This window comes from Brevundimonas sp. FV2ps16 (assembly GCF_058681075.1).
Genome location: NZ_CM178728.1, coordinates 2466904 through 2693770 on the forward strand (window position 1 = coordinate 2466904; position 226867 = coordinate 2693770).

A 226867-nucleotide genomic window follows, 5' to 3' on the forward strand; every position below is an offset into this window, starting at 1 on the left:
GACGACCTTCAATGGTGGGCGTGACTGGATCGGCGCCATCGGCGACGCCAAGGCCGACGCCTATCTGTTCCGGGTCGTGCTCCCCAACTACGCCGGGCCGTTCGCACGCGCGGGCGCGGTCAGTGCGCCGCTCTATCGGCAGGCCAGCCTCTATACGCGCCTGACCCTGCGTGATGACGCGCGGGAGGCGCGGGCCTTCGCCTATGGCGACGTGGTTGCGGCCTTTGACGCCTGGCTGGCGCGCCACCCCTCCGGCCCTATCGTCCTGGCGGGAGTGGAACAGGGCGCCGATCTGCTGGACCGGCTGATCCGCGCGCGGATCGCGCCGGATGCGGCGGTTCGGGATCGCCTGGTGGCGGCCTATCTGATGGATACGATCATCGCCGTCGAGAACCTGCCGGCCTCGATTCCACCGTGCGCCGACCGAAGCCAGATCCATTGTGTCGTCGCCTGGTCTCAGGTCGGGGACAGGGACGAGGGCGCGGCGCGGCGCCGGCTGCGCCGGGCGACGGTCTGGGATGAGCGCGGGCATCTGGTCAATCTGGCGGACAGGGCCGCAGTCTGTGTCAATCCCGTCACCGGCGGCGTTGGTGAGGAGAAGGTTCTGGCCCGGCTGCACCGGGGTGCAACCAACGCCACCGGGCTGGAATGGGGCGCCCGGCCGGCCTTGATGGCGCGCGAAGTCGAGACACAGTGCCGCGACGGCCTGTTGCGCCACACCTGGCCAGATTTGGAATCCTTCCGCGAGACGGGCAATTGGGCGGATAGACGAAAGGCCAGGCCTTACAACCTGTTCTACGGTGATCTGGAAGCCGATGTTGCGGAGCGCCTGGCGATCTACGCCAAGGTGGCCGGCTGAAATCGGACGAACGCCGTCCGGTTTCGGTGGCGCGGCTCGCGCCCCGCGCGTAATCTCCTCGCATACGGAGGATACGAATGGACGTTCTGACCATCTTCGCCGGCGTGCTGCTGTTCCTGGCGATTGCGCTCTTGTTCAGCGTGATCAAGATCGTGCCGCAAGGCCGTGAATTCACAGTCGAACGCTTCGGCAAATATACCAAGACCCTGAGCCCCGGCATCGGCTTCCTGACCCCGTTCGTGGAACGGGTCGGCAAGCGGATGAACATGATGGAGCAGGTTCTTGATGTGCCGACCCAGGAAGTGATCACCAAGGACAACGCCATGGTCCGGGTGGACGGGATCGTCTTCATCCAGGTGATGGACGCCGCCCGCGCCGCCTATCGCGTCGACGATCTCCCCTACGCCATTTCCCAACTGTGCATGACCAATCTGCGCACCGTGGTCGGGTCGATGGAGCTGGACGAGGTGCTGAGCCAGCGCGACAGCATCAACACCCGGTTGCTGCACGTCATCGACGCGGCGACCGAGCCGTGGGGCGTCAAGGTCAACCGGATCGAGATCAAGGATCTGACGCCGCCGACGGACGTGACCAACGCCATGGCCCGTCAGATGAAGGCGGAGCGCGAACGCCGGGCCGTGGTCACCGAGGCGGACGGCGAGAAACAGGCCGCCATCACCCGGGCCGAGGGCGCCAAACAGGCGGCCATTCTGGAGTCCGAAGGCCGCAAGGAGGCCGCCTTCCGCGACGCCGAGGCGCGCGAGCGGGAAGCCGAGGCCGAGGCCCGCGCCACCGCAATGGTGTCGGAAGCCATCGCGCGGGGCGACGTCAACGCCATCAACTATTTCGTGGCGCAGAAATACGTCGAGGCCTTCGCCGAACTGGCCCGCAGCCCGCAGCAGCGGACCGTCATCGTGCCCGCCGAAATGGGCGCCCTGGTCGGCACCATCGCCGGCATCGGCGAGATGGTGAACCTGGCCAAGGGGCAGCAGCAGGACCCGACGCCGGCCAAGCCTGCGGCCGCGCCGCGCCGCCCGTCCGTTCCGCCGACCGCCTGATCTGGAGCGCAAATCATGAGCCTCGTCGCCGATCTGTACGCCGCCCAGCCGTTCTGGATCTGGCTGGCTGTCGGGGTCTTGCTGCTGGCCGTGGAGGCCATGTTCTCGACCGAATGGCTGTTATGGCCGGCGGTCGCGGCCGGTCTGGTGGCCGTGATGACGGCGGTCGGGGTGCGGCTCGGCCTGCCGGGCGAGGTGGCGGTCTTCGCCGTCCTGACGGTCATCGCCACCCTCTTGTCGCGACGCCTGATCCAGAAGGCCAATCCGGATGGCGTAGACATCAACGACCGTGACAGTCGACTGATCGACCAACGCGCCCGCGTGGTCGAGGCCTTTGTCGGCGGACGAGGCCGGGTCTTCATCTCCGGCGCCGAATGGCCCGCCGTGATCGAGGGCGAGGCGCCGGACGTGGGCCAGGATGTGGTGGTGCGCGGGATCAGCGGCTCGCTGTTGACGGTCAGTTCAAACTAGCCGCGCCTCAGATCCGCGACGCCGCGATTCGCCAGCTGGTCGGCGCGCTCGTTCAATTCATGGCCGGCGTGACCCTTGACCCAGCGCCATTTGACGTCGTGCTTCAGCCGGGCGGCGTCCAGGCGCTGCCACAGGTCGGCGTTCTTGACCGGCTTCTTGTCGGCGGTCAGCCATCCGCGGGCCTTCCAGCCGCGCATCCATTCGGTGATGCCCTGCATGACGTATTTGCTGTCGGTATGAAGCTCGACCTTGCACGGGCGTTTCAGGGCCTCCAGCGCCATAATGGCGGCCATCAGCTCCATGCGGTTGTTGGTCGTATTGGCCTCGCCGCCCCACAATTCCTTTTCGTGGCCGCCGCCGGCCTGGAGCAGGGCGCCCCAGCCGCCGGGGCCGGGATTGCCCTTGCAGGCGCCGTCGGTGTGGATGATGACGTGATCGGAGAGACTCATGGTCGCGCAGACCTACAGCCTCCCTTGGCGCGGGGCCATCACTGCGCCTATATGCGGGTCGAAGAATAGTGGATGGGATCGATCATCGGTCCCTTCGAGGAGATTATCCAATGGGCGCCATGAGCATCTGGCATTGGGCCATCGTCATCGTCGTGATCGCCCTGCTGTTCGGCGGTCGCGGCAAGCTGTCCGGCATCATGGGCGACGCCGCCAAGGGCATCCGCGCCTTCAAGGACGGCCTGAAGGACGACGACAAGAAGGACGGCCCGCACGACGGCGTCAGCTCGCTGCCGCGCACCGATGCGGAAAAGGAAGAGCTGAAGCGCTAGTCGTCGTCTGTAAGGGCTGACGCATGGGCGGGCTCGGCCCCGGTATCGGGGGTTTCGAATTAGTGGTGATCGGCCTGGTGGCCCTGCTTGTGGTGGGGCCAAAGGACCTGCCTATGCTGATGCGTCGCGTGGGTCAGATGGTCGCCAAGGCGCGGGCCATGGCCAACGAGTTCCGCTCGAGCTTCGACGAGATGGCGCGTCAGTCCGAGCTGGACGACCTGCGCAAGGAGGTCGAGGCGCTGCGGACCGGGCAGGGGGCCATGTATCCCCTGGGCGCCGAGGCGGACGCCGCCTTCAAGGAAATCAATGCGGGCCTGGCCGCGCCGGCGACGTCGGCGGCCTTGCCGGCGCCTGAGGAGCCGGTTGTGACGCCGGCGGCCGATGAATGGCCGGACACGCCGCCCATGGTCGAGCCGCAGGCGGCGGCCGAACCCAAACCGAAGCGCGCCGCGACCAAGACGGCTGGCAAATCTGCTGGCAAGACTGGAGCGAAGACACGCGTACCGGCCAAGGCCAAGCCTGCGGCCGCTTCGGCGTCCGCTGAGGCCAAGACCCCCGCCAAGCCCCGGACCCCGCGCAAGAAGGCCGCCGAGCTTTGACTTTCTCCGATCGTGACGAGGCCGAGATCGAGGCGTCGCGTGCGCCCTTGATGGACCACCTGATCGAGCTGCGCGGACGGTTGCTGGTCTGCGTGATCGCCTTCGCCCTGGGCTTCATCCTGTGCTTCGCCTTCGCCAACCAGATCCAGATCGCCCTGATCAAACCCTATCAGGCGGCGGCGGCCATCCACGCGGCGGCCCTGGCCTCGGGCGGACACGCCAATCCGCTGGAGCTGATCGCGACCATGATGGGGCTGAAACCCTATCCGCCCGGTTCGGCGGCCGTGGTCCAGTTGATCGCCACTGCGCCGCTGGAACAGCTGTTCACCAAGATGAAGATCGCGGCCTTCGGCGCGGCGGTCCTGACCTTCCCGGTCATCGCCTGGCAGCTCTACCGGTTTGTCGCCCCCGGTCTGTACCGGAACGAGCGCGGGGCCTTCCTGCCCTTCCTGATCGCGGCGCCGGTCATGTTCTGCCTGGGCGGGGCGCTGGTCTATTATGTCATGTTGCCCTTCGTCATGCTGTTCTCGCTGGGACAGCAGGTCGTCAGCGACGGGATTTCCGTGGCCCAGACGACGAAGATTTCGGACTATCTGACCCTGGTGACGTCGCTTCTGCTGGCCTTTGGCCTGTGTTTCCAGCTGCCGGTCGTGACGACCCTGCTGGGGCTGGCCGGGTTGATCAATTCCAAGATGATGGCCTCGGGGCGTCGCTACGCCATCGTCGCCGTGGTGGTGGTCGCCGCTGTGGTCACGCCGCCCGATCCGATCAGCCAGCTGATGCTCGCCGTGCCCCTGGTCATCCTCTACGAGGTCTCGATCTGGTGCGTGCGGCTGATCGAACTGCGCCGCAAGAAGACGGACGAGGCGGAGGGCCTGGCCTCGTCCTGAGTTCAGCCGCGCTTCTTGTCCGTGTGATCCACCGGGCAGACGCGCCGCGACCCGGTCTGGCGGAAGGGCGACAATCTGAGCTTGGACTGATGGTCGTCGGGGCCGGCATGGCCCTCGGGGTGCAGGCCGCGATAATAGAGCTTCTGCCACTGATCGGCCGGCGCCGTGGGCTTGGTCCGTTTGACCCAGTCCTGGAAGGCCAGCCGTGACGCCCGCCAGGCGTCGAAGGTCTGCAACATCTCGGGCTGGTCCTCCATCGGCCGCAGCTCGGGCTTCAGCCGGTCCAGCACCCCGCGCGGGGTGGGGAAGAAGAAGCAGAAGGGCTCGTTTTCCTCGAACCGGATCCAGACGTCGGGGCGGGTGAAACGCCAGTTCATGGTGAAGGTATAGGGCGACCAGTCCGTTTCGATCACGCCGCCCATAGGGGCGATCCCGTCCTTCATGGCGTTAGGCGGGCCGCCGACCCACAGGTTCCAGCCTTCCGAAGTGCGCATGATGCCGTCGACGTGGAAGGTCAGGGTTCCGCTGCCGAACAGGGAGACCGGACCCCGCTTGGGGTCCGAGCCGGGGTCCAGCACGATCTCGACCGAACTGGCGTCGACGCCGCCGTGCCAGCGGGCCTTGAAGCCGCAGGGGCTGAGCATCTCCCAGCCATGGGCGTTGGCGATGGCGAGGGGCAGGCAGCGATAGGCGAAACTGTCGGGGGTGTCTGTCATCCAGTCGCGCTTGGGCGAGGCGGGTGCGACGCGTGGGGCCCAGCCCTCGCGCACATAGCAGACCAGTTCGGTTTCAGCCGCGCGAACCGGGGCGCCCTTGGGACGCGCTGGAACAGACCCCTTCAAACGCTTGGTCATTTCTAGTCTCGTATGCCGCCAACCTGGCCCTGTGGAGCGGGCGCTTTGGCTTTAGGACAGCCGCATGTCCAACCCGTGACGGTTACGCGGGGAAAAGAAAAACCCCGGATGACAGACCATCCGGGGCTCTCCTGAAGTCAGACTGCCGGGTCGATCAGCAGCTGTAGTACATGTCGAATTCGACCGGATGCGGGTGCAGTTGCAGGCGCATCACCTCTTCCATCTTCAGCTCGATGTAGCTGTCGATGAAGTCGTCATCCATGACGCCGCCCTTCTTGAGGAAGGCGCGGTCCTTGTCGAGGTTCTCGAGGGCTTCGCGCAGCGAGCCGCAGACCTCGGGGATCGAGCCGCGCTCTTCCGGCGGCAGATCGTACAGGTTCTTGTCGGCGGGCGCGCCCGGATCGATCCGGTTCTCGATCCCGTCCAGGCCGGCCATCAGCAGGGCGACGAAGGTCAGATAGGGGTTGCCCATCGGGTCGGGGAAGCGGGCTTCCAGACGCTTGGCCTTCGGCGACGAGACGTGCGGGATGCGGATCGAGGCCGAACGGTTGCGGGCCGAATAGGCCAGTTTCACCGGGGCTTCATAGCCGGGGACCAGACGCTTGTAGCTGTTGGTGGTCGAGTTGGCGAAGGCGTTGATGGCCTTGGCGTGTTTGATGATGCCGCCGATGTACCACAGGCATTCCTGCGACAGGCCGGCGTATTTGTCGCCGGCGAACTGGGGCTTGCCGTCCTTCCAGATCGACATGTGGACGTGCATGCCCGAGCCGTTGTCCGCGAACATCGGCTTGGCCATGAAGGTCGCCGACTTGCCATAGGCGGCGGCGACGTTGTGGATCACGTACTTATAGAGCTGCAGCCGGTCGGCCATGGTCAGCAGGTCCGAGAACTTCAGACCCAGTTCGTGCTGGGCCGGGGCCACCTCGTGGTGGTGCTTCTCGGGCTGGAGGCCCAGGTCGCGCATGACGCCCAGCATTTCGCCGCGCAGATCCTGGCCGGAATCGACCGGGTTGACCGGGAAATAGCCGCCCTTGGGCCCAGGGCGGTGGCCCATATTGCCTTCGGTGTATTCGGCGCCGGTGTTGGCCGGCAGCTCGGTCGAATCATACGAGTAGGAGGTGTTGTGCGGCTGGGTCGACCAGCGCACGTCGTCGAAGATGAAGAACTCGGCTTCCGGGCCGAAATAGACGATGTCGCCGATGCCCGAGGACTGGACATAGGACAGGGCCTTTTTGGCCATCGAGCGGCTGTCGCGGTTGTAGGGTTCGCCGGTGTCCGGGTTCAGCACGTCGCAGAACAGGAACATGGTCGTCTGCTGATAGAACGGGTCGATGTAGGCCGTGGTCAGGTCCGGCTTCAGCAGCATGTCGGACTCGTTGATGGCCTTCCAGCCGGCGATCGACGAACCGTCGAACATCGTGCCTTCGTTCAGGAAATCCTCATCGACCAGGTCGATGTCGAAGGTGACGTGCTGCAGCTTGCCGCGAGTGTCGGTAAAGCGAACGTCGACGTATTTGACGTCCTTCTCCTTGATCTCCTTGAGGATCTTGCTGGCGCTCATTCTCGGAAGTCCTATTTTTTTGGTCGTTGGGGAGGAACCGAACACGCGACCCATAGGAGCCGAGCGCCGGAGGAGGGTACGCGAACTCAGACGGCCTGGGCTCCGGTCTCGCCGGTGCGAATACGGATCACTTCGGCGACGTCGGACACGAAAATCTTGCCGTCGCCGATCTTGCCGGTGCGGGCCGAGGTCTGAATGGCCTCGACCACGGCGGGCGCGAGATCATCGGCGACGACGACCTCGATCTTGATCTTGGGCAGGAAGTCGATGACGTATTCCGCGCCGCGATACAGTTCGGAATGGCCCTTCTGGCGGCCATATCCCTTGGCCTCCAGCACGGTCATGCCTTGCACGCCGACGTCCTGGAGCGCCTCTTTGACGTCATCCAGCTTGAAAGGCTTGATGATGGCTTCAATCTTCTTCATGGCGACCCCTGAGCGGCGGGCGGAATGCCACGGCGCTCGGGCGGGAATGGGACACATCAAGGCCGTTCAAAGCAAGCGGTTTTCGCAGAAAAGTCACGGATATTCGGAGCCCTGATGATAGAAACCAACGACCCCGCCTTATGGCGCAATTTTCTTCCGTGGCCGGGCGCGGAAACGCACAAGCATGCGCGGGGCCGTCTTGGCGTGGTCTCCGGGCGAACACATCAGACCGGGGCGGCGCGGCTGGCGGCGCGGGCGGGATTGCGGATCGGGGCAGGGGTGGTGCGGATTTTCTGCCCGCCGGATGCGGTCGCCGTGATCGCTCCAGCCATTGAAGCCATCATGCTGACGCCCTTCGCCACTGCAGACGGCCTGGCCCGCGAGGTCGAGGAGATGGACGCCGTCGTGGTGGGACCGGCCGCCGGTCTGGACGAGACGACCGTCAACAATGTCCAGGCCCTGGCCCTGAGCGGCGCAGCCCTGGTGATCGACGCCGACGGGCTGTCGGTGTTCAAGGGGCGGAGCGCCGAACTGTTCGCCGTCCTGGACCGGGACGACGTGCTGACGCCGCACGAGGGGGAGTTCGACCGTCTGTTTCCCGGTCTTCTCCGCAAAGGCCGAACGAGCGCGGCCGTGGAGGCGGCCCGGCGCGCCCAGGCCATCGTCGTGCTGAAAGGCGCGGAAACTGTCATCGCGGCGCCTGACGGCCGCCTGCGCATCAATCGGAACGGCTCGCCTTGGCTGGCGACGGCGGGAACCGGCGATGTCCTGTCCGGCATGATCGGCGGACTGATCGCCCAGAGGATGGACAGTTTCGACGCCGCCTGCGCCGCTGTCTGGATTCACGCCGATGCGGCGGACCGATTTGGGCCGGGCTTGATTGCGGAAGACCTGAGCGAAATCATGCCGCAGTCGCTGAAGGGCCTGCGGTCGGATGGCGAGGGCGCCCTTCGAGATTGATCGCCTTGTCCACGACTTCGTCCGTACGAAAACACTCCTAGGGGTGAACTCTTTCCGAACTTGGCCGTTTCAACACGCTGCTTCCACAATTCACGGAGGGCCCATGTGCGGCCTCAGCGGCGAGATCAATTTCGACGGACGACCAGCCGACGCCGGCGCGGTCCAACGCATGACGGATGCGCTCTCGCCTCGGGGACCGGACGGGTCCGGCATTGTGATGCGCGGCCCGGTGGGGCTGGGGCACCGACGGCTGAAGATCATCGACCTGTCCGAGGCGGCGCAGCAGCCGATGGTGGACGCCGACCTGGGCGTGACTCTGGCCTTCAATGGTTGCATCTACAACTATCCTGAACTCCGCGAAGAGCTGCAGGGACTGGGCTTCCGCTTCTTCTCGCACGGCGACACCGAGGTCATCATCAAGGCCTGGAAGGCCTGGGGCGAGGCCTGCGTCGAGCGGTTCAAGGGCATGTTCGCCTTCGTCCTGCACGAACGCGACACCGGCCGCACCGTGATCGCTCGCGACCGGTTCGGCATCAAGCCGCTGTATCTGGCCGAAAGCGGCAAGCGGCTGAGGTTCGCTTCGACCCTGCCGGCCCTGCTGGCGGCGGGCGACGTGGACAAGACCATCGATCCGGTCGGCCTGCACCACTATATGACGTTCCACGCCGTGGTGCCGCCGCCGCACACCATCCTGAAGGGCGCGAAGAAGTTTCCGCCGGCGACCATCCGGGTAATCGAGGCGGACGGCACGGCCAAGGACCGGCTGTACTGGCAGCCGGACATGACCCGCCATGCCGAGGACGCGGCCCTGACCGCCGAGGACTGGCGCGACCGGGTGCTGGACAGTCTGCGCGAGGCGGTGAAGCGCCGCATGGTCGCCGATGTGCCGGTGGGGGTCCTGCTGTCGGGCGGGGTCGATTCCAGCCTGATCGTCGGCCTGCTGGCCGAGCTGGGCCAGAAGGATCTGATGACCTTCTCGGTCGGCTTCGAAGAGGCCAATGGCGAGAAGGGCGACGAGTTCGTCTATTCCGACCTGATCGCCAAACACTATGGGACCAAACACCACCAGATCTTCGTGCCGCATCAGCGGCTGATGGAGGCCCTGCCGGGAACCATCGGCGCCATGTCGGAGCCGATGGTCAGCTACGACAATGTCGGCTTCTATCTGTTGAGCCAGGAAGTCTCGAAACATATCAAGGTGGTGCAGTCGGGCCAGGGGGCGGACGAGGTCTTCGCCGGCTATCACTGGTACCCGCCGATGCTGCAGACGACCGACCCGGTCGAGACCTACGCCAAGGCCTTCTTCGACCGCAGCCATGCGACGCTGAAGACCCAGCTGAACGGCGCCTATATGGCCGACACCGACGTCAGCCGCGCCCTGGTCGAGGCCCATTTCGCGCAAGGCCGGGCGGCCACGCCGGTCGATCAGGCCCTGCGCCTGGATAGCCAGGTGATGCTGGTCGATGATCCGGTGAAGCGGGTCGATAATATGACGATGGCCTGGGGGCTGGAGGCGCGCGTGCCCTTCCTCGACCACGAACTGGTCGAGCTGGCCGGCCGAATTCCGTCCGAGCACAAGCTGGCCCAGGGCGGCAAGGGGGTGCTGAAGGAGGCGGCGCGTCTGGTGATCCCGTCCGAGGTGATAGACCGCAAGAAGGGCTATTTCCCCGTCCCCGCGCTGAAATACATCCAGGGCCCCTATCTGGAGATGGTGCGCGAGGCCCTGACCAATTCGGCCGCCCGCGACCGGGGCCTGTTCGACAGGGCCTATCTGGACACACTGTTCGCCAATCCGACCGAACATATCACGCCGCTGCGCGGGTCGGAGCTGTGGCAGGTCGCCGTGCTCGAGATGTGGATGCAACAGCATGGCGTCTGACGTTCGACCCGAACGGTCCAAGGCGCACCGGCTGAAGCGGCTGCGGCACGAAGGCCTCAAGCCGCCGGTGCGGACGGGAGAGGGGCCCAGCCCCAACGCCGTGCTGGACTGCGGCTGGGGGCGGCTGCTGTTCGCCCAGACCTTCGAGACGGCCGAGCCCCTGGTGGACGCCCTGCGCGCCGAGGGGCCGGATCGTCGCGACATCGCCTTCTATGTCCGCAATCCGCACGTGCTGCTGGCCTCGGCGCCGCAGGAGCTGTTCCTGGATCCGTCGCATACCTATCGGCTGGAACTGGCCACCTATCGCGCCGGGCGTCGCCAGCCGAGGGGCTTCACCGTCCGCCGCATGACGTCCGAGATGGACGCCCAGACGGTCAACGACATCTACGCCAAGCGCAAGATGGTGCCGGTCCCGCCGGACTTCTTCTGGTCGCACCGCGACGACCGGACCCTGACCTATTTCGTCGCCGAGGATACGACGACCGGGGCGGTGATCGGCACGGTGACCGGGGTCAATCACGCGCGCGCCTTCGACGATCCCGAATGCGGTTCGTCGCTGTGGTGTCTGGCGGTCGATCCCCAGGCGACCCAGCCGGGCGTCGGCGAGGCCCTGGTCCGGCGCCTGGCCGAGCATTTCAAGACGCAAGGCCTGGCCCACATGGACCTGTCGGTCATGCACGACAACGACCAGGCCATCGCCCTGTACGAGAAGCTGGGGTTTCGCCGCGTGTCCTTCTTCGGGGTCAAGCGCAAGAACCCGATCAACGAGGCCCTGTTCGTCGGTCCGACCGACGACCACGACCTGAACCCCTATGCCCGGATCATCGTCAACGAGGCGCGGCGGCGCGGCATCCATACCGAGATCATCGACGCCGAGGGCGGGCTGTTTCGCCTCAACTGGGGCGGCCGGTCGGTGCGGTGCCGCGAGAGCCTGTCGGAACTGACCTCGGCCGTGGCGCTCAGCATCTGCGACGACAAGCGGATGACGCGGCGCATCGTCGAGGGCGCCGGGGTCCGCGTGCCCGAGCGGATCGACCCGGACGACCTGTCCGCCATCGACGCGGCGCTGGAGACCTATGGCGCCCTGGTGGTGAAGCCGGCGCGGGGCGAGCAAGGCCAGGGGGTCGCGGTCGGCCTGAAGACCATGAGGGAAGTGCAGACGGCCCTGACTCGCGCGCGCCGCATCTGTTCCGAGGTGCTGATCGAGGAACAGGTCCAGGGCGAGGATCTGCGTCTGGTGGTGATCGACTACAAGGTCGTGGCCTGCGCCCTGCGTCGGCCGCCCCGCGTCGTCGGCGACGGTCGCTCGACCCTGCGCGCCCTGATCGAGCATCAGAGCCGCCGTCGCGCCGCCGCCACCGGCGGGGAATCGACCATTCCCGTGGACGAAGAGACCGAGCGAACCCTGGCCGAGGCCGGCTATCGGCTGGACGATGTGGCCCCGGACGGCGCCGAGGTGCTGGTGCGCAAGGCGGCCAATCTGCACCTGGGCGGCACCATCCATGATGTGACGGAGGAGGTGCATCCGACCCTGATCCGCGCCGCCGTCGCCGCCGCCCGCGCCATCGACATCCCCGTCACCGGCATCGACCTGATGGTGAAGTCGCCGCGCGAGCCCGACTACGCCTTCATCGAGGCCAACGAACGCCCCGGCCTGGCCAATCACGAACCACAGCCGACGGCCGAGCGTTTCGTCGACCTGCTGTTTCCCCTGTCCGCCCCGACCTCGGCGCGCGCCGTGGTCCGGGCCGACGTCTGAAGGAGGCCCCTTGGCCCGTCCTGCGATAGACCTAGACTACCTCAAGGCCCGTCTCGCCGACCTGCTGAACACGCCCAGCCCCACCGGCTATACCGACGAGGCGGTCTGGCTCCTGTGCCGGGAGTTGGGGCGTCTGGGCCTGGAGTATGAGCTGACCCGGCGCGGCGCCATTCGCGCCCGCCTGCCCGGCCGCACGCCCAAGCCCGCCCGCGCCGTCGTCGCCCACGTCGACACCCTGGGCGCCCAGGTCAAACAGGTGAAGGACAACGGCCGGCTGGAGCTGGTGGCCATCGGTCACTGGTCGTCGCGCTTCGCCGAGGGTGCGCGGGCCACGATCTTTTCCGAGGGCGGCGCCTGGCGCGGGACCATCCTGCCGCTGAAGGCCTCGGGCCACACCTTCAACGAGGAGGTGGACACCCAGCCGGTCAGCTGGCGCCAGATCGAGCTGCGCATCGACGCCGTGACCCACGGGCGCGACGACACCCTGGCCCTGGGCGTCGACGTCGGCGACATCGTCGCCATCGACCCCCAACCGGAGTTCATGGACACCGGCTTCATCGTCTCGCGCCATCTGGACGACAAGGCGGGCGTCGCCACCCTGCTGGCCGCCCTGGAATGCATGATCCGGGAGGAGCGCACCCCGACGGTCGATACCTGGTGGCTGTTCACCATCGCCGAAGAGGTCGGCCTGGGCGCCTCGTCCGTGCTGATCCCCGACGTGGCGGCCATGGTCACGGTCGACAACGGCACGACCGCGCCGGGCCAGAACTCGTCCGAGTTCGGCGTCACCATCGCCATGGCCGACCAGACCGGCCCGTTCGACTGGCACCTGACGCGCAAACTGGTCCAGCTGGCCCGCGACCACGAGATTCCGCACCAGAAGGACGTCTTCCGCTACTACCGCTCGGACTCGGCCTCGGCCCTGGAATCGGGCGCCGACATCCGGACGGCCCTGGTCACCTTCGGCGTCGACGCCAGCCACGGCTATGAACGGATCCACGAAAGCGCGCTGGCGGATCTGACGCGCCTGCTGATCGCCTATGCCGAAAGCGAGGTCGAGATCGGCCGCGACGCCAAGCCGCTGAGCGACGTCAAGGGCTTCACCCACCAACCGCTCGATGAGGACCACGATTGATCGCTCGCACGTAGACCAAAGCGATCACTCCGAAGGGGCTTCCAGTTGCCTGGCGCTGCGACGAACCAGACCGCCGATTGTCGCGCCCTGAGCGAGGACGGAGAAGAGGACGACCATATAGGTCGCGGCCAGGATGACGTCCTTCATCGGCCCGGCCGGCAAGGAGAGGGCCAACGCAATGGAGATGCCGCCGCGTAGGCCGCCCCAGGTCATGACCGGAAAAGCCAGCCGTATCGGGAGAAGGCGTCGCCAGAAGAGCAAGGGAGCGCCCACGGACACGGCGCGCGCGATCAGCACCAGGGGAATGGTCAGCAGACCCAGGCCGAGCAAGCCGATACGGTCCGCCAGGACGACGGCTTCCAGTCCGATCAGAAGGAACAGAACGGCGTTGAGGATTTCGTCGATCAAGGCCCAGAACTTCAGCACATAGTCCTTGGTGGTGTCGCTCATGGCGTAGCTGACGCCTTGATTGCCGACGATCAGGCCGGCCACGGCCATGGCCACAGGCCCGCTGACGTGAAGCGCCAGGGCGACGGCGTAGCCGCCCATGACGGTCGCCAGGGTGATCATGACCTCCACCGAATAGTCGTCGATCATCTTCATGGATCGGTAGGCCACCCAACCGACGACGGCGCCGAGCACCGCCCCGCCCAGGGCTTCCACCAGGAACAGCTCGCCCGCATGCGGAATTGAAAAGGCCTCGCCGCCGACCGCGCTCGCCAGAAGGATCGAGAAGACCACGACGCCGACGCCGTCGTTGAACAGGCTCTCGCCCGCGATCGTGGCCTGAAGGGTCGGAGGGATCTTCGCGGTCTTCAACACGCCCATGACGGCGACCGGGTCCGTCGGGCTGATCAGGGCGCCGAACACGAAACACCAGATCAGCGGCGCATCAATGCCCACAAGGCTGGTGAGCGCCTTCAGGCCGAAACCGACGATCAGGGTCGAGGCCGCTACGCCGATGGTGCTCAGAATGGCGATCTGCCATCGCCCGCGCCGAAGGTGCTCGATGTCGACATGGAGGGCGCCGGCGAACAGCAGGAAGGACAGCATGCCGTTCATCAGGGTGTCGTGGAAATTGATGTCCTCGAGAAACCGGCTCACCTCCGCCGAGACGTTGCTGTCCTGGAAGAGGGCGTCGACGCCGATGACGGCGAGCGAGGCCACCGCCCCCATCAGCGTCATCGCGACCGTGCCGGGAAGCCGGAAATAGCGGTGATTGATCCAGCCCAGAACGGCGCTGAGCACGATCAGGATCGCGGCTGCGTCAAAAGGAGAGAGGTGGATGGGCGTCATGGCGTCCGCGTGATGTGAATTTAGGCCGGCCTTAGCGCGACAGATGACCTTTGGACGCAACTCCCGTCCACCGTGGTGGTTTGTCTGCCATGTCCTCTAATTCACTTCCAGAAGCTCTGTTCGACGGCTGGTTCGGCATAGTGAGGATATTGATCATCGCGCCGGCCGCCTATGCCGCACTGGTGCTGGTTCTGCGGGTGTCGGGCAAACGAACGCTATCGAAGTTGAACGCGTTCGACCTGGTTGTCACGGTCGCCATCGGCTCCACCCTCGCGTCGATCATCACGAACAGGTCGCTCGCGCTGGTCGAAGGCCTGATCGCGCTCTTGGCGCTGGTGGTCATGCAATTGGTCGTCACCGCCGCCTCCGTCCGGTTCAAGCGGATCGACCGACTGGTCAAGGCCGAGCCGACGCTTCTTTTGCGAGACGGGGAGTTGTTGCGGGGGGCGATGAGACGACAGCGTGTCACCGAGGGGGAGATCCTGGCTGCGGCGCGATCGGCCGGGGTTTTGCGTCTTGACCAGCTGCAGGCCGTATTCCTGGAAACCGACGGGTCTCTGACGGCCTTGCCGCAGTCAGGCTGACATCATCGCTGATCCGTCTTGCGGGTGTCCAGCAGCTCGGCCCTGCGCCAGGGCCAGCAGCCTTCGATTTCGGTCTCCAGGGCAAAGCTCAGGAACGTCCGGATCAGGATCACCAGGCCGAGCATGCCGACGGTCTCCAGGGTCAGCGGCGCCGTAATCGTGCTGATGATGTCGGCGCCGACGAGAAACTCCAGTCCGAGAAGAATGCCGCGCCCGAGGTTGGCGCGGTAGTTGGTGTAGGCGTCGCGCCAGCTGCGATCCCGCGCGCCTTTCAGGCAGAAAAGGATGGTCGCCAGCCCCACGCCGCCGACGATGATGCCGGCGCCGACCAGCTCCAGCAGGATGGCAAAGGGCTGGATGAAGGCGTGGACGTCGCTCAGCATATTCAGCCTGTCCGCCAGAGGTGCAGGTGATCAAGCACATCCGCGACGATCTGCTCACGGGTGAAGCCGGTCAGGTCGCGGGGCCGCCCGGCGCCGTCGGAGCGGGCGGACAATCGCCATTCCATCGCGCGGCGTCGTTCCGGGGCGTCCAGCGCCGTCATGGCGGGGCGCGGGCGCTCGCGTGCTACGAGCCTGTAGTGGAAGGCGGGACCTGCGCCGGTTGAGGTGGTCAGGGACAGGCCGCTTTCGTCGCGCGTGACCTCCGCCTCCAGCCCTTCGGACAGCAGGCCCGCCCTGACGGTTTCGAGCGCGGGCGCGCCGACCTGTTCGATCTGACGTTCGATATCGCGTCGGTTGGCCGGCGACAGGATCCGCTTGAGCTGTTCAGCCAGGGGCGGACCTTCCGTTTCGACGGCTCGGCCGGCGAGGTCGGCGTTCATCTGTCGGACCAGGCCGGCGGCCAGTAGGATCATGATGACCGCAAAGGGCAGGGCCGCAACCAGGGTCGCCGCCTGCAGGGCCCCGAGCCCGCCGGCGAGCAGCAGCAAGGCCGCGGCCAGCCCCTCGAGCGAACACCAGTAGACCCGCTGCCAGCGCGGGGTGTCGTCCGCTCCGCCTGAGGCGATGGTGTCGATCACCAGAGACCCCGAATCCGCCGAGGTGACGAAGAAGACCGCCACGAGCAGGACGGCGAGGGTCGAGGTGACGGCTGCGCCCGGAAGCTCCTCGAAGAAGCGGAAGAGGGCGGTCGACAGGTCCGCCGTCACCGCCTCCGAAATCGCGCCCGCCGCCACGCCCATGTCCAGATTGATCGCGGTATTCCCGAAAACCGTCATCCACAGGAAGGTGAAGCCGGTGGGGACCAGCAGCACGCCGATGACGAATTCGCGCACGGTCCGCCCGCGTGAAATCCGGGCGATGAACATGCCCACGAACGGCGACCAGGCGATCCACCACGCCCAGTAGAACAGCGTCCAGTTCGCCATCCAGCCGCGTGGCTCGTAGGCGTAGAGATTGAAGGTCCGGACGAAGAAATGGTCCATATACAGGCCGAAATTCTGCACCAGCGCCTTCAGCAGGAAACCGGTCGGCCCGACCGCCAGGACGAACAGCATGAGGAGCACGGCCAGAACCAGGTTCAGCTCCGACAACCGCCGAACCCCCTTGTCCAGCCCGGTCAGGACCGACGCGGTCGCCCCGGCCATCACCAGCGCGATCAGTCCGACCTGCATCCAGGGCGTATTGGGCAGGCCGGTCAGATAGTTCAGCCCGCTGTTGATCTGCGAGACGCCCAGGCCCAGCGAGGTGGCGATCCCGAACAGGGTGCCGCAGATGGCGAAGATGTCCACCGCATCGCCGATCGGCCCATTGATCCGCTTGCCCAGAAGCGGCGCCAGACCGGACCGCAGGGTCAGGGGCAGGCCTTTGCGGTGCGCGAAATAGGCCAGGCTCAAGCCCACCAGCGCATAGATGGCCCAGGCGTGAACCCCCCAGTGGGTGAAGGTGATGACCATCGCCTCGCGCGCCGCGCCGAAGGTCTGAGGCTGAGCCTCGGGCGGGCTGGCGTAATGCTGGATCGGTTCGGCCACCGCGAAATACATCAGGCCGATGCCCATGCCAGCCGCGAACAGCATCGCCAGCCAAGAAAGGTAGGGGAAGTCGGGCTCGGAATCGTCCGGCCCCAGCTTCAAAGCCCCGGTCGGGCCGAGGGCCAGAAACAGCACCAGCGCCAGAAATCCGGCCACCGAGGCGATATAGAACCACCCGAAAGTATCGATCACCCAGGCTTGTGCGGCCTGGAACATCCGGTCGGATTCGCCGGGCGCGGCAACAGCGGCGGCCAGCAGGATCGTCACGATCAGACTGGCGCCCCAGAAGACTCGTGGGTTCATCTTGGATCTGAGCATGGACCTATAGCGTGACAGTTGGCGCAAGGTTGCGACCGCCTTGGCCCGGCGGTGACGGCGCTCGCGGTCCTGGGCGTTCGGACCACAGCTATATTCCCAGCTGCCCGAAAAAGCGGCGTGGTGCCTTCCCCAACGATTGCCCGGCTTTCGGCGGCGCTCAACGCGCTATCGCTTGCCTCCGCCGTCAAGCCAGCTCCATAAACGCTAAGGGGGCTTCATGTTCAATCGCCGACAAATTCTCTCCGCGTCCGCAGCGGCGGTTGCGCTTCCTGGCGCCGCAGCCTGCGCCACAATGCCCGCAGTGGCCTCACCCGCAGGATTCGTGCGGCGCGAAGGCGCGTCCTTCACAGTGAACGGCAAGCCCTATCGCTACGCGGGCGCCAACGCCTGGTACCTGCCTTGGCTGGGCGCTGCGGCCGACTACGGCGACAACGCTCGGCTGGGACGCGAGCTTGATCGTTTGAAGGCGGACGGGGTGACGAACATCCGGGTCTCCGCCTCAGCCGAACTGTCCCCGCTGAGAAATTCGGTGCGTCCGGCCTTCCGCGATCGGGGAACGGATTACAACGAGACGCTGTTGGCGGGCCTGGACCGGACCCTGGCCGAGATGGCCAGGCGCGACATGAAGGCGGTTCTATATCTGACCAACTTCTGGGAGTGGTCAGGCGGGATGATGACCTACCTGCACTGGGTCAACGGCGGTGGCTATATCAATATGAACGATCCGGCCCATCCCTGGCCGGCATTCGCCGACATGAACGCCGACTTCTATCGCAGCCCAGAAGCGGTGGCCCTCTATCATCATTATATCCGCGCCGTCGTCGGTCGCACCAATACGGTGACGGGCCGCGCCTATCGCGACGATCCGACGATCATGAGCTGGCAGCTGGCGAACGAGCCCCGCGCAGCAGGCGATGCGGAAAAAGTGCGCCAGAACCAGCCGGCCTTCCTGACCTGGGTCAACAGCACTGCGAGCCTGATCAAGTCCGTCGCCCCCAACCAGTTGGTTTCGACCGGTAGCGAGGGGCTGAAGGGTTCGGGAGAGCAAGCCGACATCGTCGTCGACACCCACCTTTCGGCTGATATTGACTATGTGACGGCTCATATCTGGCCCGGCAACTGGGGCTGGCTGGATCGGCAAAACATGGCCGGGACCCACGCCAACGCCAAGGCGCAGACGGCCGACTACATCGCCCAGCATGTCGACATCGCGCGCGGCCTGAACAAGCCGCTGGTGATCGAAGAGTTTGGATATCCCCGCGACGGCGACCTGTATGATCCATCCGTTCCTACGACCATGCGGGACGACTTCTACGAGACGATCTACCAGGCGGCGCTGAACGATGCGCGCGCCGGCGGGCCGATCGCGGGCACCAACTTCTGGGCCTGGAACGGCGAGGGCCGCGCGGCTCACCGCGACCATCGTTTCAAGGCCGGCGACACGGCCTGGCTGGGGGATCCGCCGCATGAGCCGCAGGGTTGGTATGGCGTGTTCGACACCGACGCCTCCACCCGTGCGCGTATTCGGATGCACGCCTCCGCCATGCGCGCATTCACCGTCTGATGATCACCTCCTCGGACAGATGGTCGATGGCGCAAACGGCAGGGGGGACGAGTAAGTCATATGCCCCTGCCTTGGGTGGACGCCGGTCAAGCTTGGACGTATGGCGCGCAGATGCTGGCGAGGGAGTGGCGAATGGACAGGGTGAAAAATCTTTGGTGCGCAGTCTTGCTGTCTGTCGCCATGAGCGCGCCCTATGCAGCCAGCGCCCAGACGCTGCAGGTCTCCCCGGCGACTGAGGTTCAGGCGGGTAGTCGATCCCTTCCTCTGCATGTCGGCGGCAGGGTGCAGCAGCGAGGCGGAGCCTACTTCAGCCAATGGCCCGGCGCCTATTTCGAAGCCGCCTTCAGCGGCCGAGAGGTGTTTTTCCGCACGGGAGAAGGCGATGCTCATCTACGCGTGACGGTGGATGGCCAGGCGGTGTCCGTCCTGAGGCCGGTCCTGGGCCTGCATCGAATCGACGGCTTGGCTGACGGCGACCACCGTCTGCGCATCGAAATCGTCAGCGAGAACCAGGCGGCGCCGGTCCATTTCGAAGGCGTCTTCGGCGTGCCGGCCCGCGCCATGGTCGTCGGCCCCCGTGCTCGACAGATCGAATTCATCGGCGACTCCCACACCGTGGGTTACGCCAACACCACATCGGTGCGCGACTGCTCTGCCGAGACCGTGTGGGAGACCACGGACACCGGCGCCGGGATCGCCGGCTTACTAGCCAGGCGATATGACGCCGACTACCAGGTGAACGCTATTTCGGGACGAGGCGTGGTGCGCAACTATGGCGGCATGGCGCGGGACACCTTGCCGCAAGCCTACCCCTTCTCCCTGTTCGACAAGCAGGTCTGGTACGCCGACGCGACGTGGCGGCCGCAGGTTATCGTCGTGGCCCTGGGCACCAACGACTTCTCGACCGAATTGACGTCTGACGAGCGGTGGAAGAGCCGTGAGGTCCTGACGGAAGACTATGAGATCGCCTACGCCGCCTTCCTGCGTGGGCTCAGGCTGAGATCGCCCGGCGCGCGCATTGTGGCGTGGGGCGGGGAGGGCAGCGAAATGGCGGCGGCGTCCCAGCGAGTGGTGGCGCGTCTAAGGGCAGAGGGGGATGCACGCATCGCCTTTGCACCTGTTGCGGGAATGGGGCTGAACGCCTGTCACTGGCATCCTGACCTGGCCGACGATCGGGCCGTCGCAGCCGCTTTAGCCGCCATGCTGGACGTCGACGCCGACATATGGACCGATCGATGAGGCCGACGTACGCCTGCGAAGGCTGAGTGGTTCAAGACTGGTCAAATGCGGCGTAGCGCGCATGGAGGAACGGGTATGGGTTTCAAGGCGATAACAGTGGCCTGTGCAGCCTTGCTGGTCCTGGGCGCGACAGCGGCCTCGGCGCAGACGACGGGGCGACTGCAACTGGATAAGTCCGGCCCAGTCATTGCGCCGGAGGTCTACGGCCAGTTCATGGAACAGCTGGGGACCGGCATCGACGAAGGCGTATGGGTAGGGCCGGATTCCGCCATCCCCAATACGCACGGCTTCAGGAACGACGTGATCGCCGCGCTGAAGGCGCTGGATGTGCCGGTCGTTCGCTGGCCGGGCGGTTGCTACGCGGACATCTATCACTGGCGCAACGGCGTCGGCCCGCGGGCGCAGCGCCCCGTCACGCTGAACCGCTGGTGGGGCAACAAGGAAGAGAACAACGCCTTCGGCACGCATGAATTCTTCGAGTTCGCCGAGCTGATCGGGGCCAAGACCTATCTCAGCATCAATCTGGGCACGGGCACGCCGGGCGAAGCAGCCGACTGGATTGAATATATCACCTCGCCCAGCGGCTCTCGCCTGGCTCAGGAGCGGCGCGCCAACGGGCGGGAACAACCGTGGAAGATCGACTACTTGGGCGTCGGAAACGAGCCCTGGGGATGCGGCGGGCGGATGCGTCCTGCCTATTACGCCGACCTGTTCCGGCACTATGTCGGCTTCGTCAAACCCAATGACGCGATCGTGGTCGCCGCCGGACCGGATGCGACCAACTACGACTGGACGCGCACCCTGATGACGGTTGCGGGCAAGGACTTCGACGCCCTGTCCCTGCATTATTACACCCTGCCGACGGGGGACTGGACGACGAAGGGGCCGGCGCTGGGCTTTGACGAGGGGCAATGGCGCGCCACCTTCGAACAGACCTATCGCATGGCCGAGATGCTGCGCGAGCACGACGCCATCATGGACGAGACGGATCCAGCAGGCGCCAAGATCCTGGCCGTCGACGAATGGGGCGCCTGGTATGATCCCACGCCGGGATCGCCGGGCGGTTGGCTGCAACAGCAGAACAGTCTGCGGGACGCCCTGCTGGCGGCGGTCAACTTCAACATGTTCCATCGCCACGCCGACCGGGTGCGGCTGGCCAATGTGGCCCAGATGGTCAATGTGCTTCAGGCCATGATCCTGACGGACGGCGAGAAGATGGTGCTGACCCCCACCTATTACGCCTTCCAGATGTATCGCCCGTTCCAGGGCGCGACGGTGCTGCCGCTCAGCCTCGAGGCGCCGGCCTATGGGACGGTGAAGGTGGTGGACGGGACGGCGGCGCGGGGAACGGACGGCAAGGTTCACCTCGCTCTGGTCAACCTCGATCCTCGCAACGCCCAAGCGGTGTCGTTCGATCTGGAGGGCGCACAGCTGCGCGCGGTCACGGGCCAGGTCCTGACGGCGGGCCAGATGGATGCTCACAACGGATTTGATACGCCCCCGGTCGTCCAACCGGCGCCTTTCGGCAATGCGCGCCTGTCCGACCGTCGCCTGACGACCACGCTGCCGCCTAAGTCGCTGGTCGTACTGACGCTGGAATAGGCCCGGAATAGTCCCTTGCTGTGCTCGGTTCGTCACCAGAACCTGATCGGCTAACGATCAGGGTCTAAGTCGAAGTCGGTGCGATCAGGGTTAGCGCAAGCAGTTTGATCGCACCAGCGGCACCTAACGCTCAGATGTCCTGTACTTCGCGCCCAGGCGGCACGTTGACGCCCATCGATTTCAGATAGGCGCGGATATTGCGTGCGGCCTGACGAATACGCTGCTCGTTTTCGACCAGGGCGATGCGGACGAAACCCTCGCCGTTTTCGCCGTAACCGACCCCCGCAGCGACCGCGACCTTGGCGTGGGTCAATAGTTGTTTGGAGAACTCAAGACTGCCCAGATGGGCCAGGGCCGGGGGCAGGGGCGCCCAGGCGAACATCGAGGCGGCGGGCTTGGGGATGTCCCAGCCGGCGCGGGCGAAACTGTCCACCAGAACATCGCGGCGACGGTGATACAGGGCGCGGTTCTGGTCGACGATGTCCTGCGGCCCGTTCAGCGCTGCAACGGCGGCCGCCTGGATCGGCGTATAGGCGCCATAGTCGAGGTAGGATTTCACCCGCGCCATGGCGGCGATCAGTTTGGGATTGCCCACCGCAAAGCCGATCCGCCAGCCGGCCATGCTGTAGGTCTTGCTCAGCGAGGTGAATTCGATCGCCACGTCCTTGGCGCCCGGCACCTGAAGGATGGAGACGGTCGGCTTGCCGTCGTAATACAGTTCCGAATAGGCTAGGTCGCTGATGATCCACAGATCATTGGCCTTGGCGAAGGCGACGACCCGCTCATAGAAGGCCAGATCGACCGTCTCAGCCGTCGGATTGGACGGGTAGTTCATCACCAGGATCTTGGGACGCGGCACCGTATAGGCCATGGCCCGTTCGAGGCTTTCGAAATAGCGCTCGTCCGGGGTCGTTGGCACGCTGCGGATCGCGGCGCCGGCGATGATGAAGCCGAAGGTGTGGATCGGATAGGACGGATTGGGCGCTAGGACCACGTCGCCGGGCTCGGTGATGGCGGTCGCAAGGCTGGCCAGACCTTCCTTGGAGCCCATGGTGACGATCACCTCGGTCTCGGGATCCAGTTCGACGCCGAAGCGACGGCCGTAATAGTTGGCCTGGGCGCGGCGCAGGCCGGGGATACCCTTGGAGGCTGAATAGCCGTGGGCGTCGGGCTTGCGCGCCACCTCGCACAGCTTGTCGATCACGTGCGGCGGCGGCGGCAGGTCGGGGTTGCCCATGCCGAGATCAATGACGTCCTCGCCGGCCTGACGGGCGGCGGCTCGCATGGCGTTGGTCTCCGCGATGACATACGGAGGCAGGCGCTTCATGCGATAGAATTCTTCGGACATCTCGATTTTCGTCGGTTGAGGATTGCGGGGCGCCAGCGATGCCACCGATGTAGGCTCCGCGAAACAGAAAGATGAGGGCTGACGCCGATAAATGGCGAAAACTTGTGGCGCGTCCCCGGTCCAGCCCTTTCAAAGCAAGAAGCTTGCGAGCGGCGACACGCTCACCGCATGAAACTATGCGGCTCCTCGCCAAGCCGGTCGCGATCGCGAGGGCTGATCTGTGGCCCCCGCCGTCGCCGCACATAGTCGGACAGACCGCGCACCTCGGCCTCATCGACCCCGTCGCGCTCCATCAGACGACGCACGATGGGGTCGGCCAGCATCTCGTCCAGGGTCAGGTCGCAAGGCGCCATAATACAGCTCCAGCTCTTGGTTTCGGCCCCCGACCGAGGAGATGGTGAGGGGCGCCTGAGGCGCCAGTCTTGCGAGCGGATGTCGTAGAAATTTCACGGCGCATGCGCCCTTGCGGAAGGGCGTAATCCGCAGGCTGAGCGAATTGCCGATTGCGTCATGCGCGGCGGAGCGCCACCTTCGCCGCCAAGACAGATCAGACGAGGACGCCGATGGCCCGCAAACCCAACTATAGTTTCGAACGTCAGGAACGAGACCGTGCGGCCGCAGCCAAGGCGGCGGAAAAGGCGGCCGCCAAGGCCGAGCGCAAGGCGGCCGAGGCGACCGAAAAGGCGCCGTCCGACGAGGACTGAGGCTGAACGGCAAAATCTATTCGTGTTTTCGTTGTTTGAGCGGCTGCAAAGTCCTATTCTTGCACAATGACACGCTGGACCCCCGAAAGCTGGAGAACCAAGACCGCCCTGCACATGCCGGCGGACTATCCGGATCCCAACGCCCTCGCACTGGTCGAGGACGAGCTGCGCGCTCTGCCGCCGCTCGTCTTCGCCGGCGAGGCGCGTCGCCTGACGTCGAAACTGGCTCAGGTCGAACGCGGCGAGGCCTTCCTGCTCCAGGGCGGGGACTGCGCCGAGAGCTTCAAGGAGTTCTCGACCGACAATATCCGCGACACCTTCCGCCTGATCCTGCAGATGGCGGTCGTCCTGACTTTCGCCGGACGCAAGCCGGTCGTAAAGGTGGGGCGGATCGCCGGCCAGTTCGCCAAGCCGCGCTCGTCGCCGCTGGAGGAGATCGACGGCGTCGAACTGCCCAGCTATCGCGGCGACATCATCAACGGCATGGGGTTCACGCCGGAAGAGCGCGCGCCCGATCCTCAGCGTCTGATCCGCGCCTATAACCAGTCGGCCTCGACCCTGAACCTGCTGCGGGCCTTCGCCGGCGGCGGCTATGCCGACCTGTACAACATCCACCGCTGGACCCTGGGCTTTGCGGGCGACAACGCCGCCGGCGCCCAGTACCGCGAACTGGCCGACAAGATCACCGAGGCCCTGGCCTTCATGGAGGCCGTCGGCGTCACGCCCGAGACCCATCCGGACCTGAGCCGGGTCGAGGTCTTCACCAGCCACGAGGCCCTGCTGCTGAACGTCGAGAGCGCCTTGACGCGCCTGGACGGCGGTTCGGGCGAATGGTTCGACACCTCGGCCCATATGCTGTGGATCGGCGAACGCACGCGCCAGCTGGACGGCGCCCACGTCGAGTTCATGAAGGGGATCAAGAACCCCATCGGCGTGAAATGCGGACCGACGATGACGGCCGACGACCTTCTGCCGCTGATCGACGCCCTGAACCCGGACAATGTCTCGGGCCGCCTGACCCTGATCGGCCGCTTCGGGCACGACAAGGTCGGCGAGCGCCTGCCCAAGCTGATGCGTGAAGTGAAGGCCTCGGGCCGCAAGGTGATCTGGTCGATCGACCCGATGCACGGCAATACGCTGAAGGCCGGCAACGGCTACAAGACCCGGCCGTTCGACCGGATCCTGGGCGAGGTGCGGACCTTCATCGACGTGGCCGAATCCGAGGGCGTCCACCCCGGCGGCGTTCACCTGGAGATGACCGGCCAGAACGTCACCGAGTGCATCGGAGGGGCCCAGGCCGTGACCGAGGACGACCTGTCCAACCGCTATCACACCCACTGCGACCCACGCTTGAACGCCGACCAGGCGCTGGAACTGGCCTTCCTGGTGGCGGAACGGTTGAAGTCGGGCCGGATCAGCCGGTCGGAAGCCGCCTGATCGACGGGAACAACGGGGCGACGAGGCCGATGGTCGCGTTCGCCTCGGCCCGGTCCGGCGTCTCGTCGTCGATGCCGACGCCGTTCATGTCGTTGCGCGTGGCCTGAACCACGATACCGTCCGGTCGCGAAAGCACGGTCACGCCCCGGAAATGCAGACCGTAGTTCGCCTCGGCCTGGGGCGCGAGCCAGGCGATCTGACCGCGCACCGGGATCAGGTCCTTGTCTTCGAACAAGGCCTTTGCGCCATAGCCGGTGCAGTTGACGACGATCTTTTCGGACAAGGTCGTCAGATCCGCCGGCGTGTTGAAGGTGCGGGTCTCGATCCGCCCGCCCTGGCTCAGAAACTCGGTCTCCAACCTGTGCGCCAGTTCGGCGACGTTGAACTGCATGGCGCTGACCATTCGGGTCTCCCCGACCGGGAACGGCGAGGCCGAGGCGGGGAGGGGGATGGATCGCGGCGCCAGCCCATCCAGCCTGTATTCGGCGAATCGGATCGGCTTTATGCCCGGCGCGGTGCGGATCGGCGGCGGTTCGGCCGTACGGGGCATGGCCGCGCCGCCGGACAGCATGTAGCGGTCGCTGAAGACGACCGGGTCGCCCTCTGTTCCCAGATAGGTCTGGTGGGTCGCGTAGGTCTCTCGCGCCATCTGCTCCCACAGCGCCGGGAATTCGGTCGAGACGCGGTCGGCGTCGGCGATGCGGCTGTACGGCGTCCAACTGCCCGTGGCGCGCATCGACCGGGTGAAGGCGGCGCGTTCACGGGCATAGATGGTCACCCGCGCGCCCATCCGCTGAAGCTGGAGCGCCGAGGTCAGACCCAGGGCGCCGCTGCCGATCACGGCGATGGCAGGCTGACCGCCAGCCGGATCGGCCGCCAAACCGGCCAGGGCCATGGCCTTGCGCGCCGCGATAGCGCTGGAGCCCCAGGACAGCGACCAGCCGCTGCCGCCGTGACCATAGTTGTGCACCACCTTGGTCTCGCCGACCGACTCCACGTCCAGGCGGGGGCCGGTGGGGCGGAAGGGTCGGGTGCAGACGGTGATGCGGATGATCCGCTCGGGCGCCATCAGGATCGGCGCGATCCGCCGTGGTGCGAATCCTGTCGCGGGCAAGACGGCCGGTGTCGAGGCGCAGCCTGCGATGGTTCCCGCCAGACCCGTCAACACGGCGCGACGGCTGGAGCGAGAGACGACGGACATGAGCGGCTCCGGGAGATACGAACTGCGACGCTAGCCGGACCTCGCGCCGCCCGAAAGCGCTTCCCGATCACATTCGACTTGTGGCTATGAAAGCGGCGCCGCAGATACGGCCCGAAACGGTCACGGCTCGGACAAGTATGCTCCGTCTGATCCGCGACCAACTAAAGGAAAGGCTTTCGGGCGAGAACCCGGAAGTGACGAACATGGACAAGCCTGCGCACCAAGACGACAAGCCCGGCCGGGTCGCCTATCAGGGCGCGCCGGGCGCCTTCAGCCACGAGGCCTGCGCGGTTCTGCGGCCCTGGGACACCGCCGTGCCGTTCGAGACCTTTGCGGCGGCGCTTGACGCCCTGAAGACCGGCGATTGCGACTGCGCCCTGATCCCGGTCGAAAACTCCTCCATCGGGGTGGTGGAACCGGCGGCGACCCTGGTGCGCGAGTCCGGGCTGACTGTCGTCGCCGAGGCCTGGCGGCCGATCCGTCACGCCCTGATGGGGCTGGACGGGGCGCGGATCGCCGATCTGAAACGGGTTCTCAGCCACCCCATCGCCCTGGCCCAGTGCGAGCAGACGCTGAAGGGCCTGAGGCTGAACGTGGTCGAGCATTTCGACACCGCCGGCGCCGCCCGCGACGTCGCTGAGGCGGGTGATCCGACCCAGGCCGCCATAGCGCCGATGGGGGCTGCGGAAGTCTACGGCCTGTCGATCCTGCGCAACGATCTTCAGGATTCCAGCTACAACCGGACGCGTTTCGTCCTGTTGTCGGCCTGAGGGGGCTTGACGACGCACGGTCTTTGCGTGCTTTAAGGCCCCACGGATCGCAATCGATCCGCATAACCGGACCCGGACCCATGTCCCGCCAGCGCGTTCTTTCTGTTTCCTTCGACCGTTCGCGCACGGTTTCCGGCCTCTATTTCGGCTACGGCTTTTACGGCTTTCGATACGCCGGCTGAGGCGTCGGGCGCTCTTCGTCCCTGACTGTCTCGCCGGCGACCGCTCTGGACCAGAGCGGCTGTCCGCCCCTGCACATCTAAATCCCCCCTTTGCCGAAAGCCTAATCCCATGCCCAATTCCAACGTCCAGAAAGTGTGGCCTGACGTGGTCGAACTGACCCCCGAACAACAGGCCCTGGCCGCTCTGCGCGCCGAGATCGACGCCATCGACGATCAGATCCTGGCCCTGTTCGAACAGCGCCTCGCCGTCGCCGCCACTGTCGGCCGCGCCAAGGACGCTCCCACCGGCCCCCACACCAAGCTGCGCCCCGACCGCGAACAGACGGTCCTGTCGCGGATGCTGTCCAAGGCCCAGCACGAGAACGCCGAAGCCGTCGAGCACCTCTGGCGCGAGATCGTCGGCTGGGGTCTGGCGCGCCAGGGCCGGCTGCAGGTCCAGGTCTGGGCGCCGATCGAGCCGACCCGCGCCTATGACGGCGCCCGGCTGCGCTTCGGCGCCGCCGCCGATATCAAGATGGTGCGCGACCCGCAAAAGGCCCTGGCCTTCGCCGCCGAGGGGCACGGGGTCGCCGTCCTGGCCATCAACACCGAGGACGCCTGGTGGATGGGCCTGCGTCGCGAATGGTCGATGCTGAGCGTATTCGACGGTTACGGCGGCGAGACGCCGACGTCCCTGGCCGTGGGCAAGATCGATCCGCCGGCCCTGCCGAAGGGCCGACGCGTGGTCGTCACCGCCGGCGGCGACGCGGGCGACGGCGGCGGGGCGCGGCGCTGGGGTCTGAACACCCACCACGGCTGGACCATCGCCCTGACCGAGGCGGAACTGACCCCCGGCGAGGCGGAAGGCTGCGTCGGCGCGATCGGCTGACCGCGCCGACTAGAGCGCTCAGGAGGCGTGCGCCTTCTGGGCCTTGGTCAGCTCGATCATTCCCTGGGCGGCGCCCATCTCCGGCACAATCTCTTTCGAACGGTCGGAGATGGCGTCGAATTGGGCCGCCACCTGTTCCGGCGCATCCTCTCCCATGATGTGGACGCCCTCGGTCAGGGTCACATAGGCGCGTTCAAACCCGCCGGCGCCGGCCGCCAGAATACAGCGGCTGGGCGCGTCCCGGCTGAGCAGATACAGCAGGCCCGGCGTCACCAGTTCCGGCGCCAGAGCCTCCAGCGGCAAGGCGGCGCCCAGGTCTTCCGTCATGCGGGTGTGGGCGGTCGGGGCCAGGCAGTTGACGCGGATGTCGTTCTTGCCCCCCTCGATCGCCAAGGTCTGCATCAGACCGACCAACGCCATCTTGGCCGCGCCATAGTTCGACTGGCCGAAGTTGCCGTACAGGCCCGAGGACGAGGTGGTCATGACGATCCGGCCGTAGTTCTGGCCGCGCATGATCTCCCACACCGCCTTGGTGCAGTTGACCGCGCCCATCAGGTGGACATCGACGACGAAGCGGAAATCCTCCAGCTCCATCTTCGCGAAACTCTTGTCCCGCAGCACCCCGGCGTTGTTCACCAGCAGGTCGACCCGGCCCCATCTGGCCATGGCCGCCTCGACCATGGCCTGAACGGCGGCGAAGTCGGTCACCGAGGCCGCATTGGCCATGGCCTCGCCGCCCGCCGCCTCGATCTCGGCCACGACGGCCTCGGCGGCAGTGGCGGAGCCGCCCGAGCCGTCGCGGGCGCCGCCCAGGTCATTGACCACCACCTTGGCCCCGCGCGCCGCCAGGGCTAGGGCGTGTTCCCGCCCCAGACCGCCGCCGGCGCCCGTTACAATGGCCACCAGACCGTCAAACCGGATCGTCATCTCGTCGTCTCCACCCTAGGACTGAGGCGTTCGACTCCAGAGCCGGCCCCTTTGATCCGGTTTTGACGACGCCGGGCGCGGCGCACAAGTCCAGCCTGATCAGCCTGCGCGGTTCTTCACCAGATCCTCGACCACGGACGGATCGGCCAGGGTCGAGGTGTCGCCGAGGGCCCCGATCTCGTTCTCGGCGATCTTGCGCAGGATGCGCCGCATGATCTTGCCCGACCGCGTCTTGGGCAGGCCGGGGGCCCACTGGATGACGTCGGGCGCGGCGATGGGACCGATCTCACGACGGACATGGGCGCCCAGGGCCTTGCGCAGGTCCTCGGTCGCCTCGACCCCCTTGTTCAGGGTGACATAGGCGTAGATGCCTTGGCCCTTGATGTCGTGGGGATAGCCGACCACGGCCGCCTCGGCGACGTCGTCGTGCAGCACCAGGGCGCTCTCGATCTCGGCCGTGCCCATCCGATGCCCCGAGACATTGATCACGTCGTCAACCCGGCCGGTGATCCAGTAATAGCCGTCCGCGTCCCGGCGGCATCCGTCGCCGGTGAAATAGCGGCCCGGATAGGTCGAGAAATAGGTCTCGAAGAACCGCTGATCGTCGCCATAGACGGTGCGCATCTGGCCCGGCCAGCTGTCGGTGATGCACAGATTGCCGGATACGGCGCCGGTCAGCTCCTGGCCCTCCGCATCGACGATCTGCAACTCCACGCCGGGCAGGGGCAGGGTGGCCGAGCCGGGCTTCAGGTCGGTGGCGCCGGGCAGGGGGGTGATCAGATGTCCACCCGTCTCGGTCTGCCACCAGGTGTCCACGATGGGGCAGCGGCTGTCGCCCACTACCTCGTGGTACCAGCGCCAGGCCTCCGGATTGATCGGTTCGCCGACCGTGCCGAGAACCCGCAGGGACTTGCGCGACGTGGCCTTCACCGGCGCGTCGCCTTCGCGCATCAGGGCGCGCAGGGCCGTGGGGGCGGTGTAGAAGACCTCGACCTTGTGCTTGTCCACCACCTGCCAGAACCGGCTGGCGTCGGGATAGTTGGGCACGCCTTCGAACATCAGGGTGGTCGCCGCATTGGCAAGCGGCCCATAGACCAGATACGAATGGCCCGTGACCCAGCCCACGTCGGCCGTGCACCAGAAGACCTCGCCGGGGCGATAGTCGAACGTCAGTTCATGCGTCCAGGCGGCCCAGAACAGATAGCCGCCGGTCGTGTGAAGAACGCCTTTCGGCTTTCCTGTGGAACCTGAGGTATAGAGGATAAACAACGGATCTTCCGCGTTCATCGGCTCGGGCGGACAGTCGGTGGAGGCCTTGGCCGCCTCGGTCGCGTAGTCCACGTCCCGGCCTTCGACCATCGGCACGTCGGCCCCGGTGCGGCGGATCATCAGAACGGTGTCGACCTTCACCTTTTCCAGAGCCGCGTCGACATTGGCCTTCAACGGCACGACCTTGCCGCCGCGTACGCCCTCGTCGGCGGTGATGACCAGGGTCGAGCCACAGTCCTCGATCCGGCCGCACAGACTGTCGGGCGAGAAGCCGCCAAAGACGACGGAATGGACCGCCCCGATGCGCGCGCAGGCCAGCATGGCGTAGGCCGCCTCGGGGATCATCGGCATATAGATGGTGATCCGGTCGCCCTTCTTGGCGCCGTGGGATTTCAGCACATTGGCCATGCGACAGACTTCGTCGTGCAGACGGCCATAGGTGATGTGCTGGCTGTCGGCCGGGTCGTCGCCTTCCCAGATGATGGCCGTCTCATCCTGGCGATGGGGCAGGTGCCGGTCAATACAGTTGGCGGCGACGTTCAGGACGCCGTCCTCGAACCAGCGGATGCGGAAATCTTCCTTCCTGAAGGAGACGTCCTTGACCTTGGTCGGGGCCTTGATCCAGTCGAGGCGCTTGGCCTGTTCGGACCAGAAGGCTTCGGGCGTCTCGCGCGCCGCGATCCGGGCCGTCTCATAGGCTTGCCGGTCCATATGGGCCTGGGCGGCGAAGTCTGCGGGAACGGGATACAGGTCGGAATCGGGCACGCGAGACGTCTCCAGCATTGTTTAGAAACCGTATTTGGCGAACAGGATCAATCGGGTCATGTCCCCGTTCGCGCCGGACTCGATCTCCCGGTCGGCGAACATCAACTCGGCGCCAACATCAAACGCCTTGACCGGCGACCAGATCAGATTTGCATGGATGCTCTGGGCCGAACGGTTGACTGCGAGGCCGGTAATGGAGGTGTCATTATCGACATTCTGAGCCGACCAGACCAGGTTGGACCGCCAACCGGGGGCCCAGACGTGACGATAGGCGGCGAAACCGGCTAGAACGCCGATCGCCTCCAGATCTCCCGAGGAGTCGAGCACGGCGTCGTTCGAGAAATTCAACCCCACATACCGACCGATGCCTTCGCCACCCGTCACCATCAGGCGGATGTCGTCGTTCGCTCCTATCTTGATCTTAGTCGAGGCGGACAGGCCCCAGCCGGTGGCGGTGGAGTCGATGTCCGCCGCAGGGTTCTGGTACTTCAACTGGCGCAGCAGGCCCGCGAACTGAACATCACCCCACGGACGCGCGATGGCGTAGCGCGCGGTGAAGTCCGGCAGGCTGTTGTCGTCAGCGATGACGCGTGCGCCGCCGTTGAAGGGCGTGACCGTCGTCTCGGGGTTCTCAACCGAGATGGAGAGCGGGCCGCGCGTGTATCGAACCTGAACCTGACGCGCGAAGACCGTGCCCTCGGCCGCGCCGATGAAGTCGGCGGATTCGGGCAGGACGGCGGTGTTCTGGAAGTTGGTCCACTCCTGGCCGATCAGCCAGTTGTCGATGGTGACGAAGGCGCGACGCAGGGCCGGATTCGCTGGGCTGGTGGTGCGCTGGTCCGCCGTGCCGGGCAGGGTCTGGAAGTCCATCTCCAGCCGGGTGGCGACCTTGTGGCCGCCGATCAATCCGTCGGTCGTCAGCCAGAACCGGGTCTGGCGGGCATTGAAGTCAGTCGCCGTGTCCTCATCGGCGCCGCCAATGGGGATGGAGCCGGGGATGTGGAATTCGCGCAGGGCGTCGCCGTTGACCGGATCGCCCCCGGAATAGTTCGAGGCCGAGGCGTCGACCTTGATGAAACCGCCGAACTTGACCGTGTGGTCGCCGATGCGGAAACCGTCGCTGGGCGCGGCGGCCTGCTGAACCGGCGCCGGCGGGGCAGGGCGGGTCTCCAGCCGGATGATGTCCTGCTGCTGCGCCGCCTGCTGGGTGCGGGCGGCGACGACTTCGGACTTGAGGGCGTTCAACTCGGCTTCGAGTTGGGCGATCCGGGCTTCGAGCGCAGCCTGGGCGTCCTGAGCGAAGGCGGCGCCGGGCGCGAGAAGCATGGCTGCGGCCACACATCCCCCCAGCAGACTGGACTTGATCATGATGGTTCCTCCCGCGCCCGTCTGATGCGAGCGTCCTAGCGAACCTTTTCCTTTAGGGGCGTAGGCGGCCATTAGCCATTGGTCTAGTTTCGACGAAAGTCGAACCGCGCCATGCTGCCGCCGACGTGGCCGCAAAGCATGCTGCGTAAGGGAAGGACGCCTTATGGACCGTATCGTCGTCGCCGACGATCACCCGCTGTTTCGCGCCGCTCTGCGGTCTGCGGTAGACAAGGCAGCCCCCGGCGCCGCGATCGACGAATGCGCCAGCCTGGCCGAGGCCCGCCGGGCCTTGGCGGCGGGGGCTGTCGATCTGCTGCTGCTGGACCTGAAACTGTCGGACAGCGAAGGGATGGCCGGCCTCGCCGCCATCCGGGCCGAACATCCCGCCGTGCCGGTCGCCGTGGTTTCGGCCAGCGAGGACGCGTCGGTCGTTCGCCATGCGCTGGGTCTGGGCGCGGCGGGCTTCATCCCCAAGTCGGCCAGCCTGCCCCAGATGGTCGAGGCCATCACCGCCATTCTCGCCGGGGACGGCTGGGCCCCGGAGACGCCGGAGGGCGACACCGACGACGATCTGCCCGCCCGGGTCGCCAGTCTGACGCCGTCGCAACTGCGGATTCTGGAAGGCCTGAAGGCCGGGCGGCTGAACAAGCAGATCGCCTTCGACCTCGGCGTATCCGAGGCCACGATCAAGGCCCACCTGACCAGCGTCTTCCGCAAACTGGGCGTCCACAACCGCACCCAGGCGGTGATTCTGGCCAAACAGCTCGATCCGGCTTAGCTCGACAGGAAGGCCTTCAGCGCCGCCGGCTTGATCGGCTTGGGCAGCAGGACCGCCCCTGCCGCATTGGCCTTTTCGTTCAGACCATCGCGGGTGTCGGCGGTTACCAGCGCGATCCGGCGCACGCCGCGCGGCCTCAAGCCGTCGATGACCGCAAATCCGTCCGCCCCGTCGCCCAGGTGCAGGTCCACGACGGCGGCGTCGAACGGTCCCGCCGCCTCCAGGGCCGCCTCCACCCCGGACGCCAGCGTCGGCCGGGCGCCCCATCGCGTCAGCAGGGCGTCGAGGGCTTCCAGGATCACCGGTTCATTATCCACGCACAGCACCCGCAAACCCGCCAGGGGCAGTCGCACCTCATGGGTCGGGGGCGCCTCGACAACCGCATCCGCGACGCCGCGCGGCACGGTGATGCGGAAGATGGAGCCGCGTCCGACACGCGAGTTCAGCTCAAGCGGGTGATCCAGCAGGCTGGACAGACGCCGCACAATGGCCAGCCCAAGACCGGCGCCGGGTTCATCGACCGGTGCGCCAGGCAACCGTACGAACTCGCCGAAGACCGTCTCCTGGTCCGCGTCGGGAATGCCGCGCCCGGAGTCGCAAACCAGCAGCCGCACCGTCTCGCCCTGCCGACGCGCGCCCACCAGCACCCGGCCCGCATCCGTGTATCGGATGGCGTTGGCGATCAGGTTCTGCAGCATGGACCGCAGCAGGTCTCGGTCGGACCTGACCCACAGGCCGCTGGGTACGAGGGTCAGGTCCAGACCCTTGGCCTCGGCTACCGGGGCGTATTCGCGCCTCAACTCGTCGAATAGACCGTCCAGCGACAGACGCGTGACCGCCGCCTTGACCCCGCCGGCCTCCAGTTTCGACAGGTTCAGCAGGGCGGTCAGCAGGCGGTGCGCGCTGTCGATGGCGCGATCGGCGTTGACGGCCAGGGTGCGGCTGGCCGGCCCGGCGTCCGGACCGGACACCGCCGGTTCCTCCTTCAGAGCCGCGATGAACAGGCGGGCGGCGTGCAGCGGTTGCAGCAGATCGTGGCTCGCGGCCGCCAGGAAACGGGTTTTCGACGCCGTCGCATCCTCGGCCACGCGCCGAGCCTCCTCCAGCCGGGCGGTGCGATCGGCGACCCGCGCTTCCAGCCTCTCGTTGGCCTCTTCCAACTGGCTGGCCGCCCGTCGCAGGGCGGTGATGTCCGTATAGCTGGTGACATAGCCGCCGCCGGGAATAGGGGCGCCGGAAGACCGCAGCACCCGCCCGTCAGGCTGAAGCCGCTCATGATCATGCGGAATCCGTCGGCTGAGCGCCTCAAGCCGTCGTTCGACCCAGGCTTCGATATCGTCAGGACTTTCGCCGCGTTCGGCGTTCAGTCGATAGATGCTGGCGATGGGCAGACCGACGTGGACGAAGCCGACAGGCAGATCGAACATAGAGACATATCGGCGATTCCAAGCAGTTACTCGCAAATCCTCATCGACCACAATCACGCCCTGATCAATATTGTCGAGGGTCGTCTGCAGCAGGTCGCGGCTGAACTGGACCGCCTGGGACGCCTCGTCCAGCATCCGCACCACATCCTCGGGCGCGCGGCCGCCGCCCGCCAGGGCCGCCGCGATGACCCGCCGCGCCGAAGCCGCCCCGATGGCGCCGGCGAGCATCCGTTCCGCCGCCCGCGCCAGCCCGGCGTCGGCCGGATCGGCGTCACGCAGTCGAATATCGGTTTCTGCGCTCCAGGCGGCGAAGGCCCGCTCGGCCCGCTCGTCGCCGATGAACCGGGCGACGAGCGCGCGCAGATCGCCGACCGAGGCGCCGGACGGCGACGGCTTGGCGTCCAGCCAGTCCGGACCCAGCCGATCGACAAAGGCCCGCGCCTGCACCCGGTCGATCAGCCTGGGCTGAGCGAAACGCGACACCCCGACATAGGCCGCCAGATTCAGCCCCAGGCTGACGAATACGCCCAGAGCCAGCGGATCCTTGACCCCCAACATCACATGCGGATGCCAGGGCGCGCCGGGCGCCAGCTGGGGCAGGGCCAGCATGACGATCCAGACCGCGATCCCGACCATCATTCCCGCCAGGGCTCCGTGGGCATGGCCGCCGCGCCACAGCACCGCCCCGAACAGGGCCGGCGCCAGTTGCGCCATGGCCGCAAACGACACCAGGCCCATGGCCGCCAGCCCGCGCGACTGATCGGTCGCCTGGTAATAGAGCCAGGCCAGCAGCAGCACGGCGACGATGGCCCCGCGCCGCACCTGCAGGATCACGCCGGACATGTCCGAGGCGTCGCCGCGCAGCCGCCAGCGGTCCCGCGCCAGGAAGGGCAGGATCAGACTGTTGGACACCATGGCCGACAGGGCCACGGCCTCGACGATGACCATGGCCGTCGCGGCGGAAAATCCGCCGACGAAGACGACGGCGGTTAGCAGGGCTTCGCCCCGCCCGAACGGCAGGGCCAGGACCAACAGATCGGGATTGGTCGACGGCGCGAACAGGGCGCCCGCCGCCACCAGCGGCAGGACCGCCAGACTGGTCAGCACCAGATAAGCCGGGAAGATCCAGCGCGCGCGCCGCACATGGCCGGGATCCGCGCCCTCGACGAAGGCGACATGGAACTGACGCGGCAGGCAGAAGATGGCCAGGGTCGCGATCAGGGCGATGGCCAGGAACCTGGGCGTCAGCTCAGGCGGGGCGGCGAGAGCGCCCAGGCCTTCCAGACTCCGCTCCGGAGATCCGTCCTGAGCCAGAAGAACAAGCGCAAAGACCGCCACCAGCAGCAGGGCGCCCAGCTTGACCAGGGATTCCAGGCCGATCGCCTGGATGAGACCCCGGTTGTGCTCGGTCAGGTCGGGCCGTCGCGCCCCGAACAGGATGGCGAAACCCGCCAGCACCCCGGCCAGAACCAGGACGGTCAAGCTCTCCGACCCCGCCACCGGGGTCCCCGCCGTTAGCAAAGCCCCGGCCATCGACAGGGATTTCAGTTGAAGCGCGATATAGGGAAGGGACCCTAGGATGGCGACCAGGGTGACGGCGGCGCCGAGCGTCTGGCTCTTGCCGTAGCGCGAGGCGACGAAATCCGCCATGGAGCCGACGTTCTCGCGCCGTGCGGCGGCGGCGATCCGACGCCACAGGGGAAACAGGACCGTCAGCCCCAACACAGGGCCGATATAGATGGGCAGATACTCCCACCCGTCCCGCGCCGCCGTGCCGACCGCGCCATAATAGGTCCAGGAGGTGCAATAGATGGCCAGTGACAGGGCATAGACCGACGGCCCCAGCCCGCGCCCGCGCGCCCGCGCCGCCGGCCGTTCCTGATGCCAGGCCACGGCGAACAGGACCGCCATATAGGCGACCACCAGGCCGAGGATCATCAGGCTGAACATGGCGACATCTGAACCGGGGAGGGGGGCTTTAACAAGCGAAAGGCGGGCCGTCTCGCGACGACCCGCCCCTCATTCGCGCCCGAAAGCAGGATCAGGCGTTCAGATCGACATCCTTGCCTTCCTTGACCAGCAGGAAGCCCAGCACGACCGTCGCGAGCGCTACGATGATCGGATACCAGAGGCCGGAGTAGATATTCCCCGTCGCCGCCACGATGGCGAAGGCCGTGGTCGGCAGGAAGCCGCCGAACCAGCCGTTGCCGATATGATAGGGCAGGGACATGGAGGTGTAGCGGATATTGGTCGGGAACATCTCGACCAGGGCCGCCGCGATCGGTCCGTAGACCATGGTCACATAGAAGCCGAGGATGAACAGGATCAGCACCACCATCGGCTTGTTGACCAGATCGCTGTCCGCCTTGGCCGGATAGCCGGCGGCGGTCAGGGCGGCGCTCATATCCTTGTCCCAGGTCTTCTTCTGGGCCGCGAAGTCCGCCGGGGTCATGGCGTCGCCGCGGAAGCTCTGGACGACCGCCTGATCACCGATCCGCACCTCGGCCACCGTGCCTGCGGGCGCCTCGATATTGGTATAGGTGACGCCGGCCTTGGCCAGGTGAGACTTGGCCACGTCGCAGGACTGGTTGAACACGGTCTTGCCGATGGGGTCGAACTGGACGTTGCAGTCCGCCGGATCGGCGTACACCACGACCGGCGCCGAGGCGGCGGCGGCCGCCAGGCGGGGATTGGCGGCCTGGGTCAGGGCGTTGAACAGCGGGAAATAGGTGAGGGCGGCGATCAGGCACCCGGCCAGGATGACCGGCTTGCGTCCCACCTTGTCCGACAGCCAGCCCCAGAAGATGAAGAAGGGCGAGGCCGCGACCAGGGCGATGGTCAGCATCACATAGACCAGGGTCGCATCCACCTTCATCACCCGTTCCAGGAAGAACAGGGCGTAGAACTGACCCGTGTACCAAATCACGGCCTGGCCGGCGGTCAGGCCGAGCAGGGCGATCAGCACCAGCTTCAGATTGGGCCATTTGCCGAAGGAATCCTTCAGCGGGGTCTTGGAGCCCTTGCCCTCGGCCTTCATCCGCTTGAACGACGGGCTCTCGGACAGTTTCAGACGGATCCACAGCGACACCGCCAGCAGCAGGATCGAGACCAGGAACGGAATCCGCCAGCCCCATTCCGCAAAGGCTTCTTCACCCACAGCGACGCGAACGCCCAGGATGACCACCAGGCTGAGCACCAGGCCGGCGGTCGCCGTGATCTGGATGAAGGAGGTGTAGAAGCCGCGTTTGCCGTGCGGCGCATGCTCGGCGACATAGGTGGCGGCGCCGCCGTATTCGCCGCCCAGGGCCAGGCCCTGGATCAGGCGCATCAGCACCAGAATGATCGGCGCTGCGATGCCGATGGCCGCATAGGGGGGCAACAGACCGACCACGAAGGTCGAAAGCCCCATCAGCAGCATGGTCACCAGGAAGGTGTTCTTGCGACCCCAAAGATCGCCCAGCCGCCCGAAAACGATGGCCCCGAACGGCCGAACGGCAAACCCGGCGGCGAAGGCCATAAGGGCGAAGATGTAGCCGGTCGTCTCGTTGACGCCCGAGAAGAACTGAACCGTGATGATCGCGGCTAGCGACCCGTATAGATAGAAATCATACCACTCGATAACGGTGCCGACCGACGACGCCAGGATCACCAGCTTGTCGTTCTTACCCACCACATACTCATCGACCGGCGCACCCGTGGCGCTGTCCGTCATTGCGTAGCCTCCCAGCTATCAGGTCTTTTCGACCGCTTTCACACCGCAGAATGGCGCTTGTTGACGGGAGACAGTGGCGCAGCGGGCGAACAAGCGTCAGGGCGACTTTGGTCGAAGACGCTGACTCGCCTAATATATATTATGCGAAGGAGACACATGTTCCAGGCGGATAATGTTGTCGGCGTTCCAAGTTCCTGAGACTCTGGGCCTGAGCGGCAGTTTGGTTCCGGGTTCGTTGGACTTAGGCGCTAGGTGGATGCGCCATTTGCGAGCCTCAGTTGCCGTCCTGAAAGCCGACATTTGATCGCATTGCGCAATCATTGCATTCACGCCCTCGACAGCTTGTCCCTTGGATTGCATTGAGGCGCATGCCTGAAGTCCAAGCGACGAGCCGCACCGCCGACGCCCAGCAGATCATCAACGCGGCGATTACCCATGCTGCCTCGAACGGGCTTCATAGTCTGACGATGCGCGACCTGGCTCAGGCGGTCGGCAAGAGCACGACGGTCATCGTCAATCTTTTCGGGGCGAAGTCGGGCCTTATGCAGGCGGTCGCGGAAGAGGCGATGCGCAGAGACGGCGCCTTTCATGCTGAGTTCTTCGCAGCCGTTCGCGGCCTGCCCCTGGACCGGGACACCCTCCTGCCCCTCGCCCAGCATTATCTGCGCCTACGCGCTGGTGAAGCGGCCGGGTTTGCGCGCATTTGGGAGGCCCTGGTTCTGGACGCGGATCCCGCTCCGGCTAGACGCGCCCTGATGATCCGGTGGGAGGCGCTGCGGCGAGACGCATGGCTGACTCATCTCGCCCAAGCCCCCCGGGTCGCCGAATTCGCTCCGGCCCTGATCTCCTGGCTGACGGTGGAACAGTTCTATGCCGGCGCGCTGATGGGGCGCGCCGACTACGAGGTCATCGCGGCCGAAGGGTTGTCCAGCCTTCTGGATCACGCCTTTGGTCATCCCGACCGTCCCGCAACGGCGACCTTCTGGTACCGTGAAAAACTGGTCCTGCCCCAGGCGCCGGCCGACGGCCTGGAGCCCGGATCCATGCGCCACAAGCTTCTGGACATCGCCGCTGATCAAATAATGACGAAGGGTCTGACAGCCGTCACCAACCGCTCGGTCAGCGTCGTGGCGGGAACATCGACCTCCACCATCGCCTACCACTGGCCGGACATGCGACGGTTCGTGCTGGACGCGGTCTGGCACAGCGTGTTCCGCGACATGCCCCGTTACCTGGCCGGTCGTAGGCCCGAGGGCGATCCCGCCGCAGCCGATCTGGACAGTTGGGGTCGGATCATGGCGCCGACCGTCTCCATCGAACCGGACGCCGAGGGCTTCTACGTGCGGTATGTTCGACTGATCGCCAGCGTTTGCATGGAGGCGCGGCGCGACCCGTCGCTCCAGGATCTGGCCATGCTGCTGCGCGGCCCCGAGGGTGGCGGTACATTTTACAACAGCGCGGGCGTCTGGCCCGCCGATTTCGATCTGAACCGGTTGGCGGCGACGCGGTTCGCCCTCTGGATCAAGGGCGCCGCGCTGATGGCGTGCGCGACCGGCGTACCGCTGACCACAACCGACCTTGAGGCGGCTGCGCTCCAACTGGTTGCGCGTCGCACCTGATAGAACGTGCGTTATCCGCGCTGAGACACCAGCGTTCTTGGCACTGACAGAAACACTTCAGGCAAGCTTCACAAAAGCATCGTACGGCCGGACTATTGCCGAACCGTTGTCGAACAGTTGTTTTTCCGGCGCACCGAAGGCGGCCTCGCCCTTCCTCCCCGCTGCGTGAGACGCCTCGACCAACGGCCGGACAAGCGGCTGTTCGACGACATCCCGCAACGCATCGACACGCGAGGGAGGGGGTGTCCCCGCGCGTCGCCCGATGGATGGTCAAAATGCAACGTCTTCTTCTCGGCGCCTCGAGCGTCGTCCTCGCCCTGGCGGCCCTGCCCGCTTCAGCCCAAACCCATACCGAAAGCCATGCGGCGACGGTTCAGGACATCGTCGTCACCGCTCAGCGCCGCGAACAGTCCAGCCAGGACGTCGGCGTCGCCCTGTCCGTGATCGGCGGCCAGGATCTGGACGAGAAGGGCGTCAACGTCATCAACGACATCGAGAACGTCGTGCCCAATCTGGAGGTCGACAGCCAGTTCGGCAGCGGCCAGCCCGCCTTCCGCATCCGCGGGATCGGCACGCGCGAATACTCCAGCAACAACGCCTCCACCGTCGGCGTCTATGTCGATGAGGTCGCGCACCCCTACACAGTCACGACCCAGGGCGCGATGTTCGACATCGCCCGGCTTGAAGTGCTGCGCGGGCCCCAGGGCACCCTGTACGGCCGCAACACCACCGGCGGCGCAGTGAACATCATCACCAACGCCCCGACCATGGACCAGCGCGCCGGCTTCACGGCCGAATACGGCTCCTACGACCGCTACAAGGTCGAGGGCTATGTCTCCGGTCAGATCGCTGCCGGCCTGTTGGGCCGCCTCGCCGCCGTGACCGAACAGGGCGGCGCCTGGCAGTACCACCGTACGACCGGCGAGAAGCTGGGCGATCGCGACAAGACCGCGGTGCGCGGCCGCCTGACCTGGGACGCGACGCAAGACGTCACGGTCGATCTGGCCGCCACCTACGCCGTCGACAAGTCGGACGGCCTGGGCTTCCGCCTGCGCGCCCCCTACCCCGTCTTCGACGGCAGCGTGACCTATCCGGCGGACACCGCCCGCCGCATCACCGGCTGGCAGATTTCCGAGGCCCTAGCCGGCGTGTCCGGTCGCAGCCTGGACGCAAAGCCTGGCCGCGACAACGACGGCCTGGATCTGAGCGCCCGCGTCCGCGCAGACCTGGGCTGGGCCACGCTGAACACGATCACCGCCTACCAGACCTTCAGCCGTTCGGAATACAACGACTGGGACGGCACGCCGGCGGCGGAATCGGACGTCTATTTCTACAATGATCTGACGGCCTTCTCGCAGGAGGCGCGTCTGTCCAATGAGGCCGGCCGTCTGAACTGGATGGTCGGGGCCCACTATGCCGACGAGAGCATAGACGGCGGCTTTTACACCGAGTTCCGCGGCGCCAACCGCAACCTGATCAACACCCCCTACGACCAGTCGGTCGAGGCCATCGGCGTCTTCACCCACAACAGCTTCGCCCTGACCGATCGCCTGAGCCTGATCGCGGGCCTGCGTTACGAGAACGAAGACCGCAGCCTGACCACGACCGGCACGCGCCGCCTGAACGTCGCGGTAGGACCGGAAAAGTCCTATGAGACCTCGCTGTCGGAATGGACCGGACGTTTCGGCCTGGAATACGACCTCGCCGAAAACGCCCTGCTCTACGCCAGCGTGGCGCGCGGCGTGAAATCGGGCGGCTTCACCACCTACAACGGCCAGTCTCAGACCCCGTTCAAGCCGGAAGTCGTCATCGCCTATGAGACCGGGATCAAGTCGGATCTGTTCGAAAATACCTTGCGCGTCAACGGCGCGGTCTTCTTCTACGACTACGAAAACCAGCAGATCCAGGGCACCGAATACAGCCGCGAAACCGGCCAGCTGGGCAAGATCACCAATGTGCCCAAGTCCGAAATCTACGGCGGCGAGATCGAACTGACCTGGACCCCGTTCGCCGGCCTGACGATCAGCCAGAACTACGGCTACAAGGAAGGCGAATACAGCGAGTATTTCGCCATCGACGCCGCAGCGACCAACGCCGCCAACCCGGTCGACGGTCCCTGGGACATCATCATCTCGAACGACCGCTCGGGCGAGCCGCTGCAGTTCCCGAAGTTCAACTACGGCGGCTCCATCGCCTATGACTGGTCGATGGCCGGTTTCGCCCTAAGGGCCGAGACCAACTACAACCAGCGTGACGGCATCTATAACGCCTCTTCGGCCTCGGTCCTGCCGGGCTACTGGCTGTGGAACGCCAATCTGAGCGCGGGTCCGGAGAACGCCAACTGGCGTGTGGGCCTTTGGGCGCGCAATCTCTTCAACACCGAATACGAAGAGACCCGCAACAACTTCAACGGCGGCGCCCGCCCCACCAGTTCGCCGAACGAAGGCCGCACGGTCGGCGCGCGCCTGACGATGGACTTCTAAGCGGCGTCGCCTACAGGCGGGCCGGCTCGTCCGGCCCGCCGATCTCTTCCGCTGTTGTTTCGCCTGCCAGGACGTCGCCGATGATACTGCTCAAGCCCTCCTTGCCGATGAGCCGGCGCGCCCTGATCGGCGGCCTGGTCGCCGCACCGGCGGTCCTGCGCTTCGGCCAAGCGCACGCCGGCGGCGCCTATCTGTTTCCTCTGGGCGTCGCCAGCGGCGACCCCTGGCCCGACGGCTTCGTCCTGTGGACCCGCCTCGCCGCCGATCCAATCGCGCCCGACGGCCTGGGCGGTCTCTCGGGACCGATGGACGTCCTGTGGGAGGTTTCGGCCGACGAGCGTTTCACCCGTATCGCTGCGGCGGGTCGCGTCACAGCCGAGGGTTCCACCGCCCACGCCGTCCATGTGGAGGTTCAGGGTCTGACGCCCGGCCGTCCCTACTGGTACCGCTTCTCCGCCGCCGGTCAGCAGAGCCCGGTGGGTCTGGCGCGCACCGCCCCGGCCGCCAACGCCGACGTTGATCGCCTCAAGCTGGCCGTGGCTTCCTGTTCGAACTGGGAGGTCGGCTATTTCAGCGCCTATGGCCACATGGCCGACGAGGCGCCGGACCTGACCCTGTTCCTCGGCGACTATATCTACGAGTACAGCCGCACCGGCGAACGGGCGGCGGGCAATGTGCGGAACTATGGGTTCGAGGAGGCCACGACGCTGGCCGGCTATCGCAACCGCTACGCCCTTCACCGCACCGACGCGGATCTTCAGCGCCTGCACGCCGCTGCGCCCTGTCTGGTCACCTGGGACGACCACGAGGTGCTGAACAACTATTCCGGCGTCTGGCCCGACAGGGGCGGCAAGCCCGGAGACTTCCTGAGGCGCCGCGCCGCCGGCTATCAGGCCTTTTACGAAGCCATGCCGATCCGCCGCACCCGTGTGGACGCCCGGCTGCAGATGCCGATCCACAAACGTGTCCGCTATGGCAATCTGGCCGAGTTCTTCATGCTGGACGGGCGCCAGTACCGGTCCCGCGGCGCCTGTATCGACGAAGGCGGCGCCAAGGGCCAGATTGTCGCCGACAGCCAGTGCTCCGACCGTCTGGACCCGTCGCGCACCTTCCTGGGCTTTGAACAGGAGCGCTGGCTCTATGACGGTCTGGCGGAGTCCGACGCCCGGTGGAACATCCTGGGCCAGGATCTGGTCATGGCCGGTCTGAGGTTCGAGAACCGAGGCGACGAAGTCCGCTACTGGACCGACACCTGGGACGGTTTCCCCGCCGCGCGCGACCGGATGACCCAGGCGCTGCACAGCCTGAAGCCGCGCAATCCCGTGGTGCTGGCCGGGGACTATCATTCGTTCTGGACCAATGACGTCTTGCTGGACAGCAGGGACGAGTCATCCCCCGTGGTGGCCACGGAGTTCGTGGGCACCTCGATCACCTCGGGCGGCCCGCCCTATGAGGGGCTGATGTCAGCCATGCCGGCCAACCCGCACATCAAATTCTTCGACAGTCGCGTGCGCGGCTATATCTCAATGGACGTCACCCCCGGCCTGATGACCACCCGCTACCAGGCCATCAGCGACGTGCGCGATCCCAAGGCCGCCCTGTCCACCCTGAACACCTGGGTCGTCGAAGACGGCCGCCCCGGCGCTCAGCGCGCCTGATTTCCAAAGAGTTCTAGAGTTCCTCCATGAGCATCCTGCCCTTCGGTCGCCGCCTGGCGGCGACCGCCCTCGCGTTCGCCCTGTTCGGCTGTGCGTCCGCCCCCGCCGCCCCCTCGAGCTTCTGGACCGGTTTTCGCGACCATCCGCACGGCTATCTGGACACGGCGACAGCGCCCAACGCCGCCGCCTTCCTGCCGCCGCCGCCCGAGGCTGGATCCCTGCGTGACCAGGACGATATCGCGACCTATCGCGCCACCCGCGCCCTGAAGGACACCCCCCGCTGGGCTCAGGCCCGCGCCGACAACGAGATCGAGACTCCCGGCGCTCCGCGCGTCTTCGACGACGCCCTGGGCATCGAATTCGTCCCGGAGCGGATGCCGACCCTGACCCGCCTGCTGGGCCGGATGCTGGGCGACCTGGAGACGATCCAGACCCCGGCCAAGCGTGGCTTCACCCGCCCGCGCCCCTTCGTGACGGAACCGGCCGAGACCTGTTTCACGCCGCCGGCCTGGCTGACGGCAAGCGGCTCCTATCCGTCGGGCCATGCGGCCCTGGGCTGGGCCTGGGCCCTGGTGCTGGCCGAGATGGCGCCCGACCGCGCCGACGCCGTCCTGGCGCGCGGCCTGGCCTATGGCGAAAGCCGGATGATCTGCGGCGTCCACTACACCAGCGACGTCGAGGCGGGCCGGATCGTCGGCGCGGCCTTGGTCGCGGCGTTGAAAGCGGACCCAGCCTTCCAGGCCGACTTCGCCGTGGCGGCCCGCGAACTGGCTCAGGCCCGGCGGGCGGGCCAGTAGCCGGCGGCGACCGCCCCGACTGCGCCTTCGCGCGGCCTTATGTTGAAGACCGTGCGGACGGATCCGGACATATCCGCCCCCCGTCGCTCGACGCCCTGGCCCGCGACAAGGCAAGTTGCCCATTGTCGGTCAGGAAGGCTCGGCCTCGGTCGCGCCCTCGCGGAACTCTTCTGCGGACACGAAGGCAGAACCGTCCTCGTCGAGCACCCACACGCCAATCAGCGCGGCGTGATCGGGCGTGATGTCCTCGTCGATCAGATCGCCATCATAGACGCCGACATTGCTGTAGTCGAAATCGAGCAGCAGCTGGTGAGCCATGTCGATCATCTCATCAGCCATCCGACGTGCGTAGCCCAGCGCCTCGCTGTCATTGGCGAAGTCGTCCGTCAGCGTGTTGACCTCGGCGGTGTCGCCGCCCTGGGTCGCACTGGTGGTTACGATTGTGTACGCGGGCATTTTTGAACTCTCTCAGGTTTGAATCTTCCGACTAGCCTGATTGCCTGCGGGAAAGGCGATAATTCGTCCGAACCGCCCTGTCTTAAATGGGACTCGACCAAGGCCCTGTTTGATCAGTCGGCCGAGCCCCGGTCGTTCCTCTTCGTGGCGCGGTACGCCTTCTGGAGGGCGCCGAGCCGGCGGCGCTCGACAGCCTTCGCCGCCCTCTCCTGTTCGTGCTGCGCCGCAACCGCTTCGAGCGTCAATTTCTGGTAGTGCGCCCACCGGGAGGGATCGAGCGCGCCGCTCTGCACGGCGGCTTTTACGGCGCAGCCCGGCTCGTTGGCGTGACTGCAGTTGGTGAACCGACAGCCCTGGACAAGACTTTCGACATCTTCGAATACGGCGCTCACGCCTTCTTCGGCGTCGATCAAACCGACTTCGCGAATGCCTGGAGTGTCCAGGATCAACCGGCCGCCGGGAAGCAGGATGAGTTCGCGGTGGCTGGTGGTGTGCCGCCCCTGATCGTCGGTCTCGCGGATCGCCTGGGTGGCCATCCGGTCTTCGTTCAGGAAGGCGTTGACCAGGGTGGACTTGCCGACGCCGGATGAGCCGATCAGCACGCAGGTCTCTCCCCTCCCCACCTGGGCGAGCAAGGCGTCAAGACCCACGCCTTGGCGGGCCGACACCATCACGACGGGACACCCCGGTTCCGATGCGACGATACTCTCGACCTGGCCTTCCGGATCGTCGCATAGGTCCGATTTCGTCAGCACCAAGACAGGTCGGGCCCCGCTCTCCCAGGCCGCCGCCAGATATCGCTGGATCCGGCGCAGGTTGAGATCACCGTTCAAGGATGTGACGATGAAAGCCACGTCGACATTTGCGGCCAGGATCTGCAGTTTCCGCATGCTGTCCGACGCCCTTCGGACGAACGCGGTGCGGCGCGGCAAGACGGCGTGGATCGTGGCCGTGCGCTCCTGCGCGCTGGGCGAAAAAGCGACCCAGTCCCCGACCGCAGGATGCCCGATTTCCCCCGCCTCATGACGCAGCCGACCCGACAGCTTGGCGCGTATGTCTCCGTCGTCTGTCGCAACGACGTAGCCGTCCCGCTTGTGGAGGATGATGCGTCCCGGCGTGTGGCCCTCATGCTCGTGGGGCTCGAAGGCCTTCGCCAGAGACGCAGACCAACCATAGTGTTCGATCAAATCAAGGGATCCCTGTTGGCTGCGACGACATCGTCCTGCCGTCGCTTTGAAACCCTTTAGCAGGCGTCTCAGAACCCGCGGGCGCCCACACCCTATCACTTCCTCGGCGTAGCCTACGACGTCCGAATTATCTCGCGGAGAGCGTCCTAAATCCGTCCCTGAGGCGCGCCGGAGTGAAACGCGATCGCGCGCTTGATCCGTTCGGATATTCCGAGCGGGTCAAGCCTGTGGTCTTAGAAAAGGAAAGATGGTGGATGCGACAGGGATTGAACCTGTGACCCCCTCGGTGTGAACGAGGTGCTCTCCCGCTGAGCTACGCATCCATGCCTTGCGGAGGCGGCGACATAGCCCGGTCGTTCGCGCCGCGCAAGCGTCCGTTTCAGATTCCGGCGGCTTGTACGGTTTCCGGCGTCTCGGCCTCGGGATCGCCCGGCAACCAGGCGACGTGACCGTTGTAGACGCCTTCGTCCAGAATGCCCTCTTCCTTGGCCACCAGCACAGGCACCAGCATTTGTCCGGTGACGTTTGTCGCCGTCCGCATCATGTCGATGACCCGGTCGATGGCGACGATATAGCCAATGCCTTCCAGCGGCAGGCCGGCAGTGGACAGGGTGAGGGTCAGCATGACGATGGACGTTCCCGGGACGCCGGCGGTGCCCAACGACCCCAGGACCGCTGTCAGGCCGATCAGGATGTACTGGGTCAGGGTCAGGTCGATCTGGAAATACTGGGCGATGAAGATCGCGGCGATTGCCGGATAGATGGCGCCGCAGCCATCCATCTTCACGTTGGCGCCGAGAGGCACGGCGAAGGCGGCGTAGGCCTGGGGCACGCCCAGTCGTTCGACCGTCTGACGCAGAGTGATCGGCAGGGTGCCCAGCGACGAAGAAGTGGCGAAGGCCGTCTGCTGGGCGGCGAAGGCGCCGCGGAAGAAGCTGGTCACCTTCAGGCCGTGGACCTTCAGCAGGCCCGAATAGACGACCAGGATGTGGAACAGGCAGGCGGCGTAGATGGCGCCGATGAACTTTAGCAGGGGCAACAGGGCTTCCCAGCCATAGCCGCCGACGACCGAGCCGATCAGGCCGAACACCCCGAACGGTGTCAGCTGGATCACCCAGCGGGTGATTCGGAAGATGACGGCGGCGCCCTCGTCCACCAGCCGTCGCACGCCCTGCGCCCGGTCGCCCAGCGCTACCAGGGCCATCCCGACCAAGGCCGAGAAGAAAATGATCTGCAAAACCTTGCCCTCGGCCAGGGCGGCGAAGGGATTGGTCGGCACGACCCCGATCAACACCTCCAGCGGGGTCGGAATCACCCGCTCCTTGACTACGCCCAGCGGCAGGTTGGACAGGCCCACGCCCGGATTGATGATGTGGCCGAAGGCGAAACCGACCAGGACGGCCAGCAACGAGGTGATGGCGAACCAGACGAGGGTCCGCACGCCCAGCCGCACAGCCCCGGCGCCCTCCCCCAGCTTGGCGATCGAACTGGCGATGGTGAACAGCACCAGGGGCGCCACGACCATGCGGATCAGGTTCAGATAAACGTCTCCGATCGGCTGCAGCCAAACCTCGGCGCGTTCACGCAGGATCAGACCCGCAATAACGCCCAGGGCCAGGCCGGCGAAGGTGCGTTGCCACAGGGGGATTTTGAAGAAACGAGCGAACATGGACGCGCTTTCGATGGGGTGCGCCAAACTGGCCATCGCGCCCCGCATCCGCAACCGCGCGAGCGCGGGTTCAGACCCCAGATTTACTGTCCGGCGCCCTCAGAATTTCAGCGCTCTCATCACATAGAAGTCGGACAGAACGCCGTCGATCGCCTCCTCGACGTCCTCGAAGGCGTCGATCAGGACGTCGCCGCCCAAGGTTTCGACGGGAACCGGAGTATAGCCGAAGGTGGTCAGAATACAGGGCATGCCTGCGTCCCGCGCCGCCTCGGCGTCCGGCGCTGCGTCTCCGACCATAATGGCCCGCTCTGGGTCGCCGCCGCCCTTGACCACGGCTTCCTTCAGATGGGCGCCCGATGGCTTGCGCGCGCTGACCCGATCCGGCCCGACGATGGCCGCGAAATGCCGGGTCAGGTCCAGCTTCTCGACCAGAAGCTCGGACAGGTCCGACCGCTTGTTGGTCGCCACAACCAGGATGGCCCCGCGTTCCGTCAGGCGTTCAAGGGTTTCGACCACGCCCTCAAACGCTCGGGACCCGTCGGCGATATGGGCGGCGTAGTCGATCAGAAATCGTTCGAACAGCTCGTCCGATTGGGCTCGCTCAACCGAGGCGCCCGCCGCCTCGAACCCGTGGACCAGCAGCGCCCGCGCGCCAGACCCGATCAGGGTCTGGGCCGAACTCATCGGCACGGGCGGCAAGCCTTCCTCGACCAGCAGGCGGTTCAGGGTTCCGACCAGGTCCGGCGCGGAATCGACCAAGGTCCCGTCCAGATCGAAGGCGATGGTCCAGCCTTCAAGGTCGCGATCGGTCATGGTCACTCTCGTTTCGTTTCGTCATAGCGCATCAAGCCTGAGGATGACGGAATGGCGAGCGCGCTGTAGACGGCGAACGACGACTAGACGCCGGAACGATTCATGACCAGCCAGACGAGCCCCCGCGCCGCCATCATTCTCGCCGCCGGCCAGGGCACACGGATGAAGTCGCCCCTGCCCAAGGTGCTGCACCCGGTCGGCGCACGCGCCATGCTGGACCACGCCATCGATGCGGCGGAGGGGCTGGGATGCGAGCGGATCGTCGTGGTGGTCGGAAGCCATTCGCCTGAGGTCCGCGCCCATGTCGTGAAACGTCTCGGCGAGGCCGCCGTCGCGGTGCAGGATCCGCCCCTGGGCACCGGCCACGCCGTCCGCGCCGCCGAACAGGCATTGGCGGGTTTCGACGGCGAGGTGGTGGTCACCTATGGCGATGTGCCCCTGCTGAAGGCCAGCGACATCGAGCCCGTGTTCAACGTGGACGGCGTGACCGTCATCGGCTTCGAAGCCCGCGATCCCGGCGCGTACGGCCGGCTGATCCTGAACGGCGACACCCTGACCGCCATCACCGAGGCCAAGGAGGCCTCGCCCGAGGTTCTGGCCGTCACGGCCTGCAACTCCGGCGTCATGGCCGCCCCGGCCGCCCTGCTCTTCTCGCTGCTGGCCGAGGTCCGCAACGACAACGCCAAGGGCGAATACTACCTGACCGACGTGGTGGAGCTGGCCCGCAAGGCCGGTCATCCGACCCGCGCCGTCTTCGCGGCCGAGGATTCCGTCATGGGCGTCAATTCCCAGGCCGAACTGGCCCAGGCCGAAGCCCTTTTCCAGAGCGTCCAGCGCGAGACCTTCCTGGCGGCGGGCGTGACCATGAGCGCGCCCGACACCGTCCATTTCGCCTGGGACACGCAGGTCGGCGGCGGAACCGTGATCGAACCCTATGTCGTCTTCGGGCCCGGCACGGTGATCGAGAGCGGCGCGCGCATCCGCAGCTTCAGCCATGTGGAGGGCGCGCGCGTCGCCTCCGGCGCCGAGGTCGGCCCCTATGCCCGCCTGCGCCCCGGCGCGGACCTGGCCGAGGGGGTGAAGGTCGGCAATTTCGTCGAGGTGAAGAATGTGAAGATGGCCGCAGGCGCCAAGGCCAATCACCTGGCCTATCTGGGCGACGGATCGGTCGGGGCCGGCGCCAACATCGGGGCCGGGACCATCTTCTGCAACTATGACGGATTCAACAAGGCCCGGACCGAGGTCGGAGCCGGCGCCTTTGTCGGCTCGAACTCCAGCCTGGTCGCGCCGGTCTCTGTCGGCGCCGGGGCTATCGTCGCCTCAGGTTCGGTGATCACGGAGGACGTGCCGGAGAACGCCCTGGCCTTCGGTCGCGCTCGTCAAACCCTCAAGCCGGACGCCGGCGCCGCCTTCCGTGAGAAGGCCAAAGCCAAGAAGGAAGCGGCGAAGGCCGCCAAGCTGAAATGAGCGACATCCAGAAAAAGAACGCCGGCGAGGCCGCTGCCGCCCATGTCGAGGCCGGCATGGTCGTGGGCCTGGGCACCGGCTCGACCGCCGCCTGGTTCGTTAAGGCCCTGGCGGCGCGCGCCCTTTCGGGGCTGCGCTGTGTCCCTACCTCGGAGAAGACCGCCGATCTGGCGCGCGAACTGGGCCTGCCCCTGTCCACGCTGGAGGACACGCCCCGCATCGACCTGACCGTCGACGGCGCCGACGAGGTCGGTCCCGGCCTAGCCCTGATCAAGGGCGGCGGCGCGGCCCTGCTGCGCGAGAAACTGGTCTGGGAGGCGTCGAGCCGCTGTATCGTCATCGCCGACGCCGCCAAGGTGGTGCCGGTGCTGGGAACCTTCCCCCTGCCGATCGAGGTCGTCGCCTTCGGCCACAAGACCACGGCCAACCGCATCGCCGATGTCCTGATCGATCATGACATTAGCCAACCCGCCCGGGTGCGCCAGGCGGATCGCGGCCTGGTCCGTACCGACGGCGGCAATCTGATCTATGACGCCGGGTGCAAGGCCATCCATGATCCGGTGCGCTTGGCCGACGATCTGAAGCTGATCACCGGCGTCGTCGAACATGGCCTGTTCCTCGACCTAGCGGATCTGGCGATCATCGGCACGGACGAAGGCTTCGAAACCATCATACCCGAGTGACCGCCTAGTCGTCGGCGCTTACATCCTGTTGGGCCGTCAGGGCCCGGTGTTCTCTCGCGATTGAGCCCACGATGGCCGACTTCACAGCGCGCATATTGCTGCTAGTGCGATGCGTGGCATAGAGGCCTGCCAGATAGGTCTGGTCCCAGTCGGTCAAGCCGGGCTCCCGCGATTCTGCGCCATTAAACAGGTTCAGGATCGAGGCATATTCGCGCGCGTTCGCCTGGGGTTTGATCTGAGCGAATGTCACCATCGCAATATAGTCGGCGAGTTGCGCGGAATTCACCCCGCTCGACTTGTCGAAATCGATGATCACTATCGTCCGGAAAATATTATCGACGATCTGCGTGGTCAGGCGAGAGGCCGCGAACTGGCTAATGACTGGCGCGTCTTCACCCGGCAGCCGCTGTGCCCGCTCGCCTGTGCTTGAGTCCACCTGCATCGCCTGCTGCCACCAACGGACAGGGGCGCCGGACGTCTGGAAATCCTCCAGCGCCCGTTGGCCTTGATCCATCCCGCTGCCCCCCATCCGGAACGCGCGAGGCTTAGATCTTACCAGTTCCGTCGCCAGGGCGTCCCCGTCCGATGCCGCAATGATCAGTATGTTTGGGCTGCAGCCGGGCTGGCCGATCGTCAATCCGAGATCAGCCCCCACCATCGAAACGCGATCAACGATCGCCCGGGCCAGATCGCCTTGCATATTCGCCGCGCCGACGCAGACTGTATTGTCCCAACGTGCAAGTCCACGTCCGGAATTCGGGGCGGCGACCTCATCGACGAAATCACGGATGACGCGGTCAAGGGGGCGGCCTACGATCTCGACGTCTTCGAGACGGGTTCCTCCATCCTGATCAACCTGAGCTGCCACGTTGCCGGCAGCCTGAGGAGAAGATGCCTGTAGCGCGACCATTGCGGCTAGAGCCAACGCAATCATTTCATCCCCCTAGATGCATCGTTCAAGTTGCGCACGTGCAAGTCCGGCGGTCAAGCCCGGTGTCGTGGTGGCCCCCAGCTTGCCAGATATCTCCTAGGTAAGCAGCAGCGTCCAGCCTTGCCGCCCCTCCGTTCGGCGCCTAAGTGACGCTTCGGTCTGGCATGACGCCAGGCTGGCCCTGAGACAGTCTCCAACTCAGTGGGTATATTACGTCCAGCCAGAGGCCCCGATGCACCAATACGACTACGACCTCTTCGTCATAGGCGCCGGTTCGGGCGGGGTTCGCGCTGCGCGGTTGACCGCACTGGACGGCAAGAAGGTCGCGGTGGCGGAGGAGTATCGCGTCGGCGGCACCTGCGTGATCCGCGGCTGTGTGCCCAAGAAGTTCATGGTCATGGCGTCCGAGGTCAGCCACGCCCTCGAGATCGCGGAGGGTTACGGCTGGTCGTTCGACAACGCCCGGTTCGACTGGCCGACCTTTCTGGAGGCCAAGGACGTCGAGATCGCTCGCCTGTCGGGCATCTACGCCGCCAATCTGGGCAAGGCCGGGGTTGAGCTGGTTCACGGACGCGCCGTGCTGAAGGACGCCCATACGGTCGAGATCATCGGCAAGAACCAGACCTTTACCGCCGAGAAAATCCTGGTCGCCACCGGCGGCCGGCCCTGGAAGCCCGATAGCCTGGACGGCATCGAACACGCGATCACGTCGGAAGAGGCCTTCCACCTGTCGGAACTACCGAAGCGCATACTGATTGCAGGCGGCGGCTATATCGCGGTGGAGTTCGCGGGAATCTTCGCCGGCCTGGGCGTCGAGACGACCCTGATTTACCGGGGCCCCAACATCCTGCGCGGCTTCGACGACGATGTGCGCGCCCATCTGGCCGGCGAGATCGAGAAGCGCGGCGTCAAGGTGATCCTGGGCTGCCAGCATGAGAAGATCGAAAAGACCGCCACCGGCCTGGTCAACCATCTCGAGAACGGGATGAGGCTGGAAACCGACGTGGTCATGTTCGCCACCGGTCGGATTCCTCACGTCAAGGGTCTGGGCCTCGAGGCGGCCGGCGTCGAGTTGAACGACGAAGGCGCGATCAAGGTCGATCCCTATTCCAAGACCACGGCAGACAACATCTGGGCGATCGGGGACGTCACCGACCGGATGAACCTGACCCCCGTCGCCATCCGCGAGGCGGTCGCCTTCCACCAGACCGTCTATCGCGACAATCCGCAGCATTTCGATTACGAGGCCGTCGCCACCGCGGTCTTCAGCCAGCCGCCGGTCGGCGTCGTCGGCCTGTCGGAAGCCGAGGCCCGGCGTTCCTGCTCGGCGGGTGTAGACGTCTACGTGACCCGGTTCCGGCCAATGAAATACGTCTTCACCGGTTCGGAGGAACGGGTGCTGATGAAACTGGTAGTCGACGCCCAGAGCCAGCGCGTCGTCGGCGTCCACATCGTCGGGCCGGACAGCCCGGAGATGATTCAGCTCGCCGCCATCGCCGTGAAGGCCGGGCTGACCAAGGCTCAATGGGACGCGACCTGCGCGGTTCACCCCACCATGGCCGAGGAACTTGTTACGCTGAAGGAGAAGCAGTCGGGGGCGACGTCGGCGGGGTGAGCGCCGGTTTGTCGATCGGATGAGGTCTTTCTCGGAACATCTCGATCAGATCCAGCCGTCCCGCCTCGGGAACCCCAGTCGCGACGGGACCGTCGTTCCGGAACTGTATCAGCTGGGTATCGCCCAGCTCCGCCATGGGCCAGTTCGGCCGCCCTACTCCATTGGGATCGCCTGATCTGGCGAAGGCGGTCCAGTAGCGGGTCATCACCTCAGACGCCGCGCGATCTGCGTCTCGTACGGAATAAGGCAGCAGAGGCAGGGTTCCGAACACATAGGGGCGTTCGATGGCGTGAGTCGCCCCGCCGTGAGGCTCAGGATTGTCCGGCGAGGAAATATCGAACCGGTACAGATAGGCCGGATGTCCCGTCGCCGTGTGCAGCCGCGCCAGCCGTCGCGCGGGCTCGCTGAAAACGGCATCGGTGATGAAGCCCCGGTCGAAGCCCGCCTCTCCGCCATAGGCGGCCGTGATCATGGCCCGCTCCAGCCAGGTCATGTCGTCGTCGATCATGCCGTAGCCGTTGCGATCCGTCGGCTTCATCCACCAGAATTCGGCGCTGTTGGTCCCGATCATCATGGGCACGGGGGCTTGCCGTCCAGCCCGGAAGGCCGCCTCGACGGTCGAGGTCACGATCCGACCGTCGATGAGGCTCAAGTCGCCGTTAGCGAAGACCGGCGCCGGAGTCAGCAACTGCTCCACCGGAGCCGCGCGCAGATCGGCCGCCGTTACAAGATTGTGGCCATCGGCCCAGACCTCGCCCCTCTCGCGCGCCGACGGAAGATCATAGGCGCCGCGCCGATCCAGCGGCGTCTGGAGTTCGCGCCCCAGGCCCGACTGGACAACGGCCCGGTCGAACAGCCCCCGCGCCGGCGGCGAAATCATCATCCGCGTCACGATGGCCCCGCCCGCTGACTCGCCGAAGATCGTCACATTGGCCGGGTCGCCGCCGAAGGCCGCGATATTGCTCCTGACCCACTTTAGCGCGGCGATGACGTCCATCAGCCCGTAATTGCCGGCCGCCTCCTCCACTGGCCGTTCCGCCGCCAAGGCCGGATGGTCGAAGAAGCCCAGACGTCCCAAGCGGTAGTTCAACGTCACCACCACCATGCCCTGCCGCGCCAGGTGCGAACCGTCATAGAGGGCGGCGGTGCCCGATCCATTGACCAGCCCGCCGCCGTGGATCCACACCATGACCGGGGCCAGGTCGGTTACATCCAAGGGACGCCAGACGTTCAAGTTCAGGCAGTCTTCGCTCATCGGCAGTGGACCGACGCCGGGATCGCCTTGCGGAGTCGCCTGGATGCAGATGGCGCCATAGGTCATGGCGTCTCTCCGCCCTTCCCAATGTGGCGCCTCGCCCGGCGGCCGCCAGCGCCGTTCCGCGACCGGTGGGGCGGCATAGGGGATGTTCTTGAACGAGGCGACGGTGTCTTCAGTCCGTCCGGCCAAGGCGCCCTGCGCCAATTGGACAATGGGCTGATCTACCGGCGGCTGGTCTGTCGGTTGAGCCATCATGAGGGAGAGGGTGGCCAAGGCGCCTACGAAAGTCATGCCCAGTCCTTAGCAAATTCTCCCAACAGGCCAATGACGAACGAACGAAGGGGAAAATTCTGTGTTCGGTAGCGAACCCTTTTCGCCCGTCGCGCATTATGCCTTCGCTAAGGTCGGGGCTTCGATTGACTATACAAACATCAACGGGCGCTTCCCTCGCGGAGGTGGCGAGCGCCTTTGAGGCGTCGCCCAATCCCTATCTGCTGCTGACGCCCGACCTGCGCATCGTCGAGATGAACCAAGCCTATATCGACGTGACCGGCGCACGACGCGACGAGATCGTAGGCCATTCCTTGTTCACGGCGTTCGATTCCGGACCCGGCGATGACGCCCCAGACAATGTCAGGCAGGTCAGGGCGTCGCTAGAGAAGGCGCGCGATACACGCCAACGCGACCACCTGGCGGTCGTCCGCTACGCCATGCCTCGCGTCCGCGAAGACGGCCGCGAGGTGTTCGAAGAACGGATCTGGAGCGCGACACATACGCCGTTGATGAATGCAGAGGGCGAGGTCGTCCTTCTTCTTCAACACACGATGGACGTCACAGATCTCTCGCCGGCGATACGAACCGACGAGCCAACGACGGCATTGGACGCCTTGATCGGCGGGTCAGTCCTTCGGCGCGCTCAATCGGTGCAGGAAGACAATCGGCGGCTGGAGACGGAACGCAACCGCCTGGTCGAAATGTTCATGCAAGCGCCGGGATTCGTCGCCATTCTGACCGGACCTGAACACCGCTTCCAGATGCACAATCAGGCTTACGGCCAATTGATCGGGCATCGTGACATCGCCGGAAAGCCGCTCCGCGAGGCCCTGCCGGAACTGGCGGGGCAAGGCTACTATGAGTTCCTGGACGCAGTCTTCGAAACGGGCCAGGCCTACGAAGGTCGAGAGAGCCAAGCGCTGTTGCAGCGTACGCCCGGCGGGCCGCTAGAAACCCTGTATCTCAACTTCATCTACCAGCCGATCCGCGACGAACGGGGCGCCGTCGTCGGCATCTTCGTTCAAGGTCACGACGTCACAGAAAACGTAAAATCGGCAAAACTACAAAAACTTATGATTGATGAGCTGAACCATCGCGTAAAGAATACGCTGGCTACGGTGCAGTCGATCGCCATTCAGACGGCCCGTTCCCACACCGACCCGGCCAGTTTCGCCTCAACCTTTCAATCCCGCATCCTGGCCCTGTCTCACACCCATGATCTCCTGACCCTCAGCCATTGGGAAGGCGCCGATTTGCAGGCCATTTTGGCGCACGAGACAGAGGCGTTCGGCCCGCGTCGCATCACTCTGAACGGTCCCGTCACCGCGCTGACGCCGGCAACAGCCTTGTCCCTTGGCATGATCTTCCACGAACTCGCCACCAACGCCGCGAAATACGGCGCCCTTTCCGGGCCCGACGGCCGCGTCCTGATCGATTGGCGCGTCGCGGAGCAACCCGAACGCATTCTTAAGCTGACTTGGCGTGAAATCGGCGGCCCGAAAGTTACGCTACCGGACAGAAGAGGTTTCGGTAGTCGATTGATTGAACGAAACATTCGCCATGATCTGGCGGGCGAGGTCGATCTGGTCTACGCCAGCGATGGATTGATTGCGGAACTGACGGTTCCACTCGACAGGACGCATGCCCAATGACCCAACCCTTGAACGGCCGACGTGTTTTAGTGGTGGAGGACGAGTCACTCGTCGCCATGCTGCTCGAGACCATCCTGGAGGATATGGAGTGCATCCCCATCGGTCCGGCCTCAAATATCGATGAAGGCGAGGCCATGGCCCGCGACACCGTCGGTCTCGACGCCGCCCTGCTGGACGTCAATGTGGCGGGCCGGCAGGTCTTCCCGGTGGCGGAGGCGTTGAGAGCCCGCGGCGTGCCCTTCGTCTTTTCGACCGGCTATGGCGAAGGCGGCCTGCCCGAGGAATGGCGGGGCTCGGCCACCGTGCAGAAACCTTTCACCGAGGCGGCGATCCGGGACGCCCTGATGAAGGCTATGGGCGTCGGCCAAGCCTAGGCTTGAGGTCTATAAGGATCGCCCGCGCGGCGTTATGACCCGGCGCGCCCGTTACGCCGCCGCCGGGGTGAGCCCCTGATCCGCACAGGTAAAGTCCCGGGACCGGCATTCGGTAGTCGGCATGCCCCAGAGCCGGACGAGCGCTGAACAACTGGTCCAGGCTCAGTCGGCCGTGGAATATGTCGCCGCGGACCAGTCCAAAACGTCGCTCCAGATCCTTTGGGCCCAAGGCGATCCGCCCCAGAACAGAAGCCTTGAAGCCCGGCGCATGGGCGTCGACCGTATCGATCATCAGATCGGCGACCGTGTCGCGATGCGCGTCTTCCAGATCAGGCGAGACATGCTGGCAGAACAGGCTCGCCACATGAGCGCCCGCCGGCGCCAGACTGTCGTCCAGTGTCGAGGGGATCAGCATCTCAACGATCGGCTTCGACGACCAGCCGTTCAGTCGCGCCTCGGCATGGGCGCGGTCCAAATAGGTCAGGCTGGGGGCGATGATGATGCCCGCCGTCAGATGATCGCCGGCTTCAGGCAGGACGGTGAACTTCGGCAGTTCCGATAGCGCGACATTCATTCGGAATGTGCCCGAGCCGGAGGCGTACCGCCCTATCCGCTCCATGAAGTCCGCCGGCGCCGCTCTGGGGTCGACCAGAATCTCAAACAGCAGGCGGGGATGAAGGTTCGACGCCACAGCCCGCGCCCGCACGACGTCGCCGTCCTGGGTGACCGCGCCGATCGCCCGGCCCTTCTCGATCAGGACCTCGCTCACAGCCGTATCCAGCCGCACCTCGACCCCCTGTTCGGCGCAGGCCAGCGCCATGGCCTGGGTGATGGCCCCCATGCCGCCCAGGGCGTGACCCCAGACGCCCCTCTTCCCGTTCAGCTCGCCGAAGACATGGTGCAACAGCACATAGGCGGAACCGGGCGTGTAGGGACTGGCGTAGTTGCCCACCACGCTGTCGAACCCGAACAGGGCCTTGATCGGATCGCTTTCGAACCAGCCGTCCAGCCAGTCGCCCGCAGATTTGGTGAACAGATCCAGCAGGTCGCGGCGCCCCGTCTGATCAAGCCCGGCGATGCGCCGCCCAAGATGGCCCGCCCTTATCATTTCCGGCAGAGCCGCCGACCAGCCGCCCTCGACCATGTTCGGCGGCGACTTCAGCGTCAGATCCCGCAGCAGGGACGCCACCGTCTCCAATCGCGCCTCATAGGCCTCCAGCCGCTCGGCGTCCCGCGTCGAGAATTTCGCGACCTCCGCCCGCGTCCGGCCCGGCCCCGCCGCCAGATAGCGTCCGTCGTCCAACGGCAGGAAGTTCGACATCCGCCGCTCGACCATCCTCAGCCCGTGTCGCGCCAGTTCCATGTCGGCGATGACGGCGGGACTGAGCAGGCTGACGGTGTAGCTGGCGGTCGAGTTGCGAAAGCCAGGGTGGAACGGCTCCGTCACGGCTGCGCCCCCGACGACCGAGCGGCGCTCCAGCACGGTCACTTTCAATCCCCGACGGGCGAGGTAAAAGGCGCAGACCAGTCCATTGTGGCCTGCCCCAAGGATGACGACGTCGGTTTCGGTCTTTGCCATGGTCCCTCTCCGACCAAGCCATAGCACCGTCTGTCGGATCAGCCAGGGCCGCCCCGTCTTGGCGCGAACCATCCGCCTTCCGACCTCTGAACCGCGCCGGAAACCGCCAGGACGGCCAGGGTGTGCTCGATCGTTCGCCGCTTGCGCAGCCCGCCGCCGTCGAACGCCCTCGCCAACTCCTCGGGACGCGTGGGCATGCCGGATCGACGCAGACTGGCCAGAAGGGCGGCCGCCAGTCGACCGGGATCGTCTGGCAGGTGGGGCGCGATCGCTTCGTGAGACAGGATGGCTTCGATCTGAACCGGCGCTGACGGAGTTCTGACCCGCTCCATCTGATAGGCGGGGCGAATGAACCGCACTCGTCCCTGCGCCTCCTCCGCCGCGCGCGTCCGATTGAGTTCCGCCAGTCGGGTCGCCGTCTCGGCGTCGGACAAATTGACGGGCCAGCCATAGGCTTCGGCCGTGACCCGGTCGATCATCCCGTGAAGATGATCCAGGATGCCGATGCGGCCGGCGTCGTGGACCGCGCGCTCCACGGCGTCCATCGCCGTAAGGTCGTCGAGACGCGCCCGCGCGTTGTAAAGGCCGGTCATCGTCAGGCCTGGGTGCTCCGCTAGGACGCCCGCCCGCGTCGCATCTAGTTCTTCGCCCAGGGCCGCCAATTCCGCCGACTGCGCGGACGTCGGCGACGCAAAGGGGAACCGGTCAAAACATGCCCCCTTCACATAGACGGCCTCGCGCCGGTACTCGCCGATCCGGCCGGCATTGGCGGCGAACCAGGCACGATGCTGGCGGGACGAAAGCATGGCCAGGACGGCGGGATCATTGCTGGCGACGACCACCAGCTTGTTGTCAGGCAGGACGGCGGACTCGAGAAAGCGAAACCAGCGGTGTTTGGCCGTCTCGACGGTGACGATATAGCGGTCGAGCCCCTCAAGCGCGGCTCTCAAGTCCCGGCGAGGTTCGCCGAAGATCCACCAGTTGTCCCGGTAAGAAGCGCGGTTGTTGCGGTCCCGCTCAGGCTTCACCGTCTCCAGCAGATGCTGATAGATCAGCGGATGGCGACGCCGCACCTCGACCTCGTCCCAGCCGAACAGATCGATCGCCTGTAAGTCCCGCGCCCGATCCGCAAGATCCCGGCCGTTGCGATAGGTGCGAAGCGGAGACGGGGCGTCGTGTTCCGACCCCGCAAGAAGGTCCTGCCCCTGCGCCGGCTTGACCAGAAAGCCAGCCCCCATCAGCTGAACCCCGCGATAGGTCAGACCCGTATTGGCCTTCAGATCGACCGTGCGACTTAGACCCGACTCGATCATCAGGTCGGCGCCGATGACGCCTTCCCTTTCCCGGAAACTCAGCTTCGGCAGATCGGTATGCAGGTCGTCTTCGCCGATAACCTCCAGCCACCGCCCACGACCGTCCGGCTCGCCCCGTTCGGCGACGGACATGGCGATCCGCACATCGGCGCGCCCGGCGCCCGTCACCCAGGGGTGATCGGGAATAGCGAAGACCAGACGGATCGGCGGTCGGCGGGTCAGATGATGTTCGATCACCCGTCGTGAGAAGGTCTGGGTCACCGAGTTGGTCGTGATGAACCCGAACCGCCGCAGGGTCGATCCCTCACGGGTCAGGATGTCCGCCGCTCGATCCCACCAGGCCGTGACGATGTCGGCCGAGCGGAACCGACCGCCTCTGAGGCTGTCCAGAGCATCGACGTAGCCGTCGCCCAGTTCCGCACGCAGATCCTTGCCGGCGATGAAGGGCGGATTGCCGACGATGAAATGCGCTTCCGGCCATGGTGTGGGATAGGGATCGACATAGTGTTCGACCTCTCGCTCGGCCGCGCCATCCGACAATCGCCCCACGGGCCGGGTGATCACCCGGCCCTCTGCATCGCGCGCCAGATCCAGGCGCGAACAACTGACCAGCGCGTCCGTTCGCACGACACGCTGGAAATCCTTCAGGATCGGTTCGGATGGCTTGGCTTCACCGAACAGATGGAAATGCCATTGCAAGTAGCCGATCCACATCACCATTTCCGCAATCCAGGCGGCGTAGGCGTTCTTTTCCAACCCATAGAATTGTTCCGGGCTGACGACGTGGCCCTCCATGCCCAGTCGCCCCTGGGTCTCGCCCATCTCACTCAGGACGCCCAGAACTTCGCCCTCAAGTTCCTTCATCATCCGCATGGCGACGTAGAGAAAATTGCCTGTGCCGCAGGCCGGGTCCAGCACGCGTACCCGGCAGAGCTGATCATGAAAAGCGCGAACCATCCGCCGCGCGCCCGCAGTCTCCCCCTCCAGATGAAGACCAATGGCCTGGGCCTCTACCGCTTCCCATTCGGCGCGGAGGGGCTCCATGATCGTCGGCTCCAGCAGCCGCTCGACGTAGGCGCGCGGCGTATAATGGGCGCCCAGCTCCGCCCGCTCAGACGGGTCCAGCGCCTGTTCCAGCAGGGCGCCGAAGATGGCCGGCTCCACCAGGCTCCAGTCGCATTTCGAAGCCTCGATCAGGGCCGCCAGCTCCGCCTCGGTGATCGGCATCGGATCGACCACCTTGAACAGGCCTCCGTTGAACTGGCGAATGCGCTGCTGGGTCGCCAGGCAATGGCCGCCCATATCCATGGTGCTGAAAAACACCCGAGCCGCATCATGGAACCGGTCCGCCTTTCCGCGATAGGACTCGAGGAAACGCTGAAAGCCGCGCGCCTCGATCAGCCGGACACTGTCAGCGAACATGGCGAAGATGCACTGCATGACGAACAAGGCGATCCGCCCTGCCCTCGCCGCCCGCGCCGCCTGATCATCGGTCGGCTGCGAGTGCCTTTGACGGATGGATCGGACCAGCAGGGCCAGGCGGGCGGCGATATCCATGGTGACTTCCGCTACGCGGGCGGCGGGGTCCAGCGACATCGGATCGGTCCAGACCCGACGCAGCCGCTCGCGCACCTCCGCCTGACGCAGCTGGTCCAGCTCGATCCGGTAGGTGGCGCGGTCCGGAAACTGGGCATAGGCCTTGCCTTGCCGCGCAAAGTCGGACCACAGCTCGATGGCTCGGCCGACATCGACCACGATCAGAAACGGCGGCCATTCGTCCAGGGCCTTGGCGTAGTTCTCCGCCTGGCGCTTCGCCACCCGCATCACCCGATCCAAAGCTTCCGGTGAAGGAGCGCGGCCTTTGCGCGACGGGTGTACGAACCGGGCCAGCTGCACCGCCGGGTCCAGCGGCCCGCCGTCTCGCCGCTTTCGCGACTGTTTGGCCTCAAGCACGAAACAGCCGCGCTTGGCGCAGTCGATATAGCAGGGATGGCTGACCCCATCCTCGTGAACGAAACGCACCGGCCGTTCGAAACAATAGTCCAGGTCGCCCATCCGCTCATCGTCCGGCGCAGGGACGCCGATGACCCGGCAGAGCTGGATGATGAAGGTCTGGTACTGAGCCCTTTCGCTGATCGGAACATGGGCCCAGTGAGCGATGAAGGCATCAACATCTTTGGATTGCTTTCCGACCATGAAAGCAACCTATGGTTATTTTGTAGATAGATGCAATCTAAGATCGTATTCCGGCGATCCAACGTGCGTGCAGCATCGGCTTGCCGAGCCAGTAGGCCAGCTCGGCGGGCCGCGAGATGTCCCAGGCTGCGAGGTCCGCCGCCTGTCCCGCCTGCAGCACGCCTGCTTGATCCTGCAAGCCGAGCGCCCGCGCCGCCTCGCGCGTCGCCCCGGCCAGAGCCTCCTCCGGCGTCAGGCGAAACTGCACGCAGGCCAGGTTCAGGGCGTCGGTCATGGAGACGACCGGCGAGGTGCCGGGGTTGCAGTCGGTGGCGACGGCCATTCGCACGCCATGTGTCCGCAGCAGGGCTACCGGCGGAGCCTGGGTCTCGCGCAGCATCAGGAAGGCGCCGGGTAGCAGAACGGCGACCACTCCGGCGCTAGCCATCGCCGCGACGCCCGCTTCTGTGGCGTATTCGATGTGGTCGGCCGACAGGGCTCGGTAGCGCGCCGCCAGTTCCGCCCCGCCGCCGTCCGACAACTGGTCGGCGTGCAGTTTGACCGGCAGTCCCAAAGCCTGGGCGCGATCAAACAGGCGCGACACCTCCTCGCGTGAAAAGGCGATGGGCTCGCAATAGGCGTCCACGGCGTCCACCAGGCCTTCGGCGTGGGCGGCCGGCAGAATGTCGTCGATGGCGAGATCGACATAGGCGGCGCGGTCCGTCCGGTATTCCGGCGGCACGGCGTGCAGGCCCAGATAGCTGGTGCGGACGCGGACCCCGCCCTCGCGCCCGATGCGCCGCGCGACGCGCAGCATCTTCAACTCCGACTCCCGGTCCAGACCATAGCCGGACTTGATTTCGACCGTCGTCACCCCGGTCGCCTTCAACCCCTCAAGCCGCGCCATGGCCGAGCGGAACAGGTCATCCTCGGACGCTGCGCGCGTGGCCTGGACCGAGGCGACGATGCCGCCGCCCGCACGCGCGACCTCTTCATAGGTGGCCCCACCCAGCCTCTGCTCGAACTCGCCCGAACGATCTCCGCCGAAAACCAGATGGGTGTGGCAGTCGGTCAGTCCCGGCGTCAGCCAACGGCCGTCGAGCCGCTCGATCGTCTGGGCCTCGACCGACGGGAGGTCCGCCCGCGGGCCGATCCAGGCGATCCGTCCGTCCGCGATCACCACGGCGGCGTCTTCGATCGCGCCGTAAGGCGTTGCGCTATCCGCCATGGTGGCGGCGTGACAGTCGATGAGAAGTCGCTCGGCCTTCATCAAACCTGATCCTTGGCATGAACAGAGGAGAACAGGGCGACGAGATCATAGCGATCGCCCGGGAAGATCTGGCGCACCCGCGTCACCCCCTGCCCGTCCCGCCAGGTTCGTCGTTCGACGCAGAGGCAGGCGGCGCCGGCCCGGATCTGCAACAGCCGGGCGGACGGCGCATCCGCCTCCAGGGCGCCGATCCGGTTTTCGGCCTGAGTCCAGGGCTCGGAGTCCAGAAGCCAGCTCCCCGGCGGAACGGACTGAAAATCCACGCTTTCAGCCTGAGGTGCAGCGGCCAGGGCGATCAAGCGCCGCTCCAGAGCCAGAGGAACCGAGTCTGCGCTGTGCAGGCAAGTCAGCGCAATCAGGCGGCCGCCTGCCGCCAGTTCGGCTTCCTCCGGGTTTTGGGGCGGACGAACCAGGCGTTCCAGAAGTTGATAATCATAGACTTGTCCCCGTTCATTGATCTCAGCTCTGAGGTCGGGAATGGCGAGGAAGGCGGCATGGGCCTTGGGCTGGGCCACAAAGGTGCCCGCTCGCCGCCGACGGACCACCAGACCCCGCCCCGCCAGTTCCGACAGGGCCTTGGACACGGTTGCTCGAGCGCAGTCGTAGCGATCCGTCAGTTCGTGCTCGTAAGGCAGCCGCGCGCCGGGCGACAGGTCTCCCGACAGGATCTGGGCTTCCAGATCGGCGTAGATTCGCCGGTGAAGGGCGTTCACCGTCATGACAGAACCGTCTTCAAGGCTGAGCGGAAACGCGCTTCCAGGGCGTCCCGTGCGACATGGCGCCCGTGGCGCACGACCTCCCGACCGGCCCGCCAGACCGAGGCGATCGATCCCGTCGGGGCGCCGAAGATCCAGCTGTCCAGCACCGCGTCGCCCGAGCGGCCGGCGAAGGCAAGGCGGCGCGTGTCCAGAGAGATGATGTCTGCGGCCTGCCCCATCGCCAGACCGCAAGATGCCCCGCCGGCCTGAGCCCCGCCCGCCAAAACGCGTTCGAACAGGGCCCGTCCCGTCGACCGGGCTGCGTCTGCCGTCAGGGCGCGCCCGCGCAGGCCCAGCCGCTGGCTGTACTCCAGCATCCGAAGCTCCTCGGCCAGGCCGATCTGCACGTTGGAATCCGTCCCCACCCCGAGCCGGCCGCCAGCCTGCAGATAGGCTGTCGCCGGAAAGATCCCGTCGCCCAGATTGGCCTCAGTGATCGGGCACAGGCCGACGACGGCGCCGCGCGCGACGACCTCGCGCCATTCGGCCTCGGTCACATGGGTGGCGTGGATCAGGCACCATTGCTCGTCGACCGGCGCGTGGTTCAGCAGCCACTCCACCGGACGCGCGCCGGACCAGGCGAGACAGTCCTCGACCTCCTTGGTCTGCTCCGCCACGTGAATATGGATCGGTCCCCACTGGGCCAGTCCGGGCAGCACCGCCAGTTCGTCGGCGCTGACGGCGCGCAGGCTGTGCGGGGCCACGCCGACGCGTGCGTCTTCCATGTCCTGCGTCAGACGACGGCAGGCCGCGACCAGGTCGGCGAAGCCGTCCAGATCGGTGATGAACCGCCTCTGGCCCCGGACCGGCGGCAGAGCCCCGAAACCGGAATGGGCGTAGAAGACCGGCAGCAGGGTCAGGGCGATCCCGCTGACCTGAGCGGCCGCCACGATCCGACCGGCGATTTCGCTCCGGTCCGCATAGGCCGCGCCTGCGGGGTCATTATGCAGGTAGTGGAACTCGGTCGCACGGGTGAAGCCGCCTTCCAGCATCTCCGCGAAGGCCAGGGCGGTGATGGCCTCGATCTCGTCCGGGCCGCCCCGGTCGAGGAAGCGGTACATCAGCTCGCGCCAGGTCCAGAAGTCGTCGTCGGAAGGTCCACGCGCCTCGGTCAGGCCGGCCATGGCGCGCTGAAAGGCGTGGCTGTGGACATTGGTCACGCCCGGCAGGCCGACCCCGCCGCCCGCGTCTGTCGGCGCCCGCACAGTCCCTACGTCGATGGAAGCGATCCGGCCCGCTCTGACGCCGATCCGCACGTCCTTGCCCCAGCCGTCGGGCAGGAGAGCGGCTTCGAACCAGAGAGCGAGGTCCACAGGTTCCGGCTCAGGGGTCACTGGACAGGTCCGTCATGTTGCGATCAATATGTCTAGACATAAACCCGGCGGATCGATTTGGCGAGGGAAGCGCGGATGACCGATGACTGGCTGACCGTCGTGGAAGGCTCCGCGCCCCTGGTGATCGGCCTGCCGCACACGGGGACCGATATCCCCGACGCCATACTGGCCCGGATGATCTCGCCCTGGCTGGCGCGCAAGGACGCCGACTGGTGGGTGGATCAGCTCTACGACTTCGCCGTCGATCTGGGCGCGACCCTCGTGCGCACCGCCGTCTCTCGCAGCGTCATCGACGTGAACCGCGATCCGTCGGGCGCCTCCCTCTATCCCGGGATGACCACGACCGGCCTGTGCCCGACCGAGACCTTCGACGGCGAGCCCCTGTACCGCCCCGGCCAAACGCCGGACGAGGCCGAAATCGCCGAGCGGCGTGCGACCTGGTTCGATCCCTATCATGCGGCGCTTCGGGCCCAGATCGACCGTCTGGGCTCCCGGGGGGTGGTCGTCCTCTACGACGCCCATTCGATCCGTTCGGTCGTGCCCCGCTTGTTCGACGGCGAACTGCCGCAGTTCAACATCGGCGACAACGGCGGCGTCACCTGCGCGCCCGAACTGACCCGGGCGGTGGAGGCGGCCTGCGCCGCCAGCGGCGACAGTCTGGTCGTCAACGGACGGTTCAAGGGGGGCTGGACGACGCGCCGCTATGGTCGCCCCGAGACCGGCGTCCATGCCATCCAGATGGAGCTGGCGGACCGGGGATACATGCTCGATCCGACGGGCGCGGTCTCGCCCGACAACTGGCCCAGCCCCTACGATCAGCAACGCGCCGAACCGATGCGCGCCCATCTGCGCCGCGTACTGGCCGCCTGCATAGTCTTCGCCCAATCCAGCCGGTGATCACCCGATGAACACGCCCAACGCCCGGATCGTTCGCAGCCCGCGCGGCCCGGAAAAGACCGCCAAGACCTGGGTCGCCGAGGCGGCCCTGCGGATGCTGATGAACAACCTTGACCCCGAGGTCGCCGAGCGGCCCCAGGACCTCGTCGTCTATGGCGGCATCGGCAAGGCGGCGCGCGATTGGGCCGCCTTCGACCGGATCGTCGAGACCTTGAAGACCCTGGAGGCCGACGAGACCCTGCTGGTCCAGTCCGGCAAGCCGGTCGGCGTCTTCCGCACCCACGCCGACGCGCCCCGCGTCCTGATCGCCAATTCCAATCTGGTGCCGAAGTGGGCGACCTGGGAGCATTTCTCAGAACTCGATCGCAAGGGCTTGATGATGTACGGCCAAATGACGGCCGGCTCCTGGATCTACATCGGCACCCAGGGGATTGTTCAGGGCACCTACGAGACCTTTATGGAGGCGGGTCGCCAGCACCACGGCGGCGACTGGGCCGGCAAATGGATCCTGACCGCCGGTCTGGGCGGCATGGGCGGCGCCCAGACCCTGGCGGCGACCATGGCGGGCGCCTCCTGCTTGGCGGTCGAATGCCAGCGGAGCCGGATCGAGATGAGGCTCAAGACCCGCTACCTCGACGTCATGGCCGAGACGCTCGACGAGGCCCTGGCCCTGATCGAGACGGCCAATCAGACCAGAAAGCCGATATCGGTCGGGCTGTTAGGCAATGCTGCGGACGTGCTGCCTGAGATGGTGCGTCGGGGCGTGCGACCCGATCTGGTCACCGACCAGACCAGCGCCCACGATCTGGTCAACGGCTATCTGCCCTCAGGCTGGACCGTGGCCGAATGGGAGGACCGGCGGGTCAGCGATCCCGCCTCGGTCTCGGCCGCCGCTCGTTCCTCCATCGTCGCCCACGTCCAGGCGATGCTGGATTTCCAGACCGCGGGCGTGCCGGTCGTCGATTACGGCAACAACATCCGTCAGGTGGCCTTCGACGAGGGCGTGGCGAACGCCTTTGACTTCCCCGGTTTCGTGCCCGCCTATATCCGCCCGCTGTTCTGCCGTGGGATCGGCCCCTTCCGTTGGGCGGCCCTGACCGGCGATCCGGACGACATCCGCAAGACCGACGCCGCCATGAAACGGTTGTTCCCGGACAATCCCGGTCTGCACCGCTGGCTCGACATGGCGAGTGAACGTATCGCATTCCAAGGGCTTCCAGCCCGTATCTGCTGGATCGGATTGGGTGATCGACACCGCGCCGGCCTGATGTTCAACGAGATGGTTGCGTCCGGCGAACTGTCCGGCCCCATCGTCATCGGACGTGACCATCTCGATTCCGGCTCGGTCGCCAGTCCGAACCGCGAGACCGAGGCCATGATGGACGGGTCGGACGCCGTCTCCGACTGGCCTCTGTTGAACGCCCTGCTGAACACCGCCTCGGGCGCCAGCTGGGTGTCCCTGCACCACGGCGGCGGGGTCGGCATGGGCTATTCCCAGCATTCCGGCGTGGTCATCGTCGCCGACGGAACGCCCGAGGCCGCGCAACGGCTGGAGCGCGTTCTGTGGAACGACCCCGCCACCGGCGTCATGCGTCACGCCGACGCCGGCTACGACATCGCCTGCGCTGCGGCCCGCGAACATGGCCTGAACCTCCCCAGCCTGAAGGCCTGACACATGACCAGGATCGCCATCGGCCAATCCCCCTTGACCCTCGCCCAGTTGCGCGCCGTGCTGGACGGCCCGGTGACGGTCACGATCTCCGCCGACGCCTGGGCCGACGTCGACAAGGGGGCGGCCACGATCGCCGCGATCGTGGCCGAGGGGCGCACCGTCTATGGGGTCAACACCGGCTTCGGCCTGTTGGCCAACACCTCCATCGCTTCGGAGGATCTGGAGACGCTGCAGCGCAATCTGGTGCTCAGCCACGCCTGCGGGGTCGGCCCCTTGTTGCCGGACGCCGTGACCCGGTTGCTGATGGTCCTGAAGATCGCGAGCCTTTCGCGCGGCGCCTCGGGGATCCGCCGCCAGACGCTGGAAGCACTGGTCGCCCTGGTGAACGGCGACGTCCTGCCCTGCGTCCCGTCCAAGGGTTCGGTCGGCGCCTCGGGCGATCTGGCGCCCCTGGCCCATATGAGCTGCGTCCTGATCGGCGTCGGTCAGGCCCGGCTGAACGGCGAGGTCCTCGACGCCGAGGCGGCCCTGGCGCGGGTCGGGCTGACGCCCCTGACCCTGGGGCCGAAGGAGGGCCTGGCTCTTCTGAACGGCACCCAGTGCTCCACCGCCCTCGCCCTGGCCGGACTGTTCGCGACTGAGGCGGTGTTCGCCGCCGGTCTTGCGGCAGGCGCCCTGTCGGTCGACGCGCTAAAAGGGTCGGATGCGCCGTTCGATCCGCGCATCCACGCCCTGCGCGGCCAGCCCGGCCAGATCGCCGTCGCGGCGCGGCTGCGCCAACTAATGACCGGCTCCGCCATCCGCGACAGTCATCGCGACGACTGCGCCAAGGTGCAGGACCCCTATTCCCTGCGGTGCCAGCCCCAGGTCATGGGGGCCATCCTGGATATCCTGAATGCTTCGGCTGCGACGCTGGAGCGGGAAGCCAACGCCGTCACAGACAATCCCCTGGTCTTCATCGAGGACGGCGACGTCATATCCGGCGGCAACTTCCATGCCGAACCTGTTGCTTTTGCAGCCGATCAGATCGCCATGGCTTTGTGCGAGATCGGAAATATCTCCGAGCGCCGCACCGCCATTCTGGTCGATCCGAAGATGAGCGAACTGCCGGCCTTCCTGGTCAAGGAGAGCGGTCTGAACTCGGGCTTCATGATCGCCCAGGTGACGGCGGCGGCCCTGGTGGCGGAAAACCGCATGGTCGCCCATCCGTGCAGCATCGACACCGTCCCGACCAGCGCCAACCAGGAGGATCACGTCTCCATGGCCACGCATGGGGCGCGGCGCCTGCTGGATATGGCCGAGAACGCGGCGACGGTCGTCGGCATCGAATTGCTGGCGGCCGCTCAGGGGCTGGAGTTCCACCGCCCCTTGACCAGTTCGCCGGCGCTGGAACAGGTCCTGTCCATCGTCCGTGAAGCCGCTGCGCCCTACGCCAGCGACCACTATTTCGCGCCGGACATCGCCCGGGCGACGGACGGCGTGCGGAACGGTCGCTATCGCATCTTCACGCAGAACCTTCTGCCATCGACATAAGCCACTGAACAGTCAGTCAAATGGTTGGAGCAGCGCCCGTCGCAAGGCGGCCAGATTAGCCGAGCCGGTGCAGAAGCAGACCGTCCTCATCTGACGGACGACCCGTTGGAAATGCGCTACGACCGCATCGGTGGATTCGGTCGCCGCCGTCAGCACCCCGGCGGCCTGACCGACGATATCGGCGCCCAGTCGAATAGCGCGGGCCACGTCCACCCCGTCCCGCACTCCGCCCGACCCAATCACCACGGCGTCGGGACAGGCAAGTCGCACATCCACGATGGCCTGGGGCGTGGTTATGCCCCAGTCGGCGAACACGGCGGCGTGGATCCTGTCGTTCGGATCGGTCGCCCGTTCGCCCTCGATCAAGGCCCAGTTGGACCCGCCCGCGCCCGCCACGTCCACGGCGGCGGCGCCCATGTCGATCAGGCGGCGCGCCGTCCGACCGGACAGGCCCGCGCCGGTTTCCTTGACCACGACCGGGACCTCGATCTTGCGGATTAGGGCCTCCAGCGCCGCCCCGACGCCCCACCAGTCGCGGTCCCCCTCGGGCTGGCAGGCTTCCTGAAGCGGGTTCAGATGTACGACCAGGGCGTCGGCGCCGATCATGGCCACCGCACGTCGCGCCTCGTCCGGGCCGAAGCCGCGCGTCAACTGCGCTGCCCCGATATTGGCCAGGATCGGCGTATCTGGCGCGCGGCGCCTTAGTCCAAGGTCCAGTCCGTCGCTGGCGCCGCCCTCGATAGCCGCCCGCTGCGACCCGACCGCCAGGGCGATGCCCATATGTTGGGCCGCCTCCGCCAGACGCGCATTGACGGCTTCGGCCCGCGCCGGACCGCCGGTCATGGCGCTGATCAGCAGGGGCGCCTTCAGCCGCCGCCCCAGAAAATCCGCCCCCAGGTCGATCTTGTCATGATCCAGGTCCGGCAGGGCCTCGTGGACGAAACGGACGGAGTCGAACCCGGCGTCGCGGGCATGGCGGCCCCGACCGGACAGCACGACATCCAGGTGCTGGTCCTTGCGGCTGGGCGAAACAGGGTCGGTCATTCCCCTCGCCTAGGACCGGATCGTGGCCCGGATGGGGCGGTCAGGGCTGGCGTTCGACGGTCAGGGCGTAGGCGCCGGTCTCATTCGGCCCCAGCGACCGGGCCCGAACCACGTACCAGCCGTCTTCCGGCGCCGTCCAATCCAGCTTGGCGTGGGTGTCCGACAGGCTGTCGTCGTCGGAAGCGATGCTGGTGAAGTCCTCACCGTCTTCGCCAAGGTCGATGAAGGCGTCGAAGGCGTTCGAGACCAGGGTGATCCGCAGCTTCTCGTCCTTCTTCGCCTGGAACCGGTAGGCGTCGTAGAAGGCGCCTTCGTCCGTCAGGGCGTCGGCGACGCTCAAGGTCCCGCGCGCGGTGGCGCCGACCAGGACACTGCCCGGCTTTGGCTCGGGACCGCGATCGATCAGCTCAAGCGAATACAGGCCCTTCTCATCGCCGGTCAGGGGCGAGGCGCGAACCACATAGTCGCCCGTCGACGGCAGGGTGAGGTTCAGTCGCGAGTCCGTCCCCTCCCCCAGGCCGTCGTCGTCGGTGGCCAGGGCGGTGAACTCGTCCTCGGCCGATCCGATCGCGAGCACGGCGTCAAAATCGCCAGAGCGCAGGATGGCCTGAACACGCTGACTCTCAGTCCCGCTGAAGACGAAGGCGTCATAGTGTTTGCCGTCATCGTCCTGCGGATCCTCGGGCGTGATTTCGTCCTCGACCGTTTGACCGAAGTCCAAGGCGGTCGGCGCAGGCGGCGGCGCGACCTCTTCCAGGCGCAGCTTGAACCGCCCCTCGCCATCCCCGCTGAAGGCGCGCGCCTCGATCACATAGTCGCCGGCCTCTTCCAGGGTCTGGGCGATCCGGGAATCGGTGCCCGATCCCGCCCCGTCGTCGTCCTCGGCCACAACCGAATTGTCCGACGCCTTGCGCAGCGTCAGATAGGCGTCGAAGTCCTTGGACGACAGTTCGATGGCCACGCGCTGTCCGGCTGCTGCGGTGAACCGATAGAATTCCGTGCGCTGGCCCTCGTCGTTCGCGCCCGTTTCGTCGTCCAGGTTTCCATCTACGCCGTCGCCGATGGCGATGGGTTTGGCGGGCGGCGCGGGCGGCGCCTCGCTGAGCCCGACCGTATAGCGGCCCTCGCCGTCCTCCAGCGCGGTGGCGCGGATCACATAGTCGCCGGCGACCGGGGCGGTGAAGACCAGACGCGAGTTAAGCCCGTCGTCCGGTCCGTCGTCGTTCTGCGCCAGTTCGACGAAGTCGGCGCCGTTCATCCGTCCGACCAGCACCTTCGGATCGAAGGCCTCGGATTCCAGGGTGACGATCACCCGTTGTCCGGCTGCGGCGCGGAAGACGTAGGCGTCATAGCGACCGCCGTCTTCTTGCTCAGGATCCCGCCCGGTCAATTCGCCGGCCTGCTCGGCGCCCACGCGCAAGCTTGACGGGCGGGGCGCTCGCGGCGGGGCCGGACGTTCGCGCAGCGACAGGCTGTAGTCGCCGCCGTCGAGGCCCGACAGGGTGCGGGCGCGCAGGATGTAGGTTCCACCGGTCTCTGGCGTGAAGCGCAGCCGCGCGTGGGTGTCTTCGCCCAAACCGTCATCATCCTCAGCCAAGGGTTCATCGGCCCCTTCGGCGTAGAGCGCCAAATAGGCGTCGAAAACGTCCGACCGCAGAACGGCCTCAAGTCGCTGCCCCGCACGGGCCTCGAACCGGTAGTCGTCATAGCGATAGGCGTTATCGCCGGTCGTCGCCAAATCCGCATCCGTCAGCGCGCCGTTCACCGACGCCCCGAGCCGTAGCGCCTGGACGTCCTGGGCCAGGGCGGGCGAGACGGCCCAGGCCAGGGCGATGGCGCTGACGGCGGCGACGAGGGGCGGACGGTTCATAGAAGACTCCAGAGTTTGAAGCCGATCATAGACGCCGAACCATGACGGCTGTAAATCGCCGCCATTCCCCTTTTGCATTCCCCCAATCCAATCTGTACCGGAGCCCTCATGTCGGCCGAGCCCACACGCGCGACCCTGATCGACGGCAAGGCCTTTTCGATCGACCTGGTGGACCGCGTCGCCGCCGCCGCCGCCCGCCTGGAAGCCAGCCAGGGCGTCAAGCCGGGCCTGGCCGTCGTCATCGTGGGCGAGGACCCCGCCAGCCAGATCTATGTCCGCAACAAGGGCGAAACGACCCTGCGCGCGGGCATGCGGTCCGACACCCACCGCCTCTCCGACACCACGACTCAGGACGAACTTCTGGCCCTGATCGCCTCACTGAACGCCGATGTCGGCATCCACGGCATTCTGGTCCAACTGCCCCTGCCGAAACATATCGATTCATCGGTCGTGCTGGACGCCATCGACCCTGATAAGGATGTGGACGGTTTCCACGTCGTCAACGCTGGGCGCCTTGCGGTCGGCCTTCCGGGCCTGGTGCCCTGCACCCCCCTCGGCAGCGTGATGTTGCTGAAGGACCAGCTGGGCAACCTGACCGGCCTGAACGCCGTCATCGTCGGCCGGTCCAACATCGTCGGCAAGCCGATGGCGCAGCTGCTGCTGGCCGAAAGCTGCACCGTCACCGTCGCCCATTCCAGAACACGCGACCTGCCCGCCCTGTGCCGCACGGCCGACATCCTGGTCGCCGCCGTCGGTCGGCCGGAGATGATCAAGGGCGATTGGATCAAGCCGGGCGCCACCGTCATCGACGTCGGCATCAACCGCGTCCCGTCGGCCGATCCGGTCAAGGCGGCCGAGGGCAAGACCCGCGTCGTCGGCGACGTCGCCTTCAAGGAGGCGGTCGAGGTCGCCGGCCGCATCACACCCGTCCCCGGCGGCGTCGGCCCCATGACCATCGCCTGCCTGCTGGCCAACACCTATTCGGCCGCCTGTCGCTCCATCGGCGTCGAACCGGAGCCATTGGACGCTTGAAGCGTTGCGGTCCTGAGGCGATAGTCGCCGCACCGGCGCAACCGCCGACAGGGGAAAATCCATGGCTCGCTTCAACCCTCGCGCTCTGGCTCTGACCGCCGTTCTCGTCGCGGCGCCCGCCGTCACCGGCTGCGGCTACAACACCATCCCGACCAAGCAGGAACGGGCCGAGGCGGCCTGGGCTGACGTCCAGGCCCAGTACCAGCGTCGCGCCGACCTGGTGCCCAATCTGGTCGCCACCGTCCAGGGCGCGGCGATCCAGGAACGCACCACCCTGACGGACGTGATCAACGCCCGCGCCCGCGCCACCTCGGTCAATGTCTCCGCCGCCGACCTCAGCAATCCGCAGGCCTTCCAGCAGTATCAGCAGGCCCAGGGCCAGCTCTCCGGCGCCCTGTCGCGCCTGCTGGTCTCGGTCGAGGCCTATCCCCAGCTTCAGGCCAATCAGAACTTCCTGACCCTCCAGTCCCAACTGGAAGGCACCGAGAACCGGATCACCATAGCGCGGCGCGACTACAATGAGGCGGTGCGCGACTACAACACCACCCTGCGCACCTTCCCGAACGTGATCTGGGCCAAGACGGCCCACGCGGGCTCCCAGCCGATGCAACTGTTCACCGCCACCGCCGAGGCCCAGTCCGCGCCGCAGGTGAACTTCAATCTCGGCGGGACGCCCGCAGCCGCGCCCGGCGGCGGCGCTGCTCCGGTCGCTCCGGGTTCGCCCCCGCCGGCCCAGTGAGCGCCCTCCCCGTTCGGACACGGCGTCCAGCGGGCGTCGTCGCGGGTCTCTTCGGCCTCATGGCCGTCCTGCTGTTCGCCCTGCCGGCGGCGGCGCAGGCGAAACTGGATTTCCCGCCGCTGACTGGCCGGGTAGTGGATCAGGCGGATCTGCTCGACGCTGCGACCGAACAGGCGCTGACGGACAAGCTTGCTGCGCTCGAAGCCAAATCCAGCGACCAACTGGTCGTGGTCACGGTCCGCAGCCTCCAGGACCAGGAAATCGAGGACTACGGCTACCAGCTGGGTCGCGCCTGGAGCATTGGCCAAAAGGAAGGCGACAACGGCGTCCTGCTGATCGTCGCCCCGACCGAACGCCGGGTTCGGGTCGAGGTCGGCTACGGCCTGGAGCCGATCCTGACCGACGCCTTTTCCTCCATGGTCATCCGCAACGAGATTCTGCCGGCCTTCCGCGACGGTGACTATCAGACGGGCGTCGTCCGAGGTGTGGACGCCCTGATCGGCCAGTTGGAGCTCGATCCTGCGGAGGCTCAGGCACGAGCCGCCGCCGTCCAGGAAGCAGATGAAGCCGGCGCCGCGCCGATCCTGCCTATCGTGATCATTGCGGTGATCTTCAGCCTCTTCCTTATGGTGGCTGTCGGTTCCGCAGGACGCGGGCGTCGCCATCGCGGCGACAGCGTGACGCCGATCCTGCTGTGGGCGGCCTCGGAAGCGCTGAGAAGCGCCGGACGCGGCGGCGGAGGCGGTTTCGACGGCGGCGGAGGTGGATTTGGCGGAGGCGGCGGCGGCTTCGGCGGCGGCGGCGCTTCGGGAGGATGGTGATGCGCTTCACGAACGAAGACCGGACGCGGGTCGCCGCCGCCATCGCCTCGGCCGAGACCGGCACCTCGGGCGAGATCTTCTGCGTCGTCTCGCGCGGCGTATCGTCCTATGTGGACGTCAGCCTGGCCTGGGCGGCGGGCGCGGCCCTGCTGACGCCGACCATCCTGATCCCCTTCGGCTTTGATCTGTCCTGGCCGGTCGGCGACACCTGGGAAGCCGCCCATGCCTCGGCCCAGGCCGCCGGCGTCGGCCAGGCCCTGGCCGCCTACGCCTTGATCCAGGCGGCGATCTTTATCGGCGTCTTCCTGCTCACGCGGCTGCCGCCGATTCTGCGCTGGGTCACGCCGCGCGGTCTGCGTCGGGCCCGAGTGCGTAAGGCGGCGCTACAGCAGTTCCTGGCCCACGGCGTCCACGTCACGCAGGATCGCACCGGGGTTCTGATCTTCGCTGCTCTGAAGGAACACCAGGTCGAGCTGATTGCCGACGAACTGATCCATCAAAAGGTCGATGAAGGCGTCTGGGCCGACACCGTCGCTGTTCTGACCTGCGAGCTCAAGGCGGGCCGCCCCGTCGCCGGCTTCGAAGCGGCGGTCGAACGGTGCGGACAGGTGCTGGCGACTCATTTCCCGCCCCGCGCAAACAACCCCAATGAATTGCCGGACCACCTGATCCTGCTCTGATCGTCGTATCGGGGTCGCAATCCGCGCCCAAAAGGCCTAGCCATCCGCCCAAGTCTCGGCACGTCCTCGGGAAACCATGCCCCGCCTTCTGACCTATAACGTCCATCGCTGCGTCGGCACGGACAAGCGCCTGGATGTCGACCGCATCGTCGCCGTCATCAGCGAGCACGAACCGGACATCGTCTGCCTCCAGGAACTGGATGTCGGCCGCGCCCGCACCGGCAAGGTCGATCAGGCCGAAGCCATCGCCGAAGGCCTGTCCATGACCTCGCGCTTTCACCCGGCGATGCGGGTGGAGACCGAACTCTATGGCGACGCGGTCATGACGCCACATCCCGAGCGTTTGATCCGCGCCGACGCCCTGCCCACTGTTCGCGGCATTCCAGGGCTGGAGCCACGCGGCGCCATCTGGTCCGAGATCGAGATCGACGGTGTCGCGATCAATGTGCTGACAACCCACCTGGGCCTGGTCCCGCGCGAACAGAGGCTTCAGGCGTCGGCCCTGGCCGGAACGGGATGGCTCGGCGGCTGTACCGGGCCGACGCTGTTGGCCGGCGATTTCAACGCCACCTCGATCACCCGCCCCTATCAGACCCTGGTGCGCAAACTGGCGGACTGCCAACGGTTGCTGAACCTCAAGCCGTCCGTGAAGACCTTCCCGTCGGGCTTCCCGGCCATCCGCATCGATCATTGTTTCGTCAGCCCGGAAATCCGCATCACGGGGGTCAAGTCGGACTTCTCGCCCCTGGCCCGCGTGGCCTCGGATCACCTGCCGCTGATCATCGACTTCGAGATCGTTCAGCCCGGCGCCTGACCGCCTTCGGACATCGGTCGGGTGCGTTGCGACCGGTTCAGCCGCTTCCACGGCCGCCAGGCGTCGCTCGAAGAGGTCGGATCGCCCAGCTGCCATTCAGCGAACAGTCTCTGGATCCGCGTCGGCGGCTCCGACCCCAGCGGTTTCAGCCGGTCGCTGGCGAAGCTGCAGATGGCGGCGCCCGTCGATCCCATGACCGCTTCGACCGCCGCGAAATCCTCAGCCGACACGCCGATCCAGTGTCCGATCGTCCGATGACGATGGGCGACGATTACCGCGCGCCCCGCCGCATCGGTCGGCTCGGCGGCGATGTCGCACTCGGTATCCAGCCCCATCGACCGATTGTTCAGATTGGATGACCCGATCCGCAACAGCCGGTCATCGATGATCGACACCTTGGCATGGACGATGATCCGGTCGCCCTCGGCCGTCAGGGGGGCGAAGGCGAAAAAGCGGTTGTACTTGTCCGCCTGTTCCAGTCGGTACAGCACTTCGGCGCGGGCCGTATCCATGGTCATGCTGTCGAACCAGCTCGGGCTCTTGCCGGTCGAGACCACCACCACCTCCGGCCCGTCCACCTCGGCCAGCCGCTCGGCCAAAGCTGCGGCGATCACTGGCGAGGTGAAGTACTGGTTCTCGAAATAGATCAGCTTTTTGGCGCGCCGTATCGACTGCAGGTGCAGGGCCTCGTTCTCGCGCACCTCGTGCCGCCCGCTCCACTTGGGCTCGGTGCGGGCTATGCCGACAGGGACGTTCGTCATCTGCACGGCGACCCCGCCCGGCCAGGGATCGCTCTCGACCTCATCGGGAATCGTGCGCTCCCAGGTCGCCTTGAACCAGCGTTCCCGCGCCAGATCGCCCAGCGCCCGCGCCGCCGGTCCGTCCATCACGCTCATCACCTCGTGGCGGGCCTTGCAAATCAGGCCGTTCGGCAGGGCGCGTCGCGGATCGCCGTCAAAATGATCTTCGGAATCCCAGCGGTCGGTCGAGATGTCGCCGCCGCCGCAGAAGGCCACGCGGTCGTCGATGACGATCACTTTCTGGTGGTGGCAGGCCCCGATCGGCCCGGGCGAATCCATGCGGAACTCGACCATCCGCTTGCGGAACCAGCGCTGCGCCCGGTGCGGATAAAAGCCCTGTGACGCCGCGATCAGCAGTGGCGACTTCCAGATCAGCAGCCGGATATCCAGATCCGGCTTTCGCTTCACAAGCATGCGCAGCTGATGACCGATCTCGAACTGTTTCTCGCTGGGTCGGGTTTCGGGATCCAGATGGGTGCGCGGGTCGAACTGCCAGCCCAGCACCACAATGGATCGCTCGGCCTTGTTGAGCGCCGACGACAGGGCGTCGAAATAGGCCTCGTTCTCCATCAATATGGAAAACCGGTGCGCGACTTCGCTGCGCCAGACGCCCGCTCCCGGGGTCAGCAGACTGCCGTCATAGCTGTCGCTGTCTTCGGTCATTCAGCCTGCCTGCCCGATTCGCGTGACACTGCGATGGGGACGCCCTCGCCTCTTCCGTTTCACGCGCGCTACGCCGGGTCAATCTTTACGCGGCGGGATTGTGGCGTTCGCCAAAAAGGCGCATAAGGCCGTCGGCCATGGGGGCTGTGGGAGACGCCGTCATGCAGGCGCTGGTGGAACTGATCGCGGGCTTCATCGCCTTGCTGGCCGCCGCCGTCCTGTCGCAATTCGGCGTCGACATCCATTCTCCGCAGCCCGCCGATCGGGAAGTTCACCGCGTGGCGGATTGCCCTGCCGAGAAGGCTGCGACCTTCGCTGCCGAGTCCGATCGCGACTGCTGAGAACGAACAGTCCACGGCTCAACGATCTCTACGTCTTGGACCTTTGGTTTCAAGCCGCTAGGGTCGAATCGGCGCGTTTCGCGCGCCGCGCGCATGAATCGAGCTCGACGCCTGATGAAATCCCGTAACCGGCCGCCGCTGAAGCTGACAGACGAAGACGCCGTCGCGCCCGTCGACGGGGCTCACGACGCAGCGGTTGAGGCAGAGGTCGAACAGACGCTGGTTGAGGCGGAAACGCCGTCCGAACCGCCTTTGGAACTGGATCCCCTGCCCGCGCCGCCGCCTGAACGCCCGATCTCGGAACGACGGCGCCGTCGAATGGCCGAAGAGGCGCGTCAGGCCCAGCTGCGCGCCGCCGCCCCGCCGCCGCCGCCGCCCCATCCGGCGCCTGAGGAACCCGTAGCGGAAGCCTCGGAACAACCGCCCGCCGCGCCCGAGGTCGTCGCCGAACCGACGCCGGAATCCACCGCCGCCGTCGAAATGGCGGTGGCAGCCGGCCAGCCTCCCGCGCCCGTCGATATGGGCTGGCCGCCGATGCTGAGGTCCAGCGTGTCCGAGCGGGCCTCTATCGCGACGCGCAGCCAGACCGCCTATCTCATCGCCGCACTGGCCTCGACGCTATGGGTGGGCGGCGTCGCCTCCTGGGCCGCGTTCGAACTGGGATCCAGCGGCGCCGAACTGGATCCGCTCCGGCTGGCCATCTACGGCCTGATCGCCCTGGCGCCCGTCGGCCTTTCCATCATGCTGGCCCATGCCCTGCGGCAGGGCGCCGGATTGGCGGCCGAGACCCGCCGCGCCCGTGACCTGGCCGAGGCCCTGGTCGCCCCCACCGCCCTCGCGGCCCAGCAAACTGGCCAGGTGCTGAGCACCCTGCGTTCCGACATCGACCACGCCGCCCTGGCGGCCGAGCGCGCCCGCAACGACATGGCCCTGCTGCGTCAGGCCCTGATGGAAGAGACCAATCGTCTCAACGAGGCGGCCGAACACGCCGGCCGCACCGCCCGCCGCCTGACCGAAAACCTGGCCCGCGAACGCGACCAGATGCAGACCCTCGGCCTTCATCTCGACAGCCAAGCGACCAGCGTCATCGACGCGGTCGAACGCCAGTCCCGCATGGTGGCCGACGCCTCGGACCTGGCCCAGGCCCAACTGCGCGAGGCCGAAGCCGCCCTGGCCGCCCGCGCCGCCGATCTGGCCGCCGCCGCCGGCGAGGCCCAGGACGCCGCCCGTGTCGCCGCCGACGACTTGGCCCGCCAGACCATCCGGTTGGAGAACGCCGGAACCGGAGTCGCCGAACAGATCCAGTCGGTCGAGGAAGGCCTCAGCCAGCAGCGCGCCGCCCTGGTCACCGCCGCCTACGCCCTGCGGACCGATCAGGAAGACTTCTCTGCCCAGGTCGAGAGCCAGCGCGCCCAGTTTGTCGAAAACCTGTCCGCCACGCGCACTGCGCACGATCAGATGAACAAGACCTCGCAGGTCTCGATCGAAAGCTTGCGCGAAATCCTTGAAGCCGCTGGAGACCAGTTCCGGGCCCTGGTCGACATGTCCCAGCGCGAGGCCGACGGCTTCGACGCCGCCACCAAGGTTTCGCTGGATCGGTTCGAGGCCCTGGCCGCCGACGCCCGCGACACCCTGATGGAGGAAACCCGCCGCGCGCTCGAGCAGATGCGCGCCACAGCCGAGGACTCCCGCGCCGCCGCCGCCGACGCCTCCGAACAGGCCCGTCTCCGCGCCGATCGCCTGGGCGAGGCCCTGTTCGAGGCGGCGCAGAAGGCCGACCAGGCCGCAGACGCACGCATCGAGGACGCTCGCCGCATCGTCGGCGAAACCTCCGGTCTGGTGGACAAGGCCGGCGAGCGGATGGTTCAGCGACTGGAAAGCCTGGTCGACCGCCTGAACTCGGCCCTGTCCGAGATCGACACCGCCGTCGCCGACGTCGATGAACGGGCGGCCCGCTTGCCGGAACAGGCCCGCGCCCGGGTCGAGGCCGTGCGCGCCAGCGTCGAACAAGGCCTGTCCTCGCTCGCCGCCGCCTCGCGCAAGGCAGCCGAGGACACCGAAGCCCTGGACATCGGCTTCCAGGAACGGGTCCGCCGCAACTACGACATGCTGACCGAAGCCGTTCGGCTGATGGGCGTGGTCTCCGGCGACGCGCCCGCAGGCCGTCATCGCGAGCCCCTGGCTGAAACCGAGCGGGCCCGCCCGCCCCGGCCCGCGCCGGAGGATTCGTCGCAGGAGCGGTCCGGCGACCGGAGTTTCGGCCTGCGCAATCGCCTTCGTTTGTCCCCGGCCGAGGCGCCGCGCCCGACGCCCGCCCCCGAAGGCGGTCTGGACTGGAACGATCTCGTCTCAGATGGCAAGGACGAGGCGCCGCTAGAGCTGGAGCGTCCAGCCATAGACGCCGCCGACTCGGTCGCCTTGTCCGATCGCGTCGCCGCCGCGATCCGCCGGATGGGCGTCGATCCCAACGCGCTTCTGCCGCGTTCGCGCGTCGAGGAGGCGGCCCGGCTTCTTGGGGCCGGTGATCCCGACGGCGCCCGTCGCATCGTCCGCCGCGTCGCGCCGGCCGCCGTGCGAAGCGTCTCTCGCCGCGTCCTGAGCGATCCTGAGTTGCGCGCCGATGCGGAACGCTATGTGGTCGTCTTTTCTCAGGACCTCGCCGCCTACGCCCGCAGCGGGGACGCCCAGGCGGTCCAGAACCGCCTCGCCTCCGACAGCGGCCGCGCCTTCATGCTGCTCGACGCGGCCGTGGGCGACCTTGGTTGAGGCTTGACGCCGGGGTGAAGTTCACGCCACCTAGTCCGCGTCACGAAAGCGTCACGCTGGGTGAGAGTAAAGCCTGAATGACAACCGAAATTGAAGGCTCAAGCCGCCCTGACCGACGCCCCGGCATAGCGATCTGCGCCTATGACGCGGATCCCGGCTGGGACATGGTCGAAGATCTATCGGGAGAGGCCTGGAGCCCGCCCTGCGCCCGCACCGTCAGCATCTCCTCTGATGATCCGGCGCGTCTAGCCGCACGATTGGGCGATCATCTGAGAAACGGCGATTGCCGCGCGGTCCTGCTGGTAGGACGAGCCGCCAAGAGCAATGGTTTTCGCATGCAGATGCGGGCAGAGAACCGCGCTCTCGATCATGAGGAACGCCTGTCGCAAACCGGGCCTGGTCTGGCGCGCACGACCGCCCCGGTCGCCGATATTGTCCGCGCCATCAATGCAACAGGCATCCCTGCCGAGGCGACGTCGGAGGCCGAGGCGGATGTCGGCTCCTATCTGCTCTATCGCGTGCTGGTCGAACTGGCTGACGGGCCGCACACGCCCGCCGTCGGTTTGTTGCGCACCCCGGCCACGGCCGACGAGAACACGGTGAAGCGGGCGATCAAGGCTGCGGCCTCCGTCATGGCCGGCCAGATGGCCCTTCTGCCCCGCGCCTAACCCCGCGCGCCGAGCATCGGCTTCAACGCCAATCCCGCGATCAATCCCAGGCCGGCCAGCCCCGCCATCGCCAGGTATCCCCCCGCGCCCCAGGCGTCGTACAGCGGACCGCTCGCCAGGGTCGCGACGCCGATCAACACCCCCGCCGAAAGGGTGGAGTTCAGAGTTTGGGCCGCCGTCTGGCTGTCGTGCGGCGCCAATCGTTCGATAAGCTCGACGCCGGCGAGATAGTTGGCGGCGAAGCTGACGGCGTGCAGGGCCTGTAACGGCCACAACGCCCATAGAGGCGGGGCTGCGGCCATGAACAGCCAACGCACCATCGCCGCCCCCGCCGCGATCATCAAAATGGGCCAGGCCCCAATGCCGCGCCGTCGCCGCCACGGTTCGAACACCCACATCAACGCGATCTCCGCGACGACGGCGAAGGCCCACAAGATCCCGGTCAGATGCGGCTCGATCCCCTGCTCCCGCCACAGGATGGCGGAAAAGCCGTAGTAGAAGGCATGGGCCGCCTGCACGGTCCCGATCGCCGCCAGCGCGATCACCAGCACCGGGTCCTTCAGCAACCGCCCCATGTCGCGAAACCGGTCCCACCCGGCCAGCGGCGGCCCGTCATGGACGGGCTCCTCCGGCAGCACCCGCCAGGCCGTCACGGCAATGCCGACGCAAACCAGGGTCACCCCAACGATGACCGCCTCGCTTCCCGTCGTTCTCAGGATAAATCCCATGGCGATATTGGCCGCGACGAAGGCCGCCGAGCCGAAACCGCGCGGCACAGCAAAGGCGAAGCCTTCCCGCCGTGCCCGCCGCAGCACCAGCACATCGGTCAACGGCAAGATCGCCGCCGCCCCGGTCGCGGCGATGAACCAGCAAACCATCCACGCCAGGAAACCGTCCACCAGGCCGGCCGCGCCGTACCCCACCGCCGCGATGCCCGCCAGCAGGGCGATGGGCGTCCTACGATACTTGAACCCGTCGGCCCAGACGGCGATGGCCGGCCCCATGACCAGACGCCCCAGCATGGGCGCGGCCAGCAGTGTCCCGATCTCCGCCCCGCTGAGCCCTTGCGCCTTCATCCACAGACCGGCGTAGGGCAGGCTGACGCCCAGCCCGCCGTACATCAAGGCGTAGTGCGACGCCGCGCGCCATTTCGAGGCGAATCCCATAGGCGCCGCCATAGCAGAACTTCCGCCCGTATCGACCGGTTTGCTCCACGGTCATCGCAGTCTAGGGTGGGTTTATGACAGCGAGTCGCAACCTGATCATCTTCGCCGCCCTCAACGGGGCCATGGCTATCGGCCTGGGCGCCTTCGCCGCCCACGGGGCCGGGCCGCAGGTCAAGACCCTGCTGTCGACCGGGGCCCATTACCAGCTGGCGCACGCCGTCTTCGCTCTGCCTTGCGCCCTTTGGACATCAGGCGGCGGCTTAGCGCGGCTCGCCGGGTGGCTGGGCGCCGCGGGCGGGCTGGTCTTCTGTGTGGCCCTGGCCCTGGTCGCTCTCCTCGGCCTGTCGGCCATGGGCGCCGTCGCACCGGTCGGCGGCCTGCTGATGATCGCCGGTTGGCTTTGCCTGGCCTTTGCGGCATTCCGTTCGTAACGCTCAGTACGGCCAAGCTTGGGCCGAGTAGAAAGACCGCCACGCATGGCCTTTTCCGCGCCTCTCGAACCTCGCCGGGATCTCTATCCAGAGATCGAACCTTTTGCGTCCGGCTGGATGACGTCTGACGACGTTCACGAAATCTACTACGAGGAGAGCGGCGACCCTCAGGGCCTTCCGGTCGTCGTTCTGCACGGCGGCCCGGGCGGCGCGGTCAATCCGGGCATGCGGCGCTTCTTCGACCCGGCCAAGTACCGGATCATCATGTTCGACCAGCGCGGCTGTGGCCAGTCGCGGCCGAACGCCTCGCTCGAGAACAACACCACCTGGACCCTGATCGAGGATATCGAGCGTCTGCGGGAACGTTGCGGCGTCGACAAATGGGTCGTGTTCGGCGGCTCGTGGGGTTCGACCCTGTCCATGGCCTACGCCGTCACCCACCCGGAACGCGTCCGCGCCTTGGTGCTTCGCGGCATCTTCCTGCTGACCAAGAAGGAATTGCACTGGTTCTATCAGGACGGCGCCTCGATGATCTTCCCCGACGCTTGGGAGCGGTTCATCGCGCCGATTCCGGAAGCCGAGCGCGGCGATCTGATGGGCGCCTATTACAAGCGGCTGATCGGCGACAATGTCGCCGAACGCGAAAGATGCGCCGTGGCCTGGTCCAGCTGGGAAGGCGAAACCGTCAGTGTCGAAGGCCCGAACGCCAAGCCCGATAAATTCTCGGAACCCGAGTTCGCCCTCGCCTTCGCCCGGATCGAGAACTGGTTCTTCACCAACGCAGGCTTCTTCCCCGAAGACGGCTGGCTGCTGAAGAATGTGGACCGGATGCGCCACATTCCGTGCTGGATCGCCCAGGGTCGGTTCGACGTGGTCACGCCCATCGCCAGCGCCTGGTCCCTGCACCGCGCCTGGCCCGAGGCGAAACTGGACATTGTCGGCGACGCCGGCCACGCCTCATCGGAACCCGGCATCGTCGATAGCCTCGTTCGCGCGACGGATTGGGCGCTGGACGTCTAAAGTCTCCTCTCCGCAGAGCGGAGAGGAGACAAGGACTTAGCTCGCTTTACGCAGACGGGCGTCAATGCTCCACGACCCTGCGCCTGCGGCGAGCAGATACAGGAAGATGAAGCAGAACAGGATGGCCGCATCGCCGCCGTTCGCCGCTGGATAGGGGCTGGAGGGGGCGTGGAACATCCAGTAGGCCACCGCCATTTCACCGGCCAGGATGAAGGCGACCGGGCGGGTGAAGGCGCCGAGGACCAGTAGCGAGCCGCCGACCAGCTCCAGGATCGCGCCGATCCCGAACAGCGACAGGATCTCGACCTGGCCCGGCTGGGCGCCTTCAGGGAAGCCGAACAGTTTCACTACGCCATGAGCCAGGAACAGCAGGCCGGCGACGATACGCAGCACCGCGCGAAAATGCGGTGACGAGGCTTCAAGTTGGTTGAACATCTGATGGTTTCCTCCCCGATTGGGGACTGACCCGCATTAGGCGGGCCGTCCGACCGAACCGTGTTCGGCCGGACAGGTTGATCTGAAACTCCGACCCTGTCGATCAGGCGGCGTCCACCAGCACAATCTCGACGTCCGAGATCGCCTTGACCGTCACGACGTCCTCCTTGGCGATGGCCGCGCCGTCGCGAGCGTTCAGACGAACGCCGTTGACCTCGATCTCGCCCTTGGCCGGCACCAGATAGGCCCGCCGGTTCGATCCCAGGGCATAGTCGGCGCTGTCGCCGGCGTTCAGGGTCGCCGCCACGATCCGCGCATCGGTGCGGATCGGCAGGGCATCCGTGTCGCCCTCAAAGCCCGAGGCCAGGACCACGAATTGACCCGAGCGCTCGCCTTTGGGGAAGGGTTTGGAGCCCCAGCTGGGCGCCTCGCCACGCTTGGTCGGCTCGATCCAGATCTGGAAGATCCGGGTCAGCTCCGGCTCAGCATTGTATTCGGCGTGGCGGATGCCGGTGCCCGCGCTCATCACCTGGACGTCGCCGGCCACGGTGCGGCCCTTGTTGCCCAGGCTGTCCTCGTGGGTGATGGCGCCGTCGCGGACATAGGTGATGATCTCCATGTCCGAATGCGGGTGCGGCGGGAAGCCGGTTCCGGCGGCGATCTCGTCGTCGTTCCAGACCCGCAGATTGCCCCAGCTCATCCGCTTGGGATCATAATAGTTGGCGAAGGAGAAGTGGTGCTTGGCGTTCAACCAGCCATGGTTGTCGCCGCCCAGCGATTCAAACGGTCTACGCTCGATCATCGGTCTATCCTCAGGCCGGGCCGTCCCGGCGTCATTGACTTGACGCCAAGATAGAGATCGGCGACCGAACAGAAATAGAAACCCCTGAAACTCATCGTTTCCAACGCAGAGCCCACCATGTCCCGCCTGCCCGACCTCGAGGCCATGGCCATCTTCGCCAAGGTGGCGGAGGCCCAGTCCTTCTCCGGCGCGGCCGACGCCATGGGGCTTTCCAAGGCGACCGTGTCCAAGGCGGTGACGCGGCTGGAACAGCAGTTGAAGACCACCCTGCTCCACCGGACCTCGCGCCGCTTCGCCCTGACTGACGCGGGCCGCACCCTGGCGGCGCGCGCGGGCCTGATGCTGGCCGAGGCCGAGGGCGCGGTGTCGGAGGCCCTGGACATGTCCGTCACCCCTCGCGGACTGGTGCGGCTGGCCGCCCCCATGTCATTCGGCATGGCCTATGTGGCGCCGGCCCTGCCCGAGTTTCTGGCCACCCACCCCGATGTGTCGATCGACCTGCACCTGTCGGACGAGGTCATCGACCTGGTCGGCGGCGGCTTTGACTGCGCCCTGCGCATCGCCGCACTGCCCGACTCGTCCCTGACCGCGCGGCGGTTGCGGCCGGTCGAGCGGTCCCTCGTGGCCTCGCCCGACTATCTGACCCAGCGTGGCCGGCCGACACATCCCGACGATCTGGAGCGGCATTCCTGCCTCAGCTATGCCTATATGCCGACGCCCGACGCCTGGCGGTTCGTCGACGGGGCGGGCGAAGAGGTGGTGGTGCGGCCGCGCGGGCCGCTGCGCGCCAACAACTCCGACGCCCTGATCGCCTCGCTGTGCGCAGGACTCGGCGTCTCCCCCTTGCCGGACTTCATCTACTGGAAGGACGTCGCCAGCGGCCATCTGGAGACGGTGATGACCGACTGGCGCCTCCCGCCCATCGCCCTGCACCTGGTCGCGCCCAGTAGCGGGCCGCGCCCCGCGCGGGTCACGGCCCTTATGGACTATCTGGCCAGAAAGTTCAGCGCGCCCCTGTGGCCTGGCGACACAGCTGGACGCTGACGCCTTAGCCGCACTTGACTTGCTGGATCACGCCGGAGGCCTCGTCATAGACGAAGTTCACGCGGTTCTCGCGATAGTCCATGGTGGCGGCGCAGGTGGTGCACAGGACGCGGAAGGTCTGACCTTCCGGCGCGCTCGGAACGGTCGAGCGGTTGCGGCCGACATAGGCCTGATAGTCCTCGACCTTGCAGGCCTTGAAGCCGGCGGCGTCGCCCGGCGTCCTTATCACCGGTGTTTCCGTGGGCGCACACGCCGACAACGCCAGCCCGGCGGCCATCAGGGAACTCAGGATAAAGCCGGTCTTCATGGTCGTCTCTCCTTGGGTCTCAATCAGCCGCAGCGGACCTGTTCGATCACGCCGGTATCGGCATTGTAGAAGATGTTCAGCCGGTAGGCCGAGAAATCCTCAGTCACTGGGCAGGTCGTGCAGGTCACGCGCCGGTTGACGACGTCCACCGGCACAGGGATCTCGGTCCGTTGTCTGCCGACCAGATATTGCAACTCTCCGGCCTTGCAGACATCGGTCGTCTGGGCGGTCGGCATGCGGCTGCCGACCGGCGGTGTCAGTTGCGCCCGCTCCACGGTCCGGGGCGCCGGCTGCTCAGCGACGGGCGTAGAACACCCCGCCAGCAGCACCAGGGCGATCAGGCCGCCTTTTCCCAGCGTCCCTCGTCCGTCTGGCGCCAATAGGCCAGATTGCCGCCTTCCGCCTTCAGCGCCTTCCAGCGCGCTCTCGCATTCTGAAGCGCCGGCTCGTCGCGCCCGTCGAAAATGATGAAGCATCGTTCGATCCCTTCCGTCACGCCCAGTTCTGCGTCGTCGACGATGAACAGCGCCTGAGCGCCGTTCAGGTTCTCTCCCGATTCGCTCAACAGCACAGGCTGACGATCCGCATGGGGCTGATCCGCCCGGCCATGCGGTAGGAAGCTTTCTTCATGAAAGGTCCACAGACGCTCATCGACATCGTCCAGCCGATGGGCATGGGACGATTTGATCAAGGCCCGCCAGCCCCGCTCGAGCGTTTTCTCGAGCAGGGTCGGCAGCACCTGGTCCAGCGTCGAACGCTCCAGGTGGTAGAACCAGATTTCGGGCTTGCCGCTCATCCGGCCCTACCGTCCGGAACTCAGGCTTCGTAAGCGTCAGCCACCATACGATCCAGCGTGCGCACGGCGAAGCCGACGCCGCCTTCCGGCACGGTGGGGCTGGGGCTCTTGTTGGCCCAGGCGGTCGGGGCGATGTCCAGGTGGGCCCACGGCACGCCGTTGGTGAAGCGCTGAAGGAACAGGGCGGCGGTGATCGACCCGCCCGCGCGACCGTTGCCGGTGTTCTTCACATCGGCGATCTTCGAATCAATGTGCTGCTCGTAGATGGCCGGGATCGGCATGCGCCAGAAATTCTCGCCCACCTTCTTCGACGCGGCCAGGATCGGATCAGCGACCTCGTCCGAGTTCGAGAAGACGCCGGCGTAGTCCAGGCCGAGGGCCACGATCATGGCGCCGGTCAGGGTGGCCAGGTCGATCATGAACTTCGGCTTGAAACGCTCCTGCGTGTACCAAAGGGCGTCAGCCAGCACGAGGCGGCCCTCGGCGTCGGTGTTGATCACCTCGACCGTCTGACCCGACATCGACACGACCACGTCGCCTGGGCGCTGGGCGTTGCCGTCCGGCATGTTCTCGACCAGGCCCAGCACGCCGATGGCGTTGACCTTGGCCTTGCGACCGGCCAGGGCGATCATGGTTCCGGTCACGGCGGCCGCGCCGCCCATGTCCCACTTCATGTCTTCCATGCCGTCGGCCGGCTTGATCGAGATGCCGCCGGTGTCGAAACAGACGCCCTTGCCGACGAAGGCCAGAGGTTGGCCGCCCGCCTCGCCGCCGTTCCACTTCATGATGGCCAGCTGGCTCTCGCGACGGCTGCCCTGGCCGACGCCCAGCAGGGTGCGCATGCCCAGCTTCTCCATCTCGGCCTCGCCGAGGATCTCGACCTCCAGGCCCAGGCTTTCCAGCGCCTTGACCCGCTTGGCGAACTCGGCCGGGTACAGGACGTTGGCGGGCTCGGACACCAGGTCGCGGGCGAAGATCACGCCGTCGGCGACGGCCGACAGCGGCTCTAGCGCAGCCTCGGCGGCGCGAAGATCAGAAGTCACGACCCGGATCGCAGTGATCGACGGGATCTTGTCCGCCTTCTGGGTGGTCCGATACTTGTCGAACCGGTAGGCGGCCAGACGAGCGGCGAAGCCGACGCGAGCGGCCTGTTCCGGCGTCAGGTTCGAGGCGTCGATCGTCAGGACCTCGGCGCCCGACAGTTTCACCGCCGCATAGGCGTTGCCGCCAAAGGCTTCGACCGCCAGGTCGTCGCTCTTGTCAGCCGGCCCAGCGCCGACCAGCAGGATGGTGTCGGCGCTGACGCCTGACGGCGCGGCGACGCTCAGCGTCTGGCCGGACTTGCCGACGAAACGGCCCTTGCTCATCGCCCGGGTCAGGGCGCCGCCGGACTTGGCGTCCAGCTCTGTACCAGAGCCCGCCAGGGTCCGGTCCTCGTGGACCGGCACGGCGAGAATTTCAGCAGCGTCTACGGCAGCGACGAATTCGATCTTCATTCACAAACTCCAGCCAGGCCCCACCCGGCGTCTACAACGGAAGAAAAAGACAAATGGCGCGTCTGCTTGTCGCGGACGCGCCCTCCTGTGCTACTAGATGCGCCTCATTATCGCCGCCTGCAACCGGGCGAAGTCCTTCCGCCCATGACCCTGATTCAAAGATACCTTTTTCGTCAGATTTCGCTGCCCGTGGTCGCGGCCTGCGCCTCGCTGGCGGGGATCGGAATCCTGAGCCAGAGTCTGGACCAACTCGAGGTCATCGTCGAGCGCGGCCAGAGCGTGTGGGTCATGGTCAAACTGACCCTGCTCGCCCTGCCACAGCTGCTGGCGGTCATCCTGCCGATCGGTCTTTTCGTCGGGGTTCTGATCGCCCTGACCCGGATGCAACGCGAGCAGGAATTGACGGCGGCCTTCGCCGGCGGCATGACGCGGTGGCAGGTGATCGCCCCGGCGGCGCGCCTGGCCATGCTGGTGCTGATCCTCAACCTCTTCATGACCCTGTTCGCCCAGCCCTGGGCCCAGCGGGAGGCCCGCAACCAGGCCTTCGCCATCCGCACCGACCTGGCGGCGCTGCTGGTCGAGGAGGGCCAGTTCGTCCAGGGACCGGACGGTCTGACGGTCTATGTCCAGCAGATCGAGCAGAACGGCCTGCTGAAGAACATGTTCGTCTATCTGGACGACGGCAAATCGACCCAGAACTGGAGCGCGGCGGAGGCGCGGTTCGGCCGTGACGCCGCGGACGAGCCGGTCCTGACCATGATCGACGGCTCATGGCAAAAATACTCGTCGCGGGGTGTGCTGGAGACCCTGTCCTTTGACCGCTACGACTTCCCCCTGGGTCAGTTCTCCGCCGTCACCGAGCAGATTCGCTACAAGCCCGCCGACCTCTATCTGCGACAACTGCTGAACCCGACGCCCCGCGTGCTCGAGACCGCTGGCTCACGCGACGAACTGCTGGCCGAGGCGCACGCCCGGATCTCGGCGCCCCTTTACGCCCTTGTCGCCGTCGCCCTGGCCCTTGCCGCCGTCATGGGCGGGTCCTTCAGTCGCACCGGCTATTCGCTCCGCATCGCCAAGGCCGCCGGCGTCTTCCTGCTGGTCCGGGTGATCGGCTATGGCTTGGTCGCGGCCAGCGCCTGGAATCCCTGGATGAACATCCTGCAATATCTGGCGCCCGTGGTCGCCGTCGCCCTGGCGGCCCGTCTGATGTTCCGCGCCCTGAAACCAAGAAGACGCCGCGACCACCTGATCGTCGACCGGATGCGGGCGCAGTTCCGCGCGAGGTTCGCATGACCCTGGCCCTGCCGTCCCTGACCACGCTCAATCCGCCCCGCCTGGGCCGGATCGAGCGCTATGTGCTGGTCCAGCAGCTTCGGTCCCTCGGGGTCGCCCTGGCGGTGATTGGGGCCCTGGTCATGTTGATCGATTTCGTCGAGGTGTCGCGCGGCGTGGGTTCAGATCAGAACCTGTCGGCTCTGCGCATCCTGGGCCTGGTGGCTTTGAAATCGCCGTCAGTCATCGTGCAACTGCTGCCCTTCGTTTTTCTGTTCGGCACCCTGGCCGCCTATATCGGCCTGAACCGCCGCAGCGAGTTGATCGCGATGCGGGCGGCGGGAGTGTCGGCCTGGCGCTTCGTTCTTCCGGCCGCCGGCATGGCCCTGGTGCTGGGCGCCCTCACCGTGACCGTGCTCGGCCCCCTGGCCTCGGCGGGCGACGGTCTGTGGCAGCGGGAGCGGGCGAGGATTTCCGGCGCTGCTCCGGATGCGGGCTCCAACGCCGCCATCTGGCTGCGCGAGGGCGACGACCAGCGCCAGATGATCATCCGCGCCGGACGTCAGGATCGCGCCAACGCCCGCCTGCTGGACGTCACCTTCTTCATCTATACGACGGACGCTTCAGGCAATCGCGACTTCTCGGAGCGGATCGACGCACAGTCCGCCGCCCTCAGCGCGGGCCGCTGGCGGCTGACCAATGCGGTTGGCGCCAGCATCGGCCAGCGCGCCGTGGCCTATTCCAGCCTCGACCTGATCTCCAGCCTGGCCGACGAAGAGGCGTTCGAACGGTTCGCTCGCCCCCAGTCCACGCCCTTCTGGTCGCTGCCAAACCAGATCGAGCGAATCGAGAACGCCGGCTTCGCCTCGACCGCCTACCAACTGCGGTTCCAGCAACTTCTCGCCACGCCCCTGGTCTTTGCCGCCATGTCGATTCTAGCGGCCGCTTTTTCCCTACGCCTGATGCGACTGGGCGACCTCGCCAAGATGAGCGTCGCGGCCGTGGTGCTGGGCTTCGCCTTCTTCTTCCTGAATCAGTTTTCTTCCGCCATGGGTTCGGCCGAGGTGGTTCCGCCGGTCGTGGCGGCCTGGCTGCCGCCCATATTGACGGGCCTCGCCGCCTTCACCTTGCTGTTCTATACCGAAGACGGCTAAGCGAGCGCCTCGCTCAAGACAGACGGATGCTTCATGCAGGGTGATCGCGATCAGCGTTCGAAGGCCTTCCGGGCGCGGCTTCTGGCCGGCGCGGCGCTGTTCATCTGTGTCCCCTCCGGCGCGGCCCTGGCCCAAACGGCTCCCGTCACGGCACAAGACGGGCTGGACAAGGGCGCCGTCTATGTCGACGCCGCCACGGCCGGCCGCGCCGGCGACGTCATCACGGCTCGGAGCGACGGCGGCGACCGCGTCTACTTGCGCACCGAGGGCAATGTCCTGCGCGGTGATGACCTGGCCTACGACCTGTCCAGCGGCGCGGCCTCCATCAGCGGCCGGGTCGAGGCGATTTCCGCCGACGGCACGGTCGTCTACGGCAGTCATCTGGAAACCGACCGCGAACTGAGGGCGGCGGTCGCCGTCGATTTTGCGACGCGGCTGGAGAATGGCTCCAGCCTGATGGCGGCGACGGCGGTCAGGCGCAGCGAGAACGTCAACGAGCTGAACTACGCCATATTCACCCCCTGCCCGATCTGCGACGCCGACGGCCCAAAGACGCCCAGCGTCTCGATCCAGGCTGAAAAAGTGGTTCAGGACGAGGCCCTGCGCGCCGTCATCTATCGCAACGCCATTTTCCGCGTCGGCGGCGTGCCGGTCTTCTACACCCCCTTCTTCGCCCATCCCGACCCGACAGTGGAGCGGGCCTCGGGTCTGCTGGTGCCGATCATCAACTATGACGAGGGTCGTGGCGTCTCGGTCGAACAACCCTATCTGCACGTGGTCTCTCCGTCGGAAGACTGGCTGATCAGCCCCCAGATCAACAGCTCGGTCGCCCCCCTGCTGAACCTGCAATGGCGTCGTCGCTTCGCCAATGGCTCTATCGTCGCGCGCGGCGGCTACACCTACGAACGGAATTTCGGCGACTTCGACCTGGACGGCGACGGCGACTACGAGAGCAATGTCCGTTTCGGCGACGAGGAGCACCGCTCCTATCTGCTGTCCAACGGCGACTTCGATCCCCAGGGCCCGTGGCGGTTCGGCTTCACCGCCGAACGCACCTCGGACAAGACCCTTTTCGACCGCTACGACATTCGCGATCCCTATCAGGACAACGGCCTCTATTACGGCGATCGTCGCCGCCTGATCAGCCAGATCTACGCCGAGCGCCAGACCGACCGCTCCTATGTGTCGGTCGCCGCCTTCTCGATCCAGAGCCTCCGCCTGGACCCCGCCTTCGAGGACAACGACTTCCGCGACCCCGCGGGCTTCAAGGTCTTTGAGAACGACGACACCCTGCCCCTGGTCGCGCCCCTGGTCGACGCGCGCTGGGAACCCGCCGGCCCCGTTTTCGGCGGGCGTCTGCGGATCAAGGGTTCCGCCGTATCCCTGTACCGCGACAGTTTCGTCGGCGCCCCGGTCCTGAATCCCGATATCGTGCCGGCCGACACGACCGGCCTCGCCGGCGTCGACAGCCGCCGCGTGACGGCTCAGGCGGAATGGCGCCGCGTCTTCATCACCTGCCGGGGCCTGCGGATCGAGCCCTTTATCGACACGCGCATCGACCTCTATTCCCAATCCGATCTTCCGCCGATGCTGGGCGTGGAAAGCGACGAGAGCCTCAGCCGGACCCGCGCCAGCGCCGGTGTGGACATCAGCTATCCGCTGATCCGCCGCACCCAGCGCGCGGACATCATCCTGGAGCCGGTCGCCCAGGTGTCGATCTCCAACAAGGCCGACATCGACCCCCGTATTCCCAACGAGGATTCGCAGGTCATCGAGCTCGACGAATCCTCGCTGTTCCGCATGGACCGCTTCTCAGGCTACGACCTAGTCGAAGGGGGCTCGCGGATCACAGCGGGAGGGCGGGCGACGATTCGCTGGTCGGAGGGCCGCAGCGCCAGTCTGTTCGTCGGGCGCAGCTACCGCGCTGACGACGAAGACGCCTTCCGCACCACGATCCCCGACAGCACGACCGGCCGGCTTTACGATCCGACCGGCCTGGCCTCGTCGGCCTCGGATTGGGTCGTTCAGGGCAGTTTCTCGCCGTCTGACCGTATCCGCAGCTGGGCTCACGCCACCATCGACGGCTCAGGCGGAATTCGCCGGGCCGAGGCGGCGCTCGACGGGCGCTGGGGCCGTCGCAACCTGGCGGAGGTCAGCTATATCGTCGACAGCTCCAATCCTTTGTCCGGCGACCTGAATCGAAACTACGAATTCATTCAGCTGGCGGCGCAACAGTTCGTCTATGGCGACTGGGGCATCGCCGTCGCCGGCATCGCCGACCTGGAAACCAATATCATCACGCGCCAGGAAATCGGCCTCCTGTTCGACGACGACTGCTTCCGTGTCGAGTTCGGCTATCGCCGCAACAATACCCGCGTTCGGGCCAGCGGCCCCTCCGACGGGATCTATGTGCGCCTAAACCTCGCCACTTTCGGAGGTTCAGGTTATGGACAGGGCGAGATGCGTTGAGCATGACGCTTTACGGGGCGCGACCGCCTGCCGGCCTGGCAGATGGACCGCTGTGAGGAATCAGGACGACCAATGGGTTTGATGCGTTATTCGACGGGGGCTGCCCTCGCGGCGGTCCTCCTCGCCGGTTCGGCCCAGGGTCAGACGGCGTCCGCTCCGGCCGCTCAGCAGGCGCCTGCCGCTGGGGCGCCCAATCCTGCGGCCGGCGACGGCCCCGCCGCCGCGCGCCCTGCGCCCCAGTTCGAAATGGCCGACGGCATCGTCGCCACGGTGAATGACAAGATCATCACCGGCTTCGACCTGCGCCAGCAGATGCTGATGCTTATCGCCTCGTCCCAGGTCCAGCCGACCGAACAGAACCTGCCCGCGATCCAGCAGGCCGCCTTGAACCGCCTGATCGAACAGCGCCTGAAGGCGCAGGAGATCACCAAGTTCGAGACGCTCAGGATCACCGATCAGGAAGTCGACGAGGAAATCGCCCAGATGGCCCGTCAGGCTGGGGTCGCCCCCGCCGCCTATCTGGAGTTCCTCGAGCAGGGGGGCATCCAGCCCAACGCCTTCCGCGAGAGTCTGCGCACCGAGATCGGCTGGGGTCAGCTGGTGCCGGGTCGCTTCAACAGCCGCGCCCGCCCCAGCACGCTCCAGGTCGATCAGGAGGTCCGTCGCCTTAACGACGCGGCGGCCCAGCCCCAGTATTTGATCGGTGAGATCTACATCGAGGCCTCCCGCGTCGGCGGCCAGGAAGCCGCCATGAACGGCGCCCGCCAACTGGTGCAGCAGATCATCCAGGGCGCGCCCTTCCAGGCCGTGGCCCAGCAATTCTCGGCGGCGCCCTCGGCCTCGGCCCGCGTTCCCGGCGACGCCGGCTGGGTGGTCAAGGGCACGGTCCAGCCGGCGCTCCAGAGCATCTTCGACCAGCTCCAGCCCGGCCAACTGTCCAACCCGGTCCCGGTCGATGGCGGGGTCTACATCATCTATATGCGCGACAAGCGCGACGGCGCCGCGACCAGTCTGGTGTCGCTGAAACAGCTGATGGTCGAACTGCCCGAAGCCGCCTCGGAAGCCGACCTCGCCGCCGCCACTCGAACCCTGGAAGCCATGCGTCAGGGTCTGAACTGCGACAACATCCTGTCCCAGTCGCGCGCGACGGCCGGCGTCATTGGCGCCGACCTCGGCGAATCCGACGTCGCGGATCTGGCCCCCCAGTTCCAGCAGTTCGCTCGCACCGGCGAGATCGGCTCGGTCTCCACGCCGATCCGCACCCCGCTGGGCCTGCACCTGGTCGCCGTTTGCGGCCGTCGCGTCGGCGGCCCCGAGGCCCCGAATCGTCAACAGGTCGAAGGCCGCCTGCGGTCCCAGAACCTGGCCGTGCTCGAGCGCCGCTACCTGCGCGACCTGCGCAACGACGCGCTCATCGAGTTCAAATGATCCGGCCTCTGGTCCTGACGCTGGGCGAACCCGCCGGCGTCGGGCCGGAGATCGTGGCCGCCGCCTGGCGGGCGCTCAACACCGAACCCCTGGCCTTCGCCGTCATCGGCGACGCCGCGCTGCTGCGGGACCAGGGTGTTCCGGTCATCGAGATCAACAGCCCCGCTGACGCCCTTGACCGATTCGCGCGGGCCCTGCCGGTCATCCACCGCCCGCTGCCTGCCCCGGTCGTGGTCGGAACCCCCGACCCCGCCAACGCCTCCGCCGTCGCCGACGGCATCGAGGAGGCGGTCAGCTTCGTCCTGTCCGGCGAGGCGTCCGGCGTCGTCACCGCCCCCATCGCCAAGGCGCCCATGTACGCCTCGGGCTTCCGCTTCCCCGGCCACACCGAATTCATCGCCGAACTGACCGCCGACGCCCCCTACGCCGGCACGCGCGGCCCGGTCATGATGCTGACCGCCCGCGACCTGCGCGCTTGCCTGGTCACCATCCACGTCGCCCTGGACCAGGTGCCGGAACTGGTTACGGCCGAGCGCGTCGCCCGCACCGCCCGCGTCGTCCACGAAAGCCTGAAGCGCGACTTCGCCATTGCCCGCCCGCGCCTGGCCATGGCCGCGCTGAACCCGCACGCGGGCGAAGGCGGCGCCCTGGGACTTCAGGAAATCGATATCCTGATCCCGGTCGCCCGACAGCTGCGCGCCGAGGGGATCGACATCACCGATCCAAAACCCGCCGATACGATGTTCCATGACGACGCCCGCGCGACCTATGACGCGGCGATCTGCATGTACCACGACCAGGCCCTGATCCCGGTCAAGACCCTGGACTTCTGGGGCGGCGTGAACGTGTCCCTGGGCCTGCCCGTCATCCGCACCTCGCCCGACCACGGCACCGGTTTCGACATCGCCGGCAAGGGGATTGCGCGCCCCGACAGCCTGATCGCCGCCGTTCGTCTGGCATCGGAGATGGCGGCGGCCCGCGCCGCGCGCTAACAGGGCGTGTGACCGACCTTCCCTCCCTCCGCGAAACCCTCGACGCCCACGGCCTGTCGGCGAAAAAGAGCTTCGGCCAGCATTTCCTGCTGGACCTCAATGTGACGCGCAAGATCGTCCGCCTGGCCGGCCCATTCGAGGGCCGCGCCGTGATCGAGGTCGGCCCCGGCCCCGGCGGCCTGACCCGCGCCCTGCTGGAATCCGACGCCGGCCCCGTGGTCCTGGTCGAAAAGGACCCGCGCTTCATCCCCCTGCTGTCGGAGCTGGACGACGGCTCCGGCCGCCTGACCATCGTCGAGGCCGACGCCCTGAAGGTGAAGGAGGCCGATCTGGTCTCCGGCTCGACCCATCTGGTCTCCAACCTGCCCTACAACGTCGGCACGCCCCTGCTGATCAAATGGCTGACCGGCCCTTGGCTGCCCCACAGCCTGACCCTGATGTTCCAGAAGGAAGTCGCCGAGCGCGTCGCCGCCGGGCCAGGCGAGGACGCCTATGGCCGTCTGGCGGTCATTTCCCAGGCCGTCTGCACCGCCCGCATCGTCATGCACCTGCCCGCCGCCGCCTTCACCCCGCCGCCCAAGGTGGCCTCGGCCGTGGTCCATCTGGTCCCGCTGGACGAGCGCCCGTCGCCCGAACGCCTGAAGAAGCTGGAACGCGTCACCGCCGCCGCCTTCGGCCAGCGCCGCAAGATGCTGCGCTCCAGCCTGAAACAGCTGGGCGGCGCCGCCCTGTGCGAGGCCGCAGGGATCGAGCCGGACGTGCGGGCTGAAACCGTGGATGTCGCGGGCTTCCTCAGACTGGCGGATGCTCTGGCATGACCGTCGAACCCTTCCGCGCCATTTCCGTCAGCCGCCTGGCGCACCAGCTGAAGGCACAAGGCCAGTCCATCATCCATATGGAGTTCGGCCAGCCCTCGACCGGCGCGCCCGCCGCCGCCATCGCCCGCGCGCACCAGGTGCTGGACGCCGACGCCATGGGCTATTGGGAAAGCCCCGACCTGCGCGCCCGTATTGCTCGCCTGTACCAGGATCGGTACGGCGTGACGGTCGATCCCGCCAACATCCTGCTGACCTGCGGCGCCTCGCCCGCGCTCGTCCTGGCCCTCAGCGCCCGGTTCAAGCCCGGCGACCGAATCGCCCTGGCCCGCCCCGGCTATGTCGCCTACCGCAACAGCCTGCGCGCCCTGCATCTGGAGCCGGTGGAGATCGCCTGCGGTCCCGAGACCCGGTTCCAACTGACCGCCGCCCAACTCGAGGCGCTCGACCCCGCACCCGCCGGCGTCATCATCGCCAGCCCCGCCAATCCGACCGGCACCATCATCCCCGAGGACGAACTCGCCGCCATCGCCGAGGTTTGCCGCGCGCGAAACATCGCCATCCTGTCGGACGAGATCTACCACGGCCTGTCCTACGTCGGCCCGACCCCGTCCATGCTCCAGTTCGCCCCCGACGCCATGGTGATCAACAGCTTCTCCAAATACTGGAGCATGGCCGGCTGGCGCCTGGGCTGGCTGCTGGTCCCTGACGTTCTGGTGGACGCCGCCCGCGCCTATATCGGCAACATGTTCCTGACCCCGCCCAGCCTCAGCCAGCACGCCGGCCTGGTCGCCATGGACGCGATCGACGAACTCGAGGGTCATATCCAGACCTACGCCCGCAACCGCGACCTGATGCTGGCGGCGCTCCCCGCCCTCGGTTTGAGAAAGATCGCCCCGCCCGACGGGGCCTTCTACATCTGGGCGGACATCGGGCATCTGACGAACGACAGCGTGGCCTTCTGCGAACAACTCCTGCGCGATACCGGTGTGGCTACCGCGCCCGGCGTCGACTTCGATCCCGTCGACGGCCATCGCTTCATCCGCATCAGCTTCGCCGTCTCCACACCCGAGGTCGAGGCGGCTCTGACGCGACTAACGCCCTGGTTCGCGGCGCGAACGCCGCTCTGACCGCCTCTGCAAATCCGCCGATTCGGCAATCGTGGTGCGTACCTAAGCAATCGCCCCTAGATAGAAATTTACCCTCTGGAACCCCTGTTGTGGGATAAGGGGTGCAGTTGAGTAGCGCTGAAGACGACATCGCGTAGGACGCCCCCGCCTGGCGCGATGTCGTCACCGCCCTCAGCCGAAGACGACACCGCGGCGGCATTGTCCCCCCTCCGCCTGCCGCGGTGTCGTTGTTCTTCTCAGATCGATTGGCCCAAGCCGAATCTTTATCAGACCGGCTCTCGCAGCAGGGCGGCCTTGTAGTCCCCGACCCACAGGTTGCGGAAACGACGCGACCGCTCAGCGTGATAGATGTGCGCCAGTTCGGCGTAGGACCGGTCGAAATCCTCGTTGACGATCACATAGTCAAAGGCGTCGCAGTGTTCGATCTCGCCCTTGGCGTTGGCGACGCGGCGCTCGATGACGTCGTCCGAATCCTGCGACCGGGTGATCAGGCGACGGCGCAGTTCTTCCAGGCTGGGCGGCAGGATGAACACCCGCACCGCATCCTCGGGGCATTTCTCGGCCACGTCGCGCGCGCCCTGCCAGTCGATGTCGAACAGCACGTCGCGTCCCTCGGCCAGGGCGCGGTCCACGGGGCCACGCGGGCTGCCGTACAGATTGCCGTGCACATCGGCCCATTCCAGGAAGGCGTCGGCGTCGATCAGCTTCTGGAATCGCTCGCGATCGACGAAATTATAGTCGCGCCCATCGACCTCGCCCGGCCGGATGCCGCGCGTCGTCATCGAGACCGACAGCTCCAGCCCGCCGTGATCCGCCATCAGCCGGCGGCACAGCGACGTCTTGCCTGCGCCCGATGGGCTGGCGACGATCAGGAGGACGCCCCGACGGGGCGAGCGTTCATTCGACATTCTGGACCTGTTCACGCAACTGTTCGATGACGGCCTTGAGCTCCAGGCCGATTCCGGTGAGCGCGGTCGTAGCCGATTTCGAACAGAGGGTGTTGGCCTCGCGCATGAATTCCTGACTTAAAAAGTCCAGCTTCCGCCCCGCCGGCGGCGCCGCCATCAACTGACGTGCCGCGCCCACATGGGCCGTCAGCCGGTCCAGCTCCTCGCGCACATCGGCCTTGGCCGCCAGGGCCGCCGCTTCCAGGAAGATTCGATCCTCCAGACCCGGCGCATCGGGCGCCAGTTCGGCCATGCGGCGGCTGAACCGGTCGCGGATGGCCTCGACCTGGGCCTGGGCTTCGCCCTCGGCCGAGGCGACCAGAGTTTCGATCCGGCTGATGAAATCCTGCAGCAGAGGCGCCAGCTGGGCGCCCTCGGCATGGCGTGATCCCTTCAGGGCGTCCAGCGCCTCCTCGACCGTCCGCGCCATCGCGGCTTCAAGCACAGCGCGGGCCTCGGGATCTTCAACCTCTTCCGGCGTCTCGATAACGCCGCGCAGCGCCAGCAAGCCGTCGGCGGACGGCGGCGTCGCGCCGTCTTCAGCCAATTCATTGGCCAGGGTCAGATAGCGCGCCAGCACCGGCGCATTAATCGTGACCGCCGCCTCGCCGCCCTCGACGCGCTTGGCATGGACGCCGACCGTGATCTGACCGCGCGCAAACCGCGCCTGCCCCGCCGTCTTGGCCGCCCGGTCCAGGGCGTCGAAGCCGGTTGGTCCTCGAAACCGGACCTCCAGATTGCGTCCGTTGACCGATCGCGCCTCGACCGACCAGGTCCAGCCATGGCTGGCGCCCTCGGCTCGACCGAAGCCGGTCATTCCCGAAATCAGGTTCATCTCAGACCTTGGCTCGCGCCCGCAGGCAAGGTGATGGTCGCCTGATCGCTCGGCGTGGTCATGGGCTCTGCACTGGCGTCCGGCGCAACCGGGGCCCGAGCTTCCGCGGGCAGGCCCGCCTTCTGACGCTCGATCTGACGCCAGCGCGCGACATTGCGCAGATGCTCTTCATAGGTGGCGGCGAAGGCGTGGCCGCCCGATCCGTCGGCGACGAAGAACAGGGCCTGTTCCGCCGGCGGGTTCAGCACGGCCGCCAGGGCTTCCTTGCCCGGATTGGCGATCGGCGTCGGCGGCAGACCGTCGATCTGATAGGTGTTCCAGGCCGTCGGGCGCTGAAGCTCCGACCGGCGAATGCCGCGTCCCAAAGGCCGCCCCTGGGTCAGGCCATACACGATGGTCGGATCGCTCTCCAGCCGCATCCCCTGGCGCAGCCGGTTGGAAAACACCGCCGCCACGCGCGGGCGCTCGGCCGCCAGACCCGTTTCTTTCTCGACGATGGAGGCCAGGATCACCGCCTCCTCGGGATTGCGCACCACGGTCCCGGGCCCGCGCTGGGCCCACAGCAGGCGCAGATTCTCGTTGGCCGCGCGCTGCATCCGGTCGATCACCGACTGCCGCGTATCGCCGCGCGCGATCTCATAGGTGTCGGGCCACAGACTGCCTTCCTCCGGCGTCACCTCGACCGTCCCGGTCAGCACCGGCTCCTTGGCCAGGATGTCCAGCGCCTGGGCCGACGACCAGCCTTCCGGCAGGGTCACGAAATGGCGCACCACCCGCCCCTCGACCAGCAGGTTCAAGACCCCGGCCAGCGAGGCGCCCGACGGCACTTCGTATTCACCGGCCCTCAGCTTGCGGTCCGCGCCGGTAAAGGTCGCCGCCGCCTTGAACAGGTCGGTCGAGCGGATCACTCCCGCCGCCTTCAGCTGGGCGGCGATGGCCGAAACCCCCGACCCGCTGGCCAGGGTGACGACCGTCCGATCTCCCTGACGGGCGCCGGGTCCGGGGCCGTAATAGACGCCCCAGACAATGGCCAGGGCGGCGATCAGGAACAGGCTGAACGTCGCCGAGGCGGTCAGCAAGGTCACCGTCAGACCCGACCGTCCCCGCCCCTTTTCAACCCGCCCCCGTCCGAACATGTCAGTCGACCTTCTTGAAGATCACCGAGGCGTTGGTGCCCCCGAAGCCGAAACTGTTGGACATGGCGACGTCGATCTTCATCGGCTTGGCCTTGTGCGGGACCAGGTCGATCGGCGTCTCCATCTCCGGGTCGTCCAGATTGATCGTCGGCGGCGCCACCTGATCCCGGATCGCCAGGACGCAGAAGGCCGCCTCGATGGCCCCGGCGGCGCCCAGCAGGTGACCCGTCATCGACTTGGTGGAGCTGACGGCGAGGTTCTTGGCGTGATCGCCGACCAAGCCCTCGATCCCCTTCAGCTCGATCCAGTCGGCCATGGTGGAGGTGCCGTGGGCGTTGACGTAATCCAGGTCCGACGGCTCCATGCCTGCCCGCTTCAACGCCATCTTCATGGCTCGCACCCCGCCTTCGCCGTCTTCGGACGGCGCGGTGATGTGGTGGGCGTCGCCGCTCATGCCGTAGCCGACGACCTCGGCATAGATCTTGGCCCCGCGCGCCTTGGCGTGTTCGTATTCCTCCAGCACCAGAATCCCGGCGCCCTCGCCCATGACGAAACCCGCGTGGCCCCGGTCATAGGGCCGCGACGCCTTCTCCGGCGTGTCGTTATAGGCGGTGCACAGGGCCTTGCAGGCCAGGAAGCCGGCGATGCCGATCGGCACGACCGAGCTTTCGGCCCCGCCCGCCACCATGACGTCGGCGTCGTCCAGGGCGATCATCCGGGCCGCATCGCCGATGGCGTGGGCGCCGGTGGCGCAGGCGGTCACCGCCGCATGGTTCGGGCCCTTCAGGCCGTGGCGGATCGAGATCTGACCGCCGGCCAGATTGATCAGGGCGCTGGGGATGAAGAAGGGGCTGACGCGGCGCACCCCCTGTTCCTTCAGCACGATGGCCGTCTCGGCTATGGCGCCCAGGCCGCCGATGCCGGAGCCGACCATGACGCCGGTCCGTTCCTTGTCTTCGTCGGTCTCGGGCTTCCAGTTCGCGTCGTGCAGAGCCTCGTCCGCCGCCGCGATGGCGTACAGGATGAAGTCGTCGACACGCTTCCTGTCCTTGACCGACATGATCTTCTCGGGGTCGAAGTCGCCTTCGCCGCCGCCGCCGCGCCCATCCACGCTCGGCACTTCGCCGGCGATGGTGCAGCCATAGCCTGTGGTGTCGAAGGCGGTGATCGGGCGGATGCCCGAACGTCCATCGAGGATACCCTTCCAGCTCTTGTCGACACCCCAGCCAAGGGGGGTCAGCAGACCGATGCCCGTAACGACGACGCGGCGCATGGTGCGTGCTCCTTCAACTCCAATCCCGGCCCGGGGAATCACTGCGGATTCGCAAGGGTCAGAAATAGTAAAGGCCGCCGGGCGTCTCCGCTAGGAGCGCCGGGCGGCCCTGTGAACCGTCAGCCCTATCGGGCCGCCAGTCGGGGGCTGGGATCAGCCGGCCGACTTTTCGTCGATGAACTTGACCGCATCGCCGACCGTCTGGATGTGCTCGGCGGCGTCATCCGGGATCTCGATGTCGAATTCTTCTTCGAAGGCCATCACCAGCTCGACGTTGTCGAGCGAGTCTGCGCCCAGGTCGTCGATGAAGCTGGCCTTTTCCGTGACCTTGTCCGGATCGGCGTCCAGATGGTCGATGACGATCTTGCGAACGCGCTCGAGGGTGTCGGACATGAGTGTCTCTCTGCCTGTTTAAAATCGCCGTAGAGGCGGGGTAACTTCGAAATCGCCGTCTCACGGCAGCGAAGGCGACGCAAGCCCGAAAGCCCGAACCGCCGTTGCATCCAGCCCTTTAGCACAGGCTTTCGGGCAAGAAATAGTCTGTTGAATTTCGTGATCGCGATCAGATCATCGCCATGCCGCCGTTCACGTGCAGCGTCTGGCCCGTGACATAGGCCGCTTCGTTCGACGACAGATAGACGGCGGCGGCCGCGATCTCGTCGCCCGTGCCCAGTCGTCCGGCCGGAATCCGGCCCAGAATGGTCTCGCGCTGCTGCTCGTTCAGCACATCGGTCATCGGCGAGGCGATGAAGCCCGGGGCGATACAGTTGACCGTAATGCCGCGCGACCCGACCTCCTGCGCCAGCGACTTGGAGAAGCCGATCATCCCGGCCTTGGATGCGGAATAGTTGGTCTGGCCCGGATTGCCGGTCACGCCGACGACCGAGGTCACGCCGATGATTCGGCCCGAACGCCGCTTCATCATCCCTTTCACCGCCGCGCGGGTCAGGCGGAAATAGCTCTCCAGATTGATCTGGATGACCGACTGGAAGTCCTCGTCCTTCATCCGCATCAACAGGCCGTCCTTGGTGATGCCCGCATTGGCCACCAGAATGTCCAGCGGCGCGCCCGCCGCCGCCTCGGCCGCCGCGACCAGATTATCGACCGACTCGGGGTCCGACAGGTTCGCCGTCGCGAAATGCGCCCGCTCTCCGAGTTCCTTGGCCAAATCCGCCAGCACCGCCTCGCGCGTGCCCGACAGCACCACGGTCGCGCCCTGGGCGTGCAGCGCCCGCGCCACCGCCCCGCCGATCCCGCCCGTCGCGCCGGTCACCAGCGCGGTCTTGCCTGCAAGATTGAACATTTGTTCCCTCTCCTGTCCTTCTCCCCTTGCGGGAGAAGGTGGCCCGTAGGGCCGGATGAGGGGTCACGCGGACCCCTTCGGTTAATCACTATAGAGGGGAGACGGCTCAAGCCGAAAAACCCCTCATCCGTCGCGCTTCGCGCGCCACCTTCTCCCGCAAGGGGAGAAGGGTCACAACGACTTCGCGAAGGCTTCCAACTCTTCCGGCGTGTTCAGCGGCAGGCTCTCAGCCTCCGGCGCGATCCGCTTGGCCATGCCGGTCAGCACCTTGCCAGAACCGACCTCGACGAAGCGGGTCACGCCGCCTTCCGTGGCCATCCACTCCATGCTTTCGCGCCAGCGCACCCGGCCGGTGACCTGCTCGACCAGCAGCCGGCGGATGACTTCAGGATCGCTTTCCGGGCTAGCCAGCACATTGGCCACCACGGGTACCATGGGGGCCGAGATCCGGGCGTCGGCCAGGGCCGCCGCCATCTCGTCCGCCGCCGGCTGCATCAGCGGGCAGTGGAAGGGCGCCGAGACGTTCAGCGGGATCGCCCGCGCGCCCAGTTCCTTGGCCTTCTCGATGGCCCGGTCCACGGCGGCCTTCTCGCCCGAGATGACGATGTTCCCGGCGTTGTTGTCATTGGCGACCACGCAGACACCCAGTTCGGCGCCCGCCGCCGCCGCGGCCTCGGCCAGGGCCAGATCCGTCTTGGGCCCGATCAGCGAGGCCATCGCCCCCTGCCCCACCGGAACCGCGCGCTGCATGGCCTGGCCGCGCAGCTTCAGCAGCCGCGCCGTATCCGACAGCGAGATCGCCCCCGCCGCCGCCAGGGCCGAATATTCGCCCAGCGAATGGCCGGCGACATAGGCCGCCGTCGCCACATCGAAACCGAACTCGACCTTCAGCGCCCGGATCGCCGCCATCGACACCGCCATCAGGGCGGGCTGGGCGTTCTCGGTCAGGGTCAGCTGGTCCTCGGGGCCTTCGCGCATCAGCACCGACAGCTTCTGGCCCAGAGCCTCGTCCACCTCGGCGAAGACCTCGCGGGCGGAGGCGAAGGCGTCGGCCAGTTGCGCGCCCATGCCGACGGCCTGGCTGCCCTGTCCCGGAAACAGAAGTGCGAGGGTCATCGACCGCTCCCTGAATCATTGATCAAGAGCGCGGACCCCTAAGGCCTGACTTCCCTCAGGGCAAGCGGCGGCGCATTCGGCGCCCTACTCCGCCCGTCGCGCCGAGACCTTGATCTGGACATCGATCATCTTCGAGACCCAGTCCCCGGTCGCGTCGGTCTCCATCCCCAGGTTCAGCGCCGTCCGGTCCAGCTCCAGCCGCCCCTGCACCGTGGCGACCCCGCCGGTTTCGCGGAAGCTGAAGGGCAGGACGACGCGCAGGCTCGTGGCCTTGATCCCCAGCGTACCCCTCGCCTCATACCGATCCCCGCCCAGGGCGCGGAAGCCTGTCGTCTCGAACCGGGCGGTCGGATACTGCGCGGGATCGAACCATTCAGCCCCCTGTAGCGAGCCCTCCTGGGTCGCATCGCCCGTGCGGGCCGAGGCCGTCTGAACCGTGATCACCGCCTTTGAGCCTGCCAAATCGGCCGGGTCGAACCGGACCTGACCGTCCCACCGTTCGAACCGCCCCTTGAAAGCTGCGCCCGACTGGGTTCCGCCAAAAGCGATGCTGGAGGCGGGGCGATCAATGGTCCAGGCGCCGGCCTTAACGGGTTGGGACGTCGTCTCCTCCACGACCGGTTCGGGCGCCGCGATTTCCGGCGCAGCGGCGATCTCGGGCGCGGGCGTCGAGGCTGAAACGGACGCCTCCGTCCGAGCAGGCTTCAACTCAGCTCTTGCATAGGGCCGCGCCGCCACCGCCCCGGCCATGGCCACGACCGCGATCAGGGCCACGCCCACGCCCCGCTCGACCCAGGGCGAAGACGGCGCGGAAACCGTCGTCTCATGCCCCGCCTTCAGAAAAGGCGCCATGTGCGCCAGCACCCCGTCGCGGTCGACAAACTGATGCTTCAGCGCCGCCCCGACGTGCAGGACGATCAGGACGACCGCGCCCCAGGCCATGGCCGCATGGGCCCCCATGGCCTGGAAGGCCAATGCCCGCCGCGCGCCCGCCGCCAGTTCGCCCACGCCCGGCAGATGCGGGATCGGAAACAGGCCGAACCAGCTGGTCGCCACCTCCAGCGCCCGGTCCTGAGCCACGGCCCAGCCGGCCGAGACATACAGCCACCCCGTCAGCGGCAGGGCCAGCATCAGGGCGTAGAAGGCCATATGGGTGGCGTTGGCGGCGAAGGCCTCCCATCGCTTCATCCCGCCCGGCAGGGCCGGCGGCCGATGCGTCAGCCGCCAGACGATCCGCACCACGGTCAGGGCCAGGATCAGGAAGCCGATCGACTTGTGGATCTGGAATACCCGATAGGCCAGGGCCTGGCTGCCCGGCTGTTCGATGGCGGCGGTCATCCACCACCCCATCGGGATCATCGACAGGATGCAGACGGCGATCCCCCAGTGCAGGGCGATCGCGACGGTGGAATAGCGGTTGGGCGCGGTCATGAGCGCCAGATAGACCTAGCGCCCACCTGTTAGCAACAGCTACTGTGTCTGTTTCTACTTAAGAACATTACTCGATTACAAAGCGAACAAATGTTCTTGCTATGTTCCCCCTTCTCACCCATGTTCCTTCCCATGAAATCCGCCAAGGGAAGAGGCGCGCGTTCGAATGCGACAGGCCGTTACGAGCCCGAGCAGCATGAGTCGTTCGACGACGGCTGGACGAACGACGACGCCGAGGCCGCGCCGCTGCGCACCACCCTCACGCCCGAACACGCCCGCACCATCATCGCCCGGAACGACAGTCCGGACATCGGCTTCGACCGCTCCATCAACCCGTACAAAGGTTGCGAACATGGCTGCGTCTACCCCTACGTTACACACGAAAGGCTAACCGCATGAACCCGACGCCTTCGACCACGATGCAAGCCAAGCCCATGCCGACCTGGGCCTTCCCTCGCGCCTACATCAAGCGCCCCGAAGCTGACGCTGGCGAGCGGCGCGTAGCATGGAACCGGCCGTCGAGCCCGTCCGCCTAGGCCTGATGACGACGCTGTCGATTCCGAAGGGCGTGCGTGGTCGTGGGGCGCGATCTAATGCCACCGGCCGCTTCGAGACTACCACGATTGAAGCTTTCGACGATGGCTGGACGGAGGACGATGCCGCCCTGCCCGTCCAGGTGCCGACGACCGTTACGCCGCTGCGATCCGGGACAATCATCAGCAAAAACCAGAGCCCTGACATTGGTTTCGAACGGTCGATCAACACCTACAAGGGATGCAGCCACGGCTGCATATATTGCTACGCTAGGCCGTCTCACGCCTATTTGGGCTTGTCGCCTGGACTGGATTTCGAGACCAAAATCTTCTCCAAACCCGATGCTGCGCGCCTCCTGGAACAAGAACTGAGCGGCCGAAAATACGTCTGCAAGCGCATCCACGTCGGGGGCGACACCGACCCATATCAGCCCGACGAGAAGGATTTGCGGATCACACGCAGCGTCCTGGAAGTCGTGGCGCGGTTCAACCAGCCGATCTCGGTGATCACCAAGTCCAACCTCATCACCCGTGACATAGACATCCTGGGTCCAATGGCCCGCGAGAAACTAGCCACTGCCTTCATCTCCATCACCACCTTGGACCGTGGACTTGCGCGCGCCATGGAGCCGCGAGCCTCGACGCCGATGAAGCGCCTGGAAGCGATCTCTCGTCTCGCTGAGGCTGGCGTCCCCGTCGGCGTAGGGTTCGCTCCGGTGATCCCAGGGCTAAACGACCACGAACTCGAATCCATCCTCGAAGCCGCTGCCAAAGCCGGCGCCACGACGGCGATGTATGTGACGCTACGCCTGCCTCTGGAGATCAAAGACCTCTTTAAGGAATGGCTCGCGGATGTTCGCCCAGATCGTGCCGCGCGGGTAATGTCCCTGGTCCGCCAGACGCGCGGCGGCAAGGAATACGACGCCGACTGGGCACAGCGGATGAAGGGCACCGGCCCGGTGGCCGAACTCATAGGCACGCGCTTCAAAGCGGCCGTGAAGCGCTACGGTCTCGACGGGCCGAGGCACGAGCTAGATGTGACGAAGTTCCATGTGCCAGCGTCAGCGCGCGCTCAGTTGGACTTGTTCGCTTGAGGCGCTGGTGAACCCACCCGTTCATTCGTCATGAGGAGACGCGACTAAAAGCTTTCAGGTAGATGGAATCCGACAATCTGGTCTAGGCGCTCACCCGTCATCTGAGGCTTATCAGGAAATGTCCCATCCCTATTGAAGCTCGTCACGTCAAAACGAGCTGTAGCAATCTGCGCAGAGGTGAACATTACCTTTGCTGCAAGCGTATAGACATCTCTACTCGACACCTCCCTAGCGCCACCTGCGGTCAATCGAAGATCTGAAAACGACTTCGGCTTTGTCAGCTTCATCCTCTGATCGATTTTCAGAACCCGTTGCCCATCCTCACCGAAACTATCGTGGATAAAACGGTTCCTTGCGGGTGCGAGGTCGTTCGTTACGACGTTCAAAGTTTGATGGACAACCTTCCGATAGGTCTCTGGACAATCGATTGTGTAGACGAGATTTCGGAGCAGGCGACACCTCGGTGCAACGTCACCCATCTCCGTTGCCAGGCACTCCATTTGGTCGTCCGAGATGTTCAAAATAGCGCCGATGAGGAGGCTAATCTCGCGATCCAATACGGCCCAACATGCGCAAAGCTGACCAAGCGCTGTTAGGTAGCGGTCGTAGTCGCTGTCGGAAACATCGTGATTAGCCAAGCCGCTGCCGCCCCATTTAAATCCATCATGTCAAAGCCGACCTAGGCCGTTCTCGTAGAAAGATGCTGCGAGTCTCATAGCTTCAGGCTTCTCGATATTCGATCGTGCCGTTTCGAAATAGCCGTGAAGCTCCCGCGCCAGGCCAACGCAAACCATATCTCTCAGGTCATCACCGAACTTAGGTTGCTCGTCCTCATAGGTCATAGCCATACGGAGGTCGTCGTAGAACCCCGACCTAGCATGAGCGAACTGATGCGAATGCGGGCCATATTTGACGTAGTTAAAGGTTCCACGTTTCCAATATTTTTGGGCACGCGGCAAATCGGCGAGCAACTCTGCCGCAGACATCAGAGCAAACGAGGCAGCCTGCTTCTCGATATGTGAAGGAAAATCACGCTTGCTGGTCCTATTACGCACGCCCCATCGGCAAATGAGAGCTTTACCCAGTTCCTCGATAGCGAAAATTCCTAATATTACTGACGATTGAGCCCTATCGTTATCCGCAAGGAGCCTTGAGTCATCCAGCAGACGCTGGGCGTTCAAGAGCGTTTTCTCGTAAAACGGGGATGGCTCCAGATGGGCCTTACTCACCTCACTTGCGAAGCTGTTTTCTTCGTCCACCGACATCCTCCAGATCGCGGGGCTGCATGCCTCCAGCACTCTCAGCGAAGCTTGGCATCTGACCCGAGCCGCCGGATGGGGCGGCAAGCCCGTCGTTTATCATGACGCTCAGCTAGGCCTCAGCCAGTTCTTCCAGGACGACGGCGAACTGCTCAATCCTATCGCGCCATGCGAGAATGGCTTCGTGAATGTCGAAGTCGTGGTAGGCTGTCTGGCGCATCTCGGCAGTAACTACGGTCTCCCAGTGCGCCATGTGCCGGGCCTCTCGACGCAAACTTTCCAGAGCAAAGACCCCATTCGCCGACACCAAGGCACTGGGATCAAATCGGTCAATCGCTGCGTCGAGCAGATTTAGATCGCTCCAGTCGATCCCCTCGTAGACCACATACTCAGGGCTACCGATCAGGGTGTCGGCGTGCCCCGCCACCACGTCAGCGAGGCGACGTGCCAGCCCAGCGACCGCCTTGCGGAGTTCACGACGATCCTCAATCCGATCGCGCCGTTCACGGCCAGCTTGCCACTGAGCGATCCCGATCGCAGCCAAGATCGCAGCGATCGACCCTACAGCCTGAACCCAGGCAGGCATGTCCTTGACCTCAGGACGAAACCACAGCGCGGCCAGAAGAGCGACTAGCCCCAGTGTGTATGCGACGACGAGAAGCTGCTGATGGAACGGGGCCATGCCTGACTTATGGCACAGGTTCGTAACCTGTCGATCAATCGCGTCACCCGCGCCACAACTGCGGTTTACGCAACCGCTCGTTTTGTGATCTGTCACTGCGCCGGCGTCTCGTCCGGTGAAGGGACGACCACATGAAACTAACGCTCGCTGAACGCCTCGCTCTCCGCAACCAACTCCAGATCATGAAGGAACTGGAGGTTGGCGACCTGACGCCCGATCAATACGACGAGAAAATCCAAATCGTCGAAGGCGGCTACGAGGTCTACTATCCCGACCTTCTGTCGGGCATGAACCAAGAAGGCATCGATGCGGAAGTGACCGCTGAAGTGCTGGACATCCTCTCGCTCTATCGCGCGATCTACGACGCCAATCAGAATGGGGTCACCATCCCGACCACGGGCTATCCCAAGTTCGCCGGCTTCGACGCCAACCACGACCCGCACTACGGTTTCTCAGTCTTTGTCCTGAACGTCCAAGGCAAGTTCACCGAGTCCGCGCCAGCCGTGAACTCGCACACCAGCGGAACGCTGTCGCGCTACCGGCGGATGCTGGAAACCTGGGACGCGCTAGGCAGACCCTATCCGTTGGACCAAGCCGCCGTGGACGCGATCTTCGCCTAACCACCGCGCTCTGTCGGCCGGGCTTCAGAGGGTTCTGAGGCTCGGTCGCCATGTCGCAATTCTTGACAATTCGGTGATTTTCCAATAGGACTTGGGCCTTCCCAAACAACCTATTCGCCCCTCGATCTGACTGCCTCCCAGGCGCTCCGACTCGAGCCGCTGCGTTTCACTGCGCTGGCGCGAGGCGTGGAGAAACCACCGTGAACCCCACCAATTGGTTCGTCGTGCATACGACGCCCCGTGGCGAACTCGCCGCTCTCGCCGATATCCAAGCCATGGACGGACTGGAAGCCTACCTTCCCCAAGAGACCCGCCTTCGGCGGACCCGGAAAGGCAAAGTCGTCGTTCAGCATCCACTGCTGCCCGGCTTCCTCTTCGTCGGCACTCAGACCCGATCCATCTTCGACGCGCTTCGATCAAAATCCGTGCGTGGGATCATCCGGTCACCGGGCGGCGGCGCGCATCCGATCCGGTCCAAGACAGTCAACGGCACCGCATGGAACTTCGTCGATGAACTCCGGTCACGGGAGAACGCTGGCGAGTTCGACTTCACGCCGAAGAACAAGCCGTTAGTCGAGGGCGCCGAAGTGCGCGTGATCAGCGGCGCCTTCAAGGACCAGATCGGCCGCCTGCTCTCCGCCTCCGCCGAAGGCCGAGCCGAGATCATGATGAGCGGCCTGTTCGCCGGCCGCATGACCGTGGACGCCCGAGCGCTCGAAGCCGCCTGATCAGCACAAATGGAAAAGGCCCCGTCAACCGGGGCCTTTCCATTTGTGTCAGCCAACCTTCGAATGATTGCTGTCGTGGGTGACAACGACGGCGTGGTTGCCGAAACCGACGATTAGTCCTTCAGCCATGAAGGCCTGGCGAAGTTCGGCATGACGCTCGTTCGTAAACCGCTTCATGGTGTTCAATTCGTAGAACTCAGGCCACTTCATCGTGATGGCTTTTTGACCGCTCTGACGGAGCATGTCCCCGCATTCCTCAGCCACTTCGTTCGCCGGTCGTTGCATTCCCAAACCCTCCCATATCCTCGCCTAACCGGCGCACAAGAGCCGTATAAGACAAATATAAGCCTCTTACAAGCGACTTATAGCAGCCTTATACGATCCTTATGTTGACGCAGGCCACGACGAATCTGAACGCACGGCCCCTGTGGATCACGGCGGCCGTTTGCATGCCTGCTTGCTATGTTCTCCTTTTGTGCTCATCCCTGGACGGATGGGAGAGAGGGCATATCAGGGCGATGAGACCACCGGCTTCCAGTCGCCGGCGCAGGATCACGTCGAAGCAGTGCCGGATCTAGCAGACCTGCTCGAACTGCGCCGCCCGCAGCGATACGCCGTTCGCGTGAAGGGCAATGGGCTGAAGGCGCGCGGTATCCATTCCGGCGACATTCTGGTCGTGAACACCGACGGCGAGCCCCGCACCGGAAAGGTCTGCGTCGCCTTCCTTCATGGCGATGTCGTCCTGGCCGTCTTGACCGAGAAAGACGGCACCTGGTGGCTGGAGCCGGCGAACCAGCCCGCCCAGGCACATAATCACCTTCGACCGATGGCTGAGCCAGCATCAGCTTCACGCTGCTGATCTCCCACGTCCTGGGTTTGCCATCCTTGCGGGACGGACCCCAGGCCGACTGACCCTGCTCGTTCAGGGTCTTCGCGATCCAGCGCGCACCCTGCCCTGCCGCCGCCATTTCGTAGACCGACCGGACGAGAGCCGCACGATCCTCATCCACTGTGAAGCCCATGCGATCAGCATTGAGCGTCAGCCAGCCAGGCGCCTTGGCGGTGATCTTTTGGCCTGTCGTTTGAGCGCGTTCCATCCGCGCACCTATCGCACCCAAGACGCGCTGCGATTTCTGCTCGGACTCCTGGTGCGCCAGTTGAGCCCTCATCAGGATTTCGAATGTGCCCATCAGGTCGGCGCGCAGCGAAGCGTCCGTGTAAACGCGGCCGCCATCAACGGTCGCGATCGACAGGCCTTTTTCGCAGAGGTCTTCCAGCCAGCGCAGTGTCTTTCGTGGCTCTTGCCTCGACAGCCGATCCAGCTTTTCGACCACCAGGACGGCGGGCATCGTGATCTCGCCGCGCCGCACTCGCTCGGCGAACTGTCCGAGTCCTCCCGACGACAGATGCGCGCCTGTCCAGGCCGACTGGCCCAAGTCCTGGATGGTCTCGACAATCGGCCAGCCCTGGCGATCGCAGAAACCACCAACGTCGTCGGTCTGCCGGCGGAGGCTGTCGCCCTTTTCTTGTTTGGGTGTGCTGAAGCGGATGTAGGCGTAGGCGTGCATTGCGATTCAAGGCCGGACAAGAGTTGGCTGAAGGCCATCTTGTAACGGTGCGACAGGGCTGTATCTACTGCTACGCCCGTCCGTCCCATGCCTGGATGGGCCTATCCCCGGGCCTGGATTTCGAGAGCCGGATATTCTTCAAGCCCGAGGGCGCACGTCTGCTGGAACAGGCCTTCCTCGCCCCCCGATACCGGTGCAAGCGCATCCACATAGGCGGCAATACCGACCCCTATCAGCCGGTCGAACGCGAACTGAAATCGACCCGCTCGATCCTTGAGGTCATGCGGCGCTTCAACCACCCCTTCAGCATCATCACCAAGTCGGTGCTGATCGCGCGCGACGCCGATATTCTGGGCCCCATGGGTCAGGCCGGCTTGGCCTCGGCCTTCGTCTCCATCACCACCCTGGACCGGGGCCTGGCCCGCGCCATGGAGCCCCGCGCCTCGACCCCGGCCAAACGGCTGGAGGCGATCAGCCGGCTCGCCGACGCGGGCTGTCCCGTCGGCGTCGGCTTCGCCCCGGTCATTCCCGGCCTGAACGACCACGAACTGGAATCGGTGCTCGAGGCGGCGGCCAAGGCGGGGGCGACGCGAGCCATGTATGTCACCCTGCGCCTGCCGCTGGAGATCAAGGATCTGTTTCGCGAGTGGCTGGCCGACGCCCGCCCCGACCGCGCCGCCCGCGTCATGTCGCTGATCCGCCAGACGCGCGGGGGCAAGGACTATGACGCCGACTGGTCCCAGCGCATGAAGGGAACCGGCCCCGTCGCCGAACTGATCGGCGCCCGCTTCAAGGCCGCCGTCAAACGCTACGGCCTGGACGCGCCGCTGCGACTGCTGGACGAAACCCAGTTCCGCGTCCCTGCTGACGCGCGGCCGCAGCTGGAGTTGTTCGGCTGAACGGCCGGCGCCCAGCCAGCGCGCCTAATATCAGCGACAAAGCCACGTTTTTTCAGGGCATTGATCCCCTCGAACGGCGCTCACCTCATCACCCATTCGTCCCGTGTTAGAATCGGCGACAGGTCTTTAACATCGCAATCACGCCGTTCGGTCCGTCTGAGACCGCCGCGCCCTCAGCCCCGCTTCATGGGCAAGAATAGACTCAAATAGACTCAAATTTTTTCGAGTGGATTGAGTCTATTTCAGTCGGCGTCCGCCGCCGACGGATCGACGGCCCGCGTCACCAGGTCGCGCCAGGTCGGGTCGGTATCATCGACCAGATCGACGTCCTCCATCAGGGCCACCGCCCCCTCCCCGTCCGGCAGGATCAGGCCCAGGATCTCCATCTCTTCGCCATCCGGCCCCAGATGGCTCTCGGCCTGAACCGCGACCGCCGCCTGTTCGCCGTCCTCTTCCCACCAGATCACCGGCTGGGGCAGGTCCATGGCGATGGGGCGCGGATCGTCGGTCTCGCCCAGGGCGAAGACGGCCCGGCGCGCCTGGACGTCGTCCAGCGTCGCCACCGCCCCGACGAAGGGCGTCAACCGGCTCCAGTCGTCGGCGTCGAACCCGCCCCCGTCTTCGCCCAGAAAGCCATCTTCCAGCTCGTCATCCATAGGGCCTACCGCTTGAAAACACTGACAAGTTCGACGTGGGCCGACCACAGAAACTGGTCCACCGGCGTGACCCGCTCCAGCCGGAAGCCGGCGTCGATCAGAACCCGCGCGTCCCGCGCAAAGGTCTGGGGGTTGCACGACACACCGACCACCACCCCGGCCTTGGTCCCGGCGATCTGGGCCGTCTGGTCGATGGCCCCCGCGCGCGGCGGGTCGAACACAATGGCCTCGCACCCCTTCAGGTCATAGGGGGTCAGCGGCCGCCGGAACAGGTCGCGCGCCTCGGCTGTGATCGCCTTCATCCCCTTGGCCGAGCCCACGCCCGCCTTCAGCGCCTCGATCCCCGCCTTGGACGCGTCGGCCGCGATCACCGGCGCCACGGTCGCCAGCGGGAAGGTGAAGGTCCCCGCGCCGCAGAACAGGTCGGCGATCTTCTTGGCCCCCTTCACCGCCGCCACGGCCCGCTCGACCATGGCCGCCTCGGCCTGGGGCACGGCTTGCAGGAAGCCCCCCGCCGGCAGGGGCACGGTGGCGGGGCCGAAGCCGATCTTCGGCTGGCGCGCCATCACCAGGGTGTCGCCGGCCAGGCTCAGCCGCGCCAGATCGGCCCGGTGCGCCGCCGCAATGGCCCGCATCTGGGCGTCGGCCGACAGCCCCCCGCCCGAGCGCCGCTCGACCCCCGTCACATCCACATCCAGCCCCGACAGGGTCCAGGTCACGTGCAGGGTCGGCGCCGACTTCGGATGCTCCAGAAGGGCCGCCGCCACCTCGGTCAGGGCCGGGATGGCGCGGATGATCCGGGGATCGGCCACCGGGCATTCCCGCACCTCGACCAGCCGCCACGACCGCCGCGCCTTGAAGCCCAGCACCACCCGGCCGTCCTGGGTCCGGCGCGCGTGCAGGGCTGCGCGACGCCGCGTCCCGGCCGGGCTCGCCACCGTCGCCTCGATCTCGGTCTCGATCCCCTCGCGCGCCAGGGCCCGCCGCACCTGCTCGCGCTTCCACTCCAGATACGGCTTGTCCGCCCAGTGTTGCAGCGAGCACCCGCCGCAGTCGCCATACTGGGGCGACACTGGCGCGATCCGATCCGCACTGGGGGTCACGATCTCGACCTGCTCCAGTCGCCCGTCGACGACCTCCCCCCGCACCGTCTCCCCCGGCAGGGTCAGGCCCGCGAAGACCGGCCCCTGCGGCGTCTCGGCGACGCCGTCGCCCTGTCCGCCGACGCGGCTGATCGTAAAGGTCTGCATCGCCGGGCTTCTAGCCCCGCCGCCGCCTCACGCCAAGCGGCGCGCTCGGAACAGCCCCACACACCAGCCGGCCTCAACTGGCCTCAAGTAGCGCTAGGCGCGATAGGCCCCCAAGGATGCCGCGAAGCGCGGTAGCCAACAAACGGCCTCAAGTAGCGCGAAGCGCGATAGGCCTACGAAACATGAACGAAGATGAACGACGCGCTAAAAAGCCGTTCAGCTTCGCCCCGATAGACAGGATGCAACAGACAGCCGGTCCACCCGTTCAGCCCTCGTCACTGAACGTCCGACCACAAGGGGTTGAAGATGCGTCTCTCCACCAAGTCCCTCGCCGCCGTCGCGGCCCTGACCCTCGGCGCCGTCGCCGCGCCCATGGCGGCCTCGGCCCAGAGCTACGGCTACAGCCAGAACTACGGCACCGGCGCCTACGCCCCCTCCTATGACTACAACCGTTCTCCGCAGCAGTCCTACGACCCCTGCGCCCGCGAACGCCAGGGCCGCACCGGCGCCGGCGCGGTGATCGGCGGCGGCGCCGGCGCCGTCATCGGCTCGCAACTGGCCGCCCGCGGTCGTCGCACCGAAGGCAGCATCCTGGGCGGCGTCGTCGGCGCGGTCATCGGCTCGCAAGTCGGCCGCTCCAGCTCCGACGCCTGCCGCAGCTACCAGAGCCGCTACGGCTCCAGCGGCTATTACAGCCAGGGTTACGGCCAACAGGGGTATGGGCAACAGGCCTACCGCCAACCCAGCTACAGCTACTATGACGACCGTTACAGCGGCGATCAGGGCCGTCGCTACGACGACCGCCGCGACGACTACGCCTACAACGGCAACGACTATTACGACGACCGTTCCCGCTCGGTCTCGCCCTATCAGAATTCAGACGGATGCCGTTTGGCCGAAAGCCAGATCCGTCTGCCCGATGGTCGCACGGACACCCGCTACGTCCGCACCTGCCCCGACCAGTCCGGCCGCTATCGCGTCGTCGATTAATTTTCAGCCCCCCTGTCGATCGACGACGTGACGGGAGCCGCCGGAGGACTTGTCCTCCGGCGGTTTCTCATTGTTGGGTGGGCTATCGGCCTTCGGCCTACTTGAGCCCGTTTAACCCGGCTTCTTGGCCCACAGCAGGAACTCGATATTGCCGTCGCCGCCGGTGATGGGGCTCTCGGTCGTCGCCTGCACCGCCCAACCCATCGCCTCCAGCCAGTCCCGCACACGTTCGACCGCGGCGGCGTGGGCGCCGGGATCCTTGACGACCCCTTTCTTGCCGCCGCCGGGCCCATCAGCCTCGAACTGCGGCTTGATCAGGGTCACCAGGTCCGCCCCCGCCGCCGCCAGATCCAGCGCGGCGGGCAGCACCTTGATCAGGCTGATGAAACTGGCGTCGCACACGATCAGCGACGGCGCCTCCGGGATCAGTTCCGGCGTCAGGTCGCGCGCGTCCGTCCGCTCCAGATTGACCACCCGCGGATCAGCCGCGATCCGGTCGTGCATCTGACCGAACCCGACATCAACCGCGAACACCTTGGCCGCGCCGCGATCCAGACAGACCTCGGTGAAGCCGCCGGTGGACGCCCCGACGTCCAGCGCCACCCGTCCTTCGACGGCCACGGGCCATACGGTCAGGGCGTGGTCCAGCTTCAGCGCCCCGCGCCCGACCCAGCGGTGGGCGTCGGCATAGCCGATCTCGGCGTTCGCGCCGACGGTCTGGGAGCCGGACTTGGCCGGCGCGCCGTCCACGGTGACGCCGCCGGCCTCGATGGCCGCCTTTGCCCTGGCCCGGCTTTCCGCCAGGCCTCGCGTGACGAGAAGCTGGTCCAGCCTCATCCGATCTCGCTCAGCCGCGCCAGAGCCGCCTGCAGCTTGACCTTACCCGCCTCGGCCTCGGCCAGTTTGGCGCGTTGTTCATCGACCACTTCCGGCGCGGCGCGCGACACGAAGTTCGGATTGCCCAGCTTCTTGTTCACATGGCCGATATCGCTTTCGAAGACGGCGATCTCCTTCTCCAACCGCGCCCGTTCGGCGGTCAGGTCGATGATGCCCGTCAGCGAAAACGCGACCGTCGATCCGCCCGAGACGAAGGTCACGGCCCCGGTCGGCGCGGCGTCCGCCGATCCGACCTCGGACACTCGGCCCAGGGTCAGGATCAGGTCGCGGTGGCGCGCGATCCGCTCGGCGGTGACGGCGTCCGGCGCAACGAAAGCCAGCGGCGGCTTGGCCGCCGGCGGCACGTTCATCTCGGCCCGCAGGCCCCGGATTTCACCGACCAGATCGACCAGCCAGCCGATCTCGGCCTCGGCCGAGGCGTCGATGAAGCCGTCCGGCAGCACCGGCCATTCGGCGCCGATCAGCAGGCTCTCGCGCGCCGGCCCTTCCTTGCCCAGTTCGGCCCACAGCTCCTCGGTGATGAAGGGTATGACCGGGTGCAGCAGTTTCAGCGTCTGGTCCAGGGTCCAGGCCGTCATGGCCCGCGTCTCGGCCTTGGCGGCTTCATCGGCGCCGTTGAACACTGGCTTGGCCAGTTCCAGGTACCAGTCGCAGAAGACGTTCCAGACGAACCGGTACAACGCCCCCGCCGCATCATCGAACCGCCCGCCCTCGATGGCCTCGGACACGGCGCGCTCGGCCTTGGTCAGTTCGCCCCGGATCCAGCGGTTGATCGTCTGTTCGACCGTCGCGGGATCGAAGCCCTCGACGCGCCTCGCCTCGTTCATCTGGCTGAACCGGGCCGCGTTCCACAGCTTGGTGCCGAAGTTGCGATAGCCCTCGATCCGCTGTTTCGACAGCTTGATGTCGCGCGTGCCCGACAGGATCGCCATGGTGAACCGCAGCGGATCGGCGCCCAGCTCGTCGATGATGCTTAAGGGGTCGATGACGTTCCCCTTGGACTTGCTCATCTTCTGGCCCTTCTCGTCGCGGACCAGGCCATTGATGATGACCCGTTTGAACGGGACCTCGCCCATGAAGTGCTGGCCCATCATCATCATCCGGGCGACCCAGAAGAAGATGATGTCCGCCGCCGTGACCAGGTCGCTGGTCGGATAGAACCGCTCTAGATCCTCGGTCTTCTCGGGCCAGCCCATGGTCGAGAACGGCCAAAGAGCCGAGCTGAACCAGGTATCCAGAACGTCCTCGTCCTGGGTCAGGGCGACCTCGGAGTCATAGTCCGCCATCGCCAGTTCGCGGGCGTCTTCCTCCGTCTCGGCGACATAGATTTCGCCGCCCGGTCCGTACCAGGCCGGGATGCGGTGCCCCCACCACAGCTGGCGGCTGATGCACCAGGGCTCGATGTTCCTCAGCCATTCGAAATAGATCTTCTCGTACGACTTCGGCTCGAACACCGTGTCGCCCTGCTCCACCGCCTTCAGCGCGGGCTGGGCCAGGACCTTGGCGTCGACGTACCACTGGTCCGTCAGCCACGGCTCGATGACGACGCCGGAACGGTCGCCGTGCGGGACGACATGCTTGGTCTTCTCGATCTCGCGCAGCCAGCCCTCTTCCTCGGCGCGGGCGACGATGGCCTTGCGCGCGGCGAAGCGGTCAATGCCGACATATTCCGACGGCACGTCCGGCGTATCGACATCGGTGATGCGACCAAAGGCGTCGAGGATGTTCAACGACGGCAGGCCGGCGCGCTTGCCCACGCCGAAGTCGTTGAAGTCGTGCGCCGGGGTGATCTTCACCGCGCCCGAGCCCTTGGTCGGATCGGCGTAGTCGTCGGCGACGATCTGGATGCGACGCCCAACGATGGGCAGGGTCACGAACTTGCCGACCAGCCCCTTGTACCGCTCATCCTCGGGATGAACCGCCACGCCGGTGTCGCCCAGCATGGTCTCGGGCCGGGTGGTGGCGACGACGATGAAGTCGCGCGTCTCCCACTCCGTCGCCTTGCCGGCCTCGTCGAACGCAATGGGGTGTTCGTAGGTCACACCGTCCGCCAGCGGATAGGCGAAATGCCAATAGGCGCCGTCCACCTCGCGCTGCTCGACCTCCAGGTCGGAGATGGCGGTCTGAAAATGCGGGTCCCAGTTCACCAGCCGCTTGTCGCGATAGATCAGGCCTTCCTTGTGCAGTTGCACGAAGACCTTGCGCACGGCGGCATTCAGCCCCTCGTCCAGGGTGAACCGCTCGCGCGACCAGTCGCAGGACGCGCCCAGGCGACGCAGCTGGCGCACGATGGTACCGCCGCTCTCGGCCTTCCATTCCCAGACCTTCTCGATGAAGGCGTCGCGGCCCATGTCGCGGCGACCGACGTTGCCGGCGGCCGCCAGCTGACGCTCGACCACCATCTGGGTGGCGATGCCGGCGTGGTCCGTGCCCGGCAGCCACAGCACCGCCTTGCCCTTCATCCGATGATAGCGGGCCAGGATGTCCTGAAGCGTATTGTTCAGCGCATGGCCGATGTGCAGGCTGCCCGTCACGTTCGGCGGCGGAATGACGATCGAATAGGCGTCGGCGGCGCCGTCCGTGGCCGCAGCGGCGCGCGGCGCGAACAGGCCGCTCTCTTCCCACTGGGCGTACAGGCGGGGTTCGGCGGCCTGGGGTTCGAAGGTCTTCTCGAGCATGGGTCTTCTTTGATCGTTGTCGTGTGGCCGGGGGACGGCCTGGAATGACAAAGGGCGGCCCCCGCAGGAGCCGCCCTTCGATAGTCTGCGGTGAAGCGAAGGGCTAGGCGCTGCGCGCGATGCGTTCGACTTCCTTTTGTACCGCCGCCTGAACGATGCCGGGCAAATTATTGTCCAGCCAGTCCTTCAGCAGCGGACGCAGCATCTCGGCGACCATGGCCTCGACGGTGTTGCCGCTGACGAACGGCATGTCGCCCGACGCCGGAGCCTCCGGCTTCTTGAACGACGCGGCCAGGCCTGCAAAGGCCGAGGCCGCGCTGGCGGCGGCGCTTTCGCCGACCAGCGAATCATAGGCCGGCTCGGGCGCCGAGGCGGCGGCTTCGACGGGCTCGGGCTCGGGCTCGGGTTCGGGCTCGGGCGCTGTCTCAACGATGTCGAGATCGCCGATGGTCTCTGACGACGCCGCCTCTTCCGCCGGCGCCTCGTACAGCTCAGTCAGTTCGAGCACGTCTTCCTCGACGGCTTCCGGCTCAGCCTCGGGCTCAGCCGGGGCCTCAAAGATGGTCTCAGGGGCGGCCGGTTCAGGCTCCGGCTCCGGGGCCGGCTCAGGCTCCGGCGTCGGGGCGGCGGCTGCCGGGGGCGTCTCCGCCGGCGCGTCGTCTTCGGAGATGATCCGGCGAATCGACGCCAGGATCTCCTCCATGGTGGGTTCCTGGGCGGACTGATCGGACATGACTAACCTGGGAGAGGCCTGGGATGAAACGGGGGCGTCGAGGGGACCCCCGACACTATTCACGGGTTGGGGCTGGAAAAATCAAGCCTTTCCGGCCCCGGTTAGTGTCGTCGCATCAACGCCCGCCAGAATCAACGGGCGTTTTGGACCACGCCTCCCGACTGAAGTCAGGCGCCGGGCGCGGTCCGGATGACGTCGGTCTTCAGCTGGGTGTCGATCGGCGCATCAGGCGCGTCGTCGGCGTCGACGACGGGCGGCGAGGCGACGCGGTCCAGGGTCTCGATCACACCGTCCCACGGCAGGCCGCCGCGATTGCGGACGCGGTCGTAGTTGGCCTTGGCGTCATAGACGGCGAGGTTGGCGTTCAGGCTCGGCCCTTCCAGTTGCCCCATGGCCGACAGCAGCGAGGCGCGGGCCACATATTCGGCGGCGCGGGCCGTCGCCAGCGAGGTCTGCGAGGCCCGCAGGGTCACTTCCTGGTTCAGCACGTCCAGGGTGGTGCGCAGGCCGACCTGGGCCTCCTGCCGCACGCCCTCGGCGGCGACCGATGCGGCGCGCACCGCTTCTTCGCCGGCCGCGACGTTCGCGCGGGTCGACAAGACCTGGGCATAGGCCGAACTGACGTTCTGCAACACCGTGCGGCGCTCGCCCTCGACGGCGATCTGGGCGGCGTTGGCCTGCTCCAGCGCCTGGGCCACACGTGACCGGTTCAGGCCGCCGGTGAACAGGGGCACTGACAGGGTGGCGCCGGCGGTGAAGCTGCGGCGATCCGCCAGCTCGTCCAGATTCCCCAGATCGGTCGCCGTGCCGCCGTATGAAGCCGTGGCGCGCACCGACGGCAGATATTCGGCCCGCGCGGCCGCGACGGCGGCTTCCGCCGCCTGTAGCGAATAGGTGGCCGACAGCACGCCCGGATTACGCGCCAGGGCGATCTCCATGGCGGCGTCGAAATCGGTGGGAACGATCGGCAGAACCGGCGTGGTCTCCAGATCGCTGGGCGACTGGCCCACCACGGCGGCATAGGCGGCGCGGCTGGTCGACAGCTGGGCCTGAGCATTGGCCAGGTCGGCTTCGGACTGGGCCAGCGAGGCCTCGGCCTGGGCCACGTCGGTCCGGGTGATTTCGCCGACCTCGAATCGGGCGCTGGTCTCATCCAGCTGGCGTTGCAGCACGGCGAGGTTTTCCTGGCGAATGCGCAGGATTTCCATGTCGCGGGTGACGTTCACATAGGCCTGGATCACCGACAGCATGACCGACTGTTCGATCTCGCGCAGGTTTTCACGCCCGGCCATGACCCGCGCCCTGGCCTGGTCGATCGCCAACGAGGTGCGGCCTGCGGTCCAGATCGTCTGGGACAGGCTGACGCCGACATTAGCGCCGTCGCTCTCGGACGACGAACTGGACACCTGGGTGTCCGCCACGCCGTCGCCGTTCGTGTCCACGAACTGGGTCAGCATCGGGAAATCGCTGCGGGTGTAATCCACCCCGGCCGAGGCGCTCAGCGTCGGGCGCAGGCCCGAGCGGGCCTGGACCACGGTTTCATCCAGAGCGCGCTGATTCGCCCGCTGGGCCAGGAGGCTGGGGTTGGTCTGATAGGCCAGGGCGATCGCTTCCTGCAGGGTCTCGGCCCAGGCGGGCGCCCCCAGACCCGTCACAAGAGCCACCACAGCGGCCGAAGCCAGCACACGCGAGCGTTTCAACATTGTCCGTCCTTGCCTGACGCCCCCGGGAGCGCCCGAATGTCATCAAGCGTAACTGCGGCCTCAGTCGACCTGACGCCAGTTAAGTTTTTTTCACGCTTCCCGCGAACGCCACGGCCTACGTCAGAATGCGAATGTAAGCGCCGGCGTCAGTTCCGCGAGAAGCGCCGGCGACGAATCGAACAGTTCGCGACGCGACAGGCCTTCGCGCCCCTTCACATAGATGGCCGCCTTGCCGATGGCGCCGCGACGTTCGACCAGGACCATACGCCCGCCCGTCCGCAGGGCCTTGCCCCAAGCCTCGGGCAGAGCCGCCACGCCGCCCTCGCAGACGATCAGATCCCAGCCGTCGCCCGCCGGGGCGTCCAGGGGCGCGACCGACGTGGCGACGCCCTCTTCGGCCAGGGCCTCGCCCACCACCTCGAACACGGCCGGATCGGCCTCCTGCGCCGTGACCGTCAGTCCCATGCGGGCCAGAACAGCGGCGGCGTAGGGGGCGGCGATGGCCAGGGCCTTCTCGCCTTCGCGTGCATCCGCCGCCTGCAGCAGCTTGGACAGGTCGCGCGCCGGCATCAGCCTGCGGTCGCCCGCGATCTCGACCGCCGCGTCCGAATAGGCGGCGAAGACCCGCTCTGGGGCGCAATAGCGCTCGCGGGCGACGTCCATCATGGCCATGTGGATTTCATGACTGGTGACGTCGTTCACGCGGACCTGCGAGTCGACCATGGCCTTGCGCTCGGCGGTGAAATCCATCTTTGGGCAGCTTTCAATCGATAGTCGGGAGAGGAAATCTCGCGCGCTTATAGTTCCGTGCGTTGCAGCGGACAATCCGATCTGATAGCGAACGCCCCTCGCGATGACCGCCCCCGAGAAATCGGGACAAAAGCGGCCTGATGGCGGAGTGGTGACGCAGAGGACTGCAAATCCTTGCACCCGGGTTCGATTCCCGGTCAGGCCTCCATCGCGACAATAGAACAAGAGGCGCGGATCCCAGGATCCGCGCCTCTTTTCGTTTCAGCGCTCGCCGATCAGCTGACCGGGGCGGTGATCCAGCCGATCACCCCTGCCGCGCCCAGCCCGGCGGCGGCGACCGCGACAAAGATCGCAGCCCGGACGTTTCGGCTCAGAAAATACAGAATGTTCATTACGCGCCCCCACACCAATGGGACCCATGGCGTCACAGTTTCGGCCGCGCGACAAGGTGTACAGATCCTTAACGCGTCACATCCTGGTGAGCGGCGGGCCTAGGCTGCGGCTGTGGCGCTGGTCACATGGTGCAGAGCCAGGGCGCTGGCGACGGCGACGTTCAGCGAATCGAAGCCGCCCGCCATGGGCACGCCGACGGCGCGGCACCGTTCGATCACCGCCCGCGGCAGGCCCGGCCCCTCCGAACCGACCATCAGGGCGACCGGCCCCTGTCGCCGATAATCCGCCAGTCTTTCAGTCGCCGAGGGCGTCAGGGCCACCACCTCCACCCCCCGCGCCTGCATCGCCGCAACCAGGGCCTCCGCGGAATCGGAAACCGACGACGGCGTCCTCAACACCGCCCCGACCGAAACCCGGATGGATTTGCGATAGAAGGGATCGCAGCAAGACTGGTCCAGCAAGACGGCGCGCGCGCCGAACGCCGCCGCATTGCGGAACAGACCGCCCATATTGTCGTGATTGCCTATGCCGCTGGCGATCACGAAGACGTCGTCGTCCGCCACCGTCTCCAGCACATCCGACAACGGCGGAGCGACCGGCTTCTCGCCCAGGGCCAGAATGCCCCGGTGCAGGGGAAAGCCGGCGATCCGGTCCAGAACCGCCTGACCGGCGACATAGACGGGCGTCGCATCCGCAAGCGCCTCGATCACGTCCGCCAGCGCCTCCGCCCGTTTCTCGGCCAGCAGCAGGGCCCGCGGCGGGCACAGCGACGCCGCCGACGCCAGCACCCGCACCACCACCTCCCCTTCGGCGATGAACAGGCCTTCGCGGCCCGTCAGGTCGCGTTCGCGGATATCGCGAAAGCCGGAGATCCGGGGGTCTTCAGGGTCATTGATAGAGATCGTGCGCATTCGTCGTTTTTCCCATTGCACGAATCGAATGGCCGCTGCTATAGGCCCGCCTCCCGAGCAGTTCCGCGGTAGCTCAGTGGTAGAGCAGCCGACTGTTAATCGGCTGGTCGTAGGTTCGAATCCTACCCGCGGAGCCACTCGGGGCAGAACAGCGTTGCGATACGACGCGTTCTGGCGGGCTTTGTCCCAGACCCAGATTTCCCCAAATTTCCAGTTCGCAATCCGACGAGATTTTTGTTCGGGTGCGGTGATTTCGGGCTCGACGGGGAAGCGTCGCAGCAGCTTTGCTATGGCGGTTGGACGAAAAAACCTCGTCCAATCAAACTTGGCCTTAGGAACGAACACGGTCGACGGTCCCTTTTTTGGTGGCACCCTGAAAGGAACGCCACCATGTTAAGAGCCGCACTCGCCCTCTCGGCGACCGCCGCCCTCCTGACCGCCTGCGGAAACGGGGAACAGACCGACGCCACCGTCGAGGGGCCCGCCGTGTCTTCTGCTGAATCGCCCATGAACCCCGCCGTCGATACGCAGGACACGACGGGCGAGACCGCCCTCACGCCGGGCGCCAACTCCTTCACCGAAGGCCAGGCCCGCGAAGCGATCGAGAAGCAGGGCTATGTCGTCTCCGGCGCTCTGACCCAGGACGACCAAGGCGTCTGGAAAGCCCAGGCCGCGCGCGCCGGCGGTGAAACCACGACTGTCTCGGTCGATTACAAGGGCGTCGTGACGCCTCAATAGGCCTCGGCCTCCTCACCCTTCCTCATAATTCTCAAGGAGCCCATCATGGCGACCGTCACTCGGCTGTTCGACAGCCACACCGAAGCCCTCGACGCCGTTTCGAAACTCGAAGCTTCGGGCGTTTCCCACGACAAGATCAGCATCGTCTCCAACAATACCGAAAACTGGCACAGCGGCTCCGGCGACCATAAGGCCGGGCCCCTGGGCGACCGGAACGGCGACGGTGAAAACGACGTGGCTGACGGCGCCGGCAAGGGCGCAGCCACCGGCGGCGTGCTCGGCGCCGGCGCCGGCGTGCTCGCTGGCCTCGGCATGCTCGCCATTCCCGGCCTTGGTCCTGTGGTGGCGGCGGGCTGGCTAGCTTCGACAGCGGTCGGTGCAGCCGTCGGCGCCGCAGCCGGCGGCGCGACCGGCGGCATGCTCGGCGCCTTGAAGGAAGCCGGTCACAGCGAGGAAGAGGCGCACGTCTATTCCGAAGGCGTGCGTCGCGGCGGAACCCTCGTCAGCGTCAAGGCGGACGGAGACGAAGCCGATCAGATCCAGGCGATACTCGACGGCAGCCGCGGCTACGACGCGACCACCCGGGGCGAAGCCTACCGTCAAACGGGCTGGTCCCGTTTCGACGCCGAGGCCCAACCCTATACCGCCGCCCAGATCAACGAGGAACGCGCCCGGTATCGCTAGGCTTTCGTACGATCCTAAGTCCCTCGTAAGAAACAACGACCCGGCGTTTCAGCGTTGGGTCGTTGCAGTTCGTCGGCGACGGCCGCCTCAACGCCGCGCAGGGCCTGCGAGGCTCACGCGTCCCAGCCGCCCCCGGCCGCCCCTAGCCGCCCAGACGCGCCGCCGGGAACAGGCCGACGTCCAGCAGTCGGTGCAGCGCGTCCACGTGTCCGTCGCGCGCCGCAGCCGGCTCCGGATCCGAAGTCATTACCACGGTCAGGTTCAGCTCCGGGGTCACGAAGATCATCTGGCCGCCGTAGCCCCAGGCGAAGAAGACGTCGTGGGCGCCGCTCCGCCGAATCCACCAGCCGTATCCGTATGGATTTCCGCTCCAGCGCGAGGTTCCCCGGCCGCGCCATGAGGTCTCGACCCACCCCTCCGGCAAAACCCGGGCGCCGTCGTGGAGACCGTCATTGCGATAGAGTTCGCCGAACGCCAGCAGGGCGCGCGGCGACAACCGCATGTCGTTGCCCCCGAAATATATCCCCTGCGGGTCGGCGGGCCAGGACGGAATCTCGATATCGAGGGCCTCGCCCAGCGTCTCGCGCGCCAGGGCGAGGGTCGACATGTCGGCGGCCCGCGTGAGCACGGCCGACAGCAGGTGCGAGGTCCCGGTCGAATAGATCATGCGACCGCCCGGCTCGGCCTCGAACGGCTGGGCCAGGGCGTATCTCACCCAGTTCGAACTGGAGACCCAGGCGCCGTAGTTGGCGCCCGAGGTCGATCCCAGCCCCGCCTGCATCGACAGCAGGTGGCCCACGGTCAATGTCGCCAGCCTGGGATCCGGATCGGCGGGAAACCGGTCGCCGAGGAAGGGCGCGATCCGCTGGTCGGGCCCGGTCAAAATGCCCCGGCCGATCGCCATGCCCGTCATCCCCGCCAGAACGGACTTGGATGCGGACTTGATGTTGACCGGCGTGTCGAGACCCGGCCCGCGAAACACCCGCTCCGCCCGGACTACGCCGTCGCGCGCTACGATGACGGCGTGGAGTTTCGGCAGGCTTGCCGCCATTTCCAGCGTCTGGGCCAGGAGCGCCGGATCGAGGCCCGTCGTTGGCGGCGACGAGGCCACGGCCGGCAATGCGTCGCCGCAGGCGGCGAGACCGGTCGCGCCCAGGCCTGCGGTCAGAAGTTCGCGCCGGATCAACGGGCTCGCCTCTTGTGTCGGAACCGATCCATCAGGTCTCCTGCAGCCCGGGCGCGCCTTGATCGCCGCCCCCTGAACCAAGCCCCGCAACCGCCTTTCGGTTCACGGCGGGAGCCGGACCGAGACGCCGTGACGCAGTCGAGGCTCAGTTGCGCGGGCTGGGGGTCATCCGCGACCGACACCTCGGCCGGTTGGCTCCACATCGAGCCCGAGAGGCCATCGACGGCATAGCCGATCGGCGACTGTGGGCCCGCGGAAAGAGCAGCAACGGCCTGAGCACGATATCGTCTCCAACAGCCGGCGCCCCCCTCACCCCAATTGCAAAGGGGCCGCCCGAAAGCGACCCCTTCAATCAACCGTCTTCTTTGAGGAAGATGGTCGGAGCGACAGGATTCGAACCTGCGACCCCTTGACCCCCAGTCAAGTGCGCTACCAGGCTGCGCCACGCTCCGAAGGCGCTCCCTATAGACGGGGCGACCGTTGTCCGCAAACGCTAAAACGACTTTTCCACTGACCGCGACAGCACGGCGTCCAGACGCGCCTTCGCCTGCTCCAGATCGGCCAGAACCCCCAGCAAATCCGCATGTTCGGCGCGGCCGGACGTGGGCGCCGGTTTCCCGACGGCGGCGAAATTATCTCCGTCCTCGATCAGGGCGGCCGCCTCGGCGCCGACCAGCTTCTTCAACCCCTGCTCCTTGTGCAGGCGCTGGACGCCGCGGATCGTCAGGCCGTCGTCATGCAACAGCCGCCGCACGGCCTTCAGCACGGCGATGTCCTGGGATCGATAGAAGCGCCGTCCGCCCGCCCGTTTTACAGGCGCCACGAAGGTGAACTTGGTCTCCCAGAACCGCAGCACATGCTGCGGCGCCCCGACCTCCTCGGCCGCCTCGGAAATGGTGCGGAAGGCGTCGGCGCTCTTGGCCAAGCGAATCAGGCCTCGACGACGGCGTCGTGAACCCGGCTCTTCATGATCTGAGAGGCCCGGAAACTGATGACGCGGCGGGGATTGATCGCCGCCGGTTCACCGGTCTTGGGGTTGCGGCCCATGCGGGCGCGTTTCTCGCGGACCTGAAAGACGCCGAAGCCGGACAGCTTGACCGTGTCGCCCTGCTCCAGGGCGTCCACGATCAGTTCCAGGGTCCGTTCAACCAGGGCCGAACACTCCTGCCGGGACAGGCCGACCTCCTCATGCACGGCTTCGCAGAGATCGGCGCGCGTTACGGTCTGTTGGCCTGACATCATATCCCCGGCTTGGTTCGGTCCGTTGCGCCTATAGGCGCGCAAAGTCTGCGGAAAATCAATGCCTATGGGCTTAACCTAGAGTCGCAACGCGCAGGCGCCCCAGGTCAGCCCCCCGCCCATGGCCTCCAGCAGGACCATGTCGCCCTTCTTGATCCGTCCGTCCTGGATCGCCGCATCCAGCGCCAGGGGGATGGAGGCGGCCGAGGTGTTGGCGTGCATCGCCACGGTCGAGATAACCTTGTTCTCGTCCAGACCCAGCCGGTCGCCGACCCCCTTGATGATCCGCTGATTGGCCTGATGCGGCACGAACCAGTCGACGTCGGCGATCTCGATGTCGGCGGCGGCGCAGGCGGCGGTGATGCCTTCGGCGATGTTCACCACGGCATGACGGAAGACCTGGTTCCCGGCCATGCGCAGATGACCCACGGTGCCGGTCGTGGCCGGGCCGCCGTCCACGTAAAGAAGATCGGTCTTGGACCCGTCGGCGCGCAGGGCGAAGCCCAGCATGCCCTGGTCAGCCGAGGTCCCCTGCCCCTCGCGCGGCTCCAGCACCACGGCGCCGGCGCCGTCGCCGAACAGGACGCAGGTGGTCCGGTCGGTCCAGTCCATCAGCCGCGTCATTTCCTCGGCGCCGATCACCACGGCGCATTTGGACAGGCCGCGCGCCACGAAACCGTCGGCCACGCTCAAGGCGTAGACGAAGCCCGAACAGACGGCCTGGACGTCGAAGGCGATGCCCACCCCCGCGCCCAGCTTATGCTGAACGATCGAGGCGACGGCCGGGAAGGTCATGTCGGGCGTGGTGGTGGCGACGATGATCAGATCGACGTCCGCCGCCGTCTTGCCCGCGTCGGCCAGGGCCTTCTTGGCGGCTTCCACGGCCAGGTCGCTGGTCGGCTGATCGTCGCGCGCCTTATGGCGCTGCTTGATGCCGGTGCGTTCCTGGATCCATTCGTCGGAGGTGTCGACGAACTTGGCAAGGTCGGCGTTGGTGACGATCTGCTCCGGCAGATAGGAGCCGACGCCGGTCACGGCGCTGCGGGTGACGCTCACTGAAGGGGTTCTCCGGCGGGGGCGGCGGGCGGGCTGGAATGGTCGAACACGGCGTCCAGCTTGCCCAGATTGGCGCCCACCTTGGTCATATAGTCGCTGCGGGCCAGATCGACCGCGATACGGATCGCATTGCCGAACCCCTTCGCGTCGGCGCCGCCGTGGCTCTTCACCACAATGCCGTTCAGTCCCAGCAGCGGGCCGCCGTTGATCGTGCTGGGGTCGATCTTCTCGCGCATCTTCTTCAGGGCCGGCATGGCGATGGCGGCGCCCAGCTTGGACTGCAGGTTCGAGGTCAGGGCCTCACGCAGCAGGGCCGAGATATAGCGCGCCGTGCCCTCGGCCGTCTTCAGGGCGATATTGCCGGTGAAGCCGTCGGTCACGACCACGTCCACCGTGCCCTTGGCGATGTCGTCGCCCTCGACGAAGCCGTGATAATTCAGATCGAACGGCCCGTCGCGCAGGATAGCGTGCGCCTCCTTGACCTGCTCGTTGCCCTTCATGTCTTCCGAACCGACGTTTAGCAGACCGATCGTAGGCCGGGCGATGCCGCGCACCGCCGACTGGAAGGCCTCGCCCATGATGGCGAATTCGACCAGTTGTTCGGCGTCGCTGCCGATATTGGCGCCAACGTCCAGCACTGCCGTATGGCCCTTGAAGGTCGGCCAGCTGGCGACGATGGCCGGCCGCTCCAGCCCCGGCGCGGACATGCGCAGAATCAGTTTGGAGATCGCCATCAAGGCGCCGGTGTTGCCGGCCGAGACCACGCCGCCCGCCTCGCCCGTCTTCACCGCCTCGACGGCGTTCCACAGGCTGGAGCCCTTGCCCCGGCGCATGGCCTGGGCGGGCTTCTCATCCATGGCCACGACCTTGTCGGTGTGGCGAATCTCGGCGACCGCATCCGACAGGTCGGCGCGCGCCAACTCAGGACGAATCTGGGCTTCGTCGCCGTGCAGCAGGAAGCGAACCCCCTCCCCGCCATGGGTGCGGACATAGCTGCGGATGCCGGGGACGACGACGGATGGCCCGTGATCGCCGCCCATGGCGTCAAGCGAGATCGTAACTGGGGCTGGCAAATGGACCTCGAATAGCCGCGTCGTCTTGTCGCGCGACGCTGTATATAGGGCGCTGGACGATAGCGCCGAAGCCGGGGGATGCAACCACCCGGCCCTTACGTCAACCTCAGCCTTGGTCGTCCTGGGGCTTCAAGGCCTTCAGGGCGGCGAAGGGCGAGATTTCGGCGGGCTCTTCCGGTTGCACGAACTCCGCGCCCGGCTTGCGCGGGAACGGGTCCAGCGACAGCACCAGTTGCTCGACGGCGTATTGACCCAGGTCGATCTTGCCGTCCTCGATCAGGTCGGCGTCTTCCTCGTCAAGCGTCACCTCGATTTCGTCGGTCTCCTGCGGCGCGGCCTCGACCAGCTGGATGGAGAATCGGCGGTCCACATCGACCGGCAGCGGCTCCAGCGTCAGGCCGCAGGTCTGGACCGCATGGGCCGAGACCCGGCCCTTCATCGTCCACTCGCTGGTCGACGGCGTCGGCTTGACCTCGATCTCGACGACGAAGTCCTCCAGCCCCTGCAAATCCAGGGCGCGGGCGATTCGCTTGCGCGTATCCGCGTCCGGCTCCAGCCGCCGGCTCAGCCCGGCGCCGATCTGATTGACCCGCACCGTCTCGCTGTAGGGAAGGTTCACGCTCATCGTCTCAAACATCCGTCCAGGCTGGCTTCGCCAGCACTTCGTTGAATTTCTGCGCCGCCAGGCCGGCCCGCGCGGCCAGCGCATAGGCCGCCAGATCGGCCGCCCGTTCCGCCCCCGCCTCGGCATAGACATTGCGCGCCAAGGCCTCGGTCAGGGCCGTCGCGTCGTCGTCGCGCAACGGCGTCTCATAGGCGTTCATCCGCCCGTACAGGGCCTCGCCCAGCTTGCGCATCTTCTTGCCGACCGAGACGTCGCCCACGCCCTCTTCCCGCAGCGCATGATCGAGGGCCGAGACATAGACGTCGAACAGGGCCTGGGCCGCATCCCGCCCCGCCTCGGTGTTCTCATCACGCAATCGCAGCACCAGCAACAGCACGTGCAGCGTATAGAGCTCGAACCGCGCGTCGATCCGATCGGCCACGCCCAGACGCGTGTAGAATCCGACATTCCGCGCCTGTTCCACCGCCAGGGCGTACAGGGCGTCGCCGATACGGACGCCGGGCCGGGGTTTGAACAGGTTTTTCAGCATGGTTTTATACGGCCCCTTTTCCGCCGCGCCGTTGAACTAGGACGCAGGTCCGTCTAGGTCAAAGACCTTGTTCTCTCGCAGGCGCCCGATCATGTCTCGTTTCGTCCCGCTTTTCGTCGCCGTTTCCCTGGCCGGCCTGTCCGCCGCCTGCGCCCCGACGATCGGCTCCAACGGCTTCCAGGCCATCGACGCCAAGCCCCAGGACATCGTCGCGGGCACCGACACCAAGGAAACCGTCCTGGCCCGCCTCGGTTCGCCCTCGACCACCTCGACCTTCGAACCGGATCAGGTCTGGTACTACATCAGCCAGACGACCGAGAAATACACCTACAACCGCCCGGTCATCTCCAGCCGCACCATCACCGAAGTCACCTTCGAGCCGAACGGCGACAAGGTCTCCGGCGTCCGCACCCTGGGCCTGACCGATGGCGAGCAGATCGCCATGAACCGGACCGAAACCCCGACCCGAGGCCGCGCCCTGACCGTGCTGGAACAGCTGCTGGGCAACGTCGGCCGCGGCCAGCTGCCGCGCACCGAGGACGACACCCCCGGCCAGCGCCGCCCGGACTAAGTTCCGCCCCATCGCCAAAGAAAAACGCCCCGGAGATCGCTCTCCGGGGCGTCTTCGTATGGGTCAGCCGATATTCCCGCTCGCCAGCACCGCCAGCAGCAGCAGGGCCACGATATTGGTGATCTTGATCATCGGATTCACCGCCGGACCGCTGGTGTCCTTGTAGGGATCTCCCACCGTATCGCCGGTCACAGCGGCCTTGTGCGCCTCCGAGCCCTTGCCGTGGACCACGCCGTTCTTGTCGGTGAAACCTTCCTCGATCACCTTCTTGGCGTTGTCCCAGGCGCCGCCGCCCGAGGTCATCGACACAGCCACGAACAGACCGGTGACGATAACCCCCATCAGCATGGCGCCCAGCGAGGCGAAGGCGTTGGCCTTGTCCGAAATCGCCAGCACCGCGACGAACAGCATGATGGGCGACAGCACCGGCAACAGCGACGGCACGATCATCTCGCGAATCGCCGCCTTGGTCAGGATGTCGACCGCCCGGCCGTACTCCGGCTTGACCTGATAGGTCATGATGCCGGGGTTCTCACGGAACTGCCGCCGCACCTCGGCCACCACGGCCTCGGCCGCGCGCCCGACCGCCATCATCGACATGCCGCCGAACAGGAAGGGCAGCAGCCCCCCGAACAGCAGTCCCACGACCACATAGGGGTTGGTCAGGTCAAAGGCGATCGGCCCCATGTCGGCGAAGAAGGGATAGTCCGCCGGATTGGCCGAGAAATACTGCAGGTCCGACGTATAGGCTGCGAACAGCACCAGGGCCCCCAGGCCCGCCGAACCGATGGCGTAGCCCTTGGTCACGGCCTTGGTCGTATTGCCCACCGCATCCAGCGCATCGGTCGAATGCCGCACCTCGCTGGGCAGGCCCGCCATTTCGGCGATCCCCCCGGCGTTATCCGTCACCGGCCCGAAGGCGTCCAGCGCCACGATCATCCCCGCCACGCCCAGCATGGTGGTGGTGGCGATGGCGATGCCGAACAGGCCCGCCAGCTGGAAGCTGGCCACGATGCCGACGATGATGGTCAAGGCCGGAAGCGCCGTGGCCTCCAGCGACACCGCCAGCCCCTGGATCACATTGGTTCCGTGCCCGGACACCGAGGCGTTGGCCACCGACTGCACCGGCCGGAAGTTCGACCCCGTGTAGTATTCCGTCACCACCACAATGGCCGCCGTCACCGCCAGCCCGACCATGCCGGACCAGAACAGGGCCATCGGCTGGATCGTCAGGCCGCTCCCGGTCACGATCGGTCCCGTCACCATCTGGTCGATCACCCACCAGACCGCGCCGATGGACAGCACCCCGGTGACGATCAGCCCCTGATATAGGGCGCCCATGATGTTCTGGCTCTTGCCCAGCCGCACGAAGAAGCTGCCGATGATCGAAGTCACGATACAGACCGCGCAGATCGCCAGCGGCAGGACCATCAGCGTGTCCACATAGGGCTGACCGCGGAAGAAGATGGCCGCCAGCACCATGGTCGCCACCGTCGTCACCGCATAGGTTTCGAACAGATCGGCCGCCATCCCGGCGCAGTCGCCGACATTGTCGCCGACATTGTCGGCGATGGTCGCGGCGTTGCGGGGATCGTCCTCGGGAATGCCCGCTTCGACCTTGCCCACCATGTCGCCGCCCACGTCGGCGCCCTTGGTGAATATCCCGCCGCCCAGTCGCGCGAAGATCGAGATCAGCGAGGCCCCGAAGCCCAGGGCCACCAGGCCGTCGATCACTTCGCGCCCGACCGGGTCCAGCCCCATGTGGTGCGTCAGCACGATATAATAGCCCGACACCCCGATCAGGGCCCCGCCCGCCACGAACATGCCGGTGATCGCCCCCGACCGGAAGGCCAGGTTCAAACCCTTGGACAGGCTTTCGGACGCCGCCTGCGCCGTACGCACATTGGCCCGCACCGAAATCAGCATGCCGGCGTAACCAGCCGCGCCCGACAGGACGGCCCCGATCACGAAACCGACCGCCGCATAGACGCCGATCAGGAAATAGGCGGCGATCAGGATCACGATCCCGACCAGGCCGATGGTCAGATATTGCCGCTTCAGATAGGCCGAGGCGCCTTCCTGGATGGCGGCTGCGATCTCTCGCATCTTGTCGTTACCGGTGCTCGCCTTCATCAGCACGGCGGTCTGGGCGGCGCCGTACAGCACCGCCAGAACACCGGCCGCAAAGACCAGCGTAAGATAGATCGTCATTGGCGTTTCCATGCCCTTGCAACAAGCGCGCAGGCCTGGCGCGACGGGCGGGCGTTATCGCCTCTGTCCGACGACCGGTCCCCCCGAGCGCGGCGGACGCGTCAGTGCGTCCCGTGGGATTTGCAAGGTCAGCGTGTCATGGGCGCCGCGTTGACGCAACCGTGATCGATCAGGCGGCTCAGCGCGCTGCGATCATGCCCGCCCGACGCCGCGGGGCCTGGCTCAAAACTTCGACCCGCGTCACCGAGCCCTGCCCCGAAATCGTCCTAGCCGCCGCGATCAGGGCCGCCGACAGCCGCCCCTCGTCCAGACGGGTCCAGTCGCCGGGCACGGTGAAGGGCGCGCGATGGGCGGCCCTGACCAGGGCGTCGCGGAAGAAGGCCTCCTTGGCCTGCATCTGCTCCAGGGTCTTGCCGGCGCCGAGGTAAAGCTTCAGCGACACAAAGACATAGTTGCGAATTCGCCCGTCCGCGATTACCGGCAGGCCGAGACCGGGCAGGCCCAGAGACGGCGCCTCGGCAGGCGTTTTGCTGGACGACGCCCCGGCCGCAGCGGGCGTCGCGACCGCCGTGGCGACAGCGCCGGCCAAGGCCACAGTTGCGGATGTGATCAGGCTTCTACGATCCATGACCACCAGCCTTACCCGACCGCGGTTAGGATTGTGTTTCCGCCTCAGTCGTGGGTCCAGCCGCCGTGTTTCATCGGCACGACCCGCCCCGCATAGCGAACCGTCACGCCCGCGCCTTCGGTCACGGCTCCGATCTTCGTCAGGCGTGTGAACCGGCGTTCGGCCTCGCGCCGCAGCGCCTCCTCATGCCGAGGATGGGCTGTAAAGACGATCTGATAATCGTCGCCGCCGGCCGCCAGGATCGACAGGGCCGCCTGAGCATCGACCCGTTTGTCGAGCCAGGACTGCGCGGCGGAGGACAAGGGCAGGACGGCCAGGTTCAGCTCCACCCCTCGCCCGCTGGCCTTGGCGATATGGGCCAGATCGGCCGCCAATCCGTCGGACAGATCGGCCGCCGCCGTCGCCAGTTCACGCACCACCTTGGCGAAATCCAGCTGGGGCGCCGGCGTGCGATAATGGGCGATCAGCGCCTCCAGACGCTCGGGCTCCAGCGACAGCTCGCCCCGCGCCGCCCTCAGACCCAACACCCCGTCGCCGATGGTCCCGGTCACGAACACCAGATCCCCGACCTGGGCCCCGCCCCGCGACACCGTCTCGCCCTCGGGAACCCAGCCCAGGGCGGTCAGGGAAAACACCGCCGGCCCGGGCGTCTTCACCGTATCCCCGCCGATCAGGAAGACGCCGAACCGCGCCTGATCCTCGGCCAGGCCCGCCGCAAAGGCCTCGCGTTCGGGCCAGCCGCAGCGCTCCGACCAGCAGCAGGCCATCAGATAGCCGAAGGGTTCGGCCCCCTTCGCCGCCAAATCCGACAGGTTCACCCGCAGCAGCTTCTTGGCCACCGTGTCCAGCGGATCGTCGGGCAGGAAATGCACGCCCTCGACGATGGCGTCCTTGGTCAGAACCAGGTCATAGCCGGGTCGCGACGGCAGCACCGCCACATCATCGGCCAGTCCCCGGCCCCATTCGGGATGGGCCAGGGGCCGCAGCAGCCTCTCGATCGTCTCGAACTCGCCCGCGACGTCGAGCGCCGGCATTATTTGCGCGTGTCTCTGGACACGCCGTCCAGCGCCGCATTGACGAACCGCGCTTCGGAGTCGTCGAAGAAGGCCTTGGCCAGCTCGACATATTCGTCGATCACCACTTCGCGCGGCGTCTCCGGATGCTTGATCAGCTCCCAGGCCCCGCAGCGCAGGAGGGCGCGCAGAGTGGCGTCGATCCGCTCCAGCTTCCAGTTGGACGCCAGACGCGCCTTGACGGCGGCGTCGATGTCGCGCTGGCTCTCGATCACACCGCGCACGATGTCGGCGAAATAGGCCTCGTCCGCCTCGGCCAGGGCCTCGCCCTCGATATCGGTGTCGAAGCGGAAGTTGGAGAATTCGGTGATCACCGTCTCCACGCCCTCGCCCGCCAGCTCCATCTGGTACAGGGCCTGGACGGCGGCCAGACGCGACACGGTGCGCGCACGGCGCTGTTTGGAGCTCAGATGGGGCTCGGCCCGCTGCTTCTCGGCCTCGGCCAGTTGTTCGAGGACGGCTTTGACGCTGTTCGGTTCAGTCATGCGCCGAGGCCTAGCCGCAACCGCTTCTTCAATGCAATGAGCTCGAGGCAGGCTTTCGCCGCTCCGCCGCCCTTATCCCCTTCCGAAAGCCGCGCCCGGTACCAGGCCTGGTCCTCGTCCTCGGTCGTCAGAATGCCGTTGCCGATGATCAGCCCCTTGACCCCCAGGGCCATGATGCCGGCCGCCGACTGGTCCGAGACGATCTCGAAATGATAGGTCTCGCCGCGGATCACGCAGCCTAGGGCGACATAGCCGTCATAACGCGGCGCAGTCGGGAACCGCCCGGCCTCCTCGGCCATGGCGATGACGGCCGGGATCTCCAGCGCGCCCGGCACGGTGACGACGTCGAACTCGGCGCCGCGCGCCTTCAACGTCTCCTTGGCGCCCTCCAGCAGGGCGTCGGCCAGTTCATCGTAGAAGCGCGCCTCGACGATCAGAATACGGGGGGCCTCGGTCACGCCTTGTCTTCTCCATCCATGTCGCGCCAGCCGACGATGCGCAGGCCATAGCCCTCCAACGCCGTCGGTTCGGGTCGCGTCGAACTCATCACGATCATGTCCTTGACGCCCAGGTCCAGCAGGATCTGCGCCCCGACGCCATAGGCCCTAAGCGACCGGTCCACCGCCGCCGGCTTGTCCACGCCCGCCAGACGTTCCGCCAGCGAGTTCAGCGACGGATCGCGCAGGAAGACGACCACGCCCGGACCGTCATGATCGGTGATCTGTTTCAGCGCCTTGGGCACATAGTCCTGGCGCGTCTCGACATGGCCCAACAGGTCGCAGGCGAAATCCACCTGATGCATCCGCACCAGGGTCGGCTTGGACGGATCGATCTTGCCGTGGACCAGGGCGACATGTTCCGCGCCCTCGATCGTGTTCCGGTACAGCATCAGGCGGAACGGCCCGCCGTGGACGCTCTCGAACGGCGTATCCATGACCCGCTCGACGAACCGCTCGGTGCGGCGGCGATAGGCGATCAGATCGGCGATGGTGCCGATCTTCAGCCCGTGCAGCTGGGCGAAGGCGACCAGATCGGGCATCCGCGCCATCTCGCCGTCGTCCTTGATGATCTCGCAGATCACCCCGGCCGGGGTCAGGCCCGCCATGCGGCTGATGTCCACCGCCGCCTCGGTATGGCCGGCGCGGACCAGAACCCCGCCGTCGCGCGCCACCAGGGGGAAGATGTGTCCGGGCGAGACGATGTCGTCCATGCCCTTCGACGCGTCGGTCGCCACATGAATGGTGCGCGACCGGTCGGCCGCCGAAATCCCGGTCGTCACGCCGTCCTTGGCCTCGATCGAGACGGTGAAGGCGGTCTTCATGCTCTCGCGGTTTTCCGCCGCCATCGGCGGCAGGCGCAGCTGGTTCGCACGCTCGGCGGTAATGGCCAGGCACACCAGGCCGCGCGCCTGGCGGATCATGAAGTTGATCTGCTCGGGGGTCGCGAACTGGGCGGGGATGATGATGTCCCCTTCGTTCTCGCGATCCTCGGCGTCCACCAGGATATAGGGACGGCCGTTGCGGGCGTCCTCCAGGATGTCCTCGATGGGACTGATCGGGCTGTCGTGAATTTTCGGCGCGGCTTGCATCATGCGGTCTCCTGCCACCGCGCGAGGTAACGCGCCAGCATGTCGATCTCGAGATTGACCGGATCGCCGACCTGCAGCCGGCCCAGGGTCGTCACATCCCACGTATGCGGGATGATATTTAACGAAAACACCCGCCCCTCGACGCTGTTCACCGTCAGGGACACCCCATCGACCGTGATCGAGCCCTTGGCGGCGATATAGCGGTGCAGGGGCGCCGGCGCCTCGACCTCGACCCGGTGCGACCCGCCCTCCGGCGTGATCGAGACGACCCGGCCCAGGCCGTCGACATGACCCGACACCACATGGCCGCCCATCTCGTCGCCCAGCTTGGCCGCCCGCTCCAGATTGATCCCGTCGCCGGCCTTCCACGCCCCCAATGTTGTCTTGGACAGGGTCTCGTTCGACACCTCGACCGCGAACCAGTCCGGCCCCTTCTCCGTCACCGTCAGGCAGCAGCCCGCATGGCTGATCGAGGCGCCCAGGTCGATCCCGGACACGTCCCAGGCGGTCTCAATCTCATAGCGGCGATCCCGCTCGGTCTCGCGGACGTCGCGAACGCGCCCGATGTCGGTGACGATTCCGGTGAACATTTCGGCTCCGGTCCCTTCCGGACCCAACAAACACAGTCTGACAATACGAAGATCGGCGACGAACCTTAAGGTGTCACGCCCGCTCGTAGCGTTCCCACAGATCGTCTCCGACAGGCTCCACGCCCAGGCGACGGAACTTGGGGGCGTCAGCCAGCTTTGCAAGAGCCAGGGCCGCCACGCAGGGCCGCCCCTCCTCGCCCAGCAGGATCGGCGCCCGGAACCACTCCAGCCGGTCCACCGCCCCGGTCCTCAGGAAGGCGGCCGCCACCTGCCCCCCGCCCTCGATCAGCACCGACCCCACGCCGGCCGCCTTCAGCGCCTTCAGCACCGCCGGGATCGCCGGACGCCCGTCCTCGGCCTCGACCTGTCGGACCTCGGCCGAGCCGATCGCACGCGCTTCGACCGCCGTCAGGATCAGCGTATTCTCGCCCGCCAGTTTCGCCGTCTCCGGCGTGCGCAACCGGCTGTCCAGCACCACCCGCAACGGCTGATCCACGCTCCGCCCGGGCAGGCGCGCGGTCAGTTCGGGATCGTCCTTCAGCACCGTCTCGACGCCCACCAGTATGGCGTCATGGCCGGCGCGCAGCCGATGGCCTTCCAGCCGAGCCGCCTCGCCGGTGATCCACCGGCTCTCGCCGTCAGCCGTGGCGATCCGCCCGTCCAGCGACGTGGCCAGCTTCAGGGTGACGCGCATCAGTCCTTGCCAGAGGGCTCGTCGAAGCCTTCGTCGCCCAGGAATTTGGCGAAATCGCCGGTCGCGCGGAAGTCCTTGTAGACCGAGGCGTAGCGGACATAGGCCACCTCATCCACGCCCTTCAGCGCCTTCATGATGAAGTCCCCGACCGTGCTCGACGGCACCTCGGTCTCGCCCAGGCTCTCCAGCTGGCGCACGATCCGGTTGACCATCTGCTCCACCTGCTCCGGCTGAACCGGGCGTTTGCGCAGGGCCACGCCCAGCGACCGCTCCAGCTTGTCCCGCTCGAACGGCGTGCGCCGTCCGTTGCGCTTCAGGATGACCAGTTCGCGCAGCTGCACCCGCTCGAAGGTGGTGAAGCGCCCGTTGCAGTTCGGACAGGACCGCCGCCGTCGGATCGCCGAGCCGTCGTCCGACGGCCGGCTGTCCTTAACCTGGGTGTCCTGATGACCGCAGAAGGGGCACTTCATCGGTCAGATCATCCGTAGATGGGGAAGCGGTTCGTCAGCTCCCGCACCTGGGCCGCCACGCCCGCCACCACGGCCGGATCGGCTTCATCGCCGCCGTTCATCGACGAGACGACGTCGGCGATCCAGTGACCGATCTGCTTGAACTCGGCCTCGCCGAAGCCGCGCGTGGTCCCCGCCGGGGTGCCCAGGCGAACGCCCGAGGTGACGGTGAAGGGCGCGGTGTCGAACGGCACGCCGTTCTTGTTGCAGGTCATCAGCGCCTTCTCGAGCTCGTGCTCGGTCGCCTTGCCGGTCACGCCCTTGGGCCGCAGGTCGACCAGGGCCAGGTGGCTGTCGGTGCCGCCCGAGACGATAGCCAGCCCACGCTCGACCAGCACCCCGGCCAGGGCCTGGGCGTTCTTGACCACCTGTTGCGCATACAGCTTGAACTCGGGCTGCAGCGCCTCGCCGAAGGCCACGGCCTTGGCCGCGATCACATGTTCCAGCGGCCCGCCTTGCAGGCCCGGGAAGACGGCCGAGTTGATCTTCTTGCCCAGGTCCGCGTCGTTGGACAGGATCATGCCGCCACGCGGTCCGCGCAGGGTCTTGTGCGTCGTCGTGGTCACGACATGGGCGTGCGGGATCGGATCGGGATAGGCGCCGCCCGCGACCAGGCCGGCATAGTGGGCCATGTCCACCATCAGATAGGCGCCGACGCTGTCGGCGATCTCGCGGAACCGCTTGAAGTCGATGTGGCGGCTATAGGCGGATGCGCCGGCCAGGATCAGCTTCGGCTTCTCCTTCTGCGCCATCTCGGCCACGTGGTCATAGTCGATCAGATGGGTGTCTTCGCGGACCTTGTAGGTCACGGGCCGGAACCACTTGCCCGACTGGTTCGCCGGCGACCCGTGCGTCAGATGCCCGCCGCAGGCCAGATCCATGCCCAGGAAGGTGTCGCCGGGTTGCAGCAGGGTGAAGAAGACCGCCTGGTTGGCCTGGGCGCCCGAGTGGGGCTGCACGTTGGCGAAGGCCGCGCCGAACAGCTTTTTCGCCCGTTCGCGCGCCAGATCCTCGGTCACATCGACGAATTCGCAGCCGCCGTAATAGCGACGACCCGGATAACCCTCGGCGTATTTGTTCGTCAGGACCGAGCCCTGCGCGTCCAGCACCGCCTGGGAGACGATGTTCTCGGACGCGATCAGCTCGATCTGCTCCTTCTGCCGCCCCATCTCGCCCTGAATAGCCTTGAAGACGTCCGGATCGGCGTCGGCCAGGGTCTTGGTGAAATAGGCGTCATGGGTGAAGGCGGTCACGTCGGAATCCCCGCGTCTGAGAAGGCCGCCTATCTAGTCCGCACCGGACCGAACCACAATATCTAGTGGTCACACTCGACCGACGGATCAGATCCGCTTAAGGCGCATCGCCGACCAATTCGCATCCACCGCAATCTGACTGACGGTGTCCAAGCCGTGGCCCAGGGCAAGCGTCCGTATCCGATCGCGACTGAGATCGCCGGCTAGAGGCGACGTTAACTTGGGATAGGCGATCCAAAATATGGCGTCAGCGCCCAGCCGCGGCGCCGTCTCCACCAAGCGCGTCTCCAGCTGGCTTTGGTCGGCGACAAAAACCAGCACTACCTCCGCCTCTTCCATAGATCGACGCGGCACGCCAACAAGCCCCTCGATATCGGCCGGATCGTCCACAACGGCTAGGCGGCGCCCGTTCTTGACCTGAAGACGTTCCAGCAACGGCTTGTCCGACACAATTAGCCTCCCTGAGCCTGAAGGACTCGCCTCAACTTCGCGATCGCCACCCGCTCCACCGCCTTGGGCTCGTTGACCGGCCCCATGGCGCTGACCTCGCGCCCGGTCGCCACATGGATGGCTGAGCATTTGATATAGGGCCCGTTGCGCACGAACTCGACAATGATCTCCCCGCCGTCGCCCATGATCAGAGCGTCTTCAGCGCCCGCGACAGATCGACGGTGTCGAGCTCGCCGTTCCAGTAGCCGATCAGGGCGTCGCTGTTCAGCCGAATCCATGCCTGTACGGCCTTCAGATCGGCGGTGGGCAAAGGCCCATGGATCAGTTCCGGCTCGGGCCGCACGCTGACGGTCGCGATATCGTCCACGTCCATACGGTCGCCGTGCGCCCGGCACACCTTGACCCGCGCGTCGTGCCGCGCCCGTCCCTTGGGACTGACCCAGACGGTCATCGGCAGGCCCGTATGTCTAGGATACAGGTTCGCCATCTCGAAAAGGTCGACCTCCTCGGGCGGCGTGTCCGGCGCGGGATGATGGACGTTCATCGCGCCATCATAGCCCAATCCCCTTTGTCAGGAAACGATCAGGCCGCCACAGACCGCCGCGCCACATTGCAGTGGGCGAACAGCCGGTCCATCGCCAGGACCAGATGATCCATCATCTCATCGGTATGGTTCGGCGAAGGGGTGAAGCGCAGCCGCTCGGTCCCCTTGGGCACGGTCGGATAGTTGATCGGCTGAACATAGACGCCGTACTCGTCCAGCAGCATGTCCGAGATCATCTTGCAGTGGATCGGATTGCCGACATGCACCGGCACGATATGGCTTTCCGAGTCCATGACCGGGATCCCGGCGGCGGCGAACCGCGCCTTCAGGGTCGCCGCGCGTTCCTGGTGTTGTTCGCGCAGTTCGGGATGGGTCTTCAGATGCCGCACCGAGGCCAGGGCCCCCGCCGTCAGCGCCGGCGGCAGCGACGTCGTGAAGATGAAGCCCGAGGCCCAGCTGCGCACCGCGTCGATGATCACCGCGTCGGCCGCGATATAGCCGCCCATGACCCCGATGGCCTTGCCCAGGGTGCATTCGATGATGTCGATCTGGTCCAGCACGCCGTCACGCTCGGCCACGCCGGCGCCGGTTTCGCCATACAGGCCGACCGCATGGACCTCGTCCAGATAGGTCATGGCGCCGTATTTCTTGGCCAGGGCCACGGTCCCGGCAAGGTCGGCGATGTCGCCGTCCATCGAATAGACGCTCTCGAAGGCCACCAGCTTGGGCGCCCCGGCCGGAGCCGCCGCCAGCAGGGCCTCCAGATGGGCCAAATCATTGTGCTTGAAGATGTGACGCTCGCCGCCGCCGTGCCGAATGCCGGCGATCATCGAGGCGTGGTTCAGGGCGTCGGAGAAGGTGATCAGGCCGGGCAGGATCTTCTGCAGCGTCGACAGGGTCGCCTCGTTGCCGACATAGCCCGAGGTGAACAGCAGCGCTGCTTCCTTCTGGTGCCAGTCGGCCAGTTCGGCTTCCAGATCCACCGCCGAACGCGTCGTACCGGAGATATTGCGCGTGCCGCCGGCGCCGGCGCCCACCGCCTCGATCTCGTCCTGCATGGCCTTCAGCACGTCCGCGTGCTGGCCCATGCCGAGGTAGTCGTTGGAGCACCAGATCACGACATCCTGTTCGGACCCGTCCTCGCGGCGACGCACCGCCTGCGGAAACTGACCGCGCACCCGCTTCAGATCGGCGAAGACGCGATAGCGTCCCTCGCTCCGCACCCGCTCCACCGAGCTTTCAAAGGCGGCCTTATAGTCGAACACGATATTCGTTCTTTCGCTTATGGCGATGTCTGTCCGTTCTTTGCGCCCGACGCCGCCGCTTGTCCATGCGCCCCATGTGGTCAAAACGCCCCAAACCCTTCATTGATAACGACTCTCAGGAACGCACCGCTCTCACCTCCCCGTCGGCGAGCGCCAGGAGAGGGCGACTCGACGCCAGACGCTGGCGAGGTCATCAGACCCTCCCCCGCTTGCGGGGGAGGTGGCCCGGGGTCCGCGCAGCGGACCAGGGTCGGAGGGGGAAGTCTTGCTCGAACTAAAGACTTCCCCCATCGTCAGGCGTGTCGCTACGCGCCACGGCCTGACACTTCCCCCGCAAGCGGGGGAAGGTCTGTGATGGTCGATCACATGACCCATGCGCGCACAATGACGCTGGTCTCTCCTCAAGCATTTCAACGCTCTAAAAGAATCTCACCCCGACTTCCGCGCCATACCAGCAATCGCGCGTAACCTCCTCCCATCCCCGCCGATGGGGAGGGCGTCGGATCCAGCGCCCTGACGGCGGCGGGGCTGTGGTCGAGCGATGAAGCCGGCGGGATGGAGACCGCCGGGGTCCTTAGGGGCGGCGATGGATGCCGTCTCCTGCTCGCCGCACGCTTAGGAAAGCGGACCGCTGTCGACCTACGTCGGCATGTCCGCCCCGGCGAAGCCGTCGCAAGGCGGCCCGCCGATCCGGCAAGGCTCGAAGGCTAGGGCCGCCAGCCGGAGCGCGTGTGGAAAACGGCCGCTCGGGACGACGCCTGCGCCGAAACGGTAAAAACATATCCACTCCGGGCGCAGTCCCGGCGTCCCGAGCCCTCCCCGAACTTCGCTGGTCCGCCGCGAAGACAGAGCCAATTCACCCTGACCGGAATCTCTCCTACAACCCTCCCATGGCTCCGCTTCGTCCCGACACCCTGGCCTCCGCTTTGTCGCGCATCTTCGAAGGGCCGATGATCGATCGCGCCAGCTGGTTCGCCCTCACCGGGGGCGAGCGACTGTTTGCGGCCGGCGATCCGTCCGACACCCTCTATCTGGTCCGCTCGGGGCGGCTGGGGGTCTTTCACGTCGAGCCGGATCAGCCGCCCCAGTTGGTCGGCGTCATCCGGCCCGGAGAACCCGTCGGCGAAATGGCCATGGTGGCCGGCACCCCGCATACGGCCGACGTGGTCGCCCTGCGCGACACCGAAATCCTGGCCCTGCCGCGCGACGCCTTCTTCGAGGCCGCCCGATCCGAGCCGGACCTGCTGGTCGAACTGTCGCGCCTGATGATCCACCGCGCCCGCGAACGGACCGTCGGCGCCGCCGAGCCCAATGTCTTCGGCTTCGTCTCGGCCCGCCCCCGTCCGATCCGCGCCTTCGTCGAGCGGATCGCCGCCGCCGTCCAGGCCATGGGTTTCACCTGCAAGGTCATCGACCAGTCGGCCCTGACCTCGGCCGCCGAATGGTTCAGCCGGGTCGAGGACGATCACGACTATGTCCTCTATGTCGCCGAACTGGACCAGACCGCCTGGGCCGAGTTGTGCGCCCGCCAGGTGGACCGGCTGTTCATCGTCGGGAGCGGGCTTCTGGTCCCGCCGTCCGACTTGCCGCGCCGGATGGGATTCGGCGACGACCGGCGCCTGACCGACCTGATCTTGCTGCGCGATCCGCGCATGAACCAGCCGGCCAACACTCGCGTCTGGCTCAATGCGCTGCAACCCGACCGTTGGTTCCATTGCGTCGCGGGGGTCGAGGCCGACACCGCCCGCATGGCCCGGGTCCTCACCGGCACGGCCGTGGGCCTGGTCCTGTCGGGGGGGGGGCGCCCGCGCCTATTGCCACATGGGGGCGGTCAAGGCGCTGGAAGAGGCCAAGGTGCCCATCGACTTCGTCGGCGGCGCCTCCATGGGGGCGGTCGTGGCCGCCGGCCCGGCCCTGGGCTGGTCGTTCGAGCGGCTGGACTACGAGATCCGCCGCGCCTTCGTCGAGTCTGACCCCCTGTCGGACCTGGCCTTCCCCATCGTCGCCATGTCCCGCGCCCGCAAAGTGGCCCGCCTGCTGGAGCGGGCCTATGGCGACATAGATATGGCCGATCTCTGCCTGCCCTTCTTCGCCGTCTCCTCCAACCTGACCTCGGGCCGAATCGAGGTTCATCGCGCCGGCCTGATGCGCCGGGCCATGCGGGCCTCCATCGCCATTCCCGGCGTCCTGCCCCCCGTGGTCATGGACGGCCAGGTGCTGGTGGACGGGGCGGTGCTGAAGAATTTCCCAACCAGCGTGATGCGCCAGCTGAACAGCGGCCCGATCATCGGCGTGGACATGTCCCAGACCCGCGGCGTCGATCCGGCGGCGCTGGAAAACCCGCCCTCCTGGTGGAAATGGGTGCTGTCAGGCGCCTGGAAGGCCGGACCGCCCATCGTGTCCATCCTGATGCGTTCGGCGACCATCACCACCGACGCCGAGATGGAGCAGTCGCGCGCCGCCGCCGACGTCCTGATCCTGCCGCGCACCGGCGGGACCGATATCCGCGACTGGAAGGCCTATGACGAGCCGGTCGCCGCCGGCTACGAGGCGACCCGGGCCGCCCTGGCGGACCTGACCGTCCCCGTCACCCACCTGCGGCGGCGCCCGACCCGCGCCATCGAGCCGTGAGGTCAGAGCGGGGCGCAGACCCGCTCCAGCCAGACCCGTACCTCGCCCTCGACCAGGGGCCCCACCTTGGCCAGGGTCTCGGCGTGATAGGCGTCGACATAGGCCCGCTCTTCGGGGGTCAGCAGATTGACCGCGATCAGCTTGCGGTCGATCGGCGCAAAGGTCAGCTGTTCGAACCCGTGCATCGGCCGCTCGCCGCCCTCGGGAATCACGGCCGGCGTCACCACCTGCAGGGTCTCGATCCGGATGCCCCAATGGCCTTCGCGGTAATAGCCGGGCTCGTTGGACAGGATCATCCCCTCCAGCAGCGGCTGGCTGGTGCCCCATTTGGCGATCCGCTGCGGCCCCTCGTGGACGCCCAGATACGAACCGACGCCATGACCCGTCCCATGGTCGTAATCCAGCCCTGCCGCCCACATCGGCGCCCGCGCTATGGCGTCCAGGGCCATGCCGCTGGTCCCCGCCGGGAAGCGGATGGTCGCCATGGCGATATGGGATTTCAGCACCAGGGTGAACTTGTGACGCTGGTCCGCCGTCGGCTCGCCCACCGCCATGGTGCGGGTCACGTCGGTCGTCCCGTCCAGATACTGACCGCCGCCGTCCACCAGCAGCAGGGAGCCGTTCTCGATCCGGCGGATCGTGGCGCCGACCGGCTTGTAATGCGGCAGGGCGCCGTTCGGCCCCGCCCCGGCGATGGTGTCGAAGCTCAGGTCCTTCAGCGCCCCGGTCGCCTCGCGGAACCGCTCCAGCGTCTCCACCACCTCGCGCTCGTCCGGCAGGCTCTGTTGCGCCGTCGTATCGACCCAGTGCAGGAAGTTGGCCAGGGCCGCGCCGTCGCGGATATGGGCCTGGCGGCTGCCCTCGATCTCGACCGCATTCTTGGTGGCGCGCGGCAGGGCGCAGGGGTCCGCCGCCCGCACCACCGTCGCTCCCGCCTGCTCCAGCCGGTCGAAATACCAGGCGGAGGACAGGGCCGGATCGATCATCACCTTCCGACCCGTCAGACCGTCCAGCGCCTCGGCCAGCCGTTCCGGCGCCTCCAGCTGGACGTCGTCGCCCAGCCAGGCCGGCAGTTCATTCGTCACCTTGGCCCCGTCCAGGAACAGCCGCGCCCTGCCCTCGGCCGTCAGCACGGCCTGACCGATCGGCAGGGGCGAACGGATCACGTCGCCGCCGCGCACATTGAACAGCCAGGCGATCGACATGGGAGCGGTCAGCACGACCGCGTCGGCGCCGGCGTCCGCCACGGCCTGACCGATCCGGGCCCGCTTCGCCGCATGGGCCTCGCCGGAATAGACGTCCTCGTGAGGAACGACCGGGGCGGTCGGCTGGGCAGGACGATCCGCGCCCCAGGCCTGGTCCAGCGGATTGACCTCGACCGGCTTCAGCTCGGCCCCGGCCTTCTCCGCGGCCCGCTTCAGGGCGACCAGGGCGTCCGGGCTGTGCAGCTTCGGATCATAGCCGATCACCTGACCCGGCTTGGCCGTCTCCAGATAAGCGGCGACCGCGTTCAGGTCGCGCCGTTCGAACAGGGCCGGATCGGTCTGGGCCTTGACCTGCACCGTATAGCGACCGTCGGTGAACATGCTGGCCCGATCCTGAAACACCACCGCCGCCCCGGCCGAGCCGGTGAAGCCGGTGGCCCAGGCCAGCCGCTCGTTGGCGTCGGGCAGATATTCGTTCTGGTGCTCGTCCTCGTGCGGGATCAGGAAGCCGTCCAGCCCCTGCTCCGCCATTCGGGCGCGCAGCAGTGGCAGGTGTTTGGCCCCGAAGGACGGATCGGTGGTCTCATCGAAGGTCTGGCGCATCATCTCGTCTCTTGTTCCTCAGCCCATCCGCCTCAGCACCAGGGCGCTCCAGGCGTCGTGATGGATGCGCTTCTCCAGCCGGAATCCGCGCGACGTATAGGCCGCCGTCACCCGGCGCTCCTGGGTCCGCAACAGGCCCGACAGGATGGCGACCCCGCCCAGGCTCAGCGCCATCTTGATGTCCTGCGACAGGGCCACCAGCGGCGGGGCCAGGATATTGGCGAAGACCAGGTCATACGGCCCGTGGCGGCGCACCCGCTGATCGTTCAGGCCCGAGGCGTGGACGAAGCTGGCGTGGGCCTGGTTAAGGGCGGCGTTTTCGTTGGCGATCCGCACCGAGGGGGCGTCGATGTCGGTGCCGACCGCGATCCGGCTGCCCGTCCGCGCCGCCGCGATGGCCAGGACGCCCGTGCCGCAGCCGACGTCCAGCACCCGCTCGAAACGCTCGCGCTTCAGCAGGTCGTCGAAGGCCTCCAGACAGCCGACCGTCGTGCCGTGGTGGCCGGTGCCGAAGGCGGCGCCGGCGTCGATCTTCAGATTGACGGCGTTGGGCGGCACTCGTCCCTCGTCATGGGCCCCATAGACGAAGAAGCGCCCGGCCCGCACCGGCGGCAGGCCCGACAGCGACATGGCCAGCCAGTCGGCGTCGGCCAGCTTCTCGACCGTGACGGTGACCGGATAATCGGCCAGGGTCGCCTTCAGCCCCTCGACCTCTTCGGCCGTGGTCGGGAAGGCGTCGATGCGCCAGATGTTGCGATCCTCGTCCTCCTCCAGGATGGAATAGGTCGCGCCCTCCAGCGAGGGATCGGCGTCGATGGCGGCGGCGGCGGCCTCGGCGCTGTCGCGCGGACCCCGTGCGATTATCTGAACTGCGGACTCGGACATTTTTCAAACACCGCTAAGATGGCGAATCGTTGCGATCCGGCGCTTCGTCTTCCCGACGCCGCCGGGCTTTTTAACTAACCGAGGGGTCGGGGAATACATGGCCAAGTCACCGTCTACGTCTAAAACTGCGTCGCCGAAGCCGGCGACCGCCGCTTCCAAGCCTAAAGCCGCGCCGAAGTCGAGCGCTGTGAAGCCTGTCGCCGAGAAAACCGTCGCGCCTAAGGCGACCAAGCCCGCCGCTGCAAAGCCTGCGACCAAGGCCGTCGCCAAGACCACGGCCGCCAAGCCCGCCGCGAAAGCCGCAGCCCCGAAGGTCGCTGCGCCCAAGGCTGCGGTCGCCAAGGCCGCCGCTCCGAAGACCGCTGCGCCCAAGGCGGCCGCCAAGCCCAAGGCCGCGCCTGCCGCCAAGGCCGCGCCGGTGAAAGCCGCCGCGCCGAAGACCGCGCCGGCCAAGGCGTCCAAGCCCGCCGCTGCAAAGCCCGCGCCCAAAACCGCAGCCAAGCCTGCGGCCGCCAAGCCCGCCGCCAAAGCTGCGGCTGCGCCCAAGGCGGCTCCCGCCGTCGCCGCAGCGCCGACGCCCGCTCCGATCGTTGCGCCCGTCGCTGCGGCTCCGGCGCCCAAGCCCGTCGAAGCCGCCAAGCCCGCTCCCACCCCCGCTCCCAAGGCGGAAGAAAAGAGCTTCTTCGCCAAGCTGGGCGACATGATCTTCGGCAAGCGCTGATTTCGGATCGCAGTCGAGACTGAAGATCGCCGGACGGGTCCGCCCGTCCGGCGATTTCTATCTCAGGCGCTCCGCCAGAAAGTCCACGAACACCCTTACCCGCGCCGGCATATTGGCCCCGCCGACAAAGACCGCGTGGATCGGCTCGCGGTCGCCGGGATTGAAGGATTCCAGCAGTGGGACAAGCCGCCCCATTTCGATGGCGTCCGCCACGCTGAAATTGCCCACTCGCGTCACGCCCACGCCGGCCAGCGCCAACTGCGTCAGCGTCTCGCCATTGTTGGCCTCGATCGGTCCCTTCACCGTCAGGGCGTAATCCCGCCCCTCGCGCCGGAACGGCCAAACCGGCTCGGCCCGACGGAAATTGAAATTCAGGCAATCGTGCTCGTGCAGGTCCTCCGGAACCTGCGGCGCGCCCCGTCTCGCCAGATAATCCGGCGACGCGACAATGGTCCGCCCCGTCTCGCCCAGTCGCCGCGCCGTCAGCGGACTGTCTGCCAGCGGTCCGAACCGGATGGCGACATCGGCCTGCCCCGCCGCCACATCGACCACGACATCGGTCAGATTGAAGTCGATCAATATGTGCGGATACAGGCGGGCGAACTCGCCCAGCAGCGGCACGACGCGCTGGCGACCGTGCGCCAGCGACGCGCTGACCCTGACCCGTCCGCGCGGCGCCCCCTGGTCGGCGATCACCCGCTCCGCGTCGTCCAGATCGGCCAGTATCCGACGCGCCGCCCCCAGATAGGTCTGGCCCTCCGCCGTCAGCGTCAGCACCCGCGTGGTCCGCAGCATCAGCCGCACGCCCAGCCGCGCCTCGATCCGGTCGATGGTCCGGCTGACCGCTGACGGCGTCAGATCCAGCGTCCGCCCCGCCGCCGAGAAACTGCCGCTCTGCGCCACGGCGGCGAACACTTCCATCTCTCTCGCGCGGTCCACGCCGGTCGTTTGCATCTGTGCGTCCAGATCAAAAATCCTTGGCCTGAAGCCTGCCTACCGCCCCAGCGAACCGCCGTCCATCTGTGCGCCTGGACAAGGACATCGCCGAAGGACAACCATGAAACTCAATCCTCCCCTCTTGGCCCTCGCGGCAGGCGCCTTCGGCATCGGCGTCACCGAGTTCGCCCCGATGGGCCTGCTCCCTGTCATCGCCGCCGATCTGGGCGTTTCCATCCCCACGGCGGGCCTTTTGATCAGCGCCTACGCCCTGGGCGTCATGCTGGGCGCGCCCCTGATGACCCTGACCACCGGCCGTGTGCCGCGTCGGGCTCTGCTGATCGGTCTCGCCGCCATCTTCACCATCGGCAATCTGCTGTCTGCGATGTCGACCGACTACACGATGCTTCTGATCGCGCGGGTCATCACCTCGCTGAACCATGGCGCCTTCTTCGGCGTCGGCTCGATCGTGGCCGCCAGTCTGGTGGCGCCGAACCGTCAGGCGGGCGCCGTCGCCGCCATGTTCATGGGCCTGACCATCGCCAATGTCGTCGGGGTGCCCCTCGCGACCTGGGCCGGAGACGCCCTGGGCTGGCGCGCCAGCTTCTGGGGCATCGCCGGGATCGGCATCCTGGTCATGGCCGCGCTGCGCCTGACCCTGCCCAACCTGCCCGCCCCGACCGGCGGGAATATCGCCGCCGAACTGCGCGTGCTGGGTCGCGGTCCCGTCCTGGCGGCCCTGGCCCTGACCGTGATCGGCTCCAGCGCCATGTTCACGGTCTTCACCTATATCGCCCCGATCCTGCGCGAGCAGACCCAGGCCTCGCTCGGCTTCGTCACCGCCATGCTGGTGACCTATGGGCTGGGTCTGACGCTCGGCAACTGGCTGGGCGGGAAGTTCGCGGACAGGTCGGTCGACCGCACCTTGATCGTGACCCTGGCCTCCCTGTCCGCCATCCTGGTCGCCTTCGCCGTAGCCATGCCGTTCGCGGTGCCGACCTCCATCCTGGTCTTCCTGTGGGGGATCGCCAGCTTCGCCCTGGTGCCGCCGCTCCAGGTGCGGGTCATGGCCGCCGCCGGCGATGCGCCCAACCTCGCCTCGGCCATGAACATCGGCGCCTTCAACCTCGGCAACGCCATCGGCGCGGCAGTGGGCGGAGCGGTGATCGCCAGCGGCCTGGGCTATCCGGCTGTATCTCTGGCCGGGGCCGTCGCTTCGGGACTGGGCTTGCTGCTGGTCCTGTTCCTGACCCGCAAACGGGTGTCGGCGACAGCGCCAGCCATCGGCTGAGGCCCATCAGTGAAAGTCACGCGACCCCGGCAGAATGCGGACGTCGCGCGGATGCCGGCCGGTCGGGCTGCGCGGCCCTTGCGGATATTTCACCGCATCCGCCCGCGACAGTTCGACCTGCAGGTCATAGTCCTCGGACAGCCGCCCCAGCTCGGACGACCGGTCGATCACTCGCCGCGCCATGACGTGCAGCACGCCTTCGACGCTCTTCTCGACCGTGCCCTCTACCTCCATCAGCCGGGCGGCCATGACCTCGCGCCGGAAGGTCTCGAACAGCCGCGCCCACAGCAGGATATTCACCACCCCGGTCTCATCCTCCAGGGTCACGAAGATGGCGTTGCCCGTACCCGGCCTCTGGCGCACCAGCACCACCCCCGCCGTCTTCACCAGGGCCCCGTGGTTCTTGGCCTCCACGGCCTCGGCGCTCAGCACCCGTTCAGCGTCGAACACCGGCCGCAGGATCTGCATCGGGTGGCCCTTCAGCGACAGGCGCGTCGTCTGATAGTCGGTGGCGATATGCTCCTTCAGCGGCATCAGTGGCAGGTTCGCCGCCGCCTCAACGCCCAATTCCCTCGCCCGCGCAGCCTGGAACAGCGGCAAGGGCTCGTCGTCCGGCAACCGCCGCACCGCCCACAGCCCTTCGCGCCGATCCAGCCCCAGAGAGCGGAAGGCGTCCGCATCCGCCAGCTTCCGCATCGCCGCCGCCTCCAGCCCCGTCCGCCGCGCCATCTCCTCCACGTCGGTAAAAGGCGCGTCGCGTACCTCGGCCAGCTTCGTCGCCCAACCTTCTTTGAACCCGTCGATCTGACGCAAGCCCAGCCGCAGAGCCAATCCCCTATCGCCCGGTTCCAGCCTATTGTCCCAAAGGCTGTGGTTCACATCGATCGCCCGCACCTCGACCTTCTGCGGACTCTCCTGCGCATCCCGCACCAACTGGGCCGGCGCATAGAACCCCATCGGCTGACTGTTCAGCAGCGCACAGGCGAACACCGCCGGATGATGGCATTTGATCCAGGACGAGATGTAGACCAGCCTGGCGAACGAGATGGCGTGGCTCTCGGGGAAACCATAGGAGCCGAAGCCCTTGATCTGTTCGTAGCAACGCTCGGCGAAGGCCACATCATACCCTCGCGCCTTCATGCCCTCGACCATGAGCTGGCCGTAGTGGCTCAGGTTCCCGTCGCCCCTGAAGGTCCCCATGGCCTTGCGCATGCCGTTCGCCTGCTTGTCGTCAAACCGCGCGGCGACCATGGCGATCTTCATCGCCTGTTCCTGAAAAAGCGGCACGCCCAGCGTCGCCTTCAACACGTCCTTCAACTCATCGGGATGTCCGAACTCTGCACCGGGAGAAGGATAGTCGACGGCTTCCAGACCCTGCCGCCGCCGCAGATAGGGATGAACCATATTGCCTTGAATCGGCCCGGGGCGAACGATCGCCACCTGAATGGCCAGATCATAGAACCGCTTCGGCTTCAGCCTCGGCAGCATGTTGATCTGCGCCCGGCTCTCCACCTGGAAGACCCCGATGGAGCGCCCCTGTTGCAGCATCTTGTACGTCGGCTCGTCGGCGTCAGGGACCGTGTCCAGTCTGAGATTCAGCGCCCCGTGCTCAAGCAGCAGGTCGAACGCCTTTCGGATACAGGTCAGCATCCCCAGCGCCAGCACATCGACCTTCATCAGCCGCAGCGCGTCGATATCGTCCTTGTCCCATTCGATGAAGGTTCGGTCCGGCATGGCCGCATTGCCGATGGGAACCAGTTCGTCCAGCCGATCCTGGGTCAGGACGAAGCCCCCGACATGCTGGGACAGGTGCCGGGGAAACTCAAGCAGTCGCCGGGTCATGGCTACCGCACGGATCACGGTCGGATTGCCGACCTCGAGCCCGGCCTGCTCCAGATGCCCATCCGGAATATCCGATCCGAAACTGCCCCACTGGCTTCCCGCCAGACGCGCCGTCACATCCTCGGTCAGCCCCATGACCTTGCCGACTTCGCGGATGGCGCTGCGCGGACGATAGCGGATCACGGTGGCGGCGATGCCGGCTCGGTGGCGACCGTATCGTTCGTAGATGTGCTGGATGACCTCCTCGCGCCGCTCGTGTTCGAAATCGACGTCGATGTCCGGCGGCTCCTTTCGATCCGACGAGAGGAACCGCTCGAACAGCAGGTCGTGCACGCTCGGATCGACCGAGGTGATGCCCAGAACATAGCAGACGGCCGAGTTCGCCGCCGAACCTCGCCCCTGACACAGGATGCGCTGGTCGTTCGCAAATCTGACGATGTCGTGGATCGTCAGAAAATAGTGGGCCAGATTCTCCTTGGCGATAAAGGCCAGCTCCTTCTTCAGAAGGTCCCGCACCTTGCCCGGCACGCCTTGCGGATATTTCCGCTCCTCATAGATCGACACCAGTTCGGCCAGCCGATCCTGCGCCGTCATGCCGGGTGGCACCGGCTCTTCAGGATAATTGTAGCTCAGATCCCCGAGATCGAACGCCACCCGCGCTAGCACGTCCTGCGTCTCGGCCACCGCCTCCGCCGCGTCGGCGAACAGGCGGCTCATTTCGGCGGGCGGTTTCAGGTGGCGTTCGGCGTTCTGATCCAGTCGGCGGCCGGCGTTCTCCAGCGTCACCCCCTCGCGGATACAGGTGACCACGTCCTGCAGGTCGCGCTGGTCGGCGTCGTGATAGAGGACGTCATTGACCGCCAGAAAGGACACGCCCGTCGCCCCGGCCAAGACCTTCAGCCGCGCCAGTCGGCGGCGGTCGTCGCCCCTCCGGCCCATGGCGACGCCCAGCCAGACGGCGCCCGGCGCGGCGTCGTTCACCTGGCGCAGCAGGGCCTCCAACCCCTCCAGTCGGCGGGGCGGCATGACGATCAGCAACAAACCTTCGGACGCGCGCAGAAGGTCGCGCAGGCCGATCTCGCACTGGCCCTTCTTCGCCCGGCTGTTGCCCAGGGTCAGCAGGCGGCACAGACGCCCCCAACCCTGCCGGTCCTCGGGATAGGCCAGGATGTCCGGCGTCCCGTCGTTGAACCGCAGCCGCGCGCCCAGGACCAGCTTGAAGGCCTTGGCCCGCGCCTTGATTTCCTCCGGATCGATGTCGACGGGAAACGAGTCCTCCACCAACACCGTCTCGCCGGGTCCGCCGCCCTGGCGCACCCGATCCGGCGGCGACCAGCCCTCCTCCCGCAGCGTCTTCAACGCGCTCCACGCCCGCACCACCCCGGCCAGGGTGTTGCGGTCGGCCAGCCCCATTCCGGTATGGCCGCGCAGGATGGCGCTCAGCACCAGATGTTTCGGATGCGACGCCCCTTCCAGGAAGGAGAAGTTGCTGCGCGTCGCCAGCTCGGCATAGGCGGTCACGCGAAGACCCCGTGCACGAACCAGCGCGGGGCCGGCTCCTCGCCATAGAAGCCGGAGCGGAAGAGCCAGAAGCGCCGCCCCTCCTGGTCCTCGACGCGGTAATAGTCGCGCGTGGGCTCCAGCGGCCCCCGAAGCCTGCGCCACCACTCGGGCGCGATACGTTCGGGGCCTTCGACACGGACCAGACGGTGATCCACCCGCCGCCAGATGAAACGGTTCGGCGGATGATCCGGCACCTCCGCCGTGGCCAGGACCGGCTGGGGCGGATCGAACATTTGCAGCGGCCTCAGCGGCGGGTCGGCCGGGTCCAGTTCGATCCAGACGGCGACTTCGCCCACCGGAAGCGCCGCAGGGGTCAGGCGTACGGCGCGTTCGGGCCAGTGCGACTCTATCGGTTCAAACCGGCTGACCGCCTCCGGCCCCAGCCGCGCGGTCAGGCGGTCGACCAGTCGTCCCAGATCCTCCGCGCCCGGAGGGGTGCGGTCAAAACCGCGCTGGCGCGAGGCCAGACGGTCGGCGACCGGCACGGACAGGCGCAGTTGGTCGAAGCCGAAACCCGGATCCAGCGGCCGCGCCAGACTGGCCAACCGCTCGCGAAACAGACGCAGCACGGCCGCCGCGTCGCGCGTGGGCCGGCCCGTGCGCACGGTGATGTGGCGCACCTCCCCGTCCAGACGGAAGAACCCGGCCTGAAAAGCCCGACCGCCCTGAGCGCGCAGGTCCAGCCGGTCCATGGCCTCGGTCAGCAGGTCGCCGATCACCGCCTCGACGTCGGTCGTTTCGGTGATCGGTTCGACCAGGATGCGATCAACAGAAATCAGCAGGACCGGCCGTTCGGGCCGGATGCGGGCGTCCTCGCGCCCCAGCACCCGGTTCAGCCGCGTCGCCGACGCCGCGCCGAACCGGGCGGCGATGGGGGCGGTGGGGCGGTCGGCCAGATGCGCCAGGGTCTTCAACCCCGCGCGGGAGAGGGCCTGGGTCTCCTTGTCCGACAGCTCCAGCGCCGCGACCGGCAGCCGGCGCAGGGCCTGGCTCTGTCCCTCGCCCTCATAGATCCCGCCACGCCCGAACCGGGCCAGGGCGCGCGCCGCCTCGGGCGTGCCGGCCATGGCCAGACGAACCGCCAGACCCACGCCCCGGGCCCGCGCCGCGACCGCACGGACCAGGCCCGCCTCGCCCCCGAACAGATGGGCGCAGCCGGTCACGTCCAGCGCCAGCCCGTCCGCACCATCGGTCGCCGCCATCGGGGTGAAGCGGCCGAAATCCAGCAGCACGCGCTTCAGCAGCCCTGCGTCCGCCTCGGGCCGATGCGCGACCACCCGGATGTCCGGCGCCCGCGCCCGCGCATCGGCCAAGGTCATGCCCGGCGATAGCCCCAGCGCCAAGGCCGACCCGTCTGCGGCGGCCAAACGCAGAGCCCCCTTCACCTTCTCCACCAGCACGGTCGCGGGTTCAGCCGTAGCGGCGGACCGCCCCTCCTCCCGCCGCAACCGATCTGTCGGCAGCAGGGGAAACCAAACCGCCAGGTAGCGTCGGTCGTTGCGACTGTTCATGTCCGGCATTCTGCCCGCCTTGTTCAAAGACTCCGCGCTCACGATCCCACTCCATGATCCAGGTCCTCGGCTGCGCGCCCAGCCGATGCCGCAACAGTTCGACCGCATAGGTCGGATGGCCGGGAGCGTCCGCCTCCAGCGCCCGTGACAAAGCCCCGCGGACCCGCCACCGGGTCTCGGCCGCGCTGGGCTGAGGCTGGGCTGACAGCCGCGTCAGCACGGCCGTCGCTCGCCCCTGCCCCGCCGCCATCGACAGGCGGCGGGTGGCCGTCAGACCCAGAACCTTGTTCTCGCCCCACGCCGTCAGCAGCACCGCCCCAACGGCCCCGCAGGCCAGGGCCTCCTCGCCCGCCGCCAGCAGGTCCTTCATCTCCTTGACCCGCACCAGAACCAGCCGTCCGGGATCCAGCCCCAGTTCGCGCAAGCCCGGCCCATAGATCTGCCCGGTTTCCAGCCCCGCCATGGCCTGGACGCCCCAGACCACGGGCCGCTCGCCGGCCGCCCGGCGCACCAGCCCCAGGGCGAATCCAAGAGCCGCCGTCGCATCCGAGGTGGTCGCGGCATAGACCTCGTGCAGCCCATGGGTCGCCAGCCCGCCCAGATGACGATCCGCCGCCTCCAGGCCCAGGTCGAAGCGCGCCTCATCGACCGGATGGCCGTCGCCCTCCAGAGCTTTCAGATGTTCGCGCAGGGCTTCGATCTTGCGGTCGGAGCGCACAATAGTTCTCCTTTTGTTCTCTCATATGCCTCCTTCACGCCCGGCGGAGTCAAGCGGAGTCCAACTGGACATGGGAATTTATTCCGCGCCCGCCGGTCGAACGAAATATCGAGAATACTTGACTTTCACGCAGGGACTTCTATATCGCCACCAGCCTCGGGACAGGTCTGCGATCCGCGCCGCCCGCTCGCCCAAAGAGGGGCGGTTCCGTTGCTGCTATGCACGCAGACGCTTTACCACCCCAAGGATTCATGACCGAATTTTCCCAACTGGGCCTTTCGCCCACGACTCTTCAGGCCGTCGCCGACACCGGCTACACGACCGCCACCCCCATCCAGGAACAGGCGATCCCCGTCGCCCTCGCCGGCCGCGACGTCCTGGGCATCGCCCAGACCGGTACCGGCAAGACCGCCGCCTTCACCCTGCCCCTCGTCGAACGCCTGGCCTCGGGCCGCGCCCGGGCCCGTATGCCCCGCGCCATCGTCCTGGCCCCGACCCGCGAACTGGCCGATCAGGTCGCCGAAAGCTTCGCCAAATACGCCAAGGGCACGAAACTGACCTGGGTGCTGCTGATCGGCGGCGTCTCCATGGGCGACCAGGTCGCGGCGCTGAACAAGGGCGTCGATGTCCTGATCGCCACGCCCGGCCGGCTGCTCGACCTGTTCGAACGCGGCAAGATGCTGCTGACCGGCGTCGAGATCATGGTCGTCGACGAAGCCGACCGCATGCTCGACATGGGCTTCATCCCGGACATCGAGCGAATCTTCAAACTGACGCCGCCGCGTCGCCAGACCCTGTTCTTCTCGGCCACCATGCCGCCGGAAATCACCCGTCTGACGACCGCCTTCCTCAAGGATCCGACCCGGATCGAGGCCTCGCGTCCGGCAATGACCGCCGACACCATCACCCAGTATATCGTCCGCATCCCGACCTCTGATCCCAAGGCCAAGCGCGTCGCCCTGCGCGCCCTGGTCGGTCGTGAGGACGTGCGCAACGGCATTGTCTTCTGTAACCGCAAGTCCGAAGTCGATATCGTCGCCAAGTCGCTGAAGACCCACGGCTTCGACGCCGCGCCGATCCACGGCGACCTGGACCAGTCGCATCGTATGAAGACCCTGGCGGACTTCCGTTCGGGCGCGCTGAAGATCCTGGTGGCCTCCGACGTCGCCGCGCGCGGCCTGGACATCCCCGATGTCAGCCACGTCTTCAACTACGACGTCTCGCACCACGCCGACGACTACGTCCACCGCATCGGCCGCACCGGTCGCGCGGGCAAGCTGGGCCAGGCCTTCATGATCGTCACCCCGGGCGACGACAAGTCGCTGGATAAGGTGCTGAAGCTGATCAAGATGGACCCGAAGGAACTGGTCCTCGACGATATCGACTTCGACGCGATCAAGGACGGCGGACGGGACGACAAGCGCTCGCCGCGTTCGAGCGAATCCCGCTCTGGCGGTCGTGGCCGTTCACGCGCCGCCGAACCAACCCAAACCGCCGCGGTCGCCCCGGCCGCCGCCCCCGCCGCTGCTATGGCCGAGACTGACGCCGTCGAGGCGACGACGCGGTCGCGCAGCCGCCGCAAGGCCAAGCCCGAGGTCTCCGCAGACAGCGTGGTCGAAACCGAGATCGCTCCTGTCGTTGACAAGCCCGCCAGTCGCGGGCGCAGCCGAGCCAGGTCAGAAGCCCGTTCAGAGCCCAGGTCAGAACCGACGATCGAAGCGCCGGTCGAGGCCGCCCCCGTTCCGGCTGAAGAGACCCGCGCCGCCCGCACGGACCGCGAGCCCCATCTGCGTCAGTCGGATCGCCGTGGCGAACGTCGTCCGGAAGAGCGTGAACGCTCCGGCGTCAAGGGCTTCGGCGACGACATCCCGGCCTTCCTGCGCCGTCCGGTCGTCATCCGCGCCTGAGCCGGCCGCGTTTACTCGCTATTACGGATCGACCTGTACTCTCTTTCCCAGCTTCAGAATGGAGCTTCGGGAGAGATGAATGACGGCGCAGATGGAAATGGCGGTTCGGGGACCGGAAGCCTATTCTCTTGCGCGGAACGTCATCTCCGACATGGAGAAGGTCGGGGTCTGGCCGACGCCTCTCAATTTCGAGCTCTGGCTCCACTATATGGGCGACCCTGAAGCGCCACTGGGCCGCGAGATCAAACGCCTTCTGTCCGAGAAGGTCGTCATCAACGACGAGACTGCGGAACTGCTGGCTGCGGAGTTCTTGCCCCGCAGCCGTCTGTCGGAAGATATTCGCGACGCTGGCGCCGTGCTGGATCGTGAACTGGCCAATGTGGCCGGGGCCATCGCCAAGGCCCACAAGACCCAGGCCGACTACGGCGAAACCCTGGTGGCCGCATCCCAGACCATGGAGGCGGCCGAAGACGGCGCGCCTCTGAAGACCTTGGTCGGCGGTCTGACCATCGCCACGAAACGTGTTCGGCGCGAGACCGCCATTCTCGAGAAACGTCTGGAGAGCTCCAACAAGGAAGTCGCCCGGCTGCGCGAACATCTGGAACAGGTCCGCCGCGACGCCATGACCGACGCCCTGACAAATCTGGCCAATCGCAAGGCCTTCGACGAACGGCTTGAAAGAGCCTGCGGCGACGACCACGCCCCCTTTACTCTAGCCGTCCTCGATATCGATCACTTCAAACGCTTCAACGACACCTGGGGGCATCAGACCGGCGATCAGGTGCTGCGCTATGTCTCCACGATCCTCTCACGCGTCTGCAGCGGCAACCGTTTCGTGGCCCGGTTCGGCGGGGAGGAGTTCACGATCATCTTCCCCGGAGAGAGCGCAGGGGCCGTCACCATGGCTCTGGAAACCATTCTGGAAGAGGTCTCCTCACGTTCGTTGCGTCGTCGGTCTACCAACGACGACCTGGGCGCTGTGACCCTGTCCGCCGGCTTTGCCCAGCATTTTCCGGGTGAGGCCGCTTCCAGTCTGCTGGAACGCGCCGACGCGGCCCTTTACGCCTCCAAGCACGCCGGTCGCAATCGCGTCACCAATGCGATCACTGTGGAAAAGGCGGCCTGATACAATCTGACAAGGCCAGGCTTTCTGCCATAGTCGGCCCATGCGCAGTTTCGCCTTCAATATCGCCTACTGGATCCTGTCGATCGGCTACGGCCTGACAGCAGCCTTCGCCGCCCTGGCGCCCGGTCGCGGCCCGACCAGCCGGGTCATCCGCGCCTATGTCAGACGGATGGTTCAGGCCATGGCGGTCTTCGCCGGAATCAGGTTGGACGTGCGCGGCAAGGATCGCCTGCCCGACGGCGCCTTCATCATCGCCTCGAAGCATCAGAGCTGGGGCGACGGCTTCGCCACCTACGATCAGTTCGACGACCTGGCCTTCGTCACAGGCGACCACCTGGAGAAGTTCCCGCTGCTGGGCGGCGTGCTGAAAAAGCTGGGCGCCATCGTCGTCAACAGCTGCGGCGGTCACGAAGCTCGCCAGGCCCTGGCCACCCGCGCCGCCGAGGCCAAGGCCGAGAACCGCAAGATCCTGATCTATCCCGAAGGCCATCTGGCGGCGGTCGGCCAGAAATACCGCTATCGCTCCGGCGTCTGGCACATGTACCGCGACTTCGACATGCCAGTCGTGCCCCTGGCCACCAACCTCGGCCTGTTCTGGCCCGAGGAGAAGTACGAGAAACATCCGGGCACGGCGACGCTGGAGTTCCTGGAGCCCATCCCCGTGGGCCTGCCCAAGGACGAATTCCTGGCGCGTCTCGAAGCCGTTGTCGAAACCCGCACGGCCGAACTGATCGCCGAGGCGACCGGAAAATCGGTCACGCCGGCCGTTCTGGTGGATACGCCTAAGTAGCCTTCTTCGACTTCTTCCCCGACGCCTTTCGCACCGCCACCTCCAACGACCGCCGCGCCCAAGCGACCGCCTGATCGGGGTCGTCCAGCGCCGCCTCCGGCAGGGTCCAATAGCCCATGGACATCATCCGCCCATCCTTGGTCGGATATCTGAATTGCCTACACCCAGCCTCGACGAAGGCCTCGCCCAGCGTCTCGTCGCCCTTCAGCCAGACCACCCCGTCGTCCAGCAAGGCGAACATCACGCCCGAAGCATAGACCCCGGCCCCGCCGAACATCCGCTTGATCTCCAACCGACCCAGGCCCGCGAAATGCTCACGCACCCATTCGCCGAAGTCCGCGTCGTAGGCCATCTCAGACGGCGGCGGCCGGGATGATGGTGACGCTCTCGCCGCAGCCGCAGGCGTCGGTCTGGTTCGGATTGTTGAACACGAACTTGGACGCCAGCCGGGTCGTCTCGTAATCGATCTCGGTGCCGATCAGGAACAGCACGGCCTTGGGCTCGATCAGGATGGTGACGCCCTTGTCCTCGACCACCTCATCCATGGGGCCGATCGCGTCGGCATAGGCGAAGGTATACTCCTGCCCGGCGCAGCCGCCGTTCTTGACCCCGATCCGCAGACCGATGTGGTCGTTCTCGGCATTGTCCAGGATCTCGCGCACACGTTCGGCGGCGGCGTCCGTCAGGGTCACGGCCTTGGGACGCGGGCGGCGCGGACGGCATGTGGCCTGGAGTTCGGTCATTGGACTATCCCCGTCAGAACATGTTGAGCGCGAGCTTGGCCTCGTCGCTCATCTTCGAGGAATCCCAAGGCGGATCGAACACCAGATTGGCCTTGGCGCTGCGCACTCCCTCGACCTTCTCGACCGCCGTCTCGACCCAGCCCGGCATCTCGCCGGCGACCGGACAACCGGGCGCCGTCAGAGTCATATCGACCACCACATCGCGGTCGTCGGACACATCGACCCGATAGATCAGGCCCAACTCATAGATATCGACCGGGATTTCCGGATCATAGACCGACTTCAGGGCCTCGATCAGCTGTTCGGTCAGCGTGTCCAGCTCGGCCTGCGACAGGGCGCTCTTCTGGGGTTCATCCCAGGCGTCCTTGAAGGCGTCGCTGTCTTGAATGGTGTCGTCTGTCATCAGCTTACACGAAGAAGTTCCGCGCCTTGATCAGCGCGTCCACGAAGGCGTCGGCATCCTCCACGGTGTTATATAGGGCGAAGGAGGCGCGGGTGCTCGACGTCACCCCCAATCTTTTCGCCAGCGGCTCGGCGCAATGCAGACCGGCCCGCACCGCCACGCCGTAACGGTCCATGATCTGGGCGACGTCATGGGCGTGCGCGCCCTCGACAGCGAAGGTCAGGATCGCGCCCTTCCCTTCCGCCTGCCCGAGAATCCGCAGCCAGTTCTGACCCTGAAGACGGTCCACAGCATGCTGGTACAGCGCGTGCTCATGCGCCTGAACCGCCGCCCGGTCGTATTGCGCCAGCCATTCCAGGGCCACGCCCAGGCCGATGGCCTCCAGGATCGGCGGCGTCCCCGCCTCGAAACGATGCGGCGGCTTGGCATAGGTGACGCGGTCCTGTTCGACCGTCTCGATCATCTCGCCCCCGCCCTGATACGGCGGCAGAGCCTCCAGCGCCTCGGCCTTGCCGAACAGGGCGCCGATGCCGGTCGGAGCAAACAGCTTGTGGCCGGTCAGAACATAGAAGTCGCAGCCGATGGCCTGAACATCCGGCGTCGCATGGACCGCGCCCTGGCACCCGTCGATCAGCACTCGGGCGCCGGCCGCATGCGCCAGTCGCGTGATCTCGGCCACCGGATTGATGGTGCCCAGCACGTTCGACATATGGGTGACCGCGACCATGCGCGTCTTCGGCCCCAGCAGCTCGGCATAGGCGGCCATGTCCAGCGAGCCGTCGTCCAGCACCGGGATCCATTTGAGCACCGCGCCGCGCCGTTCGCGCAGCAGGTGCCAGGGCACGATGTTGGAGTGATGCTCCATCTCCGAGACGATGATCTCGTCGCCCGGTTCGATGCTCAACCCCAGCCCGTTGGCCACCAGATTGATCGCCTCGGTCCCGCCCTTGGTCCAGACGACCTGCTCGGGGCTTTCGGCGTTCAGGAAGCGGGCGACGATCTCCCGCGCCTTCTCGAAGGCCTCGGTGGCCTCGTTCGACAGGGTGTGCAGGCCGCGGTGGACATTGGCGTAGCCGCCCTCCATCGTCGCGACCAGGGCATCGATCACCGCGCGCGGCTTCTGGGCCGAGGCCGCATTGTCCAGATAGACCAGCGGCTTGCCGTTCACCTGTCGCGACAGGATCGGGAACTGCGCCCGCACGGCGTAGGGATCAAATCCTCCCCCCTTGGGGGAGGTGGCGCGGCGCTCTTGCGCCGCGACGGAGGGGGCAAGATCAGTCACAACCGAGCCGTCAGCCATTCTCGCGCCACCTCTCTCGCGCCCTCGTGCTCGATCCGGTCGATGACCTCGATCAGGAAGGCCTGGGTCAGCAGGGCGCGGGCTTCCTCGGCCGGAATGCCGCGCTGCTCCATGTAGAACAGGGCGCTTTCGTCCAGCGTCCCCACCGTATTGCCGTGCGCGCACTGCACATCGTCGGCATAGATGATCAGTTCGGGCTTGGCGTCGATCTCGGCCCGCTCGGAGGCGATCAGGGCGTGGTGTCCCATCCGCGCATCGGTGCCGTCGGCCCCGCGCTCGACCACGATCTTGCCCTGGAAGACGCCGCGCGCCGTGTCGCGCGCCACGCCCTTGATCAGTTGCGACGTGGCGCCGTCGCGCTCCATGTGCCGCACCACGCTGGTCAGGTCGGCCTGCCGCGATCCGTTCAGCAGATACAGGCCGTCGGCCTGAACCTGCGCCCCCTGGGCGAAGTGAGCGATGCGGGTCTCGATCCGCTGCAGCTTGGCGCCGGTGGCGATGATGGTCTGGCGATAGACGCCGCCCGCCTCGACCTTCACATGGGCTTCGGCGATGGAAATGGCGTCCTCCGGCTCCTCGACCAGGACGACGCGCGTCACCTCGGCCCCGGCCGCCACATCCAGCTCCAGCGTATTGTGGGCCACATAGACCGAGCCGGCGCCCTCGTGCGTCTCCAGCAACAGCAGCTTGGCGCCCGCCCGCACCGCAACCCGCGCCCTGGCCGTATGCCCCGTCCCGACGGTGTCGGAGATATAGCGCAGCCGCAGCGTCTGCTCGCCCGAGGCGATGAAGTCGGTCACCCCCACCGGTCGCCCATTGGCGAAGACGATGGCCTCTCCACCCAAGGCGTAGAACGGCCCCGGCGCGCCCACGGCGGCCGTGCCCGACGGCGTCGGCGCCTCACGCAGATGACGCTTCAGGTCGCTGTATTTCCACGCCTCATCCCGCCGCGACGGGAATGTGGCCGCGTCGGTCAGGTCGATGGCGAAGGTCGCGCTCATGCCGGTTCCGGAAGATATTTGTCATATCCTTCCGCCTCCAGCTGATGCGCCAGCTCCGGCCCGCCCGAGGCCACGATCCGGCCGCCGGCCAGCACATGGACCCGGTCCGGTTTGATGTAGTCTAGCAGGCGCTGATAGTGGGTGATGACCAGCATGGCCCGGTCGGGACGACGCAGGGCGTTCACCCCTTCCGACACGATCCGCAGGGCGTCGATGTCCAGGCCGGAATCCGTCTCGTCGAGGATCAGCAGCGACGGCTCCAGCAGGGCCATCTGCAGGATCTCCATCCGCTTCTTCTCACCGCCGGAGAAGCCGACGTTCAACGGCCGCTTCAGCATGTCGAAGTCCATCTTCAGCGCCTTGGACGCTTCCCGGACCAGCTTCAGGAAGGCGGGCGCCGCCACCTCCTCCTCGCCCCGCGCGCGCTTCTGCGCATTCAGCGCCGTCCGCACGAAGGTCAGGGCCGGGACGCCGGGGATCTCGATCGGATACTGGAACGACAGGAAGACGCCCTTGGCCGCCCGTTCGGCCGGGTCCAGCGCCAGCAGATCCTCGCCGGCCCATTCGACCGCGCCTTCGGTCGCCTCATAGCCCGGCCGTCCCGACAGGGCGTAACCCAGCGTCGACTTCCCGGCCCCGTTCGGCCCCATGATGGCGTGCACCTCGCCCGCCGGCACTTCGAGCGTCAGGCCCTTGAGGATCGGCTTGTCGCCGACGGAGACGCGGAGGTTGTTGATCTTCAGCATGGTTCTTCTTTACCCGACCGAGCCTTCGAGGCTGATCGCCACTAGTTTTTGCGCCTCGACGGCGAACTCCATCGGCAACTTCTGCATCACATCACGGACGAAGCCGTTGACCAGCAGGGCCACCGCCTCTTCCTGCGAAAGCCCGCGCTGCTGGGCGTAGAACAACTGGTCGTCGCTCAGACGCGTCGTCGTCGCCTCATGCTCCAGCTGGGCCGAGCCGTTGCGGGCCTCGATATAGGGGATGGTGTGCGAGCCGCATTCCTTGCCGATCAGCAAGGAATCGCACTGGGTGAAGTTGCGCACGCCCGTCGCCTTCGGATGCACCGAAACCAGACCGCGATAGGTCGAGTCCGACTTGCCCGCCGAGACCGCCTTGGCGATGATCCGCGACTTGGTGTTCTTGCCCAGGTGGATCATCTTGGTGCCGGTGTCGGCCTGCTGATGTCCGTTGGTTATGGCGATGGAATAGAACTCGCCTGAGCTGTCGTCGCCCTTCAGGATGCAGGACGGGTATTTCCAGGTCACCGCCGAACCGGTCTCGACCTGGGTCCAGGACACCTTGGACCGATCACCCCGGCAATCCGCCCGCTTGGTGACGAAGTTGTAGATGCCGCCCTTGCCCTCGGCGTCGCCGGGGTACCAGTTCTGGACGGTCGAATATTTCACCTCGGCGTCGTCCAGGGCCACGATCTCGACCACGGCCGCGTGCAGCTGGTTCTCGTCGCGCATCGGCGCGGTGCAGCCCTCAAGGTACGAGACGTAGCTGCCCTTGTCGGCGATGATCAGGGTGCGTTCGAACTGGCCCGTCTGGCTCGCATTGATGCGGAAATAGGTCGACAGCTCCATCGGGCAGCGCACGCCCGGCGGGATGTAGACGAACGACCCGTCCGAAAAGACCGCGCTGTTCAGGGCCGCGAAATAGTTGTCCGAGACCGGCACCACCGACCCCAGATATTGCCGCACCAGCTCAGGATATTCGCGCAAGGCCTCGGAAATCGGCATGAAGATCACGCCGACCTTGGCCAGTTCCTCCTTGAAGGTTGTGACCACCGACACGCTGTCGAACACGGCGTCCACCGCCACCCGCGGCGCGCCCTGCACCCCCGCCAGCACTTCCTGCTCTTTCAGCGGGATGCCCAGCTTCTTGTAGATTTCCAGGATCTCGGGATCGACTTCGTCCAGAGACTTCGGCCCTTCCTTCTGCTTGGGCGCGGCGTAGTAGAACAGGTCCTGATAATCGACCGGCTCATACTTCACCGCCGCCCAGGTCGGCTCCTCCATCGCCAGCCAGCGCTCATAGGCGGCCAGGCGCCATTCCAGCATCCACTCCGGCTCGCCCTTCTTCTCGGAAATGAAGCGCACGATGTCGGCGTTCAGGCCGCGCGGCGCGAACTCCTGCTCGATGTCAGACGTAAAGCCGTGCGCGTATTTCTCCAGCGCGGCGACGGCGTCGATGGTTTCCTTGACGGCGGCCATCAGGCGACCTCTCTCACGCGCTCTGCGGCGCGTGTCTTGTGCTTGTCGTAGGCGGCGATCCAGGCGTCGACGAACCGCACCCAGTCGCTCTCTGTCGTGCCCCAACCGCCGGAGACGCGCACGCCCCCGGTCGCCAGAGCGTTCAATCCCATGGCGCTGATGGTCTTGGACGGCTTGACCTTGCCCGACGAACAGGCCGACCCGGCGGACACCATGACCCCCGCCAGATCGAGTGTGATCAACTGTTGAGGACTGTCCCACCCCTCGACCGCCATGAACAGGGTGTTGGGCAGACGCGCCACATCTTCGCCGATCACGGTCGCCCCGGCGGCCTTGACCTTGGCCTCGGCTGAATCGCGCCATCCGACATGCGAAGCCATCGTCTCCAGATCCCGCGCGGCGCAGTCGGCGGCCACGCCGAAACCGGCGATGCCCGGAACATTCTCGGTCCCGGCGCGCAGACCACGCTCCTGCCCCGCCCCGTGCAGGATGCGAACGCCCGAAACGCCCTCCTTCAGGATCAAGGCCCCGACGCCCTGCGGCCCGCCCAGCTTGTGCGCCGACAGGGTCAGGCTGTCCGCGTCCAGAACCCGCATATCGACCGGGATTTTGCCCGCCGACTGGATGGCGTCGACGTGCAGCCAGCCGCCAGCCGCACGCACCATGGCGGCGGCTTCGAGCACCGGCTGGATCACGCCGCTCTCATTGTTCGCGTGATGGATGGCGACCACAGCCCGGCCCGCCCGCGCCAAGGCCTGCGCCAACCAGTCCAGATCGACGACGCCGTTCGCATCAACCGGCAGCACCTCGACAGGCGCGCCTGCGTTCGCGGCCGCTTCGGCCACGCACGGATGTTCGGTAGCCGAAACGATCAGCCGCTCGCATCCAGCCGCCAGGGCGCTCGCGATACCCTGAGCATTCGCCTCGGTCCCGCCGCTGTTGAACACCACGGCCGTCGGATCGGCGCCGACCAATTCGCCCACCTGAGCCCGCGCCGTCTCGACCCGCGCCCGCGCCCGCCGCCCGGCCGCATGGACCGCCGACGGATTGCCGTTGTCAGCCAGCGCCTTGGCCATGATTTCTAGCACTTCCGGCCGCACTAGGCCCGAGGCGTTATAGTCCAGATAGATCGCGCTCATGCCGCCACCCCCACAGCCTGGGGCGGTTCGACGTTGCGGCGACGCTGGCCCGTACGGTTCATCACCACGTCCTCCAGCGACACCCCGGCCAGATAGCGATGGATCTCGTCGCCCAGGTCTTCCCAGAGTTCATGGGTGATGCAGCGCTCGCCGGCCAGCATACAGCCCTTGGGCGATCCGTGGGCCACGCAGCGCGTCGCCCGGATCGGTTCATCCACCGCCAGCACGATCTCGGCCACCACCGTCTCCTGCGCGCCCTTGGCCAGGCGATAGCCGCCGCCGGGTCCGCGCACGCTCTTCACCAAGCCGCTCTTGCGCAGTCGGGCGAACAACTGCTCCAGATAGCTGAGCGAAATTTCCTGCCGCGCAGCGATTTCGGCCAGCGAAACCGCCCGGATTTCGCCGCTCTCGCCGCGTCCGTTCTTCGCCAGATCGGCCATCGCCATCACGGCGTATCGTCCCTTGGTCGACAGACGCATATCGCACCCTCAAAAATTGCGCGCTTTTCGGGGCTCTTGTGCTAGAACCCGCGCCTTCGCAAAGGCGGCTCGCTTGCGGAGGGACTTAGAAAGTCCCACCTCAGCGGTCAAGTATTACGCACACGCGAAATGACAGTTGAACGGATTCCAGAGCCCCTATGCCTGAAGTCATCCTGCCCGGCGCCTCCGGTCGCATCGAAGGCCGCTATTCACCGGGCAAGCGCCCGAACGCCCCGATCGCGTTGATTTTGCACCCGCATCCCAAGGCGGGCGGTCACATGAACAACCCGGTCGCAGTCACCCTGCACCAGTTGTTCCAGCAGCGGGGCTTCGCCACCCTGCGCTATAATTCGCGCGGCGTGGGCAAATCGCAGGGCGAGTTCGATTCCGGCATCGGTGAACTGGCCGACGCGGCCACCGCCCTCGACTGGCTTCAGTCGAACAACCCCGGCGCCAGCCAGACCTGGGTCGGCGGCTACCAATTCGGGGCCTATATCGGCATGCAACTCCTGATGAGACGGCCTGAGACGGACGGCTTCATCTCGGTCTCTCCGCCGTCGAACATGTACGACTTCAGCTTCCTGGCCCCCTGCCCTGCCTCGGGGCTGTTCCTGCACGGCACCGCCGACACCATCGTGCCGCCGGTCGAGGTCGAGCGCGTGGTCAACAAGCTGCGCACCCAGAAGGGCATCATCATCGACTATGAGCTGGAAGAGGGCGCGAGCCACTTCTGGCAGGACCATATGAGCGCCGTCGAACGCCGCGTCGGCGCCTATCTGGACAAGCGTCTGGAAGAAAAGCCGGCCTGAACCCATCTTCGGGTCTCGCATTGGAGACCGTATGAAGCATGACATCGTCATCATCGGCGGCGGCGCCGGCGGGCTTGAGCTCGCCGCCCGCCTGGGCCGGAAGTTCGGCCCGCGCGAGGGCCGTCGGCGCGTCCTGTTGATCGACCGTTCGATCTTCCATCTTTGGAAGCCCAGCCTGCATGAGGTCGCAGCCGGGTCGCTGGACAGCCATCAGGAAGGCCTGTCCTATCCGGTCCTGGCGCGCCGCAATCATTTCAGCTTCGCCTTCGGCGACCTGACGGGGCTCGACCCGACCAGCAAAACCCTGACCCTGGGCGAAATCCGAGATCAGGACGACGTCGTCCTGGTCAAGCCTCGGACCCTGACGTTCAACACCCTGGTCCTGGCGATCGGCAGCGGATCGAACCTGTTCAACACGCCCGGCGCAGCGGAACACTCCCACTTGCTGGAAGACGTCGCCGACGCCGAAGCCTTCAACAAGCGGCTGACCGCCGCCTTCCTCGCCTCCGCCTATTCCGATGAGCGGACGCTGAACATCGCCATAGTCGGCGCCGGCGCGACCGGCGTCGAACTGTCCACCGAACTGATCGAGGGTCACGACGAGTTGTCGGCCGGCCTGGCGCCGGACCAGAAATTCGATCTCAACGTCACCATCGTCGAGGCGGCGCCGCGCATCCTGGGCGGCCTTCCTGAAACCGTTTCGACTAAGGCGGCTCACGCCTTGGAAGCCAAGGGCGTGCGTTTGCTGACCGACGCCAAGGTCGACGCCGTTCAAGCCGACCGGCTGGACACCTCCAGGGGCCCGGTTCCGGCCGACCTGATCGTCTGGGCCGCCGGGGTCAAAGCGGCCGACACGAACCGCGACCTGGGCCTGGCCACCGGCCGCATCAACCAGTTCGTGGTGGACGACCATCTGCGCACCTCTGCGCCGGGGGTCTACGCCATGGGCGACTGCGCCGAGGCGCCGGGGCCCGATGGCCGCCCGGTCCCCGCCCGCGCCCAGGCCGCCGCCCAGCAAGCCGCCTATCTGTCCAAGGCCCTGTCCGACCCGTCGCGCGATCACGGACCTTATGTCTATCAAGATAAGGGCTCGCTGGTGTCGCTAGGCGGCGATCGCGGCGTCGGCTCGTTGATGGGCAACCTCGGCGGTCCGAACTTCCTGATCGAGGGCCTGATCGCCAAATGGGCCTATATGGCCCTGCACCTGGACCATCACCGCGCCATTCTGGGCGTGCGCCGCACCGCCTTGCTGGCCCTGTCCCGCCTGCTGCACCGCCGCGTCTCGGGCCGCCTGAAACTGCATTAGATCTGACGCCTCGAAAGCGAGGGTCAGAGGTACCGCAACTCCTGCAGATCGACCTCACGGATCATTCGCCGCGCGGTGACTTCATCCAGTTGCCGCGACCGCGCCATTCGCGTCAGCTCATCCCGCTCCGCCGCCAGCCCCGCCAGCCACAGCCGACGCTCCACATCGTCGATCTTGCGGGCCAGAACCGCGTCGTCCTCGTCGGTGCGGGTATGGGTCTCAATGCGTCGACGATAGACCTCCATGATCCGGCTGGCGATGTCGGAATAGAGGTCCGGATTGGTCTTGCCCTCGGCCATGGCGTGGGACACGTCCTCGACGGCGCGCAGGGCGGCGGAAGCGGCGGCGACGCGACCGCGATCCGCCTCGCGCTCCTGCGACGGTTCCGGCGGCAGTTCCACGCCCTTCATCAGACGAGGCAAAGCAAAGGTGGCGACCAGCAGGGACACGATGATCACCCCCGCCGCCAGGAAGATCGCCAGGTTTCGAGACGGCATCGGCGATCCGTCCGCTAGGACGAACGGCAGGGTCAGAATACCCGCCAGGGTAATGGCCCCGCGCACCCCGGCCAGCGACATCACCATCGTCAGCCGCAGCCCCACCTTGGCGGGCGGGCCGCGATGGCGGCGCCGGAACAGGGTCAATTTCAGCGAGGTCCACACCCAGACGAACCGCAGGGCGGCCAGGGCGGCGACAATGGCGAAGACATAGACGGCCAGCCACCAGACCTCCGGTCGGCTGGTCCCTCGCACCACCTCCGCCGCCCGCGCCATGATCGACGGCATCTGTTCGCCCAGGATGACGAAAATTATGCCGTTGGCGACGAACTGCACCGTGTCCCACACCACGCCGCGCCGGATGCGGGTCATGGCCAGGGATTGACCGCCGACCCCGCCGCCCCGCTCGGTGAAGCTCATGGTCACCCCCGCCGCCACGGCCGCCAGGATGCCCGAGGCCTGCATCTCTTCCGCAACCAGATAGGCGGCGAACGGGATCAGCAGACTGATCAGGATCTGCGCCCCGACGTCCTCGCCCCAGCGACGACTGACGAAGGCCTTGGCCGAGCTGATGGCCATGGTCACCAGAACCCCGACCGCCACCCCGACCAGCGCCAGCCAGGCGAAGGTCCCCACCGCGCTGCCGATCGAAAAGGCGCCAGTCGTGGCCGCGACCACGGCGATCCGCATACAGGTCAGGCCGGTCGCGTCGTTCAGCAGCGACTCGCCCTCTAGGATGTGCATCAGCCGCTTCGGAATCGGCGCGCGGGCGGCGATGGCCTGAACCGCTATGGGATCGGTCGGCGACAGGATGGCGGCCAGGGCGAAAGCCACCGGCAGCGGCATCTCGGGAATCATCCACCAGATCAGGAATCCGAGACCGACCACGGTGAACAGCACCAGGCCCAGAGCCAGTTCCAGGATCACCGCCCGGTCGCGGAACAGGGCCTCCTTGGGGATCCGCCATCCGTCCAAGAACAGCAGGGGCGGCAGGAACAGCAGGAAGAAGATGTCCGGTTCCAAATCCACCGTCGTCCCTGTGACCAGAACGATGGCGGCCCCCAGGCCGATCTGAACCAGCGGTAGGGCGATGCGTGTGATCCGTGCGACCGATCCCGACACCACGACGGCCAGAAGCAGCAGCAGCACGGTCTCGATCAGATGCATGGGTCAGTCGGCCAGGTCAGGATAGAGACGCTCGAATCGCCCCAGCGCCGCAGGATGAAGCCTCACTGTGACATGGGTGCGGCCTTCCGCGTCGGTGTCGCGCGACGTCACCCGTCCGTGCTCGTAAAGCCAGGCCAGGGCTTCGCCCTGCTCGGGTCCCAGTTGCAGTTGGGTCTCCGGATCGTCGTCGATCAGGCCGGCGATGATCTGGCGCAGCGGCTCGATCCCCTCGCCCGTCCAGGCGGATACCGCGACCGCCTCGCCGTCCTTGGCCAGACGTTCGGCCTGGCCCAGAACGGCCTCGCGGGCCTCGTCGTCCAGCAGGTCGATCTTGTTCCAGACCTCCAGCACCCGGCGGGTCTTGCCCTCGGGCGTCTCGATCTGTTTCAGCACCGTTTCGACATCCTTGGCCTGGGCGTCGCTGTCGGCCGAGGCGATGTCGCGGACGTGCAGGATCAGATCGGCCTCGCCCACCTCTTCCAGGGTCGCGCGGAAGCTTTCCACCAGTTCGTGGGGCAGGTCCGAGATGAAGCCGACGGTGTCCGCCACAATGGCCGGCCGGCCTTGCGGCAGGCGGATGGTCCGCTGGGTCGTGTCCAGGGTGGCGAACAACAGGTCCTTGGCGAAGACTTCGGACCCCGTCAGCCGGTTGAACAGTGTCGACTTGCCGGCGTTGGTATAGCCGACCAGGGCGATGGTCGGGAACGGAACCTTCTGGCGCTGCTTGCGGTGAAGGCCGCGCGTGCGGCGCACCTCTTCCAGCTCGGCCTTCAGCCGCACGATCCGGTCGGCGATCAGGCGCCGGTCCAGCTCGATCTGGGTTTCGCCGGGGCCGCCGGTCGAGCCGGTGCCGCCCCGCTGACGCTCCAGGTGGGTCCAGGTCCGCACCAGGCGCGACCGCTCATAGTCCAGCCGCGCCAACTCGACCTGCAGCCGGCCTTCCTTGGTCCGCGCGCGGCGTCCGAAGATTTCCAGGATCAGGCCGGTGCGGTCGATGACCTTCACCTCCCACGCCTTCTCCAGATTGCGTTGCTGCACCGGCGTGAGGGCGTCGTCGATAATGACCGCCTCCGCATCGGCCGCGCGGACCAAGGCGGCCAGTTCCTCGACCTTGCCGCTTCCGAACAGGGTGGCGGGCGTGGTCCCACGCAGTCGCACGATCTCTTCAGCGCGCACGTCAAGGTCCAGCGCGCGGGCGAGGCCCACGGCTTCCTCAAGGCGCTCGCTTGCCAGCCGAGGGCTGTCGGAGCGTCGGTCGGGATGGATGACGACCGCCCGGATCAGCGGGACGGCGTGGTCGATCAGTTTTTGGGTCAATCAGTCTTCTTCGGCGTCGGGCTCGTACAGTTGCACGGGCGCGGACGGCATGATGGTGGAGATGGCGTGCTTGTACACCAGCTGGGACTGGCCATCACGGCGCAGCAGCACACAGAAGTTGTCGAACCAGGTCACGATACCCTGCAGCTTGACCCCATTGACCAGGAAGATGGTCAGCGGCGTCTTGGTCTTGCGGACCGAGTTGAGGAAGGTGTCCTGAAGGTTCTGACGTTTGTCTTGCGACATGGCAGGTTTTTCCTGTTCTTGGTTGTTCGTCGCCGTGGGAGCGGCGTCGGGGCCGAATGGCGGCCGGGGGCGACCTTAACCGCCCCCTCCATGCTCCGGCAACGCCCTAAATGGCGTCTCGGCGCGCCTGATCAAGATAGAGCTGGCGCAGCTTCAGCGTGATGGGTCCCGGCCTGCCGTCGCCAATCTTGGTTCCGTCAATCGAGATCGCCGGGGTGACGAAAGCGCCGGCGGCGGTGAAGAAGGCTTCACGCGCCCGCTTGGCCTCTTCGACGCTGAATGGACGCTCGTCCAGTTCGACCCCGTGTTCCTTGATCAGCGCCATCAGGGTGGTGCGGGTGCAGCCCTTCAGGATGTTGGCCTGGGTGTCGCGGGTCCGCAGCTTGCCGTGCTCATCGACGATCCAGGCGTTGGTCGAGGAGCCCTCGGTCACCAGTCCCATGTCGTCCACGAACCAGGCCTCATAGGCGCCGGCCTCGCGCGCCGCCTGTTTGGCCAGAATGTTCGGCAACAGCCCGACCGTCTTGATGTCGCATCGCCCCCAACGGATGTCGGGCTGGGTCAGGACAGCGACCCCCTTCTGCGCCTGCGCCTCTCCGCGCGCCGACGAAATCGACTTGGCGGTGACGATGACGCTAGGCGGCGTTCCCGGCGTGGGGAACGGGTGATCCCGGCGCGCCGTGCCGCGCGTGACCTGCAGATAGACGATGCCGTTCTTCACCCGGTTGCGACGGACGGTCTCGCGCAGCACTCGCGTCAGGGACGCCACCGACATGGGGATGTCGATGCGCAGCTCGTTCAGGCTGCGGTGCAGACGGGTCATATGACCGTCGAAGTCCGCCAGACGACCGTCGAAGACGGACCAGACCTCATAGACTCCATCGGCGAACTGAAAGCCCCGGTCCTCGATATGGACCACGGCCTGGCCATGCGGGCTATAGTTTCCGTTAACGTAGGCGACGCGGGACATCAGGCCGGATCTTCCTCTTCGCCGCCGCGGGCCGGCGACACGCCCAGCGACTTCAATTTACGGTGCAGCGCCGACCGCTCCATGCCGATGAAGGACGCCGTCCGCGAGATATTGCCGCCGAACCGCATGATCTGGGCCGCCAGATAGTCCCGCTCGAACACTTCACGCGCCTCGCGCAGCGGCAGGGCGATGGTGCGTTCGGCGCCCATCGTGGACGCGCCCCCGTTCGACGTCGCCACCTCCTGCGGCAGCATGTCGGCGGTGATCGGCTCGTTCGGATCGCCAGTCGCCAGGATCAGCAGCCGTTCGATGTTATTGCGCAGCTGGCGGATATTGCCCGGCCACGGATGGACCTGCAGCACCGCCACCGCATCATCGCCGACGAGACGCCGCGGCAGGCCTTGGGACGCGCTGATGGTCTCCACGAAATATTCGACCAGTTCGGCGATGTCCTCGCGCCGTTCCGACAAGGCCGGCACGCGGATCGGCACCACGTTCAGCCGGTGGAACAGATCCTCGCGGAACCGCCCCTCGGCGATCTCGGCCTTCAGGTCACGGGACGTGGAGGTGACCACGCGAACATCGACCTGCACATCCTGCTCACCGCCGACGCGACGGAACCGCTGATCGACCAGGACGCGCAGAATGCGGCTCTGACTCTCGCGCGGCATGTCGCTGATCTCGTCCAGATAAAGCGTGCCGTTATGGGCCCGTTCGAACACGCCGATCTTGCGCGGGCGACCGTCCTGCCCCTCTTCCCCAAACAGTTCGACGTCCAGCCGCTCCGGCGTCATGCCCGCAGCCGAGATGGCCACGAACTCGGCCCGGGCGCGGGGGCTGGCCTCGTGGATCTGGCGCGCCACCAGTTCCTTGCCCGATCCGGCCGGACCGGCGATCAGGACGCGACTGTTGGCCTGGGCCACCTTGGCGATGGTGCCGCGCAGCGCCTGGGCCGCTTGCGACCTTCCGATCAGGCCGGACGGCGTCATCGTCTGCGCCCGAAGCCGTCGGTTCTCGCGCTTCAGCGTCGCCGCCTCGATGGCCCGTTCGACCACCACCACCAGCCGGTCCGACTTGAACGGCTTTTCGATGAAGTCATAGGCGCCACGCTTCAGCGCCGTCACCGCCGTCTCGATATTGCCGTGGCCCGAGATCATCACCACCGGCAGGTCGGGATCGATCTCCTTGACCACCTCCAGCAGCTCCAGCCCGTCCAGACCGCCGCCCTGCATCCAGATGTCGAGGATCGCCAGCGACGGCTTCCTCGCGCGGATCGCAGCCAGGGCCTCGTCCGAGTTGGCGGCCACGCGCACGGCGTGCCCCTCGTCCTCGAGAAGGCCCGAAACCAGATCGCGGATGTCCGCCTCGTCGTCGACGACCAGAATGTCGGAACCGGTAGGTCGCATCTTGCCTCGCTTATTCGGCGACGACGGTCTGGAGCTTGCGCTCCGTCACGTCGCCGGTCTTGCCGTTGGGTTTCAGGGGGAAGATCAGGCACACGCGCGCGCCGCGCAGGGTCTCGGCGTCGGCCAGCTTCAGCTCGCCGCCGTGGTCCTCGCAGATGCGTTTGACGATGGCCAGGCCCAGGCCCGTGCCCTTCTCGCGCGTGGTGACATAGGGTTCGGTCAAACGATCGCGATCCTTGGCCGGCAGGCCGATCCCGTCGTCCTCGACCATGAAGGTCGCCAGGCCGTTCTCCACGATCAGCGAGGCGATGATCCCCGCCGCGTCTGACGCGGCGGCCTCGCCGTCCGCCAAACGACGCGCGGCCACAGACTCGCCGGCGTTCTTCAGGATATTGATCAGGGCCTGCCCCACCATCCGGGCGTCGCATCGTAGCGTCGCCTTGGGCAGGGGCTCGTGCATCTCGACCACGATATCGGCGGCCGCGACCCTCTGGGCGAACACGGCTTCGCGCAACATCTCCGCCGGATTGGCCGCGCCGAAGCGCGGCGCCGGCATGCGGGCGAAGGACGAGAACTCGTCCACCATCCGGCCGATGTCGCCGACCTGGCGGATGATGGTGTCGGTGCAGCGATCGAAGATCTCCACGTCGTCCACCTTGTCCCGATATTTCCGCTTCAGCCGCTCAGCCGACAGCTGGATCGGCGTCAGCGGGTTCTTGATCTCGTGGGCGATCCGCCGGGCCACGTCACGCCAGGCGGCGTTGCGCTGGGCCGTCACCAGCCGGGTGATGTCGTCAAAGGTCAGGACCATCTCGCCGCCCTGACCACCCTCGATCCGGACGCGCAACCGGAAGGTCTCGCCGCCTCGGCTGATGTCGATATCCTCTTCGATATGCGCCTCGACCCGCCCCACCAGATCGCTCAGCTCCGGCGACAGGGCCGCCAGCTCGTGACCCAGAACCGCCTCATCTTCGATGTGCAGCAGTTGAAGAGCGCTGTCGTTGATCGCGGACACACGCCCGCGTCGATCCAGGCCGATGACGCCAGCGCTCACCCCAGACAGGACGGTCTCGATGAACCGGCTTCGATCCTGCGCCTCGACGCTTGCGGCCTTCAGCGCCGTCTGCTGGGCCTGCAGATCGCCCGTCATCCGGTTGAAGGCGTCCGACAGGATCGCAATTTCGGCTGGCGCGCCGTCGCTGTCGACCCTGGCGCTGAAGTCGCCGCCCGCCACCTGATCCGCCGCCTTCACCAGACGTCCTATGGGCGCTGAAATACTGCTGGCGGCCGACATGCCCAGCCAGACCGCGCCGACGAGAACCAGCAGGGCCGTTTCCAGATAGCTAAGAATGAAGGCCGACTGGATCCGCGACCGGCTTTCGCTGGCCTCGCGATAGGCCTGGATTGACCGGTCGGACGCGTTCATCCGGGCGATCAGACCGTCCTGAAGCGGTCGCACCAGGTAGAGATAGGCGTCGCCATAGGCCGGCAAGGCAATCAAGGACCGCACCGTATCGGGATGTTGCGTCACGTCCGTCGGCGGCTTCCCACCCTGGGCGGCGTCTTCCAGATAGGTGAGCGGGGGGGCCAGATAGGGCGGTGCATCCGGGCGTTCCGCGCGCGCCAAGACTTCACCTTGCCCGTTCAGAATATAGATCCCCGGATAGCCGAAAATTTCACCGACCTGGGCCAAGGCGTCGTTGAACTGGATCCGGTTGCCGAACAGACCTTTCGCGCTGCTCAGCTGTTCGGAGATCGTCACAAGGTCAGCATCCACAGCCGAGGCGACGTCCTGCACATAGGCTCGCCCCACCACCGCGCCGTTCTCGACCGAAGCCTGGACATTCTGGCTGAACCATTGGTCCACGCCGCGTGTCACCAGCACCCCGAAAACCAGCGCGATCAGCACGGCCGGAATCACGGCCACCATGGAGAACAAGGCGACAAACCGCAGGTGCAGCCTTGCCCCCGCCTCGCCCGTGCTACGCGCCAGGGTCAGAACCCGACGACCGACGATAAAGGCGAGGCCCGAGATCAGCACCAGATTGGCGAGCAGCACGAACAGCACCAATTGGCTGCTCGAACCGCGCGCGGCGCCCGAAGCCGCGCCTGGCGCCACCGCCACCAACCAAACGGCCGCTGCGGTGATCACGACGGCTATGAAATAAGCGAAACCGAACCCGGCTCGCGATCTTTCAACGTCGAACCGTCCCCAGAATGACTCATCGTCCGACACCCGGTCGGTTTGAGAGGCCACGTCTGAGGGCGTATCCGTCATGCCACAGCAGTGTCGATCAACTGTGGCGCATTTTCAACAACAGACTTGCCCTTCTCCGGTAAATTCCGCCGCCAAAGCTCGGCCATCGCCACCTCGACGGCCATCGGCTCATCCAAGCGGCAAATTCTTGCCTTGGCGTCCCTGCGGTGTTGCGGATCGGCCGGCCAGGGCGCCTGTTCGATGTACCAGCCCAGGTGCTTGCGGAACATCTTCAACCCCAACGGCAGACCGTAGAACTCCGCCGAGGCCCGCAGGTGTTCGACGACGATGGCCAACCGCGCCTCCGGCCCGGGTTCTTCCAGCGACACCCCGTCGATCAGCGCCCGCTCCAGATGCGCCGCCAGCCAGGGCCGTCCATAGACGCCGCGCCCCAGCATCAGACCGTCCGCGCCCGACTGCGCCAGGGCCTCGCGCGCGTCATCCGCCGTCAGTATGTCGCCGTTGACGATCACGGGGATGCCGACCGCCGCCTTGACCGCCCCGACCGCATCCCAGTCGGCCTTGCCGGTATAGAACTGCTTGCGGGTGCGGCCGTGCACCGTCACCGCCTTGACCCCGATCGCCTCGGCCCGCTTCGCCAGTTCGGCGGCGTTTCGGCTGTCGTCGTCCCAGCCCAGCCGCATCTTGACCGTCACCGGCCGACCGGTCGCCTGAACCGCCGCCTCCATGATCCGGCAGGCCAGGTCCGGCGTCCGCATCAGGGCCGATCCGGCGGCGGAACCCGTGACCTCCTTGGCCGGACAGCCGAAGTTCAGATCGACGATGTCCGCGCCCGCCTTCTCGGCCATTCGCGCGCCCTCGGCCATCTGGCCCGGATCGCGTCCGACCAGCTGGATCACCGTCAGCGGCAGACCGGCCCCGACAGCCGCACGACGCACGACGTCGGGCCGCTCTCGCGCCAGCTCCTTGGCCGCCACCATCTCGGTCGCCACATAGGCTGCGCCCAGTTTGGACGCGAGCACGCGGAACGGCAGGTCGGTGACGCCGGTCATGGGCGCCATCAGAACCCGGCCGGGCACGGTCACGTCGCCGATCTGTAAGGTTTTGGCCATCTCCGCCTTTCGCAGCATCACAGGCCGCTTCGTCAAGCACCACCGCGGCGGTTTGATGGTTTCGCCCGCCGACGGCGCGCTTTAGAAGGCCGTCATGACTTTTTCGGGCATTATCGTCGCGGCCGGTTCGGGCTCGCGCGCCGGCGGCGACAAACAATGGCGCACCCTGGGCGGAAAGCCCGTCCTGCGCTGGTCGGCCGAGGCCCTGCTGAACGCGGGCGCCGATCAACTGATCGTCGTGATCGCACCCGGCGCCGAACCGCGCGTAGCCGAGGCGCTGGCAGGCTTGTCCAACTGGCGCACGGTCGTGGGCGGCGACGTCCGCGCCCAGTCGGTCCGCGCCGGCCTGGCCGCCCTGAACTGCCCCTACGACCAGCCCGTCCTGATCCACGACGCCGCCCGCCCCTTGCTGGAGCGCGCCGTTATCGACCGCCTGATCGCCGCCCTGTCCGACGCCGACGGCGCCCTGCCCGCCCTCCCGGTCGCCGACAGCCTGCGTCGTGGGGCGGACGGCCTCATGGCCGGGGTCGTCGAGCGCGAGGGCCTGTGTCGGGCCCAGACGCCCCAAGCTTTCCGTCGCCAGACTATCGAGGCCGCCTACGCCGCCTGGACCGGTTCCGACACCCCGACGGACGAAGCCGTGGTGGTCGAACGCCACGGCGGCCGCGTCGCCCTGGTCGAGGGCGACCCACGCCTGATGAAACTGACCTATCCCGAGGATTTCGCCATGGCCGAGGCCCTGTTGTCGCAAGCGACCCGCTATCAGACCCGCATCGGCTCGGGCTACGACGTCCACCGTTGGGGCCCCGGCGGGTCGGTCTGGCTGTGCGGGATCGAGGTGCCGCACGACCAGACCCTGATCGGCCATTCCGACGCCGACGCGGGCCTGCACGCCCTGACCGACGCCCTTCTGGGCGCGATTGCTCAGGGCGACATCGGCGACCACTTCCCGCCCACCGATCCGAAATGGAAGGGCGCCTCGTCCGACCTCTTCCTGCTTCACGCCGCCGAGCTGGTCGCCGCCCGTGGCGGCCGCATCGTCAATGTTGATGTGACCTTGATCTGCGAACGCCCGAAGGTGAAGCCGCACCGTCAGGCCATGCGCGAACGGATCGCCGGCCTGCTGTCGCTTCCGCTCGACGCCGTCAGCGTCAAGGCCACCACGACCGAGGGCCTGGGCTTCACCGGCCGGGGGGAAGGCCTGGCGGCCCAGGCCGTCGCAACGGTCGAAATCCCTGTTCCCGCCTAGGCCCTACCGCGCCGAATACTGGATCTGGCGGATCAGCGATCCGAACAGATTGACATAGTCGTCGGTCCAAGGTCGCACCTCGGTCGTCTCCAGCTCGCGCCAGCGCGGGTCTGCCCGATAGGGCGCCATGGCCGCCTCCGACTTGCCGATGACCAGGGCCTCGGTCGAGGACTCCGACATCTGCACCGCCTCGGGCCGTTCCCTATAGATCTGGTGCAGGGCCGGCGCATTCAGGGCGGCGGCGGCCGCCTCTGCCGGCAGGGTGATCTCCAGGTTCCGGTTCGACAGGTGCAGCACCACCACCCCGTCCGGCTTCAACAGCCGCAGATAGCCCGCGATGGCCTCGACTGTCAGAAGGTGGGTCGGCACCGCATCCGAGGAGAAGGCGTCGATGATCAGCAAGTCATAGCTGCCCGGCGCCTCCTGCCCCATCGTCAGACGGGCGTCGCCCAGCACCGTCCGTACCGGTCCCTGGGCGCATCCGTTGATGAAGCTGAACCAACGCGGGTCGCGCGACAGACGGTCCACCATGGGATCGATCTCGAAGAAGGTCATCCGGTCCTGGGATCGCTTGTAGGCGGCCATGGCCCCCGCGCCCTGCCCCACCACGCCGATCACCGCGCCTTGCGGGTGGCGCTCATGAGCGATCATGCCCGCCTGTCCGATGGGCGTAGTCGTGGCGTAATAGAGCGTCGGCAGACAGCGATACCGCTCCGACTGCGCCTGGGCGCCGTGCAGGGTGGTGCCGTGCATCAGCACATGAACCGGCCCGTCCAGACCCTCGATATGGGTGCTGGCCACCCGCATGACGCCGAAGAAGCTGCGCTCCGTCAGCGTCCAGTCATAGCCCCGCGCCACATGATAGCCGGACCAGATCATGGCCCCGATCACCACGGTGAACATGACCGCCCGATCGCGCAGCAGGAAGGCGAACAGGGCCGCGATCCCCAGCACCGCCTGGGCGATCCGCACCAGCTCTGCATCCGGCACATTGGCGCGGATGTCCGGCGCATACCGCACCAGCGCCAGGCCCAACGGCCCGGACAGGGCGATCAGCACGCCGACGACGCAGGCTATGATCTCCCAGGTCCGCACCTCGCGTCCTGACCACGGCCGCAGCAGGCCCACCGCGACCAGCACCAGCGGATATTCCCACACCATGTTGAACACGACCGGCGCGATCAGGGCGTTGAACACCCCGCCCAGAACCCCGCCCAGCGACAGCAGCAGATAAAACTCGGTCAGCCGCCCCGGCGCCGGCCGCCGCTCGGCCATCAGTTGGTGGCACATCAGGGCGCTGAAGAAGAAGGCCGTCAGATTGACCCCGAAGACGAACAGCCACTCGGTCGTCCGGAACGCCGCCAGGGCCGCACAGGCCGCCAACACCCCCGCCTGGATCGCCAGGGTGAGATACAGAGGGATGACCGGCCGCGCCTGGAAGGCTATGACGAAGGTCAGCAGATACAGGGCCAGCGGGATGACCCAGAGAAAGGGCGCCGAGGCCACGTCCGTCGACAGATGCGCCGTCACCCCCAGCATCAGGCTGGACGGCGCCGCCGCAAGCAGAACCAGCAGCCCCTTCTCGCGCCAGGCGATGCGGGGGCCGGCCTCCAGCCGCGCCGGTTCCGTCGCCACCGCTTCGCGCCGCCGCCACGCCAAGACGCCCAGACCCGCGATCATGGCCACGAACAGCCCATAACCCAGGCTCCACCCCCACCTCTGCCCCGACAGGCTGATCAGGGGCTCGATCAGGACCGGATAGGCCAGCAGGGCCAGGAAACTGCCCAGGTTCGAGGCGGCGTAAAGCACATAGGGATTGTTGGCCCCCGTCGTCCCGGCGCCGGCCGTGACCCGCGCATACCAGGCCTGCAACAGCGGCGCCGTCGCCGACAGCACCGCGAACGGAACGCCGATCGACACGGCCAGGGTCGCCAGCAGCCATACCGTCGGCGCCGACGGATCCGGGTCGCCCAGCAGACCGCTGATCCGCAACGGCAGGAACAGGGCCGCGATCAGCAGCAGGCCCAGATGCACCGCCGCCTGAAGACGCATCGATCCGATCCTCTGCAACAGGTGCGCATAGAGGTATCCGGCCAGCAGCGCGGTCTGGAAGAAGACCATGGCCGCATTCCACACCGACGGCGATCCGCCCAGGGTCGGCAGGATCAGTTTGGTCGCCATCGGCTGGACCACGAAGACCAGACAGGCCGAGGTGAAGACGGCGATGGCGAACAGGATCGCGGTCGCCTGCGGGGCGCCGTCACGGATCGGGACTTGGGCCTGGGCCACATCGCTCATAGCTCTGGTTAGAGCGGGACTCGCGGCCTATGAAAAGGCCATGTTCCCGCAAGACATTCAGCGCCTGGCGCAACAGATCGTCGCAACCTCGACCGCGCGCGGCCTGATGCTGGCGACGGCCGAAAGCTGCACCGGCGGCCTGGTCGCCGCCGCCCTGACCGCCGTCCCAGGTTCATCCGCCGCGCTGGACCGGGGCTTCGTCACCTATAGCAACGAGGCCAAGCAACAGATGCTGGCGGTGCCCGAAGCCACGCTGATCGCCCATGGCGCCGTCTCCGAACCGACCGCCCGCGCCATGGCCCAGGGCGCCGTCGCCCACTCCCGCGCCGCCGTCAGCGTCGCCGTCACCGGCATCGCCGGCCCCGGCGGCGGATCGCCTGAAAAGCCGGTCGGTCTGGTCCATTTCGCGGCCCAGGGCCCGGACGGCCTGATCCATCGCCAGGAGAACTTCGACGACATCGGCCGCGACGCCATCCGCATGGCCGCCGTCCGCGTGGCCCTGGAGATGCTGGCGGACCGGCTCGCCTCGTGACCGACCCACACCTCGTCGATGCGCGCGGACATCTCTGCCCGACGCCCAGCCTCAGATTGATGAAGGCCATGGAGGGCGCCCCGGCCGGTACGGTCTTCGTCCTTCTGGCCACAGACCCGATGGCGCGGATCGACGTGCCCTATCTGATGACCCAGAAGAACGGCAGCCTGCTCGACATTCAGGAAACCGAAGGCGTGATTCGCCTCACGGTTCAGACCGGCTGAACGCCGATCCTACGGCCGCGACCGGCGACTGGCGCGGCGTTCGGACAAATCCACCACATCGGCTTGAGCCGTCGGCGGCGTGGCCCCGCTCTTGGCTTCAGCTTCGGCCGCGATCTCCATCTCGGTGGCGAAGGCGCCGCCGTAGAAGATGGCGTTGATGTTCCACGACAGCCAGATCAGCAGCACCACCACCGCGCCGACCGACCCATAGGTGGCCCCCAGCGGCGCGATCTGCTCCACATAGATGGCGCAGAGCCAGGACGAGATCACCGACATCAGCGTCGCCACCAGGCCGCCCGTGATCGCCGGCAGCCAGGCGACGCGAGAACTGTGGCTCATGGCGTAGCGGTAGAGCAGCGTCAGCCCCACCACGAGGCCCAACGCCGGCAGGAAGGCGTCCAAGGGCATCAGTCCGCCCCCAAACTGCTCCGCCGCCGATGAGGCCGTATGGGCCAGTATCCGCGCCGTCACCACCGCCCCCGACACCAAGGTGAACAGGGCGAAGGCGAAGACAGCGACGAAGAAGGCCAGCAGGTTGAACTTGAAGAAGCCGTGGGGTTCGGTCTCATCGTGGATCAGGTTCAGACCCGCCAGCAAGGCCTTGAATCCCCGATGCGCCGCATAGGCGCCGACGATCAGGGCGAAGGCGCTCTGCGCCGACACCGTGCGGGCCGACGCATTGGTCAGCCGCGTGATCTCATCCTGGAAAATGGTCTGCGCCGCCTTGGGCAAAAGGTCCGACAGAGCCGCCGCCTGAGCACTCACCTCGCTGATCGACAAACCCAGCTTGTAGAAGCCGATCAGGATGGCGATGGCGGGAAACACGGCCAGCAGGGCGAAGAACGACACCCCGCCGGTGTACAACATCACGTCGCGCCCCCAACTGCGGGTAAAGGCGCGCACCGCCAATCCGCCCCAGAATCCGGGCGCCTTCAGAACCGATCGGGTCAGGTGGTCACTCAAGCCGGTTCTCACAGCCGTTGAACAGGCGAGTTAACCTAGAGCATTCCTTCGCCGAGGAAAATCCCACTCGGAAACACCCGTCTATCCCCGCTCCAGACGCGGCAAGACATTGCTTCGTTAAGGGGCGCTTCGCTATGGTCCGCCCGCCTTTACGGGCTATGGACGTTCCAACGTCCAGGGGGAGACGACCAACTTGGCTTTCGACGCGCGTGTATTGATCCTGGCGGCACAGGACGGCCGGATCGGGCCGCTGGCGGCCGGACTGGACGCCCTCGGCTGGACGACCGTCACCGCCCGCGACCTGGCTGCGGCCGAAGCGACGCTTCAGGATTTCCCGCTGGACGCCGCCGTGATCGATTTCGATTCGTACCAGGACGACGCCATTGCCCGACTGCGCGCCGCCGCCCAGCCGCGCAGCCTGCCGGTCATGGTGGTCGGCGCCCCACGCGGTTCCGCAGCCGACGCCGATCTCGCCGTCACTGCGCCGCCCCATCCGGCCCAGGCGGCCCTGCGTCTGGAACAGATGACCCGCGCGGCCGTGGCCGAGGAGGAGTTCGATCTCCGCTGCGCCACCTTCGCCGCCCGCGGCCTGGATCTACAGCCGGGCGGCCCGGATCATTCGCCCCTGCGCATTCTAGCCGCCGGCGTGGCCGAGCGGCGCTTTCTGGCCCTGTCCAACGCCCTGACCGCCGCCGGGGTCGAGGTTGTCGCCGCTCCCACCCCCTACACCGCCTTCGACTATCTGCACGAAAGCCCGTTCGACGCCGCCGTCCTGTGGGGCGCCAAAGACCATGCCCCGGCCCTGTCCATCGCCTCGGGCATGAAGCGCAACACCCGCCTCTATCACATCCCCCTGATGCTCTATCTGCGCGGCGGCAGCGAGATAAGCCTGGACGAGCTGTTCAACCGCGGCTTCTCCGACGTCGCCACCGCCGACACCCGCGAAGACGAGACCGCCGAACGCCTGCTGGCCCTGGCCAAGTCGCACCGCCGCTACCTGACCATCCGCAAGGCGCTGGATTCGGTTCGAGGCCTGGACGTGATGGACGCCACGACGGGTCTGTTCACCCCCGAGCTGTTCGCCGCCCATCTGGCGCGGGTCGCCGACGCCTCACGCGCCCGACGACGCCCCCTGTCGGTCTGCGTCCTGCGAGTGCGCGAGAACGAGGCCGTAACCTGGGCGCGCCAGGGCGGCTGGCTGGATCGCGCCCTGCCCCAGATCGGCGCCATGGTCTCGCGGCTGGTGCGGGTCGAGGACACCCCGGCCCGCCTGGCCAAGGAAGTCTTCGCCCTGGCCCTGCCCGCTACCCGAGGCGAGGCCGCCCGCCTGGCCGCCGAACGGATCGCCGCCGTCATCGGCTGCACCGCCTTCGACGCCGGCCCCGACCGCTCGCCCTTCGTCGCCGAATTCGACGTCGGCGCCGCCGAAATGCGCCCCAACGAATCCGCCGGCGCCCTCCTCGAACGCGCCTCCGCCGATTTGTTCGGCAAGACGCGGTAGGGGTTGGTCATCTCCGCCACTCGGCGGATGTGCCGCGAGAGCGAGATTGCGGGAGGCAGCGATCCCAACGGTCGAGATCGGCGCCCGAACCAAAGCGCGCCTTCGAGCCATATCGGACATTTACCGGAACGTATTCAATCGGCCGGCTCCGCTCCCACCGGCCAACCCATGACTCGGTGAAATGCGGCGAAGCAGGGAACACATACCCATTCGTAGTCAGCGCCACGCACAAAGGTCGACGTGGTCGCATAACCCTCATGAACGATGTCGTCGCCCCTCACATCAGACTCGGCCAACTTGATGCCGCAGGCCGCGCAATGATCGTGGTCCCATCCTTCACGATACGCACGATAGGGTTTGCGAACCAACGCGACGCCCCGAAGGAATGGCAGGCCGTCCAAGTTTTCAAGCCGCCAGTCTTTGCCCATTCCCGCATCTTGGCAAACATTAGGGCAGCTTCCCACCCCGAACAGACCATCAAGGTGTCCGCTTAGAGGCCGGCGGACGGCCCTTGCCCACGGCGATGCGTCCCTGTCGTTTCATGCCTTGAGCCACCGGCCAGACGATCCACCGTATTTCGCCAGGGATACGCCCGACGCTCGCGTCCCAAGGACCTTACGCCCCCGCCACCCGCGCCAGGTCGGCGGTGATCCGCTCCGCCACCTTCAGCCGCTCCTCCGCCGTCGGCCAGTCGCCGGACACCACGATCTTCTGATCCGGCCGGATCTTCCAGAAGGCCTGGTTCTTCTGGATCAGCCCAACCAATCCAATGGGATTGGGGAAGCTGTTGTCGCGCAGGGTCAGCACGGCGCCGCGCGGCCCGATGTCGATCTTCTCGATACAGGCCCGGCGGCAGTTCGACTTGATGCCGACGATCTTCAGCAGTTGCTGCGCCTCGTCCGGCAGGGGCCCGAACCGGTCGATCAGTTCGGCGGCCAGGGCTTCGCGGTCCTCGGCCTGTTCCGCGTCGGACAGGCGGCGATACAGGCTGAGACGAACATTCAGGTCCGGCACATATTCCTCTGGAATCAGAACGGAAGCGCCGACGTTGATCGACGGCGACCAGCCACGATCCACATTGGCCCCCTCGCCCTTCTCGCGCAGCTCGGCGACCGCGTCTTCCAGCATCTGCTGATACAGTTCGACGCCCACCTCGCGGATATGGCCCGACTGTTCGTCGCCCAGCAGATTGCCGCCGCCGCGCTGGTCCAGGTCGTGGCTGGCCAGCTGGAAGCCGGCGCCCAGATTGTCCAGCGACTGCAACACCTGCAACCGCCGCTCGGCCGACAGGGTCATCGGCTTGACCGCGTCCGTGGTCAGATAGGCGAAGGCCCGCGCCTTGGACCGGCCGACCCGGCCCCGGATCTGATACAGCTGCGCCAGGCCGAACATGTCGGCGCGGTGCACCACCAGTGTATTGGCTGTCGGAATATCCAGCCCGCTCTCGACGATGGTGGTCGAGACCAGGACGTCGTATTCCCCCTCGTAGAAGGCGCTCATCACCTCCTCGAGCTGGGTTGCCGACATCTGGCCGTGACCGACGACGAACTTCACCTCGGGCACCTGCTCGCGCAGGAATTTCTCGATGGCCGGCAGGTCCTTCAGGCGCGGCGCGACATAATAGGCCTGACCCCCGCGATATTTCTCCCGCAGCAGGGCCTCGCGCACCAGCACCGGGTCCCACGGCGTCACATAGGTCCGCACCGCCAGCCGATCGACCGGCGGGGTGGCGATGATCGACATCTCGCGAATGCCCGACAGCGCCATCTGCAGGGTGCGCGGGATCGGCGTGGCGGTCAGAGTCAGCAGGTGAACATCGGCGCGCAGCGACTTCAGCTTCTCCTTGTGCTTGACGCCGAAATGCTGCTCCTCGTCGACGATCACCAGGCCCAGGTCGCGGAAACCGACCTGTTCGGACAGCACCGCATGGGTGCCGACCACGATCTCGACCGAGCCGTCCTTCAGCCCCGCCCGCGTCTCTGACGCTTCCTTGGACCCGACCATCCGCGACAGCTGCCGCACCTTCACCGGCCAGCCGGCGAACCGTTCGGTGAAGGTCTTGTAGTGTTGCCGCGCCAGCAGGGTGGTCGGGGCCACAATGGCCACCTGCTGCCCCGTCATGGCCACGACAAAGGCCGCCCGCAACGCCACCTCCGTCTTGCCGAAGCCGACGTCGCCGCAGATCAGGCGATCCATCGGCGTGCCCTTGCCCAGATCCTCAAGCACGTCGCCGATGGCGTTCAGTTGGTCGTCCGTCTCCTCATAGGGGAAGCGGGCGCAGAATTCGGCGAACAGGCCCGGCGGCGGCACCACCGCGTCGGTCTCGCGCAGCGCCCGCTTGGCGGCGAGCGCGATCAGCCCCTCGGCCATGGCGCGCAGGCGCTCCTTGGCCTTTGACTTGCGCGCCTGCCAGCCGGCGCCGCCCAGCTTGTCCAGCTGCACACCGTCGGCGTCCGTGCCGTATCGAGTCAGAAGGTCAATGTTTTCAACCGGCAGATAGAGTTTGCTCTCACCGGCGTACAACAGCTCCAGGCAGTCGTGCGGCGCCTGCTGGATCTCCAGCGTCTTCAGCCCCTCATACCGCCCGATGCCGTGATCCAGGTGGACCACCAGATCCCCGGTCGTCAGGGCCGAGGCCTCGGCCAGGAAGTTCGACGCCCGCCGCTTCTTGCGCGGCCGCGCCAGCCGGTCGCCCAGAATGTCGGTCTCGGAAATGACCGCGACCTCGTCCGTCGCAAACCCATGCTCGACCGGCAGGACGCCGCGCAGATACAGGTCCTTGGGCGCTGCTTGCACATCGGCCCAGTCGCGCACAGCGACGATATGATCCAGGCCGTGATCCGCCAGCATGGTCGCCAGACGTTCCGACGAGCCCTCGGTCCACGAGGCGAACAGCACCCGCTTGCCGTCGGCCTTCAGCGCCGCCGCATGGGCCGCCACCGCCTCGAACAGATTGACGCTGTCCTGCGCCCGCTCGGCCGCAAAGGTCCGGCCCAGCCGGCCGCCGGCGTCCTCGCCGCCACCCGAGAAGGGCGTGAACCGCCGCACCGCCCGTCCCGCCAGCGCCTGGTTCCAGTCGCCGGCGTCCAGATACAGCGATCGCGGCGGCAGCGCGCGATTGGCCGCCGCATGGCCCCCCCCCTTGCCTTTTTGTGCCTTGGCGGCTTCCGTCCGGCCCTCATAGGCGTCAGCGATCAGATCCCACCGCTCGGCCCGCGCGCTCTCGGCCTGATTGTCGAGGAAGATCTGCGCCTGATCCGGCAGATAGTCGAACAGCGAATCCAGGCTCTCGTAGAACAGCGGCAGCCACTGCTCCATGCCCTGACGCCGCGCGCCCTCGCTGATGGTCGCATACAGGGGATCGTCGCCCGGCGCCCCGAACAGCTTCAGATAGCCGGTGCGGAAGCGCGAAATCGCATCCGCGTCCAGCAACGCCTCCGACACGGGCGCCAGCGACACCGCCGTCATCTGGCCGGTCGATCTCTGGGTCTCCGGGTCGAAGGTGCGGATCGATTCTAGCTCGGACCCGAACATGTCCAGCCGCACCGGCTCCTCGAAGCCCGGCGGGTACACATCGACGACCCCGCCCCGCACCGCGAACTCGCCCCGCTCCGACACGGTCGAGGCCCGGACATAGCCGTTGGCGGCGAAATATCGCTCCAGCGCCTGGATATCCAGATCGCGGCCCACCTTGGTCTCGAACCCCGCCTGGGTCGTCACCGACTTGGGCGGCGTCCTCTGCATGGCCGCGCCGACGGTCGTGACCACCAGAACCGGCGCGTCCCCCGGCTTGCGCTGGGCCAACCGCGTCAGGGTCGCCATCCGCTGGGCGGCTATCCCCGCCGTTGGGCTCAGCCGGTCATAGGGCAGACAGTCCCAGGCCGGATATTCCAGGATTTCTATGTCTTGCGAGAAGAACCGTAACGCCTGAACAAACCCGCCCGACCGCTGATAGTCGCGCGCCACAAACACGCCGACCCCGCCGCTGGCCTTGATCCGCTCCGCGACGACCAGGGCGTCTAGCCCCTCGGGCGCCCCGCCCAGATCGGCGTCGGTCCGGTGCTGCACAGTGACCTGTTGATCCATCAGCCGATGCCTTTGCCGACCTCGGCCGCCACATGCTCGCGCATGAAGGCCCGCACCTTGGCCATCACCGGCGTCTCGAACTCGGGCGGCGTCGGGTCACGTTCGATGATCCAGCCGTAGAGCCACTGATCCTCCTCGTCGATGAGCAGTTCGAGCTGATCCAGTTCGGCGTCGGTCAGGGTCGGCGCCACCTGGTCCGAAAACGGGCCCAGCACCATGTCGGCCTCGCGGAAACCGCGCCGCCAGGACCGGAACTGGATACGGCCCAGCCGCTGCTTGCGCTCCAGCGCCGCCTGGTCGCCACTGTCGTCTTGAGGGATTTCGGTCACAAGCAATCCTGGCCCGGCAAGGTTGAAGGACGTTCAAGCCGCGATCCACCGCGTGGCGAACCTTAGCGTCCTAAAATGGAAGAAGCGCAGATAGCGCTCCTTCGCCCACTTCGCCACCCGTCATGGTCACGCTATGTTCCCGGCGATGCGTCCGCAGATTCTCTTTCCCCTGTTCGCCGAGGTCTCCAGCCTGAAGGGCGTGGGCCCCCGTGTCCTGCCCCTGGTGCAGAAGGTGGCGGGGCCGCTGGTGCGCGACCTGGTCTTCCTCAGCCCCTCCGGCGTCATCGTGCGCCGGCCGATGGAGGCGGCGACCGCCATGGACGGCGAGGTCGGGATCTTCCAGATCGTCATCGACCGCCTGTTCGTCCCCAGCCGCCCCGGCGCCCCGCTGAAGGTCCGCGCCAGCGACGCCACCGGCTTTGTTCACCTGGTCTGGTTCGGCGGCTCGCCCCAGCATATCGACCGGCTGCTGCCGCGCGGCGAGACCCGGCTGGTCTCGGGCAAGGTCGAACGCTTCAACGGCGAGGTCCAGATCGTCCACCCGGACATCGTCACCCTGGACAAGGCCGCCGACATCCCCGCCTCCGAACCCGTCTATCCGGCGACCCAAGGCCTGACCTCGCGCCAGCTGCGCAAACTGGTCCAGGCCGCCCTGCCCGCCGCCCCCGACCTGCCGGAATGGCAGGACCCCGCCTGGCTGAAGAAGCAGGACTGGCTGTCCTGGCGCGCGGCGCTGGACGCCCTGCACGCCCCGGCGGGCGAGCCCGACCTGACGCCCGAGGCCCCCGCCCGCCAGCGCCTGGCCTATGACGAATTCCTGGCCCACCAGCTGGCCCTGGCCCGCCGTCGCCGCGCCCGCGAGATCAAGCCCTCGGCCATCATCGCCCCCGGCGCCGCCTCCGACCACCTGCTCCAGGCCCTGCCCTTCACCCTGACCAACGCCCAGGCCCAGGCCGTCGCCGAAATCCGCCGCGACCTGGCCTCCGGCAAACAGATGGGCCGGCTGCTTCAGGGCGATGTGGGTTCCGGCAAGACCGCCGTCGCCGCCCTGGCCCTGGCCGACGCGGCCTCAAGCGGCTTCCAGTCCGCCCTGATGGCCCCGACCGAAATCCTGGCCCGCCAGCACTACGAGAAACTCGGCCCCCTGCTGGAATCGGCCGGCGTCGCCTCCGTCCTGCTCACCGGCCGCGACACCAACGGCCAGAGGCGCGAGAAACTGGCCGCCCTGGCTTCGGGCCAAGCCCAGGTCGCCGTCGGCACCCACGCCCTGTTCCAGGACGCCGTCCGCTTCGACCGCCTGGCCCTGGCCGTCATAGACGAACAGCACCGGTTCGGCGTCAGCGAGCGCCAGCGGCTCCAGGCCAAGGGCGACCCGCGCATCGGCGCCGTCCACCTGCTGACCATGTCGGCCACCCCCATCCCCCGCACCCTGGAACTGACCCAGTACGGCGAGCTGGAGGTCAGCCGCCTGATGGAGAAGCCGCCGGGCCGCACCCCCGTCACCACCGCCGTCGTCCCCCTGGCCCGTATCGGCGAAGTCGCCGCCCGGCTGAAGACGGCGCTGGACGCCGGCGCCCAGGCCTATTGGATCTGCCCCCTGGTCGCCGAATCCGAAGCCATCGACCTCGCCGCCGCCGTCGACCGCGCCGACGACCTGCGCCGCCTGCTGGCGGTCGAGGTCGGCCTGGCCCACGGCCAGATGCCCGGCGCCGAGCGCGAGGCCGTCATGGCCGACTTCGCCGACGGCCGCATCCCCCTGCTGGTCGCCACCACGGTGGTCGAGGTCGGGGTCGATGTGCCCAACGCCTCCATCATGGTCATCGAACACGCGGACCGGTTCGGCCTGGCCCAGTTGCACCAGCTGCGCGGCCGCGTCGGACGGGGCTCGAAGGCCAGTTCCTGCATCCTGCTGTACGGCGGCCAGGACGGCGCCCTCGGCGAGACCGCCAAGGAACGCCTCGAAACCCTGCGCCGCACCGAGGACGGCTTCGTCATCGCCGAGGAGGACTTCCGCCTTCGCGGCGGCGGCGACCCGCTGGGCCTGAAACAGAGCGGCTTCCCCGCCTACCGTTTCGCCGACCCGATCCGCCACCGGTCCCTGATGCTGGCCGCCGCCGACGACGCCCGCCTGATCCTCAACCGCGACCCCGACCTGGCGTCAGAGCGCGGCCAGGCGGTTCAGGTGCTGGAGGAGTTGTTCGACTGGAAGGGCCACAAGTCGGGAGCGGATTGAAGGGGCGCCGCGCCCACGTCCGTCATCCTGGGCCTTGCGCCTAGGATCCAAAGACTCGAGCGGCTAGAACGGCCCGGATGTTGCGCCTGTCAGAACTCAAACTGCCCCTCGACCACCCGCCGGAGGCCTTGCCCGCCGCGATCGCCGCCCGCCTGGGCGTGCCGCCGCACGATCTTGTCTCTTGGTCGATATGGAAGCGGGCGCACGACGCCCGCCGGAAATCCGCGATTCTGAAAGTCTACATCCTCGACGTCGAGGTGAAGGATGAAGCGGCGGTGCTGGCCCGCCTTGCAGACGACGTGCACGTGGCGCCGACGCCAGACGTCGCCTATCGCCCGGTCGCTGTCGCACCCAAGACCGAGCGCCTTCGCCCGGTCGTGATCGGGGCCGGGCCGTGCGGCCTGTTCGCCGGGCTGATCCTGGCCGAGATGGGGTTCAAGCCGATCATCCTCGACCGCGGCAAGGTGGTTCGGCAGCGGACCAAGGACACCTGGGGCCTGTGGCGAAGCAGCAAGTTGGACCCGGAATCCAACGTGCAGTTCGGCGAGGGCGGCGCGGGCACCTTTTCCGACGGCAAGCTCTACAGCCAGATCAAGGATCCGCGTTTCCTGGCCCGCAAGGTGTTGACCGAATTCGTCGCGGCCGGGGCGCCGGAGGAAATCCTCACCGAGGCCCACCCGCACATCGGCACCTTCCGCCTGGTGACCATGGTCGAGGCCATGCGCGAGAAGATCGAACGGCTGGGCGGCGAGTACCGCTTCGAGCACCGGGTCACTGACATCGATCTCGACAAGGGCGCCCTCCGGGGCGTGCGCCTGCACACCGGCGAGACGCTGGAGGCCGACCACGTGGTCTTCGCCATCGGCCATTCGTCGCGCGACACCTTCCAGACCCTCTACGACCGCGGCGTCCATATCGAGGCCAAGCCGTTCTCGATCGGCTTCCGCATCGAGCATCCGCAATCCTGGATCGACCGGGCCATGTTCGGCCCCTGCGCCGGCCACCCTGATCTGGGCGCGGCGGCCTATACGCTCTCGCACCACTGCTCGAACGGCCGCACTGTCTACAGCTTCTGCATGTGCCCGGGCGGCACCGTGGTCGCGGCGACCAGCGAGCCGGGCCGCGTCGTGACCAACGGCATGAGCCAATATTCGCGCAACGAGCGCAACGCCAACTCCGGCTTCGTGGTCGGCATCTCGCCCGAGGATTATCCGAGCGACCACCCGCTGGCGGGCATCGAACTGCAACGGGATCTGGAGACCCGCGCCTATGCGGCCGGCGGCGGCGACTATTTCGCGCCAGGCCAGCTGGTCGGCGACTTCCTGGCGGGCCGCGCCTCGACCACGCTGGGCGAGGTCGTCCCCAGCTATAAGCCGGGCGTCCGCCCAACCGACCTGGCGCCCCTGATGCCCGACTATGTGATCGCCGCCATGCGTGAGGCCCTGCCCGTCTTCGGCCGCAAGATCGCCCGCTACGACGACGCCCAGGCGGTTCTGACGGGCGTCGAAACCCGCAGTTCATCCCCGATCCGAATGACCCGCGGCGCCGACTTCCAGAGCCTGAACGTGTGCGGCCTCTTCCCTGCCGGCGAAGGCGCCGGCTATGCCGGCGGCATCCTGTCGGCCGCCGTCGACGGCATCAAGGTGGCCGAAGCCGTCGCCCGGTCGATGGTCGCGAAGGGGACGGCGTAGACAAAAGGCGGCGCATCGCCACCCGCCTAGCCGGCGGCTGAACAGCCTCTCGCAATAGTTGCGCCCCACGGCCTTTATAGACATAGTCCGGGCAGTATCGGGGGACCACATGAACATCTACATCATCGCCGGCGGCGTAGCGCTCGGCGTCTTCGTCATTGGATTCCTGATCGCGTTGGTTCTGCGCCGGGTGGTCCCGACCAACGAAGTTCACATCGTCCAGCGCGGCCGGTCTCGCGTCAGCTACGGCGCCAGTCAGTCGGCCGGAAACGTCTACTACGAGTGGCCGGCCTTCCTGCCCAGGATCGGCGTCCTGGTGACCAAGTTCCCGGTCTCCATATTTGACGTGAACCTTAAAGACTACGAAGCCTACGACACCGGGCGCCTCCCGTTCCGGGTGGACGTCCAGGCGTTCATGCGGATCGCAAAATCGGACACGGCGGCGGAAAAGGTCGCCAATTTCGACGAGCTGCAACATCAGCTGTCCGGCATCCTTCAGGGGGCCGTCCGCAACGTGCTGGCGACCCACAAGCTCGAAGACATCCTCGAAGCCCGATCAACCCTGGCCGAGGCCTTTACCGCCCAGGTGGACAATCAGCTTCAGGCGTGGGGCGTCGAGACGGTCAAGAACATCGAGTTCATGGACATCCGCGACAGCGCCAACTCGCAGGTCATCGCCAACATCATGGCGAAGGAGAAATCCCGCATTGATCGCGAGAGCCGCGAGGCCGTGGCGATGAACAGCCAGTTCGCCCAGACCAAGGAGATCGAGGCCCAACGCATCGTCGAGGTGAACAAGCAGGATGCTTTGCAGCAGGTCGGAATGCGGACGGCCGAGCAGGAGAAGCAGGTCGGCATCGCCAAGCAGGTCGCCGAGCAGCAGGTTCTGGTCGCCCAGAGGGACACCACCGAACGTGAAATGGATGTGAAGCTGGTCGCCGATACGCGCTCCGCCGAAATCGCCAAGGGGGTCGCGGAAGTTCAGGCCGCGCAGGAGCGCGAGGTCACGATCATCCGGGCGGAGGGGCAGCGCCAACAGCAGGTCATCGCCGCAGAGGCTGAACGTCAACGGCTGGAGCTGGTCGCGCAAGGAACCCTGGCCCAGCAGAAGCTCGACGCCGAAGGATTGCTGGCGCAGGGCCAGAGCCGCGCCGAAGCCGAGCGGCTCCTGCTTCTGGCGCCGGTCTCGACGCAGATCGAACTCGCCAAGGAGATCGGCGGCAACGACGGCTACCAGACCTACTTGGTGCGCGTGGAGCAGATCAAAGCCGGGCAGGCCGTGGGCGTCGCCCAGGCTGAGGCCCTGAGCGCCGCCGACATCAAGGTGATCGTGACCGGCGGCGACGTGCCCCAGGGCATGAACAGCATCACCGACGTGTTCAGCGCGCGGGGCGGCCAAGCCCTGGGCGCGATGCTGGAGGGGCTGGCTCAGACCGACGCCGGCAAGGCCGTGGTGGAGCGGGCAACCAAGGGCGCTGCAAAGCCCTAGGCCCCACACCCGCGCCCCACACCCCACACCCCACACCCGTCATCCTAGGCCTTGTGCCTAGGATCCATAGACTCAGACGCCAGGAGCCACCGCACCTCCGCCGCCCGCGCCCGACGCGACACGCCGAGCGTATGGATCCTAGGCACAAGGCCTAGGATGACGGTGATCAGACCTGTCCAGCCCCGTCTGCTGATGTTCCATATGTCGGCTTTGGGTCGGAACGCTGGATTCCGCTTTCGACCCTTTGCGGACATTTGGCTCAGCGTCAGACCAGCGATAAAACCTTGATCTCATAGAGGCGGGCGAGGACTGCCGCAGGTAGCGTGGCCATCCATAAGGCGTAGCCGGTGAGATAGACGGGCCAAGCCAAGCCGCTGCCTCCAATACCAAATCGCCCGTCGAACATTGGCGCAGCAAAGCCAAGGGCCGCACCGAAGACCAGTAGACCGAGCATAACGATCATGGGGCCCGTGAGTTTGGACAGCCGCGCCTTTTGGTCGGATGCCATGCCGGATCGACCGATTTTAATGACCCGCAGCAAATTCAAGAACTTGAACGCATAAGCTAGCCCGGCCCCAGCTAGCGCGAGGAGCCATGGCGCCAGGGACATCCACAGGCCGAGATCTTTTGATCCATCAACCGGAGCCAATCGCCAGTACATGGCGCTCGCGATCATGAAAACGCCGAGGCTTCCAAACAGCGCAGACCATTTCTGAGAAGAAGCGCTCATCCAGCCCTCGCAGTTCAAAACCGGAATACTCCTGCGGGGGACAAGGGGAAAGCCCTGGCGGGCCTTCGGCAGGTCCACTTCCCACCCTTCTCGGACGACGCGGCGACCGCTTTCCAGTCTAACGGCTAACGTCTGCTTCCGGCGCCGAGACCCAAGACCGAAATCGAACCGTTGCGGACATTCCGGGTCGGCGGCTAGGTTGCGCTATGGGCACCTCTACCTCCGGTTACGTCTACATCGCTACCAGCGAGGGCATCACTAAATCATTCGTGGGCGTCTCGGCTTCGCTCCTAGATATGGAATGGATCGCCAAGTTTGGCGTGAAAGACTTGGTCTGGTTCGAGGGCTATTCAGACGTAGCGCTCGCCCAAGCTCGTGCGGATCAGCTCTGGAACATGTCTGATGAACAGCGACGGGACCTCTTCCTCAAAGGCAATCCCACGCAAGCCGATTTGACCGCCCGTATATGGGGCAGCGACGAAGAACAGGACTAATGCCGGCTTCCGACCCATTGCGGACATGCCGCATGGCAGTAAGCTGCACTGTGAAGAGGGAATGCAGCCATGAGCCGCGACGCCAAGAACTCAATCATCTTGTGGGCTGGAACACTGGCATTCGTCGTAGTGTTCTGGGCATTTCTTCATTTTGACATCGGGGCCGACATTCCAGACCGTTGGCTCTGGCCGATGGTGGGGATCGTGATTGGTGCGAACGTCGTGAAGTCGATCTGGGACTATTTCCGTCGCCGCAACGCCAAGGTCCGCTAACCACCCACAACTGCCTTTCGCAACGACCGCTTAGGGGCAGTATTGGGCGTCGTTGGCGCAAGCCGCGATTATCGGCAAATCCTTGTGGAGCCGGTAGAGTGACGGGCCGCGCCAAATCAGCCACGCTACTAACAGTATGGTGGCGATGCTCAAAATGAGGCGTGTCCGCTGCTTCATATGACGTAAACTACCGACGCCAAGGTCCGCTAACCACCCCTTGCCGCAGTTCGGCGCGTCCGCTTTTGGGCTGTGGGGCCTTTGTCCGCTTTCCGCGCTGGTGAGATGTCGTGGTCCGACCCCTACTCGACGTTCGGAATGTCCGCTGCGAGGCATGAGCCTGGATCTCTGCTGTCGGGTCGGAAGTCAGGATCCGCAATCGACCCTTATTGGGCGCTGTCTTGAACCGCTATTGGTGGAGTTGGGGTGCCGTCGGTTGCGGTCTGCGCGGCCAGACGCGCTTCCTCGGCAGCGCGGGTAGATACAGCGAGCACTCTCCTGATGCTGTCAGGTATGAGGGTGTGGTTGAAAGGTTCGCGTGTCGGCTTTTCGCCCCGTCGCATCATGGTCTGGGTGCCGTAGATCTGGGGCTGCCCCACCGCTTGAAGATATCGATCCAGTGTCGCCGCCGCGAGCCAGGGCGATTCAGTCGATCCCTCGCCCAACGCCGCGACGGCGAGTGTGTGGGCCATCAGATAGTCCTCTGGCGTGTCCCCGTGCTGAAACACCAACGCGGCGGAGTAGAAGTCTGTCGCTGTCCGCAGCGCGCCGGCCTCAAGGAGCGCACGCACCTGCTGGCGACGGACAGCGTCAGCCGCGTGAATGCGGAGTGCTCCTTCCCGGCCACCGGCAAGTATCGCGGCAAGGTCCTGCCGCACGACTTGGTCCGCAGCCAGAATTGCTGCCATTTCGGGGTTGTCCGAAACCGGGGCCAAGTCCTGCGACAGCACAGGCGTTGCGAGGGCCATCACCATCACCGCCGCCATCAGAATCCGTTTCATCCTGCTCTCCAGCTTCGGCGAGAGCCTGACAGGAACAGCCGCATCATCAAATGAACTATTGTTTAGACCAATACTGACGCAGTGGTGTCCGCCTCCCGCCTATGAGCGGCAGTATGCTTCCCACCCCGAACAGATGTCCAGAACGTCCGCTTTCCAGCACGGCTCTGCTGAATGCAAATGTGAGGAGAGCGGTTCGTATAGATGAACCAGGAAGGCAAACGAAGGTCACCTCCCCCAATTTGTCGAACTGAAGCAAATCATTTCAACACCCTAACGCGCCCCAACCGCCATCGACCTAACACGCCTCCAGACTGTGTTAGCCTGGTCGTCTGGTCTTTGACATCGGGCGCGCGCCGCAGTCCGCCTGCGCCGTCCGCTCCCCATCAACGCCACAGCAGGCGCTCCCTGGCGCGTTTGGCGCCTTTGGCACGGTTGTCACCCTGTTTTCGCGCCAAAACCGACCGGCCTCAGACGATCATAAAGCCGCAGCAGTCGCCCATGGCGCATTTGGCGGTTTGGCGGTTTGTCACCCTGTTTTTACGACAGGCCCGCCAAAACTCAGCCGATCATGCAGCGCCAGCCGTCGAACCCGACCTCGACATTGGCCGGAACAATCGCCGACAGTTCCTTGTAATCCATGTCGATATGCAGGTTCGTCAGCACCGCCCGCTCGACATCCGCCGCCGCAATCCACTCCAGCGTCCGATCCAGATGCGCATGGGTCGGATGGGGGGTGTAGCGCAGGGCGTCGACGATCCAGACCTGGCAACCCGCCACCGCCCGGATCGCCGCCTCGTCCAGGTCCGAGACGTCGCTGGAATAGGCCATGTCGCCCAGCCGATAGCCGACCGACCGGATCGGCCCGTGCCCCTGATCGAAGGTCACGACCGGGATCGCGCCCCCCGGCCCCTCCACCGACCAGGCCGTCCCGTGCGGCGGAATGACCTGGGCGTCCAGCAGCGGCGGATAGCCGAACTTGCTCTCGAAGATATAGTCGAACCGGTGCGACAGGGAGTTCAGGGTCGCCTCATCCATCCAGGCCGGGATCCGCTTGCGCGCCCGCGTGGCGAAGGTCCGCAGATCGTCGATCCCGTGGGTCTGGTCCGCATGGTCGTGGGTATAGAGGACGGCGTCCACATGCCGAGTCTCGCTGGCCAGCATCTGTTCGCGCAGGTCCGGCGAGGTGTCGATCAGGACATTGGTCGTCCCCTCCGGGCCGGTCTTCCGCGCCAGCATCGCGCAGCGCGTGCGCCGGTTCCTCGGCTCGGCCGGGTCGCAGACGCCCCAGTCGCCATCGCCCCGCGGCACCCCGCCCGAGGATCCGCTGCCCAGGATGACGACTTCGAAGCTCATGCCGATCTCGGTATCCGGTCAAAGAGGCCGAAGAAGGCCTCGGTGGTTCTCTGGTCCGCCTCCTCGGCGCTCCAGCCCCGGATCTCGGCCAGCTTGTCCAGCACATGGCGGATATAGGCCGGCTCGTTGCGCCGCCCCCGATGCGGGATGGGCGCCAGATAGGGGCAGTCGGTCTCGACGATTATACGGTCGCCGGGCATGTCCCGGATCACCGCCCGTACGTCCTCGGCCGCCTTGAAGGTGGCGATCCCCGAAACCGAGAACCAGGCCCCCAATTCCGCTGCGATTCCCGCCAGTTCCGCCCCGCTGGTGTAGCAGTGCATCAGCATCTTGAACGGCCCGGCGGCATGCTCCTCCTTCAGGATCGCCCCCATGACCTCATCCGCCTCGCGGGTATGGATCACCAGCGGCAAACCGGTCTCGCGCGCCGCCGCCACATGCTGGCGGAACACCGCCGCCTGGATCTCCCGCGGACTGAAGTCATAGTGGAAGTCCAGCCCGCACTCCCCGATCCCCACCACCTTGGGCCGCTGCGCCAGCTCCACCAGGGTCGCCGCCGTCAGGTCCGCCGCATCCTTGGCCTCGTGCGGATGGACCCCCACCGTGCACCAGATGTCGGGGTTGGCCATGGCGATCCCGTGGGTCGCCTCGAAGGTGGTCAGCTTGTCGGAGATCTCGACCATCAGGCCGACCCCCGCCTCGCGCGCCCGGGCGATCACCTCGTCCCGGTCCTCATCGAACTGGGGGGCGTGCAGGTTCACATGACTGTCGATCAGCATCAACCCATCCGCGCCTGCTGGGCCTGGACCCGCCTCAGGTCCGCCAGCGCCCCGGCCAGCACATCGGCCTTGTCCAGGTTCAGCCCCGCCGCCCGCTCCGGCAAGGGCTGCAGCCGCTCCCACAGCTCGGCCCAGCGGTTCCCCGCGCCGGCCGGACTGCTCAGGGCCTGCATCCGCACCGCCGCGATCAGCCGGTCCATCAGGGTCTCGAACCGCTCCTGGCCTTCCGCGCCCCGGAACTTGTCGGCGATGGCCAGGGCCTCGGCTCGGTCCACATCCCCCTCGACCCAGCGCCGCGCCAACTGGTCCATCTCGAAGGTCGCTCCCGACGCCAGGGCCAGGGCCGCGCCCGGCGACCCGCCCGCCATGGCCGCCGCGTGCTCGGCCTCCTCAGCCTCCGCCCCCGTGCGGTTCCGCACCAGGGTCTCCAGCCGCTCCGGCGTCCAGATGGGGAAGCTCAGCCGCCGGCACCGCGACCGGATCGTGGCCAGCAGCCGCCCCGGAGCATGGGTGACCAGGAACAGCACCCCCCGCTCGGGCGGCTCCTCCAGAACCTTCAGCAAGGCGTTGGCCGCGTTGATGTTCAGGTCGTCGGCCGCATCGATGATCGCCACGCGGTGCTGGGCCTGGGACGGGCTCTTGGAGAAGAACTCGGGCAGGTCGCGCGACTGATCGACCGAGATCGACTTCTTGGTCTTACCCCCCTCGACCAGCCGTTCCAGCACCAGCAGGTCGGGATGCGACTGGGCCGAGATCAGCCGGCTGACCGGATCCTCGCGCCGCGCGCCCAGCGGCCCCCGCGCCGGATCCGCCGCCGCCCCCAGCAGCCGCCGCGCCGCGCGATAGGCGAAGGTCGCCTTGCCCGTCCCCTCGACCCCGCACAACAGCCAGGCATGGTGCAGCCGCCCCCGCTCCCAGGCGTCCAGAAAGGCCGCTTCCGCCGCCGCGTCGGGGACCAGGTCGAACCGGTCGCGGGGATGGTCGTCGCTCACAGCAGCCGGTCCTGAACCGCCTGCCAAACCCGCGCCTCGACCTCGTCCAGCGATCCCACCGCGTCGATCAGCACGCACCGCTGCGGATTGGCCTCGACGATGCGCAGGAAGCCCTCACGCAGTCGCTGATGGAACTCCAGCCCCTTGGATTCGAACCGCGTCTCGAACAGGCCGCGCCCGAACGCCCGCTCCAGCCCGACCTCGACCGGCAGGTCGAACACCAGGGTCAGGTCCGGCTGATCGTCCCCGACCACGCCCGCATCGATCTGTTCGATAAAGCTCTGGGCCACGCCCCCGCCGGCGCCCTGATAGGCCCGACTGCTGTCAGCGAACCGGTCGCACACCACCCAGTCGCCGGCTTCCAGAGCCGGCCGAATGGTCCGCTCCAGGTGATCCGAACGCGAGGCGTACATCAGCAGGGTCTCGGTCATCGCCGACCAGGGCTCGGCGTCGGTGGCCACCACCAGGTTGCGGATCACCTCCGCCCCTTTCGAACCTCCCGGTTCACGCGTCCGCACCACAGTGCGATCGCCCAGGACGGGCTGCAGCCGCTCGACCAGCCGTCCGACCTGAGTCGACTTGCCGGAGCCCTCGCCGCCTTCGAAGCTGATGAATTTTCCACGGGTCACGGGCGCACAATGGCGACCGCGGCGCGGGAGGCAAGCCTTAGCCGCCGGATATCAACAGAGCGTCCGCATATCCGCGCGCCACGACCGCCTGACGGGCCGTCTCGGCCGCATTCGCGTCGATCCAGGGCCCGACCATCACGCGATAGGCGCCCCCGCTGGCGTCCACGGTCGCCCGTGCGCCCAGCCGCTCGGCGATTCGCCGCGCCGCCCCCTGATCCGAAAACGACCCGGCCTGAACCCAATAGGAGCCGCTTCCGCTCACGACCGCCGTCGCTTCGACAGGCGCGGTCTGGGGCATGGATTGATACGGCCTCGCCGTGGTGGATTGCACCGGCGGCGGCGCTTCGGCCCGCAGCACCGTCCCTCCGCCCAGCCTCGGTGCCCGTCCCAGGTAGCGAACCCGCACCCGGCCCACGCCTTGCCGCAGCATATCCAGCTCCTGCGCCGCCCCCCGCGACAGATCGATGATCCGCCCATCGACGAACGGCCCGCGATCATTGACCCGCACGACGATCCGCCGCCCGTTCTCCAGATTGGTGACCTCCACCAGCCCCGGCAGCGGCAAGGTCTTATGCGCCGCCGTCAGCTGGCTCATGTCGAACCGCTCGCCGGTCGAGGTCGGTCGCCCGTTGAAGGCGTCGCCATACCAGGAGGCCAGACCGACCTCTTCATAGTCCGGCTGTTCCTTCGGCGTGTACCACCGCCCGCGCACCTGATAAGGCCGCATCGTGCCCGAAACGATCGGCGCCGGATCCTTGACCACCGGCACAGCCCCACCGCCTCGCCCGCCGCCAAACGTCGAACAGGCCGCCAGCAACGAGAACAGTCCCAAAATCAGGCCGCTCCGCGCCCATTGTCCAATCCGCATCCGCACGCCTCGCCACACTCGTTCAAAAACAGGATGACCGAAGACATTTCCGCTTTGGTTAATGCCCCCTTCCCCTGCTATGGCGTCCGCCCGACCGGCGAGACCGGCAAGGAAGTGTGGCCGAGTGGTTTAAGGCACTGGTCTTGAAAACCAGCGACGGTGAAAGCCGTCCGTGGGTTCGAATCCCACCGCTTCCGCCAGCCCGGCATCCGCAGACATCCGTTGAAGAGCCTGGACCCCTGAAGGGCCACAACCGCTGCGAAGCACGGCGCCTTTTCAGACAGGAAAGGACCGGTCCGGAGAGGGGCCATCAGCCTTCGAAACGCGGATATCACTTTGGCTCCGGTCTGGCGCCCGGTCGGCCTGCGCGCCCCTCAAGAGGTCGCGCCCAGCCAGCACCGCGCCGCCCAGGACCACGGACAGGCTCAGGACGGCGAGAACCACCCAGACCCTACGCTTGGTTCGAGGACGACTCACGCCGACCGGAAATGGGATCACCTCGCCCATCCGCTGCCTTTCGGGAGGTTCACAAGCCCTTGACCGATTTCCAACGAGCGCCGTCGACTAGCGTTCCGGTCTCGCAACATTGACTGCGGCGGCCCAGCCGCGATGGCGCGTGTGGTCTATTAGCAGCCACCCAAATTGAGCGCTTCAGGCAGGACCATGGCGGCCCATGTGGGTCTCGCCGCGTCGACGCGCCAGTTCGATCTGCTTCTGCCGCTCGGCGTAGCGCAGCCGTTGGGCGTCGTCGCGCGTGTCGCGGCAGCGTTCGCAGCAGACACCTTCTATAAAGTGAGGCGAGGCTCGTCCCGCCGCATCCACCGGCATGCGACACCCCCGGCAAAGGGTGTGGTCGCCCTGCGCGAGACCATGCCCCACAGAGACTCGCTCATCAAAGACGAAACAGTCGCCTCGCCACAGGCTGTCGGCCGGCTCGACCTCCTCGAGGTAGCGCAGGACGCCGCCTTCCAGGTGGTGGACATTCTTCACTCCCTCGGCCTTCAGGAAGGCGGTCGATTTTTCGCAGCGGATGCCGCCGGTGCAATACATGGCCACACGCCGAGGTTTCCGCTTATCCAAGAGCGCCCGACCCTCGGTGCGGAACCAGTCGGGGAAGTCGCGGAAACTGCGCGTGTTCGGCTGCACCGCACCTTCGAAGGCTCCGATCTCGCCTTCGTAGTCGTTACGGGTGTCGATCACCAAGGTCGTGGGATCAGCGATCAGGGCGTTCCAGTCCTGGGGCGCGACATAGACCCCCGCCTGCCGCGCCGGATCCAGATCCGGCTGGCCCATGGTGACGATCTCGCGCTTGATCCGGACCTTCATCCTCAGAAACGGCATCTCGGGGGTCCAGGCGTATTTGACGTCCAGATCAGCAAAGCCGGCAAAGGTGCGGATGGTGGTCAGCACCGCCTCTACCCCCACTTCAGGCCCGGCGATGGTGCCGTTCAGACCCTCGTTGGCGACCAGCAGCGTGCCCTTGACCCCGCCGGCGTCACAGACGGTCTGCAACCGCGCCCGCACGGCCTCGACGTCGTCGACGGGTGAGAATCGGTAGAGGGCCGCGACACGGATCTGGCCGATGTTTGAGGATGCTGATTCGGTCATGGCGTGGCTTTCAGCGGCGCCGTCGCGGGGGTGGCGCGCCCTGCAGGACTCGAACCTGCAACCGTCCGCTTAGAAGGCGGGTGCTCTATCCGGTTGAGCTAAGGGCGCTCGGCAGCGAGCCGGGCGTCAGTGCGTCCAGGGCTGTTTGCGATTAGGTGCGAAATTGTCGGCGTAGGCCTTCAGGATCGTCGGGGCTTCGTTCGGCTCGTGCAGCCGGAACGGAATGCCGTGACGCTCGGCATAAGCGACGGCTTCTTCCTTCGAATCAAAGGACAGGCGCACCTGGCCGTTCATGTCCGAAGAACTGGTCCAGCCCATCAACGGATCGATCGTACGGGCCGACGCCGGCTCGAACTCAAGGCGCCAGTCGCGGCTCTTGGCCTTGCCGGACTGCATAGCGGTCTTGGCCGGGCGGTAGATGCGGGCGAGCATGGCGAAATCCCTAGTGATCGGCAGGTCCAGAGGACCTGCCATAACGCGCGCGGGACACGGAATCCAGCGGCCGTTCCTTGGTCGGGGCGAGAGGATTCGAACCTCCGACCCTCTGGTCCCAAACCAGATGCGCTACCAGGCTGCGCTACACCCCGGACCGAACGGAGCGCTCTATTGGCACTTCGCGACGCAATCCGCAATCAAGGCTTGAAATAAGGATGTAAAACCTTGTCGCCGGCCTGGGCCCCTATCTCCGCCGCCCGGCCCGCGCGCAGTTCGAGAACGCCGTTGGCGGGTCCGTTCGAGGGGATGGGCGCCTCGGAAAAGGGGGTGGCGTGGGAAGTGATCGAGACGATCCGTCCCTGCGGGTCGATATAAAGTATGTCGAGCGAACTGGGCGTGTTGCGCATCCAGAAGCTCTGTTCGCGCGGCGCGGCGCCCGGCCATTGGAACAGCATGCCGCGGTCTGCCCCCAATGGCGGGCGGAACATCAAGCCGCGCTGACGCTCGGGCTCATCGTCCGCAATCTCGACCCAGAAGGTGTGTTCACCGGACGCCGTGACGACGGCGAGCCGTTGAAGGGGCTCGCCATTCGGACCTTCCGGAGCCTTGGCTGCGCAACCCGCCAGAGCCAAGGCTGCCAAGCCGAGCGCCAGAAAACGTTTCGTCACGTCGAACATGCGCCCATCCTTTGGGCGATTCGATCAACCGCCCGGTCTGATTTCAGCGACCACCAGACCCTTCGGGCCGCTGGCGAACCGCACCTGAACAACATCGCCCGGCACGAGATCGTCAAGGCCGCAGCGACGCAAGGTTTCGATATGGACGAAGATATCGCCAGGTTCACGGTCGCGCACAACGAATCCGTAGCCCTTGGTCCGGTTGAACCATTTGACGACGGCCGACTCCAGCGTTCCATCCGCGTCAGGACAGGGCGTTTGGGGCGTCGCAGCGAGTATTGGGCGGCGTGCGATCGCGGTCGTTTCACCGGCCCCCAGTTCGTGAATCTCGACCGCCTGCCAACCCTTGGCGCGTTTCACGCAAGCACAAGTGATCGGCGCGCCTTCATCAGCTGTATCACGGCCGGTATCACGCAGACTGCTAATGTGCAGGAGAACATCACGCAGTTCAGTCAACGTCGGATCATCCGGAACGATGAAGCCATAGCCCTTCGCCGGATCAAACCATTTCACGCGACCGACGACACGAACGGTCTCCGCCGTTTCCATCCCATCGAAATCAGACAAGTTTACACCCCCGTCCGCTCCTCTAACGGACAACAGATTACGTTTAACACTGTTCCGTGAATCTTTGGAAAGGCCAAAATCCGCAAAAGGGTGTAGAAAGTTGCGCCTCTCACCAGAAACGTTGCAGTTGTGTCGCGTCAACGCCACTACCCGACGCCGATCGGTGCCCTGCAACATGAGAATATATATCAGAGGCAGCGGGGGCGGCCTTTCGGCCCGGCCCGTTATCGTCCAGCGTGGCAGTCCCTAGGGGAGTCGAACCCCTCTTTTCAGGTTGAAAACCTGACGTCCTAACCGATAGACGAAGGGACCGCTGCGCGGGAGAGCCGGCGATATAGCCGCGCCCTCGAATGGGTGCAAGCGTGGATTTCGAGTTTTTTGCGACGCTCTTAGGCGTTGCCGCGCCGCTCAAACCCTGCGGGGATCGGCAACGTCCTCGATCTCGAACTGAACGCCGCGACGACCGTTCCAGTCGTCTGCCTTCAGACGACCCACGATGTTCAATCCGCCCTGCCCGCTCAATAGGGCTTGCCCGGTCGGCAGATCGGCGCAGCGCCAGGCGATGGCGCGCACGAACGCCCCGTCTGGTCCAACCAACCGGCAGCGAACATGGCCGCCGTTCATCTGCACGGGCTCGCGCGCCTGCACGCCGTTGAGAGCGAACACCGGCTCTGGGTTGGCAGGACCAAAGGGCGCCAGCTGTTCGAACGATTCGAACAGGGCGCGGGTCGCCGCGCCCGGATCGATCAGGGCGTCGATGTCCAGAGCATCCATCGCCACGGCCGCAACCCGTTCGTCGGCAAGCCTCGCGTTCAAAAAATCGGTCAATTCAGCCAGCCGAGCCCCGTCCATCGTCAGGCCTGCCGCCATGGCGTGACCACCGCCGGCCAGCAGTATCCCCGCCTCCCAAGCCGCCTGGATTGCACGGCCCAGATTCATGCCCAGTTGCGATCGCCCGGACCCCTTGCCCAGGCCGGTCACCGGGTCGATGCCGACGACGATCACCGGCTTACGCCAACGCTCGCGCAGACGACCGGCCACAATGCCGACCACGCCAGGATGCCAATCCTCGCCCGCAACCACGACCAGCGCCGAATCATCAGCGTGAGCGCCGGTCGCCTCGACCCGCCGCACGGCTGCCTCTGTCACAGCGCGTTCGACCTCACGACGCGACAGATTCAGGGCGTCCAGTTCGAAAGCCAGGGCCTGAGCCTCGACCGGGTCGTCGGTAGACAGCAGACGGGCACCCAGGTCAGACCGACCGATGCGTCCGCCGGCGTTTATACGCGGCCCCAGGATGAACCCCGCGTGGTTGCTCTTGGCCGGCCCCTCTTCCGCGCCGGCCGCAGCCAGAAGGGCGCGCAGCCCGGGGTTCTTCCAGTCGCTCATGACCTTTAACCCCAGCCCCGTCAGGGCGCGGTTGAACCCAGTCAAGGCTGTCACGTCACAGATTGCGCCCAGGGCGGCCAGATCCAGCCATTGACGAATATCAGGTTCCGGTCGCTCGGCGAACAGGTTGCGCCGCCGCGCTTCGCGGTTCAGCGCCGCCAGCAACACAAAGACGACGCCGGCCGCCGCCAGATTGCCTTGTCCTGAATTACAGCCTGGTCTGTTCGGATTGACCACCGCCAGCGCCCTGGGCGGTTCGCTGCGCATCAGGTGGTGGTCGATAACCACGACCTTCAGGTCGATGGCCGCCGCATGGGCTAGGGCCTCATTCGCCGCTGCGCCGCAATCGACCGTAACCACCAGATCGGCGCCTGCCGCTTTCAAACTGTCGAAGGCCTTGGCGCTGGGGCCATAGCCCTCGGTCAGCCGGTCGGGAACATAGATGGGCAGATCCGCCCCCATGGCGCGGAACCAACGCACCAGCAGGGCCGCGCTGGCGGCGCCGTCGACATCATAGTCGGCGAACACATGGACCCTGGCGCTGGCCTGGAAGGCGTCGAGGATTGCGTCCGCCGCCGCGTCCATATCCATAAAGCTGGACGGATCCGGGAACAGAGCGCGCAGGGTCGGCGTCAGAAAATCGGCGCCCTGGTCGGCGCGCACTCCCCGCGACGCCAAGGCACGCGCCAGCGGCTCGTCCAGCCCCAGACCTTGCATATGAGCGCGTATGGTCGCGGCTTCGGCCGGTCTCTGACGCCAGACGCGGCCGGACAGGGACTGGGTCACCCCCAGAAATGCGCTGTCAATCTTGAAGCCGCCGTCGTCCGCCATCGGCGCATCATCCGGGGATTCTCGATCCCCGGCGACAGTCTCATTCAACCGGGCGCCGATCGACCGGAGGCGGGGCCTTGGCGCGGTCGCGCAGGCTCTGGGCGAAGGCGTCGATCTCGGCTTGGGTGCGGGCGGAATCAGGCGAGACGGGAACGGCGTCAACCTGGGCGCGGGTCTCGGCCGCCAAGGTTTCCGCGTCCTTCAGCGTCCAGTCGATCCGCGAAACCTCGCTTCCCAATGCTGCCCCTTGCGTCTCCAGCGCCCTTGCACTGGAAGCGATCTGGGCCGCTTCAGGCAAGTCGGACGGGGCGGCCGGGAAATTCTCCCAGCTTGGGTAATGCCGATTGGCGTCGACCAAGGTCTGGACGCGCGGCGCGATGGGCGACGTCGTATCGGTCTTGGGCGCAAACGAGGGCGCACAGGCTCCCAGCAACGCCGGCAGCGCCGCCATATACAGCGACGAAGCCTTCAACCTCGTCCTTTTTCGAAAGTGCGCGTTCATGTCAGGGTCGGTCTTATGCCATCATCGCCCCGTGCGGAAGGGCGAGGCGTCGAACCGGGCCTCCGCATTCAGGAACGCGAAGGAAACCCATGGCCCAAGCTCCGAAGAAGAAGCGTCCGAAGGCCGAGGCCTCCGGTGAGTCGCCCGCGATAGCCAAATCCCCAAAGGCCAACCCCGTCCCAGCCGGCAAGCCCGAGCCGACAACGTCGCTCGATGCTCCCGCAGTCAAAACCCCGCGTAAGCCCGGCCGCCCCACATCCGCAAAGCCACGCCCACCTCGTGCGAAGACGTCGCCCCACCCGCAGGAGTCTTCAACCGAATCGCCTCCCGCTCACACCGAAGAGGCGGTTGCGGAAAAAGCCGCCGGCCCCGCCGCCGTTTTCACAGGAGCCGAACAAGCCCAGTCGCTCGAAACCTTGTCCATGAACCTGGCCAAGGCCGCCATGATGGCTCAGGGCGCGCTCGCCGAGGCCGCCCTGGCGCAGGCGGACCGTCCCGCCGCTCTATCGCCCGATCCGTTCAACGTGGCCCCTGCCATGACCTCGGTCATGAGCAGTCTGGCCTCGCGGCCCGAGAAGCTGTTCCAGGCCCAGGCGGACCTGTTCAGCCGATACATGGACCTTTGGACCGGCACGGTCCGCCAGGCGGCCGGCGAACCCCAGCCTGACGCGCCCGCCGACAAGCGGTTCAAGGACCCCGCATGGTCGGACAACCCGATGTTCGACATGATGAGACGGTCCTATCTGCTGACCTCGGACTGGATGAACGGGCTGATTGCGGGGGTCGAGGATGTCGATCCGGCGGTCAAGCGCCGCGCCCAGTTCTTCACCCGTCTGCTGACCGACGCCTTCTCGCCTTCAAACTTCCTGGCCTCCAATCCCGTGGCGCTGAAGGCCTTGGCGGAAACCAGCGGCGAATCCCTAGTGAAAGGAATGCAGAATTTCGCCGCCGACCTGGAACGCGGCCAAGGTTCGCTGCGCATCAGCCAGGCCGACTATGGAAAGTTCGTCGTCGGCGAGAACATCGCCACGGCTCCGGGCCAGGTCGTCTGGCGCGACGAGTTGTTCGAACTGATCCAGTACGCCCCAGCGACCGAGACCCAGCATGAGATCCCCTTGCTGATCTTCCCGCCCTGGATCAACAAATTCTACATCCTGGACCTTCAGCCGGCCAATTCACTGATCCGCTGGCTATCGGCCCAGGGCTTCACCGTTTTCGTCTGCTCTTGGGTCAATCCGGACCTGGACAAGGCCGGCTTCGGGTTCGACGACTATCTGGAAAAGGGCGTCTATCGCGCCGTCGAAAAGACGCTGGAACAGTCGGGCGCGGCCCAGTTGAACGCCGTCGGCTATTGCATCGGCGGCACCCTGCTCGGCGCCGGCCTCGCCCATATGGCGGCCAAGCGCGATACACGCGTCTCAGCAGCCACCTTCTTCGCCGCCCAGCACGACTTCGCCGAAGCCGGCGATCTGCTGCTGTTTACTGACGAGCACTGGATCGCCGAGATCGAACGCCAGATGGACGCGGCCGGCGGGGTTCTGCCCGGCGCCGCCATGGCCGAGACCTTCAACGCCCTGCGCTCCAACGACCTGATCTGGTCCTTCTTCATCAGCAATTACCTGCTGGGCAAGGATCCGCCCGCTTTCGACCTGCTGTTCTGGAACGCGGACCAGACCCGAATGCCAAAGACCCTGCACCTGGCCTATTTGCGCCAGATGTACGGCGCCAACGCGCTGGCGCGCGGCGTATTCAAGATCGGCGGCCTGACGGCGGACCTGTCCAAGGTAAAGATCCCGCTCTATTTCCAAGCCAGCCGCGAGGATCACATCGCGCCGATGAACTCCGTCTATCGCTCGGCGCGGCTGTTCGGCAGCAAGGACGTCACCTTCACCCTGGCGGGGTCGGGTCATATCGCCGGCGTCGTCAACGCCCCGGCGGCGAAGAAATACCAGCACTGGACCAACGCCGCTTTGCCAGGAACGCTGACCGAATGGCAGGCCGGCGCGGCCGAACATCCCGGCAGTTGGTGGGAGCACTGGGCCGACTGGCTGCACGCACGGTCGGGCGACAGGATTCCCGCGCGAGACCCTGCTAAGGGACCGCTCCCTCCCCTGGCGCCGGCGCCGGGCGTCTATGTGAAAGTGAAGTCTTGAACCGTATCGAACCCAATCTTCTGCTGGCTGTCAGTACGGGCGTCGCGCTGGTGCTTTTGCTCATGACGGCGGCCCTCTTCGGCGAGCCGGGCAATACGGCGAAATATGTGATCAGCGCCGTGGTCTGTACGGTTCTGTTCGTCGCCCTGAACGGCTGGATGGCCCGAGTGATGAACCGGCCTGAGCCGCGGACGATGATCAACACGGCCACGCCATCGACCGCCGTCTGGGCCAGTCTGTTTCCCCTGCTACTCATTGTGGCGGCGGTCGCCCCGGTCTTTCTGCCCGGCCATGACTACGGCCTGCTGATCATCATCGCGGCGGTCTGGTTTGGCGTGACGGTCGACTCCGCCATCCGCGCCAACCGGCGCTAAGCCGGCACGAACTTCATGGCGACGCCATTGTTGCAGTATCGCAGGCCCGTGGGCCTCGGCCCGTCGTCAAACACATGCCCCTGGTGCCCCAAGCAGCGGGCGCAATGGTATTCCGTGCGGGGAATGCCAATGGCGAAATCGCGCTTGCGGCCAATGTTATCGGCCATGACTTGATAGAAGCTGGGCCAGCCGGTGTGGGAATCGAACTTCCAGCTAGAACGGAACAGCGGCAGGTCACATCCCTTGCAGACGAAGGTTCCCCGTCGGTGTTCGTTGTTCAGCGGACTGGTGTACGGACGCTCCGTCCCCTCACGACGCATGACGGTCCAGGCCGCATCCCCCAACCGCCGCCGCCACTCCGCTTCTGATATACGGCGATAGGGAGACGCAGCGTACTGACCCTCCCCGGCTTCGACAGGCTCGGGAGAACAGGCGGACAGGGCGAACGCGCCGGCGCCCGTTAGAAGGCCCCGGCGGTTCAAGATCAGGGACTGGGTCATGACTCCCAGTACGACGGCGTGCGCGAAAAGGTTTCTCGCCCTTCACGCCATCAGTTCAGACCCACGCCCTCATCCAGTCCCAGCATGATGTTGAGGTTCTGCACCGCAGCGCCGGACGCGCCCTTGCCCAGATTGTCCAGCAGCGCGACCAGCCGCACCTGCTCGCCGGATCGGTCGCCGAAGACGTGCAGACCCAGGCGGTTTGTCCCGTTCAGCCCTTCGGGCTCCAGTCCCGTCATCGCCTCGGTCTCGTCCAGATCAACCACCTCGACGAACCTCTGACCGTCATAGGCCTCGACCAGGGCGCCGTGAATCCGCTCGACCGAAGGGGTCTCCGGCAGGGCGGCAAGGTGCAGCGGAATCTCGACCAGCATACCCTGGCGGTAATTCCCGACCGCCGGGGCGAACAGCACCTCGCGGCTCAGCCCCGTGTGTTTCGTCATTTCCGGCACGTGCTTGTGCCTCAACGCCAGACCATAGGCGCGATATGCGGTCGATGCGCCTTCAGCCTCGAACTCGGCGATCATGGCCTTGCCGCCGCCGGAATAGCCCGAGACCGCATTGACCGTGACCGGATGGCCGGCAGGAACCAGGCCCCCCTTCACCAGCGGCCGCATCAGGCCGATGAAGCCGGTAGGATAGCAGCCGGGGTTGGATACGAACTGTGACCGCGCGATCAGATCGCGCTGGCCTGCATCCATTTCGGGAAAGCCATAGGCCCAGCCCGGCGCGACCCGAAAGGCAGTCGAGGCGTCGATCACCTTGACCGACGGGTTCTCCACCATGGCCACCGCCTCGCGCGCCGCATCATCGGGCAGGCACAAAATCACGGCGTCGGCGCTGTTCAGGGCCTCTCGCCGCGCCTCGACATCGCGCCGACGGTCGCCCAGCAGGATCAGCTCCAGATCGGAACGCGCCTCCAGCCGCTCGCGGATCTCGAGGCCCGTGGTGCCGGCTTCGCCGTCGATGAAGATGGTGTGGGTCATAGGCTGCTCCTGACCCTCCTCACATGCGAGAGGAGAGAGGCAAGAAAAAGGGCGCTCCGGGTCTCCCCGAAGCGCCCCAAATCCAAATCGCGAAACTGCGATTAGCGCTTCGAGAACTGGAAGCTGCGGCGAGCCTTGGCGCGGCCGTACTTCTTACGCTCGACGACGCGGCTGTCGCGAGTCAGGAAGCCGTGCGGCTTCAGAACCTTGCGCAGTTCCGGTTCGAAGTGCGTCAGGGCGTGCGACAGGCCGTGGCGGATGGCGCCGGCCTGGCCGGACAGGCCCGAACCTTCGACGGTGCAGACGACGTCATACTGGGTGGCGCGATCCGAGACGGTCAGCGGCTGGGCGATCATCATGCGCAGCACGGGACGAGCGAAGTATTGCTCCTGGTCCTTGCCGTTGATGGTGATCTTGCCGGTGCCGGGCTTCACCCAGACGCGGGCGATCGCGTTCTTGCGCTTGCCGGTCGAATAGGCGCGGCCCTGGGCGTCCAGCTTCTGGACGTAGACGGGGGCGTCGTTCTCGACCGAAGAGCTCAGGCCCTTCAGGGCGTCGAAACCGGTGGCGGCTTCGGTGTTGGTCACGTCGGTCATGCTCAGACGCTCCGGGTGTTCTTGGGCGACGCCGACTTGAAGTCGATCGTTTCCGGTTGCTGGGCTTCGTGATCGTGCGCGCCGCCGGCGAACAGGCGCAGGTGCGTCATCTGCTTGCGGGCCAGCGGGCTTTCCTTCGGCAGCATGCGCTCGACGGCCTTCTCGAGCACGCGCTCGGGGAAGCGGCCGCCCAGGACCTTCTGCGGGGTCGTCGACTTGACGCCGCCCGGGTGGCCGGTGTGGCGATAGTAGACCTTGTCGGTCGACTTCTTGCCGGTGAACACCACCTTGTCGACGTTGGTGACGACGACATAGTCGCCGCAGTCAACGTGCGGGGTGTAATCGCCGCGGTGCTTGCCGCGCAGACGGTTGGCGATGAAGGTCGCGAGGCGGCCCACCACGACGCCTTCGGCGTCGATGTGGATCCACTTCTTCTCGACCTCGGCCGGCTTCAACGAAGCCGTGGTGCTCTTCAGCATTGAGGGGGTTCCTGGAGACGAAAATCGGGTCCGGCCCCCGAGGGAACCGAATGAAGGCGCGCTGATACAGGAGAGGATGAGGCGCGTCAACGCACCGCACGACACAAGGACACCGACAACCTCATGTTTAATAAAGTTATTTTGTATACGGTATTAAAATACCCGAAACTTTGTACGCTTGCTCGTTACAAAATAACGGCCTTTGTCATCAAACCATAGCCAATCGGAGTCATCGGGAGACAAACTTCCGGAGCCTCCCATGAACCTTCACCGTCGCGGCCTGATCGCCTCGAGCGCCGCCCTCGCCTTCGCAGGACTGGCCCGTCACGCCGCCGCCCAGACGGAAGGTGAAGAGACCTACATCAATGAGGTTCACGGCTATGGCCCGCTGATCCGTGATCCCAGCCGACTGCTCGATCTGCCCGAAGGCTTTTCCTACCAGGTGATAGTCCAAGGCGGCGACACCATGGATGACGGCTTGTTCGTGCCGGGCCAACCCGACGGAATGGCCTGTTTCCCGTTGGAAGGTTCGCGGGTCGCCCTGGTCGTCAATCACGAGCTGAAGGGTTCATCCGGCCTGCACCGCAATCTGGGTCCCGGCGGCCTGCATGAAGAACGTCTCGGTCTGCTGGATGCGGCCAAGGCCTATGACACCTACAAGGACGGCCGCCCCCTGCCCGGCGGCTGCTCCACAATCATCTATGACCTCAAGACGCGGCAGAAGGTCAGCCAGCATATGACCCTGGCCGGCACCTCGACCAACTGCTGCGGCGGCCCGACGCCCTGGGGCAGCTGGCTGACATGCGAGGAGACGCTCGAGACCCCTGCCGACGCCGACGTGACCAAGAGCCACGGCTGGGTGTTCGAAGTGCCCTCGACGGCGACCGGCCTCGTCGACCCCGTGCCGCTGAAGGCCATGGGACGGTTCGATCACGAGGCGGTCTGCATCGATCCGCGCACAGGCATCGTCTATCTGACCGAGGACGACAATTCCGGCCTGTTCTACCGCTTCCTTCCCAAGACGCCGGGCAAGCTGGCCGAAGGCGGCAAGCTCCAGGCCATGGCCTGGAAGGGCGTCCCCTCGGCCGACACACGGAACCAGGAAAGCCGCGCCTGGGCTGTCGGCGACTGGCGCGAGATCGAATGGATCGACATGGAGGATGTCGAATCTCCCAACGGCGACCTGGCCAAGCGCGGCCACGCAGCCGGCGCAGCCTGGGTTGCCCGCGGCGAAGGCGTCTGGTGGGGCGACAATGAGATGTACTTCACCGCAACGTCCGGCGGGCCGATCCGGCGCGGTCAGGTGATGCGACTTGTTCCCGGCCTGAACGACGCGACCGACCGGCTGCAGCTGTTCGTTGAAAGCACGGACGTCAAGACGATGAACATGGCCGACAACATCACCGTCGCGCCGTGGGGTCACCTGATCCTGTGCGAGGACAACTATTCCACCGAGGTTCGCAACCACCTGAAGGGCGTCACGCCGGAGGGCAAGGTCTATACCATCGGCCGCAATGTCTTCACCGGCAACTCCGAGTTCGCGGGCGCTTGCTTCTCGCCCGACGGCGAGGTGCTGTTCGTCAACATCATGTACCCGGGCATGACCCTGGCGATCAGAGGCCCATGGACCTCGGTCCGGACATGAAGATCCGGGGCTGAGCCCGCAGCACCAGCCACAGGTTCGCCGTCGCCACAGCCAGGACGACGGCGGCCCCAGCCTGGTGCAGCACACCCAGCCAGACGGGCACGGCGTGAATGAGGGTGACGATACCCAGCGCAGCTTGAAGCCAGATCACGGCCGCCACGACAAAGGCGCCCAGCCCCATGCCCTCAGCCACGCGCCACCGCCAAGCCTGGAAGGCATAGATGCTGACGGCGATCAGCAGCCCATAGGCGACGAGCCGGTGGTTGAACTGGGTCAGCGCCTGGTCGTGCAGAAAGGCTGAAGCGCCCAGACTCCAATCAGCCGGAGGCAGCACGGCCCCATTCATCAGCGGCCAATCGGTGTAGACCAACCCGGCATGCCCTCCGGCGACCAGCGCGCCGAGCAGGCATTGGAGGAAGACCAAGCCCAGCAGGAAGCCGGCGCCTCGCGCCCAACCCGACGGCGGGCGCCCTCTGTCCTCTCCGTGCCAGGCTTCGAGCCCCGTCCAAATGAGGGCGGCGAACAGGACGAAGGCCAGACCCAGATGGGTCGCCAGACGTTCGGGCGCGACGCTGACCCGCTCGGACAGGCCGCTAGAAACCATCCACCAACCGATCAGCCCCTGCAGGCCACCTAAGGCCAACAACAGAAGACACCGCCAGATCAGGCGATCCGGCAGGGCGAACTGAGGGAAAATGGACCGCAGCGGCGCGATCCGGCACAGCAGGAAGAAGGCCAGCGGCAGGGCGAACACCAGTCCGATCAGCCGCCCGATCAGACGGTGCAACCATTCCCACCAGAAGATGCCCTGGAACTCGCCCAGGCTCATACCGGCGTTGACCTGGGCGTACTGCGGGATCTGCTTGTACTTCTCGAAGGCCTCAGCCCATTGGGCGTCGTTCAGCGGCGGAATCGCCCCCATGATCGGCTGCCACTCAGTGATGGAAAGGCCCGAACCGGTCAGGCGGGTAATGCCGCCGACCACCACCATGAGGAAGACGAAGGCCGCAGTGGCGAACAGCCACACGGCGACGGCGACATTGCGATCTGGATTTCCGAAACGGTTCATTCGACGCCCGACACTGACCCGGATATGGTGTCGCCTTCGACCGTGACCAAAACGCGACCGTGGCGGTATGCCTCGATACGATCACAAGATCGAGTCGGATTGAGAGACGGCGCACAGGCCGAGAGGGAGATCAGGGTTGCAATACGCCGACATCGCCGCCGCCGTTCTGGGCGGACTCCTGCTGGCCTGGATCGCCGACCTGCTGACTGGGCGGCGCGGGCTGGGCGGCACCATTCTTGTGTCCGGCGTCGGCTTGGCCTGCGGCTGGTTCCTGGCGGTGCGGGTCTTCGCCGTCAGCACCATGGACAGCTGGGTTTGGACGCCATGGGCGCTTGTCGGGTCCGCCGTGTGCCTGGTCGCCTTCTTCCTGTTCAGGAACAAGCGCTGATGCCGCCCCGCGCGCGTCGGTTCGTCGCCGCGATCGGCGTCCTGGCCTTTCTGGTTTTCTGGGTCTGGGGGCTGATCGCCCTGCGCGGCCTGCTGCCGGCTTCGCCCTGGATCGATTTTCTCTTCTTCGGCATCGGCGGTACAGCCTGGGGGCTGCCCCTTATCCCCCTGCTGAAATGGGCCGAGCGGCCGCCCCGCTAACGCCCAATCCGCCACGGTGTCAGGTGACCCGTCGCTTCTCCAGCTTCCTCGCCAGGGTCCGGCGGTGCATTCCCAGCCGACGCGCCGCTTCCGAGATATTGAAGTCGGTCTCGACCAGGGTCTCGTGAATCCGCTCCCACTCGAGCGTTTTGATAGAAGTGGGACGCGTAGTCAGCGGCGTGGCGGCATCGCCGGAAGCCTTGCCGAAGGCGGCTTCGATATCATCGGTGCTGGAGGGTTTGGCCAGGTAGTGACGGGCGCCCAGCTTGATCGCCTCCACCGCCGTAGCAATGCTGGCGAAACCGGTCAGGACGACGATATTCATGTCCGGATCGAAAGAGTGCAGCGTGGAAACGCAACCCAGGCCTGACGCCCCGCCCAGCTTGAGGTCCACGACAGCGAATCCCGGCCGATGGATCTTGAGAACCTCAGCCATCTGATCCGGCCCATCGGCGCTGACCACGACATATCCTCGTCGCTCGAACGACTTCCGCAGGGTGCGGGAGAAGGAGTCGTCATCTTCGACGATCAGAAGAACAGGGGCTTCATCGGTCATCTGCAATCTCCTCGGGCGCCAGCACGTCGATCGGCAGGGTCAGCCTGACCTCGCCGCCTCCTCCGGCCGGATTGCAAGCCTCGACTGACCCACCCAGTGATCGCATCACATTGGCCAGCAGAAACAGCCCCAAGCCGGCGCCGGGACGGTCCTTGGTCGAATTATAGGGTTTGCCCAACCGGTCCAGAACGGTTGCAGGGAAACCTGGGCCATTGTCTCTCACCGCCACCTGCAGCCTTCCCTCGCTCACAGTGGGCGAAACGACGATCCGCCGCGCGCCGGCCTCAACGGCATTGTCGAACAGGACGCCGAAGACCTGGCGCAACGCCGGGTCGGCGATGATCCGGGGGTCAGGTCCGGTCCACGGCGTCACATCCACCCGGACTCGGACGTCGCGCGTGGTCCAGCCTTCGACCACTTCGTCGAGGAAGCGGACCAGGGTGGTGTGAGACGGCGCCTGTCCCCTCGCCTCGCCCGCTGACATCAGAATGCCGGTGACGATCGCCTTGCAGCGTTCGACCTCGGCCTGCATCACATCCATGTCCTGGCTCAGATCGACGTCGCCCTTCAGGACCGGCATCCGCCGCCAGTCGCTGAGGATCACCGACAGTGAGGCCAATGGCGTGCCCAGTTCATGGGCGGCGCCTGACGCCAGCAACCCCATGCGGACGATATGATCCTGCTCAGCCGCCTGCTGGCGCACGTCGGCCACATAGGCGTCGCGCGCGCGCAAATTTTCATTGATCCGGGTCATGAACAGCACCAGCAGCACCGCCATCAGCAAAAAGCAGATCAAGCCTCCCGCCATGTAGAGGCTAAGCACGCCGCCCTCCTGATAGGGCGGCAGATCGAGCGGCAGGTGAAACACGCCAAGACAGACGAAGCAGACGCTGGTGATCGCGATCAGGGACCAGGCGTATGAAGGCCGCAGCAGAACCGCCCCCAGCACGACCTGAAGCAGATAAAGGCCGACGAACGGATTGGTCGCGCCACCGGTCAGAAACAGCTGTCCCGTCAGGGCCGCCACGTCGGCCAGCAAGGCCAACATCAGCTCATGGTCTGAAATGGAATCCCGACGCTGCGTCAGGGGCAGGCTGACCAGATTGACCAGCGCCAGGCTGACCGGCGCGATCAGAAGCCACAGCACCGGAAGCCGGATGCCCAGGCCAAAGTGGACGATCAGAATCGTCGCGACCTGGCCGAAGACAGCCAGCCATCGCAACTGGACCAAAAGGCGAAGATTGCGCCGGTTCGCCGCCTCCTGCGACACCGCCGTCTCGCGCCAGGCGCCAAAACCCAGCAGGCGTTGAAGCGTGGAGGTCATTCGGGCCGTCGCCGGCGACGGACTTCACGCACCACGATGCCGTATCCAACCAGGGTCAGCAGCGCCATGCCAAACCAGGTCAGGGCGTAGACCAGATGGCTGTTCGGGAATCGCACCACCGTCAGCCCGCCTTTCGGCCAGCCGTCCGGATTGGGCGTCGAGTCAGCGTCAATGAAATAGGGGGCCACGTTCGACAAGCCTCGCGCCGTGGCGATGGCGGCCACGTCACGAGAATACCAACGGTCCCCGGCCGGATCATTGGCGCGCAGGAAGCCGCCTCCCGGTTCGGAGATTCTCAACAGACCGGTCACCGTCTGTAGGCCGCCCAACTGTCCAGACGAGCGCTCGGCCGGCAAACGAGGCTCAGGCGAGACGAAACCGCGGTTCACCAGAACCGTGAAGCCTTCATCGGTAGACAACGGCGTCATGACCCAGAAGCCCGAGCCATAGTCGGTGACAGCCTGAACCAGGACCTCTTGGTCGTGCTGGAAGACACCCCGCATCATAACGCGCCGGTACTGGTCGTCTTCGCGAGACAGGCCGGCCCAAAACGCGGGTCCGGGCGCCGCGACGGGCGGGGCGTGAACGCGGACCTCGACCTGCGCGATCAGTTCGGTCTTCCAGGCCAACCGCTGGACCTGCCAGCCGCCCAGAGCGACGAAGCTCAGAAACAACAAGGCCGCGCCGACTCCGGCCCAGACAAGGGTCAGATGTCGACGCGGCGCGTTATGGCTGTCGCCTGTGATCACGACCTCCCTGGTCGGCCCCTTAGGAGCCCATCCCGCTCATTTCGTGTGTGGGCATCATGTTGGTGTTCAGGTGGTACATGACCCACAGCGAACCCGACAGGGCGATGACCACGACGATGATTGTGAAGATCAGGGCCAACATGGTCCATCCGCCTTCGGACTTCGTGTTCATGTGCAGGAAATAGATCATGTGAACCACGATCTGCACCACAGCGAAGGCCATGACGATCAGGGCGGTGGCCTGGGTCGGCAGCACGCCGGTCATGACCAGCCAGAACGGGATGGCCGTCAGGATCACCGACAGCACGAAGCCGATCATATAGCTCTTGAAGGAGCCGTGATTATGCGTCTCGTGGCCCAGATGGTCGGTGTCGTGCGACTCCGGGGAGTGGTCGTTCTTGTCGGCGCTCATCGAACCATGCCCAGCAGATAGACGAAGGTGAAGACGCCGATCCAGATGACGTCAAGGAAGTGCCAGAACATCGACAGGCACATCAGGCGGCGCTTGTTGGCGGGGATCAGACCCTTCCAGCTGACTTGAACCATCAGCGTCACCAGCCAGATGATGCCGAAGGTCACGTGCAGGCCGTGGGTGCCGACCAGGGTGAAGAAGGCCGACAGAAAGGCGCTGCGTTGCGGCGTCGCGCCCTCGTGGATCAGGTGGGCGAACTCGTAGAGTTCGATCCCCAGGAAGGCCAGACCGAACAGGCCGGTGATCGCCAGCCAGACCAGGGTCTGGGTCTTCTTGTTCTGGTCCATCGCCAGCATGGCGAAGCCATAGGTGATCGACGAGAACAGCAGCATGGCGGTGTTGATCGCCACCAGCTCCAGGTCGAACAGCTCTTTCGGACCCGGCCCGGCGGCGTAGTTGCCGCCCAGGACGCCGAACACGGCGAACAGCATCGCAAAGATGAGACAGTCGCTCATCAGATAGAGCCAGAAGCCCAGCATCGTGCTGGAGCCTTCCTCGTGATGCGGCTCCTCTTCCAGATGGAAGGTGTTCGGGTCGATCTCAGTCGCAGTCGCGGTCGCGCTCATGGATCAGGCCTCCGTTCCGGCCAGGGCGCGCGTACGCGCCTCTTCGGTCTCGCGAACCTCATCCGCGGGGATGTAGTAGTCGCGCTTGTAGTTGAAGGTATGGGCGATCGAGACCGCCAGCACGGCCAGGAAGCTGAGCGCCGCCAGCCACCAGATGTACCAGACAAGGGCCAGCCCCATCACCAGGCACAGACCGGACAGGATGACGCCCGTGCCCGTGTTCGAGGGCATGTGGATGGCGCGGTAGCCGGATAGCGGACGCTGATAGCCCTTCTTCTTCATGTCCCACCAGGCGTCAGAGTCGTGGATGACCGGCGTGGAGGCGAAGTTGTAGGCGGGCGGAGGCGAAGAGGTGGCCCATTCCAGGGTGCGGCCGCCCCAAGGGTCGCCCGTGGTGTCGCGCAGCTTGTCGCGGTTGATGATCGAGACCGCGAACTGGATGAACATGGCCGCGATGCCCAGGGCGATGACGCCGGCGCCGATGGCGGCGATGACGAACCAGATCTGCAGCGACGGATCGTCGAATACGCGCATCCGGCGGGTCACGCCCATCAGACCCAGGACGTACAGCGGCGTGAACGCCAGCCAGAAGCCCGGAACCCAGCACCAGAAGCTGACCAGCCCCCAGAACTTGTCCAGCTTGAAGCCGAAGGCCTTGGGCCACCAGAAGTTGATGGCCGCGAACAGGCCGAACAGCACGCCGCCGATGATGACATTGTGGAAGTGGGCGATCAGGAACAGCGAGTTGTGCAGCACGAAGTCCGCAGGCGGAACAGCCAGCAGCACGCCGGTCATGCCGCCGATGACGAAGGTCAGCATGAAGGCGACCAGCCACATCATCGGCAGTTCGAACCGGATACGGCCACGGTACATCGTGAACAGCCAGTTGAAGATCTTGGCGCCCGTCGGGATCGAGATGATCATCGTCGTGATGCCGAAGAAGGAGTTCACCGAAGCGCCCGACCCCATGGTGAAGAAGTGGTGCAACCACACCAGATACGACAGGATGGTGATGACGACCGTGGCGTAGACCATGGAGGTGTAGCCGAACAGCTTCTTGCCCGAGAAGGTCGAGGCGATCTCGGAGAAGACGCCGAACAGCGGAAGGATCAGGATGTAGACTTCCGGGTGACCCCAGATCCAGATCAGGTTCACGTACATCATCGGGTTGCCGCCGAAGTCGTTCGTGAAGAAGTTGGTGCCGACGTAACGGTCCAGCGTCAGCAGGGCCAGAACAGCGGTCAGGACCGGGAAGGACGCCACGATCAGGACGTTGGTGCACAGCGAGGTCCAGGTGAAGATCGGCATCTTCATCATGCCCATGCCCGGCGCGCGCATCTTCACGATGGTCGCGATCAGGTTGATCCCGGACAGGGTCGTACCGACCCCCGCGATCTGCAGGCCCCAGATGTAATAGTCGACGCCAACGCCCGGGCTGTAGCCGATGCCGGACAGCGGCGGATAGGCCAGCCAGCCGGTGCGCGCGAACTCACCCACGAACAGCGAGGCCATGATGATGATGGCGCCGGCCGTGGTCATCCAGAAGCTGAAATTGTTCAGGAACGGGAATGACACGTCGCGCGCGCCGATCTGCAGCGGCACGGCATAATTCATGATGCCCGTGACCATGGGCATGGCCACGAAGAAGATCATGATCACGCCGTGGGCGGTGAAGACCTGATCATAGTGGTGGGCGTTCAGGTAACCTTCTGACCCGCCGAAGGCCATGGCCTGCTGGAGCCGCATCATGATGGCGTCGGCGAAGCCGCGAACGAACATCACCAGCCCCAGGATCATGTACATGATCCCGATCTTCTTGTGGTCCACGGTCGTGAACCACTCCTTCCAGAGGTACCCCCAGAGCTTGAAGTAGGTCAGGGCCCCGAACAGGGCGAGGCCGCCCAGCGCGACCACGATCATGGTCACGACCAGGATCGGCTCATGCAAGGGCAGAGCCTCGAGCGTCAGCCGCCCGAAGATAAGTGGAATGAGAGTGTCAGCGTTCATCGACTGTGTTCGCTCAGGCGTTGGGGGAGGAACGGACGTCGGTCGAAACCGGCCCCGTCGATTGCTTGTTTGTGGAAAGAGACGCCATCGGCAGACCTTGGGCCAGACCCAGGCCCGACAGGGGCGCCATGCTGACCGGAGCGCTGGTCGCGTCCAGTTCGGCGCGGCGGATGCGTTCAGCAGCCGCAGCCTCGGCCTGAAGCGGCGTGCAGATGGTCATGACATAGCTCTCGTTCGAGCCGAAGATGGCGGCGTTCTTCCCGCGACCGGCGTACTTGTCATAGACCAGCGGCATGGTGTTGCGGATCGAGGCCATGGTCAGACCGCCCTTGCGGTCGATCTCCATCATCTCACCCATGCACATCTTGCCCGGCTCGACGCACATGTTGAGGATGGCGTCCCAAAGACCGCTGTCGACGGTGGAGAAGCGCATCACAGGAACCTTCTCACTGGGCTTTTCCAGCTCGAGGTAGCGCTCGCGATCAAGCGGCTGGCCGCTGCGACGAACCCCGGCGATCCAGGCGTCGAATCCCGCCTGGTCCAGGCCATGGAATTTGAACCGCATGTTGGAGAAGCCGTCGCCGGAATAGTTGGCCGACAGGCCCTGGTACTCGCCCGGACGGTTGATGACCGCGTGCAGCTTCGTCTCCATACCCGGCATGGCGTAGATCTGACCGGCCAGTGCGGGGATGTAAAAGGAGTTCATCACCGAGGACGAGGTGATGTGGAAGCGGATCGGGCGATCCACGGGCGCGGCCAGTTCGTTGACCGTGGCGACGCCGTACTGCGGATAGATGAACATCCATTTCCAGTCGAGCGCGACCACATTGACCTGCAGCGGCTCCACACCCTCGGCGACGGGCTGGCCAGGCTTGATCCGATCGATCGGACGATAGGGGTCCAGCAGATGGGTTCCGGCCCAGGTCAGGGCGCCCAGGCAGATGATGATCAGCAGCGGCGCGGCCCAGATCACCACTTCCAGATGGGTCGAGTGGTCCCAGTCCGGGGTGTATTTCGCATCCGTGTTGGACGCCCGGTACTTCCAGGCGAAATAGACGATCAGCGCCATGACCGGCACGATGATCAGGAGCATGAGCAGGGTCGAGACCATGAGCAGGTCGCCCTGCTGCTGGGCGACGTCGCCGGCGGGCTTCAAGACGACCAGGTTGCAGGCCGACAGCAGCGCCACCACGGGCACGAGCATAAGTAGGCGCAGACGGCGCAAGGCGGCTCCAATCGGAAAACGTCGGGCCATGGGGAGGACTCGCGACGGTTGGCGTTCGAATTGCGCCGGATAGTCAGCTTCGGTCAGGAGCGACATTGGACAATCTGTCCTATCCTCACGTGGCGACTTTCATCGCAAAGGGCGCGCGGCCATAATGCGCATTACCGCCGTATACCCAAATTCCTTAAGTTTAAACGGAGCGATCCCAGCCCATGTCCGTCTCGACGACCCCTTCGTCAGAGTCGCTGGAACGCGACGCCGCCGCCCTCCACGACGATCACGGCAAGGTGGACCCCGGTGAAATCGCCATCGGCGTGATCATTGGCCGTACCTCGGAGTTCTTCGATTTCTTCGTGTACGCCATCGCCTCCGTGGTCGTGTTCCCGCAGCTGATCTTCCCGTTCGCGGGCCCGATCGGGGGCACCCTGCTGTCGTTCGCAGTCTTCGCCCTCGCCTTCCTAGCGCGTCCGCTGGGAACGGCCCTCTTCATCGCGATCGACCAGAAGTTCGGGCGTGGCGCCAAACTGACCATCGCCTTGTTCCTGCTAGGCACCTCGACCGTCGCGGTGGCCTTCCTGCCCGGTTATGAAACCATCGGCATCGCCGCCGCCGTATTGTTGGCCGTCTTCCGCATCGGCCAGGGCGTGGCGCTGGGCGGCGCCTGGGACGGTCTGGCGTCGCTGCTGGCCCTGAATGCACCGGAGAACCGTCGCGGCTGGTATGCGATGATCCCGCAGCTGGGCGCGCCCATCGGCCTGATCGTCGCCTCCGCTCTGTTCGCCTTCTTCCTGAACACCCTGTCGGCGGCCGACTTCCTTGACTGGGGCTGGCGCTATCCCTTCTTCGTCGCCTTCGCCATCAACGTGGTGGCCCTGTTTGCGCGACTGCGGATCGTCGTGACGCCCAGCTTCCAGAAGATGTTCGAAACGCGCGAACTGCAGCCGACCCCGGTTCACACCGCCATCAAGGCGGAAGGCCCCCGTATCGCCATCGGCGCCTTCGCGCCTCTGGCCAGCTTCGCCATGTTCCACATGGTCACCGTCTTCCCTCTGTCTTGGGTCTTCCTGTTCACCCAGGAGACGCCGGTGCGCTTCCTGCTGATCGAGATGGTGGGCGCGGTCTTCGGTCTTCTGGCCATTCTCGCATCGGGCGTTCTGGCTGACCGCTACGGCCGTCGTTCCGTGCTGGCCGCCACGGCTGTGGGCATCGCCGCCTTCTCGGGCTTCGCCCCCCAACTGCTGAACGGCGGCGCATTGGGCGAGCTGGTCTTCATGATCTCCGGCTTCATCCTGCTGGGCCTGTCGTTCGGCCAGGCATCGGGTCCGGTGGCGTCGAGCTTCTCTCTGGCCAACCGCTACACCGCCTCAGCCCTGACGTCCGACCTGGCCTGGTTGTTCG

Annotated in this window: 210 protein-coding genes, 8 tRNA genes and 3 pseudogenes (2 of these 221 running past the window's edge); 86 read left to right on the forward strand and 135 right to left on the reverse strand. The window is 66.4% G+C overall.

From position 1 onward, the window contains the following. The 3 genes from ACW170_RS11935 to ACW170_RS11945 all read left to right on the forward strand — a co-directional run. Window positions 1-859 carry the 3' portion of a DUF3089 domain-containing protein gene (locus ACW170_RS11935; RefSeq protein WP_492086882.1) on the forward strand. 239 nt of this gene lie to the left of the window's left edge, so 859 of the gene's 1098 nt are visible here — the last part of the coding sequence; the start codon falls outside the window, past its left edge; its stop codon occupies window positions 857-859. Between the two features lie 77 nt (window positions 860-936). Then, on the forward strand, window positions 937-1917 hold the full coding sequence (locus ACW170_RS11940; RefSeq protein ID WP_492086883.1) for an SPFH domain-containing protein: 981 nt from the start codon (window positions 937-939) through the stop codon (window positions 1915-1917). A 15-nt stretch (window positions 1918-1932) separates the two neighbouring features. After that, window positions 1933-2388 carry an NfeD family protein gene (locus ACW170_RS11945; protein WP_492086884.1) on the forward strand — a complete coding sequence of 152 codons (456 nt, stop codon included), beginning with the start codon at window positions 1933-1935 and terminating at the stop codon, window positions 2386-2388. On the opposite strand, the gene rnhA is transcribed toward ACW170_RS11945, so the two are convergent. Next, on the reverse strand, window positions 2385-2837 hold the full coding sequence (gene rnhA / locus ACW170_RS11950; protein ID WP_492086885.1) for a ribonuclease HI: 453 nt from the start codon (window positions 2835-2837) through the stop codon (window positions 2385-2387). The genes ACW170_RS11945 and rnhA overlap by 4 nt on opposite strands. A gap of 110 nt (window positions 2838-2947) precedes the next feature. Between rnhA and ACW170_RS11955 the strand changes: the two genes are divergently transcribed. The 3 genes from ACW170_RS11955 to tatC are packed head-to-tail and all read left to right on the forward strand — an operon-like array spanning window position 2948 to window position 4655. Then, entirely contained in the window at window positions 2948-3166 is a 219-nt protein-coding gene (locus ACW170_RS11955; RefSeq protein WP_492086886.1) for a twin-arginine translocase TatA/TatE family subunit, read from the forward strand. A gap of 23 nt (window positions 3167-3189) precedes the next feature. Then, window positions 3190-3765 carry a Sec-independent protein translocase protein TatB gene (gene tatB / locus ACW170_RS11960; RefSeq protein ID WP_492086887.1) on the forward strand — a complete coding sequence of 192 codons (576 nt, stop codon included), beginning with the start codon at window positions 3190-3192 and terminating at the stop codon, window positions 3763-3765. Then, on the forward strand, window positions 3762-4655 hold the full coding sequence (gene tatC / locus ACW170_RS11965) for a twin-arginine translocase subunit TatC (protein WP_492086888.1): 894 nt from the start codon (window positions 3762-3764) through the stop codon (window positions 4653-4655). Before tatB ends, tatC begins: the two co-directional genes overlap by 4 nt. Window positions 4656-4657: 2 nt before the next feature. Here tatC and ACW170_RS11970 read toward each other — a convergent pair whose 3' ends face one another. The 3 genes from ACW170_RS11970 to ACW170_RS11980 form a co-directional block, all read right to left on the reverse strand. Next, complete coding sequence (locus tag ACW170_RS11970) at window positions 4658-5509, reverse strand: DUF6065 family protein (protein WP_492086889.1); 852 nt, start codon at window positions 5507-5509, stop codon at window positions 4658-4660. A gap of 154 nt (window positions 5510-5663) precedes the next feature. Beyond that, on the reverse strand, window positions 5664-7070 hold the full coding sequence (glnA, locus tag ACW170_RS11975) for a type I glutamate--ammonia ligase (protein ID WP_492025479.1): 1407 nt from the start codon (window positions 7068-7070) through the stop codon (window positions 5664-5666). Between the two features lie 86 nt (window positions 7071-7156). After that, window positions 7157-7495, reverse strand: coding sequence for a P-II family nitrogen regulator (locus ACW170_RS11980; protein WP_008261682.1), 339 nt, complete (start codon window positions 7493-7495; stop codon window positions 7157-7159). Window positions 7496-7609: 114 nt separating this feature from the next. Here ACW170_RS11980 and ACW170_RS11985 point away from each other — a divergent pair, with 114 nt between their 5' ends. From ACW170_RS11985 to ACW170_RS12000, 4 genes are all read left to right on the forward strand, one after another. Beyond that, on the forward strand, window positions 7610-8455 hold the full coding sequence (locus tag ACW170_RS11985; protein WP_492086890.1) for an NAD(P)H-hydrate dehydratase: 846 nt from the start codon (window positions 7610-7612) through the stop codon (window positions 8453-8455). 103 nt (window positions 8456-8558) lie between these two features. Beyond that, entirely contained in the window at window positions 8559-10334 is a 1776-nt protein-coding gene (locus tag ACW170_RS11990; protein WP_492086891.1) for an N-acetylglutaminylglutamine amidotransferase, read from the forward strand. Continuing rightward, window positions 10324-12093 carry an N-acetylglutaminylglutamine synthetase gene (gene ngg / locus ACW170_RS11995; RefSeq protein ID WP_492086892.1) on the forward strand — a complete coding sequence of 590 codons (1770 nt, stop codon included), beginning with the start codon at window positions 10324-10326 and terminating at the stop codon, window positions 12091-12093. The genes ACW170_RS11990 and ngg overlap by 11 nt, the downstream gene beginning before the upstream one ends. Window positions 12094-12103: 10 nt before the next feature. Next, complete coding sequence (locus ACW170_RS12000; protein WP_492086893.1) at window positions 12104-13228, forward strand: osmoprotectant NAGGN system M42 family peptidase; 1125 nt, start codon at window positions 12104-12106, stop codon at window positions 13226-13228. A gap of 24 nt (window positions 13229-13252) precedes the next feature. Here ACW170_RS12000 and ACW170_RS12005 read toward each other — a convergent pair whose 3' ends face one another. Further along, window positions 13253-14524 (reverse strand): cation:proton antiporter, encoded by a 1272-nt coding sequence (locus ACW170_RS12005; protein ID WP_492086894.1) that lies wholly within the window; start codon window positions 14522-14524, stop codon window positions 13253-13255. Between the two features lie 140 nt (window positions 14525-14664). On the opposite strand from ACW170_RS12005, the gene ACW170_RS12010 reads away from it, so the two are divergent. Then, window positions 14665-15108 carry a DUF421 domain-containing protein gene (locus ACW170_RS12010; RefSeq protein WP_492089175.1) on the forward strand — a complete coding sequence of 148 codons (444 nt, stop codon included), beginning with the start codon at window positions 14665-14667 and terminating at the stop codon, window positions 15106-15108. A gap of 2 nt (window positions 15109-15110) precedes the next feature. On the opposite strand, the gene ACW170_RS12015 is transcribed toward ACW170_RS12010, so the two are convergent. Both ACW170_RS12015 and ACW170_RS12020 read right to left on the reverse strand, forming a co-directional pair. After that, a complete protein-coding gene (locus ACW170_RS12015; RefSeq protein ID WP_492086895.1) occupies window positions 15111-15491 on the reverse strand; it encodes a DUF1622 domain-containing protein in 381 nt (126 codons plus the stop codon). Between the two features lie 2 nt (window positions 15492-15493). Further along, window positions 15494-17383 (reverse strand): BCCT family transporter, encoded by a 1890-nt coding sequence (locus ACW170_RS12020; protein ID WP_492086896.1) that lies wholly within the window; start codon window positions 17381-17383, stop codon window positions 15494-15496. Between the two features lie 337 nt (window positions 17384-17720). On the opposite strand from ACW170_RS12020, the gene ACW170_RS12025 reads away from it, so the two are divergent. The 3 genes from ACW170_RS12025 (at window position 17721) to ACW170_RS12035 (ending at window position 21803) form a co-directional block, all read left to right on the forward strand. Next, complete coding sequence (locus tag ACW170_RS12025) at window positions 17721-18962, forward strand: glycoside hydrolase 5 family protein (protein ID WP_492086897.1); 1242 nt, start codon at window positions 17721-17723, stop codon at window positions 18960-18962. Between the two features lie 180 nt (window positions 18963-19142). After that, a complete protein-coding gene (locus ACW170_RS12030) occupies window positions 19143-20201 on the forward strand; it encodes a GDSL-type esterase/lipase family protein (RefSeq protein WP_492086898.1) in 1059 nt (352 codons plus the stop codon). Between the two features lie 75 nt (window positions 20202-20276). After that, window positions 20277-21803 carry an alpha-N-arabinofuranosidase gene (locus ACW170_RS12035; RefSeq protein WP_492086899.1) on the forward strand — a complete coding sequence of 509 codons (1527 nt, stop codon included), beginning with the start codon at window positions 20277-20279 and terminating at the stop codon, window positions 21801-21803. Between the two features lie 130 nt (window positions 21804-21933). Here ACW170_RS12035 and ACW170_RS12040 read toward each other — a convergent pair whose 3' ends face one another. Together ACW170_RS12040 and ACW170_RS12045 are read right to left on the reverse strand one after the other, a co-directional pair. Continuing rightward, a complete protein-coding gene (locus ACW170_RS12040) occupies window positions 21934-23151 on the reverse strand; it encodes an LL-diaminopimelate aminotransferase (RefSeq protein WP_492086900.1) in 1218 nt (405 codons plus the stop codon). Window positions 23152-23312: 161 nt separating this feature from the next. Further along, entirely contained in the window at window positions 23313-23504 is a 192-nt protein-coding gene (locus tag ACW170_RS12045) for a hypothetical protein (protein WP_492086901.1), read from the reverse strand. Between the two features lie 210 nt (window positions 23505-23714). Here ACW170_RS12045 and ACW170_RS12050 point away from each other — a divergent pair, with 210 nt between their 5' ends. Then, entirely contained in the window at window positions 23715-23855 is a 141-nt protein-coding gene (locus ACW170_RS12050) for a hypothetical protein (RefSeq protein ID WP_304934846.1), read from the forward strand. Window positions 23856-23921: 66 nt separating this feature from the next. Then, entirely contained in the window at window positions 23922-25292 is a 1371-nt protein-coding gene (locus ACW170_RS12055) for a class II 3-deoxy-7-phosphoheptulonate synthase (RefSeq protein ID WP_492043689.1), read from the forward strand. On the opposite strand, the gene ACW170_RS12060 is transcribed toward ACW170_RS12055, so the two are convergent. After that, window positions 25270-26493, reverse strand: a complete 1224-nt coding sequence (locus ACW170_RS12060) for an FAD-dependent oxidoreductase (protein WP_492086902.1) — start codon at window positions 26491-26493, stop codon at window positions 25270-25272. The genes ACW170_RS12055 and ACW170_RS12060 overlap by 23 nt on opposite strands. Window positions 26494-26630: 137 nt before the next feature. On the opposite strand from ACW170_RS12060, the gene ACW170_RS12065 reads away from it, so the two are divergent. Beyond that, window positions 26631-27263, forward strand: a complete 633-nt coding sequence (locus ACW170_RS12065; RefSeq protein ID WP_492086903.1) for a prephenate dehydratase domain-containing protein — start codon at window positions 26631-26633, stop codon at window positions 27261-27263. A gap of 291 nt (window positions 27264-27554) precedes the next feature. Next, window positions 27555-28313 (forward strand): chorismate mutase, encoded by a 759-nt coding sequence (locus tag ACW170_RS12070; protein ID WP_492086904.1) that lies wholly within the window; start codon window positions 27555-27557, stop codon window positions 28311-28313. An 18-nt stretch (window positions 28314-28331) separates the two neighbouring features. On the opposite strand, the gene ACW170_RS12075 is transcribed toward ACW170_RS12070, so the two are convergent. The 3 genes from ACW170_RS12075 to ACW170_RS12085 form a co-directional block, all read right to left on the reverse strand. Continuing rightward, the gene (locus ACW170_RS12075; protein WP_492086905.1) at window positions 28332-29240 is read right to left on the reverse strand and encodes an SDR family NAD(P)-dependent oxidoreductase; all 909 of its coding nucleotides are present in this window, start codon (window positions 29238-29240) and stop codon (window positions 28332-28334) included. Between the two features lie 99 nt (window positions 29241-29339). Continuing rightward, window positions 29340-31292 carry an acetate--CoA ligase gene (acs, locus tag ACW170_RS12080; RefSeq protein WP_492086906.1) on the reverse strand — a complete coding sequence of 651 codons (1953 nt, stop codon included), beginning with the start codon at window positions 31290-31292 and terminating at the stop codon, window positions 29340-29342. A 3-nt stretch (window positions 31293-31295) separates the two neighbouring features. Next, window positions 31296-32642: a DcaP family trimeric outer membrane transporter gene (locus tag ACW170_RS12085; RefSeq protein WP_492086907.1), complete on the reverse strand. Its 1347-nt coding sequence runs from the start codon at window positions 32640-32642 to the stop codon at window positions 31296-31298. Between the two features lie 163 nt (window positions 32643-32805). Between ACW170_RS12085 and ACW170_RS12090 the strand changes: the two genes are divergently transcribed. Further along, entirely contained in the window at window positions 32806-33420 is a 615-nt protein-coding gene (locus tag ACW170_RS12090; protein WP_492086908.1) for a response regulator, read from the forward strand. On the opposite strand, the gene ACW170_RS12095 is transcribed toward ACW170_RS12090, so the two are convergent. Together ACW170_RS12095 and ACW170_RS12100 are read right to left on the reverse strand one after the other, a co-directional pair. Continuing rightward, window positions 33417-36797, reverse strand: coding sequence for a hybrid sensor histidine kinase/response regulator (locus ACW170_RS12095; RefSeq protein WP_492086909.1), 3381 nt, complete (start codon window positions 36795-36797; stop codon window positions 33417-33419). The genes ACW170_RS12090 and ACW170_RS12095 overlap by 4 nt on opposite strands. A 91-nt stretch (window positions 36798-36888) precedes the next feature. After that, a complete protein-coding gene (locus ACW170_RS12100; protein WP_492086910.1) occupies window positions 36889-38559 on the reverse strand; it encodes an MFS transporter in 1671 nt (556 codons plus the stop codon). A gap of 368 nt (window positions 38560-38927) precedes the next feature. On the opposite strand from ACW170_RS12100, the gene ACW170_RS12105 reads away from it, so the two are divergent. The 4 genes from ACW170_RS12105 (at window position 38928) to ACW170_RS12120 (ending at window position 45116) form a co-directional block, all read left to right on the forward strand. After that, window positions 38928-40178, forward strand: coding sequence for a TetR/AcrR family transcriptional regulator (locus ACW170_RS12105; protein WP_492086911.1), 1251 nt, complete (start codon window positions 38928-38930; stop codon window positions 40176-40178). A 275-nt stretch (window positions 40179-40453) separates the two neighbouring features. Further along, window positions 40454-42661 carry a TonB-dependent receptor gene (locus tag ACW170_RS12110; protein ID WP_492086912.1) on the forward strand — a complete coding sequence of 736 codons (2208 nt, stop codon included), beginning with the start codon at window positions 40454-40456 and terminating at the stop codon, window positions 42659-42661. Between the two features lie 80 nt (window positions 42662-42741). Next, window positions 42742-44319, forward strand: coding sequence for an alkaline phosphatase D family protein (locus ACW170_RS12115; protein WP_492086913.1), 1578 nt, complete (start codon window positions 42742-42744; stop codon window positions 44317-44319). A gap of 26 nt (window positions 44320-44345) precedes the next feature. Then, window positions 44346-45116 carry an acid phosphatase gene (locus ACW170_RS12120; protein WP_492086914.1) on the forward strand — a complete coding sequence of 257 codons (771 nt, stop codon included), beginning with the start codon at window positions 44346-44348 and terminating at the stop codon, window positions 45114-45116. Between the two features lie 129 nt (window positions 45117-45245). Here ACW170_RS12120 and ACW170_RS12125 read toward each other — a convergent pair whose 3' ends face one another. The 5 genes from ACW170_RS12125 to ACW170_RS12145 form a co-directional block, all read right to left on the reverse strand. Further along, window positions 45246-45572 (reverse strand): hypothetical protein, encoded by a 327-nt coding sequence (locus ACW170_RS12125; RefSeq protein WP_492086915.1) that lies wholly within the window; start codon window positions 45570-45572, stop codon window positions 45246-45248. A gap of 113 nt (window positions 45573-45685) precedes the next feature. Then, window positions 45686-46759, reverse strand: coding sequence for a ribosome small subunit-dependent GTPase A (gene rsgA / locus ACW170_RS12130; RefSeq protein ID WP_492086916.1), 1074 nt, complete (start codon window positions 46757-46759; stop codon window positions 45686-45688). A gap of 248 nt (window positions 46760-47007) precedes the next feature. Next, window positions 47008-47082, reverse strand: a tRNA-Val gene (locus ACW170_RS12135). Window positions 47083-47138: 56 nt separating this feature from the next. Further along, the gene (locus ACW170_RS12140; RefSeq protein ID WP_492086917.1) at window positions 47139-48428 is read right to left on the reverse strand and encodes a dicarboxylate/amino acid:cation symporter; all 1290 of its coding nucleotides are present in this window, start codon (window positions 48426-48428) and stop codon (window positions 47139-47141) included. A 99-nt stretch (window positions 48429-48527) separates the two neighbouring features. Then, complete coding sequence (locus ACW170_RS12145) at window positions 48528-49241, reverse strand: HAD-IA family hydrolase (RefSeq protein WP_492086918.1); 714 nt, start codon at window positions 49239-49241, stop codon at window positions 48528-48530. Between the two features lie 102 nt (window positions 49242-49343). Between ACW170_RS12145 and glmU the strand changes: the two genes are divergently transcribed. Together glmU and rpiA are read left to right on the forward strand one after the other, a co-directional pair. Then, window positions 49344-50708, forward strand: a complete 1365-nt coding sequence (glmU, locus tag ACW170_RS12150; protein ID WP_492086919.1) for a bifunctional UDP-N-acetylglucosamine diphosphorylase/glucosamine-1-phosphate N-acetyltransferase GlmU — start codon at window positions 49344-49346, stop codon at window positions 50706-50708. Then, window positions 50705-51391 carry a ribose-5-phosphate isomerase RpiA gene (gene rpiA, locus ACW170_RS12155; protein WP_492086920.1) on the forward strand — a complete coding sequence of 229 codons (687 nt, stop codon included), beginning with the start codon at window positions 50705-50707 and terminating at the stop codon, window positions 51389-51391. Before glmU ends, rpiA begins: the two co-directional genes overlap by 4 nt. 4 nt (window positions 51392-51395) lie before the next feature. Here rpiA and ACW170_RS12160 read toward each other — a convergent pair whose 3' ends face one another. Then, a complete protein-coding gene (locus tag ACW170_RS12160; RefSeq protein WP_492086921.1) occupies window positions 51396-52325 on the reverse strand; it encodes a hypothetical protein in 930 nt (309 codons plus the stop codon). Between the two features lie 229 nt (window positions 52326-52554). Here ACW170_RS12160 and gor point away from each other — a divergent pair, with 229 nt between their 5' ends. After that, window positions 52555-53937 carry a glutathione-disulfide reductase gene (gene gor, locus ACW170_RS12165; RefSeq protein ID WP_492086922.1) on the forward strand — a complete coding sequence of 461 codons (1383 nt, stop codon included), beginning with the start codon at window positions 52555-52557 and terminating at the stop codon, window positions 53935-53937. On the opposite strand, the gene ACW170_RS12170 is transcribed toward gor, so the two are convergent. Then, window positions 53894-55486: a carboxylesterase/lipase family protein gene (locus ACW170_RS12170; RefSeq protein WP_492086924.1), complete on the reverse strand. Its 1593-nt coding sequence runs from the start codon at window positions 55484-55486 to the stop codon at window positions 53894-53896. The two genes, gor and ACW170_RS12170, sit on opposite strands and share 44 nt — an antisense overlap. A 125-nt stretch (window positions 55487-55611) precedes the next feature. Here ACW170_RS12170 and ACW170_RS12175 point away from each other — a divergent pair, with 125 nt between their 5' ends. Together ACW170_RS12175 and ACW170_RS12180 are read left to right on the forward strand one after the other, a co-directional pair. After that, a complete protein-coding gene (locus ACW170_RS12175; RefSeq protein ID WP_492086925.1) occupies window positions 55612-57120 on the forward strand; it encodes a sensor histidine kinase in 1509 nt (502 codons plus the stop codon). Next, window positions 57117-57494 (forward strand): response regulator, encoded by a 378-nt coding sequence (locus ACW170_RS12180; protein ID WP_492086926.1) that lies wholly within the window; start codon window positions 57117-57119, stop codon window positions 57492-57494. Before ACW170_RS12175 ends, ACW170_RS12180 begins: the two co-directional genes overlap by 4 nt. On the opposite strand, the gene ACW170_RS12185 is transcribed toward ACW170_RS12180, so the two are convergent. Genes ACW170_RS12185 through ACW170_RS12205 form a run of 5 tightly spaced genes read right to left on the reverse strand, consistent with a single transcriptional unit; the run spans window position 57472 to window position 65902 of the window. Next, complete coding sequence (locus ACW170_RS12185; RefSeq protein WP_492086927.1) at window positions 57472-59073, reverse strand: phytoene desaturase family protein; 1602 nt, start codon at window positions 59071-59073, stop codon at window positions 57472-57474. The two genes, ACW170_RS12180 and ACW170_RS12185, sit on opposite strands and share 23 nt — an antisense overlap. Before the next feature lie 38 nt (window positions 59074-59111). After that, entirely contained in the window at window positions 59112-62582 is a 3471-nt protein-coding gene (locus tag ACW170_RS12190; RefSeq protein WP_492086928.1) for a class I SAM-dependent DNA methyltransferase, read from the reverse strand. A gap of 37 nt (window positions 62583-62619) precedes the next feature. After that, window positions 62620-63831, reverse strand: a complete 1212-nt coding sequence (hutI, locus tag ACW170_RS12195) for an imidazolonepropionase (RefSeq protein ID WP_492086929.1) — start codon at window positions 63829-63831, stop codon at window positions 62620-62622. Beyond that, a complete protein-coding gene (hutC, locus tag ACW170_RS12200; RefSeq protein WP_492086930.1) occupies window positions 63831-64550 on the reverse strand; it encodes a histidine utilization transcriptional repressor HutC in 720 nt (239 codons plus the stop codon). The genes hutI and hutC overlap by 1 nt, the downstream gene beginning before the upstream one ends. Then, window positions 64547-65902 carry a formimidoylglutamate deiminase gene (locus tag ACW170_RS12205; RefSeq protein ID WP_492086931.1) on the reverse strand — a complete coding sequence of 452 codons (1356 nt, stop codon included), beginning with the start codon at window positions 65900-65902 and terminating at the stop codon, window positions 64547-64549. The genes hutC and ACW170_RS12205 overlap by 4 nt, the downstream gene beginning before the upstream one ends. A 96-nt stretch (window positions 65903-65998) precedes the next feature. Between ACW170_RS12205 and hutG the strand changes: the two genes are divergently transcribed. Genes hutG through hutH form a run of 3 tightly spaced genes read left to right on the forward strand, consistent with a single transcriptional unit; the run spans window position 65999 to window position 70025 of the window. Further along, on the forward strand, window positions 65999-66820 hold the full coding sequence (gene hutG, locus ACW170_RS12210; protein ID WP_492086932.1) for an N-formylglutamate deformylase: 822 nt from the start codon (window positions 65999-66001) through the stop codon (window positions 66818-66820). A 7-nt stretch (window positions 66821-66827) separates the two neighbouring features. After that, on the forward strand, window positions 66828-68492 hold the full coding sequence (gene hutU / locus ACW170_RS12215) for a urocanate hydratase (RefSeq protein ID WP_492086933.1): 1665 nt from the start codon (window positions 66828-66830) through the stop codon (window positions 68490-68492). 3 nt (window positions 68493-68495) lie between these two features. Beyond that, window positions 68496-70025 (forward strand): histidine ammonia-lyase, encoded by a 1530-nt coding sequence (gene hutH, locus ACW170_RS12220; protein ID WP_492086934.1) that lies wholly within the window; start codon window positions 68496-68498, stop codon window positions 70023-70025. A gap of 12 nt (window positions 70026-70037) precedes the next feature. On the opposite strand, the gene fni is transcribed toward hutH, so the two are convergent. Both fni and ACW170_RS12230 read right to left on the reverse strand, forming a co-directional pair. Next, window positions 70038-71069, reverse strand: coding sequence for a type 2 isopentenyl-diphosphate Delta-isomerase (gene fni, locus ACW170_RS12225; RefSeq protein WP_492086935.1), 1032 nt, complete (start codon window positions 71067-71069; stop codon window positions 70038-70040). 40 nt (window positions 71070-71109) lie between these two features. Next, window positions 71110-72939, reverse strand: a complete 1830-nt coding sequence (locus tag ACW170_RS12230) for a PPC domain-containing protein (protein ID WP_492086936.1) — start codon at window positions 72937-72939, stop codon at window positions 71110-71112. 108 nt (window positions 72940-73047) lie between these two features. Here ACW170_RS12230 and ACW170_RS12235 point away from each other — a divergent pair, with 108 nt between their 5' ends. The 5 genes from ACW170_RS12235 (at window position 73048) to ACW170_RS12255 (ending at window position 77025) form a co-directional block, all read left to right on the forward strand. Beyond that, on the forward strand, window positions 73048-73971 hold the full coding sequence (locus ACW170_RS12235; protein WP_492086937.1) for a bifunctional methylenetetrahydrofolate dehydrogenase/methenyltetrahydrofolate cyclohydrolase: 924 nt from the start codon (window positions 73048-73050) through the stop codon (window positions 73969-73971). 61 nt (window positions 73972-74032) lie between these two features. After that, a complete protein-coding gene (locus tag ACW170_RS12240; protein WP_492086938.1) occupies window positions 74033-74710 on the forward strand; it encodes a LemA family protein in 678 nt (225 codons plus the stop codon). 59 nt (window positions 74711-74769) lie between these two features. Next, complete coding sequence (locus ACW170_RS12245; protein WP_492086939.1) at window positions 74770-75531, forward strand: TPM domain-containing protein; 762 nt, start codon at window positions 74770-74772, stop codon at window positions 75529-75531. Beyond that, entirely contained in the window at window positions 75531-76211 is a 681-nt protein-coding gene (locus ACW170_RS12250; protein ID WP_492086940.1) for a TPM domain-containing protein, read from the forward strand. The genes ACW170_RS12245 and ACW170_RS12250 overlap by 1 nt, the downstream gene beginning before the upstream one ends. Window positions 76212-76287: 76 nt before the next feature. After that, window positions 76288-77025, forward strand: a complete 738-nt coding sequence (locus ACW170_RS12255) for an endonuclease/exonuclease/phosphatase family protein (protein WP_492086941.1) — start codon at window positions 76288-76290, stop codon at window positions 77023-77025. Here the strand turns inward: ACW170_RS12255 and ACW170_RS12260 are convergent. Further along, window positions 77010-78488, reverse strand: coding sequence for a phospholipase D-like domain-containing protein (locus tag ACW170_RS12260; RefSeq protein ID WP_492086942.1), 1479 nt, complete (start codon window positions 78486-78488; stop codon window positions 77010-77012). The genes ACW170_RS12255 and ACW170_RS12260 overlap by 16 nt on opposite strands. 161 nt (window positions 78489-78649) lie before the next feature. Here ACW170_RS12260 and ACW170_RS12265 point away from each other — a divergent pair, with 161 nt between their 5' ends. The 3 genes from ACW170_RS12265 (at window position 78650) to ACW170_RS12275 (ending at window position 82263) form a co-directional block, all read left to right on the forward strand. After that, window positions 78650-78829 (forward strand): hypothetical protein, encoded by a 180-nt coding sequence (locus tag ACW170_RS12265; RefSeq protein WP_492086943.1) that lies wholly within the window; start codon window positions 78650-78652, stop codon window positions 78827-78829. A 114-nt stretch (window positions 78830-78943) separates the two neighbouring features. Next, on the forward strand, window positions 78944-81595 hold the full coding sequence (locus ACW170_RS12270) for a coiled-coil domain-containing protein (RefSeq protein ID WP_492086944.1): 2652 nt from the start codon (window positions 78944-78946) through the stop codon (window positions 81593-81595). A 77-nt stretch (window positions 81596-81672) separates the two neighbouring features. Continuing rightward, window positions 81673-82263 carry a hypothetical protein gene (locus tag ACW170_RS12275; RefSeq protein ID WP_492086945.1) on the forward strand — a complete coding sequence of 197 codons (591 nt, stop codon included), beginning with the start codon at window positions 81673-81675 and terminating at the stop codon, window positions 82261-82263. On the opposite strand, the gene ACW170_RS12280 is transcribed toward ACW170_RS12275, so the two are convergent. Further along, window positions 82260-83429 (reverse strand): MFS transporter, encoded by a 1170-nt coding sequence (locus tag ACW170_RS12280; protein WP_492086946.1) that lies wholly within the window; start codon window positions 83427-83429, stop codon window positions 82260-82262. The genes ACW170_RS12275 and ACW170_RS12280 overlap by 4 nt on opposite strands. Before the next feature lie 74 nt (window positions 83430-83503). On the opposite strand from ACW170_RS12280, the gene ACW170_RS12285 reads away from it, so the two are divergent. Beyond that, on the forward strand, window positions 83504-83860 hold the full coding sequence (locus tag ACW170_RS12285) for a DUF423 domain-containing protein (protein ID WP_492086948.1): 357 nt from the start codon (window positions 83504-83506) through the stop codon (window positions 83858-83860). A gap of 45 nt (window positions 83861-83905) precedes the next feature. Continuing rightward, window positions 83906-84880 carry a prolyl aminopeptidase gene (pip, locus tag ACW170_RS12290; RefSeq protein WP_492086949.1) on the forward strand — a complete coding sequence of 325 codons (975 nt, stop codon included), beginning with the start codon at window positions 83906-83908 and terminating at the stop codon, window positions 84878-84880. Window positions 84881-84916: 36 nt separating this feature from the next. Here the strand turns inward: pip and ACW170_RS12295 are convergent, their stop codons facing one another. Together ACW170_RS12295 and ACW170_RS12300 are read right to left on the reverse strand one after the other, a co-directional pair. After that, window positions 84917-85315 (reverse strand): DoxX family protein, encoded by a 399-nt coding sequence (locus ACW170_RS12295; RefSeq protein WP_492086950.1) that lies wholly within the window; start codon window positions 85313-85315, stop codon window positions 84917-84919. 103 nt (window positions 85316-85418) lie between these two features. Further along, a complete protein-coding gene (locus ACW170_RS12300) occupies window positions 85419-86117 on the reverse strand; it encodes a pirin family protein (RefSeq protein ID WP_492086951.1) in 699 nt (232 codons plus the stop codon). 117 nt (window positions 86118-86234) lie between these two features. Here ACW170_RS12300 and ACW170_RS12305 point away from each other — a divergent pair, with 117 nt between their 5' ends. Beyond that, the gene (locus ACW170_RS12305) at window positions 86235-87161 is read left to right on the forward strand and encodes a LysR family transcriptional regulator (protein ID WP_492086952.1); all 927 of its coding nucleotides are present in this window, start codon (window positions 86235-86237) and stop codon (window positions 87159-87161) included. Between the two features lie 4 nt (window positions 87162-87165). Here the strand turns inward: ACW170_RS12305 and ACW170_RS12310 are convergent, their stop codons facing one another. From ACW170_RS12310 to ACW170_RS12325, 4 genes are read right to left on the reverse strand one after another with little or no spacing between them, the layout of a single operon-like run. After that, a complete protein-coding gene (locus ACW170_RS12310; protein WP_492086953.1) occupies window positions 87166-87468 on the reverse strand; it encodes a hemolysin in 303 nt (100 codons plus the stop codon). Window positions 87469-87491: 23 nt separating this feature from the next. After that, window positions 87492-87848, reverse strand: coding sequence for a hypothetical protein (locus ACW170_RS12315; RefSeq protein WP_492086954.1), 357 nt, complete (start codon window positions 87846-87848; stop codon window positions 87492-87494). Further along, the gene (locus ACW170_RS12320; protein ID WP_492086955.1) at window positions 87806-88264 is read right to left on the reverse strand and encodes a DNA polymerase III subunit chi; all 459 of its coding nucleotides are present in this window, start codon (window positions 88262-88264) and stop codon (window positions 87806-87808) included. The genes ACW170_RS12315 and ACW170_RS12320 overlap by 43 nt, the downstream gene beginning before the upstream one ends. A gap of 20 nt (window positions 88265-88284) precedes the next feature. After that, window positions 88285-89760 carry a leucyl aminopeptidase gene (locus tag ACW170_RS12325; RefSeq protein ID WP_492086956.1) on the reverse strand — a complete coding sequence of 492 codons (1476 nt, stop codon included), beginning with the start codon at window positions 89758-89760 and terminating at the stop codon, window positions 88285-88287. A 144-nt stretch (window positions 89761-89904) separates the two neighbouring features. On the opposite strand from ACW170_RS12325, the gene ACW170_RS12330 reads away from it, so the two are divergent. The 7 genes from ACW170_RS12330 (at window position 89905) to ACW170_RS12360 (ending at window position 99020) form a co-directional block, all read left to right on the forward strand. After that, window positions 89905-91053 (forward strand): LptF/LptG family permease, encoded by a 1149-nt coding sequence (locus tag ACW170_RS12330; RefSeq protein ID WP_492086957.1) that lies wholly within the window; start codon window positions 89905-89907, stop codon window positions 91051-91053. Then, window positions 91050-92186 carry an LPS export ABC transporter permease LptG gene (gene lptG / locus ACW170_RS12335; RefSeq protein ID WP_492086958.1) on the forward strand — a complete coding sequence of 379 codons (1137 nt, stop codon included), beginning with the start codon at window positions 91050-91052 and terminating at the stop codon, window positions 92184-92186. The genes ACW170_RS12330 and lptG overlap by 4 nt, the downstream gene beginning before the upstream one ends. Window positions 92187-92219: 33 nt before the next feature. Then, window positions 92220-94655, forward strand: a complete 2436-nt coding sequence (locus ACW170_RS12340; protein ID WP_492086959.1) for an LPS-assembly protein LptD — start codon at window positions 92220-92222, stop codon at window positions 94653-94655. 72 nt (window positions 94656-94727) lie between these two features. Continuing rightward, window positions 94728-96083 carry a peptidylprolyl isomerase gene (locus tag ACW170_RS12345; RefSeq protein ID WP_492086960.1) on the forward strand — a complete coding sequence of 452 codons (1356 nt, stop codon included), beginning with the start codon at window positions 94728-94730 and terminating at the stop codon, window positions 96081-96083. Further along, window positions 96080-97075 carry a 4-hydroxythreonine-4-phosphate dehydrogenase PdxA gene (pdxA, locus tag ACW170_RS12350; RefSeq protein WP_492086961.1) on the forward strand — a complete coding sequence of 332 codons (996 nt, stop codon included), beginning with the start codon at window positions 96080-96082 and terminating at the stop codon, window positions 97073-97075. The genes ACW170_RS12345 and pdxA overlap by 4 nt, the downstream gene beginning before the upstream one ends. A gap of 8 nt (window positions 97076-97083) precedes the next feature. Beyond that, complete coding sequence (gene rsmA, locus ACW170_RS12355; RefSeq protein WP_492086962.1) at window positions 97084-97893, forward strand: 16S rRNA (adenine(1518)-N(6)/adenine(1519)-N(6))-dimethyltransferase RsmA; 810 nt, start codon at window positions 97084-97086, stop codon at window positions 97891-97893. Beyond that, the gene (locus ACW170_RS12360) at window positions 97890-99020 is read left to right on the forward strand and encodes a pyridoxal phosphate-dependent aminotransferase (protein ID WP_492086963.1); all 1131 of its coding nucleotides are present in this window, start codon (window positions 97890-97892) and stop codon (window positions 99018-99020) included. Before rsmA ends, ACW170_RS12360 begins: the two co-directional genes overlap by 4 nt. A 266-nt stretch (window positions 99021-99286) precedes the next feature. On the opposite strand, the gene gmk is transcribed toward ACW170_RS12360, so the two are convergent. From gmk to ACW170_RS12400, 8 genes are all read right to left on the reverse strand, one after another. After that, on the reverse strand, window positions 99287-99928 hold the full coding sequence (gene gmk, locus ACW170_RS12365) for a guanylate kinase (protein ID WP_271166112.1): 642 nt from the start codon (window positions 99926-99928) through the stop codon (window positions 99287-99289). Further along, window positions 99918-100802 (reverse strand): YicC/YloC family endoribonuclease, encoded by an 885-nt coding sequence (locus tag ACW170_RS12370; RefSeq protein WP_492086964.1) that lies wholly within the window; start codon window positions 100800-100802, stop codon window positions 99918-99920. The genes gmk and ACW170_RS12370 overlap by 11 nt, the downstream gene beginning before the upstream one ends. Further along, entirely contained in the window at window positions 100799-101938 is a 1140-nt protein-coding gene (mltG, locus tag ACW170_RS12375) for an endolytic transglycosylase MltG (RefSeq protein ID WP_492086965.1), read from the reverse strand. Before mltG ends, ACW170_RS12370 begins: the two co-directional genes overlap by 4 nt. Window position 101939: 1 nt before the next feature. Further along, on the reverse strand, window positions 101940-103211 hold the full coding sequence (fabF, locus tag ACW170_RS12380) for a beta-ketoacyl-ACP synthase II (protein WP_492086966.1): 1272 nt from the start codon (window positions 103209-103211) through the stop codon (window positions 101940-101942). 153 nt (window positions 103212-103364) lie between these two features. Further along, window positions 103365-103604 carry an acyl carrier protein gene (locus tag ACW170_RS12385; protein ID WP_008264317.1) on the reverse strand — a complete coding sequence of 80 codons (240 nt, stop codon included), beginning with the start codon at window positions 103602-103604 and terminating at the stop codon, window positions 103365-103367. 169 nt (window positions 103605-103773) lie between these two features. After that, complete coding sequence (gene fabG / locus ACW170_RS12390) at window positions 103774-104514, reverse strand: 3-oxoacyl-[acyl-carrier-protein] reductase (RefSeq protein WP_492086967.1); 741 nt, start codon at window positions 104512-104514, stop codon at window positions 103774-103776. Window positions 104515-104685: 171 nt separating this feature from the next. Continuing rightward, entirely contained in the window at window positions 104686-105630 is a 945-nt protein-coding gene (fabD, locus tag ACW170_RS12395; protein ID WP_492086968.1) for an ACP S-malonyltransferase, read from the reverse strand. Window positions 105631-105714: 84 nt separating this feature from the next. Then, window positions 105715-107061, reverse strand: a complete 1347-nt coding sequence (locus tag ACW170_RS12400) for a cytochrome b/b6 domain-containing protein (protein WP_492086969.1) — start codon at window positions 107059-107061, stop codon at window positions 105715-105717. Window positions 107062-107193: 132 nt separating this feature from the next. Here ACW170_RS12400 and ACW170_RS12405 point away from each other — a divergent pair. Further along, a pseudogene (locus ACW170_RS12405) lies at window positions 107194-107433 on the forward strand (PA0069 family radical SAM protein); the annotation flags it as partial. A gap of 169 nt (window positions 107434-107602) precedes the next feature. After that, on the forward strand, window positions 107603-108688 hold the full coding sequence (locus ACW170_RS12410) for a PA0069 family radical SAM protein (protein ID WP_492086970.1): 1086 nt from the start codon (window positions 107603-107605) through the stop codon (window positions 108686-108688). Between the two features lie 44 nt (window positions 108689-108732). Here ACW170_RS12410 and ACW170_RS12415 read toward each other — a convergent pair whose 3' ends face one another. The 3 genes from ACW170_RS12415 to ACW170_RS12425 form a co-directional block, all read right to left on the reverse strand. Further along, a complete protein-coding gene (locus tag ACW170_RS12415; protein WP_492086971.1) occupies window positions 108733-109326 on the reverse strand; it encodes a hypothetical protein in 594 nt (197 codons plus the stop codon). Between the two features lie 30 nt (window positions 109327-109356). Further along, window positions 109357-109947: an AbiV family abortive infection protein gene (locus tag ACW170_RS12420; protein WP_492086972.1), complete on the reverse strand. Its 591-nt coding sequence runs from the start codon at window positions 109945-109947 to the stop codon at window positions 109357-109359. A 112-nt stretch (window positions 109948-110059) separates the two neighbouring features. Next, complete coding sequence (locus ACW170_RS12425) at window positions 110060-110629, reverse strand: hypothetical protein (protein ID WP_492086973.1); 570 nt, start codon at window positions 110627-110629, stop codon at window positions 110060-110062. Window positions 110630-110760: 131 nt separating this feature from the next. Here ACW170_RS12425 and ACW170_RS12430 point away from each other — a divergent pair, with 131 nt between their 5' ends. Next, window positions 110761-111249 (forward strand): YfbU family protein, encoded by a 489-nt coding sequence (locus ACW170_RS12430; RefSeq protein ID WP_492086974.1) that lies wholly within the window; start codon window positions 110761-110763, stop codon window positions 111247-111249. A gap of 200 nt (window positions 111250-111449) precedes the next feature. Further along, complete coding sequence (nusG, locus tag ACW170_RS12435) at window positions 111450-111977, forward strand: transcription termination/antitermination protein NusG (RefSeq protein WP_492086975.1); 528 nt, start codon at window positions 111450-111452, stop codon at window positions 111975-111977. Between the two features lie 48 nt (window positions 111978-112025). Here the strand turns inward: nusG and ACW170_RS12440 are convergent, their stop codons facing one another. Next, window positions 112026-112220 (reverse strand): hypothetical protein, encoded by a 195-nt coding sequence (locus ACW170_RS12440; protein WP_492086976.1) that lies wholly within the window; start codon window positions 112218-112220, stop codon window positions 112026-112028. 250 nt (window positions 112221-112470) lie between these two features. Here ACW170_RS12440 and ACW170_RS12445 point away from each other — a divergent pair, with 250 nt between their 5' ends. Then, window positions 112471-112836: a LexA family protein gene (locus ACW170_RS12445; protein ID WP_492086977.1), complete on the forward strand. Its 366-nt coding sequence runs from the start codon at window positions 112471-112473 to the stop codon at window positions 112834-112836. Here ACW170_RS12445 and ACW170_RS12450 read toward each other — a convergent pair. Continuing rightward, window positions 112829-113545: pseudogene (locus ACW170_RS12450) on the reverse strand (recombinase family protein); the annotation flags it as partial. The gene ACW170_RS12445 and the pseudogene ACW170_RS12450 sit on opposite strands and share 8 nt — an antisense overlap. A 23-nt stretch (window positions 113546-113568) precedes the next feature. Here ACW170_RS12450 and ACW170_RS12455 point away from each other — a divergent pair. Continuing rightward, window positions 113569-114444 carry a PA0069 family radical SAM protein gene (locus tag ACW170_RS12455; protein ID WP_492086978.1) on the forward strand — a complete coding sequence of 292 codons (876 nt, stop codon included), beginning with the start codon at window positions 113569-113571 and terminating at the stop codon, window positions 114442-114444. Between the two features lie 242 nt (window positions 114445-114686). Here the strand turns inward: ACW170_RS12455 and ACW170_RS12460 are convergent, their stop codons facing one another. After that, window positions 114687-115100, reverse strand: coding sequence for a hypothetical protein (locus ACW170_RS12460; protein ID WP_492086979.1), 414 nt, complete (start codon window positions 115098-115100; stop codon window positions 114687-114689). A gap of 5 nt (window positions 115101-115105) precedes the next feature. Continuing rightward, complete coding sequence (locus ACW170_RS12465) at window positions 115106-116350, reverse strand: class I SAM-dependent RNA methyltransferase (RefSeq protein ID WP_492086980.1); 1245 nt, start codon at window positions 116348-116350, stop codon at window positions 115106-115108. Window positions 116351-116656: 306 nt separating this feature from the next. On the opposite strand from ACW170_RS12465, the gene ACW170_RS12470 reads away from it, so the two are divergent. Beyond that, window positions 116657-117340: a YMGG-like glycine zipper-containing protein gene (locus ACW170_RS12470; RefSeq protein ID WP_492086981.1), complete on the forward strand. Its 684-nt coding sequence runs from the start codon at window positions 116657-116659 to the stop codon at window positions 117338-117340. 111 nt (window positions 117341-117451) lie between these two features. Here the strand turns inward: ACW170_RS12470 and ACW170_RS12475 are convergent, their stop codons facing one another. The 5 genes from ACW170_RS12475 to ACW170_RS12495 all read right to left on the reverse strand — a co-directional run bounded on the left by ACW170_RS12475 (window position 117452) and on the right by ACW170_RS12495 (window position 124101). After that, complete coding sequence (locus ACW170_RS12475; protein WP_492086982.1) at window positions 117452-118177, reverse strand: TlyA family RNA methyltransferase; 726 nt, start codon at window positions 118175-118177, stop codon at window positions 117452-117454. Continuing rightward, on the reverse strand, window positions 118174-120915 hold the full coding sequence (locus ACW170_RS12480) for a valine--tRNA ligase (protein ID WP_492086983.1): 2742 nt from the start codon (window positions 120913-120915) through the stop codon (window positions 118174-118176). Before ACW170_RS12480 ends, ACW170_RS12475 begins: the two co-directional genes overlap by 4 nt. A 103-nt stretch (window positions 120916-121018) precedes the next feature. Beyond that, a complete protein-coding gene (locus tag ACW170_RS12485) occupies window positions 121019-121648 on the reverse strand; it encodes a DUF2497 domain-containing protein (RefSeq protein ID WP_492086984.1) in 630 nt (209 codons plus the stop codon). A 167-nt stretch (window positions 121649-121815) separates the two neighbouring features. Then, entirely contained in the window at window positions 121816-123351 is a 1536-nt protein-coding gene (locus tag ACW170_RS12490) for a TolC family outer membrane protein (protein WP_492086985.1), read from the reverse strand. A 120-nt stretch (window positions 123352-123471) separates the two neighbouring features. Further along, window positions 123472-124101 (reverse strand): protein-L-isoaspartate O-methyltransferase family protein, encoded by a 630-nt coding sequence (locus ACW170_RS12495; protein WP_492086986.1) that lies wholly within the window; start codon window positions 124099-124101, stop codon window positions 123472-123474. Between the two features lie 134 nt (window positions 124102-124235). On the opposite strand from ACW170_RS12495, the gene ACW170_RS12500 reads away from it, so the two are divergent. Then, a tRNA-Cys gene (locus ACW170_RS12500) sits at window positions 124236-124309 on the forward strand. A 283-nt stretch (window positions 124310-124592) separates the two neighbouring features. On the opposite strand, the gene ACW170_RS12505 is transcribed toward ACW170_RS12500, so the two are convergent. Next, entirely contained in the window at window positions 124593-125405 is an 813-nt protein-coding gene (locus ACW170_RS12505; RefSeq protein WP_492086987.1) for a TrmH family RNA methyltransferase, read from the reverse strand. Between the two features lie 62 nt (window positions 125406-125467). On the opposite strand from ACW170_RS12505, the gene ACW170_RS12510 reads away from it, so the two are divergent. From ACW170_RS12510 to ACW170_RS12520, 3 genes are all read left to right on the forward strand, one after another. Next, window positions 125468-125542 (forward strand) — tRNA-Asn (locus ACW170_RS12510). Window positions 125543-125795: 253 nt separating this feature from the next. Beyond that, window positions 125796-126143: a hypothetical protein gene (locus ACW170_RS12515; RefSeq protein ID WP_492086988.1), complete on the forward strand. Its 348-nt coding sequence runs from the start codon at window positions 125796-125798 to the stop codon at window positions 126141-126143. A 45-nt stretch (window positions 126144-126188) separates the two neighbouring features. Beyond that, the gene (locus tag ACW170_RS12520) at window positions 126189-126827 is read left to right on the forward strand and encodes a hypothetical protein (protein WP_492086989.1); all 639 of its coding nucleotides are present in this window, start codon (window positions 126189-126191) and stop codon (window positions 126825-126827) included. Between the two features lie 142 nt (window positions 126828-126969). On the opposite strand, the gene ACW170_RS12525 is transcribed toward ACW170_RS12520, so the two are convergent. The 8 genes from ACW170_RS12525 to ACW170_RS12560 all read right to left on the reverse strand — a co-directional run bounded on the left by ACW170_RS12525 (window position 126970) and on the right by ACW170_RS12560 (window position 132535). Beyond that, the gene (locus ACW170_RS12525) at window positions 126970-128013 is read right to left on the reverse strand and encodes a serine hydrolase domain-containing protein (RefSeq protein WP_492086990.1); all 1044 of its coding nucleotides are present in this window, start codon (window positions 128011-128013) and stop codon (window positions 126970-126972) included. 375 nt (window positions 128014-128388) lie between these two features. Further along, window positions 128389-128465, reverse strand: a tRNA-Pro gene (locus ACW170_RS12530). 41 nt (window positions 128466-128506) lie between these two features. Continuing rightward, on the reverse strand, window positions 128507-128938 hold the full coding sequence (locus tag ACW170_RS12535; protein WP_492086991.1) for a MerR family transcriptional regulator: 432 nt from the start codon (window positions 128936-128938) through the stop codon (window positions 128507-128509). 5 nt (window positions 128939-128943) lie between these two features. Further along, window positions 128944-129252, reverse strand: a complete 309-nt coding sequence (locus ACW170_RS12540) for an integration host factor subunit alpha (protein WP_492089176.1) — start codon at window positions 129250-129252, stop codon at window positions 128944-128946. 78 nt (window positions 129253-129330) lie between these two features. Further along, on the reverse strand, window positions 129331-130308 hold the full coding sequence (locus tag ACW170_RS12545; RefSeq protein WP_492086992.1) for a beta-ketoacyl-ACP synthase III: 978 nt from the start codon (window positions 130306-130308) through the stop codon (window positions 129331-129333). Continuing rightward, window positions 130305-131348, reverse strand: a complete 1044-nt coding sequence (gene plsX, locus ACW170_RS12550) for a phosphate acyltransferase PlsX (protein WP_492089177.1) — start codon at window positions 131346-131348, stop codon at window positions 130305-130307. Before plsX ends, ACW170_RS12545 begins: the two co-directional genes overlap by 4 nt. A 139-nt stretch (window positions 131349-131487) precedes the next feature. Continuing rightward, a complete protein-coding gene (locus tag ACW170_RS12555; protein ID WP_492086993.1) occupies window positions 131488-132006 on the reverse strand; it encodes a YceD family protein in 519 nt (172 codons plus the stop codon). A gap of 4 nt (window positions 132007-132010) precedes the next feature. Beyond that, window positions 132011-132535, reverse strand: a complete 525-nt coding sequence (locus tag ACW170_RS12560) for a ubiquinol-cytochrome C chaperone family protein (RefSeq protein ID WP_492086994.1) — start codon at window positions 132533-132535, stop codon at window positions 132011-132013. A 91-nt stretch (window positions 132536-132626) separates the two neighbouring features. Here ACW170_RS12560 and ACW170_RS12565 point away from each other — a divergent pair, with 91 nt between their 5' ends. Next, window positions 132627-133106, forward strand: coding sequence for an outer membrane protein assembly factor BamE (locus ACW170_RS12565; protein WP_492086995.1), 480 nt, complete (start codon window positions 132627-132629; stop codon window positions 133104-133106). 63 nt (window positions 133107-133169) lie between these two features. On the opposite strand, the gene ACW170_RS12570 is transcribed toward ACW170_RS12565, so the two are convergent. From ACW170_RS12570 to hemA, 14 genes are all read right to left on the reverse strand, one after another. Next, complete coding sequence (locus ACW170_RS12570; RefSeq protein ID WP_492086996.1) at window positions 133170-135317, reverse strand: sodium-translocating pyrophosphatase; 2148 nt, start codon at window positions 135315-135317, stop codon at window positions 133170-133172. 178 nt (window positions 135318-135495) lie between these two features. Then, a complete protein-coding gene (locus ACW170_RS12575; protein WP_492086997.1) occupies window positions 135496-135945 on the reverse strand; it encodes a hypothetical protein in 450 nt (149 codons plus the stop codon). A gap of 44 nt (window positions 135946-135989) precedes the next feature. Further along, window positions 135990-136979 carry a thiamine-phosphate kinase gene (gene thiL / locus ACW170_RS12580; RefSeq protein WP_492086998.1) on the reverse strand — a complete coding sequence of 330 codons (990 nt, stop codon included), beginning with the start codon at window positions 136977-136979 and terminating at the stop codon, window positions 135990-135992. Beyond that, window positions 136979-137503 (reverse strand): transcription antitermination factor NusB, encoded by a 525-nt coding sequence (nusB, locus tag ACW170_RS12585; protein ID WP_492086999.1) that lies wholly within the window; start codon window positions 137501-137503, stop codon window positions 136979-136981. Before nusB ends, thiL begins: the two co-directional genes overlap by 1 nt. Continuing rightward, window positions 137500-137961 (reverse strand): 6,7-dimethyl-8-ribityllumazine synthase, encoded by a 462-nt coding sequence (ribH, locus tag ACW170_RS12590; RefSeq protein WP_492087000.1) that lies wholly within the window; start codon window positions 137959-137961, stop codon window positions 137500-137502. Before ribH ends, nusB begins: the two co-directional genes overlap by 4 nt. Beyond that, the gene (gene ribB / locus ACW170_RS12595; RefSeq protein WP_492087001.1) at window positions 137958-139094 is read right to left on the reverse strand and encodes a 3,4-dihydroxy-2-butanone-4-phosphate synthase; all 1137 of its coding nucleotides are present in this window, start codon (window positions 139092-139094) and stop codon (window positions 137958-137960) included. Before ribB ends, ribH begins: the two co-directional genes overlap by 4 nt. Then, window positions 139091-139681: a riboflavin synthase gene (locus ACW170_RS12600; RefSeq protein WP_492087002.1), complete on the reverse strand. Its 591-nt coding sequence runs from the start codon at window positions 139679-139681 to the stop codon at window positions 139091-139093. Before ACW170_RS12600 ends, ribB begins: the two co-directional genes overlap by 4 nt. 73 nt (window positions 139682-139754) lie before the next feature. Continuing rightward, window positions 139755-140375, reverse strand: a complete 621-nt coding sequence (locus tag ACW170_RS12605; protein WP_492087003.1) for a RibD family protein — start codon at window positions 140373-140375, stop codon at window positions 139755-139757. Beyond that, on the reverse strand, window positions 140375-140845 hold the full coding sequence (gene nrdR / locus ACW170_RS12610) for a transcriptional regulator NrdR (RefSeq protein ID WP_492087004.1): 471 nt from the start codon (window positions 140843-140845) through the stop codon (window positions 140375-140377). The genes ACW170_RS12605 and nrdR overlap by 1 nt, the downstream gene beginning before the upstream one ends. Window positions 140846-140853: 8 nt before the next feature. Further along, a complete protein-coding gene (glyA, locus tag ACW170_RS12615; RefSeq protein WP_492087005.1) occupies window positions 140854-142137 on the reverse strand; it encodes a serine hydroxymethyltransferase in 1284 nt (427 codons plus the stop codon). Between the two features lie 87 nt (window positions 142138-142224). Continuing rightward, entirely contained in the window at window positions 142225-142587 is a 363-nt protein-coding gene (locus ACW170_RS12620) for a DUF3052 family protein (protein WP_492087006.1), read from the reverse strand. Between the two features lie 2 nt (window positions 142588-142589). Further along, window positions 142590-142772: a DUF6898 family protein gene (locus tag ACW170_RS12625; RefSeq protein ID WP_492087007.1), complete on the reverse strand. Its 183-nt coding sequence runs from the start codon at window positions 142770-142772 to the stop codon at window positions 142590-142592. A 2-nt stretch (window positions 142773-142774) separates the two neighbouring features. Then, window positions 142775-143131: a hypothetical protein gene (locus tag ACW170_RS12630; protein ID WP_492087008.1), complete on the reverse strand. Its 357-nt coding sequence runs from the start codon at window positions 143129-143131 to the stop codon at window positions 142775-142777. A 38-nt stretch (window positions 143132-143169) separates the two neighbouring features. Continuing rightward, entirely contained in the window at window positions 143170-144396 is a 1227-nt protein-coding gene (hemA, locus tag ACW170_RS12635; protein ID WP_492087009.1) for a 5-aminolevulinate synthase, read from the reverse strand. A 950-nt stretch (window positions 144397-145346) separates the two neighbouring features. On the opposite strand from hemA, the pseudogene ACW170_RS12640 reads away from it, so the two are divergent. Next, window positions 145347-146027 (forward strand): annotated as a pseudogene (locus ACW170_RS12640) (cyclic nucleotide-binding domain-containing protein); the annotation flags it as partial. Between the two features lie 190 nt (window positions 146028-146217). Next, window positions 146218-147027 carry a patatin-like phospholipase family protein gene (locus ACW170_RS12645; protein WP_492087010.1) on the forward strand — a complete coding sequence of 270 codons (810 nt, stop codon included), beginning with the start codon at window positions 146218-146220 and terminating at the stop codon, window positions 147025-147027. A gap of 2 nt (window positions 147028-147029) precedes the next feature. On the opposite strand, the gene ACW170_RS12650 is transcribed toward ACW170_RS12645, so the two are convergent. Beyond that, window positions 147030-148835, reverse strand: coding sequence for an aminopeptidase P family protein (locus tag ACW170_RS12650; RefSeq protein ID WP_492089178.1), 1806 nt, complete (start codon window positions 148833-148835; stop codon window positions 147030-147032). Window positions 148836-148853: 18 nt separating this feature from the next. Then, window positions 148854-149720, reverse strand: coding sequence for a 50S ribosomal protein L11 methyltransferase (locus tag ACW170_RS12655; RefSeq protein WP_492087011.1), 867 nt, complete (start codon window positions 149718-149720; stop codon window positions 148854-148856). A gap of 187 nt (window positions 149721-149907) precedes the next feature. Between ACW170_RS12655 and ACW170_RS12660 the strand changes: the two genes are divergently transcribed. After that, window positions 149908-150441, forward strand: coding sequence for a hypothetical protein (locus ACW170_RS12660; RefSeq protein WP_492087013.1), 534 nt, complete (start codon window positions 149908-149910; stop codon window positions 150439-150441). Window positions 150442-150498: 57 nt separating this feature from the next. Here ACW170_RS12660 and ACW170_RS12665 read toward each other — a convergent pair whose 3' ends face one another. Continuing rightward, window positions 150499-151395, reverse strand: a complete 897-nt coding sequence (locus tag ACW170_RS12665; protein WP_492087014.1) for a LysR family transcriptional regulator — start codon at window positions 151393-151395, stop codon at window positions 150499-150501. Between the two features lie 103 nt (window positions 151396-151498). On the opposite strand from ACW170_RS12665, the gene ACW170_RS12670 reads away from it, so the two are divergent. Continuing rightward, on the forward strand, window positions 151499-152668 hold the full coding sequence (locus ACW170_RS12670; protein ID WP_492087015.1) for an MFS transporter: 1170 nt from the start codon (window positions 151499-151501) through the stop codon (window positions 152666-152668). 6 nt (window positions 152669-152674) lie between these two features. Here the strand turns inward: ACW170_RS12670 and ACW170_RS12675 are convergent, their stop codons facing one another. From ACW170_RS12675 to ACW170_RS12685, 3 genes are read right to left on the reverse strand one after another with little or no spacing between them, the layout of a single operon-like run. Next, a complete protein-coding gene (locus ACW170_RS12675) occupies window positions 152675-156031 on the reverse strand; it encodes an error-prone DNA polymerase (RefSeq protein WP_492087016.1) in 3357 nt (1118 codons plus the stop codon). Next, window positions 156028-157584 (reverse strand): Y-family DNA polymerase, encoded by a 1557-nt coding sequence (locus tag ACW170_RS12680; protein ID WP_492087017.1) that lies wholly within the window; start codon window positions 157582-157584, stop codon window positions 156028-156030. The genes ACW170_RS12675 and ACW170_RS12680 overlap by 4 nt, the downstream gene beginning before the upstream one ends. Next, a complete protein-coding gene (locus ACW170_RS12685; RefSeq protein ID WP_492087018.1) occupies window positions 157484-158302 on the reverse strand; it encodes an ImuA family protein in 819 nt (272 codons plus the stop codon). Before ACW170_RS12685 ends, ACW170_RS12680 begins: the two co-directional genes overlap by 101 nt. 251 nt (window positions 158303-158553) lie before the next feature. On the opposite strand from ACW170_RS12685, the gene ACW170_RS12690 reads away from it, so the two are divergent. The 3 genes from ACW170_RS12690 (at window position 158554) to ACW170_RS12700 (ending at window position 162125) form a co-directional block, all read left to right on the forward strand. After that, window positions 158554-160209 (forward strand): DEAD/DEAH box helicase, encoded by a 1656-nt coding sequence (locus ACW170_RS12690; RefSeq protein WP_492087019.1) that lies wholly within the window; start codon window positions 158554-158556, stop codon window positions 160207-160209. Between the two features lie 79 nt (window positions 160210-160288). Further along, entirely contained in the window at window positions 160289-161335 is a 1047-nt protein-coding gene (locus ACW170_RS12695) for a GGDEF domain-containing protein (RefSeq protein ID WP_492087020.1), read from the forward strand. Window positions 161336-161375: 40 nt separating this feature from the next. Then, complete coding sequence (locus ACW170_RS12700; protein ID WP_492087021.1) at window positions 161376-162125, forward strand: lysophospholipid acyltransferase family protein; 750 nt, start codon at window positions 161376-161378, stop codon at window positions 162123-162125. Here ACW170_RS12700 and ACW170_RS12705 read toward each other — a convergent pair. The 9 genes from ACW170_RS12705 to ACW170_RS12745 form a co-directional block, all read right to left on the reverse strand. After that, the gene (locus ACW170_RS12705; RefSeq protein WP_492087022.1) at window positions 162118-162477 is read right to left on the reverse strand and encodes a TfoX/Sxy family protein; all 360 of its coding nucleotides are present in this window, start codon (window positions 162475-162477) and stop codon (window positions 162118-162120) included. The two genes, ACW170_RS12700 and ACW170_RS12705, sit on opposite strands and share 8 nt — an antisense overlap. A 1-nt stretch (window position 162478) precedes the next feature. Further along, window positions 162479-162868, reverse strand: coding sequence for a HesB/IscA family protein (locus ACW170_RS12710; RefSeq protein WP_492087023.1), 390 nt, complete (start codon window positions 162866-162868; stop codon window positions 162479-162481). A gap of 13 nt (window positions 162869-162881) precedes the next feature. Further along, the gene (locus ACW170_RS12715; RefSeq protein ID WP_183195062.1) at window positions 162882-163271 is read right to left on the reverse strand and encodes an SUF system Fe-S cluster assembly protein; all 390 of its coding nucleotides are present in this window, start codon (window positions 163269-163271) and stop codon (window positions 162882-162884) included. A gap of 4 nt (window positions 163272-163275) precedes the next feature. Beyond that, a complete protein-coding gene (locus ACW170_RS12720) occupies window positions 163276-164472 on the reverse strand; it encodes an aminotransferase class V-fold PLP-dependent enzyme (protein WP_492089179.1) in 1197 nt (398 codons plus the stop codon). Between the two features lie 77 nt (window positions 164473-164549). Beyond that, a complete protein-coding gene (sufD, locus tag ACW170_RS12725) occupies window positions 164550-165572 on the reverse strand; it encodes a Fe-S cluster assembly protein SufD (RefSeq protein WP_492087024.1) in 1023 nt (340 codons plus the stop codon). Continuing rightward, window positions 165569-166318: a Fe-S cluster assembly ATPase SufC gene (sufC, locus tag ACW170_RS12730; protein ID WP_492087025.1), complete on the reverse strand. Its 750-nt coding sequence runs from the start codon at window positions 166316-166318 to the stop codon at window positions 165569-165571. The genes sufD and sufC overlap by 4 nt, the downstream gene beginning before the upstream one ends. A 9-nt stretch (window positions 166319-166327) precedes the next feature. Further along, entirely contained in the window at window positions 166328-167794 is a 1467-nt protein-coding gene (gene sufB, locus ACW170_RS12735) for a Fe-S cluster assembly protein SufB (RefSeq protein WP_183195058.1), read from the reverse strand. After that, window positions 167794-168933, reverse strand: coding sequence for a cysteine desulfurase family protein (locus tag ACW170_RS12740; RefSeq protein ID WP_492087026.1), 1140 nt, complete (start codon window positions 168931-168933; stop codon window positions 167794-167796). Before ACW170_RS12740 ends, sufB begins: the two co-directional genes overlap by 1 nt. Beyond that, window positions 168930-169412, reverse strand: a complete 483-nt coding sequence (locus tag ACW170_RS12745) for an Rrf2 family transcriptional regulator (RefSeq protein ID WP_271166253.1) — start codon at window positions 169410-169412, stop codon at window positions 168930-168932. The genes ACW170_RS12740 and ACW170_RS12745 overlap by 4 nt, the downstream gene beginning before the upstream one ends. 158 nt (window positions 169413-169570) lie before the next feature. Between ACW170_RS12745 and ACW170_RS12750 the strand changes: the two genes are divergently transcribed. Further along, window positions 169571-170221: an alpha/beta hydrolase gene (locus tag ACW170_RS12750; protein ID WP_267513407.1), complete on the forward strand. Its 651-nt coding sequence runs from the start codon at window positions 169571-169573 to the stop codon at window positions 170219-170221. A gap of 31 nt (window positions 170222-170252) precedes the next feature. Next, entirely contained in the window at window positions 170253-171527 is a 1275-nt protein-coding gene (locus ACW170_RS12755) for an NAD(P)/FAD-dependent oxidoreductase (protein WP_492087027.1), read from the forward strand. Window positions 171528-171550: 23 nt separating this feature from the next. On the opposite strand, the gene ACW170_RS12760 is transcribed toward ACW170_RS12755, so the two are convergent. The 7 genes from ACW170_RS12760 to dusB form a co-directional block, all read right to left on the reverse strand. Further along, window positions 171551-173191, reverse strand: coding sequence for a Na+/H+ antiporter (locus ACW170_RS12760; protein WP_492087028.1), 1641 nt, complete (start codon window positions 173189-173191; stop codon window positions 171551-171553). A 3-nt stretch (window positions 173192-173194) separates the two neighbouring features. Beyond that, window positions 173195-174508: a GTPase HflX gene (hflX, locus tag ACW170_RS12765; RefSeq protein WP_492087029.1), complete on the reverse strand. Its 1314-nt coding sequence runs from the start codon at window positions 174506-174508 to the stop codon at window positions 173195-173197. Further along, window positions 174509-174754: an RNA chaperone Hfq gene (gene hfq, locus ACW170_RS12770; RefSeq protein ID WP_003164861.1), complete on the reverse strand. Its 246-nt coding sequence runs from the start codon at window positions 174752-174754 to the stop codon at window positions 174509-174511. A 106-nt stretch (window positions 174755-174860) separates the two neighbouring features. Then, on the reverse strand, window positions 174861-175724 hold the full coding sequence (locus ACW170_RS12775) for a D-amino-acid transaminase (RefSeq protein WP_492087030.1): 864 nt from the start codon (window positions 175722-175724) through the stop codon (window positions 174861-174863). After that, window positions 175724-177130 (reverse strand): nitrogen assimilation response regulator NtrX, encoded by a 1407-nt coding sequence (gene ntrX, locus ACW170_RS12780; protein ID WP_492087031.1) that lies wholly within the window; start codon window positions 177128-177130, stop codon window positions 175724-175726. Before ntrX ends, ACW170_RS12775 begins: the two co-directional genes overlap by 1 nt. A 10-nt stretch (window positions 177131-177140) precedes the next feature. After that, a complete protein-coding gene (locus tag ACW170_RS12785; protein ID WP_492087032.1) occupies window positions 177141-179408 on the reverse strand; it encodes a sensor histidine kinase NtrY-like in 2268 nt (755 codons plus the stop codon). After that, entirely contained in the window at window positions 179405-180460 is a 1056-nt protein-coding gene (gene dusB / locus ACW170_RS12790; RefSeq protein ID WP_492087033.1) for a tRNA dihydrouridine synthase DusB, read from the reverse strand. Before dusB ends, ACW170_RS12785 begins: the two co-directional genes overlap by 4 nt. A gap of 94 nt (window positions 180461-180554) precedes the next feature. Between dusB and ACW170_RS12795 the strand changes: the two genes are divergently transcribed. Next, window positions 180555-181709 (forward strand): bifunctional 2-C-methyl-D-erythritol 4-phosphate cytidylyltransferase/2-C-methyl-D-erythritol 2,4-cyclodiphosphate synthase, encoded by a 1155-nt coding sequence (locus tag ACW170_RS12795; RefSeq protein WP_492087034.1) that lies wholly within the window; start codon window positions 180555-180557, stop codon window positions 181707-181709. A 3-nt stretch (window positions 181710-181712) separates the two neighbouring features. Here ACW170_RS12795 and ACW170_RS12800 read toward each other — a convergent pair whose 3' ends face one another. Then, the gene (locus tag ACW170_RS12800; RefSeq protein ID WP_492087035.1) at window positions 181713-184007 is read right to left on the reverse strand and encodes a spermidine synthase; all 2295 of its coding nucleotides are present in this window, start codon (window positions 184005-184007) and stop codon (window positions 181713-181715) included. A gap of 40 nt (window positions 184008-184047) precedes the next feature. Here ACW170_RS12800 and ACW170_RS12805 point away from each other — a divergent pair, with 40 nt between their 5' ends. After that, the gene (locus ACW170_RS12805; protein WP_492087036.1) at window positions 184048-184539 is read left to right on the forward strand and encodes a CinA family protein; all 492 of its coding nucleotides are present in this window, start codon (window positions 184048-184050) and stop codon (window positions 184537-184539) included. After that, window positions 184536-184763 (forward strand): sulfurtransferase TusA family protein, encoded by a 228-nt coding sequence (locus ACW170_RS12810; RefSeq protein WP_492087037.1) that lies wholly within the window; start codon window positions 184536-184538, stop codon window positions 184761-184763. The genes ACW170_RS12805 and ACW170_RS12810 overlap by 4 nt, the downstream gene beginning before the upstream one ends. Window positions 184764-184772: 9 nt before the next feature. Here the strand turns inward: ACW170_RS12810 and ACW170_RS12815 are convergent, their stop codons facing one another. Further along, entirely contained in the window at window positions 184773-185630 is an 858-nt protein-coding gene (locus tag ACW170_RS12815; protein WP_492089180.1) for a YihY/virulence factor BrkB family protein, read from the reverse strand. 289 nt (window positions 185631-185919) lie between these two features. On the opposite strand from ACW170_RS12815, the gene ACW170_RS12820 reads away from it, so the two are divergent. Next, window positions 185920-187227 carry a diguanylate cyclase domain-containing protein gene (locus ACW170_RS12820; RefSeq protein ID WP_492087038.1) on the forward strand — a complete coding sequence of 436 codons (1308 nt, stop codon included), beginning with the start codon at window positions 185920-185922 and terminating at the stop codon, window positions 187225-187227. A gap of 134 nt (window positions 187228-187361) precedes the next feature. On the opposite strand, the gene ACW170_RS12825 is transcribed toward ACW170_RS12820, so the two are convergent. The 3 genes from ACW170_RS12825 to ACW170_RS12835 all read right to left on the reverse strand — a co-directional run bounded on the left by ACW170_RS12825 (window position 187362) and on the right by ACW170_RS12835 (window position 191642). Further along, a complete protein-coding gene (locus ACW170_RS12825; protein WP_492087039.1) occupies window positions 187362-187655 on the reverse strand; it encodes a hypothetical protein in 294 nt (97 codons plus the stop codon). Between the two features lie 187 nt (window positions 187656-187842). Then, window positions 187843-191313, reverse strand: coding sequence for a transcription-repair coupling factor (gene mfd / locus ACW170_RS12830; RefSeq protein WP_492087040.1), 3471 nt, complete (start codon window positions 191311-191313; stop codon window positions 187843-187845). Continuing rightward, window positions 191313-191642 (reverse strand): FAD assembly factor SdhE, encoded by a 330-nt coding sequence (locus ACW170_RS12835; protein WP_482849620.1) that lies wholly within the window; start codon window positions 191640-191642, stop codon window positions 191313-191315. The genes mfd and ACW170_RS12835 overlap by 1 nt, the downstream gene beginning before the upstream one ends. 145 nt (window positions 191643-191787) lie before the next feature. On the opposite strand from ACW170_RS12835, the gene recG reads away from it, so the two are divergent. The 3 genes from recG to ACW170_RS12850 all read left to right on the forward strand — a co-directional run bounded on the left by recG (window position 191788) and on the right by ACW170_RS12850 (window position 197055). Beyond that, the gene (gene recG / locus ACW170_RS12840; protein WP_492087041.1) at window positions 191788-193875 is read left to right on the forward strand and encodes an ATP-dependent DNA helicase RecG; all 2088 of its coding nucleotides are present in this window, start codon (window positions 191788-191790) and stop codon (window positions 193873-193875) included. A gap of 77 nt (window positions 193876-193952) precedes the next feature. Next, entirely contained in the window at window positions 193953-195566 is a 1614-nt protein-coding gene (locus ACW170_RS12845) for an NAD(P)/FAD-dependent oxidoreductase (protein WP_492087042.1), read from the forward strand. A 109-nt stretch (window positions 195567-195675) separates the two neighbouring features. Then, the gene (locus ACW170_RS12850; RefSeq protein ID WP_492087043.1) at window positions 195676-197055 is read left to right on the forward strand and encodes an SPFH domain-containing protein; all 1380 of its coding nucleotides are present in this window, start codon (window positions 195676-195678) and stop codon (window positions 197053-197055) included. A 265-nt stretch (window positions 197056-197320) separates the two neighbouring features. Here the strand turns inward: ACW170_RS12850 and ACW170_RS12855 are convergent, their stop codons facing one another. Beyond that, complete coding sequence (locus ACW170_RS12855) at window positions 197321-197863, reverse strand: hypothetical protein (protein WP_492087044.1); 543 nt, start codon at window positions 197861-197863, stop codon at window positions 197321-197323. Between the two features lie 128 nt (window positions 197864-197991). On the opposite strand from ACW170_RS12855, the gene ACW170_RS12860 reads away from it, so the two are divergent. Together ACW170_RS12860 and ACW170_RS12865 are read left to right on the forward strand one after the other, a co-directional pair. Continuing rightward, the gene (locus tag ACW170_RS12860; RefSeq protein ID WP_492087045.1) at window positions 197992-198279 is read left to right on the forward strand and encodes a GIY-YIG nuclease family protein; all 288 of its coding nucleotides are present in this window, start codon (window positions 197992-197994) and stop codon (window positions 198277-198279) included. 69 nt (window positions 198280-198348) lie between these two features. Further along, window positions 198349-198552, forward strand: coding sequence for a hypothetical protein (locus tag ACW170_RS12865; protein WP_492087046.1), 204 nt, complete (start codon window positions 198349-198351; stop codon window positions 198550-198552). A 383-nt stretch (window positions 198553-198935) separates the two neighbouring features. Here the strand turns inward: ACW170_RS12865 and ACW170_RS12870 are convergent, their stop codons facing one another. From ACW170_RS12870 to ACW170_RS12895, 6 genes are all read right to left on the reverse strand, one after another. Next, window positions 198936-199550: a hypothetical protein gene (locus ACW170_RS12870; protein ID WP_492087047.1), complete on the reverse strand. Its 615-nt coding sequence runs from the start codon at window positions 199548-199550 to the stop codon at window positions 198936-198938. A gap of 558 nt (window positions 199551-200108) precedes the next feature. Next, a complete protein-coding gene (locus ACW170_RS12875; RefSeq protein WP_492087048.1) occupies window positions 200109-200903 on the reverse strand; it encodes an MBL fold metallo-hydrolase in 795 nt (264 codons plus the stop codon). Next, complete coding sequence (locus ACW170_RS12880) at window positions 200900-201682, reverse strand: TatD family hydrolase (protein ID WP_492087049.1); 783 nt, start codon at window positions 201680-201682, stop codon at window positions 200900-200902. The genes ACW170_RS12875 and ACW170_RS12880 overlap by 4 nt, the downstream gene beginning before the upstream one ends. Next, window positions 201682-202674 (reverse strand): DNA polymerase III subunit delta', encoded by a 993-nt coding sequence (locus tag ACW170_RS12885; protein WP_492087050.1) that lies wholly within the window; start codon window positions 202672-202674, stop codon window positions 201682-201684. Before ACW170_RS12885 ends, ACW170_RS12880 begins: the two co-directional genes overlap by 1 nt. Next, window positions 202671-203303, reverse strand: a complete 633-nt coding sequence (tmk, locus tag ACW170_RS12890; protein ID WP_492087051.1) for a dTMP kinase — start codon at window positions 203301-203303, stop codon at window positions 202671-202673. The genes ACW170_RS12885 and tmk overlap by 4 nt, the downstream gene beginning before the upstream one ends. A gap of 37 nt (window positions 203304-203340) precedes the next feature. Continuing rightward, entirely contained in the window at window positions 203341-204135 is a 795-nt protein-coding gene (locus ACW170_RS12895) for a septal ring lytic transglycosylase RlpA family protein (protein WP_492087052.1), read from the reverse strand. Between the two features lie 146 nt (window positions 204136-204281). On the opposite strand from ACW170_RS12895, the gene ACW170_RS12900 reads away from it, so the two are divergent. Continuing rightward, a tRNA-Ser gene (locus ACW170_RS12900) sits at window positions 204282-204371 on the forward strand. Window positions 204372-204822: 451 nt separating this feature from the next. Here the strand turns inward: ACW170_RS12900 and trhO are convergent. From trhO to ACW170_RS12945, 9 genes are all read right to left on the reverse strand, one after another. Then, entirely contained in the window at window positions 204823-205755 is a 933-nt protein-coding gene (gene trhO, locus ACW170_RS12905) for an oxygen-dependent tRNA uridine(34) hydroxylase TrhO (RefSeq protein ID WP_492089181.1), read from the reverse strand. 55 nt (window positions 205756-205810) lie between these two features. Next, a tRNA-Arg gene (locus tag ACW170_RS12910) sits at window positions 205811-205887 on the reverse strand. An 18-nt stretch (window positions 205888-205905) separates the two neighbouring features. Further along, a complete protein-coding gene (locus ACW170_RS12915; RefSeq protein WP_492087053.1) occupies window positions 205906-206211 on the reverse strand; it encodes an ETC complex I subunit in 306 nt (101 codons plus the stop codon). 78 nt (window positions 206212-206289) lie between these two features. Next, window positions 206290-206366 (reverse strand) — tRNA-Pro (locus ACW170_RS12920). A 45-nt stretch (window positions 206367-206411) separates the two neighbouring features. After that, complete coding sequence (locus tag ACW170_RS12925) at window positions 206412-206891, reverse strand: DUF192 domain-containing protein (RefSeq protein ID WP_492087054.1); 480 nt, start codon at window positions 206889-206891, stop codon at window positions 206412-206414. Window positions 206892-206915: 24 nt separating this feature from the next. Continuing rightward, window positions 206916-207440, reverse strand: a complete 525-nt coding sequence (locus ACW170_RS12930; RefSeq protein WP_492089182.1) for a cold-shock protein — start codon at window positions 207438-207440, stop codon at window positions 206916-206918. Between the two features lie 255 nt (window positions 207441-207695). Next, a tRNA-Glu gene (locus ACW170_RS12935) sits at window positions 207696-207770 on the reverse strand. Window positions 207771-207866: 96 nt separating this feature from the next. Then, window positions 207867-209678, reverse strand: a complete 1812-nt coding sequence (gene recJ, locus ACW170_RS12940) for a single-stranded-DNA-specific exonuclease RecJ (protein WP_492087055.1) — start codon at window positions 209676-209678, stop codon at window positions 207867-207869. Between the two features lie 40 nt (window positions 209679-209718). After that, the gene (locus ACW170_RS12945; RefSeq protein WP_492087056.1) at window positions 209719-210150 is read right to left on the reverse strand and encodes a hypothetical protein; all 432 of its coding nucleotides are present in this window, start codon (window positions 210148-210150) and stop codon (window positions 209719-209721) included. A 452-nt stretch (window positions 210151-210602) separates the two neighbouring features. On the opposite strand from ACW170_RS12945, the gene phaC reads away from it, so the two are divergent. After that, window positions 210603-212333 (forward strand): class I poly(R)-hydroxyalkanoic acid synthase, encoded by a 1731-nt coding sequence (phaC, locus tag ACW170_RS12950; protein ID WP_492087057.1) that lies wholly within the window; start codon window positions 210603-210605, stop codon window positions 212331-212333. Beyond that, the gene (locus ACW170_RS12955) at window positions 212330-212707 is read left to right on the forward strand and encodes a hypothetical protein (RefSeq protein ID WP_492087058.1); all 378 of its coding nucleotides are present in this window, start codon (window positions 212330-212332) and stop codon (window positions 212705-212707) included. The genes phaC and ACW170_RS12955 overlap by 4 nt, the downstream gene beginning before the upstream one ends. Here ACW170_RS12955 and msrB read toward each other — a convergent pair. From msrB to rplM, 4 genes are all read right to left on the reverse strand, one after another. Beyond that, the gene (gene msrB, locus ACW170_RS12960) at window positions 212704-213207 is read right to left on the reverse strand and encodes a peptide-methionine (R)-S-oxide reductase MsrB (protein WP_492087059.1); all 504 of its coding nucleotides are present in this window, start codon (window positions 213205-213207) and stop codon (window positions 212704-212706) included. The two genes, ACW170_RS12955 and msrB, sit on opposite strands and share 4 nt — an antisense overlap. 50 nt (window positions 213208-213257) lie before the next feature. Further along, on the reverse strand, window positions 213258-214193 hold the full coding sequence (gene argC / locus ACW170_RS12965) for an N-acetyl-gamma-glutamyl-phosphate reductase (protein WP_492087060.1): 936 nt from the start codon (window positions 214191-214193) through the stop codon (window positions 213258-213260). 101 nt (window positions 214194-214294) lie between these two features. Continuing rightward, a complete protein-coding gene (gene rpsI / locus ACW170_RS12970; protein WP_008260755.1) occupies window positions 214295-214789 on the reverse strand; it encodes a 30S ribosomal protein S9 in 495 nt (164 codons plus the stop codon). A gap of 2 nt (window positions 214790-214791) precedes the next feature. Continuing rightward, window positions 214792-215265 carry a 50S ribosomal protein L13 gene (rplM, locus tag ACW170_RS12975; protein ID WP_492089183.1) on the reverse strand — a complete coding sequence of 158 codons (474 nt, stop codon included), beginning with the start codon at window positions 215263-215265 and terminating at the stop codon, window positions 214792-214794. 262 nt (window positions 215266-215527) lie between these two features. Between rplM and ACW170_RS12980 the strand changes: the two genes are divergently transcribed. Next, complete coding sequence (locus ACW170_RS12980) at window positions 215528-216913, forward strand: alkaline phosphatase PhoX (protein ID WP_492087061.1); 1386 nt, start codon at window positions 215528-215530, stop codon at window positions 216911-216913. Here the strand turns inward: ACW170_RS12980 and ACW170_RS12985 are convergent. Then, complete coding sequence (locus tag ACW170_RS12985) at window positions 216882-217982, reverse strand: COX15/CtaA family protein (protein ID WP_492087062.1); 1101 nt, start codon at window positions 217980-217982, stop codon at window positions 216882-216884. The genes ACW170_RS12980 and ACW170_RS12985 overlap by 32 nt on opposite strands. Window positions 217983-218118: 136 nt before the next feature. Between ACW170_RS12985 and ACW170_RS12990 the strand changes: the two genes are divergently transcribed. Together ACW170_RS12990 and ACW170_RS12995 are read left to right on the forward strand one after the other, a co-directional pair. Beyond that, the gene (locus tag ACW170_RS12990) at window positions 218119-218370 is read left to right on the forward strand and encodes a transglycosylase (RefSeq protein ID WP_492087063.1); all 252 of its coding nucleotides are present in this window, start codon (window positions 218119-218121) and stop codon (window positions 218368-218370) included. After that, window positions 218370-218570, forward strand: a complete 201-nt coding sequence (locus ACW170_RS12995; RefSeq protein ID WP_492087064.1) for a DUF2842 domain-containing protein — start codon at window positions 218370-218372, stop codon at window positions 218568-218570. Before ACW170_RS12990 ends, ACW170_RS12995 begins: the two co-directional genes overlap by 1 nt. Before the next feature lie 19 nt (window positions 218571-218589). Here the strand turns inward: ACW170_RS12995 and ACW170_RS13000 are convergent, their stop codons facing one another. The 7 genes from ACW170_RS13000 to cyoA form a co-directional block, all read right to left on the reverse strand. Beyond that, complete coding sequence (locus ACW170_RS13000) at window positions 218590-219126, reverse strand: response regulator transcription factor (protein WP_492087065.1); 537 nt, start codon at window positions 219124-219126, stop codon at window positions 218590-218592. Continuing rightward, window positions 219116-220450, reverse strand: a complete 1335-nt coding sequence (locus ACW170_RS13005) for an ATP-binding protein (RefSeq protein WP_492087066.1) — start codon at window positions 220448-220450, stop codon at window positions 219116-219118. The genes ACW170_RS13000 and ACW170_RS13005 overlap by 11 nt, the downstream gene beginning before the upstream one ends. After that, on the reverse strand, window positions 220447-221127 hold the full coding sequence (locus ACW170_RS13010; protein WP_492087067.1) for an SURF1 family protein: 681 nt from the start codon (window positions 221125-221127) through the stop codon (window positions 220447-220449). The genes ACW170_RS13005 and ACW170_RS13010 overlap by 4 nt, the downstream gene beginning before the upstream one ends. 91 nt (window positions 221128-221218) lie before the next feature. Then, the gene (gene cyoD, locus ACW170_RS13015) at window positions 221219-221611 is read right to left on the reverse strand and encodes a cytochrome o ubiquinol oxidase subunit IV (protein ID WP_492087068.1); all 393 of its coding nucleotides are present in this window, start codon (window positions 221609-221611) and stop codon (window positions 221219-221221) included. Then, window positions 221608-222237 (reverse strand): cytochrome o ubiquinol oxidase subunit III, encoded by a 630-nt coding sequence (cyoC, locus tag ACW170_RS13020; protein WP_492087069.1) that lies wholly within the window; start codon window positions 222235-222237, stop codon window positions 221608-221610. The genes cyoD and cyoC overlap by 4 nt, the downstream gene beginning before the upstream one ends. A gap of 3 nt (window positions 222238-222240) precedes the next feature. Then, window positions 222241-224244 (reverse strand): cytochrome o ubiquinol oxidase subunit I, encoded by a 2004-nt coding sequence (cyoB, locus tag ACW170_RS13025; RefSeq protein WP_492087070.1) that lies wholly within the window; start codon window positions 224242-224244, stop codon window positions 222241-222243. A gap of 13 nt (window positions 224245-224257) precedes the next feature. Further along, the gene (gene cyoA / locus ACW170_RS13030; protein WP_492087071.1) at window positions 224258-225469 is read right to left on the reverse strand and encodes a ubiquinol oxidase subunit II; all 1212 of its coding nucleotides are present in this window, start codon (window positions 225467-225469) and stop codon (window positions 224258-224260) included. A 212-nt stretch (window positions 225470-225681) separates the two neighbouring features. Here cyoA and ACW170_RS13035 point away from each other — a divergent pair, with 212 nt between their 5' ends. After that, window positions 225682-226867, forward strand: the 5' portion of a protein-coding gene (locus ACW170_RS13035; protein WP_492087072.1) for an MFS transporter. The gene runs 167 nt beyond the window's last position; only the first 1186 of its 1353 coding nucleotides appear in the window; it begins with the start codon at window positions 225682-225684; the stop codon falls past the right edge of the window.

What these genes read in the sequence shown, in the direction of transcription:
- ACW170_RS11940 (WP_492086883.1), top strand. Translation starts at nt 937, where the DNA reads ATGGACGTTCTGACCATCTTCGCCGGCGTGCTGCTGTTCCTGGCGATT.
- ACW170_RS11945 (WP_492086884.1), top strand. Translation starts at nt 1,933, where the DNA reads ATGAGCCTCGTCGCCGATCTGTACGCCGCCCAGCCGTTCTGGATCTGG.
- rnhA (WP_492086885.1), bottom strand. Translation starts at nt 2,837, where the DNA reads ATGAGTCTCTCCGATCACGTCATCATCCACACCGACGGCGCCTGCAAG.
- ACW170_RS11955 (WP_492086886.1), top strand. Translation starts at nt 2,948, where the DNA reads ATGGGCGCCATGAGCATCTGGCATTGGGCCATCGTCATCGTCGTGATC.
- tatB (WP_492086887.1), top strand. Translation starts at nt 3,190, where the DNA reads ATGGGCGGGCTCGGCCCCGGTATCGGGGGTTTCGAATTAGTGGTGATC.
- ACW170_RS11970 (WP_492086889.1), bottom strand. Translation starts at nt 5,509, where the DNA reads ATGACCAAGCGTTTGAAGGGGTCTGTTCCAGCGCGTCCCAAGGGCGCC.
- glnA (WP_492025479.1), bottom strand. Translation starts at nt 7,070, where the DNA reads ATGAGCGCCAGCAAGATCCTCAAGGAGATCAAGGAGAAGGACGTCAAA.
- ACW170_RS11980 (WP_008261682.1), bottom strand. Translation starts at nt 7,495, where the DNA reads ATGAAGAAGATTGAAGCCATCATCAAGCCTTTCAAGCTGGATGACGTC.
- ACW170_RS11985 (WP_492086890.1), top strand. Translation starts at nt 7,610, where the DNA reads ATGATAGAAACCAACGACCCCGCCTTATGGCGCAATTTTCTTCCGTGG.
- ACW170_RS11990 (WP_492086891.1), top strand. Translation starts at nt 8,559, where the DNA reads ATGTGCGGCCTCAGCGGCGAGATCAATTTCGACGGACGACCAGCCGAC.
- ngg (WP_492086892.1), top strand. Translation starts at nt 10,324, where the DNA reads ATGGCGTCTGACGTTCGACCCGAACGGTCCAAGGCGCACCGGCTGAAG.
- ACW170_RS12005 (WP_492086894.1), bottom strand. Translation starts at nt 14,524, where the DNA reads ATGACGCCCATCCACCTCTCTCCTTTTGACGCAGCCGCGATCCTGATC.
- ACW170_RS12015 (WP_492086895.1), bottom strand. Translation starts at nt 15,491, where the DNA reads ATGCTGAGCGACGTCCACGCCTTCATCCAGCCCTTTGCCATCCTGCTG.
- ACW170_RS12020 (WP_492086896.1), bottom strand. Translation starts at nt 17,383, where the DNA reads ATGAACCCACGAGTCTTCTGGGGCGCCAGTCTGATCGTGACGATCCTG.
- ACW170_RS12030 (WP_492086898.1), top strand. Translation starts at nt 19,143, where the DNA reads ATGAGCGCGCCCTATGCAGCCAGCGCCCAGACGCTGCAGGTCTCCCCG.
- ACW170_RS12035 (WP_492086899.1), top strand. Translation starts at nt 20,277, where the DNA reads ATGGGTTTCAAGGCGATAACAGTGGCCTGTGCAGCCTTGCTGGTCCTG.
- ACW170_RS12040 (WP_492086900.1), bottom strand. Translation starts at nt 23,151, where the DNA reads ATGTCCGAAGAATTCTATCGCATGAAGCGCCTGCCTCCGTATGTCATC.
- ACW170_RS12045 (WP_492086901.1), bottom strand. Translation starts at nt 23,504, where the DNA reads ATGGCGCCTTGCGACCTGACCCTGGACGAGATGCTGGCCGACCCCATC.
- ACW170_RS12050 (WP_304934846.1), top strand. Translation starts at nt 23,715, where the DNA reads ATGGCCCGCAAACCCAACTATAGTTTCGAACGTCAGGAACGAGACCGT.
- ACW170_RS12055 (WP_492043689.1), top strand. Translation starts at nt 23,922, where the DNA reads ATGACACGCTGGACCCCCGAAAGCTGGAGAACCAAGACCGCCCTGCAC.
- ACW170_RS12060 (WP_492086902.1), bottom strand. Translation starts at nt 26,493, where the DNA reads ATGTCCGTCGTCTCTCGCTCCAGCCGTCGCGCCGTGTTGACGGGTCTG.
- ACW170_RS12065 (WP_492086903.1), top strand. Translation starts at nt 26,631, where the DNA reads ATGCTCCGTCTGATCCGCGACCAACTAAAGGAAAGGCTTTCGGGCGAG.
- ACW170_RS12070 (WP_492086904.1), top strand. Translation starts at nt 27,555, where the DNA reads ATGCCCAATTCCAACGTCCAGAAAGTGTGGCCTGACGTGGTCGAACTG.
- ACW170_RS12075 (WP_492086905.1), bottom strand. Translation starts at nt 29,240, where the DNA reads ATGACGATCCGGTTTGACGGTCTGGTGGCCATTGTAACGGGCGCCGGC.
- acs (WP_492086906.1), bottom strand. Translation starts at nt 31,292, where the DNA reads ATGCTGGAGACGTCTCGCGTGCCCGATTCCGACCTGTATCCCGTTCCC.
- ACW170_RS12085 (WP_492086907.1), bottom strand. Translation starts at nt 32,642, where the DNA reads ATGATCAAGTCCAGTCTGCTGGGGGGATGTGTGGCCGCAGCCATGCTT.
- ACW170_RS12090 (WP_492086908.1), top strand. Translation starts at nt 32,806, where the DNA reads ATGGACCGTATCGTCGTCGCCGACGATCACCCGCTGTTTCGCGCCGCT.
- ACW170_RS12095 (WP_492086909.1), bottom strand. Translation starts at nt 36,797, where the DNA reads ATGTTCAGCCTGATGATCCTCGGCCTGGTGGTCGCCTATATGGCGGTC.
- ACW170_RS12100 (WP_492086910.1), bottom strand. Translation starts at nt 38,559, where the DNA reads ATGACGGACAGCGCCACGGGTGCGCCGGTCGATGAGTATGTGGTGGGT.
- ACW170_RS12105 (WP_492086911.1), top strand. Translation starts at nt 38,928, where the DNA reads ATGCCTGAAGTCCAAGCGACGAGCCGCACCGCCGACGCCCAGCAGATC.
- ACW170_RS12110 (WP_492086912.1), top strand. Translation starts at nt 40,454, where the DNA reads ATGCAACGTCTTCTTCTCGGCGCCTCGAGCGTCGTCCTCGCCCTGGCG.
- ACW170_RS12115 (WP_492086913.1), top strand. Translation starts at nt 42,742, where the DNA reads ATGATACTGCTCAAGCCCTCCTTGCCGATGAGCCGGCGCGCCCTGATC.
- ACW170_RS12120 (WP_492086914.1), top strand. Translation starts at nt 44,346, where the DNA reads ATGAGCATCCTGCCCTTCGGTCGCCGCCTGGCGGCGACCGCCCTCGCG.
- ACW170_RS12125 (WP_492086915.1), bottom strand. Translation starts at nt 45,572, where the DNA reads ATGCCCGCGTACACAATCGTAACCACCAGTGCGACCCAGGGCGGCGAC.
- ACW170_RS12140 (WP_492086917.1), bottom strand. Translation starts at nt 48,428, where the DNA reads ATGTTCGCTCGTTTCTTCAAAATCCCCCTGTGGCAACGCACCTTCGCC.
- ACW170_RS12145 (WP_492086918.1), bottom strand. Translation starts at nt 49,241, where the DNA reads ATGACCGATCGCGACCTTGAAGGCTGGACCATCGCCTTCGATCTGGAC.
- glmU (WP_492086919.1), top strand. Translation starts at nt 49,344, where the DNA reads ATGACCAGCCAGACGAGCCCCCGCGCCGCCATCATTCTCGCCGCCGGC.
- rpiA (WP_492086920.1), top strand. Translation starts at nt 50,705, where the DNA reads ATGAGCGACATCCAGAAAAAGAACGCCGGCGAGGCCGCTGCCGCCCAT.
- ACW170_RS12160 (WP_492086921.1), bottom strand. Translation starts at nt 52,325, where the DNA reads ATGATTGCGTTGGCTCTAGCCGCAATGGTCGCGCTACAGGCATCTTCT.
- gor (WP_492086922.1), top strand. Translation starts at nt 52,555, where the DNA reads ATGCACCAATACGACTACGACCTCTTCGTCATAGGCGCCGGTTCGGGC.
- ACW170_RS12170 (WP_492086924.1), bottom strand. Translation starts at nt 55,486, where the DNA reads ATGACTTTCGTAGGCGCCTTGGCCACCCTCTCCCTCATGATGGCTCAA.
- ACW170_RS12180 (WP_492086926.1), top strand. Translation starts at nt 57,117, where the DNA reads ATGACCCAACCCTTGAACGGCCGACGTGTTTTAGTGGTGGAGGACGAG.
- ACW170_RS12185 (WP_492086927.1), bottom strand. Translation starts at nt 59,073, where the DNA reads ATGGCAAAGACCGAAACCGACGTCGTCATCCTTGGGGCAGGCCACAAT.
- ACW170_RS12190 (WP_492086928.1), bottom strand. Translation starts at nt 62,582, where the DNA reads ATGGTCGGAAAGCAATCCAAAGATGTTGATGCCTTCATCGCTCACTGG.
- hutI (WP_492086929.1), bottom strand. Translation starts at nt 63,831, where the DNA reads ATGAAGGCCGAGCGACTTCTCATCGACTGTCACGCCGCCACCATGGCG.
- hutC (WP_492086930.1), bottom strand. Translation starts at nt 64,550, where the DNA reads ATGACGGTGAACGCCCTTCACCGGCGAATCTACGCCGATCTGGAAGCC.
- hutG (WP_492086932.1), top strand. Translation starts at nt 65,999, where the DNA reads ATGACCGATGACTGGCTGACCGTCGTGGAAGGCTCCGCGCCCCTGGTG.
- hutU (WP_492086933.1), top strand. Translation starts at nt 66,828, where the DNA reads ATGAACACGCCCAACGCCCGGATCGTTCGCAGCCCGCGCGGCCCGGAA.
- hutH (WP_492086934.1), top strand. Translation starts at nt 68,496, where the DNA reads ATGACCAGGATCGCCATCGGCCAATCCCCCTTGACCCTCGCCCAGTTG.
- fni (WP_492086935.1), bottom strand. Translation starts at nt 71,069, where the DNA reads ATGACCGACCCTGTTTCGCCCAGCCGCAAGGACCAGCACCTGGATGTC.
- ACW170_RS12230 (WP_492086936.1), bottom strand. Translation starts at nt 72,939, where the DNA reads ATGAACCGTCCGCCCCTCGTCGCCGCCGTCAGCGCCATCGCCCTGGCC.
- ACW170_RS12235 (WP_492086937.1), top strand. Translation starts at nt 73,048, where the DNA reads ATGTCGGCCGAGCCCACACGCGCGACCCTGATCGACGGCAAGGCCTTT.
- ACW170_RS12240 (WP_492086938.1), top strand. Translation starts at nt 74,033, where the DNA reads ATGGCTCGCTTCAACCCTCGCGCTCTGGCTCTGACCGCCGTTCTCGTC.
- ACW170_RS12245 (WP_492086939.1), top strand. Translation starts at nt 74,770, where the DNA reads ATGGCCGTCCTGCTGTTCGCCCTGCCGGCGGCGGCGCAGGCGAAACTG.
- ACW170_RS12250 (WP_492086940.1), top strand. Translation starts at nt 75,531, where the DNA reads ATGCGCTTCACGAACGAAGACCGGACGCGGGTCGCCGCCGCCATCGCC.
- ACW170_RS12255 (WP_492086941.1), top strand. Translation starts at nt 76,288, where the DNA reads ATGCCCCGCCTTCTGACCTATAACGTCCATCGCTGCGTCGGCACGGAC.
- ACW170_RS12260 (WP_492086942.1), bottom strand. Translation starts at nt 78,488, where the DNA reads ATGACCGAAGACAGCGACAGCTATGACGGCAGTCTGCTGACCCCGGGA.
- ACW170_RS12265 (WP_492086943.1), top strand. Translation starts at nt 78,650, where the DNA reads ATGCAGGCGCTGGTGGAACTGATCGCGGGCTTCATCGCCTTGCTGGCC.
- ACW170_RS12270 (WP_492086944.1), top strand. Translation starts at nt 78,944, where the DNA reads ATGAAATCCCGTAACCGGCCGCCGCTGAAGCTGACAGACGAAGACGCC.
- ACW170_RS12275 (WP_492086945.1), top strand. Translation starts at nt 81,673, where the DNA reads ATGACAACCGAAATTGAAGGCTCAAGCCGCCCTGACCGACGCCCCGGC.
- ACW170_RS12280 (WP_492086946.1), bottom strand. Translation starts at nt 83,429, where the DNA reads ATGGGATTCGCCTCGAAATGGCGCGCGGCGTCGCACTACGCCTTGATG.
- ACW170_RS12285 (WP_492086948.1), top strand. Translation starts at nt 83,504, where the DNA reads ATGACAGCGAGTCGCAACCTGATCATCTTCGCCGCCCTCAACGGGGCC.
- pip (WP_492086949.1), top strand. Translation starts at nt 83,906, where the DNA reads ATGGCCTTTTCCGCGCCTCTCGAACCTCGCCGGGATCTCTATCCAGAG.
- ACW170_RS12295 (WP_492086950.1), bottom strand. Translation starts at nt 85,315, where the DNA reads ATGTTCAACCAACTTGAAGCCTCGTCACCGCATTTTCGCGCGGTGCTG.
- ACW170_RS12300 (WP_492086951.1), bottom strand. Translation starts at nt 86,117, where the DNA reads ATGATCGAGCGTAGACCGTTTGAATCGCTGGGCGGCGACAACCATGGC.
- ACW170_RS12305 (WP_492086952.1), top strand. Translation starts at nt 86,235, where the DNA reads ATGTCCCGCCTGCCCGACCTCGAGGCCATGGCCATCTTCGCCAAGGTG.
- ACW170_RS12310 (WP_492086953.1), bottom strand. Translation starts at nt 87,468, where the DNA reads ATGAAGACCGGCTTTATCCTGAGTTCCCTGATGGCCGCCGGGCTGGCG.
- ACW170_RS12320 (WP_492086955.1), bottom strand. Translation starts at nt 88,264, where the DNA reads ATGAGCGGCAAGCCCGAAATCTGGTTCTACCACCTGGAGCGTTCGACG.
- ACW170_RS12325 (WP_492086956.1), bottom strand. Translation starts at nt 89,760, where the DNA reads ATGAAGATCGAATTCGTCGCTGCCGTAGACGCTGCTGAAATTCTCGCC.
- ACW170_RS12330 (WP_492086957.1), top strand. Translation starts at nt 89,905, where the DNA reads ATGACCCTGATTCAAAGATACCTTTTTCGTCAGATTTCGCTGCCCGTG.
- lptG (WP_492086958.1), top strand. Translation starts at nt 91,050, where the DNA reads ATGACCCTGGCCCTGCCGTCCCTGACCACGCTCAATCCGCCCCGCCTG.
- ACW170_RS12340 (WP_492086959.1), top strand. Translation starts at nt 92,220, where the DNA reads ATGCAGGGTGATCGCGATCAGCGTTCGAAGGCCTTCCGGGCGCGGCTT.
- ACW170_RS12345 (WP_492086960.1), top strand. Translation starts at nt 94,728, where the DNA reads ATGGGTTTGATGCGTTATTCGACGGGGGCTGCCCTCGCGGCGGTCCTC.
- pdxA (WP_492086961.1), top strand. Translation starts at nt 96,080, where the DNA reads ATGATCCGGCCTCTGGTCCTGACGCTGGGCGAACCCGCCGGCGTCGGG.
- ACW170_RS12360 (WP_492086963.1), top strand. Translation starts at nt 97,890, where the DNA reads ATGACCGTCGAACCCTTCCGCGCCATTTCCGTCAGCCGCCTGGCGCAC.
- gmk (WP_271166112.1), bottom strand. Translation starts at nt 99,928, where the DNA reads ATGTCGAATGAACGCTCGCCCCGTCGGGGCGTCCTCCTGATCGTCGCC.
- ACW170_RS12370 (WP_492086964.1), bottom strand. Translation starts at nt 100,802, where the DNA reads ATGAACCTGATTTCGGGAATGACCGGCTTCGGTCGAGCCGAGGGCGCC.
- mltG (WP_492086965.1), bottom strand. Translation starts at nt 101,938, where the DNA reads ATGTTCGGACGGGGGCGGGTTGAAAAGGGGCGGGGACGGTCGGGTCTG.
- fabF (WP_492086966.1), bottom strand. Translation starts at nt 103,211, where the DNA reads ATGCGCCGCGTCGTCGTTACGGGCATCGGTCTGCTGACCCCCCTTGGC.
- ACW170_RS12385 (WP_008264317.1), bottom strand. Translation starts at nt 103,604, where the DNA reads ATGTCCGACACCCTCGAGCGCGTTCGCAAGATCGTCATCGACCATCTG.
- fabG (WP_492086967.1), bottom strand. Translation starts at nt 104,514, where the DNA reads ATGTTCAATCTTGCAGGCAAGACCGCGCTGGTGACCGGCGCGACGGGC.
- fabD (WP_492086968.1), bottom strand. Translation starts at nt 105,630, where the DNA reads ATGACCCTCGCACTTCTGTTTCCGGGACAGGGCAGCCAGGCCGTCGGC.
- ACW170_RS12400 (WP_492086969.1), bottom strand. Translation starts at nt 107,061, where the DNA reads ATGACCGCGCCCAACCGCTATTCCACCGTCGCGATCGCCCTGCACTGG.
- ACW170_RS12410 (WP_492086970.1), top strand. Translation starts at nt 107,603, where the DNA reads ATGACGACGCTGTCGATTCCGAAGGGCGTGCGTGGTCGTGGGGCGCGA.
- ACW170_RS12425 (WP_492086973.1), bottom strand. Translation starts at nt 110,629, where the DNA reads ATGGCCCCGTTCCATCAGCAGCTTCTCGTCGTCGCATACACACTGGGG.
- ACW170_RS12430 (WP_492086974.1), top strand. Translation starts at nt 110,761, where the DNA reads ATGAAACTAACGCTCGCTGAACGCCTCGCTCTCCGCAACCAACTCCAG.
- ACW170_RS12440 (WP_492086976.1), bottom strand. Translation starts at nt 112,220, where the DNA reads ATGCTCCGTCAGAGCGGTCAAAAAGCCATCACGATGAAGTGGCCTGAG.
- ACW170_RS12445 (WP_492086977.1), top strand. Translation starts at nt 112,471, where the DNA reads ATGGGAGAGAGGGCATATCAGGGCGATGAGACCACCGGCTTCCAGTCG.
- ACW170_RS12460 (WP_492086979.1), bottom strand. Translation starts at nt 115,100, where the DNA reads ATGGATGACGAGCTGGAAGATGGCTTTCTGGGCGAAGACGGGGGCGGG.
- ACW170_RS12465 (WP_492086980.1), bottom strand. Translation starts at nt 116,350, where the DNA reads ATGCAGACCTTTACGATCAGCCGCGTCGGCGGACAGGGCGACGGCGTC.
- ACW170_RS12470 (WP_492086981.1), top strand. Translation starts at nt 116,657, where the DNA reads ATGCGTCTCTCCACCAAGTCCCTCGCCGCCGTCGCGGCCCTGACCCTC.
- ACW170_RS12475 (WP_492086982.1), bottom strand. Translation starts at nt 118,177, where the DNA reads ATGAGGCTGGACCAGCTTCTCGTCACGCGAGGCCTGGCGGAAAGCCGG.
- ACW170_RS12480 (WP_492086983.1), bottom strand. Translation starts at nt 120,915, where the DNA reads ATGCTCGAGAAGACCTTCGAACCCCAGGCCGCCGAACCCCGCCTGTAC.
- ACW170_RS12485 (WP_492086984.1), bottom strand. Translation starts at nt 121,648, where the DNA reads ATGTCCGATCAGTCCGCCCAGGAACCCACCATGGAGGAGATCCTGGCG.
- ACW170_RS12490 (WP_492086985.1), bottom strand. Translation starts at nt 123,351, where the DNA reads ATGTTGAAACGCTCGCGTGTGCTGGCTTCGGCCGCTGTGGTGGCTCTT.
- ACW170_RS12495 (WP_492086986.1), bottom strand. Translation starts at nt 124,101, where the DNA reads ATGGATTTCACCGCCGAGCGCAAGGCCATGGTCGACTCGCAGGTCCGC.
- ACW170_RS12505 (WP_492086987.1), bottom strand. Translation starts at nt 125,405, where the DNA reads ATGCGCACGATCTCTATCAATGACCCTGAAGACCCCCGGATCTCCGGC.
- ACW170_RS12515 (WP_492086988.1), top strand. Translation starts at nt 125,796, where the DNA reads ATGTTAAGAGCCGCACTCGCCCTCTCGGCGACCGCCGCCCTCCTGACC.
- ACW170_RS12520 (WP_492086989.1), top strand. Translation starts at nt 126,189, where the DNA reads ATGGCGACCGTCACTCGGCTGTTCGACAGCCACACCGAAGCCCTCGAC.
- ACW170_RS12540 (WP_492089176.1), bottom strand. Translation starts at nt 129,252, where the DNA reads ATGTCAGGCCAACAGACCGTAACGCGCGCCGATCTCTGCGAAGCCGTG.
- plsX (WP_492089177.1), bottom strand. Translation starts at nt 131,348, where the DNA reads ATGGGCGGCGATCACGGGCCATCCGTCGTCGTCCCCGGCATCCGCAGC.
- ACW170_RS12555 (WP_492086993.1), bottom strand. Translation starts at nt 132,006, where the DNA reads ATGAGCGTGAACCTTCCCTACAGCGAGACGGTGCGGGTCAATCAGATC.
- ACW170_RS12560 (WP_492086994.1), bottom strand. Translation starts at nt 132,535, where the DNA reads ATGCTGAAAAACCTGTTCAAACCCCGGCCCGGCGTCCGTATCGGCGAC.
- ACW170_RS12565 (WP_492086995.1), top strand. Translation starts at nt 132,627, where the DNA reads ATGTCTCGTTTCGTCCCGCTTTTCGTCGCCGTTTCCCTGGCCGGCCTG.
- ACW170_RS12570 (WP_492086996.1), bottom strand. Translation starts at nt 135,317, where the DNA reads ATGACGATCTATCTTACGCTGGTCTTTGCGGCCGGTGTTCTGGCGGTG.
- ACW170_RS12575 (WP_492086997.1), bottom strand. Translation starts at nt 135,945, where the DNA reads ATGGATCGTAGAAGCCTGATCACATCCGCAACTGTGGCCTTGGCCGGC.
- thiL (WP_492086998.1), bottom strand. Translation starts at nt 136,979, where the DNA reads ATGCCGGCGCTCGACGTCGCGGGCGAGTTCGAGACGATCGAGAGGCTG.
- nusB (WP_492086999.1), bottom strand. Translation starts at nt 137,503, where the DNA reads ATGACTGAACCGAACAGCGTCAAAGCCGTCCTCGAACAACTGGCCGAG.
- ribB (WP_492087001.1), bottom strand. Translation starts at nt 139,094, where the DNA reads ATGATGCAAGCCGCGCCGAAAATTCACGACAGCCCGATCAGTCCCATC.
- ACW170_RS12600 (WP_492087002.1), bottom strand. Translation starts at nt 139,681, where the DNA reads ATGTTCACCGGAATCGTCACCGACATCGGGCGCGTTCGCGACGTCCGC.
- ACW170_RS12605 (WP_492087003.1), bottom strand. Translation starts at nt 140,375, where the DNA reads ATGCGCGTCACCCTGAAGCTGGCCACGTCGCTGGACGGGCGGATCGCC.
- nrdR (WP_492087004.1), bottom strand. Translation starts at nt 140,845, where the DNA reads ATGAAGTGCCCCTTCTGCGGTCATCAGGACACCCAGGTTAAGGACAGC.
- ACW170_RS12625 (WP_492087007.1), bottom strand. Translation starts at nt 142,772, where the DNA reads ATGGGCGACGGCGGGGAGATCATTGTCGAGTTCGTGCGCAACGGGCCC.
- ACW170_RS12630 (WP_492087008.1), bottom strand. Translation starts at nt 143,131, where the DNA reads ATGAACGTCCATCATCCCGCGCCGGACACGCCGCCCGAGGAGGTCGAC.
- ACW170_RS12645 (WP_492087010.1), top strand. Translation starts at nt 146,218, where the DNA reads ATGGGGGCGGTCAAGGCGCTGGAAGAGGCCAAGGTGCCCATCGACTTC.
- ACW170_RS12650 (WP_492089178.1), bottom strand. Translation starts at nt 148,835, where the DNA reads ATGCGCCAGACCTTCGATGAGACCACCGATCCGTCCTTCGGGGCCAAA.
- ACW170_RS12655 (WP_492087011.1), bottom strand. Translation starts at nt 149,720, where the DNA reads ATGTCCGAGTCCGCAGTTCAGATAATCGCACGGGGTCCGCGCGACAGC.
- ACW170_RS12665 (WP_492087014.1), bottom strand. Translation starts at nt 151,395, where the DNA reads ATGCAAACGACCGGCGTGGACCGCGCGAGAGAGATGGAAGTGTTCGCC.
- ACW170_RS12670 (WP_492087015.1), top strand. Translation starts at nt 151,499, where the DNA reads ATGAAACTCAATCCTCCCCTCTTGGCCCTCGCGGCAGGCGCCTTCGGC.
- ACW170_RS12680 (WP_492087017.1), bottom strand. Translation starts at nt 157,584, where the DNA reads ATGAACAGTCGCAACGACCGACGCTACCTGGCGGTTTGGTTTCCCCTG.
- ACW170_RS12690 (WP_492087019.1), top strand. Translation starts at nt 158,554, where the DNA reads ATGACCGAATTTTCCCAACTGGGCCTTTCGCCCACGACTCTTCAGGCC.
- ACW170_RS12695 (WP_492087020.1), top strand. Translation starts at nt 160,289, where the DNA reads ATGACGGCGCAGATGGAAATGGCGGTTCGGGGACCGGAAGCCTATTCT.
- ACW170_RS12700 (WP_492087021.1), top strand. Translation starts at nt 161,376, where the DNA reads ATGCGCAGTTTCGCCTTCAATATCGCCTACTGGATCCTGTCGATCGGC.
- ACW170_RS12705 (WP_492087022.1), bottom strand. Translation starts at nt 162,477, where the DNA reads ATGGCCTACGACGCGGACTTCGGCGAATGGGTGCGTGAGCATTTCGCG.
- ACW170_RS12710 (WP_492087023.1), bottom strand. Translation starts at nt 162,868, where the DNA reads ATGACCGAACTCCAGGCCACATGCCGTCCGCGCCGCCCGCGTCCCAAG.
- ACW170_RS12715 (WP_183195062.1), bottom strand. Translation starts at nt 163,271, where the DNA reads ATGACAGACGACACCATTCAAGACAGCGACGCCTTCAAGGACGCCTGG.
- sufD (WP_492087024.1), bottom strand. Translation starts at nt 165,572, where the DNA reads ATGAGCGCGACCTTCGCCATCGACCTGACCGACGCGGCCACATTCCCG.
- sufC (WP_492087025.1), bottom strand. Translation starts at nt 166,318, where the DNA reads ATGCTGAAGATCAACAACCTCCGCGTCTCCGTCGGCGACAAGCCGATC.
- sufB (WP_183195058.1), bottom strand. Translation starts at nt 167,794, where the DNA reads ATGGCCGCCGTCAAGGAAACCATCGACGCCGTCGCCGCGCTGGAGAAA.
- ACW170_RS12740 (WP_492087026.1), bottom strand. Translation starts at nt 168,933, where the DNA reads ATGAGCGCGATCTATCTGGACTATAACGCCTCGGGCCTAGTGCGGCCG.
- ACW170_RS12745 (WP_271166253.1), bottom strand. Translation starts at nt 169,412, where the DNA reads ATGCGTCTGTCGACCAAGGGACGATACGCCGTGATGGCGATGGCCGAT.
- ACW170_RS12750 (WP_267513407.1), top strand. Translation starts at nt 169,571, where the DNA reads ATGCCTGAAGTCATCCTGCCCGGCGCCTCCGGTCGCATCGAAGGCCGC.
- ACW170_RS12755 (WP_492087027.1), top strand. Translation starts at nt 170,253, where the DNA reads ATGAAGCATGACATCGTCATCATCGGCGGCGGCGCCGGCGGGCTTGAG.
- ACW170_RS12760 (WP_492087028.1), bottom strand. Translation starts at nt 173,191, where the DNA reads ATGCATCTGATCGAGACCGTGCTGCTGCTGCTTCTGGCCGTCGTGGTG.
- hfq (WP_003164861.1), bottom strand. Translation starts at nt 174,754, where the DNA reads ATGTCGCAAGACAAACGTCAGAACCTTCAGGACACCTTCCTCAACTCG.
- ACW170_RS12775 (WP_492087030.1), bottom strand. Translation starts at nt 175,724, where the DNA reads ATGTCCCGCGTCGCCTACGTTAACGGAAACTATAGCCCGCATGGCCAG.
- ntrX (WP_492087031.1), bottom strand. Translation starts at nt 177,130, where the DNA reads ATGCGACCTACCGGTTCCGACATTCTGGTCGTCGACGACGAGGCGGAC.
- ACW170_RS12785 (WP_492087032.1), bottom strand. Translation starts at nt 179,408, where the DNA reads ATGACGGATACGCCCTCAGACGTGGCCTCTCAAACCGACCGGGTGTCG.
- dusB (WP_492087033.1), bottom strand. Translation starts at nt 180,460, where the DNA reads ATGGCCAAAACCTTACAGATCGGCGACGTGACCGTGCCCGGCCGGGTT.
- ACW170_RS12795 (WP_492087034.1), top strand. Translation starts at nt 180,555, where the DNA reads ATGACTTTTTCGGGCATTATCGTCGCGGCCGGTTCGGGCTCGCGCGCC.
- ACW170_RS12800 (WP_492087035.1), bottom strand. Translation starts at nt 184,007, where the DNA reads ATGAGCGATGTGGCCCAGGCCCAAGTCCCGATCCGTGACGGCGCCCCG.
- ACW170_RS12805 (WP_492087036.1), top strand. Translation starts at nt 184,048, where the DNA reads ATGTTCCCGCAAGACATTCAGCGCCTGGCGCAACAGATCGTCGCAACC.
- ACW170_RS12815 (WP_492089180.1), bottom strand. Translation starts at nt 185,630, where the DNA reads ATGTTGTACACCGGCGGGGTGTCGTTCTTCGCCCTGCTGGCCGTGTTT.
- ACW170_RS12825 (WP_492087039.1), bottom strand. Translation starts at nt 187,655, where the DNA reads ATGGGCAAAGACTGGCGGCTTGAAAACTTGGACGGCCTGCCATTCCTT.
- mfd (WP_492087040.1), bottom strand. Translation starts at nt 191,313, where the DNA reads ATGGATCAACAGGTCACTGTGCAGCACCGGACCGACGCCGATCTGGGC.
- recG (WP_492087041.1), top strand. Translation starts at nt 191,788, where the DNA reads ATGCGTCCGCAGATTCTCTTTCCCCTGTTCGCCGAGGTCTCCAGCCTG.
- ACW170_RS12845 (WP_492087042.1), top strand. Translation starts at nt 193,953, where the DNA reads ATGTTGCGCCTGTCAGAACTCAAACTGCCCCTCGACCACCCGCCGGAG.
- ACW170_RS12850 (WP_492087043.1), top strand. Translation starts at nt 195,676, where the DNA reads ATGAACATCTACATCATCGCCGGCGGCGTAGCGCTCGGCGTCTTCGTC.
- ACW170_RS12860 (WP_492087045.1), top strand. Translation starts at nt 197,992, where the DNA reads ATGGGCACCTCTACCTCCGGTTACGTCTACATCGCTACCAGCGAGGGC.
- ACW170_RS12865 (WP_492087046.1), top strand. Translation starts at nt 198,349, where the DNA reads ATGAGCCGCGACGCCAAGAACTCAATCATCTTGTGGGCTGGAACACTG.
- ACW170_RS12870 (WP_492087047.1), bottom strand. Translation starts at nt 199,550, where the DNA reads ATGAAACGGATTCTGATGGCGGCGGTGATGGTGATGGCCCTCGCAACG.
- ACW170_RS12875 (WP_492087048.1), bottom strand. Translation starts at nt 200,903, where the DNA reads ATGAGCTTCGAAGTCGTCATCCTGGGCAGCGGATCCTCGGGCGGGGTG.
- ACW170_RS12880 (WP_492087049.1), bottom strand. Translation starts at nt 201,682, where the DNA reads ATGCTGATCGACAGTCATGTGAACCTGCACGCCCCCCAGTTCGATGAG.
- ACW170_RS12915 (WP_492087053.1), bottom strand. Translation starts at nt 206,211, where the DNA reads ATGCTCGCCCGCATCTACCGCCCGGCCAAGACCGCTATGCAGTCCGGC.
- ACW170_RS12925 (WP_492087054.1), bottom strand. Translation starts at nt 206,891, where the DNA reads ATGTTCGACGTGACGAAACGTTTTCTGGCGCTCGGCTTGGCAGCCTTG.
- ACW170_RS12930 (WP_492089182.1), bottom strand. Translation starts at nt 207,440, where the DNA reads ATGGAAACGGCGGAGACCGTTCGTGTCGTCGGTCGCGTGAAATGGTTT.
- recJ (WP_492087055.1), bottom strand. Translation starts at nt 209,678, where the DNA reads ATGGCGGACGACGGCGGCTTCAAGATTGACAGCGCATTTCTGGGGGTG.
- phaC (WP_492087057.1), top strand. Translation starts at nt 210,603, where the DNA reads ATGAACCTGGCCAAGGCCGCCATGATGGCTCAGGGCGCGCTCGCCGAG.
- msrB (WP_492087059.1), bottom strand. Translation starts at nt 213,207, where the DNA reads ATGACCCAGTCCCTGATCTTGAACCGCCGGGGCCTTCTAACGGGCGCC.
- argC (WP_492087060.1), bottom strand. Translation starts at nt 214,193, where the DNA reads ATGACCCACACCATCTTCATCGACGGCGAAGCCGGCACCACGGGCCTC.
- rpsI (WP_008260755.1), bottom strand. Translation starts at nt 214,789, where the DNA reads ATGACCGACGTGACCAACACCGAAGCCGCCACCGGTTTCGACGCCCTG.
- ACW170_RS12980 (WP_492087061.1), top strand. Translation starts at nt 215,528, where the DNA reads ATGAACCTTCACCGTCGCGGCCTGATCGCCTCGAGCGCCGCCCTCGCC.
- ACW170_RS12985 (WP_492087062.1), bottom strand. Translation starts at nt 217,982, where the DNA reads ATGAACCGTTTCGGAAATCCAGATCGCAATGTCGCCGTCGCCGTGTGG.
- ACW170_RS12995 (WP_492087064.1), top strand. Translation starts at nt 218,370, where the DNA reads ATGCCGCCCCGCGCGCGTCGGTTCGTCGCCGCGATCGGCGTCCTGGCC.
- ACW170_RS13000 (WP_492087065.1), bottom strand. Translation starts at nt 219,126, where the DNA reads ATGACCGATGAAGCCCCTGTTCTTCTGATCGTCGAAGATGACGACTCC.
- ACW170_RS13005 (WP_492087066.1), bottom strand. Translation starts at nt 220,450, where the DNA reads ATGACCTCCACGCTTCAACGCCTGCTGGGTTTTGGCGCCTGGCGCGAG.
- cyoD (WP_492087068.1), bottom strand. Translation starts at nt 221,611, where the DNA reads ATGAGCGCCGACAAGAACGACCACTCCCCGGAGTCGCACGACACCGAC.
- cyoC (WP_492087069.1), bottom strand. Translation starts at nt 222,237, where the DNA reads ATGAGCGCGACCGCGACTGCGACTGAGATCGACCCGAACACCTTCCAT.
- cyoB (WP_492087070.1), bottom strand. Translation starts at nt 224,244, where the DNA reads ATGAACGCTGACACTCTCATTCCACTTATCTTCGGGCGGCTGACGCTC.